Origin of the sequence: Runella sp. MFBS21, from assembly GCF_029433105.1 — a bacterium.
In the GTDB taxonomy this organism is placed as follows: Bacteria; Bacteroidota; Bacteroidia; order Cytophagales; family Spirosomataceae; genus Runella.
Window position 1 is genome coordinate 922744 of sequence record NZ_JARNTW010000001.1, and the last position, 171595, is coordinate 1094338.

Sequence of the window (171595 nt, forward strand, 5' to 3'; positions counted from 1 at the left end):
AATTATAACTTTCGGGTGATGATGTCAACAAGAGATGACCGAGTTCCTTTTCCTAAACCCGAACGTTATGAACCACAGCGTTATATATTGCTTTCGAGATGGCTTAAAAATGAACCTAATGTCAAATTCAAAGACATCATTGATTTGTACGGTTGGAATTACCCTAAAGGTAAATACGAAACCAACAACAAACAGAAATCAATCATCTCTTTAGGTCACTTTGGTGGGAATGTCAACTACCCCGATGCCGATTATCCCGAAAGACAAGCTATTTATGATGACCATAAAAACTGGACTTTGGGTCTATTATATTACTTGGCCAACGACCCCTCAGTCCCACGTAGTTTACACGATGCGGTAAATCAATATGGTCTTACGGGTGATGAATTCAAAGACAACGGAAACTTTCCTTACTATCTTTATATTCGTGAAGCACGACGAATGAAGGGCGAATTGATACAGACCCAAAAAGATATTTTAGAAGAACGTACAAAACCCGATGCGATTTGTTTGGGTTCGCATTGGATAGATAGTCATCACGTACAACGGGTGGCTGTATCTAAAACCCAATTTGTCAATGAAGGACGAATCTGGGAAGTATTGACCAAACCCTATGAGTTTTCGTACCGTACTATTTTGCCCAAGCAGCAAGAATGCACCAATCTGCTTGTGCCTGTATGCTTATCGGTGTCGCATGTTGCGTTTTGTTCGGCACGGGTGGAATGTACGTGGATGCAGCTAGGCAATAGTGCGGGCATTGCAGCAGCGATGGCCGCTCGTCAAAAAAAATCCGTTCAAAAATTAAGCACCACTGATTTACAGACGAATTTGAAAAAAAGAGGGGTGATTTTGAGTATTAATCATCAAATTTGGGACGGAGAAAAAGATGGTAAAAAATGAGAAAAACACTGACGTTGTTGTTCACTTTTTGGGGGCTGACTTCATTTCAGTTCCCCAAAAACCAAGTTTCTTATGATGTGGTCATCTATGGCGGAACGGCAGCGGGAGTGACGGCGGCGATTCAGTTGTCCAAAATGGGGAAAAGTGTAGCTCTCCTCGAACCTACTATGCACCTTGGCGGGATGAGTGTAGAAGGGCTCGGTGGAACCGACATTGACAACCATAAGGATTTTCAAAATAGCCCTGCTGTGGGAGGGTTGGCACTGGAATTTTATCGCCGTATAGCAAAAGTCTATGGAAGAGAAGAGGCTTTTGAGAACGCGCTCAATAACAAAGTCAAAAACACAAGTCTCTGGCGATTTGAGTCGAAGGTGGCAGAAAAGGTCTTTAATGATTGGATAAAAGAACATAAAATCGACGTATTTCTGGGGAGACGCTTGGCCGAGAATGCCCAAGCAGTAAGTAAAACAATGACCACTATTACCGAAATTCGTACCGAAAAAGGAGAAGTATTCAAGGGGAAAATCTTCATGGATGCGACCATTGAAGGAGATTTACTGGCGCGGGCGGGTGTCAGTACAACGGTAGGGCGAGAGGCCAATGCCACTTATAATGAAACCCGAAATGGTATCCGAGCTGAGACAGATCATGCACAGTTTGTGGTCAAAGTCAATCCTTATAAAAATCCCAATGACCCAAACAGTGGAGTGATTCCGACAATTCAGGACGAACCACTAGGAACACCCGGCACGGGAGATAAACGCCTGCAAGCATTTTGTTTTCGGATGTGTTTGACCAAAAACCCTGACAATCAAATTCCCTTCACAAAACCTACGCGCTATGACCGAGGCCAATACGAGATTTATCTGCGTTATATCAAAGCAGGGGGGAAACTGTATCGGCCTAGCGCAGGACTTCCAAACGGCAAAACGGACTTAGGTGCGTGGCATGATTTATCGCATAATCTCTACGGCATGAATATGGACTATCCCGAAGGGAGCTACGCTGTACGAGAAAGGATATTGGAAGAGCACAAGACGTTTACACAAGGGCTTTTTTATCTCTTAGCCCATGACCCTGAAGTAGGTCAACTCGACCCCGCCTTGCAAAAAGAATGGACAAGCTGGGGATTGGCCAAAGATGAATTTACTGACAATGGCGGCTGGCCTCGAATGTTTTATGTACGTGATGCGCGCCGTATGGTGTCGGATTATGTGATTACGGAGCATCATGTCAAAAAACAAAACCCCACGCCTGTATCTGACCCTATCGGCATGGCGTATTGGCCTACAGACGTACACAGTGTGAGACGCATCGTAAAAGACGGCTATGCCTACAATGAAGGCTTTGTATTTGGGGGCGATTATTGGCAACCATTGCCTATTTCGTACCGGTCGCTGGTGCCCAAAGCCTCCCAATGTACCAACTTGATTACGCCTACTTGTCCCTCCTCAAGTCATATTGCTTATGGAGCGATTCGGCTAGAATGGACCTTTATGATTTTGGGGCAGTCTGCGGGTACGGCTGCGGCATTGGCACTCGACAAAAAAACTACGATTCAAAAAGTAAGCTATACCGTATTGAAAGCTAAACTGTTGAAAGATAAACAGATACTGACGTTGGAGTAGCAAAAGAATTTAAACAATGATTTTGGAGGTTGTAGCACGCGCAACCTCCAAAATATAAATGTTAAAATGGCTGTCAATTCATGATTAAATGGGTTGGCAAGGTTTTATTTTACTTTGAAGTTTACTTCTAAATTTTCCCACAAAATCGCCACTGTTCCTTTGGGCGAAATGGTATAGGTAAGTTGCTCGTGAAATTTCGACGATTTTTTTGGTTTTACACTCACGCGCAAAGCGTCTTGCTTGTCATCATATTTGAAAGCACCCCATTGGTTAGGGACTTTATTAAAGATAATGGTCCATTCTTTTTCGTTAGGAATGGTAAAAAAGCCGTATTTGCCTTCGGCTAAGATTTGCCCTTCTACTTTTACATCTTGGCTTATCTCAAAGGTAGTAGCTTCGTTGGCACCTGCACGCCACACTTGCCCGTAAGGCACGAGTTCTCCCCATATTTTTCGACCTTTCACCGAAGGCTGCCCGTAGCTGATGGTAATGGTGGTGTTTTCTACTTTTTGCGAAACTTGGGCGGGGGGACTAGGTCGGCTGTTTTTGTCTTGAGCCCAAACCGAAAAACTTCCCAAACAAACTGCCAAGATCGTGAGTAAAGACAGGGTGATTTTTGCATTCTTTTGCATAGCTGACATAAAAATTTAGAATTGAAATAAGAATTGAGAACACAAATCTCTGCAAAGTGACATAGAAGACCTATGCAAACGGTGTTCAAATTGGAGCAAGTTTGTTCAAGCTTGTAATTTTCTAATAATCAGTGAGATAGTTTCTGTTTTTAGAGATGTGTGTTTTCAAGAAGAAGCCCTAAAAATAGTAGTGCAAGGGGACTCTTAAGAAAGAGGGGTTGAAGCTACCTACACCTTCTTTTGATATAAATTAAAAAAATAAGTAAAAAAATCCTATTTCTCACTAAGTGTTTTGTGCGGACAAAAACGTCTATCTCAAAAAACAGGTTTAAATAAAACGTTTCCAAGAAAAAACTTATCTTTATATAGAAAATGAGAATGGTCAAGCATACTATGGAAGAAGAAGATAAGGCGCAACCGATTTTTGGGAGGCATGAGCGAGAAAATCCCGCCCCCAAACATACGGTGCTTGACCCCGAACGGATGATTAGAGTCGCTTTTGAGACCAATCCCGACACTGGCATAGCGTTGTTGTTTCAGCAATATTATCCATTGCTGTGCAGTCATGCTGTACGCTATGTTTCTTCAAAAGCCATTGCCGAAGATATTGTTTCGGATATTTTTTATGAGTTTCATACCCAGCATTTATACCGCACCATTACTACTTCTTTTCGAGCGTTTTTGTTTACATCGGTAAGGCACCGGGCTTTCGACTACGTAAGAAGCGAGATGCGCCGAAATACTTCGTTGGACAATGCCACGCAGTTTTCGATAGCCACGACCTACGAGCCCGACTCCATTACCCAATACGAAGAACTCTACCACGATGTCGAAAATGCCATCAACAGTATGCCTTTGAAACGCCGCCAAATCTATGTCATGCACCGTTTTGAAGGAAAAAAGTACCAAGAAATTGCCAATGAACTCAATCTTTCTCTTCGTACTATAGAGGCTCATTTGTACCAAGCTATCCGTCAGATTCGGACTTCTTTGAAAGATAAGTGGCTCGCTATCGTGATGCTTATCGGCGGATGGTGGCTTTAAGATTTATATTCACGAATAAAAATATTCTAAAAAATAATCCACATCGCTAAGTGTTTTCGACGTTTCAACACGTCTTGTTTTTAAATCATTTCATCATGAAAATGCACATAACCAAAGAAATGCTTTTCAATTACTTCGCTGGTAGAGCTACTGTTTTTCAGAAGCAGATGGTGGAGGAATGGGCACAAAACAACGAAAATCGAGAGTTGTTTTATGCTTATTTGGCTATGTGGGAAAGCGAACATCCACAGTATATGGCTGATGCCACTGCTGCCTTAGCTCGTCATCAAGAACGAATGGGCGGCTATCAGAATCAAAAAGAAGAAGTAGAGGTTTTGGAAGTCGCTCCTCGAAAACTATCGTCATGGCTGTGGGCTGCTGCGTCAGTAGTATTGATATTAGCGGTGAGTAGTTGGCTATTCAGAGATACTATTCGGTACCAAACTTATCATACCGCTTATGGTCAAACCCAGCGTTTGACATTGGGCGACGGGAGTCAAATCGTGCTCAATGCCAATTCGTCGCTTCGGGTGCCGCGTTTTGGTTTTGGTCATCAAACCCGTGAAGTATATCTGACAGGAGAGGCTAATTTTTCGGTGACACATTTGCCCAATCACCAAAAATTTATTGTCAAAACTGGGCAAGAGTTTGATGTAGTAGTGCTAGGAACCGAATTTGTGGTAAATACCCGCCCCAAGGTAGCGAAGGTAGTCTTAAACAAAGGTAAAGTACAACTGCGATATCAGGAAGGCAACAATCAAAAACAACTTACGATGAAGCCCGGAGATTTGGTGACGCTCGAAGAAGGAGGCAAAATAAATTTGCATCAAATCCAAGAACCCCAAAACTACGCCGCTTGGCAGGACCATCGGTTTGTATTTGAAGAAACTACGCTACAGGAAGTAGCCCAGTTGTTTAAAGATAATTTTGGAGTAACTGTCGAAATCCCCGAAGCCGAACTTGCTCAATGGACACTTACGGGGTCGTTTACGGCGCACAATGCCGAAGAACTTTTAGAAACGCTTACGGAAGCTGCTAATCTTACTTACCAAAAAGAAGGAAAGAAAATCATCATAACCACCAATCCATAACTCTAACGTTTTTTAAGAATGAAAAAAACAATACAAACCCTATTGTTGGGGGTATTGCTGGGAGGGGTACAGCCAAGTTTTGCCCAATTTTTGGCCAGTGCTCAAACCAACCACAGCAAAGATGCCTCCCACAAGCCCTCCCAGAAAAAACTAAAGGATGTGTTGCGCGAGCTAAAAGAGCAGTATCGGGTAGATATTTTGTTTTTTGACCGCAATGTGGATGGGCTTATGGTAATGAGCAATGTCGTCAATCCCAATGCTAAACTGGAACAAAATCTCGAAGCACTTCTAAAACCTTTGGGACTGTATTACAAAAAATCAAAAAATGGAGGCTATGTCATTACCGACAAACGTACCGAAAGGAGGTCGGAGCAAAACGTGTCACGATTTCCCGAAGGTGACGCTCCGTCCGCCCCAAAAGCCCCAAGCCAATCCGCACCCGCAGCCATAGAAACGCTCGCGCCTGCCGTGGCCGAAGTCAATCGGGTAGTGGATAAAATCGTAAAAGGCAAAGTAACTGATGCCGAAAAAGGAGAATCCTTGCCAGGCGTAAACGTGATTATCAAAGGAACGCAGCGAGGGACTACTACCAATCCTGACGGGGAGTTTTCGTTGAGTGTCCCCGACGACAATGCCGTGTTGGTATTTAGTTTCGTAGGTTATGAATTACAAGAAGTGGTGGTAGGGAGTCGCACTCAACTGCCTATTGCGCTGAATGTTGACAACAAGTCGCTGGAAGAAGTAGTAGTAGTAGGGTACGGAACTCAGAAGAAGAAAGACCTTACGGGAGCCATCGCAAGTGTGGATGTGGAAGCCACTCGATTGCAACCCAATACCAATGCTTCGCAAATCCTTAGAGGAACTACAGCGGGAGTGCAGGTCATTGATAATGGCCGTCCCGGACAAGCCGGTACCATAAGAATCCGAGGAATCAATTCAATTTCAGCCAATAGTTCTCCCCTTATTGTACTAGATGGAATTATCTATGCGGGAGGCAATTTGGCCGATATTAACCCCAACGACATTGAAACCATTGATATTCTGAAAGATGCCAGTTCGACGGCCATTTATGGTTCTTTGGCCACCAACGGGGTCATTGAGATCACCACAAAAAAAGGAAAATCTGGCAAGCCTAAATTTACGTTTACTACCTATTTGGGGGCTTCTGATTATGCTTTTTTGCCTAATTACCGCACTCCTGAGCAGTACTTAGCGGCTCGTAAAGATGCCGAAGAAGCCGAAGGGGGAAGTGTGCCATTTTCGGTGATTGAACAGGCCAATATTGCCGCTGGAAAAACCATCAATCCTTTTCAGGAAATCAAACAAAGCGCTCCTATGTCAAATTATGAGCTCAATGTTTCAGGGAAAATGGATAGATTAAGTTACTTTTTTTCAGGAGCATATACCGACTCCAAATCGCCCGTTAGAGGGGATAATTTCAGCCGCTTGTCGAGCAGATTAAACTTGGGCGTACAAGCCACTGATTGGCTCAAGTTGGGTATCAATTCTGGGTATTCTTCCAGAGATAATTCAGGGGTGAGAGCCAACCTTGTGGCTACTTCTTATTTGAGTCCTTTTGCAAGTTTATATTTAGAAGATGGCGTTTCGCCAAATCCTCTTCCACAAAACTGGGGCTTAGTAGCCAATCCATTGTTGGGAACGCTCTTAAATACCAACAAGTCAATCACTAATATACTTTTTGCGAATGCCTACGCCGATGTAAATCTTTTGGAAGGTTTGACCTACAAACTCAACGGAGGCTATACCCGAACCGACTCCAAAACATTCACTTATAGCCCTACTTATGCTCCTACCAACCGTCTAGGTTCCGGCTCAAAAAGACACGGAGAAACCCAAAATTTTACCCTAGAAAATATTCTTAAATACCAACGCCGATTTGCCCAAGATCACAGTGTTGATTTGACCGTACTTTATGGGATTTATCAGTTATCAAATCAGTTTTCATTCCTATCAAGCCAAAATATTTTCAACGATGCGTTGGGATACAATTCGCTGGAAATTGGCGAAGGGTATGCCATTGATGTAGGCGCCACCCAAAACCGTCAAATCTCTTCTATGGCGCGCTTGGGCTATTCATTGAAAAGTAAATACTTCTTTACTTTAAGTGTGCGTAGAGACGGCTTTTCGGCTTTTGGAGAAGGACGTAAATTCGGAACTTTCCCTTCCGCTGCCTTTAGCTGGAATGTAAGTGATGAAGATTTTATGAAGGATGTTAAAAAAATTGACTTCCTCAAGGTGCGGGCTTCATGGGGGCGCAACGGCAACCGAGGCGTGAGCGAATACTCTTCTTTAAGCCAAGTTGGGCAGCGGAATTATGTCTTTGGAGACGGCCAACCCGTATCCATTGGTTTAATCCCTACCACGCTTGCCAATCCGAACTTGGGTTGGGAAACCACCGAAAGTTTCAATATTGGTACCGATGTTCAGGCTTTTTCAAGTCGTATTTCGGCTTCGCTCAATTTTTATGTTTCCAATACTTTCGACCTACTCTTGAATCAAACGATTCCGAATACCAACGGTTTTGAGGTTTTCTTGCGGAATATTGGCAAAACCAAAAACAAAGGATTTGAATTAGACCTCAAAACCAAGAATATCGAACGCGGCGATTGGGGATGGAATACCAATATCGCTTTCTCGCTCAATAGAAACAAAATCGTACAACTCACGGGCAGAGATATCAACAACGACGGCATCGAAGACGATGACATTGCCAGTGGGTGGTTTATTGGGCAGCCTTTAGGTAGCAACTTTGACTATGTATTTGACGGAATTTTCCAACAAGGAGACGATTTGTCTTTAATCCCTGGTTCTAAGCCCGGAGACATAAAATTTAAAGACATTAGTGGCCCCAATGGCGTACCTGACGGCAAAATCACGCCCTTAGACCGTGCGGTATTACATAGCAATCAACCTAATTTTATTTTGGGAATTACCAATATCATCAATTTCAAGAAATTTAGCTTGTCTTCTACCGTCAATATCAGAGAAGGAGGCTATAGTTCTAGCTCGCTCACCAATCCAGGTTCCAACTTTTTTGACCAAGCCAATTTCCTTAATCTTCCTTATTGGACTTCCTCTAATCCTATCAATACGCATCCCCGAATCAACTACCGTAATCCGCTCGGCTATGGTTTTTACGAAAGCCGCAGTTTCACCAGATTACAAGATGTGTCATTGTCTTACAATTTTTCGGATGCTTTGATGAAGAAGTTGAAAATCTCCAACCTTCAAGTATATGTCAGCGGCAAAAACCTATTTACGTGGACCAAATGGAACGGCTGGGACCCTGAGTTTGGTGGGGGCGGTCGCGACCCAGGCACTAATGGCCCGTTGCTTAAAACATTTATTGGTGGTATCAACATGTCATTTTAACATTTTCGAAACATGAAATCAAAATTTAAAGCCATATTACTTCTTTCACTTTTTGGGATTACCACTTCCTGTAGTGACGACTTTTTAAAGGAAGTTCCTTTAGATCGATTCAGCCCCGAAAACTTACTGACCAATACGGCAGGGTTTGATGCCGCCGTGGTAGGTTTGTACGAAGGATCACGTCAAGAGCATATTATTGCTTCTAACAACTTCGAGTACATGACCGTAGGAACCGACCAAACCCAATGGGGGCGGAACGACTCGCGTGGAAATAAAGACTACAGTCTTCTCAACCCCAACTTAGATGCAACCATTGTCTATTGGGATTGGGCGTATAAAACCATGATTTTACGCTCCAATACCATTCTGGACGGTCTCAACAACCCCAATCTAAGCATCAGGACCGAAGACTTGAACAATATCAAAGGTCAGGCACTTTTCTTTCGGGCTTACACTTACAATTTTTTGGCGAATATTTACGGCGGTGTTCCGATTGTAAAGCAAACCATCACCGAACCCAAATTTGATTTTGTAAGAAACTCTCGGCTCGAAGTGTTGAACTTTGCGGCCAAAGATTTGGAGGAAGCCGTCACTTTGCTGCCGTTGCAGGTAAAAGACGGCCGCATACCTCGAGCGGCTGCATTTCACCTATTGAGCGAAATTTATATCTCATTAGGAATGGAATCAAAAGATGCGTCATTCTACGATAAGTCCATCAGTGCGGCCAGCAAAGTGATTAATAAAGAAGCGGGCGATTATCAAATCATGACGGCGAGGTTTGGGGCTGCGGCTTCGCGCGCTGGTGATGTCTTCTCTGACCTTTTTGCCAATGGGCAAATCAATTACTCGTCGGGCAACAAAGAGGTGATGTGGGCTTGGCAGTTTGAAAGTACCAACGTTGGAGGGAGCTTTTCGACTTCTTCGGCCAATAACAGCATTCGTTACTGGGGGCCTGAATACGACCGCTTGCAAACTCCAAATCGGGTATTGAATGTGGTAGCTGATAGCATCGGAAGGGGAATAGGGGTTAATTGTCCTACCAATTATGCTAAATATGATGTCTGGGCATTAGACCCCAAAGACATGAGAAATTCCGTTCATAACATCCGACGTACCTTTTACTATAATAACCCTGCTGATAAAGATTATTTTGGCAAACCAATTATTGTCAAAAAAGCAGCCAATGGAAATCTATTTTTGGCCAGAAATGATGGCACCCTCACGACCATTGCCGTCGATACATTGAGACAATACTACCCTTACTATCGAAAAATTGAGGGTCCTTCCATCAATAACGATATATTATCGGGCAATACGTCCAAAGATTTTAGCCGCATGAGGGTCGCTGAAACCTATTTGCTGAGAGCGGAGGCCTATTTTAGAAAGGGCGATTTGGAAAATGCAGCAAAAGATATCAACGTAGTGCGGGCTAGGGCAAAAGCTACCCTAATCAGTGCAACAAAAGTAACCGAAGACTTTATTTTGGATGAAAGAACGCGTGAGTTGATCGTGGAAGAACCCAGATTGCGCACCTTGATTCGCATGGGACGTTTGGTGGACAGGGTGAAAAAATACAATTCAGAACCGTCGGTACCAAATGGGCCTTCTTCGGGCAAAACAATCCAAGATTTTAACAAGTTTTGGCCTATTCCCCAAAAAGTAATCGATGCCAATACTGGAGCTAAATTTGAGCAAAATCCTGGTTATTAGTCAGTTCAATTTTACCCGCAGACAAACGCAGATTTAAGGCCGCAGAATGACGCAGATGTTTGACCTTCAGCAAAATCAGCGGTTTTAAGTTTCTGCGGGGATAAAATTAAATTCTCAAGATGAATATGACACTCAACCGACGAACTTTTCTAAAACAAACCTCTCTGCTAGCTGCCTCTTTGCACATGGCATTGGGAGAAGCTTCAGCGGCTGCTCCTAAGTCGATTATTTTGCGTTCTTCTTGGCAAACCGTCAATATTGGAGACATTGGGCATACACCGGGAGTATTAGCACTTTTGGACAAATACTTACCTGACGTCGAAGTGAGGCTGTGGCCGTCGAGTGTGAGCAATGGCGTGGAAGAACTCATGCGTCGCCGTTTTCCCAAAGTGGCCATCATTAAAAGCCAAAGCGAAATCGCTGCGGCTTTCAAAGAGTGTGCGTTTTTATTACATGGCTCGGGGCCATCCTTGGTAGCGCGCAAAGATGTAGAACGTTGGCACAAAGAAACAGGCAAACCTTACGGAATATACGGCATCACTTTCCCAGGTGTATATAGCCCTGACCCCAAGGCGTCGGTGACGGCCAATCCCCTTGATATAGAACTCTTAACCAACGCCCGTTTTGCGCTTTTTAGAGATTCCATTTCGTTGGATTTTGCAAAAAAAAATGGGGTTAAATGCCCAATCATGGAGTTTTGCCCCGACGGTGCTTTTGCCGTAGATTTACGAAATGAAGAGGCCGCTACTCAATTCCTGAAAACACATGGCTTAGAAGAAGGCAAGTTTATGTGTGTCATTCCACGGACTCGCTTTACCCCATATTGGGAAATTCCCGCCAAAAAAACACCCTTCGACGAACAGCGCCATCTCCGCAACGAAGCCATGAAAGAGCATGATAACGCACCTTTGCGACAGGCAATTATTGAAGTGGTACGTCAGACTTTCATGAAAATCTTGATTTGCCCTGAAGACGAAACCCACGTAAAACTCGGCAAAGAGATTTTGTATGATAAGCTCCCCGACGACGTAAAGCAAAAGGTGGTGTGGCGCGATAAGTACTGGCTAACCGACGAAGCGGTAAGCACTTATGTCCGCTCGGCAGGCTTGTTTGGTCTGGAAATGCACTCGCCTATTATGTGCATTGGTAATGGAATCCCTGCGATTGTGGGTCGTTTTTTTGAACAAACCAGCAAAGGCGTGATGTGGCGGGACATTGGCCTTGGCGATTGGCTCTTTGATATGGACAATGAGCAAGACGTTGCACGCTATGTACCTACGGTGTTGGCCATGGCTAAAAACCCCAAAGCTGCCAAAGCCAAAGCCGCCAAAGGCAAAAAGTACGTAGAACAACGTCAGCGGGAAACCATGAATTTATTGAAAGAGAACTTAAAAGTCTAATTGTTCTATGATACTCAATAGACGTACTTTTTTAAAACAAACCTCCCTATTGGCGGCTTCGTTGCACGTGGCTTTGGGAGAAGCTACAGCGGCGGCACCTAAGTCAATTATTTTGCGTTCTTCGTGGCAAACCGAAAACATCGGAGACATTGCGCATACGCCGGGCGTGCTGACGCTCTTAGAAAAATATTTACCCGAAGTAGAAGTACGGCTTTGGCCTTCTAATGTTAAAAATGGGGTTGAAGAACTGCTCCGAAAGCGTTTCCCAAAACTACGTATCATCCAAACTTCCGAAGAAATTCAACAAGCATTCAGCGAATGTGTTTTTTTGCTGCATGGCTCAGGGCCGTCGTTGGTCGCAAAGCAAGACGTAGAACGTTGGCGAAAAACTACGGGTAAACCTTACGGCATTTATGGGATTACGTTTCCAGGTGTGTATGGCTTTCCTGAAGATCGGCAAAAAGTGACCCCTCTCGAAATAGACCTTTTGACCAATGCCCGGTTTGCTTATTTCAGAGATTCTGTATCGATGGATTTTGCCAAAAAACAGGGAGTTAACTGCCCCATTATGGAGTTTTGCCCCGATGGTGCCTTTGCGGTAGATGTTAGAGATGATCAGGCAGCGGATGTTTTTCTGCGTGAGCACGGACTCGAAACAGGTAAGTTTTTGTGCGCGATTCCTCAGTTACGGTTTTCGCCTTGGTGGGAGCTTCCTTCCAAAAAACAAACCATCAACGAAGCCAAGCACGCGCACAATGAAAAAATGAAAGAGCAAGACAACGCTCCCATTCGGGAGGCAATCATCGCCGTGGTGCGACAAACACCACTCAAAGTATTGCTCGTGCCCGAAAATGCGACCCAAATGCGGATTGGAAAAGAAATGCTCTACGACCCCCTTCCTGAGGATGTCAAAAAGAGAGTAGTGTGGCGGGATAAATATTGGCTTACCGACGAAGCCGTGAGTACGTATATTCGTTCGGCGGGCTTGTTTGGTTTGGAAATGCACTCGCCTATTATGTGCATTGCTCAAGGGATTCCTGCCATTGTTTGTCGATTTGACGAACAAACCAGCAAAGGCTATATGTGGCGTGATATTGGATTGGGAGAATGGCTTTTTGACATGGATACCCCGAGCGACGTGGCCAAGATTGTACCGGCGGTGCTTGAAATGGCTAAAAACCCCAAAGCAGCTAAAATGAAGGTAAAAAAAGCCCAATCCTTTGTGAAACAGCGGCAAGAACAAACCATGAATGTGTTGAAAAAGAACGTTTTCACTACTTGAAAAAGCTCAATCCTGCCGACGTTCAAAACGTCGGCAAGGTTCGACAGCGTTTCACAAAAGATAAAAAATGAACTAGCCCCATGCCAACGACCCGTCGCGATTTTCTTAAACTTTCTACCCTTGCCGCTTCTACTTTTCAGATGTCTTCAGATGAAATATTGGAGGCGCATAGCCTGTCAAACGTATTAGCCAAAGCTCCCACGATACTGCTGCGCTCGTCGTGGAACGACAACAACATCGGGGACATTGGTCATACGCCTGGCACTTTACGTTTGTTGGAACGACACATTCCCGAAGCGCAAATTATTTTATGGCACGCCCAACCTCGCCCCGTTACGGAGGCATTGATTGTCAAAAACTTCCCGAAAGTAAAAATCGTTCATGGGGCTTTTTTCAACCAAGATGAAGGTTTGCAAGGGGAATTAAAAACTGCTTTTGAACAAGCAGATGTTTATATCCATAATTCTGGAATGTCGATGAACTTCGGCTTGTTCCACTATGAGTGGGGTGCTACCATGGGCAATCTTGCACCGTTTTATTATTGCATCGAAAACAACATCCCTTTTGGGCTTTATGGGCAGTCTTTCGATAAGTTTGCGCCACCTTCGTTATCGCTTTATCGTGATGTACTAAATCGTGCATCATTTATTTACTGTCGTGATGCTGAGTCGGTCAAATTTCTGAAAGAGAATCAATTCAAAACCCCAATCATAGAATTTGGACCCGATGGATGTTTTGGAATAGACGTACGGGATGAAACCAAAGGGCTTGCCTATCTTCGTCAGGCAGGATTGGAAGAAGGGAAATTTTTGGTGGTGGTAGTCCGCACCAATACACCGCACTTGAACGCCACGGGCAAAGGTGATATGATGAATCCCGCCCCTTCTCCCGAGCAGCAGCAGCAAGATGCGCTACGACTGGGAAAAGTGAAGGATTTGATCAATCAGTGGGTCACGACTACGGGTATGAAAGTCTTGATTGCTCCCGAGGCTTTGAAAGAAACCAAATATGCCAAAACGATGCTCTACGACCAATTAGAAGAAAACATCAAGGCCAAAGTCGTATGCCGCGAGACCTTTTGGAGTGCCGACGAAGCCATGTCGGTTTATGCACGAGCGCATACGATGTTTGGTATGGAGCCTCACTCGCTCATTATGGGTTTGGCGTTGGGAGTACCCGTGGTTCACGCCCGTCCGCTCAAACACGGCCGAAAAGGGTGGATGTTTCGAGATATTGGTGTACCAGAATGGCTTTTTGAAATAGATCAAGCACCTGCTTCGGACATCACAGGGGCGGTATTGACGATTTATAAAGATTACAAAACGGCCAAAGCTAAAGCCCAAAAAGCCATGGATGTCGTCAGAAATCGCCAAAAAGAAACCATGGCCGTAGTGAAAAAGCTTGCTATGACTTAACTAAGTAGAAGTAAATGAACATTCGTAGTTTCCTCAAACCCCACGCCTTTAGGCTGGGGGTAGATAAATCAAAGGAATGTCAACTAGGCTTTAGCCTTGACTTTTTTAGTAACAATCAGGGCTAAAGCCCAATAAATTCTACCTCTTTTATTTCCCCAGCCTAAAGGCGTGGGGTTTGAGGAGGTTCTAGGTCTATCATTAACCATATAAAAGATAAATCCATGCCCCTCAATCGTCGTCAATTTATACAACAAACCAGCTTGGCCTCAGCCGCTGCCATGCTTCCTTTTTTGTCGCAAGCAACCCAGAAAAGTAACCCCGTATTACTCATCACTTCGGGTTGGCAAGATGTCAACATCGGAGACATTGCGCATACGCCCGGATTGATTGGATTATTGAAAAAACGTCTTCCTAAATCTAGAATTATTCTCTGGAAAAAAAGCAAAAGTGAGAAGGTGGAAACCATGCTCAATAAATACTATCCCGACGTCACCATTATTCACGGGGCGGTAGATAAGGAGTTTGTACCCCAAACAGAAGAAGTAAAACGGGCATTTCAGGAAGCCGATTTTTTTCTTCATGGTTCGGGGCCTTCAGTAGCCGCCGCTGATTATCTACAGGCTTGGCACAAACAAACCCAGAAGCCCTTTGGTATTTTTGGGGTTACTACACAAACTGTTTCGCCTGCGTTAAAAGACCTATTACAACACGCCTCGTTTGTTTTTACGCGTGAAACAGCTTCTATTCAAAAACTAAAAGAAGCAGGAGTACAAGGGCCACACATCGCTTTTGCGCCTGATGCTACTTTTGTGTTGGAGATTCATGACGACCAAAAAGCCAATCAATTTATTCAGGAAAATAAATTGGAACATCGCAAATTCATTTGTGTGATTCCGCGTCTTCGTGTAACGCCTTATTACAAAATCAGGCCCAGCGGCTGGAGTGAAGAGCGTATCAAGGAGGTCAACGAACTCAATGATAAATGGAAGGAAATCGACCATGCCAAAGTACGTGAAGCCATGGTGACTTGGGTACGAAAGACGGGGAATAAAATCGTAGTTTGCCCCGAAATGACCTATCAAGTGGATATTATTGATGAATTGTTGGTCAACCCACTCCCAGATGATGTGAAGCCTTTTGTGGTCAAACACGGTTATTGGCTGCCTGATGAGGCGGCGTCGTTGTATTCCCACGCCCATGCCGTACTGAGCTATGAATGCCATTCGCCCATTATCGCACTGGCCAATGGCACACCCGCGTTTTATCTACGTCAACCACAAGACACCATCAAGGGGCAGATGTACTATGACTTAGGCTTGAAAGATTGGACGTTTGAAATTGAGGAAACCACAGGAAAGCAGATTACCGACCGCCTCATGGAAATCAACGCCAACTACAGCACAGCCCTCAAAAGTGTAAAACAATCCATCAAAAAAGTAGATAAACAATACGACGATGCCTTTGATGTGATTCGTCAAAAAGTGTAGACATTTGTTCTAAATTTTGTTGAGTGCAACTACAGATGCTAGATTTTCGGAGAGATATTTATGCAAATAAGCCTTCTAAGAAAGGGTAGTTTTGGAGGGTGTTTTTCTTCATTGATAAAAGCACAATTATTGCGTCAATGATTCGAATCAATTCTACTATTACTACTGCCGATTTGTCTACAAAGCTTCAACGATTTTGGGGACTTTCGGCTCAAAAAATAAACGCCATTGAACAACACTACGATGTATCAAAAGGCTCTCCTGTTTTTACCATAAAAGGCCAATATTCGACACGTGGCTGGACCGAATGGACCCAAGGGTTTCAGTTTGGTTCAGCCATTTTGCAATATGATGTGACGGGAGAAAAAGAATTTTTAGAAATAGGACGCAAAAATACCCTTTCGGTAATGGCTCCTCATGTAAGTCATATTGGTGTCCACGACCACGGTTTCAACAACGTCAGCACTTATGGCAACTTGCTGCGGCTGATGCATGAAAGCAAGATTGAGTTTAATGAATGGGAGAAAAATTTCTATGAGCTTGCCCTCAAAATCTCCGGTGCTGTGCAAGCAAGCCGCTGGACGAGTATCAAAAACCGTGATGGTAGCTCCAATGGCGGTTTTATTCACTCTTTCAATGGCCCTCATTCGTTGTTTGTGGATACCATTCGGTCGTGTCGGGCGTTGGTGGTGAGTCATCAGTTAGGGCACGTTTTTCAAGGAGAAGGCGATGTCAAAATCAATCTATTAGAACGCGCCTTACAACACATCAAAGCTACGGCCGATTTTTCGGTGTATTATGGCGAAGGCCGCGACTCATACGATATTTGGGGACGTACCGCGCACGAAAGTGTATTTAATGTCAAAGACGGTAACTTCCGTTGTCCTAATTCTCAACAAGGCTATACCGGTTTTAGTACTTGGACACGTGGCTTAGCATGGGCCATGTGTGGTTTTCCTGAGCAGTTAGAGGCGTTGGCGCAAATTTCGGATGCCGATTTGACACTTCTTGGTGGTCGGGAAGCGATAGAAGCAATAATGCTCAAAGGTGCACGCGCTACCTGCGATTTTTTCATTGAACATACCCCTATCGATGGCGTACCTTACTGGGATACTGGCGCGCCTTATCTTCACAAATTGGGCGATTATCTCAATGCGCCCGCCGACCCTTTCAATGATTACGAACCCGTTGATAGTTCGGCGGCGGCGATTGGGGCGCAGGGGCTGTTGAGACTTGGCAAATATCTCATTGGCAAAGGTGAAGTCGCAGCCGGACAACGCTACTGGCAAGCGGGTTTGACGGTAGTGGATACTTTATTGCAAGAACCCTACCTCAGCACCGACCCTACGCATCAAGGTTTGTTGTTACACTCAATTTATCACCGTCCCAATGGCTGGGATTATATACCAGAGGGCAGTAAAATCCCCTACGGCGAATCCAGTATGTGGGGTGACTATCATATCCGTGAGGTGGCGTTGTATCTTCAGCGTATTATCCAAGATGAGCCTTATTATGCTTTTTTAAATTGTGTAAAATAGATAAGCTGAAACTTTCCTAGTTTATCCTACACTTGGAAAGTTTAGTGATGCCTAAATTCTTGAAAAATATTTATCTCTTCCAAATGAGTACAAAATACAAACCCAAATATACTCGAATGGCGCAGCTCAAAACTGCGTCTGATTTGCAAAAATACTTAGAGACGGCTGGGGTAGATTTGTCGTTTGATGAGACTCTACTTGCGCCTGACCAAAGCCCTTTTGCCAAACCCATTTCTTTAAAGTCTGGTAAAACCATTGGTAACAGCTTGTGTATCTTGCCCATGGAAGGTTGGGACGGGACATTGGACGGAAAACCTACGGAATTTACCAAAAATCGTTGGGTAAAATTTGCCGTCAGTGGCGCTAAGTTGTTGTATGGATGCGAGGCCGTAGCGGTTTGTCATGAAGGCAAAGCTAATCCTAATCAGTTGGTGATAAATGAAGAAAACTTTGAAGAATTTGTACAGCTTCGGCAGCTGATTTTAGATAAACATACCGAAAGATTTGGTAATACCGACGGCTTGGTTATTGGTTTGCAACTGACGCATTCGGGGCGTTTTTGTAAACCCAATAGCCACAAAAAATTTGAGTCCAAAATCCTGTATTCGCATCCTTTCTTAAACAAAAAATTTGGAATGGAGGCCGATTACCCCGTTTTGACGGACGAAGAAATCGACGATATCATCGACAAATACATCAAAGCAGCGGTATTGGCTCAAAAAGCGGGCTATGATTTTGTGGATGTCAAGCATTGTCATGGATATTTGGGACACGAGTTTTTGAGTGCTATTGATAGACCCGGCAAATACGGCGGAAGTTTTGAAAACCGCACCCGTTATCTGCGCAATATCGTAGCAGGTATTCAAAAAGAGGCTCCTGGCCTAGAGATGGGAATTCGGTTGAGTGCTTTTGATTTTTTACCATACAAAAAAGGCCCTAACGACCTTGGTCAACCCGAAGAAGCAGAGCAATATCCTTATGCTTTTGGGGGACAACAAAACGGACTTGGGATAGATTTGACTGAGACTAAGGCGTTTTTAGGATTAGCGCAGTCGCTTGGTATTCAGATTGTTTGTATCACAGCGGGTAGCCCTTATTACAATCCACACTTGACTCGTCCGGCGCTATTTCCGCCTTCGGATGGGTATCAGCCGCCCGAAGAGCCACTTGCGGGTGTTCAAAGGCACATTGCGGTGACGGATGAATTAAAAAAAGCGTTTCCCGAATTGGTAATCATCGGCTCGGGTTATTCCTATTTACAAGAATGGCTCCCCAATGTGGCGCAGTATGTATTGCGCAATGGCATGGCTGATAGTATCGGATTTGGGCGCATGGTACTCTCCTATCCCAATATGCCCGAAGATATAATCAATGGTCGCACCCTTACTCGCAATCTGATTTGTAGAACCTTCTCCGATTGTACGTCTGCACCTCGAAACGGACTGATTTCGGGTTGTTATCCGTTGGATACTTTCTACAAAAAACGCCCCGAAGCAGAAGCGTTGAAAGCCATAAAAGACAGTATGTAAATTTGCCAAAGAAAATGGATACATCGTTTTAGTTTCGTAGTTCGCTTTATTCGAACTTTTGATTTCTCTTTGTATGAGAATACATGCTTTAAAGACCTTAAAGCAGTTTTGGGTAGCTTATCCTGATGCTGAACCTAACTTAAGGCATTGGTATGGGAAAATTGAAGGGGGAAACTTTAAAACTCTTCAAGAAATCATCGCGAGTTTTAAGGGCGCTGATTATGTAGGCAACGAACGAATTGTATTTAATATCGCAAAGAATAAATACCGTTTGATAGCAGCATTCAACTACGAATTCCAACTGTGTTTTGTGAAATTTATTGGTACCCATGCCGCATATGATGGGATTGACGCTAAAACTGTAGATTTTAACTCATGGAAACCATAAGACCTATCAAGACAGAACAAGAGTACGAATTGGCTTTAGAAAAATTATCAAAAATTTTTCATGCCAAACCTTCGACTCCAGAAGGTGACTTGTTAGAAGTGTTGTCTTTGTTGATACATGAATATGAACAAAAACATCATAAGGTAGAAATGTTGTCGCCATTAGAAGCTTTAAAATATGAAATGGAAGAACAAGGGTTATCTCAAACAGGATTAGCTAAACGAGTCGGGATGAGCAAAAGCACGATTTCAGAAATTATGAGCGGCAAAAAACAAATGAGCCTCAATTTCTTAAAGTTCTTACACAATGAGCTGGGAATTCCTGCTCACATTTTACTTGCTTATTAAGTAAGAACATATGTCTCTAATGAAAAAAATTGCATTCGTAACGGGCGGTAGCCGAGGGATTGGACTTGGTATCGCCCAACATTTAGCTTCTAAAGGTTTTGACTTGGCCATCAATGGCGTGCGAGAAGAGTCGGCAGTAGAAGAAGTACTGACGGCTTTGCGGGCGCTAGGGGCAGAGGTGATTTATTGCCAAGGTGACATCGCTTCGGCATCGGCACGGACGGCTATGTTGGCAAAAATAAAAGAGCATTTTGGCCGTCTCCATGTACTAGTCAACAATGCCGGTATTGCACCCAAAGTTCGCAATGATATTTTGGAAGCCACCGAAGAGAGTTTTGATGAAGTACTCAATACCAATCTTAAAGGAACCTACTTCTTGACCCAAGCAGTGGCCAATTGGATGGTCGAACAAAAATACGAAACCCCTGATTTTGAAGGGTATATTATTACTATTTCGTCGGTGTCGGCTACGGTAGCTTCGGTCAATCGGGGCGAATACTGCGTGGCTAAGGCGGGTTTGGGAATGATGACCCAACTCTTTGCGGCGCGGTTGGGCGAATTCAACATTCCTGTGTATGAAGTAAGGCCGGGTATCATCAAAACGGATATGACCTCAGGCGTGACAGCCAAATACGACAAACTCATTGCCGAAGGACTTACGGTACAAGCTCGCTGGGGCTACCCCGACGACATCGGGAAGGCCGTAGCGGCGATTGCAGAAGGAGCATTTCCGTATTCGACAGGGCAGGTTTTTGTCATTGACGGGGGCTTGACGCTGGCACGATTATAGAAATTTAGCGTGTTTCTTCTTTTAACACCCACTCTTCGTCGGAGCGTTTTTCTAGTACATAATAATAGCGGTGGAGGGTTTCTACCTTCAAATTGATTTTGGGAGTAGAAATCCTTTTTTTCTTTTTATCAATGCCTTCGGCGAAGATTTCGACTGTGCCTGTTTTTATCTCAAATGCTTTGGTAGAAGTAGTGATAGCATTGACTGAAAGTGTAATAGCCGAAGGGTTGACACTTTTGTCGGTTTTTAGATAAAAAAAGCCAACAGGCACCGCTTCGTCGATAAGGATTTCATACTTTGTATCTTGGAAGTTTTGAGTATCATCAAAAAAAAGCGCTGCCGTATTAGAAGGATTGGCAACACCAACGGCAACTTTGTTTTTTGATAAAAATCTTGCGATGAAATTTTGGGTAGATATTTCGGAACGAGGCACAGCTTTGCCTGAGATATACCAATCTGCCGAAGGTTGTACCCACTTAAAATGTTTTCCTTCCAATACATCATACACATTGATAAAGACATTGTTAGGGCCAATGATAGCTTGTTTTTGTTCTTCATCAATGTATCCCAAATGAGTGATGCCTGCGCGGGCTAGGTATCTTTTTTTTCCTTCTGGTGTTTTGCCAAGTTCTACAGCTTCTGGGGGTATTTTTCCGTTGGCGTATTGGTGCCAAGGGCTATTGGGTATGATAGGCGTAAGGCATCCCCAATACTGAACTTCACCTTTTTGGGCTGGACAAAAATCACAAAAAGAAGGTACTCCGTCTTTGTCGTCGTCGGTGGATTGGGGATAATTTGTTTTCAAAAAGCTTAATTTCAAAGCTTCTAAGGCTTGAGCTTGCTGTTCTTTGAGAGCTTTTTCTTTGTTAATTTTTTCTTGTTCGAGCCTATTTTGCTCAGCAATTCGTTTCTTTTCGACTTCTTTTTCTTTAAGCAACTGCTCTTGTTCGGCTTGTTGTTGTTTGGTTCTACTTTTCTCTTTTTTCTTTCGGTCTTCGATGTCTTCAATTTTCCTTAATTGGCTCAAACAGTGCTTATCATTGCCCCTAATACGTAGTGCTCGTTCATAATTGCTACGGGCGCAATCGTAATCAGCTTTGGCAAAACAGTTATCAGCGCGTTCTTTATAATCTGCAAAACTGACGGTTTGGGCCCAAAGCGAGGCACTTATCCCCAACCATACACAGATTATGTGGAAAACTTTCATAATGTATCGACTACATGAGTGAATTTTAAGGTAAGTTAGTAATTTTTAAGGGGATTTGAAATGCATTGATGAAACTTTAAGTCTTGCTATAAATGGCTGTTGTAAATAGTTTTTCATCCTTTTCTAGCATTGAGGTGGTAAAGTAAAAATGGATAGATAGTTGATAAAGGGTATTATTTTTTCATTGAATAATTAATGAATAGAAGTGGGATTTATACGAGACCAATAAGAATCAAGCGATTCTACAGTCGTGAAGTTATAGGGAGAGGTATGTATCCATTCTCTAGAAAGAATTGTATAATTTTCTCCACGGGGATTTCCTAACTGACGGCTATACTGCCGATAAAACACCATATCAGCATCAGATATGCCAAATCCAAAAAGAAAAGCCTGTTTGCCAATATCCCAGTCATATTCATCATATATTTTACAACGCCATCTCTCTATTCTTATTCTAGAATTTTCGGGATGTGTTTGATTAAATTCTAATAATCTAACTTGAATTTTTGAGAGAATGGAAAGCCCTCCGAAAGCATATGCCAAATCCATATTTAACCCAAGTAGAAAACTATCAAACCCAATTGAGCTTTCTATATAAAACTCTTCACATCTGTTGTTCTTTAATTGATTTGGGAGTCTAGATAAAAATTCGTTTCCACCTAAAAAACTGACTGACGTACCCACACCTGACGGAAATATTTCATTAGAACTAGCTTGTAAACGTCTCAAGATACCTGTTTTTAAACGCCTTAAGTGGGTTGTTTCCAATTCGTTATTCACTACTGAAGACCTCTGAAAGGCATCTGTTGGATAATCACTACTTGTAGCTCCACTTCCCGTTAGCCAATAGATAAGATTATCACGTGCCAAATCATTGAGACGAGACGAAAAAGATAGTAGGGTACCAATTTCTCTTCTTATCCGATTAAAACGTTCATTTGATGATTCTTGTGACATGCATTTATAGTTTTTTTATCTTGGTATCTTAAGTAATTAAGAAGAATTAGCCGAGATATTTTCATATTTTTTAACCCCACGCCTTTAGGCTGGGGCTAAAAAATATGAAAATAGCACAACGGCTTTAGCCCTAACTTTTGATTATATAGTAGCTAAGCGCTGTTGGATTTCAAGTAAATATCTTTCCCAATTCCAGCTTCCTGTACCACAATGAGGTTTTTTCTTTGATAAATCACCATGAGCACATATGCCATTGTTAATATTCCGAGAAACAGGAATACTATATTTTTGGCATAAAGACGATACTAATTCGACAGATTTTCTAAATTGAATTTCCGTTAAGAGCAAATCATAACGAGATACATGTTCAATACCTATACTGTTACGATTATAATTTGTCGCATGATGAGCGGTATCTCTTTCTCGAACCATTTGAATAATGGTCCCGTCTCTATCAATAATATAGTGAGCACTAGTATTTCCATGTTCGCTTCTAAACATATTCATTGCTGATAGGCCAACAGGCGGTGCTTCGTGCGGCATTTGATCATGGCTTCCTGTGACGTGGAGTACAATTAAAGATATTGGTAGACTTCTACCTGGGGTAAAATGCCCACTTCCAGCCGCTAAAAAAATAGCACTAGAATAGTCTATACTTCTTTGGCCTTCTCGACGTAGCCAATCATCTCTTCTTTGAATTAGTCTTGACATTTGATTAAAAGGGTTTAAAGTTTATCTAAGAACATAATACTGCAATCGTTTGTCTGAATAGCCCCAGCTACGGAGCTGCTCATCGGTAAGCTCGGTACTCGCTACGGTAAGCGTAAAATCGCGGCAGGGGTCACCTTGGGGTTTGGCATTAATCCAACGATAAACAGGCACATAAGAAAGGCCATCATTGGGCGGGCGGCGATAGGCATAAAACTGAAACTCTTTGTCTTTATATCCCCAGCTTAGCAATTGATTATCACTAAGTTCATGCTCTCCAAACATGATAGAAGCACTACAATTGGGCATAGTCCAGCGATAAACGGCGATGGCATTGGGGTCGTTGGGACGATTGCGTAAGCCCGAAAATTGATACATTTTGCTTTTAAAACCCCAGCCCATTAACTGTTGGTCGGTGTGGCGTCCTTCGGGCATAGATTCAAAATCTCCAGTGACAGGCGAAATCCACCGAACTACCCGTATTTTGTCGGAAGCTTTGAGAGGTGCCGGCACTAGCACTTCAAACGAAGATACTACCACTTCTTTGCCATCAAAAGGAATAAAAGCATCGCGCCCTCGACTTTTGCCGATGTGGAGCCCTCCGCCCATGCTGGCTCGCGCAATGTAAAGAGGAGTGCCATTGGCTTCTTGACCTGCTACAATGGCATTGGGAGGGACGCTTTGCCCTGCTCTGACCAAGACCCAACTACCCGTTCCGGTATATACGCTAAATGAGTTTTGGATGATTTCGCGGCCGCCATAAGGTACAAATGCCTCTTGTGCATTGGCTCTGACTTTACCAATCACAAAACTATTGTTATAAAAAGAACGAGCAATGTATAGTGGAGTCCCATCGGCTTCGTAGCCTGCTTGTAAGGCATTAGGAGGTGTTTGTCCATTTTTGCTAACTGGCCACAGACTGCGGTTGTTCATGACTGAAAGATTGAGCGACGAATTTACCGCCGATGATGTTCCTACAGTAGAAGAGGCATTAGAAGAAACATTTGTAGCAGCCGGGTCAACGGGGTCATTGACTTGTAAGAAATTCCAACTTCTTTGTCGGTAATCACCCGTAAAACGCACCACTGGTTGAGCCCTTATATCGAGCAATACCGTACGCATAGGTTCTCTGTTGGGCATTATTACTTCTACCTTGATTTGGTCGATATTCCAGTTGTCATAATCCTGAAATGCTTGCGTAGGGCTACCATTGTGCTTAATAGTCAGAGATTTGAAGTCGCTTGGTAAGATTCCGTCAAAAGCATCTTGGTAGGTATGCGTCGAGAAGTTCCCCCATCCTTGTCCTTCATTTAAATCAATATTTTTCCAAGGTTGGCGATTTTTGAAATAAATATCAGCCGTTGCTGATTGTCCGCTACGTAGGTCGTCGCCACCTGTTTTGATAGTAATGACTATGTGAGGTTGTCCTAGGCGTTGGGCTTGGCTATCAAACCCCAACGCAAGCAGCAATATTTGAATAAAAAACAAAGTGACTTTAAAACGTACCATAGCCATTGTTGAAATTGGGTTTATTTTAGTTCAGCAAAAAGAGTCCTAGCCAGCGGGTAAAGCCCACTGTTACTAAAAATGTCTTATGAAATTTTGCGGCTTTTGGGATGTGAAAAATACTGTGGTGTTGAGCAAAGCCGTTTTTGATGTCCGAATTAACTATTACAAATTTTAGGGCTAGTTCTTATAAAATCAATACAATCCTATCCAACGGTAGCGCTTTTTGCAGAAAGTGAGAAAAGCCTGCGATTAAGACAAGCGTTGTAAATAAGCCTCCTGAAAAACAAACACACTATCAGGATGCATAAGGTTGATGTGAAGGCACAACTCCCACATATCCGTTGTTGAGTCTATATATCCCAATTCCACAATGAGCAAACTATAGTTGGGGTGGGATTTTTCTTCAGTGTGGGCTACCTGTCCTTGTCCCACAACTTCAAACCCCAGTTGAGTGGCAAAATTATGATGTTCTTGGACTCTCCTTACTTTAAAAATGACCCGATGGCAGCCTTCGTTTATTAAGTGAAAACTGAAGCGTACTTGGCCCGGCGGCAAATATTGGGCCAGATGTTTGGATAGCGGCTGCCAAGTAGCTTGATTAGATGCGGGGTCGTACTCGCTATTGTTGAAAAAAAAAAGACGTGTTTTACGGTTTTCTGAAATGGGTTTTTGGACACTCGCAAGGCTAATCAGTGCTGCTTTGTTTCCGCATTCTTTAAAAACAGGCGTGAATTTTTGTAAGGGTTTCATCATAACAATTTTGGAAAATAAATTACCTATGATAGGGTTAAAAGCTTGCCTAACAAAGGTCGGGAATTGCCCAAAATCAAAAAATCCCCAATTTTGGGGATATGAGGAAGAGAATGGAGGACTGCAACGATTATTTGCGTCGCCTAATATCTTTGAATCGACCTACATTTTCAAGGTCTATCGGGGTACTTACTTGTATGACATTTTTTTTAAGGATTTGTTCAGTAATATTAACAGGGCCCTCAATAACAAAAACTTTATCAATATGGACTACAAAAGGAGCTATATTTGCTGCTGTTAACTCCAATCTTCGATAATTATCGTTTTCGATATAAATCGATAATCCGAAATTCGGTAATTTTAAGAAGTCGTTTAGTCTGTTTTTTATCTCTGGTACGTTCAAGAAATCTAAAGAGAATATTGATTCTACCCCACTTTCATTTTGTCGATAAGTGATAGCAGTGATAAATTCAAACTCATTTGGTGTTACATTGGCATTTGTAATATGTATGAGTGGAAGAAAGTTTGATTTGTACAGATGACTTCTTACAATTTGAAAATTCCTAATAGTTCGGCTAAACTTACTTTCAGCTTCTCTTATACTAGTAGGTTGTAAATTGTTATCTCCTCCTAGCGTTTTAATAGAGCCTCGTGCGATTCCTTCTATGGGTACATTTGCTATACTAAGAAATTCGAATGAGACTTCGGATGAGTCTTCTATAAGTGTATTAGCGACTGATACTAGATTTTCAAAAAGAGAATTGGCCTTGACATTGGTATCATGCAGAGAGAAGCTTTGAGTATCAAGAGATGAGGTGAGGCGAGGAGGGTCTTTAAAATAAAAAACACCTGATATATGTTTTTCTGTGGTGTGTATGTTTTGGGTCATTGTTTGTAAAAAATAACTATAACTCAAAACATAGTGTTGCCCCTTTTTATCAGGCTTGGGGTCATAAATGTATAGCCATTTTCCAGTTTTGTTTTCCTCATAGCCGTATATATTAACAAAATGGCTCATTTCTGAGCCAAATATAGGAAAACAATGCACCAAAATTTTTCCACTATCTATAGTCACCCTAATACTTTGCCAAGATGAGTTGGGTAGTTGCGTAAGATATTTAGAAAAAAGACTAATATTAAGTAAATTTTCTAACTCCGTTTTCTGAATAGATGCATTATTTCCCGCTTTCCCTAATTGGGTTAAAAAATCTGCTTCTGTCTTTTTGTCTGTTTCGTTAGGGAATTGAGAAAAGACATTTGCAAAGGAAGCTGCCCAGCAGCTTTCAGCATAAGTCTGAGGTTGGAATGCACCTCTGTTTATATGTTGTTTTACCATGCCGTTTATTAGTTAGAAGGGCTTACTGCTACACCAGGGCCAGGTCCGCCGCCGCCGCCTTTCCACGAATCTATGATTTCATAAAAAAATTCATAGAAGCCTTCACTTATAATTTCAATTCCAAAAACACAATAAGAAAAAATATAGCTTTCTAACTTTGCCGAAATATCTTCAAGGTCTTTCTTTGAAATTAAAAAAGAAGTGTTACTTAGGTCTTCATTTTTTTTGAACCCTGCTTCTTTGAGTTGTTTGCTTGAAATAAAAACTTTCTTGCCGTTAATTTTTAAAAAAGCTTTCTTATCTTCGCCAAACAAAACATAAGCAATAGTGGTAATGTCAGGATATTTGCTTGCTTTGACCTTGCTCGTTACTACATAAAACCCAATGCTTTCGAAGCCATCGGTAGATAGTATGTCGTCAATGCCTGATTTGTTAAGTAGGAGAGGACGGAAATTGATTTGGTCAGTAAGTTCTTGAAATGTGTATAATGATGCCATAAAATATTAAAGGTATGAGTTTAGTAACTTTGAATGAATTTCTGAATATATTGATGATGGTTACATCATTTTTGTTAGCTCTGTTTTCTTATTCTAAAATTAAATACACCAAACAGGCGAAATTTATTTTTGTGTATTTGCTTTTAGGTGTGGTAGTTGATTCAATAACTTTTTATTTTTATAAATTTAAAAATCAAAATAGCTACTGGCTTACACCACTTTATTTCTTGCAATTTTTTGTTTTACTATCTTTTGTTTTTTATAGCTTTTTAAATGAATATTATCAAAAAAAGATAATGATTTTTTTGGTAATTTTAGGTGTTTTTTTATTGATATGTAGGTATTTTTTCTTTGATTATATTAACAATTACGACAATATTGCTTGGTTTTCTATTCAGTTGTATTATGTTATTTTGTGTTTGGTGTTTTTTTATTTTCAAACCAAGCTTACTAAGAGTGCTTTGTCTAGGAATTCGTTTTTTGTTTTTACTCTTGCTGTTTTTATTAATTGCTTAATGCCTCTGTTGTCTAATTTACTTCAATATAGCCTTTATGAAACTTCGCCCGTTTATTTTACCTATGCACTATTAATTATTAATATTTCAGGTATTATAGCAAACTTACTAATTTTTAGAGCTATTCAATTCCTTAAACCAATTTCCACTCCAAAGCCTTAACTACGGCTTCGGGTGCTGAGTTGACGTGTAGTTTTTCATAGATTTTTTTGATGTGAGTATGCACCGTGTTGAAACTAATATCACAAGCATCCGCAATCATTTTATAACTCATTCCCTTTACCATACATTGCAAAACTTCCTTTTCGCGTGGGGTGAGCTGAATATAGGTTTGTTCTGATTTGGCAAACTGATGCTGAAACATCGTCAATACTTTCGTCGCAATGCTTGGACTAAGATGCGAGCCGCCATTGTAAACGTCGAAGATAGCTTGTACGTAGGTATCGGGGCGGGGGTTTTTGAGGATGTAGCCATTGGCACCCGCGCAGATAGCCGCAAATACCTTGTCATCATCTTCAAACACTGTTTGCATCATCACTTTGGTGTCTTTGCTCGCAGCTTTAATGGCTCGTAAGGCATCTATTCCCGAAAGGTGTGGCATCTGAATATCCATAAGTACGACATCAGGTTTGTATTTGCGTACCAATTTTACGGCCTCGGTAGCGTCGGCAAAGGCTCCCGATAGCCAAATACCTTCCGCACTAGCTAAATACAAAGAAAGGCTCTCACGGAAATTTTTGTTGTCTTCAAAAAGTAGTACGCTTATCATATACGATTCTCAATTTTATAAATTTAGCCCAAAAAAGCAATAAGATACCGTCGAAATTCTATCTAACGGTACTACTTTTTCATGCAGTAAAATTAGGATATTGCCTATACTCACAAAATCCCCAATATTGGTGAGTCATGGTGCTTAGCCCAATAAAATTTGGATGGTCACTTGAGTTCCGATTCCTTTTTGGCTCCGAACGCTTACATTTAGCAATTCTTCTTGGCTCCGTAGTTTAAAGTTTTTGAGGCCATTTCCTTCAAAGGTCTGTGATAGGTCAAATCCTACGCCATTGTCGATGATGTGGATTTCGACGGAGCCGTTTTTGGACGTAAGTGTGCAAGTAGTTTTGGTAGCAAGGGCGTGTTTGGCGATGTTGTTGATGGCTTCTTTGTAAACGAGGTAAAGATTGCGACGTTGCTCCATCGAAAAATACTCCTTTTTGAGATCAAGCTGATTGTCGAAAGTAAAAGCGATGTTTTTGGCTGATAAAATCTCAATACCAAAAAAGCGCATCTTTTCCACCAATTTTTCGGTGGAGTCGTTGGTAGGGTTGATGGCCCATACGGTGTCTCTCATCAGGGTCACGGTTTCTTCAGAGTTGCTCGTGATACGCTCCAAAATCGGAAGCAAAGCGGGATTGTCTTTGACTTTTTGCCGGAGAAGTTCTACAAAAATGGCGATTGAGTTAAGGTTGGCACCTACTTCATCATGAAGATCAGAAGCGATTTGATTTCTGATGGATTGGAGTTTGAGTTTTTGACGAAAATCGTATAGAAAAAACAAATAGATACCAATTCCCACTACCAATAAAATATAAACGGCAATCGAAGGCCAAAACCACCACTTTTGCCAAAAAGCTTCTTTGACTTCTAGCGACAGCGTGGCAACGGGCGTTTTATGATTTTTGCTTTGAGCATATATCTCAAAGGTGTATCGGCCACCGCTGAGGTTTTGATAGTGAGCCGAAGGGTATAGGCTTTGCGACCATGCTTGATTGATAGAAGGGATTCGATAAAAATAAAAGATGGAGTCGTGGGTAGTTGATGCTTCAAAATCTAGCACGAGGTCGTTGTTGGCAGCGGCTAACTGAATCGGCTGAGAGATGGAAGTGATTGAAGCAGGTTTTCCATTCACCAAAACGCGCCGTAGCGGGAGTTGTGCTTTCGCGGTTCCCAACAAACAAAAACAACCAAGGATAAAGAGGAGAAATTTCAAAAGTGTCGAATTTTAATGCCGTCGAAACGATGTCTAAAATTCGGCACTTTTAAACTTAATTCAAACAATGTTTTCGCTTAATAACTATACTCGTAAATGGCATCGTCACTTAGATTACGTTTGATAACAACTTTTGTAACCCTATTTTGAGAATCAAATGTATAAGAAAAATCAAGGGTGCTATCGCCAGCCCTATTTGTAAAAACGACTTTTTCCACCAAATGGGAACTATATTTTCCTAAAAAATCACCTCTTAAGGCAAAATGCGGGGCGGCCCAATAATTAATCTCTTGTTGAATTGTATTAGGAAAGGTACTATAGGTATACAATGCTCGGATGGTCTCGCCTAGGTGTGATAAACCATTCCATTCTTGCAAATCTCCATTGGTTTTGTAGGTGAGTTTTGTAAGATAATTTTTGTCAGCACTACTGACCAAATATCCATTTTTATAGAAATACTCCACCGCAGCCTCTTTTCCATTCATAAACACTCCTTCTGAGCTTTGAGCGAGCCCTTGTGGATTGAGCTGATAGTGTATTTCTCGGGTAGTCCATTTACTAGTTGCTTTTGAGTTGGTAGGGTCCAAATAAGTATTAAAAACGCTGCTTTTGTCATTGGATATATCTGCTAAACGTTTTTGAGAGTCGTATTGAAAGTGGTAAGTACCTACCGAAAGACTACCTATACTCACCTTTACTGAAGTTGGTTGATAATTTACCAATGCTGGAGGTTGAATAGCTGGATGAGCATCTGCATATTCTTTGGCCTGTTCTGCTAGGGTGGGGGCTGTAGGGGTAGGAATGTTTTCCGTCTCAATTTTTTTACAGCTTGCTATACCAAGCAGTATGATACTCAGTGTAAGTAAGATTTTAGCTTTCATTTGCTTAAAAGTATAGTAGTTGGACGATAAGGAAGTGCTTTAGGATAAAGTATTAATAACGCCATTTTATGAGCTTTAGTACGCTGTTAAGATTGAGAAAACAACACTGTTCCTAAGAAAATATCTAAAACCTCTTGCCTCATGAAACAAAATTCTTTTTCGCGTCGGGAGTTTCTCAAAACTGCCACAGTAGGAACGGCTACTGTAGCCACTGCTGCTGTGGGAATCCCTACCATTATTCCTTCAAGAGCCTTCGGAGCTAATGACCGTATGCGCGTGGCTGTGATTGGCATTAATGGACGCGGTAAAAATCATATATCGGGTTTTTCGAGTTTGGAAAATGTAGAAGTTGCTACGCTTTGTGATGTTGATAATGTGGTATTGCAAGCGCGAGCCGCCGAATTTGAGAAAACTTATAATCGAAAAGTAAAAACCGAACAAGACCTTCGGAAGGTATATGAAGATAAAAGCATCGATGCAGTGAGCATTGCTACGCCGAATCACTGGCATGCTTTGGCGGCTATTTGGGCGTGTCAGGCGGGCAAAGATGTATACGTCGAAAAACCTGCTTGCCATAATATATACGAAGGCCGTAAATTGGTAGAAGCTGCTACCAAATACAACCGTATCGTGCAGCACGGAGTGCAGTTGCGTAGCTCAGTAGCGATGCAAGAGGCTATCAAGCACCTACGTGAAGGGCTTATCGGCAATGTATACATGGCGCGCGCTTTGATTTACAAATGGCGTCCCGATATCGGAAATGAAGGCACTTCGCCCGTACCTGGGGGGCTCAACTGGGACTTGTGGCAGGGGCCAGCTCAAGTTCGTCCTTTTTCTAAAAACTATGTACATTACAATTGGCATTGGTTTTGGGAGTATGGCAATGGCGACATTGGCAACCAAGGTATTCACGAAACCGACCTTGCCATGTGGGGATTGAATGTGGGGCTGCCAGAAGAAATCACCTCGGCAGGTGGTAAGTTTTTGTGGAATGACTGTAAAGAAACCCCCGAAACACTTACGTCAACTTATATTTATCCCAAACAAAAAAAGGTAATTGAAGTAGAAGTGAGACCTTGGATGACCAACAAAGAAGACGGCATAGAAGTGGGTAACTTATTCTATGGCGACAAAGGCTACATGGTGATCAACGGATACAACGACTATAAAACCTTTCTAGGAAAAAATCGTGAGCCAGGGCCTGCCCGCAAAGAAGGGGGAGATCACTACAAAAACTTTGTGGATGCAGTACGTGCCAAAAACAAGGCATTGCTCAACGGTCCTGTCGAGACGGCGCATTTGTCGGCTTCATTGGCGCATCTAGGAAATATCGCTTATCGTTTGGATCGTAAACTCAAATTTGATCCTATTACTGAGAAGTTTGTCGGTGATAAGGAAGCAAATGCGATGCTTACCCGCAAATACCGTGCGCCTTACGTAGTTCCTGATAAAGTCTAAACTTTTTACCAAACTCAAGTGGTCAGTGGAGGAGCTTTGCGACCTTCATCTGTTTGTGATTAAATTAAAAAAATTATATGTCTCAAAAATCCAATTTACAACACCTGCTTCAAGTCCCTGTTTTGGTAGCTGCTTTGGGCTATTTAGTGGATATGTACGATTTGTTTTTGTTTAGTGTAGTGCGTGTCACGAGTCTCAAAGACTTGGGCGTAGCTCCTGACCAACTGCTTCCCGAAGGTGTGTTTTTGCTCAATACACAGTTGGCAGGGTTGTTGATAGGCGGGGTTTTCTGGGGAATTTTGGGAGATAAAAAAGGACGGTTGTCCATTTTATTTGGCTCGATTATTATGTATTCTTTGGCCAATATCGCCAATGGTTTCGTGACTTCTGTGAACCAATACGCTTTTTTGCGGTTCATCGCAGGGATTGGTTTGGCAGGAGAACTAGGGGCGGGCATTACACTAGTGTCGGAGGTATTGCCCAAAGAAATCAGAGGATATGGTACCACCGTGGTGGCTACTATGGGGCTTTTTGGGGCAATTGCCGCCAATTTTGTGGCAGATTGGTTCGATTGGCGTATTTCTTATTTTGTAGGTGGCGGTATGGGGTTGATGCTTCTTGTGCTGCGACTGAACGTATTTGAATCGGGGCTTTTTGAAAAAATGAAGTCTCAAAAAGTGCAAAAAGGCAATGTATTCATGCTATTCAACAATTGGCAACGTTTTTCCAAATACCTATTGTCGATTTTGGTCGGCATTCCGTTGTGGTTTGTGACGGGGATTTTGATGACTTTTTCACCCGAATTTGGGAAAGAAATAGGTATTGAAGAGCCAATTCTGGCGGGAAAATGTGTCATGTTGGCTTTTACAGGGCAAGTTTTTGGGGATATTTTGAGTGGGATAGGTAGTCAATACCTGCGGAGTCGCAAAAAAATCATTGGTATTTTTATTGTGCTTTCGTTTGCTTTTATGCTAGTGTACCTTTTATTTCCTTCCAAAAACGCAACGGTTTTTTATGTGATATGCACTTTGCTTGGTTTCTGCAATGGTTATTGGACCATTTTTATTACGATTGCTGCCGAGCTTTTTGGTACCAATCTTCGCGCTACGGTCGCTACGTCAGTACCCAATTTTGTGCGCGGAACGGCTATCATTCTTACGTCGGTATTTGTGTTTTTAAGACCTTCTTTGGGAATCATCAATAGTGCTCTGGTGATTGGTACTACTACGGTCGCTATTGCGCTGGTGTCTCTTTATTTTCTAGAAGAAACTTTCACCAAAGACTTAAATTATGAAGAATAAAGAGGGGATTAATTAGCTTAAAAATGCACCAAGACTTTCTAAGTTTTTAATGTATTGAATATGAGATTCTTATGGCTTTAAACTTAGAAAGTCTATTTTGTCTCCTTGATTTGAAAATGCACCAAGACTTTCTAAGTTTTTAATGTATTGAATATGAGACTCTTGTGGTTTTAAACTTAGAAAGTCTATTTTGTCTCCTTAATTTGAAAATGCACCAAGACTTTCTAAGTTTTTAATATATTGAATATGAGACTCTTGTGGTTTTAAACTTAGAAAGTCTATTTTGTCTCCTTAATTTGAAAATGCACAAATTTTTTGTCACATTCTTAAGTGATTGCCTCAGTCTATAAGTTTAATCTATATTTTCGCTCAAATGAAAAAATTCTTGTTTTCAGTGGCAGTGTTGGCCATAAGTGTTTTGTCCGCTGCTCATGCCCAAAAATTCGGTAAACTCTTAAAAGATACGCCGGGGGCGGTTTCTTATACTTTTCGAACCGATTTTGCCAAAGATGTGCCTGGTACACTCGACAAAGTAAAGGCAATGGGGATTACCAATATCGAATTCTCTAATCTTTTTGGAAAAACTGCCGCCGAACTGCGTGCTTTATTGGACGAACGCGGGATGCGATGTACAAGTCTTGGGGTGAGTTTTGATGACCTTAACAACAAGACAGAGACCGTGGTTCAAAATGCCAAGACCCTAGGGGCTGAATTTGTACGAATAGGCTCAGTACCTCACAAAGGTCCGATGGATTTGGATTTAGCCAAAAAAACGGTGGAAGACTTCAATCGTTTTGGCCAAAAGCTTCAAGACAATGGGCTTACTTTTTGCTACCACAATCACGGCTTTGAGTTTGCACCTTATCAGGATGCGACTTACTTTGACTATATTGTTCAAAATACTAACCCCAAAACGGTATTTTATGAAATGGACGTAGTATGGATGCATTTGCCGGGTCAAGACCCTGCGGCTATTCTAAAAAAATATCCCAAAAGGTTTAAGTTGATTCACCTCAAAGACCTCAAAAAGGGAGTACCAAGTAGCATGGCAGGCAGTACACCCAACGAAAATTGTGTAGTACTCGGAACCGGGCAAATCAACTACCCTGAAATCTTAAAAGCGGCGAAGAAAAGTGCCATTAAGTACTATTATATTGAAGACGAGAACCTCGGCTCGATGCAGCAAGTACCTCAGAGCTTAGTGTATTTGAAAAGTCTCTAATCCGATACCTCTCTTTTCGGCAGAAATTATTACCTTACTTGAAAATTGTATAAAATTTTCGGTAAGGTTTTGTCGTTTTTAGATAGCGCCTAATTTCTGACCTGCTTTTGAGAGAAAATTTCTATAAATGCAGCACTATGATGAAAAACTGCGTAAACAACTGTACCAGAAAGTAGGTTGAGAATAGGCACGAGATTTGTGATAGAGGAGTCAAATGAAACCCATGAGAAAAACGCTGCAAATATTTCTTTGGATACTCGGAAGTAGCATACTTTTGATGCTTACATCGGGAGAAGCAAATGCACAAACTCCCACCTTTAGTATACAAGGTAAAAAATGTATTCCCGATGTAGAATGTAAAAGTGATTCACTGACTTTCACCGATTCACTTACTACTTCTACTGCATGGACTTGGGATTTTGGAGATGGTAGCGGAGTTATTACTTCTACCAATCCAAGTATAAAACACGTATTTCAAGTGCCAGGCCCTAAGCTTGTTACCCTTACAAGAGTGGTGAATGGAGTTCAGCAAATAGTTACTGAAACCATCAACATTGGTGTCCCTCCGCCTCAGTTTCAGAATTGGCGGCGCGATACCATGATTTGTAAGGAAGACTTAGGGAAACTGATTTTGAATCCCTATCCTTCGGGCGGGCCAGCGGGAGCCAAATATATGTGGTTTCCAAAGGGTGATACCACCCAGACTTTACGGGTAGATAGCTCGGGTTGCTACTCGGTAGAAGTTACCAACGAAGAAGGCTGCTCTTATGAAGACCGCATCAATGTGAAAGTTTGTTTGGAACAAACCAGCCAAGAAGGCGCAAAATGGTTTTTTGGAAACAATGCCGGCCTAGATTTTTCGGGCGGCAATCCCGCTCCAATCGACAATGGTCAGCTTAACACTCCCGAAGGCTCATCATCAATTGCCAACTCCAAAGGGCAGCTTTTGTTTTATACCGATGGCGTAAGGGTATATGATAAAAACGGCGCTCTCATGCCTTCCAAGGATACGACTTTGCTGGGAGGAAGCCCTAACTCTACCCAATCGGCTTTGATAGTGCCTCAGCCCACATGCCGTGGATGCGAATATCTCTATTATATCTTTACTACTTCCGAAATCAACGGGCAGAAGCAATTTAGCTATAGTGTTGTGGATATGCGTCGCAACGGCGGAAAAGGAGAAGTGGTAGAGAAAAACATACCTTTGGGTAATAACACTACCGAGCGGGTGGCATCGGTTCGTAATGACCGCGATTCTACTTATTGGATTGTAACGCATGATTATAAAAGCAATACTTTTAGAATCTATCATGCTACTAAAGCGGGAATTGAAGCACAGCCCCCTGTAAATCTAGGCGCGGTACAAGATACCACTCACAAAGCCGAAGGCTACATGAAGTTTTCGCCGGCTGATAGCACGGGTATGCGTCGTTTGGCCGTAGTAGTGCCGGGACCCCCGCGCAATTTGGTGGAGATATATGATTTCAATGATTCGACAGGGACGCTTTCTGGCCCCAAAACCTTTGACTTAGGACCTGCTCCTCCCAAAGCCTACGGGGTGGAGTTTTCTCCTGATGGCACCAAGATGTATGTATCTTTACAAAAGAGCGAAAGCGATACTACCCTTTCCAAACTCTGGCAGTTTGATTTAAGTTTGGAAGATTCTACGCTTATTGCCGATTCTAAAATACTGATAGATAGCTCGGCCACGGAAGTGTACGGGGCTTTACAAATAGGCTCTGATGGCCGTATATATTTAGCCAAAAAAGGCAGTCAATATTTGGGCGTTATCAATGTACCCGATGAAGATTCGCAACAAGAAGTTCGTTTTGTAAGTAATGGTATTTTTTTAGGTGGAAAAACAAGTCAGTTGGGTTTACCAAACTTTGTACAAAATTTTACCGAGCCTTCTTCGGGACCTGGGTTTGAATATTCGGACACATGCTCCAATCAGGCTACCAACTTTCAAGCTTCCCCTCTCTGTGACCCCATCAAAGATACCTACACATGGAATTTTGGAGATGGCTCGGCGCCTACGACAGGTCAGCAGCAGCAAGTACAGCATACCTATCAGCAACCTGGAACCTATACGGTCAGCCTGACTCTCCGAAATCGTTGCAAAGACACTACTATCACCCAGCGTGTTACTATTATCCGTACGCCCGACCCCATCAATCTTCGTTCGCCCATAGATACCTGCGTCAATAGGCTCGTGGTAGATGTGGGAGTAGAAGCAGAACAATATTTATGGCTAAGAAATGGAGCACCTTTTGCCCGAACCCGAACGGTAACCTTAGAACCAAACGGAGGCTCAGGGCGCTATGATGCTTATGCTATTAATGGCGCTGAAGGGCAATGCTACTCTCAAGGCCGGATGCAAGTCACCATGAGAAGACCTCCAGCCTATTCGTTAGGTCCTGATACGAGCCTTTGTGTAGGAGGTGGAAATGTAGTACTCAATGCCAAACCTACGCCTACCAACTGGAATAAGTTTCAATGGAGCACAGGGGAGACTACTCAGCTAATTACAGTAACTCAACCTGGCACTTATTCAGTGCAGGTAACTATCAATACCGGAACGCCCCAAGCCTGCGTCAATGAAGATACCATACAAGTGAGAGCGCTGCCCAAGGCTCGTTTGCAAGCTACGTTGACTCCACCCACGGGTTGTACTACTCAAGACGGGGCTATTTTGATCGGAACAGTTACGCCTTCGGGCAATTATACTTACGAATGGTTTGGTGCTAATGACGCTCCTATCATGGGTAGTGGGAGCACACTTGCCAATTTGAGGGAAGGCCCCTACAAAGTCCGATTGCGAGGAAATCCCGCCGTGTGTGCTACTGATTCTTCTTTCAACTTGCGGGCAGTGCGCAACTTGCGGCTAGCGCCCACGATTGTGGATGCACGATGTACCTTGCCCAACGCGGGAGCTATCAATCTCAATACAATTGCAGGTACGCCTACAACTTATGTGTGGACAAACGCGCTCGGCGCGACTGTTGGAAGTAATGCCCAATTATTGAATAATTTATTGCCTGGCAAATACAACGTAAAAGTTACCGACGTGGGTGGGTGCGATACTACGATTAGAGACATTACGGTCGGAATTATCCCCGAAAAATTCCTGAGTTTAGGCCCCGACCGCATCAAATGTATCGGAGATACGGCCTTACTGATTCCGAGCTTGCCATTGATTCCGGGCAACCGCTACCAATGGAGCACCGGCGACACTACTTCACGAATTAGCGTCAATCGAGCAGGCACTTATCGTCTTACGGTTACAAATGCCATAACTGGCTGTACGGATAGCGACGAGTTTGGGTTTTCGTTGGCTCCGCGTCCTACCTATGAACTCAATCGAGAAGCCGCTCTGTGCGATATTGATGGTACGAGTGCTACGATTATCATTCGGCCTACTTCGCCCAATCTTACGTTTCGCTGGTTTCCACCCATTGATGGTACCTCTACCCGTGTTACGGTCGATACAGTGGGGCTTTATCGAGTGCGTATCATTAGCCCGCAGGGATGTGAGTTGATAGATACCGTAAGAGTTGTAGTGAGATGCGAGCCAAGGGTGTATGTGCCCGATGCTTTTTCTCCCAATGGTGACGGTAAAAACGACCTTTTGGATGTATATGGGGATCATCTTACAGACTTTGATTTGAAGATATTTAATCGCTGGGGCGAAGTCATTTATCATACTACCGACATCAATCAAAAATGGGACGGTACTTATCGAGGAACTACTTACCCCCCAATGAGTTATCCGTATGTAGTATCATTCAAGTCGAAATATTTCCCTGATAGGCCCCGCACATCGCAGCGGGGAGCCGTGCTGCTGATTCGATGATTTTTAGTATCTTTGGCTATTGAATGTGGAGTTCAAATAAGGAAAATCATAGGTTGTAGAAAATAATACTTCCTCATTCATTAGCCAATTTCTCCAATGCGCCAAGACTATTTAACTGGAAACAAAGACCCGCTTACGCCCGTCGAAAAAGAGATAGAAAAGGCCCTTCGGCCTCTTTCTTTTGACGATTTTGCAGGGCAAGACAAAATCCTTGAAAATATAAAAGTATTTGTACTTGCCGCCAAACAACGCGGCGAGGCACTAGACCACGTGCTTTTGCACGGGCCTCCGGGTCTTGGAAAAACCACGCTTTCCAACATCATCGCCAATGAGTTGGGGGCTTCTCTTAAGACGAGTTCGGGACCTATTTTGGATAAACCGAGTGACTTGGCGGGATTGTTGACCAATCTTCAACCCAACGACGTCTTGTTTATCGATGAAATTCACCGTCTCAATCCCGTGGTGGAAGAATACCTTTATTCGGCCATGGAAGATTATAAAATTGATATTATGCTCGACTCGGGGCCAAATGCCCGCAGTATTCAAATTAGCCTCAATCCTTTTACCTTGGTAGGCGCTACTACTCGTGCGGGGTTGTTGACTTCGCCTTTAAGAGCTCGTTTTGGAATTAATTGTCGCTTAGAATACTACAATGCCGAATTGTTGGCTTCCATTGTAAAACGTTCTGCCCAAATCTTAGGCGCTCCTATCGATGATGAAGGTGCTTTCGAAATCGCACGGCGTAGTCGTGGTACCCCTCGTATTGCCAACAATCTCCTGCGCCGAACCCGCGACTTTGCCCAAGTGAAAGGCAGAGGACGCATCACGGTCGAAATCGCCGAAATTGCTCTTAAAGCGCTTGATGTAGACCAAAACGGCCTCGACGACATGGACAACCGAATCTTATCAACCATCATTGAGAAATTCAAAGGTGGCCCTGTTGGGCTTTCGACCATTGCGACGGCTTGTGGCGAAGAAGCCGAAACCATTGAAGAAGTATATGAACCATTTTTGATTCAAGAAGGATTTTTGAAACGTACTTCTCGGGGTCGCGAAGCTACCGAAAAAGCCTATCGTCATTTGGGTATTCTTCCAAGACATCGCACGGGCGATTTGTTCTCTGGAGGATAGAAAATGTACGCTTCAGCTATCAAAATTTGCACTTCGGTTTGAATGGGTATACTTAGTGACGAAAATATATCCCATTTTTGTGCAGTAATTATTAATTAACGTTTTAATACAGCCATGAACAATATCAAATCTTTACTCCCCGTAGCGGGAGAGCGCTCGCATTTGGAGCTAATCCACCCCACGCGTTCCGTTTTTATCCACACTAGCGAAGTAGTTTTCATTCAAGCCGATGTCAACTATGTTCGGATTTTTACAAAAAGCGGCAAACAATATGTGCAGGCCAAAACCTTGAAAAGTTATGAAGCTCTTCTTAAAAAGACACCTTTCATAAGAACTCATAAATCATACTTGGTCAACTTCGAGTACTTTGCTGATTATACAATTACAGAAGAAGGTACTTTTGTACATTTGGTAAATGGGAAAAAATTGCCGGTATCCAAGCGTCGTCGTCAATTTGTCAAAAAGTCGCTTGAATATCGGCAAATTGCCTAAACAACAATTATTTTAGAGTCAATGTTGTACGGAGCTTTTAGCGAAAGAAATGGAGATTTACTCCTCCTAAAGCTCCGTTTTACTTTTAAATAAGTGAGGTTTTTTTGATAAAGATTTGGCAAATTTTAGAAAAATTACGACCTTTGCGCCTCATTCTGAAAAAATCAATCGTCATGGCAAGAGTTTGTGAAATTACAGGCAAAAGAACTCGAGTAGGTAATAACGTATCGCACGCTAACAATAAAACTAAGCGTAAGTTCTATCCAAACTTGCAGACAAAGAAGTTTTTTGTACCTTCTTTGAACGAGTGGGTTGAAATCAAATTGGCTACTTCTGCGCTTCGCACTATCAATAAAAAAGGTATTGAAGCAGTATTGAAAGAAGCCGGTGCGTTGTAAGCCGACGATATAAAATCTTTTGCAAAAGACATTGACCCCGCTGCAGCGGGGTTTTTTGTTGTTGTATATACCTAAACGAGAGAGTGTTTAATAGAATAAAAGCTGACAAAGCCGAAGCCGATGGCAAGCATCGCGTACATCACAATCAGCTGAGGTGCAGCCCAGTATAATCCTAATACTACACCCCCTATAAAATACAAACAAAGAAGCAACTCAAGGATTGTAAGGAGATTAAAGCTTGTTAGTAAGTATTTTTTCTGGGTCCAGTTATCTTGTTTTTCCACAATACCCCATTTGGGAGTCCGAATGAAGGGCGTTTTTCTACCTAAATAACCTTCTACCACAGCAATCGCATTGTGTAATGACAAACCCATGACTACTGCCAAAAATAGAGGTAATTGCCACAGCAATTGCCAGAAAGTCTTGTGGGAGTAATGAGCGGTAGCATAAAAACCTACCAATACGATAATACTCAATTGAAAAAGCCTTAGAATTCCCAATAAAGTGTGATATTCATGACTGTGTGTAGTAATAAATAAAAGGGGCAAACTCAACACAGACATCAGTAATACCGCTACAAAAACGCCGCTATTGAGCAAATGAAACGTAGCGAATATCTTGGTAGAGACACTGAGTGTTTTATTTTGCCATACTGCGGAGAGGTTTTTGCGGGCGCATTCGGCAGCTCCTTTCATCCAGCGGTATTGCTGTGATTTGAAGGCAGGCATGGTGGCGGGTAATTCGGCAGGAGTAATGATATTTTCTAAATACACAAATTCCCATCCGCGCAGTTGGGCTCGATAACTCAAGTCTAAGTCTTCGGTAAGGGTATCTGCCGACCACCCTCCGGCATCTATGATGCAGTCTTTGCGCCAAATACCCGCCGTACCATTGAAATTAATGAAATGCCCTCCTGCATTGCGCCCGCCTTGCTCTACAGTAAAGTGGCCATCAAGTCCAAAGGCTTGCAGCAGGGTGAGGAGAGAATAAGATTGGTTGAGGTGGCCCCAGCGGGTTTGAACAACACCTACATTGGGTGTTTGAAAATAAAGCAACGTCTGCGTCAAAAAATCCGGCCTTGGGACAAAATCAGCATCAAAAATAGCTATCAAATTTCCTTTGGCTTCTTGGAGGCCATAGGCCAAAGCCCCTGCTTTGAAACCGGTACGTAGGCTACGGCGAATATACTTTATATCAAAACTTTCGGACTGATATTGTGCTACTAGTTTCTCTAAAAGAAAGTGTGTTTCGTCGGTAGAGTCGTCTAAAACTTGAATTTCTAGACAGTTTTTAGGGTAATTGAGTGTTGTTATGGCCTTAAGAAGTCGCTCTACTACATAGCGTTCGTTATAAATAGGTAATTGAATAGTGACCAAAGGCAGAGTAGACAATGAGGCAGTAGAGGTAGCCCGAGGCTTAGGTTTGTACCAGTAATTCCATAGTAAACTCAATTGCGCACAACTGTACGAAAATAATACAAAACTTGCGATTACATATAATAGGATAACAACGACCTCCATAAATCTACACGTCCTGTGGGGTACTAAAGAGTTTTAAAAGGGCAACTTTACACCTGTCTGAATCATGTTGGTGCTACATTTGGCGATTATTTTTCCTTCAGTATTGGTAATGCGAGCTTCACAATGAATTACGTTTTTGCCGGCTCTAATGACATACGCATGAGCGATGAGTACTTCTCCTAAGCGAGCGGCATTTAAAAAATCACAATTGAGGTTGACGGTGGTATAGGCATATTCACGTCCTAAGCCAAAGACCATCATTCCTACGAGGTCGTCCATAATCGCGGCGGCTGCTCCCCCGTGAAGCGTACCTAAAGGGTTGGTCATATCTTTTCGGATCGTGATTTCGACGGTCATAGAGCCATGCTGTACTTCTATGAGTTTCCCGTTCAGCCATTGGCCTAGAGGTGAGGGACTTTGTGTAATGTTATTACCGATTTGTGAACGAAAAAAATCTAAACGTGGATTAGTGTCTGAATTCATAGGCTTATTGATTTTCAGTAAATTGGGGCGCAAATATAGCTATTAGACCTGAGATAAATAGCTCAAATATTTTTTGGCTAATACTTCTCTATCAAAATTTTCTTTGGCATATCGGTAGCCATTTTTTCCGTGTGTTATTACTGTTTCTGGATGTGATAAGTAAAATCTTATTTTCTCCGCAAAATCAACAGGATTTTCAGGCTCTACATAAATGCCTGCTTGAGCTTCTTCTACCAACTGCCGAGATACCCCATCAATAGCCATCAAAATAGGTTTTTGACACGACATATAATCGAAAGTTTTGTTGGAATAAACGGTCTTAAAAGTATCTACTTTCTTGAGGACCGATGCCCCCACATCCGACGCTAATATATATTTGAAGACGTCGCGTTTGGGTACCGAATCAATAAATCTTACGTTGGTAATATTCCGTTTTTGAGCTTCGACTTTAAGCTCCTTTTTTTGCATACCATCACCAATCAGCAAAAACAACACAGGCGTATCGCGCAGAAGCTCGGCAGTTTCTAAGACTTGAATGAGGTGATTGGCGATGCCGTGAGCGCCCACATACGTAACTACAAAATGATTTTCTAAGTGGTGTAACTTTCGGAAAGATGTTATATCAAAAGTTTGTAGTAATTCTTCAGAAAGTGAAAAATCAGCTGCATTGGGGATAAAAAAGATTTTGTCGGCAGGTACCCCTTTATTTTGTATCAATTTCTCACGAAAAGCAGGCGTAAGTACATTGATAAATCGGGCTTTGTGGTAGATGAATTTTTCGAACCAATACGCAAATTTTATCAGAAAACCACTGGTTAAAACTCCTGTATCAATGGCTGATTCAGGCCATAAATCCCGAATTTCGAAAACAAAAGGAGTCCGTTTTAAAGCAGAAAGTACATAAGCCGTGATACCCACAAAAAGAGGGGGAGAAGTCACAACAATGACATCGTACTTGCCTTTGGTGTAATATAATCCCCCCCAAATACTCGAAAAAGTAAATGAAAAATAAGCCCATAGTCGTCCTAAAAAGCTTTTATTATATGATTCTGAAACGTGGCATCGAATTACTTTGACGCCGTCTCTGTTGGTTTCCTGATGAAAATACTTGTTTTGGTATTTGGCAGGGCGGTTCCCCATGTAGTGTACCATACCTGCTACAACCGTAATATCATGCCCTTCTTGCTGCCAAAACCGACTTATCTCATTCCAGCGCGACCCGCCGCCATCATTGTCTTCTAAAAAATACTGGTGAATTAGTAAAACTCTCATCGATGTCGTCAAAATACGTATGATTGTTTGTATGTTTGAGTAATCTTCAAAGTAAATGTAATTCTATAAGTCTAACAACTCCATTTATTGTTATGCCCTCACAACCTACTTTTGCACCACACTCATCTTCTACTTTGCGCTTGCCTCGACGAGGACCTTTATTAGATACTAAATCGCATATTGTGGTAGTAGGAGCAGGTGCTTTTGGGGGCTGGACTGCCTTATGGTTGCTAAGAGCAGGTTTTAAAGTCACGCTAGTCGATGCTTGGGGGCCGGGCAATTCGCGGGCAAGCTCAGGGGATGAAACGCGCGTCATTCGTTCTACTTATGGTGACAACGAGACTTATTTTGACCTCAATGTAAGAGCATTGGAATTGTGGCGTGAGCACCAGCATCGTTGGAACAAATCCTTGTTTTTTAACACGGGCGTATTATGGTTTTGTTATGAAGAGTCTCCCAGTATGATTGAGGCCACTGAGCCATTTATGGCTAAACACCAGTTGTCGTATCAATATATTTCGGTCAAAGAGGCGGCCAAGCTTTATCCTCATATTCATACCAAAGACTTGCATCATTTGGTTTTAGATCCTGAAGGAGGCTATCTCAAAGCCCGTGAAAGCTGTCAGGCTGTTCAAGAAGCACTGGTACGCGGAGGTGGTCAGTACAAAATGGCTTTGGTAAAGCCTGAGGCCATTGAAAAAGGACGACTGGAGGCAGTTATATTGTCGGATGGCTCCACCCTTGAAGCCGATGCTTTTGTGTTTGCATGTGGATCGTGGCTGGGACGACTTTTTCCGGAAGTATTAGGTGACATCATCACTTGTACTAAGCAAGAGGCCTATTATTTGGGGGTGCCAGCATCCCATACTTCTTTGTTTGATACCATGCCTGTATGGATAGATTTAGACGGGCAGGATTTTTATTATGGTATTCCGGGCAATGCCTATCGGGGGTTTAAAGTAGGAGTCGATAAAAGAGGAGAGCTATTTGACCCTACGCACGGCGAACGAATCTCCAATCCCGAAGTATTGGCTAAAGCGCGGGCTTTTATGGCGCATCGGTTTCCGGCCTTACAAAATGCCCCTTTGGTAGAGAGCAGGGTGTGCCCTTACGAAAATTCTCCTGATGGAAATTTTATCTTGGATACGCATCCTGAGGCCGACAATTGCTGGTTTTTGGGCGGAGGTTCAGGACATGGATATAAGCATGGCCCAGCACTCGGAGAGCTAGCCGCTGAAATTATCACGGGAAAACGAGACTTAGAGAATCTATTTAGAATACGATAAAAATAGCATGAACCAACACCACGAATTTATGCGCCAAGCTATTGAGGTAGCGCGGCAAGGAATGAAAAATGACATAGGAGGACCCTTTGGGGCAATAGTAGTAAGAGAAGGTGTGGTAGTGGCAAAAGGCTGCAATCAAGTTACTTCTACCAACGACCCCACCGCCCATGCCGAAGTAGTAGCAATCAGGGAAGCTTGCAAAAAACTCGGAAATTTCAAACTCGACAATTGTGTCATTTATACCTCTTGCGAGCCTTGCCCCATGTGCTTAGGAGCTATTTATTGGGCAGGGATTCAAAAAATCTACTATGCTTGTACTAAAGACGATGCCGCTGCGGCCAATTTTGATGATGCTTTTATTTATCAAGAACTTGATACGCCCAAGTCTAATCGAAAGCTTCCGCAAGAGTGTTGTTTGAGAGAGGAAGCACTCACAGTATTTGAGCAATGGCGTCAGAAGATAGACAGAATAGATTACTAGGCCCTCAAAAATTAAGAGGGTCAAGATTTTTGAAATGGCCATTCATTTGTATTCTAGCTTTGGTACGATCCATTTCTGACATAATCGGAATGACTTTATTGAGATGATGTAGCAAGAAGCGTTGACGTTCAGTTTCGGAGTTCATCGTCAGCAATTGGTATTCTTCTTCTTGAGAGAGGCCGACCTTGTGAGCCACTTGGTATGAAAAAGGATACTGAGTACTATCAAAATCAACTTTGGTTTGAAGGAGTTGGTAAAGGCGGTCGAGTTGGAGTAACAATTCCGAAATCACTCCCTCTGGACTATCTTGATCTTCAATAAATTGGATTTTTCCTCCTGAGTAGAGTTTGTGAGGAACGGGGTTTTGGACGGTTACGATTTTGAATATCCGTAAACCTTTGGTTTTGATGTCCATCCGCCCGTCGTCGTAGCGTTTGGCTAGACTCATTATTTTCATCTCCGTTCCATAGCCAGGGAGTTTGTTGTTGATAAAAGAAGGAATCCCAAAGGTCAGATTTTGGTCGATACATTCATTGATTAACTGACGATAGCGAGGTTCAAAAATATGTAAATTGAGGTTTTCGGTAGGGTAAGCTACCAAATTTAAGGGAAAAAAAGGTAAGAAACTTTCCATATCAATGATACAAATCTTGGCGACTCATTCGGCGTTTGCTACTACTTTCTCTACACTAATGCCCATACTCAAAATCTCAGGTAAAGGATCTTGACGCATGTATTGTCTTATCTTAAAGGTATATTTTCCTTTGTGTGGAAAATGAAAGTTTTTAAGAGCGATGATTTTGTGGTCAAACAAATCTCCTAATCCGTCTCCAAGCGGTTTTCCACTTTTTTCATCCATCAAAATCAATTCATTGAGTGCTTCGTTGACGATCTTCTTTTTTTCATTGATTAAAAACCGCTTGACGTATAAGTTATAATAAGGGTATCCAATGCTATTTCTGACTAAATAGTAAACATTATAGGCTTGAGTTGTATCGGTGATTTCGAAGGTAAATGTAGGTTCGTATTTGATAAACCATTGACCGTCTTTGATGTCGTCGTGGCTTTTATAGACGGCGTTTGTGTCGCAACCTTGTAGAATACACAAGCCCAAAATGGCAACTGCAAAACAAAAGTACTTCGCAAGTTTTACGAAATTCATAGGATTGAAAAGGTATATTACCCTAATATTTTGATTTTTTGACGAATTCTCAAAGGTATTGAATCCCGTTCAACAAGCAAAATTCCAATACCATACAACAAACATAACGTTAAATGATAAGGAACTGACACCCATAAGTTCGAAATTTTGAACAAAGAAGAAACATAAATCAGTAGCCCTGCGCTCACAATATATCCCAAACAAGAGGCTACATGGTAGGGAACAGGGTAGTATTTTTCGCCTAAGAAATAACAAACTGCACACATAACAAAGGTAGAGGCCAAAAACGACCAAGCACAGGCGATATACCCCATCTGAGGAATCAGTAAGATGTTGAGGGTGATAGTAACAAGCGCCCCAATTCCCGAAATCAAAATGCCAAAATTGGTTTTATCGGTTAGTTTAAACCAAAAAGCTAGGTTGTAGTAAACACCCATAAACAAATTGGCCAGCGAAAGTATAGGTACGACGATCAGTCCTTCGCGGTAAATTTGGTTACGCAAAAAGAGAAAACCAATGAAATCGTTGTTGAGGCTTACCATTACCCAAAGCCCCACGCATACAATTACAAACCATTTCATCACTAGGGCTAAGAGTTGAGGGGCGTTTTTGTCTTGGGCATTTGAGAAAAAGAAGGGGTCGGCGGCAAATTTGAAAGATTGTACGGCAAGCTGCATTAGCATCGAAAGCTTATAGCACTGCCCATATATACTCAAGGCATCTTCTGAACTGCGATTTGGATAAAATCCCTTTGGCAAAAGATGCTTCAAAAACATCCGGTCGGTCATAGTATTGATCATTCCAATCAAGCCCAAAATCATTACAGGAAAAGAATAATTCCACAGCTCAATGAAAAGCTGCTTATCAAACTGAAATTTAAAATCAATAAACAAATCTCTCAATAACCAAATAAAAAGAGCATTGGAAATAAGATTAGACAAAAAGATATACTCAACCGACCATTCGGGATTGTAAATCAGAGCTACTTCGTTGCTCAATTCCAATAAAAATAATCCTTCATAAATTCCTTTACAGATTACTAAAAAGAAAACATTGAGCAGAATGTTTACCAAAATATTGACAATCTTAACGTACACAAATCGCTTTGCTTTGCCCTCTAATCTCAGACGAGCAAAGGGGATGTTGACAATCGAATCAATAAACATAATCACTGACAACCATATGATGATATGGGCTTTGTCAGGATAATCTAAGGCTTGGGCGATGGCAGGAGCGCCTAAAGCCACCGAAAATGACAATACCCCCGACAGCACGATGACTGAAGTGAGGGTTTGGTCGTAATATTTGCGAAGTTCCCCTGTTTTGGACGCATAGCGAAAAAAGCCTGTTTCGAGACCAAAAGTATAGATAATATTCATGACCGCTACAAAGGCAAACAAATCGACCGTGGGGCTCAGCTCACTTGGTTTGCCAAAAATCCAAGTGTGTAATGGAACCAATAAATAGTTGATAAATCGCCCAACAATGCTGCTTAATCCATACAGGGCTGTTTCGCTAGCCAGTTTTTTAAGTACGCTCATTTTAGCCAATGGCAATTAAGTAAATTTCTTTGCAAACAAACTGCCAAAGATAGAGGGCTTTTGCGGCTCGTAAAAATTGATTTTTAAATTTTGCTCACAAAAAGGAACCTACAAACAAATGATTGTGGTTAGTTTTGAAACCCAAATTGATTAATCAACCCCTCCAAAGATGTCTACGCTTTTAGATTTTGTGGGAAATACCCCGCTTGTTGAGCTCAAAAAACTCAACCCCAATCCAAATGTAAAATTATTTGCCAAACTCGAAGGTCACAATCCTGGCGGTAGTGTGAAAGACCGTGCGGCTTATAGCATGATAAAGGGTGCAGTGGAACGGGGCGAAATCAAGCCGGGTACGAAATTAATCGAAGCTACAAGTGGCAATACTGGCATTGCATTGGCCATGATAGCCCGCTTGTATGGAATTGAAATTGAACTTACCATGCCCAAAAACTCAACCCGTGAGCGAGTACTGACGATGGAGGCATTTGGGGCAAAGGTAATCCTGACAGAGACCATAGAATCAGCGCGCGACTATGCAGATGCTAAGGTAGCGGAAGGTGGGTATTTGATGCTCAATCAATTTGCCAATCCCGACAATTATATGGCGCATTACCGTTCGACTGGCCCTGAGATATGGCGCGATACAGACGGCAAAGTGACGCATTTTGTATCGTCAATGGGAACTACTGGGACGATTATGGGGACCTCTATGTTTTTGAAAGAACAAAATCCTAATGTACAGATTGTGGGATGTCAGCCTACGGATGGGTCGAGTATCCCGGGGATTCGTAAATGGCCGCAAGAGTATTTGCCCAAAATTTTTGATGCTTCACGCGTAGATACTGTCATGGAGGTTTCACAAGCCGATGCCACTCATATGGCGAGAGAATTGGCCAAGGTAGAAGGAGTGTTTGCGGGTATGAGTAGTGGAGGCGCCGCACACGCGGCGATTCAACTAGCAGGCCAGTTGGATGAAGGCGTGATTGTCTTTATCGTTTGCGACCGTGGTGACCGTTATCTTTCTAGTGATTTGTTTGGGTAAGGGTTTTAGTTAAAAAAGTATTATCCCTACCGTTTGAGGACTTTAATAGACTTCATTTTCTTGTCTTTGTCATATACTCCTAAAACATACGTGCCGGAGGGAAGGCTTAGAGAATCTATGTTGATATAAGCGACATCGTCGACAATGGTGATAACACTGGGGCTCAACCTAATCACCTGACCAGATGTACTTACTAGTTGATATTGAAGATGTTGTGGATCTATTCCCGTAGGAAGCTTGATATTACATACACTTTCAAAAGGATTTGGGTAGACTTCCCACTCGGAGAGCGCTTGGCTGGCAGTGACAGTAAACCAAATTTGGGCGGAACTAACCTTGACAGAGTCATTGTAGGCGATAGCTTCCAGCAAATAACGCCCCGCAATGGGCATAAAGCCCGTTTCTTCGTCAAATAAAGCAAATGGAAAACGAGTGGCGGTAAAGTTTTTTTGATACGGTCCGCGTAGTAAAAAGTCTACTTTGGAAGCCGATGTTTCGCTATTTGCGTAAATGGTGATGCGCGGAGGGAGGGCGCTTTCGGCCAAGATATCATTATTATTTAAATTCCCTATTTTTACCCGTGTTCCCACCTTGCCTGCTTGTATGAGTTCAAATCCCAGTTTGGCTTGTTTTACTTCTATCTGAAACGTCGTATTGGTAGATGTTTCGTCATCATCTACGGCTCGTATCGTGACCGTAAAAAGCCCTGGAGTCGTAGCAATTCCAGAGAGCTCGTTGTTTTTGAAAGTAAGCCATGAGGGTAGATTAGGTGCTTCTATTCGGTCTACATACCCATTGGTATCATAAAAAAGAGAATCGGCTATTTTGTAATTAAATCGTTGGGTGATAAACAATTGAGCATTCGGAATCGAGTATCTCAAAATAGGAGGTGCATTGAGGGTTCCCGTCTCTGTGACCTTGATAATAAAGGTGGTTTGTACCGAATCTCCCACATTATCATAAGCTCTAATACCTACCCGATACTCTCCTAGCTGCGTAGGAGTACCTCTTAAGGTAGTGGTCGGAGCGTCAAAAGTAAGCCAGGAAGGGAGATTTACTGCCTTGATTTGGGTGATTTGCCCGTCAGGGTCAGCAAACATAGAGATAGGGATTTTGAAGCGAAAAGCTCTATTAATAGCAATGTCCTTTACTGGAAGTGGTTGTTTTACAATGGGTAGTTGATTAAGAACTTTGACCTTAAATGAAGTTTCGACAAAGGTGCTATCGTCATCATATCCCCTCAATGTAACCGTAAAAGTACCTTGTTCGCGCGGATAAGCCGAAAAATCTTTGGGGGTAAAAGTCATCCATGGGCGAAGTCCAAAAGTTTGGATTCGGGCGATGGTTCCGTCAGGGTCATCAAAAATATCTCCATGAAATTGATAATAAATCAGTTGTTCGAGCTGCGACTCAAAATCGGGAATTGTATTTTTTACAATGGGTTTTTGGTTAACGTTTACAATCGAAAGCTTAAAAGTCGTTTCTACACTTGCACCTTCATCGTCGGTAGCCTTAAGTTTGATTTGGTATTCACCTAATTGCTCGGGAGAAGTACCCGAAAATACGCCATTAGAAAAGGCAAGCCACTGTGGTTTTTCGACTACCTCGATTCTGACAATTTCGCCGTCTGGATCCGAAAATACTTCTTTAGGTAAGGTATAGTTGAAATTTCTCTTGGGTTTGGTAGCTCGATTGCCGATAGGTTGTGATACGATAGGGGGGATATTGACCGCTAAGGGACGCCAATATTCCTCACTTAAGATATCTTCGGTCAAAGGGATGTTGATAGGAGAGGCATTTTGTGCATATTGTTCCTGCCATTTTTTCTGGTTGTTGGTCAACGAAAAATCTAAGGCCTCGGTGAGTGTGTAAGGAATGTCGCGAGAAGTCTGAATAGAATTGAGAGGGGCATTAAGCCATTTCTGAGATATGTTTCTCAATAGCTGCATTGACGCAGGCTCTACGGTTCCTACTACAAAAGTCACTACTTTACAGCCGTGCTCAAAGCATTCGTCAAATTGACGGATTAAGCGATCCGTAGGAGTTTGAGAATAGTAAAACACTTCGTTTAGAATCCACTTATTGGTAGAGTTTGAACGCATTACGTCCGCAATCCAGCGGTGATTATAGTAGGGGTCATTATGTACTTTGTTGCCGTCGGCGAGTTGGCCTAAATCTTTGAAGCCATAGGATACGAGCATGGCCGAAAAATCGTCGGTGACTGTCCCAAACTCATTGACGATTTTGTAACTATTATTGACCTCTTTGACTTTTCCGATAGTTGTATTGATAAAAGTTTTAAGTTGAGAATGTAAAAAAATATACCAATCTTTTCCAGATTTTTGGCGAAAAGCAGGCAGAGGATTATAAGCTGTATTGGGAGGCAATAGCGCCTGAAACGACGTAAATTTGGTTTTACAATGATAGTTTAGCTTATTTATGGTTTTGTAACGAGCTTGCGCCCATTGGCGATATGCTAAGATAGAAGAAGTAGAATAATCATAACATGCCAGATAGGCTTTATCGTTGCCAAATTGATTTTCGTGCGAAAAACCTAATTCTTGGGTTGGCAAATTCCCAAACGAAATATATAAAATCTTGCCTTGTTGTTGGTAAGTATTATAGCGTTGACATACTTCTTGGATAAAACGTTGGGCTTTTTCTACTGTAGGTTGATGTGCAAAACTAAAGCAAGTACGGCTATAAACTCCATTGAGAGGTCTACCTAAGTCATCTTTCATGGTTTCATCGGCAGTCCAAAAACCGTCTAATCGGTAACTAAGCCGATTTACCATGATTCGTAAGGCGATTTTAGCGTTAGTTTTAGCGATATATTCTATTTGACGGTCGTATTGTCGCCAATCTCCCGCAGAAGTTGCGGTTTTATAAACTTCATCCCATTGAATAGTAAGGGCTACTAGGTTACATCCGTTTTGAATAGAAGCTTCAATGATGTCAAGACCTGCTTCGGGGCTAGGATCCAAGTTGAGCAATTGGAGACCAACGTACCGTTGTGGGTCACTATTTTGGGCAACAGCATTAGGAGTAAATATACTGGCTCCCCACAAAAGGATTAGGATATAGAAATTGAGAGGGTATATAAAGCTTTTGCGAGTCATATTTATTGTTTTATCACTTTGAAGGTTCGCCAAGTGGCATCTTCATTTTGCAATTTTAAAAGATACATGCCTGGTGCGAGCTTTAGTTGACGTACATTAATCGAAATCAAACCTTCGGTTCTAAAAATAGCTCTTTCAGGTAATACTATCTCTGCTCCTAGCAAACTGATAAGCCTAATGGGGGTGGAGGCTTTGCCTAGTGGTAATTTAATATTGATAAAGTCTAGCGCAGGATTGGGATATACAGCCCAGTCATCAATTTCGGTTGGAAGTCGAGTGGTAGGGTCAGTTGGTAATATTTCAAATTCGTAGATAGTAGATGCAATGAGGTCTTTCTTAAAATAAGCGGTACCCTTCAAAATATATTTGCCCGCAATCGCGGGCATGCCTAAGTCTCCTTCATAAAGTGAAAAAGGGGAGCGGTCTGTGGACACTGTGCGTGATTGACTTCCTGTAAGTTCTAATACGAAGGTGTCAAAGATAGCGTCGCATGAAGAATAAACATTGATATAAGGCGGTAGTTCATGTTCTAAAAGACGATCGTTTGGCCTTAATCTTTTTAGTAAAATGCGCTCGCCTGGGCGGCCTGCTTTGATTAAATCAAAGAAAACAGTGGGGTAGTTAATACTAATTTTGAGAGTTGTAGAAACCATGGCTTCTTCGTCATCATAGGCACGGAGCATCACTAAGTATACGCCCACGGTATCTGCTAATCCTCGGATTTCGCCGTTTCGGTATTGGGCCCATGTGGGTAGTCCTTCTACTTCAATCCTACTTATAAATCCATCACTATCGGTAAAAATACTATCCTTTATGGTGAAAATCAGCGGTTGCTTGTAGAGTCCAATTGCTTCAGGGTATGGCTTTTTAACAGTAGGAGGGCGATTGAGAACTCCTACTTCGTTGACTATGATAGTAAAAGGGGTTTCGATGCTAGCACCGTCGTCGTCGGTAGCTTTTAGTGTAAAACTGTAGGTCCCAAGCTGGTTAGGAATTCCCCTAAACACTCCCCCCTGAAAAGAAAGCCAATTGGGTAAATTAATGGCTTCGACGCTACTAATCAATCCATCCAAATCTCCAAATACTTCTGAGCTAAGTTTGTAAGAAAAAGAGCTATTTACTCTTATGGTTTTGGTTGGAAGGGCATTTTTGACAAAAGGGTGCCTATTGATAGAGCCTCTGAGAGAATCAGCGAGTAGGTCTTCTACCATCCGGATTTCGACGGGTTGACGATTAGACGCCGGACCTGCTTTGTTGCTCCATTCGCTGTACACTCCTCCACTAAAATAGCCAAACTCTAGCACCTGAGAAAGGTTATAAGTCATGAAGGACTTAGCTTGGGGTGGTGTAAAGGGAACCTGTAACCATTTAGGAACGGCTTTCTGAATGATAGGGCGCATTTGCTCTAAAATATTCCGAGTCCCAATCACAATACTAATCCAGCGTGCACCGTGGGCAAAATTCTCGTCAATCTGTTTGACAACTGGCTCTTGGCCTTGTCTAAAATCTGGAAAAACTTCGTTCAGAACCCATTGCCCTGGTAAGACATTGCTTCTCAATACATCAATTGAGAAACGGTGGTCATAGTGTACGTCATCGTTGATTTTGACGCCGTCGGTGGTAAGATTTAAATCCCGAAATGCCAAACTTCCACACACAGTGCTCAGTTGGTCAAAAACAGAACCAAAATCTGTAATAACCCGATACTGAGGATGTACCGATTTGATGGTTTGGGTAGTTTGTTCAATAAATTGCTTGAAAATAGCATGCCTAAAAACATACCAATCTTTGCCGGCGTCTCCCCAAAATATTTGGTCTCGATTTTTGAGAGAAGTAGGAGGAACAACCTCTTCAAAACTATTGTATTGAGTTTGCCAAGCTACATTCAAACGGGCGATTTTTTGATACTTCCTACTTGCCCAGATTTTAAACTCCTCTTTCATGGAAGGAGAATAATCAAACACCGTAGCGTAGGGACTACCGTCGGGATTGTTTTCATGATAATAGCCTGTCTCTTGGGTAGGAGTAGAGCATACGGAGACCCAAGATATTCTGCCTTGCTTTTGATGTTCGACATAGCGTTGGCATACTTCTTTGATAAATTCTCGGGCTTTTTCTACAGAAGGGCGATGGGCATAGGAGAAAAAAGTGCTTGCATAACCCGCCACTAAGGGTTTGCCTTGTTGGTCATGCTGTCTTTGGTCGGGAGTCCAAAAACCCTGAATCCGTCCCTCATTACGTCCTAAATAAATTCTTAAAGCAATCTTGACACCCAATTTTTGGGCTAGTGCAATCTGTGTATCGTACTTTTGCCAGTCGGGCTGCGACGAAATACTGGGATATACTTGATCCCAATGAATAGTAAGATGGACGGCGTTGCAGCCCGCTTTGACGGCATCTTCGAGTATGTCCAAATCGACATCATTTCTACGATCAAGATTAAGCAGCAAAACGGCTAAATACCGTTCATTGTCGTCAGCTCTAACAACTTTCGGCATTAACATTGCGCCGATACTTATCCACCAAAAGCACCACCAATATTTCATAAAACATTAAAATTAAAAAGGTTGAAACCTTGATTTAATTCTGCTGAATCAAACTCATCTTTTAAGATAAAGTTTGTAAGCATTAAAATGTTTAGGGGTGATATGGTATAAGTAAAAATAATTTATCATAAGGGTTTATAGTTTAGAATGGTGTTTTTGGAGGAAGTATTTAAAATGTTTTAAAGTGGGAAGTAGTTGAAAATGAAGCCATTGAATTTTTAAGATGTATAGATGCATTCAATTGGTTACAAAATTAAGTAGCTCTTATTGAAATGTTACAACTTTTGGTAATAAAAGAATAACGTTAGGAGATAGCTCTCCATTGTCTTATCTTATGGTTGTTTTGTATTCTACATAAAAAAATCCCCAACGACGCTGTCAAAGCCTCTGTTGGGGATTTTTGGATAAGAAAGCATGTGTATTTTTAATCGTCGCTAGCGTCAGAATGACTACTGTTAGGAGCCTTGATGATACCCCTTTCTGAATTACGAATAAAATTAACGATTTCGTCCCGTTCGATAGAAGAGGGTAACTCAATTTCAATCTGCTCTAAGGCTTCTGTATTGTTGAGGCCTCTTAAATAGATATAGCGGTAAACCTCCTGAATTTCATTGATTTGTTGATTGCTATATCCTCTTCTTCTTAGACCTATGGAGTTGACACCAGCGTATGAAAGGGGCTCACGGGCTGCCTTGGTGAAAGGTGGTACATCTTTTCTTACCAAAGAAGCCCCAGATACCATAGCATGAGCACCGATTTTGCTGAATTGGTGAATCAAACTTGCCGCACTTACGATAGCCCAATCACCAATATGAACATGCCCTGCGAGCTGAACTGTATTTCCGATAATGCAATTGTTGCCAATACGGCAGTCGTGAGCCACGTGGGCATATGCCATGATGAGGCAGTTGGCGCCTATTTCGGTTTTCCAATACTCTTCAGTTCCTCGGCTGATGGTCACATATTCTCGGATAGTTGTATTATCACCAATATAGGTGAGGGTATATTCTCCTTTAAATTTGAGATCTTGAGGAATCGAAGAAATGACGGCACCTGAAAAAATCTTACAATTTTTCCCGATTCGGGAGCCTTCATTGATAACGGCATGCGAGCCTATCCAGCTACCTTCACCGATTTCGACGTCTTTGTGGATAATCGCAAAGGGTTCAATGACTACATTATGAGCGATTTTTGCCTCAGGATGTATGTATGCAAGTGGTTGAATCATTCTTTGGATCAGTAATTCATAAGATTGAGTTTATAGCATTAGTTTTACTATAAACTTGAGAGGTTGTTAATCCTTATATTATTTTTTTCTCACTAAGCTCGCGGTCATATCAGCTTCGCAAACAAGTTGGCCAGCTACGTAGCCTGCCCCGTGCATTTTGACGATACCACGTTTGATAGGTGCCGTAAACTCACATTTGAATATGACCGTATCACCCGGTACTACATTTCGGCGAAAACGGCAATTTTCGATAGCTGCCAAGAAAGGCCAATAGTTTTCGGGGTCGGGTTGAGAGCTAAGAGCCAAAATAGCGCCCGTTTGTGCCATTGCTTCCATCTGTAAAACTCCTGGCATGACAGGATTGTTTGGAAAATGACCCGTAAAGAAGGGTTCGTTCATGGTGACATTTTTCAAACCAGCTACGCTGTTTTCATCCATATAAACGATTTTATCAATCATTAAAAACGGATATCGGTGGGGCAGAAGCTCACAGATACGCTTCAAGTCCATCACTGGAGCCACTTTAGGGTCATAGTGTGGTACATGACTTTTGGAAGATTGAACCAGCTTCTTGATTTTCTTAGCCAAAGCTACATTGGCAGCGTGGCCAGGGCGAGCAGCTAAAATTTGACCTTTGATGGGGCGGCCTACCAATGCCAAATCTCCCACTACATCAAGGAGTTTATGGCGAGCCATTTCGTTAGGATAATGCAATTCTAGATTGTTAAGAATGCCTACATTTTTGTTGACACCAATTTTGGGTTTATTCAACAATTGAGACAAATAATCTAGCTCCCCTTCTTCTACATCTCGGTCTACGATGACGATGGCATTGGTCAAATCTCCTCCTTTGATGAGGTTGGCTTTATAGAGTGCTTCTAGCTCATGCAAAAAACAGAAGGTGCGGCAGGAGGCTATTTCACGTGAGAAGGTGGTGATATCGTTGAGAGAGGCGTGTTGGCTACTGATTACTTTTGAGTTGTAGTCAACCATCACAGTGAGTCGGTAGTCATTGAGAGGAAGTGCTACCATCTCAATGTCTTTTTCAGCATTGATATACCGAACAGGTTCTGGTATTTCGAAATAATTTCGAGAGGCGTTTTGCTCCACAATACCCGCATCTCTTAAAGCTTCGACAAACTTGATAGAGCTACCATCCATAATAGGCGGTTCTGGCCCATCGAGTTGGATAAGGGCATTGTCGATTTGAAGACCCACTAGAGCCGCCAGAGTATGCTCCACGGTATATACCCGTGCTCCGTTTTGCTCAAGTGTGGTACCACGGGATACATCTACCACATTGTCAACATCGGCGTCGATGATAGGCTGACCTTCTAAATCGATGCGTTGAAATTTGTATCCGTGATTGATAGGTGCGGGAAGAAAGGTCATCGTGGCGGAAACACCTGTGTGTAAACCTACACCCGATACCGACACGGATTTTTCGATGGTTTGTTGTTTAATGTTCAACATTCCTTATGATTTATCTTCTTGATTTTTTTTCTCTAGTTCGTATACTCTTTTTTCAAGCAAAGGTAGCTTACGAAAAACGGCCAGTGCTCGCAAACTGTCTTGGAGTTCAATGGCTGGCGTACCATTCAGTGACAATCCTTCTTTTTCCCAAGTACGGTTTACGCCAGATTGACCTCCTACTTTGGTTTTATTCGCAACATAAATATGCCCCCCAAAGCCTGCCTGCCCACCGATAGTACAGCATTCACCAATTTTGGTAGATCCTGCAATACCCACTTGAGCCGCAATCACTGTATGTTTACCAATTTCGACATTGTGGCCTACTTGCACCAAATTATCAATTTTTACACCTTGTCGTATGATAGTCGAGCCCATAGTGGCACAATCGACCGTTGCCCCAGCTCCTATACTTACGTTGTCCTCAATCACGACGTTGCCAAGTTGAGGAATTGTTTTGTAAGAGCCGTCGGGCTGGGGAGCAAACCCAAAACCATCGCTTCCGATGACAGCGTTGGCAAAAAAAATACAATTTTTTCCAATAATGGAATTGTTGTAGATTTTAACTCCCGAATGAATGACACAATTGTCACCAATCTGGACATTGTCGCCTATATAAGCTTGAGGATAAATCTTTACGTTTTGCCCGATAGTACAATTTTTGCCTACATAGGCAAAAGCTCCTAAATATAACCCTTCTCCTACTTTCGAATTCTCTCCTAAATACGAAGGTTGTTCAATTCCTTGCTTGTTTCCTTTAAGGATTTGTTCATATACTTGAAGAAGCTGAGTAAAAGCAGTATAGGAGTTGTCAACTCTGATAAGTGTAGTCTTAATAGCGTGTCTAGGCTCAAAACGCTTATCAATAATAACCGCTGATGCTTCGGTAGTGTACAAATAAGGCTCATATTTGAGATTTGATAAGAAAGAAATAGCCCCAGCTTTTCCTTCTTCAATTTTTGCTAACTGATTGACTTTCAGATTTTCGTCTCCTTCTATTTCTCCTCCGAGCAGTCCAGCTATCTGCTTGACGGTAAATTCCATACGGTCTGATTTAAGAGTGCAAAGTTAGAGGTTTCATCCAACAAACATAATACTTTCGGACAATATTACTAAGGGCTTTGATAGTTGGCAAATCAGACGCCTCTGCAATATCCCTTACTTTGCCATCTTTCATCTTAATCAGAATATGTTCTTTACTTGATACATAGGCCGCATTGGTGGATTGACCCTGCACCATAAAATAAGGATATAGGTCTGCTTCGATGCCTTGTTCGTGGAGTTGCGCTGAGATACTTAAGAGATAATTTTCATCAAAAGGGTGATTGCTAAACTGGATTTTGTACAATTTTCGGTCTAATATTCTCTGGCAAATAGTCGATAGTACTAAGTCAGGATGCTGCGCCCAAATTTTAATACATGACCAAACATCATAATCATCAATTTGTAGAAAAGCGTTTAGATATTCGGCATTTTCTTGAAAGCGTTGGAATGTGATATTTTGAGTAAGAAAAACAGCAAAATGAGGCGGGGCAAAAATGGATTCACCTTTCATTGCCAATTCTCGAGCTCGTGTGATAGCCTGAATTAGCATTACTTCTGCACAGATAGAGGTCTTGTGAAGGTACACTTGCCAATACATCAACCGACGGGCATTGAGGAAATTTTCGATACTTAGTATCCCTTTTGATTCTATCACCAATTGGTCGTCTACAATATCAAACATCTTGATGATTCGCTCCGTACCAATAGCTCCCTCGGCTACTCCCGTAAAGAAACAATCTCTGTTTAGGTAATCCATACGATCCATATCAAGCTGACTTGATACAAGTTGGTGAAAAAATTGCCTAGGGTAACTTCCTTCAAACATCTGAATTGCTAAATCTAGTCGTCCGTCCGTTTGTCGGTTGAGTTCTTTCATAATTTCCAATGAGAGGTACTCATGTGCTACACCGTTGAGGAGGGTTTTCTCTAGGACGTGAGAAAAAGGGCCGTGGCCAATATCGTGCAATAAAATCGCAATATGAGCTGCTTCCCATTCGGCGTCCCAAATCAAATGCCCCTTGCCTCTTAATGTGCTCAGTGCCTGAGTCATCAGGTGCATAGCTCCTAAAGCATGATGAAAACGTGTATGCAAGGCTCCTGGATATACAAGCTCAGCCATGCCTAGCTGACGGATGCGGCGCAGTCTTTGAAAAAAAGGATGCTCGATGAGGTCAAATAAAAAATCAGACGGGATGCTGATGAAACCGTAAACGGGGTCGTTAAAAATTTTGCGTTTGTTCACGGAAGTGTGGGGAATTTGGGAAACAATTTTTTTGATTGCAATTTCGTGAAAAAATAATGCCAAAGCGCAATGAGACCCTTTTACTTATTCTTTCTACTGGTCATTTGTATTAATTCTTTTGCCCAGAAAAAATCTAAAAAAGATTATTTAATCACTTTCAAGACGCCTTATGGAGAAATGAAAGCAGTTTTACATGATCAAACCCCGCTTCACAAACAAAATTTTATAAAACTTGTAGAAGAAAAGTTTTATGATAATCTCTTGTTTCACAGAGTAATTGAGGGATTTATGATTCAGGGAGGTGACCCTAATTCACGAAATGCCGCTCCCGGCGAACGCCTAGGAAGCGGCGGCGGAAATCTAGAGCGAATTCCGGCCGAGTTTCGTCCTGAGTTGTTTCACCAAAAAGGGGCTTTGGCTGCTGCCCGCGACAACAACCCCGAAAAAAAATCCTCGGCTTGTCAGTTTTATATCGTACAAGGGAAGATAATGGACGAAATTGCCCTAGATGCTCAATTGAGGCGGGGAGGGCGCATACCCACACCACAGCAAAAAGAAGCCTATAAAACCGTAGGTGGTACTCCTCATTTAGATGGAGGCTATACAGTATTTGGGCAAATTATAAGTGGTGTAGCAGTGATAGATAGTATCGCAAGCCGCCCTCGCGACCGCGCAGACCGTCCTTTGGAAGATGTTAAAATGGTAGTTTCGGTGGAAAAAATGAAAAAGAAGAAAATAACAAAACGATATGGTTACCGATTTGAGTAATAAAATGGGGAAAATATCTCATGAATAGAGAAAATAATTTGTAAAAGCGGAATTCTTTCGCGTAATTTTCGCGGTTGGTTTGCTAAATTTGCTCCAATTAAGTGTTTATTTCAGTTGAAAGTTAATAGTTATCTTACAAAACGACTCATCATATTTATATTTTTGAGTGGACCTATTAACTCTTGAGTGATTAATGATTAACGATTAATTCACCAAAATATAGATGGCAAAAATCTTAATAGTGGATGATGAAAAAAGCATCCGTGCGGCATTGCGTGATATTTTAGAGTATGAAGATTATGAGGTGGAAGAGGCTAAGGATGGAGAAGAAGGGCTCAGTATGATTTTAAAGAATCATTATGATGTGGCTCTTTGTGACATCAAAATGCCTAAGCTTGAGGGACTAGAAGTGCTCCTAAAAGCAGGAGAAGCTGGCCGCCCCACGCAGTTTATTATGATATCTGCTTATGGTAACATCGAGAATGCTGTAGAAGCTACCAAGCGTGGAGCCTATGATTTTATTACCAAACCCCCAGATTTGAACCGTTTGCTGGTTTCGGTACGAAATGCCATCGAAAAATCGAAATTGGTAGCAGAAACCGTTGATTTGAAAAAGCGAATTTTCAAAATCAATGAAATTGTGGGAGAATCTGCCCCAATTCGAAAAGTGAAAGAAACTATCGAGCGGGTAGCTCCTACAGAAGCAAGGGTACTCATCACGGGCGCCAATGGTTCTGGAAAAGAGATGGTTGCTAAACAAATCCACGAACGGAGCAATCGGGGCAATAAGCCTTTAATCGAGGTGAACTGTGCCGCTATTCCAAGCGAATTGATTGAAAGTGAGCTTTTTGGGTATGAAAAAGGAGCTTTTACGGGTGCTGTAAAGCAGCGTATTGGCAAATTTGAGCAAGCCGATGGAGGTACACTTTTCTTGGATGAAATTGGAGATATGAGCTTATCCGCTCAAGCAAAAGTGTTAAGGGCTTTACAAGAAAGTAAAATCACTCGAGTAGGAGGAGACAAAGAAATAAAAATAAATGTGCGGGTGATTGCTGCTACCAACAAAGACCTCAAAAGAGAAATCTCGGAAGGAGGTTTTAGGGAAGATTTGTATCACCGCCTCAATGTCATTCCTATTCATGTACCACCTTTGGCCGAAAGAAGAGAAGATATCTCTTTGCTGTCCGAAAAATTCTTGTACGATGTTTCGCAGGAATATGGTGGCGTACCCAAAACAATCCTGCCGGATGCAATGCAGTATCTAAAATCTTTGCCGTGGACAGGAAATGTTCGCGAACTTCGCAACGTTATTGAGCGTTTGGTAATCATGTGTGGCGACGAAATCATGCTAGATGATGTACGCTTATATGCAAGTTTCGGCAATTAATCCTTACTAAATTATTCCCAAATAGACCCCAACGCTGGCAGTTGAATTTCTCTCGAAGAGTTCGGTTGTCAGCGTTGAGCGTCAAATATCAATTCAATGCAAATCGACTTTACAAAATCTCCCGATGGATTGGTACCTGCCGTGATTCAAGACTATGAAACTGGCAAAGTACTTATGCTCGGATATATGAACCAAGAGGCACTTACCAAAACGCAGCAGGAAGCAGTAGTGACTTTTTTTAGTAGAAGCAAACAACGCCTTTGGACTAAAGGGGAAACGTCAGGTAATTTTTTGGAAGTGAAAGAAGTTTTGGTAGACTGCGATCAAGATACCATTCTTATCAAAGCGCATCCTATCGGGCCTACTTGTCATACGGGAGCAGATACTTGCTTTTTTGAAAAAAATGAAGGTAAAGCCCCATTTTTGAATTATCTACAAAAACAAATCATTCGTGACCGTAAAAACAACCCTTCAGAGGCATCTTATACCAGTAAGTTGTTTAAAAGAGGGGTAAATAAAATCGCCCAAAAAGTGGGAGAAGAAGCCGTAGAATTGGTGATTGAAGCCAAAGATACCAACGACGAGCTTTTCAAAAATGAGGCAGCCGATTTACTTTTCCACTATCTTATTTTGCTGGAGCAAAGAGGAATGGATTTGGATGATATTGTGGATGTCTTGAAAGAAAGACACAAATAATAAAAAATGGGGTGTTTTTACACCCCATTTTTTATCGTTATTCATCAATAAGTCTCTTGGTAATAGGCTGATAGCTATCGATGCGGCGGTCGCGCAAGTAGGGCCAAGTGGTACGATAATATTCGGTTTTGTCCAAATCTAGTTCTACGACTTTCACTTCTTCTTGGTCGTGAGAAGCAAGATATAAGAGGCTACCAAATGGATTTGACACAAAAGACCCTCCCCAAAATTGTTGATCGGCTTCGCGCCCTACCCGATTGACAGACACTACATAGACACCATTGGCCACCGAATGACTCCGCTGAATGGTTTGCCAAGCGTTATATTGTTCTACATTGATACTAGGGTCTTGCTCGTTGGTATCCCAACCGATAGCAGTGGGATAAAATAAAATTTCAGCCCCCATCAAACTTGTGATGCGAGCGGCTTCAGGATACCATTGATCCCAGCAAATCAGAACTCCTAGTTTCCCAAATTTTGTATTGAAAACCTTATAGCCCAAATCACCGGGTGTAAAATAAAATTTCTCATAATAGCCAGGGTCGTCGGGGATGTGCATTTTGCGGTACTTGCCAAGGTAAGTACCGTCGGCATCTAATACGGCGGTGGTATTGTGGTATAATCCAGGCGCACGTTTTTCAAATAATGATGCAATGATGACGATGCCTAATTCCTTCGCCAAATCACTAAGCGTATCAGTGGTAGGGCCGGGGATAGATTCACCTAAATTGAAGTTGGCGTGGTCTTCGACATCACAAAAATAAAGGGACTTAAACAGCTCTTGCAAACACACAATTTGCGCCCCTTGGGCGGCAGCTTCGCGGGTTTTGGCAATAGCTTTTGCTAAATTATGGTCAACATCGGCCGTGCAACTCATCTGCACTAAACCAACTTTTACGTTTCGCATATCAATTGATTTTCTGGGTGAACTATGTACTTATGTGATTACAAAGGTAACGCGAAAACGATTGATTATTGTCAAAACTAGAAAAGTGCTTACTTTAGAGGATAAATCAACAAACCCCAAAAACAATGTTTTTTAAAAGCTACATAAAAACCATTTACTTCTCAATACTCCTTATTTCTCTCTCTCTAGGAAGTTTTGCCCAAAACAAAGAGAAAATAGTGACCTCAGATTTGACCAAAATCAAACAAGTGGGAGGAGTGGTGCTATCACCCGATGGAAAGCGTGCCGTCTATACTGTCACTACTACCGAATCTGCTACTGAGCCGTTTGAATACGAATATCGTACGCATCTTTGGTTGGTAGATTTAGAGACCAAAACTCCGCCTCGCGCCCTTACGCGGGGCACCGAAAGCGCAAGTCAGGCCGTATGGAGTCCAGATGGAAAAAGCATCGCTTTTGTGCGGGCTGTCAAAGGTAAATCTCAAGTTTTTGTAATGCCCCTCGACGGTGGAGAAGCATGGCAGCTCACGGATTATAAACACGGTGCTTCAGCACCTCAATTTTCGCCCGATGGTAGTAAAATTTTATTTTCTACAAGTCTCAATTTTGCGGCTTTGATGGGTGATTCTACTCTTAATCCATCTCAAAACGCTCCTGTTTGGAGTTTGGAAAAAGCAGGTTTTGGAAAAAATGAATTTTTAAAGAAAAATACCGCCAAGCCTAATCCTGACGGAACCATAGAAGAAATTAGGGCTTATCTGGACAAAGATGTAGAAGATAAAAAAGCAAAGGTTATCAATCGCCTCAATTTTCAGGGCGAAGCCGCTGCGGGCCAAGACCTGAGTTTTTCGCATTTGATAGTAGTAGAAGTAAAAGAAGGAGCTAAGCCCACTGCGCTCACCAAGGGTTTTTATTCTTATGGAGGAGCTACGTGGTCTGGCGATGGCAAATCTATTTGGTTTTCAACCCGTGCTGATAGTTTGGTGCATCCCGATAGAGATCTTGAAAGCCGTATTTGTGTCATGAATGCGGACGGTAGCAATGTTCGTACAATATTGGTAGAAAAAGGACGAAACTTTGGACAGCCTACACCTTCTCCTGATGGACAATGGCTGGCGTTTATTACTTCACAAGCGCCTGTCAAACCTGCTACTCTCGACCAAGGTCATTTGGGATTTTTGAATCTTAAAACCTCGAATTCAAAATATACTATCAATTCATTTGACCGCTCGGCGGGGAATCTCAAATGGGTGACCTTAACTTTTCCTAAAAGCAAAAAAGAAGTAGGGAAAGTAGCTTATGTTTATTTTACGGCTTCTTCCAATGGCGGTGTCCCTGTGTTTAGAGCTGTACCTACCCTTGATAAAGTAGAACAACTTTCAGATTTTGAAAGTGGTATTACAGACTTTGACTTGGCGCCCAATAAAGTTGTATTTGCCAAAACAGAAGTATTGAATCCTTCAGAGCTGTATGTATCAGATATATTGATTAAAAATGCGACGAAGCTATCTTCTCACAACGATTGGGTAGCTAAAAAAGCTTTAAGTATGCCCGAAAAACATACTTTTAAAAACGAAAAAGGGCAGACGATTGAGTATTGGATTATGAAACCGACGTTTGCGGAAGCGGGAAAAAAATACCCTTTGTTACTCAATATGCACGGTGGCCCTACTGCAATGTGGGGACCTGGAGAGGCGTCAATGTGGCATGAGTTTCAGTTTTTTTGTGCGCAAGGGTATGGGGTAGTCTATGCCAATCCTCGGGGTTCAGGAGGCTACGGGGTAGAGTTTATGAGGGCCAACTATCGAGATTGGGGGACTGGCCCTGCCGACGACGTGCTTCGGGCTTGTACTGAAGCTGCCAAAGAGGCTTGGGCCGATACGTCGCGACAGGTGATTACGGGAGGTTCGTATGCGGGCTATCTTACGGCGTGGATTGTAGCGCACGATAGCCGTTTTAAGGCTGCTTTTGCGCAGCGTGGAGTGTACGATTTGACCACCTTCATGGGAGAGGGCAACGCGTGGCGTTTGGTACCGGGATACTTTGGAGGGTATCCTTGGGAAAAAGAAGCAAAAGCTTCTATGGAGGCCAATTCGCCTTATACGTTTGTGGACAAAATAAAAACACCATTGCTTATCAAACATGGCGAAAATGACCTTCGTACGGGGGTAATTCAGAGTGAAATGATGTATAAATCCCTAAAAATACTAGGTCGCGAAGTAGAATATGTAAGAATGCCCAGTGGCACACACGAACTCAGCCGTAGCGGAAATCCTCGTCAACGGATTGATAGAATGCTCCGTATTTATGAATTTTTTGAGCGGTATGTAGGCAAAAAATAGATTTTGGGTTGAGAGATTTCTTTTGTTAATTGCATTAAAAAGTAGCATGTATGACCGAGAAAGAACGTTTATCTCAGCTAGAAGAAATCGTGTCTGAGATATTAAAAAAACAAGACAGAATCGCGGAAGAAGTAGCTCACCTAAGTCTTAAAGTGGCTTCAAATTCAATTGACATTGCGAGCTTGAAAGTAGCAGTCGCATCTCTAGAAACCAAAGTGGATAGGTTGGAAATCAAAGTGGATAAGTTAGAAACCAAAGTAGATAGACTAGAAACTAAGGTAGACAGGCTAGAAACTAAGGTAGATAACCAAGGGCTAATGTTTGCTGAGTTTAGACATGATGTCACGGCTGGGCAAGCAGAGTTACAAAAAGGGATGAATTTGCTACTCCAACTTATTCGTGGTCAACAATCATAAATTAAAACATAACCTTAACAAATGAGTAATCGCCGCACTTTCATCAAAGACTTAGGGGCATTGGCGGGCATGGCTGCCTTCTCTCCTGAAATTTTTGCCGCCGAACCCCAAAAACTTTGGTTTGAAATTTCATTGGCAGAGTGGTCTTTGCACAAGACTATTTTCAACGAAAAAAAACTGACTAATTTAGATTTTCCCGTGATAGCTCGTAAAGAATTTGGAATCGGGATTGTCGAATATGTCAATCAAATGTTCAAAGATAAAGCCAAGGACACGGCTTATCTTAATGAATTGCTAATGCGTTGTAAAGACAACAATGTGAAGAATCACCTCATTATGATTGACGGAGAAGGCGGCCTTGCCGAAACCGATGCCACCGTGCGTAACAAAGCCGTAGAAAATCATAAAAAATGGGTAGAATGTGCCAAATACTTAGGCTGTAAAACCATCCGGGTCAATTCGTTTGGGAAAGGCTCTGCCGAAGAAGTGGCCAAAGCTGCGGTGGACGGATTAGGGAAATTGGGCGAATTTGCCAAACCCGTTGGTATCAACGTGATTGTCGAAAACCACGGAGGCTATTCTTCCGATGGGCAATGGCTTTCAGGGGTAATGAAGCAAATCAACATGAAAAATGTAGGAACGCTACCTGACTTCGGTAACTTCTGTGTAAAACGTAGCGACAATAGCGAGTGGGGCGGCAAATGTGTTGAAGAGTATGATCGCTACAAAGGCGTAAAAGAACTAATGTCTTACGCAAAGGGCGTAAGTGCCAAAACCAACGATTTTGATGAAAAAGGCAATGAAGCTAAAATGGATTATGCTCGTTTGCTTAAGATTGTAAAAGACGCTGGATTTAGAGGAATCATTGGTATTGAGTATGAAGGAAATGTAACTTCAGAATATGATGGTATCAAGGCTACCAAAAAGCTTTTGGAGCGAGTAGGGGCTATGGTATAAACTAATTTTTATTTATACAGAAAGGGAGGCCGACAAGCCTCCCTTTTTACATAAGATACAGTCTTTAAAATTCGATTACTAAGCCTAATGCGGGTGTAAAATTGGAGTCTTCATTGGCCAAAATAAGCGGAATTCCATTGCTACCATCCAATTTCAGCGCCTGTCCGTCGGTGGTTTTGAAGCCTGAGTTGTCGGCCAATCGCTCAAAAGTATATTGTGGAAAAGCGGGGTTGGCGGTTAACAAAGCATTTTGAAAGTCAAAAAATAAATCAATAGAGATTTTTTTATAATTCCATTTTTTATCAACCCTAAAATCTACCCGACTAAAAGCTTTGAGGCGTTGGCTATTGAGGCGAGTATAATCTTCCGTACCGACGCCCGTCGTGAGATAGTTGCGCTGAGAAGCCACCAAGTCAAAAGGCGTATAAGGAGAACCTCCCTGATAAAGCCATTTTAGTCCTAGTTCCCAACCTTTCTTGAATTTATAACCAAGTTGGGTTGATAACAGATGTCGATTGTCCCATGCAGAGGCAATGTATTTGCCGTCTTTGCCCGTAAACTCTGACTTAAAGTAAGTGTAACTCAGTACGCCAAAGAAGTTTTTGGTAAGCTTTTGTTGCACAAAAAACTCCACTCCTCGGCTACGTCCTTGGCCCGTACTAGTGACGGCTTCATTGCCGATAGCTCCAAAATTGCCCCCTTGATTTGCCAACGAAATACCATCACGTGTGGATACGGGATAATTGTCGTAAGTTTTAGAAAAGCCTTCAAGAGTAATACGTGTTGTAGGAGTTGGAATAAACTCAAGCCCCGCTACCAAATGGTCTGAACGAATGTATTTGTTGGATTTGTTTACAAAATTGCCGTCTTGACGATAGCCCAAAACTGTATAAATAGGAGTTTTGAAATATCGCCCTATCGAAGCATTGATTCGCCATTTATCGCTGAGTTGATAGCTTGCTGAGAGACGTGGGCTGAGGGTTTGAAGGGGGTTGTTGCCTTCATCAGTAAAAGAATTCATGTCGGTGCGTAGTCCAGCCGACAGATTGAGTCGGTCATTGAACAATTTACGATTGACTTGCGCAAAAGCACCATATTTGAAAAAATCAATGGCAGTATTAAAACTAATATTGACAGCGGGTTGAATGATTTGACCTTGGGCATCTTTGATTTCTCGACGAAGTATATTGAAAAAATCATTGTTGTATTTGACATATTGCAACACTGCTCCATAACTGTATTCCCATTTACCCACAAATTTGTTGACATCAATACGAAGTTTATTTTCAATTTCCTGAGAATTACTTTTCAGTACTCGGTATCTTTCATCTCCTTGACGGTTGTCTTCAAATCTATCAAGACGATTGTCAAACATATTGCGACTCAATGAAACATTCAGAAAACCATTGTCAAGCAATCTTTTGAGCGAAAACCCTGTAGTATAGTTCCATTGATTGATGTTGGGATTAGAGCGTAAGATGTACTCTTTTTCGGGGCTGCTTTCTTTGGGCACAGCAAACGTAAACTCATCAATAGCACCCACTCCGATAGCGGTAAGAGTGGTTTTTTTGTTGATTTTGTGAGTAACCTTGTACTGAAAATCCCAATAATTGGGGCGAATTGGTAAATCGATAGCCTTAAATAAAAACTGCAAATACGAACGTCTCACCGAAGCTAAAAAAGTGGTTTTAGGCGAAAGCGGCCCCTCAAACGTTCCCGCTACTTCTGTAGAACTTACCCGTATATTGCCTTGAACTCGTTCGGGGTTTCCTTCGCGTTGGCGAAATTGGAGCACCGAAGACAAGGCATTGTCATAACGCGCATTGAAACTACTCGAACTCAGCGTAGCATCTTCAATAAAAGATACGTTGAGAATACCCGTAGGCCCGCCCGAGCTTCCTTGTGTAGCAAAGTGATTGATAACGGGAATTTCGATGCCGTCGAGGTAAAAGACGTTTTCGTTTGGCCCGCCTCCTCTGATGATGAGATCATTGCGAAAACCTCCCACTGAGCCAGCCGTACCGCCTACTCCTGGCAGTACTTGAATCACCCGCGAAATATCAAAGTTACCCCCTGGATTATTTTTGATTTCTTCGGTAGTAAGTTTCTGAATGGAGTTGGGCGTTTCGACTGAAGCCACTGAGATAGAGCGGTTAAATACCACCTTGGCTTCTTCCAGCTGTAAAGCTTCCTCTTCCAGCTCAAAATTGATTTGTTGGGCATTGCCTGAGGTAAGTACCACATTAAACTTACTAGCCGCTTTATAGCCTACGAAACTAGCTTTTAGGTTGTAGCTTCCCACAGGGAGTGTAAGCTTAAATTTACCATCTGTATCTGTAGTGGTACCTAAGGTTGTATTTTCGGCTTGTACGGTTACACCCACTAGGGCTTCTTGGGTGCGTTTGTCTTTCACAATGCCCAAAATGGTACCATTGTTTTGGGACCAAGCTGTTTGCAAAAAAAATGTAAAGAAAATCACTACGCTACCTAGCAAACCCCGCGAAGTGGATAGTGCTGTTGGTGTGTTTTGATGCTTATATAAATACTGCATAACCTTTTGAATTGTGTAAAGTTGACTATGTTTGTATGCTGGAATAGGGATAGAAAAGTGAGAGATAATACGCTGGATGAAAAGAGCTTGCCTTATTATATCAAAACCTAGGTCTCTGCTCAAATGAGCCTGGGGGTGAATCATCTCTATCGGTACGCAAAAGTCGCTGACGAGTATATCAATGATTTGGGTTCGGATAGATTTCAGACGGGCTATATTATCTAATGTCAAGAATGGGTTCATGGCTGTTATCGGGTGGAGGTTTCTTTGAACATTATTCTTTTTTCTTTGTTTAAAGTATAGAATACAGTACAATAACATACAATCTCAGAAATTGTTTGTACGAAAACATAATATTTTCTAAATTTTAGAATGTTTTCATATAATATATGAATTATGACCTTTTGCAACAATTGATAGTCCACTTGGCTGCTTATGAGGCACAGCGCCCTCCTAATCACCGAAACGACATGGAAAGTTTTGTGGCTTTCCTAAATCAGCAGGTATTCAGTAAGTCAACGGCTGAGGCAGTACAGTTTGAAAATGGAGAAACCGTAGAGGCGCTATTGTCTCAGTTAATAGCGTTTTTGTATCGTTATGCAAAAGGATACATTAAAAAAGCCTTGGATCAAACCAATCTGATTACAGTGGATGATTTTGGCTATTTAGCGGGCATTTGGCAGCGTGGTGGCTGTACTAAAACCGAAATCATTGAAATGAATATCCATGAAAAAACCACAGGTATGGAAGTAATCAAGAGATTGCTTAATCACGAGCTCATTGAGCAGATTGATGACACTCACGACCGCCGCAGTAAGCGGTTGCTTATTACAGACAAAGGAAGAGGAGTATTGTTTGGGACTTTTGGCGAGATGCGAAAGGCGAGTTTGATTATTGCAGGCAATCTAAATGAGGTCGAGAAGCTACAATTGTTGTATTTGCTTCAAAAATTACATCATTTTCACAAACCTCTTTTTTTGAACGATAAAGACAAGGGGCTTGACGAATTGTTGGGAAAAGGGTAAAATTTAAAAGGCTAGGACAGAATCCTAGCCTTTTAAATATAAACTGTAAATTCTTAAATTATAGATATTTTTCGCGGACTTGAAATAAAATCCAGCCTCCGATTACAAAAGTTAAAATTAGACTAAAAATCCCCCCAGAGAAACTACCAAAAATACTTACTACTCCATTGATAAGCGAAAGGAGAAAAACATAATAAAGGTAATCCCAGCCTTTTTTCTGTCGCTTCATAAGCGGCGATATAGCCATCGCTTCCAAGGCAACCATCGCGGCCAAAAACAACATTGATATCCAGTAAATCCCCATCCCACCGTAGGCCGCTGCGCCAATAGCGGATACTCCTACGCCTAGGCCAAAGGCCGCTAGTAGGCCTAGGCCACCAAATACTACTCCTATGATACAGAGATAGGGGGAAATTTTGACTAGAATTTCCTTAATGTTGTCAGGGAAAGCGGGAAATTTGGCAAAAATGTCTGAGATTTCTTTTTCTAAAGGGAGGAGTTGTGCCATTGTGTTGAGTGATAAGGTTTAGTAATAAAAAAGGTTCGGTAAAACTTTACCGAACCTAAACTTTTTTTATCAAACAAAAAAGCTTTTAAGTTAATTTTTAAGGAGTTACTACTTGATCAGAAGCGTGCATCTTTTCGTCGTCGAGCTCGCCTTCCCACCGTCCAATCACCGCAGTAGCTAGGCAGTTGCCGATTACATTTACCGAGGTACGGGCCATGTCCATCAATTCGTCGATGCCCATAATAAGTAATACCGGCCACTCGGGCAATCCGAAGTTGGCCACCGCACCTAAAAGAATCACGAGCGTGGCACGTGGAATACCCGCTACGCCTTTGCTGGTGAGCATTAGCAACAATACCATGGTAATTTGCTGGCCTATCGGAAACTCCGTACCCGATGCTTGAGCTACGAAAATCGTCGCCAAGGCCAAATAAAGCGTGGAGCCGTCGAGGTTGAAACTATACCCTGTAGGCATTACAAAAGATACAATTTGACGAGGTACGCCAAATTTTTCCATTTGTTCCATAGCTTTGGGCAATGCCGACTCCGAACTGGTAGTGGCAAATGCAATAGAAACAGGTTCGGAAATTTGCTTGGCAAATTTGAAAACAGGAATACGTGCAACAAGGGCTACTGGAGTGAGCACTAACAATAAAAATGCTAACAGTGCGCAGTATAAAGTGGCTAGGAGCATCGCTAGATTTTTGAGAACATCAATACCCATATGCCCTACAGTCTCGGCAATAGCGGCACCTACCCCAATAGGGGCAAAAAGCATCACGATTTTTGTAAATTTAAACATTACTTCGGCCAATAGTTCCACTCCATGTACCATTTTGGTCTTCTTGGCGGCTGGTAGCAATGCCAAACTTACCCCAAAGATGATGCTGAATACCACAATTTGTAATACCTGACCTTCATAGATAGATTTGGCAATGTTTTCAGGAAAAGCATGCAAAATAATATCTTGCCAATTTTGTTGGTGAACTTTAGGTAACTCATCATGAAAATCTTTAGGAGGAGCGATGCCAGCACCTGGCTGGAACCAATTGGCAAAAAACAATCCTATAAAAAGGGCAATCGTGGTAACTACCTCAAAATAAAGCAGTGATTTCCAACCCATGCGCCCCACTTGCTTCAAATCAGAGTGCCCTGCAATCCCTGCTACTAATGTCGCAAAAAGCAAAGGCGCAATGATAGTTTTAATCATTTGCAAGAAAATCTTCCGTAAAAACTTGAGGTTTTGGGCTAGCTCAGGAAAATCGTAGCCAATTTCGGTACCTACTAGCATCGCTACTAAGATAGAAGTAGTAAGATTTTGCTTGATAAAAGCGTGAATGACTAATCCTGTTAATGCCAGCCAACGAAGGGTAATAAGAATACTATCACTAAAGTGTATGATTTCATACTTATCAAGCACTGTAGCAAGCGCTGCCAATGTAACCAGTACCCAGTTGACGATAAAAAGACGATGTTTGAGGTTGTTCATAAAAAGTCAGTTGTGAAGAAATTAAGGTCAGGTTGAGAGAATCTAATTATTAAAGGGGCTCTTCTCATCTTATTTCTTGAATAATTTGGTATTTGAGAAGGAATGATTAAGATAAATTCGGGTTTAGAAATGGAAAAATTTGATTTTGCCACAAATTAGAAAAAAAACAAAGATAAGAGAAGTATAGCCTAAAAAAGTAGAAGGCTAGGAGGTCAGGCAGCTTAGCAAAGCAAAGAGGCTGTCTCAACAGAGACAGCCTCTCAATACAATATTTATTTCAATAGTGTAGGCCTTCAAATTGTTACTGCTATAGCGGTCATTTCGCGAGCTGTTCTGGCAATACCTTCAGGATCAAAACCACATTCGCGATGAAGCTCAAGTTGCTCTCCGTGCTCCACTACTCGATCAGGAATGCCTAGGCGTTTGAGTTTGGCATGATAACCATGGTCAGCCATAAACTCTAGTACGGCACTTCCCATACCTCCTTGTAAGCATCCATCTTCGACGGTGATCACTTTATCGAATTTAGTAAACACCTCATGCAAGAGGGTTTCGTCAAGTGGTTTGACAAATCTTAAATCATAATGAGCCGCTTGAATACCTTCTAGTTCTAGCATTTTACAGCTTTCGACGGCATAATTGCCAATGTGACCAATGGTTAAAATCGCAATATCTTCGCCATCTCTTACTTTGCGACCTTTTCCGATTTCTATTTTTTCAAAAGGAGTACGCCATTGTGACATTACGCCTTCTCCTCTTGGATAGCGTATCGTAAAAGCTTTTTTCTGATTTTGTACCTCGTCAAGTTGTGCAGTATACATCAAATTGCGCAGCTCTTGCTCATTCATGGGAGAAGCTACTACCATGTTGGGGATACAGCGCATGTAAGCGATGTCGTAAGCACCGTGGTGAGTAGGACCGTCTGCACCCGCAAATCCAGCTCTATCTAAACAAAAAATAACTGGCAACTCCTGAATACAAGCATCGTGAATGACTTGGTCATAAGCGCGCTGCATAAAAGTGCTGTATATATTACAATACACCACTGAGCCTTGCGTAGCCATCCCTGCTGAGAAAGTTACTGCATGCTGCTCAGCGATGCCCACGTCAAAGGCCCGATGTGGCATGGCTTTCATCATGATATTGAGTGAAGAGCCAGAAGGCATTGCTGGGGTTACACCTACTATTTTTTGATTTTGTTGGGCAAGCTCAACCAAGGTATTTCCAAACACATCTTGATATTTGGGTGGTTGAGGTTTATCAGGAATTTTTTTGAAAATTTCACCTGTTATCTTATCAAATTTTCCTGGTGAATGCCATTTAGTTTGGTCTTTTTCGGCAGGCCCAAATCCTTTTCCTTTCACTGTTACACAGTGAAGAAGTTTGGGGCCAGGGATATTTTTTAGATCGTTGAGCACATGTACAAGATGATCTACATCATGCCCATCAATGGGTCCAAAATAACGCAGATTAAGGGATTCAAAAAGGTTGCTTTGGCGCAAGAGTGTTGCTTTTAGGCCATCTTCTACTCTGGATACAATCTCACGGGCATTTTTGCCAAATTGGCTCATCTTACCAAGCAAGTTCCAGACTTCGTCTTTGACGCGGTTGTAGGTATGAGAAGTCGTAATATCCGTAAGATACTCTTTGAGGGCCCCCACGTTGGGGTCTATACTCATGCAATTATCATTGAGAATGATAAGCAAATTGGAGTTTTTGAGTGACCCTGCATGATTCATTGCTTCAAAAGCCATGCCGCCTGTCATGGCGCCATCTCCAATTACTGCAATAGAATGTTGATGTTTTTTGCCCTCCAATTGAGCTCCTACCGCCATCCCAAGTGCTGCCGAAATGGAAGTAGAAGAATGCCCTACTCCAAAAGAATCATAATCACTTTCTTTTCTTTTAGGAAAACCCGAAATACCACCATATAGACGATTGGTATGAAAAACGTCTCTGCGCCCAGTAAGTATTTTGTGACCATAAGCTTGGTGTCCTACATCCCATACGAGCTGGTCTTCGGGGGTATTGAAGACATAATGCAAGGCTACTGTCAGCTCGACTACGCCTAGACTAGAACCAAAATGGCCACCATAGACCGACACCAAGTCAATAATATATTGGCGAAGCTCTTGAGAGACCTGTGGCAGTAACACTGAATCTAACTTTCGCAGGTCTTCAGGCGTACTGATTTGCGATAGTAATTTACCGGGAGTGATGAGCATCTTTGAATGGCTTGAAACAAAACGTAGTACTATAACTAGCTTGCTAACAAAAGTGTTTGGCAAAAGTACAAAAAAAGACGCTCAGTCTACATACAATTTAAGATAGGCATAAATTACTGTTGGCTGGCTTTGTATAATTTTTGTTTTTCTTCGCGCGTCAAGCTTTCATAGCCTGATTTCGAAATTTTATCTAAAATGGCATCAATTTCGTCTTGGTTAGGAATCACAATTGAGGCATTCTCGCTTGAAGTTGTAAATCGGCGATTAGAAGATGTAGTGGTAGCGCGAGCGCGTTGAGGAACTTGCAAGTTAGCTTTACGACTAAAGATTTTTTGAAAAAAGTCCCCAACCGCATAAATAGGAGTACCCCAATCCCAACCATTTTTGAGCGATTTTATAAATCCGAATCCCACTAGCGCGCCGGCTAAATGAGCTAAGTTACCTCCCGCATTGGGCCCTACAAGCTGCGCCATAGAGATGATTATACACAACGCGGCGATATATTTTAGTCTAACGGCACCGATTAAAAATACAAAAAAAGTATGATCGGGCAGAAGAGTAGCTGCTCCTACAATGATGGCAAAAACTGCCCCTGAGGCTCCTACGAGCGTGGTACTAGACAAAACGGGCTGAAAATAGGGCAGAGAATTGTACAACGCTAAAAAAAGCACACCTCCGCCAAGACCTCCTAAAATAAACATACCCACCAAGCGACGGCTACCTAGATATTCTTCAATTATTTGCCCAAACCAATACAAGGAGAGCATATTGAAGAAAATATGAAAAGGTCCTTGATGTATAAAAAAATTGGTAAATAATGTCCAAGGCCGGTAAATAAAAGTGTTGAAATTGGCAGGCAGACTTAGCTGCTCCATGATCAGTCCAAAATAGTATTGGTGCTGACTAAACATAAAAACCACGTAAAGTATCATCACCACTACAAACACAAGAACGTTGAGCAATATGAGCTTAATGACCGCATTATTGGTCTTCGAAAACTCTCCTCTTACATCGTCAAAAATGCTACCCATACCTATTTTGCCGTTAGAGATTCTTAGTCAATATTTATTCAAACAACACCTATCTTTATCGAAAATTCTTGAACGAAAGTTAAAAAATAATCTATAAATCCACAAATCAGTACATGCGTCGGACGTTCCACATTTTCAATAAAATATAAGCAAAAATCATGCCTCCAAGGTGTGCAAAATGCGCTACTCCCGAATCTCTGATGTGTACGCCTGCATATAGCTCATACAATGCATAAACTGAAACAAAATATTTGGCTTTGATAGGAACAGGAAAAAAAAGCAACATCATTTCCATATTGGGGAAAATTAACCCAAAAGCCGCAATAATGCCAAACACTGCCCCCGATGCACCAAGCATTGGTACACTGAGGCGTTGGGTATACATCTGTTTTACGAAAGCCAAGCTTTCATTGATATACGCTATATTTTGAGGTTTATCTTCAAAGTCATTCAAAAAATTATAGGCATTCCTTTTAAACTCTGGTGCAAAGCGGGTTACAAAGTCCAAAAAAGCTTCGGGCGAAGGATATTGGGTATAGAGATCTACCGCATGCCTAAGTTGAATGAGCTCATAGTAGTTGATACCTGCGTACAACAAACCAGCACCAATACCTGTCACAAAATAAAAAGTTACGAATCGTCTAGTGCCTAAAACATGTTGTTCGAGCAAAGGAGCAAAAAAAATCAACCCAAGCATGTTGCTAAACAAGTGCCCAAATCCCCCGTGCAAAAACATGTATGTCACAAATTGGTAGGGTTGAAAGTCCGGGCCTGTTATAGGGTATAAAGCAAACCAGTTGATTATTTGAGGGCTTAAGCTTTGTAGGATAAATATGACAACGTTCAGAATTAATAAATTTCTTACGACGGGGGTGATGTTTAACATGCTAAAGTCAAGTTTGAGGTTGAGGTAGTGATTGAAACGATTACTATCCTCCTTTTATTAAATTAGATATCTTGTCTAACGCCAAAACTGTAAAAATCGGTTCGCCACTAGGTGTATTATTTGGGTTGGAAGATACAAATAATTGGTTAATTAATTTTTCAAGTTCTTCTGATGAAAGCATTACCAAATATCTATGAGCAAAACGTTTAGCCAGAGTTCGAGCAGTAGTTTCGGCGCGATTGAGTTGCAAGTCTGAGTAGTTGGAACGAAGCTGCTCAGTTAAATCCTCAAAAATCTGCTGGATATCTTCGCTCGGAAGATCCGTTGGAATACTTCTCACAACTAGCGTACCGGGTCCTAATGCATCGAAATCAAAGCCAAGAGCTGCGATTTCGTCGCGTATTTCGAGCAAAAGCGGGATGTCTGCTAAAGGTAATTGTACCGTGGCTGGAAAAAGTAATTGTTGCGAAACTGTATTTTGGGTAGTGAGTTGTTTGATATAGCGGTCATACAGCACCCGTTCGTAGGCTGCGCGTTGGTCAATGACCATCATACCTGATTTTACAGCTGATATTACATAGCGATTTTGAATTTGCACCGCTAAGCGGCGATTTTTTAAATTTTCTTCATCAGCATTGACTTCATTGGCTCTGCTTCCAAGGGTAGACGACGAGATTTCTTCTGTCGTTGTCTCTCCTAGATCTAATTCGGGTTGAGAAGCGCTTGGCATGGGCTTCTGAAATCCTTCAAACAATTTTTCCCAATTGGATAGGTTATCACTTTCTCGTTTGGTAGGTGCCGAAGCTGTAGAAGGTGAAGGCGAATAACTTGACGTATTTGTTTGAATAGGAGTGTTGGTCCGGGCCTGTGAAATGGGGCTCAGAAAATTGACATTGAGATCAAAATCAATCGACGGAGCAAGGTGATTGACACTGATTGCCTTTCGGATAGCGGCCATCAAGAGAGCATACACTGAGCGCTCATCGTCAAATTTTATTTCGGTTTTGGTGGGGTGAATATTAATATCAATATGAGACGGGTCAATGTCAAGCATTAAAACATAAAAGGGATGATTGCCATCCGAAATCGTTCCTTCATAAGCCGACAGTACGGCATGGTGAAGGTAGCTATGTTTGACAAAGCGATCATTGACGAAAAAAAACTGTTCGCCGCGTGTTTTACGAGCAAAATCAGGTTTTCCTATGTATCCTTTGACCGTTACATAAGGTGTTTCTTCTTGACAATAAACGAGTTGTTCGCGGTAATTTTTGCCAAACATGTCTACGATGCGTCGGCTCATTTTGCCTGCGTATAGGTTGTATACTTCGGTATCGTTGTGGTACAAAGAAAAACTTACTTCCGAATGTGCCAATGCTACCCTTTGAAATTCGTCGAGAATGTGACGCATTTCGACCGAATTAGTTTTTAGGAAATTGCGTCTTGCGGGGACATTAAAAAAGAGATTTTTTACCAAAATATTAGTACCAGGCAAACACGCCACTGATTCTTGGGATTTTACTTCAGAGCCTTCAATACGGAGAAGAACGCCGATTTCGTCGGTAGGTCGCCGCGTTCGCATTTCTATTTGGGCTACCGCTGCGATAGACGCCAACGCTTCGCCACGGAAGCCCATGGTACGAATCCGAAATAAATCATCGGCATGGCGTATTTTGGAGGTAGCATGGCGTTCAAAACTCATACGAGCGTCGGTCTCAGACATGCCACAGCCGTCATCAATGATTTGAATCAGCGTACGACCCGCGTCTTTGATAATTACTTGTATATTCTTAGCTTGAGCATCGATGGCGTTTTCCAACAGCTCCTTTACAACAGAAGCAGGGCGTTGTACTACTTCCCCAGCTGCGATTTGGTTGGCGATAGCATCAGGTAGTAGGCGTATGACGTCTTGCATATTTGGTCAGGTGGTTTGGTAAGACAACAACAGAAAGGCAGTAAAACGTTTGCCAAGTATAAATTTTAAATGGTCTTTTCTAAACATATAAAAATAATTCTTGGTTATATGATTAAATAAGTAAATATTTTGACTTTATTGGGAATATTGGCAAATGCTGATTATGTTTGTTAATAAAAATAATTTACCTCATAAAATACTTTGGCACATTGTTTGAAGAAAGCTATATTAACAGTGTAAATATCTTTCTTTTAAATAGTTGTGGACATTTAATATGAATTAAGAATGAAGAAGCCTAACATGCATCTGGCTTTTCAGTGGCTCATTTTCCTACCCATAATCTTGCCACTGTGTATTGTATTTGGAGCCCTTCAGGGGGTGGTTAATACAGTAGAGCAAATGGCCCACCAAATGTGGACCGACGTATCAACAGTTGAAAAAAATGTAGAGCCGTCAGAATTATGAGTGTTTGCGAGAGAATAAGTTCATCAGGCGCCTGAACATTTTCTGCTCGAAAGCCCAAAAAAAAGCGAATTGTCCGAAGAGCCACCCGTATACCAACAAGATAACTTGGTAAAGGGGTAGTATTACAAGGATATTAAATAACCAAATTGCCCATGTGCTTTCGATACGAAGCCATTGGGAAACCCATCTCTTGGTATACATAACTGTGAAGCCTGTACAGGCAAATACCAGTAGTATTACCAGTACCTGCCATCCATTTTTGACTCCCCACCTATTTTTTAGTTTCTCTATCCAAGACATTGACTAATAATCTGGTTGTTAGACAGCTATATGTTTAAAAAAGAGCCAATCTAAGTTTCTTTTTACTCATGTAAAAAAGCCAAATGCTCTGGGCCAATTTCTTCGGGGTCAAGCTCCAAAAACTCCTCCCAAAAAGGTTCAGGAGGCAAAGCGGCGCGACATAAAATAGATTCTTTTTTTACAGGGTGTACAAAAAACAATCGCCTAGCGTGGAGATTGATATTGCCATCTGAATTGGGCTTTGAAAAACCATACTTTACATCTCCTCTGATAGGACAACCCATTTGAGACAGCTGCACTCTGATTTGATGAGGACGGCCAGTGAGGGGGGTCACTTCCAACAAAAAATGGCGATTGATTTCTCCCACCACTCGATAGGTAAGTTCTGCTTTTTGGGCATTGGGTGCGGGGTAGTCATAAGCAGTCACAACATTCCGTGACTCATCTTTTACAAGCCAACTTACCAGTTTATCTTGCTTTTTGGGAGGGTGTTTGCGTACTACTGCCCAGTAGGTCTTCTGAACATCTCTTTTACGAAAAATCTCGTTCATGCGTTCGAGGGCTTTGGAGGTACGAGCAAACACCACCAATCCACTTACTGGACGGTCGATGCGATGAACTGTTCCTAAAAAAACCTCTCCCGGTTTTTCGTATTTTTGTTTGATATAATCTTTTACTAAGTCGAGCAAACATACATCGCCAGTGGCATCCCCTTGCACAAGGAGACCTGGGGCTTTATTGACAATGATAAGGTGGTTGTCTTCGTAAACAACGTGAAATGGCTTGGCCATTGTTATTAAAATTTAGTTGTAATGAATAAACTTGAAAAGTTTGTAAAAGAAATCAACTTGGCTTTGATAAATGAGCCTAGTTGGCAAACCTTCGTTGATATAGAATACAAAGATTCTATGTTTTTCTTCAACGGCCAAGAATTAGTGATAGTTCAATAGGATTCTTTTTCGTTGGGGAAATCATTGCTTTTCACATCTTTAACGTAATTAGAGACGGCGTCGGTCATGACAGTATGCAAATCTGCATAACGCCTGAGAAAGCGTGGTTTGAATTCTTTTGTAATCCCAAGCATATCATGTAGGACGAGTATTTGGCCATCAGCATAGGGGCCTGCTCCTATACCAATAGTAGGAATACTCACACTTGTCGAAACTTTTTGGGTAAGGTGAGAAGGAATTTTTTCTAGTACCATCCCAAAGCATCCGATTTCGTCGAGCATTTTGGCGTCTTCGAGTAGTTTATCTGCTTCCGACGATTCTTTGGCTCTTACGGAATACGTCCCAAACTTATAAATCGATTGAGGAGTAAGCCCTAGGTGCCCCATTACGGGTACGCCTGCGCTAAGAATTCTCGTAATCGAATCTTTGATTTCCAATCCACCCTCCAATTTGACAGCATGAGCTCCTGATTCCTTCATGATTCGGATAGCCGAATCAAGGGCTGCGCGTGAGTTGCCTTGATAAGAACCAAACGGCAAATCTACCACCACAAAAGCACGTTTGACTGCTTTTACCACTGCTTGCGCATGGTATATCATTTGGTCTAAAGTAATAGGAAGGGTGGTTTCATGGCCTGCAATGACGTTGGAAGCTGAGTCTCCTACCAAAATGATATCGATACCCGCTGCATCTACGATGCGAGCCATGGAGTAATCGTAAGCAGTAAGAGCCGAGATTTTTTCGCCCCTATTTTTCATTTCTTGAATAATATGGGTCGTAACACGTTTTGCTTCAACGGAAGAGAGTTGAGTTGACATCAAATGAATCGTTAAGTGCTCGCGCACAATTAATAGATTGACTGTTAATCGGGTTGATTATCAGGTTTGTGAGGATAAATAAAAAAACAAAATACTAGCGTGAGCGAAGCCATACTTCAGGGTTAAGCTTGCTGGTATTTTTCCAAATTTGGAAATTTACTTCTGATACCCCGTCTGCGTCGGTGGCTACTACTCCGATGGTTTCACGAGCTTTTAGTTTTTGTCCTGGACGAACATTCACATTTTTCAGTTTTGCGTATACGGTGTAAAAGTCTCCGTGTTGGACAAATACCACATTACGCATTACCCCAAAGTTAGTTACTTCCATCACCACTCCATCATACACAGTTTTAACTGATGTATTGGCATTGGTCTGAATATCAATCCCTTGGTTTTCTTGATATACATTTTTCAAAACTTCTTTGGTTCCAAAACCGTCAGAAATAAAACCGGGTACTGGCCAAGGCAAACGGCCACGGTTGGCCGCAAATGACGAAGCCAGGGTTACTTCTTCTTCGTTCATTCCTTCTTCATTGATTTCGACTTTTTTAGGCTCAGGTTTGGGCGGTTCTACTTTGGCGACTTCTTCCGAAGATTCGCCTTTGTTTTTAGCTTTTTCGGCCTCACGAGCGCGGGCAGCGGCAGCTTCGCGTTCTGCTTTTTCGCGGGCGGCTTTTTCACGCGCTGCTGCACGGGCCCGTTCGCGGCGTTCTTCTATTTCTTTTTGAATAATTCTGGTCAAATTATTCTCAATTTGTTTGTTGGCTTTGCGTACTTCAGCTACTTCGGCCTTAATCTCGCTCTCACGTCCACTAAGCTCTTTTACTACTTTGTCTTGGTCGCCACGTAGTTTTTCGAGGTTTTTGTTCTCTGCTATTTTGCTTTGAAGGGCACTTTGTTGTTCTTTCTTTTTATTGGATATACTGGTCGTTTTGGCAATCATCATCGATTGCACTTTTTTCATTTGTTGTACTTGCTTTTTACGCTCGTCAGTATATTGTTTTAGGTATTTATATCTAATCAAAAATTGGTTAAAATTAGGGGCAGAGAAAAGAAAGCTAAGTTCGTTGAGGCTATTGTTTCGCTTTGAAGCGTTATAAATCATCTTAGCGTACTCTTCGCGTAGTTTGCTTAAGTCATTGTCCAATTCTACTTTGGCTTTCTGTAATTCCTTAAGCTCCGAATCCATCAATTCTATATCATCATTGATGAGTTCAATTTTGCGGTTTTGTGCCGAAATTTGTTGTTTGATGGCTTTGAGCTGTCCCAAAGTAGCGCGTTTTTGTTCGCTAGTTTGTTTGAGGATATTCTGTAGTTGCTGTAGTTTCTCGATATTTTCTTTTTTTTCTTTCTCAAGCTGTTGGCGACTTTTTTGGGCAAAAACCGATAAAGAAGGAATGAAAAAAAAGCATCCAATCCAAAGAGCTAACTTCCAAGTCAATTTATTATTGACACCAAATGGGCTACTTTGCTGCAAATAGGAGTCTTTTGACCGACACAAAATCAAATGTTTACTCATAAGTAGTTTCTTCAAACTGCAAGAATACACCTTTTTGGCTATTTTTTTTGGTATTTAGAAGGAATACTAAATGGAAACGAAAGGGGCTTTTCGCTCAGTTCTACTTTTTGGTGTTTGATTCTAAATACCGTTTGGTAAAGTTCATTGTCTTTATTTGATTTATAATCCAGCTCAATCAGGCTAGTATAAGGAAAGAGGTAGTTGTTGAGTTGGGTAAAATCATCGTAGTCAAGTTTTAGCGAATTTTTGGTAGGCTGCTCTGTCACCAAGAGTTTTTTGAGGCGGCGATTTTGCTCTCCTATATAATTTTCCAGTGAGATTTTCCCCTCTTCTTGGCGTAGCATAAAATAATCATTTTCTTTCTTAAATCTCTCCCCTGGTTTTTTGGGAATGGGCATATTGCCGACCAAGATAGATTGGATAAGGTCAAAACTTAACTGAAAATTAAATTTTTGACTAAGAGTAGCAAAATCGTATTGATAGTATTCTTTGTGATAGCGATCCACAAGTTGAATCGAATCGCGAGTGATAAGTCCTCTTACTACTTCAATAGGACCCGCTACGATAGACAGCCATAAGACGCTATCTTTTCGCATACGGATATTGACATTGGCATTGTCGATATCTTGGTCTTTACTTTTAAAAGATATTTTTGATTTGGCAGACAAGTATTTAAAGTCGACATTTTCTACCTTGACTTTAATATCTTCTGATTCAGTCTTGGGAAGAGCAGCTATTGAGTCTATCGGAATAGCTATCACTACCGAATCTTTGGGTGCAAGTGCAAGGCTATCTGTGCGGGTAGGAGTCTCACTTTTTTGGCGTGGACGGTGACAGGCCGACAAACAACCCAATACTACGAGAGAAATATACTTTAGTTTTAAGGTAGTCATATTATTCTTATCATGCCGAAAAAGTTTTGAAACATATACAAATGACCCTAAGGAACTATTTGTTGTATAAAGGCAGCTTAACTTTTTGGCATTTTAGGATATTGGACTAAGGCAGTCTTACAAAGGTTATTCTACCAACTGTCCGGTCGCTATTTTTTTGTCAATTTGTGGGGTGTTTTCCCCCATACTTTTTGCTTTTTTCCACTGCTCTACTGCTTTTTCTCTCTCTCCCAATTGGTAGAGTACATCTCCGTAATGTTCTATGATAGTGCCACTTACACTTTTACCAGAAGCAATGGCTTTTTCTAAGTTGAGGCGTGCATTTTTATAGTCTTTCATCACATAAAGTACCCAAGCATAAGTATCAAGATAAGTGGCATTGTCGGGGTGTCGGGCTACTACACTTGCGGCCATTTCTTTGGCTCTTTCGAGTTTATCTTTTCTCAATGACAGAAAATAGCTGTAGTTGTTGAGAACATGGTCGTTGTTAGGTTCTATTTTGAGGGCCGCTTCGTACGAATCATCTGATTTTTCGTGTTCACCTATCCCGTGGTAAGCGTCTCCCAGTTGGGCAAAAATCGCATTTTGAAGCTCTTTGTTGTCCGAAGTTAGTTTTTGCGCTTCTTCAAGGGCATCTACGGCTTTTTGGTAGTTTCGTTTGACTAAATTTGCTGAGCCATTTGAATACCAAAACAATCCTTGATTGGGGAAGTTTTCGATAGCCAAATCAGAGTGAGCCAATATGCTGTCGATTTGGTTGAGTTCGCCGTCGAGTTGGAGCACAGCGCCCCAGACTTCATACATAGAGCTATTGATCCGTACGGCGTTCATATAGGCATCGCGAGCTTCGGCTTTTCGGTTGGCTTTTACCAGCAAGTCGGCATAGACTACGTAGGCTCGCATGTCTTTGGGATGGGCCTTTACGATTTCTGATGCGCGCGCCAGCACTTCTTGGCGAGTGGCTTCATCTTTGGCTTCGCGTAGCAAGTTGACCAATGCTTGCATTTTGGTATCGATATCAGCATTGGGATTGTTAAACATCTGCCCCATCTGCTGTTCGGCCGATTTGGTGTCACCACTTTGGCGATAAATCTCCGCTAGCATCATGCGGGCATCTGCCTGGTCAGGATTGATTGTGAGGGCTTTTTCGAGCTGTTCTTTGGCTTCTTGAGGGCGTTTGGCAATCATCAGAAGCTGCGCCAATTCTACTACATACTGAGCTTCGCTGGGTTCAGCATTGATAAGTTTTTTTGCTTCTTCGATGGCTTTGTTGGGCTTATCAAGTTTGATGTAGATGCGTTGCTTTTGATGTGTCAAGTCTTCGTCTATCCCTAGAGATTTTTCGACTTCATCGTAGGCTTTGAGTGCTTCTTCGTATTTTTCATCTAAAATATAAACCGCTGCTAGTTCTAGACCGTACTCGGCGTTGTCGGAGCTTTGGCGGATGATTTCACGATAAAGATCAGCGGCCTTGTTGTATCTGCGCTGTTGGGTATAAATTTCGGCTAATTGGATGCCATAAAACTTATTTTCGGGAGTAAGCTGAAAAGCCTTTTGCGAAAATATAGCGGCCTCGTCGAGTTTTTCTCTTTTGAGCAAAGTACGCGCCAGTTCATAATTAATGGCGGCCACATTGGGGTTGATTTTTAAAGCCAAACGAAATACACTATCAGCCCTTTGGTATTCTTCCATGGCCGAATACTTCAGACCTTCGGTCAATAAAAATTCAAGTTCAAATCGTTGGGCTTTTTGAGCTTCAGTTTCACCAATAGGCTTATTTTTTTGAGCAAAAACCAATTGACTCAAAAAAAGTATGACCCAGATATAGGGTTTGTGTTTCATCGCTTTTAAGAAAATCTCGTTGATGGGTGTGATAAATAACGAAATTAGGTTCAATCTATCATAAAAAACGAGATTATTGAAGCAAAATTGGAAGAATTTAGTGGTTTTACCAAAATAAACCTAAAGAGTATGAGTCAATATCAAAAATTTAGTTAAATATCAACTTCTAACCATACTGGACAGTGGTCTGAATGTACTGCGTCGGTAAGCTGACGACAGGCCACCAAATGAGGGCGTAGATTGTCAGTAACGGATAAGTAATCAATACGCCATCCTTTGTTGTTGGGGCGGGCATTGGCTCGGTAGCTCCACCAACTATACTCTACGAGTTCGGGATTGAGATAACGAAAAGCATCAGTAAATCCTCCCCCAAACCACTGGGTCATCCAAGTACGTTCTTCGGGCAAAAAACCAGTCGTATTTTTGTTTCGAATGGGGTCATGAATGTCTATTTCTTGATGAGCAATGTTATAATCACCCACTACTATTACGTGTTTTTGGGTCTGTTTTAGCTGTAAAATCCATTCCTGAAAATCGCTTAAAAACTGCATTTTGATTCCTTGGCGTTCGTCGCCGCTTGTACCAGAAGGAAAATAAGCGTTGACAATCGTAAGCTCACCAATATCAGCCCTAATCACTCGCCCTTCGTAGTCATACTGCTCAATGCCACAGCCAATGACGCAGCGGCTAGTCGGAATTTTAGAAAAAATCGCAACGCCGCTATAGCCCTTTTTTTGGGCGGCATTCCAGCCGACAAGCTGATAACCCAAAGCTTCAAATTCGAGGAGGTTGACTTGGTCGGGGGTGGCTTTTACTTCTTGAAAGCAGAGTACATCAAAAGATTTGTCGGCTAGCCATTCAATCAGACCGTTGCGCATCGCTGCGCGAATACCGTTGATGTTGTAGGATAAAATTTGCATGAAGGCAGGAAAAATAACGTCGGCAAGGAAGTTTCCTAGCCGACGCTTGGTTTTTTAAAGATTAAATAAAACTGTGAAAGTCTTAGTTTGATACAAAAATCAATGACTAACCTCCACATTGTCGCTGGACTTATCATTAAAAAAAATCAAGAACAATACTAAAACTACGGCGGCAATGCCTGCAGGCACAGTCCAGACACTCAGCCAATTGGTAACATTGGCTGCGTCGGTATTGGCGGCTAATACTTTTCCGCCAAGCCATGACCCAATCCCCATCCCGAGGCCATAGGTAGCAAGCGTGATAAGCCCTTGCGCCTGCGACTTGATGCGTTCTCCTGCTTTGGTATCGGTATAAATCTGACCTGTCACGAAAAAGAAATCAAAACACACACCGTGTAACAAAATAGCGACGTAGAGTATCCACTCACTCGTTGCGGCATCTCCGTAGCCAAAGCACAAAAAGCGGATAATCCACGCGATAAGCCCCACGCCCAACATCCATTTTACGCCCAATCTACTAAACGCGAAAGGAATCAAAAGCATAAAACCCACTTCTGAGACTTGCCCTAGCGACATTTTGTTTTCTACAAATTCCATTCCTGATGCTCGCAACGAAGGATTGGCGAAGGCATAGTAAAACGACAATGGAATACAAATTGCTACCGACGAAATAAAGAAAATGGCAAAGGAGCGATTTTTGAACAAACTAAAAGCATCGGCTCCGATGATTTGACCTATATTCATAGGGCCAGTAGCACGAGGAGGGGTATTGGGCAAAGTAAACGCCAACAATCCTAACAAGATAGAAGTAAAGATAGAGATTTGAAAAATCGTAACTTTATCTCCTACGTTCAAGAAACCGATAAGGTTAGTGACAGCAATCCAAGCGATAGTACCCATGACACGAATGGTAGGAAAGTCTTTTTCGGGCGAAGCAATATGACGCATCGAAATCGAAGTTGTAAGCGCAATACAAGGGGCAAAACAAAGACAATAGCCTAAAATCACCCAGAAGAAAGTCCCGGCGTCGTTGATTTGAGAAATCAAAAACAATAAACCCGCTCCTACTAAATTGAGTACGCCAAGCACCTTTTGAGCTGCAAAATAGCGGTCGGCTACTGCCCCAATAAAAGGAGAAATAATCATGGCAATCGAAAAAGCTAAGTAAGCATTCCCGATTTGGTCGCCTGTGGCGTTGAGTTGTTTACCAAGATAAACGCTCATTTGACCGTACCATGACCCCCACGTAAAAAATTGGAGGAACATCATGAGCATTAATTGTATCCGGACGGAAGACTTCATAAGTGTTTTAGGGTTTATGGTTTTGAAACGGCGAAAATGAAGGTTTTTGCTCAAAAATTCAAATGCTTCGTAAATTTGGCGTCATGAATCCTTCACTTGGCAAATATCTCATGGGAATTGGCCTCCTGCTATTGGTAGTGGGAGCTATGATTTACTTTTTTTCGGACAAACTTCATTGGCTGGGGCGTCTTCCAGGCGATATACGTATTAAGCGTGATGGCTTTGGGTTTTACTTTCCATTGGTCACTTGTATTGTGTTGAGTTTGATTCTTAATTTGATTATTTGGTTGGTAAGACGATTTTTTTAAACCATTCGCCAAAAGGCATTTGTTAACTTTGCGGCCTTTGATGCACAATACCCCATGAAGCAACTTATCCAAAATCTTAAAAACGGGCAAACGATATTAGAAGAAGTGCCAGCTCCACAAGTAAAACGCGGCACCATCCTCATCAAAACTACACGAAGCTTAGTATCTCTTGGAACGGAGCGAATGCTCGTTGAATTTGGGAAAGCAAACCTGTTGGAAAAAGCTCGCCAACAGCCCGATAGGGTGAAAATGGTGCTTGATAAAATCAAATCGGATGGTTTGATGCCAACGCTCGAAGCGGTTTTTAACAAGCTTGGGCAGCCGTTGCCGTTGGGATATTGTAATGTAGGGGAGGTCATCGCGATAGGGGAAGGAATCACCGACCTCAAAGTGGGAGACAGAGTTGCTTCTAATGGGTCACATGCAGAAGTGGTGTGTGTACCTCGAAATTTGGCCGTAAAAATCCCCGATAATGTGACCGATGAGGAGGCTGCTTTTACGGTTATAGGGGCGATTGGTCTGCAAGGGATCAGATTGCTCAATCCTTCGCTGGGCGAGACAGTAGTAGTGATTGGACTAGGGCTGATAGGGCTGCTTACTGCTGAGTTATTGCGCCTAAATGGTTGTAGAGTAATAGGGTTTGATTTTGATGAAAACAAGCTCAATATAGCGCGTCAGAAGGGGATTGTGGTGGCCAATCCATCGGCGGGTACCGACCCCGTTAAGTGGGTACAGTCGTTGACCAAAGGTGTAGGTGCTGATGGCGTAATCATCACTGCCTCTGCTAAAAGCGATGAGATAATCTCTCAAGCGGCACAAATGTCGCGGAAGCGCGGTAAAATTATCTTGGTAGGGGTGATAGGGCTCAACTTAAGTCGTGCAGAGTTTTACGAAAAAGAATTGTCTTTTCAGGTATCATGTTCGTATGGTCCAGGACGCTACGATGATGACTACGAGCAAAAAGGGGTAGATTATCCTTTACCTTTTGTGAGGTGGACCGAAAATCGCAATTTTCAGACCATTTTACAGCTCATTGAAAGCGGGTTGCTAGATGTAAAACCTTTAATAACAGAAGTAGTACCCCTTGAAGAGTATCAAAAAATATACGGGGATATGGGTAAAGGCGGGGCAATTGCCTCCTTGCTTTCTTATCCCAAAGAGTTTATACAGGCGTCTACGGTACGTTATCACTCTCAGTCTTTTGCAGGCAAGAAAGGAATTGTTGGGATTATTGGGGCAGGGAATTTTACCAAAATGACTCTATTGCCTGCTCTAAAAAACAGTGCTTCTATCAAATTTATTGCAAGTGCAAATGGACTTTCGGGAACCGCTCTTGCCCAAAAACATGGTATCACTTTTAGTACGACTGATTATAAAGAAATTCTGAAAGATGACGAAGTAGACTTAGTAATGATTACAACAAGGCACCATCAACACGCTCGCCTTGTGATTGAAGCATTGAAAGCTGGGAAACACGTTTTTGTAGAAAAACCGTTGGCCATTTTTGAAGATGAATTTGAAGAATTGATTCAGACATATGCGGAAATTTCTTCCGCTGCTCCAAGTATAACGGTTGGGTTTAATCGTCGTTTTTCGCCACATGTTCAAAAAATGAAAAGTCTGCTTGGTGAAGCGTCCATGAATGTAATCGCCACAATGAACGCCGGTTTTATTCCTTCTACTTCATGGGTACACGATAGAGCCGTGGGGGGAGGAAGGATTTTGGGGGAGGCGTGTCATTTTATTGACTTGATTACTTACCTGACAGGGAGTCGCATCACAGCCGTATGCATGAATGCCATGGGGCTACAACCTACCGAAACATCAGACAATGCTAGTATTTTGTTGCGATACGAGAATGGTTCAACGGGCGTGATTAATTATTTCTCAAACGGTCATAAATCCTACTCCAAAGAAAGAGTAGAAGTATATTCTCAAGAGCGGACATTTATCCTTGATAATTTCAGGACTTTAGAAGGGTATGGTTTTAAAGGATTTTCTAAACTTAAAACGACTCAGGATAAAGGGCATCAAGCCCAATTTCAACAACTGCTCAGTTGGATTCAGTCAGGAGGGGAGCCACTTATTCCTTTTGATGAGATTGTGAATACGACCCAAGCTACTTTTGCTGCTCTTAGGAGTTTGAAAGAAGGAGCTTGGGTGGTTGTATAAAAAAATTTATGCCGCGTTTTGAAGCTTAATCGTCTATTTAATCTTGAATAACGATAGGCCCTTATTCTGTTTTTTCAATCAAACTAATTTCTTTTTTGTCCAACATTAGACCTACCATCATTACTAAAGCTGACAAGATAACTACTTGTATGATAAGAGATTTGTTGACTAGTGGGATGATTTGAGGAGTAGGTATGCTCAAAAAAAGTAAGATAGTAATAAGACCGCGAGGAGCAATAAACACAAGCGGTGAAAGTTCAGTTTTGTAGAGTTTCAATATCAACAACCTAATCAGATAGATACCTGCCACAATCCCCACAGCCCACACAAAAGTCTGGGGGTTGAGGATTTCGGAAGTTTCCATCAAGTAGCCAAAGAGTAGAAAAAAGAGTACTCTTATAATAAACGTAGCTTCAATTGTTATTTCTTTAAACTTCTTTACTTCCCGATTGAGCAATTCTGGTTTTAGCCATTCGATGACAGGCAGTTGCTTCATTTCGTCTAGATTCCCTAAAAACAACCCAAAAATAAGAATGAAAATAAGAGCAGGGAGATGGTATATTTTGGAGATATTATAAATCAAAATCACTAATACGATGATGGGGGCAAACTTGATGTGAGTATTGATTTTATTGAGCAAATAAGAAAGCCCGCCTGTGGCAATAAAAGAGATAATAATAATACCCAATAGTTCTCCCAAAAAATCCCAAATAGTTTTGATACCGAAGGTGTTGTTAAGAGCTACAAAATTAAAAAAAACCACCCCAATGATATCCGACAAACTACTTTCGTAAATGATAAATTCTTTTTGAGAGCCTGATAAATTTTTGACGCTTGGAATGGCAATAGCACTACTTATGACACAGAGCGGAATAATATTGGTAAGGCCTGTTTTGAAATCAATGCCATATCCAAAGTAAAATATACTTGCAAATATTATGGCCAACAAAACGATTGGAAGCAAAGCCACCATGAAAGATTTTTTTACCAACGAAAACTTAGAAGGGTTTAGCTCAAGTTCAAGAGAGCCTTCTAATACGATGAGAATCAGTCCAATCGTTCCTAAAATAGGTAAAATAGGGTTAAGGTTAGGTATTCGGATACCGACCGTAGTCGAAATTTGTTTGACTAGCCACCCAAGCAATAGCAATAAAATTACTGAAGGAACTTTGGTTTTTGAAGAAGTAATGTCAAAAACGTAAGCGATAAGAATCAATATACAAATCGTAATAATGATAGCTGTTGTCATTCACTATGAGGTTGAATATTTATACAATAGTACTAAAGCATTTTGTAAAACAAAAGGGTGAGTCTTGCTGACCCACCCTTTTGTAAAAGATAAAAACTTAAGATTTAAAGATTGAATCCAAACGAATACACATCTTCTGGATAATCTAGGTACAAGCCTTCCATTTGGACGCGTGTCCCTTTTTTAGACGAAAGTGCAGCCTTAATCTCTTTTACAGAGCGTACCGCTTTACTATTTACTTTCGTAATCACAAAACCTTCTTCTACTCCTACTCGCGCTAGTTTTCCAGCTTGCATGGCAGTGACTTTCACTCCTCCTTCAATATTGGCACGTTGAAGGCGTTGAAGTTCGCGTTGATTGAGGTCGCTAAACTGTGCACCTAGAGAATTAAGGGCTACATCTGCTTCATCTGTTTTGATGATTTCGCGGCCACCTTCACGATTACGAAGTGTCACAGTATAATCTTTCACAGAACCGGCGCGGTTTACGGTCAATACTACACTTTCGCCAGGGCGTTTGCGAGCTACTAACTCACGGAATTTAGGGTCAGAATCAACATCAATACCGTCTACTTTTGTAATCACATCACCTACTTTAAGGCCAGCGTCTTTGGCGGCGCTATTGCCTTCGCCAAATCCTTGAACATAAATACCGGTTGATACTTTTACATCGTATTGGTCTGCTTTTTTGCTATCCAATTCTTCAGGAATAATACCGATATAGCCACGTTGTACGCCACCAAATTTGATAATGTCAGTTGAAACTTTTTTGACTAAGCTAGAAGGTACTGCAAAAGCGTATCCAGCATAGCTACCTGTAGGGCTTGCGATAGCGGTATTGATACCTACAAGTTCTCCTTTGAGATTGACCAAAGCGCCACCAGAGTTACCAGGATTCACTACGGCGTCGGTTTGAATAAAAGATTCAAGAGGAGTATCACCTTTGAGTTGATTGCCATTGCTGCGGAATTTTTCGGCTAAGATACCAATACCACGGCCTTTGGCACTTACAATACCCGCCGTAACAGTCGATTCAAGGTTGAAGGGGTTTCCTACTGCTACTACCCATTCACCTACTTTGATTGCGTCGGAGTTTCCGAATGCCAGAGCAGGAAGGTCTTTGGCTGGAATCTGAATAACCGCAATGTCAGTAGAAGGGTCTGTCCCAATTACTTTGGCTTTGTAAGTACGTTTGTTTGACATTACTACTTCAAGTTCTTCGGCACCTTCTACCACGTGGTTGTTGGTGACGATATAGCCATCAGGGCTTACAATTACACCTGAGCCTGAAGATTCTTGTTTTTGAGGGCCACCACGACGCATTCCAAACTCTTCTCCGAAGAAGTCAAAAATATCCATGCCTCTTTGTTGAGCTTGGCGCATTGCAGAGGCTTTGATGTGTACTACCGCAGGCGTAGAAACTTCGGCAGCATAGGTAAAATCAGCAGCTGCGCCGCTTGGAGCGCTGCCATTCGTAAAGCGGGTAAGGGAAGGCGTGCTAGCCTCTGTGAAGATGACATCTTTGGTGTCGTTAAGACCGCCAAGCAACTTAACGCTTCCGACGGTTACTGCACTCGAAATGAGTCCAACCAATGCCAACGATTTCCAATTTTGGTTCATGACTTTATGTGATTTGGTTTTGGTTTTTTAAAACAAAGATTTGTGAAAGGGTTTTCTAACAAACCATTGGCCGAAAGGCATCGACATAACGCCATTCACTAAAAAAAGAGTGCCCAAATTTCTTATTTTTAACAATATTTAACAAGCAAATGTTTGGGCAATTTTTAGGCGTCTATTATATCCCTAAAATAATAATGCTAGGCGATGTAAACTGTCAAAATGTCATAGAATAAAGGTTTTTTTGTAAGTGCCTTCTCCTGAATCCTGCCGATTTTTCTGCTATATTTGCAGCAAAGTTGGTTTTTCTCTCTGAAATCAAAGTTTGAGAGGCTGGCAAGGGCTTACATCTGTTTTAGGATATCAAAACCGTTGATTGCCAGTTTGTTGACTTTTTTCCACATAATGAGGAAATGTTTTTTAAAAAAAAGTACAAGTGGGTAGAATTTTGGCCATAGATTACGGAGCTAAGCGAACTGGATTGGCGGTTACGGATCCGTTGCAGATTATAGCAACGGCGCTAGACACAGTGCGCTCGCATGACTTAATGGAGTTTTTGAAGCGTTATGCTAGTCAAGAATCTTTGGAGGCATTTGTGATAGGAATGCCCCGTAATCTTGATAGCACTGATACCAATAACACCCCGCTCGTCAAAGGTTTTATCAAACAGCTTAAGAAAGTATTTCCGGATACGCCTATCTATGAGCATGATGAGCGTTTTACGAGCCGAATGGCATTAGATGCTATGATTGCGGCGGGTTCCAAAAAAAGTGACCGACGTGATAAGTCAAATATTGACAAAATAAGTGCAACGATTATACTACAGTCTTTTTTAGAAAGTCGTCGTTGAGAAAAACTCAGAAAAATTTTATCAGATTAATATTGCATAGACAACAATGATTTTTCCTATAGTAGCATATGGCGATCCCGTGTTGAGAAAAGTGGCACGCCCTATTGAGAAAGATGAATTCAATTTGCCCGAATTAGTCGAAAATATGTACCAGACTATGTATGATTCATCGGGTATCGGGCTGGCAGCTCCCCAAATCGGACAGAGTATTCGATTGTTTATTGTGGATGGTACCCCTCTCAACGAAGATGAAGAAGAGGAAGACAAAGACCCTAGTTTGGAGGGATTTAAAAAGGTATTTATCAATCCCCAAATCTTACAAGAAGAGGGGGAAGAATGGGCTTTTGAAGAGGGGTGTTTGAGTATTCCGGGCATCAGAGCGGATGTGTATCGTCCCGAAAAAGTAAAGATTAAATACCGCGACTTGGACTGGAATGAGCACATTGAAGAATACGATAATATGGCTGCGCGCATTATTCAGCACGAATATGACCATTTAGAAGGCAAACTTTTTACCGATTATTTGCCTATGTTGAAGCGTCAGATGCTTAAAAAACGCTTGGCCGATATTTCTAAAGGCAATGTAAAAGTGGATTATAAAATGAGGTTTCCCAAATAATTATCACAACAGAGACGGAGCTTGTTAGGCTTCGTCTTTTTAATAGCTTATCACCATGCAAGACCTTCGCCAAAAAGCTAAAAATATTTTGTTTATCGATATCGAAACCGTATCGGGTAAAGCGTCGTTGGATTTGTTTGATGAACGAATGCAAGAGCAATGGGAACGCAAAGCGATCAATATCCGCAACGATGATCACGTGTCAGCTTTTGATTTGTTTTATCGTAGAGCGGCGATTTACTCTGAGTTCGGCAAAATCATTTGCATTGGTGTAGGAGCCTTGTATTGGACTAGTAGTGACGACAATCCTCGCTTTAAGGTAAAATCTATTGCGGGAGACGACGAAAGAGCTATCCTGTTGGAATTTAAGGAATTGGTAGAAAAATATCCGCAAAATCAACTAGCCCTGTGTGCACACAATGGCAAAGAATTTGATTTCCCGTATTTGTGTCGTCGGATGCTCATCAATAAAATCAAACTCCCTGAATCATTGCAGATTTCAGGCAAAAAACCTTGGGAAATTCTCCACCAAGATACGCTAGATATGTGGCGTTTTGGCGATTATAAAAGTTTTGCTCAGTTGGATTTATTGGCGGCGCTATTTGGTATTCCAAGCAGTAAGTCGGACATCAGTGGTGAGGATGTAACACGGGTCTACTATGCCGAAAAAGACCTCGCTCGCATTCGTAGATATTGTAAAGAAGACGTAGTCGTCTTGGCGCAGCTTTGGCTTTGTCTTAACCAGTATGACACCATAAAACCCGAGCTCATTGTAAGAGCTGAATAAGACAGAACTGTGATTAAGATTGAATTTTAGTCAACCAATTTTAAGATTTCACTGAGTGTATCAGGAAAGCTTGGTCGGGGCGCATTGGGTAAAACTACATTGCCTTTTTTGTCGATAATCATGTATCTTGGGATACTGTCGATGGCGTATTTGCGAAGGAGTTGGGCATTGAGATTTATATTCACATGTCCATGCTCGCCGGGTAGTTCAAGCGCCTGAAGAGCTTGCTTCCAAGCGCCTGAATTTTGGTCGATTGAAATATACAGAAAGACCACCTTTTTTTGTTGTTTTTCGGTAAGCTTTTCGTGGAGTGCTTTTGAGTACGGAAACTCTTTGCGACACGGCCCACACCAGCTTGCCCAAAAATCTACATATACCACTTTCCCTTTAAAATCAGATAAGTAAAAAGGTTTTCCGTCTATAGTTTGGAATACAATATCTTCACCTTTTTTAGGTGTAAGAGTGCTTTCTTTGGTAGGAGTGGGGGTAGCAGCTGCTATTTCTTCTTTTCGATTAAGAGTTTCTTGACATTTTTCGGTAGCAAGCTGTACATAGCGTTCACTTTGTGGGAGGCGTTTTAATTCATCAATGGTATTGATAACCGCATCTTTGGGAGTATTGGTACAATTTTCTCGCACCAATCGACAGAGGTAATAAGGCAATAGCGGGCCTGATAAGTACTTTTTTGCAAATGCCGCCTTGTCATTCATTGCTACTCCTAGGTTGGTATATTTCTCAAAACCGCGTTGACGAGAATTGAAATAAGTGACAAAAACCATTAGAAAATCACGGTAAGAAGTACTTAAAAAAGCTTCTTCGTTTGCTATTTTTTTGGGATCTAACGCTTCTATCATGACGTTAGGCAACGAGGCCATCTTTAAGTTACGAGCATCAGCATTGCTTCGAGAAACGGCATAATTGAGAAGCTGATACCAATAGTTCCACCGAATTGTATTTTCGACGTAGTGTTTGAATGAGTCCGAAAGTTGTGAAGATAGAGGATGGTTTTTCAAGAAGGTGGTTTGGGCATTTCTTGTTTTGAATAATTCTATTTCACGGGTGTCGATGTTTTGAGTGAAAGTTAATTGGTATTGTTTTTGCGGATCAAAATCTGACGCAAACTTTTGTTGAAACTCCTGCCAAAATTCTTTATGGGATGAGTTTTGCCATAGCATTTCGTATTGTTGAACCAAACTATTGGCGGCACCTTCCTTGAATATATCGATGCTATCTTTGGGTGAATTTTGGGCAAAAAGACCTCCTATTACAAAAAAACACCATGAAAACAACCACAAAAGCTTCATTTGAAAAATCAGGTTTGAAGATTAGAAATTACCAATCCAATGATAGTACATTAATCATACCATAAGTCTCTGCAAGATTTTTTTCATAAAAAAGACTTTCTAAGTTATCATAACTTAAAAAGTCTTAAAGTGGATGTGGAAAGGCTTATTAAAAACCAATCGAATTACCCCCGTCTACAGGAAGTGAAACGCCCGTCACGTACTTAGCCGCCTCCGATGATAAATACACTGCCGCCCAACCAATATCTTCGGGCTTACCAAAATATCCTATTGGTGTACGGTCGAGGGCCTTGTTCATACGATCGGGGTCACTACTCATGGCGGTCTTCATCATAGCTGTTTCGATAAACCCAGGCGCAATGGCGTTTACTCGAACGTTGAACTTCGAAAATTCGGAGGTGAGTACTTGTACCATCCCTTCTACGCCCGACTTAGATGCCCCATAAGCCACCACCCGGTCAATGCCATAATAGGCGGCCATGGACGAAATCATTAATATAGAACCGATTTGGCGCGCCACCATGCGCTTGGCACAGGCCCGCGTTAGCGAAAATACGGCACTTAAATTGGTATGGATAATTCGGTGAAAGTCTTCATCTGATACCTCCAAAGCAGGTTTTTTCATGTTGATACCCGCGTTGTTTACCAACACATCAATCGGCCCTATGTTTGACTCTATCTGCTCTACCAACGCTTCTAATTGCGACAAATCGGTAACGTCATTCACAACGTAATGCGCTTTTTCGCCCAATTCAGCGACCGCTTCTTGAAGTGGGGTTTCGCGGCGACCTGTGATCACGACCGTTGCTCCCGACGCAATCATACATTTTGCGATGGCATTGCCAATACCACTACCACCACCAGTAATGAGGGCTATTTTGCCCTCTAACGAAAAAATTGGGTTCATTTATTTGGTAATTTTTTGGATTGCTTTTATTAGAAAACTCGCCCCGACATTTTGTTGAGGTAAACGCGGTTCAACTCTCGTATCGACATCTTGTCGGGACGGGCATGGTTTAACGTCTCTGACGTTATCGTAAATGATAAATCTCGGTCAACTTCTTCACCTCATCTAAGGTTCGAGTAGGAGGCACAAGCGGCTTAGGAATTGGGAGTTTACTAAATTCACCAAAATACAGCACGCAAGCATCACGCCACCACAACGCCTCTCGTTCTTGGATTTTCAGGCGGCCTTTCACGTTTTCAAACGTCTCGGTATCAATATCTGACTTTACACTTTCCCAAGCTGTTTGCAATTTGCCTACTTGCCCCACTCCGTCGTAATAACGGTGACAAAGTTCGTCCCAAAGACTGCGTCCGGTGCTTAGCTTGTGGCTCCAAGGTACGTGATGAAACCACAGTAAATAATCCAACGGACACTTGTCATGACTCCCCCAAAGTTGTTGTACCTCAGGGCTATACAATTGAAGCGCATTGCTCACTTTTCCCGTACGGTCAAATCCTAAACCGATGGAATCGGCACGATGATAATAAATCGAAGTCCAGTCGGGACGGGCGGCTTTGGTGAGCCACGGCTCAGGGCCGTAGTGATGCCCCTCTCCCATCATGTGTGATGTTCCCAAGGGGTAGGTATAGCTCACATAGATAGGATGCGACTTGAGCATCATGTCCGTAATTTTTTGTACCGACTGTGGTTTTCGAGTCAGCGTCATTCGGGTCCATTCCTCCGCGATTTGTTCCGGCGAAAGTGTGTAGTCCCACGCCAAGCGACCAAAAGCGTACCAGTTGCTTTGGTTAAATGGATGCCCGCACCAATTGGCATCAGAGCCTGTATTGGCCACCCCCGCCATTAAAGAGAGGGTATGATTTTCGGTACTACCATCGATTATTTTAGCGACGGTGGTTCCTTTTCCTTGGGCATAGGTGTCGGAATCAAGGCATTCCTTAAACATGGGGGCGAGGTAAGTCAAGTGAGTCGATTGCCCCAAATATTCTTGCGTAATCTGAAATTCCATGCCCAAGGTCGTCTTAGGGAATGCCCCAAACATGGGGTGAAACGGCTCACGCGGCATAAAATCAATCGGGCCATTTTTGACCTGTACAATTACTTTTGGGTCAAACATCCCATCCAAAGGCTTAAACTGAGCATAACCTTCCTTAAATCGGTCGCCTTTGGGGTCGGCATTGTAGACAAATGCCCGCCAAATGACGATACCGCTATAAGGCCGCATGGCTTCGGCCAGCATATTGGCTCCATCGGCGTGGGTGCGTCCATAATCTTGGGGGCCAGGCTCTCCTTCTGAATTTGCTTTGACTAAATAACCTCCAAAATCAGGGATGTAACGGTGAATCTCTTTGGTTTTCTCATTCCACCATTTGCGCACTTCTGGGTCGAGTGGGTCAGATGTTTTTAATCCTCCCAATGTACGCGGTGAACGGAAATTGACCGAAATAAAAACCTTGATTCCGTAAGGGCGAAGCACATCGGCAACGGCTTTGATTTTTTCGAGGTACTCATCCGTTAAAAAACGAGAACTGGCATTGACGTTATTAATCGACGTGGCATTGATACCTAAAGAAGCATTGGCACGGGCATAGGCAATATAACGCGGATCTATGCGAAAAGGAAGTTCATTCCATTTCCACATCGATGACCCTGCATAGCCGCGCTCTACGGTTCCGTTGGCATTGTCCCAATGGTTCAACATTCGCAGCTTAATTTTTGGGCTGCTGCTTATTGAAAGCTTAGTGATTGTTTTTCCCGTTTGAATATGGCGTAGCAGTTCAAATACTCCGTACAAAACCCCTACTTCTGACTGAGAAGAAATAACGATGTTGCCTTTTTCCGTAAATAAATCAAAGCCATCGGATGCCGTTGTCGAAGGAGAATTAGGAACTACAGTGAGGATAATTCCGCCCGTTTTTGTTGCTGTTTTAACTACCAATGGTGTTTTTCCTAGCAATCCTTTTAGCCCCATTTCCAATTCTTGTATGGATACTTTCACCGTAGGATGAGAGGAGTTACTTGCCACAAATTGCGTCATTTTTGTATAAGCTTCGCGCTGTTGTCCGTCAGATAACAGATCGTATTTGAGCCAAAGCCGCGAACCGTCGTCGGCGAGAACTGCCGTTGAAACTAATATCAGAAATAGAAACAAATATTTTATCATTGATTTTATTTGGTTATCTCCAGTTAAAGCAGGAGGTAATTTATAAAGCTAGAGGCTTCTCTCAATCGCCAATTCCAATCCTCTTAACTCCGCCAATCCTCTCAAACGTCCAATCGCCGAGTATCCGGGGTATGATTTATCTTTTCCTGTTTTTGGTAAATCATCTAGCATTTGATGTCCGTGGTCGGGGCGCATCGGAATGTGCACATTAGGTCGTCCCAATTCATGGCGTTTTTTACTTTCTCTTACAAATGCTTTCACCACGGCATACATATCTACATCGCCAGTAAGGTGATCGGCTTCGTGAAATATCAACTGATTATCTTCGGAGGCTTCGCGTTTGGTTGCTCTCAAATGGACAAAATGGATTCGGTGCCCAAATCGCTCTGCAATTCCAGCAAGGTCGTTATCAGCACGAACGCCCAACGAACCAGTACAAAACGTAATACCATTGGCCTGTACATCACAAGCCTCCATGAGTTGCGCTAAGTCACTCTCGATACTCACTACACGCGGCAATCCTAGTAATGGCATCGGAGGGTCGTCGGGGTGAATACAGAGATTGACACCCACTTCTTGGGCAACTGGCGCTACTTGTTGGATAAAATAGTACAAGTTAGTCCTTAATTCGGCATCACCAATGTGTTTATAATTGTCTAATAGACCTTGAAAAGTAGCCAACTCAAACGCCTCATTGGAGCCAGGTAAACCCAAAAGTACCGTATTTTGAAGCATGGCTATTTCTTCTGGGCTCATTTGGGCAAACTTAGCACGGGCTTTTTCCTGAATCGCTTCTGAGTAGTCTGCTTCTGCATTGGGGCGTTTTAAAATACATAAATCAAAAGTCGCAAAATCTTCCCACACAAAACGCAAGGCCAATGAACCATCGGGCATCCGATAATTCAAATTCGTACGCGACCAATCGAGTACTGGCATAAAATTGTAACAAACCGTTTTGATACCACAAGCAGCTAGGTTCCGTAACGACGTTTTGTAATTTTCGATGTATTTTTCTCGACTGGGAAGTCCTTTTTTTATGTCTTCATGTACGGGCAAACTTTCTACCACCTCCCACGTCAGAGGGGTATAGAGGTGGTTTTCTGCCTCAATTAGCTGAATACGACGTTGAATTTCTTCTACGCTCCATACTTCTCCTACGGGAATTTGATGCAACGCCGATACCACTCCTGTGCATCCCGCTTGTCGAATATCCCTTAAAGACACAGGATCGTTGGGGCCAAACCAACGCATAGTTTGAACAAATGCCATTTTGTATTTATTAAATTCTTAAAAAGTCAAAGACTTTAGACAGATGCTCGTCTGGACATCTTGTCGGGGCGGGTATGGTACAAAATCTCCGACTTTAGATAACACATTAATCAATTTTATTAAGCTCTAAAAATCCAGCGACTTTAGACCATTACCGCCCCAATTTGAAATTGGGGCGAGCGCAGATAGACTTTCCAAGTTTTAAGCTCATGCCTTTGAGAATCAACAGAGTTTTAAACTTGAAACGTCTAAGAAATCCTACTTATTCACTTTTATATTTTTCAAAAAGACTTGCCACATTAGCCGTTTTGTGGTCCCCTGCGTGCACCAGTACACGGTAGCGCAACGATAACTTTTCACCTTTTTTCAACACCGTAGCTTTATCATCTTGAGGCCAGTACATGGGAGTTGGTGAAAAAAAGCCGTAATCTCTTGTAAACCAAGGAGACGGATACCAAGGATTAGACGGATGTTGCATAATAGTAAGTCCTTCTATTTTATCCCCTCTTTTTCCTGAGCAATCAATCCACGGTGATTTCACACCAAACGTCCCCTTTTCTCCCGTATTTCCTTCGGTGTTAATCATCGTTCCGCCGTTAATCACTGCCAAATCGGGATCCATTCGCCCGCTAAAAAGCGAGTGATTGGTTTTCAAAATCGTGACGTCCATGAGCATTTCCATGGTTACATCAAAATCAATTTGGTACAAATCTTTCGACGGGGCAGTAATGGTTATCGTACGAAAGTCTTTGATAGGCGCATTGGCATTGGGGCGTCGCCAAATACATTCATTTTCAATCACTACTTTTTCTCCGCCCGATTGCACAATGTCGGTACGGAGGGCAATAATCTGCCCTTTTTCTAATCCTTCCTGCCAATAATTGCCTTCATTTACTCTATCACACCCAAAAAACAGCGAACTGTGGTGGGGATAATTTCCGTTTCGTATCGACGTCACGCTGGCATTTGAAGGGCCATTGACAGGGAAGAAAAAAGGATATTTTTCATCTTGTGAAAAGATGTAACTCGTAAAAAAGTTATTATTGATCGTAATGTCAATTTTAGAATTAAGCTTTTGGGCTGTAATTTTTGTTTGAGCCCAACCTTTCACAGACGAAAATACGACTGCTACAAAGAGAATACGTTTTAAATAATGCATGTATAAAAATGAATGGCGTAAATAATTTTTTTGGGGGTAGGGGCAGGCCTTGCGTCTGCCCACTGTAAGGTTGTTCCTGACTCGCGTCTGCCCCACTCTTGATGTAAGGGCAGGCATAGGGTTCACTGCTGACGTAAGGGTAGACGCAAGGCATGCTCCACTCCTGACGTAGGGGCAGACGCAAGGCCTGCCCCTACGCTTTGTTCAACGTGATTTTTTGCGCTTGCTTTTGGGCTTTGATAGCCAATTCGGTAGCCAACAAGCAATGCGCTTGGGTCATGGCAGTCTCTGTACGGTTGAGAATATCATCCACGAGTTGGCGGCCATAAGGCAATTCTTGCTGTGAGCAGTCGATATAACGTGTCTCTTTGTGATCGGTCAGGAAGAGGTGATTTCCGCCAGAGCGGCCACCGATGTCGATGTTTTTTCGAATTTCAATGAAACCATCCGTACCTAAAATCGTCAAGCGACCATCTCCCCATGTTTTGAGGCCGTCGGGCGTGAACCAATCGACTCGGATATAACCCATGCCGCCATTGCCACGCAGCATCACATCGCCAAAATCTTCAAATTGTGGATATTGGGGATAATGCGTATTGCCTACTTGCGATGCCACAATATTGGCCTGCGTGGAGTTGGTAAAGAAGAGATATTGGTCAAATTGGTGAGAACCAATGTCACAAATAATACCCCCAAATTGTTCCTTGTTAAAAAACCACTCAGGACGCGTTTTAGGATTCATGCGGTGGGGACCCAAACCAATCGTCTGAATTACTTTTCCTATCGCACCTTCTTTTACAAGTTCTCCTGCTTTGACAGTAGCGCGGTTTTCAAAGCGTTCGCTATACATGATAGAATAAATACGACCCGTTTGTTTCTGAACGCGGCGTACTTCGGCAAGTTGCTCTAGGGTAGTAATTCCGGGCTTATCGGCCATGAAATCTTTCCCGCTTTTCATTACTCTGATGCCTAGAGGGGCACGCTCATTGGCTATCGCCGAGCTCAAAACCAACTGAATAGACTTGTCGTCTAAAATCTCTTTTTCGCCTGAAGCAAGCTTGGCTTGAGGATAACGTTTGGCAAAGGCGGCCACCAAATCTGGCTCTTTGGCATAATACGACACCAACTGCCCACCACCACGGACCACGGCTTCTACTTGACCATAGATATGGCCGTGATTCATGCCAATCACCGCAAACTTAATGCGGGGCGATTCGTATTGAATGGAAGGTGAGGGGGCTACTTTTTCGGTTTTGATATGTCCAAGGGCGTCTGAAGAAAACATAGGCAAAGTCATTAGCCCTGCTGCTGATGCCATTGACTCTTTCAAAAACGTACGACGTTGGTTATGAGATTTTTTCATTTGGGTGATTTATTAAATCCTGATAAGACTTTAAATCTTATCAGGATTGGGGGTTACATTTTAATATTGGTAGTTCCGTAAGGCTTGCGTTGTGGACGGCTCAACATGGCGTTGGCTTCTTTGTCATTGACAAAACGCTCTGCTTTAGGATCCCATTGAAGTTTGCGAGGCAGTTTCATAGCGATATGGCTCACCAAACATACGCTACAAGCTCGGTGGCCAATTTCTACGGGCGAAATCGGCGCTTTGCGTGATTTGACACATTCTAGCCAATTGCCGTGCTGTTCGTCACTTTTGTATAAATGAATTTCGTTTTCTCCAATTACAGATGTCAAAATTTTGGGGTCGCTCGCGTCAAGCGCTTTACTACTTTTGGCTTTAGAGACAGGGTCGCTTGCCGAAGCCACATAATCCCCACGTGATACAAAAATCCAGCCTTCAGTACCTTCATATCGGATACCATTAGGAAAACCTCCACTAGTATACATCGTAATGCCGTTGGCGTATTCGGCTTTGACCATGAAATCGCCATGCACATTCCAAAGGCCTGATTTCGGAAACTCCGCTACGGCTTGTACATAAATAGGGCCGGTATATTCGGTATCCATCCCCCATGCTGCCGAATCAAAATGGTGCTGTCCCCATCCCGTAATCATCCCTGCGCCGTATTGCTCTAAGCGCAACCATCCCGGACGGCCGTAGCCCTGCTGAGGATGAACGCCGATTTCGGTATAAGGCACTTCGGGTGTAGAGCCTAACCACATATCATAATTGAAACCTGCCGGCACAGGCATTGGGGCGGCCGAAGGACCAGAAGGGTCTCCGGGCAACCCCACCTTCACGGTATGAAGTTTACCGATTCGGCCATTGCGTACAAGTTCGGCCGCAATCCTAAATTGAGGCGAAGAGCGTTGCTGAGTCCCTACTTGAAGAATGGTGCCTTTTTTCTGAATAATATCGCTCAACATCCGTCCTTCGGCAATAGTGAGTGAAGTGGGTTTTTGTAAGTAAACATCTTTTCCTGCCAAAGCCGCTTCAATCGCGGGTTGTGAATGCCAGTGGTCAGGTGTACTGATGACTACGGCATCTATGTCTTTGTTGAGCAACATCTCGCGATAGTCGTCGTACATTTTGGCATCGACGTAATTGGCATTACCTGTTTTCTTGGTATAATAGCTTTCTACGAGTTTTTTGCCGTCTTGTAGGCGATTTTTATCGAGGTCGCAAACCGCAATCATGCGCGCTGCTTCATGCTGCATAGTGCCGGGCATGTCGTGGTCGCGTGCGATGCGTCCACAGCCAATCTGCCCAATATTGATTTTATTGCTAGGGGCGTTTTTGCCGAATACCGATGAGGGTACAATCGTAGGAACTCCAATCACCGTAGAAGCTGCGGCTCCTTTGGCGGTAAGCTCAAGGAATTTTCTGCGGGAAACGGAAGGTTGTGAGGCTTTTGACATAGAAATGTTTAGGATTTCTTTATGGTGAAATTTCAGGAAATTGGTTCGGTTTAAGACATTAGAATTGTACAATTTGATTTTTTTCTTAGGTACGTTCTATAAAAACGGAAGTGAAACCCCCAAAATCAAATTGTAGTTAATGTTAGGAGAAGATGGCTAAGATTCAAAAATATCTCGAAATTATTTTACTAAAAAATATTTTTATCTATCGAAAACGTTTTCGGAAACGCCACCGATAGCTATTTTAGACTCAAATATTTTATATAAATTTGTGAAATTGTATAAAACTCCTTTCCCTTTTTTGGAAGTGAGTAGATACTGACGATTTAGTTGAACTTGGAAAAATATAATTTTAATGGTGCCTTGTAAGAAGTGTAGAACAGCTCATAATGTAGTGAAGGCTGGATTTGTAAGGGGCAAACAACGCTTGTTTTGTAAAACCTGTGAACTACATTTTACGGTATCTTTGCCACAACACGAAGAGCCAAAAGCGGCTCGTCAAACTACTATTGTGGATGTGGCTAGGGCATTGGGGGTAGCTCCTTCCACGGTATCGCGGGCACTAAATGGCAGTACAGACATTAATTCTTTTACACGTCAAGAAATCTTACGTGTGGCTACGGAGATGGATTATCGCCCCAATCTATTGGCGCAGAGCCTTCACCGTGGCGAAACACACACAATTGGAGTGGTGATTCCCGATATTGAACGTCCTTTTTTTGCGGGTGTATTGGCAGGAATTCAGAAAGTCGCTACTGAGGCAGGCTATCGTGTAATGATTTGCCAATCCAACGAATCACATTCTACCGAAACCCTCAACGTACAAGCTTTGGTGGCGAGCCGAGTGGATGGGCTCCTTATCAGTCATTCCAAAGAAACTACTTCCTTTGAACACATTAAACTCCAACTGAAAAAGGGATTGCCAATTGTGCATTTTGATAGGGTGTGTGATGAAGTTGACACTGCCAAGGTGGTTCAAGAGGATTTTGAAGGAAGTTTTGCGCTAGTTGAGCATCTGATTGGCCAGGGCTGTCGTCGGATTGCGGTATGTGCAGGCCCACGTGAGCTACTCATTAGTAGTGCTCGACTTCAGGGCTACAAAGCGGCTTTAGAAAAGCATGGTATTGAGCTAGACGAATCCTTGATTTATCATAGTCACTTCAAGAAAGGAGAGCCATTGTTGGCTTTAGAAAAATGGCTTGCGCTTGATGCCCGACCTGACGGAATTTTTGCGGTACATTATGCCAATGCCATCGAAATAATGGTAGAATTGAAAAAAAGAAATTTTCAAATTCCTCAGGAAGTAGCAATAGTGGGTTTTGGTGATGAGTTGATTGCGGAGTTGATTGAACCTTCGTTGACGGTTTTTCATCTTTTCCCATTTGCAATGGGCGAAGCCGCGGCCTCACTGCTCATCGACAACATCATTCATCGTGATACATTTATGGCTTCCACTCAAAAAATGCGGGGTGAATTACGAATCCGACAATCATCATTGCGGTCATAAACCGCGTGGTTGAACCATTACGACCTCTTCTTTGTCTAAAATTACTTCTCCTTCAGGTAAGCCTTTAGGTTTTCTGACAAATTTTTTCGGGGTTACGATTACCGGACAAAGCGTTTCATTGCGGCGTTTCGAGTACCAAGCGGCGATTTGAGCGGCGCGCTCAACGACGCTATTAGGAATTTTTTTGCCTGCTTTGTATTTCACTACTACATGGGAGCCAGCTACATCGCGGGCATGTAGCCAAAGGTCTTCCTTATAGGCGTATTTTTTGGTGAGGAGGTCGTTGTTTTTTGCATTTTTTCCAATCAAAATCACATATCCATCAAACTCGGTGTGCTTGAAAAGTTGGGTAGGAGATAGGACGGGCGCATCGCTGAGAAGATTATTATTTTTAAGGTATTTGCGCAATAGTTTGAGTGATTCAAATGCTTCAATAATGCTGACGTGGTTTTTGAGTTCTTCCAGTTCGCCTTCCCTTAAAGCGATATTCTCTTGCAATTTTTCAATTTCGATGCGCTCATTTTTTGATTTTCGATAATAGCTTTCGGCGTTGCGTTGTGGGGTTAAGTCTGGTTTTAGCTTGATATCGATGTCTTGATTGCGATAAAAATCAAACAATGTTACCCGTTCGGCACGCTCCGGAATTTGGTGAAGATTGGCCATTAAAATATGTCCAATTTCCTCATTTTTGATATTGCTATCAATGTCTAATAATTTCTGAAAAGCTTCTTCCAAATAATGCTCAGTTCGTTGGATACGCTTCTGAATCATTTTGAGGGCTTCGCTTTTTTCTTTTGCAATGACTCCTATGCGATTGTAAGTAGTATAGAAATCATTGAGAGCGATAATGGGGTCGGTATGTTCGCGAACGACCTCCCCCAGCGGTACAAGCGAAAGAGTAGGTTGATGATTCCAGAGGCTAATACGAAATGTAGGATTTGAAAGAAGCATCAACGTATTTTGGATGATTTGCCAACGGTGTTTCGTAGGGGCAGGCCTTGCGTCTGCCCCTACTACGGCTTGAGAGTCTGCGCTTACGGCTTGAGAGTCTGCGCTTACAGCTTGTGCGTCTGCCCCTACGGCTTGTGCGTCTGCCCCTACAGCTTGTGCGTCTGCCCCTACGGCTTGAGAGTCTGCCCCTACGGCTTGAGAGTCTGCCCCTACGGTTTGTGAGTCTGCGCTTACGGCTTGAGAGTCTGCGCTTACAGCTTGTGCGTCTGCCCCTACGGCTTGTGAGTCTGCCCCTACGGCTTGTGCGTCTGCCCCTACAATATCGCCTATGGCGTCAGGTGTGGGCTTTGTGCCAATGTCTATTTGAGTTTGTGCAGACGCAGTAGGGGCAGACGCAGCAGCAAGGGCAGACGCAAGGCCTGCCCCTACATGGGTAAATTGCTTTTCCAGATATGCATTTATTTCCTTTCCAAACGTGGGGAATATTTTACGATGGTCATAATTGGCAGCTTCATAAGCTTCCCAAGATTGGTCGAGAGAGCGGTCAAGCTGCGAGAGTTTTAGAGTATTGTCAGAAACAAGTTTATTGTGAAAAAGGTCGATGACTAGGTCGTTCTCAAACAATACTGCGTTTGAGCGATTGCCAAATAATTTGAAAACGAGCGTGAAATTCTTGTCGAGTACAATCCCCAACGCTCGTTCATTATGAAATTGTCGTATCTCTGTGACCTCCAAATCATAGAGATTTTCGAATAAATCTACGCTATTTTGGCGAGCGCGGTTAAATTCGTCAGGGAAGTTGAAGCAAGCAAAATCAGGTCGTAACATCGCCCGAATAAAAAACGGACGATAGTAATTGTTTTTGCCGCGAGCTTGAGCCAATACGATGACCAACTCATCTTTTTCTTGACTAAAACATTCCATAAACTTCAACCCTTTGGTCAAGGGACGAAGCGCTTCGGTCAAATGTTTTAAAAAATGATAGTTTTGATGCATACCGCAAAGGTAGTAAGCAAGGGGCAGTAAGTAGTATTTTTGGCACAAAAACGCAAAAGGCGGCGTGGATTTTTCCACGTCGCCTTTTGTAAAAAAATAAGTAATCGCCTATTTTTCTCTTACCAATACTTCGTCGATTAAGCCGTACTCCTTAGCTTCTTCGGCGCGCATCCATTTATCGCGGTCGGAGTCTTTTTCGATAATTTCGACTGACTTACCAGTGTGGCTTGCCAAAATATCGTACAATTCTCCCCGAAGTTTCACGATTTCGCGAGCAGTGATTTCGATGTCAACTGACTGTCCTTGGGCACCGCCTGAAGGCTGGTGAATCATAATACGAGCGTGAGGAAGTGCGGCACGTTTGCCAGCGGCACCACCTGCTAGTAATACAGCTCCCATAGAAGCCGCCAAACTGGTACAAACCGTAGCTACATCAGGACGGACATATTGCATGGTATCATAAATACCCAAGCCTGCGTACACGGAGCCACCAGGGCTATTGATATACATCAAAATATCTTTTTTGGGGTCGGCAGATTCCAAAAACAACAACTGAGCTACTACGATGTTAGCGATTTGGTCATCTACGGGCATTCCAAAGAAGATGATACGGTCGGCCATAAGGCGCGAAAATACATCTACTTCGCGGAAATTCATTGGGCGCTCTTCGATGATAGCGCGGGTCATGTTTTCTACGGTATGGTTTACGTAGCCATCAACGGTCAGGCCGTTCATGCCTAAATGTTTTACTGCGTACTTTCTAAATTCTTGTCCGTGATTCATTGTGTTTTACTTTAATAGTTAATCTTTGTATTTTCAGAACATAAATCTTATTCTCTTGGTTCGGTGGACAAAAATGCAGAATTTAGCGTTTGATTGTTGTTTGTTTTACCAACAAAATATCGGTGGAAGCGAGATTTGTCATGCGAAGCATTTTAGAGGGGCATATTCCGGCATCTGCCGTGGAGTATTGTTATGGATTGTGGGAACGCTATCAATTTGATTTTGTGGCTTCTAGGCCACGCCGAACTCGTCTTGGCGATTTTACGGCTCAGTCTGGGCAGCGCGAACGTATCACGGTCAATGTCAATCTAAATCCCTATAATTTTTTGATTACGTATCTTCACGAAGTAGCTCATTTGGAGGTATATCGAGGATACAAGCGTCGCCAACCTCCGCACGGGAAAGCATGGAAAAATCATTTTAGCCTCTTGCTCCAGCCTGTTTTGAATGAGCAAAATTTCCCTTTGTCGGTTTTGGCTCCGTTGCTACATTATGCCCAAAACCCCACGGCTTCTACCGGAACCCACTTGCCTCTCATGCAAGCGCTCAAAAACATTGATGCGCCTCAAACCCATCTTGTAATGGTAAGTCAGCTAAATGAAGGACAGACTTTCTTGCTGAATCAAAAAATGTTTGTGAGAGGTACGCTAAGACGTACGCGGGTCGTTTGTATAGAAAAAGCCTCACAAAAAAAATATTTGGTGGCGGCACATGCTTGGGTTGAGAAAGTGTAAATAAAGAATAAGGTGCAATTTGGGCAACAACTACGGGTGAAAAACAGGTTTGTTTTATACGAAAGACTTTTTCAGGTTATTTGGGAACTTTGTGGGACAAAAACCCCCATCTATTTAGTTTTACTATGGGGGTTGGGAAATCAAAGTTTTGCCCAAAACTCAGTATTATCTTCTGGACAATGGTTTAAGATAGGAGTTACTCAAACGGGTGTATATAAAATTGACGCTGCTTATCTGAAACAAATGGGTGTTGACCCTTCCCAAATCAATCCTAAACACTTACGACTTTTTGGAAATGGAGGAGGTATGCTTCCTCAGTCTAATCAAATACCCCGTGCTGCTGACCTCATCGAAAATGCAGTCTACGTAAAAGGCGAAGCCGATAGCCGTTTTGATGAAGCAGACGCTCTTTGGTTTTTTGGGCAAAGCCCGCACGAAATTAAATACAATGCCGTCGAAAACCGCCTCGAACATCAGCTCAATCTCTATAATGACACTACTTTTTATTTTCTTCAGATAGGGAATGAAGCGGGAAGGAGGATTGTGTCACAATCTGCCGGAAAAAGTGGCGCTTTGATTACGACCTTTGACGATTACGTCTTCAAAGAGAGTGAGTTATATAATCGTACTCAATCAGGGCGTGAGTGGTGGGGAGAATATTTTGGCAGCCAAACTCGTCAAGAATTTAAGGCAGATTTGCCAGGGCTGTTGCCAGATAGCCCCTTCAAATTTACGGCCGCAACGGTGGCTGCTGCGCAAGTGGTCACTAAGTTTGGTTTTGCAATAAATGGACAGGCGATTGGCGAACAAACCATGGGTACAGTTACGACGTACCGTTATGATTCTAAAGGTCAACGTACACAGCGTACTTATGAAGGCAAACTATCAGGGGCTGCTAATACCGTAAGTATGGTACTGACTTTTGATAAAGCAGGACAAGCTAGTGCGGAAGGTTACTTAGATTTTTTGGGGATTCAGTTACAGCGGAATTTAAGGTTATATAGCCAACCTACGATTTTTCAGAGTCTCGCTGCTTTGGCACAAGATTCTGTCAAATATGTGATAAGTCAAGCTACGGCTCAAATGCAACTTTGGGATATCACGATACCGCAGCGGCCACTTCAACAAAGCTATCAGCTCAATGGCACCGAGGCTACCTTTGGAAAAGAAGGAAAAACCATAAAACGTTTTGTGGTATTTACTGAAGAACAACTCCAAAAACCTCTTTCTTTTAGAGCCATTGCAAATCAGAATATACGGGCCATGAAGGCTCCTAATATGCTGATAGTAACGCCTATGGTTTGGCAAAAACAAGCTCAAAAGTTGGCAGATTTTCGAAGCCAAAACGATGGTTTAGAGGTAGCAGTAGTGCCTATTTCTCAGGTATACAATGAATTTGGATCGGGGCAGGCTGACCCTACGGCTATTCGGGATTTTGTAAGGTATATGTACCAAAAAGACCCGCAAAAATTGAAATATCTACTGCTGTTGGGCGATGCAAGTTATGATTATAAAAATAACCTGAAAGCACTGTCTCCTCAAGAGATGAGTTTGTTTGTTCCTACCTATGAGAGTCGCGAGTCATCACAGCCGGTATTGAGTTTTGGATCTGATGATTATTATGGTTTTTTGGAAGATAACGAAGGCGAATGGGGAGAAGACTATAGCGGAAATCATACGTTAGATGTTGGCGTGGGCAGGCTGCCTATTAAGTCAGTAGAAGAGGCTGAAGCGGTTGTCAATAAATTGATGAGATATAACACTAAGCGGTCTAGGGGAAATTGGCGCCAAAAAATCGTATTTGTAGCTGATGATGGAGATAGTAATCTTCATCAGCAAGATGCTGATAATTTGTCTAAAGTAGTAGCAAAACTTTCTCCTACCTATGATTTACGAAAATTGTATGTAGATGCTTATCCCCAAATAGGCACTACAAGTCAACATGCCCCTGAAGTGGGAAAGGCTATTGACAGATACATAAAGGAAGGTGCGTTTATAGTAAACTATACAGGACATGGCGGTACTTCGATATGGGCCGATGAGCAAATTGTTACTCTTCAAAACTTGCTCAGTTGGCGCAATCTCGATAATATGCCTTTGATTATTACGGCCACTTGTGAGTTTGGTCGTTTTGATAATCCTGCCGAGGTGTCGGGAGCCGAAATTGCCGTTTTAAGCCGCACGGGAGGAGCTATCGCAATGCTTACTACTGCCAGGCCCGTGTATGCAAGTACCAATTACCTGTTAAATAATGCTTTTTACGAAGCGGCTTTTCAAAAATCAAGCGGTGAAGTTCCGCGCCTTGGTGATTTGATGAAACATACCAAAAACAACAGCTTTAGTGGCGTGTTTAATCGAAACTTTACGCTTCTCGGAGATCCTTCTCTCAGACTTAATTATCCCGACTATTCGATTGAAATAACTGCAAAAGATACGCTAAGAGCGGGCGGAAAAAGCCAGATTGTGGGAGAGGTTAAAAATGGAGATACCCTCGTTGCAGACTTTAATGGACTCGCACGTGTGACGGTGTTTGGTCCCGAAAACAAAATCGAGACTCTTGGAAATGAAGGCAGTAAAATGGTGTATGGCGAATATAATACGCGCCTTTTTGAAGGGTGGGTCAGTGTCAAAGCCGGAAAGTTTAGCACGGATTTTATCGTACCAAAAAATGTGGAGGAAAAACTAGCCAAAGGCCGAGTGCAAGTGTACGCCGTGAGGGAAGATAGCCTAGTCGACGCAAGTGGTGGGAGTAATCAAATATGGGTAGGTGGAAAAGCGGCAACAGTCGTAGATAATACTCCTCCTCAACTTTCTATGTACCTAAACGATGGCACGTTTGTTGATGGAAATGAAGTAGAAGATAGCCCTGTATTGATTGCTGAAATAGCGGATGAAAATGGTATAAATCTTTCGACAGATATGGTGTTGACCTTAAATGACACCCTTTCGATGGTGGTGAATCAGTACTTTGTGGCCGATAAAGACGACTACCGCAAAGGCACTGTTAACTACCCATTTTATAAACTTTCAGCTGGAGAGTATATACTTACTTTAAAAATAGAAGATACATACAATAATTCAAGTACTCAGACGTTGAGATTTAGAGTAGGAAGCCAGATACGATTAATCAAAAACCTCATTGCATATCCGAATCCATTTGTCGAGCAAACTAAATTACAAATTGAGCTAGTAGATGAAGGAGATGACATCGACATCAAAACTCAAATATTCGACTTGAATGGTCAGCTAATTCGGACTTCAAATCAAACTATCTATCACTCTGATAAAATCATAGAAGCATTTAATTGGGATGGAACTAACAATGCCGGACAAGCAATACCTAAAGGAATGTATGTGTACAAAGTTAGTATCTATTCGCTTACAAGACAATATACGCAAAATCTAGGATGCAAGTTGGTACTTCTAAAGTAGATTTTGAAAATACAAATTAATATCTTTGCAGTTTATAAAACAGAAATGCTATTTTTGACTCGCCCATGTCTTCAAGTTTTAATGGGTAATGTTGGCAAACCAATTTCCTTATGATAAGAAAAATTTCTCCCGTCGCTACATTGTTGGTGGGTTTTTGTTCTTCTTTCGTTGTTTCGGCTCAAATTACTTCTGCTGGACAAGATAGTACGCTACGTGCTGTGATACCTTCAGTACCTTTTGCTGCTTTTACACCAGATGCACGAAGTGCCGCTATGGGTGATGCAGGTGTAGCACTTAGTCCCGATGCCAACTCTGTATATTGGGGATCAGCCAAATTGGCTCAATCTACCAAGGATTATGGTGTAGCTGTGTCGTATACTCCTTGGTTAAGAAACATAACCGACGACATGTATTTTGCAAACGTATCAGGGTTCAAAAAAATTGGCAAAGACCAAGCGATTGGAATAAGCTTAATGTATTTTGACCACGGCAAATTTGAAGCAAGAAACAACTTCGGAACTTCCTTGGGAGACTATTATTCCAATGAATTTTATGGTACTTTAGCCTATTCTCGTAAATTATCGGATAAGTTTTCGATGGGAATTAATTTAAAGTACTTAAACTCAAACCTTGCTGGAAACATTGCAGTGGGAGGCGTTTCGCTCAAGCCTGGACAAACTGTAGCGGGTGATATTAGTGCGTTCTATCAAACTGAAGAAATCGACGAAGGAACCGGCAAAGGTTGGAATTATTCGTTTGGTTTGATGCTTCAGAATATCGGAGGAAAAATTAATTATGGTGGAACCGAAAGCGGTTTTATTCCCACCACTTTCAAATTGGGAGGAGCTGCAACGCGCTTTATTGATACGCACAATAAACTAACTTTTGCTTTAGATCTCAATAAACTTATGATTCCTACTCCTGGTGGAACCAAAGGTAACAATCAAGGCACTATCGCAGCTATGTTTAGTTCTTTTGGGGATGCTCCTGGTGGATTTTCGGAGGAGTTGCGTGAGTTTATGATTTCGGCAGGGGCTGAGTATTGGTACAATGAAGTATTTGCAGTACGCTTAGGGTATTTCAACGAAGCTCGTAGCAAAGGCGATCGTAAATATTTTACAGTGGGTTTTGGCGCTCGTGTTCAGAATCGTTATGGAATAGACTTTGCTTATTTGATGCCTCAGAAACAAGGAAGCCCTTTGGCCAATACATTCCGTATTTCTTTGGTGATAGATATGTTTAAGAAAGCGGCCGATTTGGCAATCGATTCTGAAGAGTAAGCGATAAATAATTACAGAAAAAAAGCAAGCGCGTCGAATTATCAAAATTCGACGCGCTTGCTTTTTTGTTTATACTTTGATTCTTTATTGAAGTAGATGCACCGAAATCGTATCACTTTCTATTACATTGCTGACATTGAGTGCCCGATCTCGTACTCTAATTTGGAACTTTACGGTAGTAGGGCGCGAATTATTAGAATGAGGGAAATAATGTGAGTAATCTAATCGACCTTCGATAGGGCCTTTTTTGCCGTCAGGTTTTAAAATTGGAAAAAACAGCTTATTGTTGCCTGGAAGGGGAAACTCTACAAATTGGTTTCCCGTTGTTCTTCTTAGCGTTTTTAATTCATAATTTCCCCACTCTCCATAGCGTGGATCGTCGCGATTAGCCGGACTTTCACCCAAATCGCCGTCGCCATCTTTAAATTCAATAGTAATAATGACCGAATCCTGTTTTGCTTTTGAAAAAGGTTCAATAACTTCAAATTTGTCCATACTATTGAATGCAATTTCAGGGACGGGACTGTAATCTGGTGGAGTAAAACATCCGGTGGTAGCCGATGCCAACAAAGTTATGGTTAGTAAAAAACGAACGAAGCCCTTCATGTTTATTTTTAATTTTGTTCTAAAGTACAAAAAGTGATTATAGTTTAAACTTGTATGCGGTGGATTTTTTCAACGCTTAACAACAACTACCTAAAGTTTGTTTTATATGTTTACTCGTCAGGATTTGCAAGATGCCATTCTCCACATTACACACCCTACTTTTGAGGAGGTGGCTTTGATGGTTTTTAAGTGGCAAGCTATACAAAATCCACTTTACAGCCAATATTTGAGCTATTTGGGAGTTTCCAGTACTCAAGTGACGACTTTGTCGGATATCCCTTTTTTGCCTATTAGCTTTTTTAAGAATCACACTGTTTTGAGTGCTGCGCCAAAAATACAAACTACTTTTGAGAGTAGTGGTACTACCGGAAGCCAGACGAGCCGTCATCATGTGAGTGACTTGGGATGGTATGACCAAATCAGTACCCGTATTTTTGAAACTACGTATGGGGAGTTGACAAACTACCATTTGTTAGCGTTGCTACCTTCTTACCTTGAACGAAATAATTCGTCTTTGGTGTATATGGTTCAACAATTTATTGCGCAAACTCGCTCTCCATTTTCAGGTTTTTTTTTGCATAATACAGATGAGCTACTAAAAGTGCTTCAACAAATAGTAAGGCAAGCTGATGGCCGAAAAATAATACTGTGGGGCGTCACGTTTGCTTTGTTGGATTTGGCCGAATCGGGGAGGTACAAGGCATCAGAAGACTTGCGGGATTTTTCAGGGCTAATAGTCATGGAAACGGGCGGTATGAAAGGACGTCGCCGTGAAATGCTTCGAGAAGAAGTGCATCAGATACTGACAGAGGCTTTCAATGTGAAAGTAATTCACTCCGAATACGGGATGACAGAGCTGTTGTCGCAATCGTATTCAGAAGGGGAAGGGATATTTGAAATGTCGGCTACGATGCGGATTCTCTTGAGGGATATCAACGACCCTCGCACTGTATATGCTCCTCCTGACACCAAACTTCGCTATGGTGGTATCAATGTAATAGACCTGGCCAATATTGATTCTTGCGCTTTTATCGAAACCCAAGATTTAGGCCGTTTTATAGGTCAAACAGGGACACAGTTTGAGGTCATCGGACGTTTTGATAATTCCGATATAAGAGGTTGTAATCTACTGCTTTAACTTTAAGAAATAGCTTCCAACATTACTTCTACAAAATCTCCAGCGGGAGCATTACAAGTCGGACATACATAAGAGGCTGGTAAAGGGGCGGGTATATCAGCTATGGTAAGGCAATGTTTGCATTGCATAACTTTTTCCATAATGATAGGCTGCAACCCAGGGGTTTTACGGGTAAGGGTGGTTTTTTTGTCGGTCGAAAGTTGTTCATAATACTTTTGAGTAAGACGTCTTAAAACCTCTGGGAGATTTTTGCGAGCTACATCACCGGCAAAAGTTTCCCATTCGCTATTGCCGATATAAAAATCAGGCGAGTGAATCACTCTAAAACGCTCATAATCGTCGGACAGGGGTTCTATAACAATAGTAGAAGTGGTATCGGGGCTTCGCTCTCCTATGCTAAAACTTAGACTAGAGGTACGTATCCGAGTGCGCTCAAAAGCATCTACAAGTTCGGTTTTGAGGCGCAAAGCTGCGGCGTCAGCATCAGGTAGCTGCCAGTTGAGCTCAAGAAAGGAATAATGAGTGTGTACGCCCCAAAGCCCCAAGAGTTTTTCCCATTGATAAATGGTCTCTTTTGGAATGTCTCTAATAACAAAAGTTTTGAAGGGGGTCGTATAAATACGGCCAATTTTGGTGTCTTTGCAAAGTTGAGACAATGCCTCTATGAAGGGCGCTTCAAATTCATTGGTACGTTGATAAAGCCCAATCCAATAATGTCCATCATAGCGATAAATACCTTCGTGGCGGGGATAAGGCTTAGGTGTAAGTCTCACTTCTTGCTCAATACGACGAGTACGGCCCGAAAATTTGGAACAAACTTGCTGGAAAAATTCCTCAAAATTTACGAGAGGAGTAGAATTGTAGAGAACAGACTCAATGGTTTTGACCCATTGGGCGATTTGTTCGCCATCAAGCAACTCAGGCCATACGCGCATTTTTCCTAACGCAGGGATTTTTATCACTAAATACCAAAAGGAAGGGGTGGCAGAGGCAATAAAATTGAGCTCGCCCGTAAGCGGTCGGATCAACTCTTGGGTGGGGTCAATAAGATTGATTTTGAGGCGAGGTTCAAAATCAAAAGAATCAATAATATCTAAATAATCTCCCGAACGTAGCCATGATAATTTAGGAAAAATATTCTGAGCTACTACCGACGATACGATGTTGGGATGTGCTGAGTTGGCTTCTTCCACCTTAAACCCATATTCAGCGAGTTGGTGACGTAAAATAGGTAGCTGCCCATCTGAAGAAGGTATCAATAAATCTTGTCGGAAACCTACTTCTATTTTGCCTAGTGCATATTGTCTCGTCAAAGAGGCTAGCCTTTGAAGTTCGTCGGGGGTAATTACCCCGCCTGGGGTCAAGATGCGAAGAAAAGTCATGTTATTTTTAAAGGGAAGGGTGAGGTGGGAGTTGAACAACTTCGATTACTAAATTTACTTACATTTTTTCTATTTCTGTTAAGAATTCTTTCACAGATTTTTCAGCCTCTGATTTTAGGTCAATATTAGATTCAAATAATACCAAACGAAGCTCTTGATACATGGCAATAGCCTGCCACAGAGCTTGGGTTAGTTCTTGGGCCGTCATACCACCTATGGTTTTTCTAAGTTGAGTTAAGTCTTGCGCCGATAGTTTGGTTTCTACTTTCCGTACACCGCGTGGTTGATTACCGTTTTTGATATGAAGCAGAGGGCCGAGTACTACCATTCGTAGAAAACCTAAAAAATCGAAGGCTTCAAAGAATTCTCCCCGGCCTATTTTTAGTGAAGCATAATGTATCCATACCCAAAATCTGTCCTCAATCCACTGGTAATCAGGGTATGGCCAAGTGGCTTGGGTTGTTTGAATAATCTGACTGAGGATATGATCGCGTTCCCAGACGATAAGGGGATTTTCGATGCGTTGATAAAATTCGTTGGGCGTTAAAAACTTGATATCCACATGCAAGAGAGGATTGGCATAGAGACAAATGAGGAGCCGAGGTTCGCCTACGTGCTCGCCAGTGAAAGCTGACAATACCGTACCAAGTTGATGAGCGATGTTTTTCATTTGATTGACATCGCTTGAGTAGGGATGTTGAGATACCAATACCAAATCTAAATCTGAAAAAGAGTCGGTTTCTTTGGTGATGTGAGAACCAGCTACGGCGAGGCCAACCATATCAGGAAGGGGGCTTAAAACCTCGATAGCATGTGCAATAAAATCATCGAAAATAGAGTGTTGCATAGCTTGTTCGTTTTGGGCAATTATCTCAAAACTTTTTTGCGGATTTGAAAGTTCGGACAAGGCACACTTTATTTTCAAGTATTGGGCAGTGGGCTACTCACCGCTGGGCAAGTAGTGCATTGTGGCGTTTGTAAACTTAACGAATAAGTTGGTTTTCGACTGGCCAGGTTTTAGCATTTTCTAATATCATTTTGATTTCGGGTTTACAGCTACCACAGCCTGTACCTGCTCCGGTTTGTTGGCATAGGGAGGGCAAATCGCTACAACCGGCTCTAATAGCATCTTGTAAATTCCCCTCTCCGATGTTGTTGCAGGAGCATATTACTTTTCCTTTGACTGGTGTCGTGCTTTGACCACTTCGAAGTAGTTTAAGACGTTTTTCGGATAATTCGGTTTTTTGTTGAATCAAAGATTTGAATTCCACAAACTCGGACTTATCTCCTACGAGTATAGCCCCTACTAGGCGGTCGTTATAAATAATACACTTTTTATAATACCTTTTTGTTCTATCCATAAAAATCACTTCTTCATAGTTGGTACTTGCTCCATTGACTGGAATCTCGGTGATTCCTAAAGAACATAAATCTAACCCGTCTATTTTCAAAATGTTCATAGAGATAGTGGGTCGGTAGTAGCTTTGGATATCGCCACTGAGATAGGCACAGAGAGCTTCGGCTTGTTGCTCTGCGGCGGCAGTAATGCCAAATTGCTGCCCTTCAAATTCGGCTACTTCACCCACCGCAAAAATAAAAGGGTCAGAAGTTTGGAGATAGGCATTGACGACGATACCCCGCTGAACTTCCAAACCCACTTGACGAGCTATTTCTAGGTTTGGAGTCGTGCCCATGGTAAATATTACGGCATCGCAAGTGAGGATTTGACCAGAAGTAAGGCGAAGTCCAGTTGCTTTTTTTTGGGTTTCGATGATATACTTTACTTCGTCATTATAATAAATATCAATACCACGGTCTCGAAGTTCCTCGTGCAAAAGAGTACTTGCTGTAGAATCTAATTGGCGATTCATAAGGCGAGAAGCGCGATGAATTACCGTGACACGTTGAGAGCGCTGTCGTAAAGAAGCTGCTAATTCTAAGCCTAACAACCCTCCTCCCACAATCACCACGTTTTTGGTAGAGGGCTTGCTATATTTTTCTTCAATGGCTAAGTATTGCATTAGTTTATCAGCGTCTTGGCGAGTTCTCATCGTAAATACCCCCTCTAGTTTTGTATCTAAATCACGAGGAGTAGACGCGCGACTTCCCGTAGCAATGATGAGGCGGTCGTAATGATGCATTTGGCCCCTTGAATCATAAACTACCTTGTGAGTTCGGTCAATCTTCCCAATACTTATGCCTTCGTGCAAGTGAATCAAGGCGCGTTCATCATCTTGCATTTTGAGAAGTTTTTCCCATTTCATAGCCCCACTGACATAATCGGGGAGCATTACGCGGTTGTAGAAGGCGAAGGTCTCTTTGCTAAACACGTGGATTTCGTCGGTAAGATTCCATTGTCGATGAGTAGTGACAAACTTATAGGCGGCTGCCCCTGCCCCTATCACAATGATACGTTCTTTAGGCTTTCTGAATTTTTTTACTTCAACGGCAGCATATTTAAAGTCTGGCTCCTTGGAGAAAGGATCTAATAAATCGCTGGTTAGGTTGTTGGCACGAGCCGCACTCTGATGAAGAATCTTGCCCCAGTGCATGGGCAGGAAAACTACGCCTGGCCGAATATCGTCCGTGATTTTGGCCGGGACTTGCACTTTGCCGCGTGTATTTTCAATGATTACTATTTGACCTTCTTTGATGCCTCTTTCTACGGCGTCTTGAGGGTTTATTTCGAGTACAGCTTTAGGGATATGCTGGGTAAGCTTGTTGACTTTACCCGTTTTGGTCATGGTGTGCCATTGGTCGCGTAGGCGCCCAGTGGTAAGAATCAAAGGGAAGTCGTCACTCAACGCTTCGGATTGATTTTCATCAGGTACGGTTTTGATTTGGGCTTTGCGAGAAGGAGTAAAAAACTGATGGTCCGCAAAAAGCCGAGCAGTTCCACTAGAATCACGACTAGGAACTGGCCATTGAAGCGTGCCTTGTGTACGTAGGCGCTCGTGCGACACCCCGCTGATGTCGATGTGCGTACCTTGGGTAAGGCGAACGTGCTCGTCGTAGATTTCTGCTACATTTTGGTAGTTAAAAGCGTCACCAAATCCCATTTTATGGGCAAATTTGACAATAATTTCACTGTCGGGGAGTGCTTCTCCTACAGGCTCGCTAAATTGGGATAAGTAAGAAATACGACGTTCGGAATTGGTCATAGTGCCAGTTTTTTCGCCCCAAGCTGCCGCAGGGAGTACTAGGTCGGCATAGGCTAGGGTATCCGAACGATTAGAGATATCTTGGACAATCACAAATTTGGCCGCTTTCAAAGCTTCTTCTACCAAATGCACATTGGGTAAACTTACGAGCGGATTAGTACACATAATCCAAATAGCTTTCATTCGCCCGTCTTTGAGTGCTTCAAACATTTCGGTAGCTGTAAATCCGGGCTTAGGATTGAGTGACGGAACACCCCAAAAATCAGCCACTTCTTGTCGGTGGGTAGGGTCGGCCAAATTGCGATGTGCTGGTAGAAGATTGGATAGCCCACCTACTTCTCTTCCACCCATTGCGTTGGGTTGGCCTGTCAAGGAGAACGGCCCCGACCCTGCCTTACCGATATGCCCCGTAATCAAATGGAGATTGAGCAAAGCTAGATTTTTGTTGACCCCAATGACACTCTGATTGAACCCCATAGCCCACATAGAAATAAATCCTTTGGATTTGCCAATGTACTCTACCGCTTGGTGAATATCATGCAGGCTGATGCCGCAGATTTTGGCCGCCTCTCGCATGTCGCGTTGGGCTACTTGAACTCGGTAAGAATCAAAACCTTCGGTGTGATTTCTGATGAATTGTTCATCAATGTATCCCCTCGAAATCAGTCCCTTGGCGAGAGCGTTGAGCAATACCACATCCGTGCCAGGTTTGATTTGAAGGTGAAGGTCGGCCATACGGGCAGTATCAGTACGGCGGGGGTCTATCACCACAAATTTAACACGCGGATTGGCCGCTTTATGGGCTTCCATCCGACGAAATACAATAGGATGATTCCAAGCGGGATTGGAGCCAGCAATCAAAAAACAGTCAGCAAGTTCGATGTCTTCATAACTACACGGCACAGAGTCTTCCCCTAGCGCCATTTTGTATCCTACCACCGCCGACGACATACAGAGGCGAGAGTTGGTATCAATGTTGTTGGAGCCTATAAAACCTTTGATAAGTTTATTGACCACGTAGTATTCTTCGGTGAGGCATTGCCCTGAGGCATAAAATCCTACGGAATCGGGGCCGTATTTCTCAATAAATGTCTTAAATACAGCTGCTGCTCGTTCTAGTGCCGTATCCCAGCTGACGCGTTGGGGTGGTGATTGTCGATTGCGGCGCATTTGGGGATACAGCAGTCGATCGGAAGTATCCATCACAGTATAATGCAAATTCCTTCCTTTTGAACAAAGCATTCCTTGGCTTGAAGGGTGGCTAGGGTCGCCTTCTACGGAGATATTGCCGTTGCGACTTTTCTGAACCACTACCCCGCAGCCTACGCCACAGTAGCAACAAGTGGTTTTGTATGAGGTTGTTTCGTTCATAATTTCCCGTTTGAAAAAAATACTTAGGCTGCCTGTAATTCTGTTTCGGTTTGTTTGAGGGTAACAGTTTTACCAAAATTTACTAAAAACAATAGCACCCCCGTAATAGCCACTATGCCTCCGATATACATGAAGGCTTGTCCATAAGAAATAGATTGAGATTTAAACAAAAAGCCCATGAGCATTCCACCTACATTTCCGCCAGCTCCTACTACGCCCGAAATTACACCTACGGCTTTGGGATTAATGAAGGGTACAATGGCGTAAGTACCACCGTTGGCCATTTTCAGAAACATCGCAAACGTAAGCATAGATAAAATAGCGAGGGTCAAATTGCCTGCTTGGGCAAACAACAAGATGCCAATACCTTCCAGCAACAGCATAGAAGCAAGCAAAATCCCTTTACCCCTCATTCCAAATTTTTGTCCTACTTTGTCGGCAACAATACCACCTACGGCACGGGCAAAAATATTCATAAACCCAAATAGCATTGCCCAAAACCCTGCCTCGGTTTCTTCCATGTGGAAGTTGTCGAAAAAATAAAGCGCTGCTACGCCGTCAAAGGTGATTTCCATTCCAAAGCAGCAAGCATAGGCAATGGCCAACGCCCAAACCCGAATGTCAGAGCAAGCTTTCCAAAAAGAAACGGTTGATTGAGAGGTATTTGTGTGGTTAATTTCGTCGTAGTTTCCGGCAGGAGTATCTTTGGTATATTTCCAGTAGACCCAAGCCATAAGAAGCATCATAAGACCCGGCACAATCATCGCCAGCCGCCAAGCATCTGCTTTTACAAAACCAAATCCCATAATAGTAGCCATAATGAGAGGCATAGCAAGCTGCGTAATACCGCCGCCTAGATTTCCCCAACCTCCTGCAACGGCATTGGCTGTACCTTTGATAGTAGGCGCAAACATCATAGAAGTATGAAACTGCGTAATCACAAACGAAGCGCCAATCACGCCAATCGCCAAACGAAACAATAAAAATGAAGTATAATCTTTGGCCAAGCCCACGAGCATGACGGGCAAAGCACCCACTATCAAAAGAGCAGTATAAGTTTTGCGAGGCCCCCAAGTATCACATAATTTACCGATAATGAGCCGTGCGAAAATCGTAGCTGATACCGCCGCAATGATAGTATTGCCGACTTGAGGTTTGGTAAGTCCTAAATCGGCTCGAATGGCAGGCATTAAGGGTGCTATTCCAAACCAACCAAAAAAACACACAAAGAAAGTAAGCCACGTGATGTGGAAAGTGCGCATCTGAATGCCACTAAAACTAAAAATATTGAGCTGAGAAAGAGGTTTATTAGAAGTCATGGGATTTCAGTAGTTTAAAGATTTTGGGAAAGATTACTTTGCAGCTTTGGTCGTAAGGAAATCGGGGCGTATGTTGAGCATGATATAAGCCCAATGAGCACGGCGTTTGGTTTGGCCAATAGTACCTAGTTTGGCGTATTCGAGACTATCTGAGCCTTTGAGGAAAGAATACCCTACTTCAAGGTTCGTAAATTTGTTGAGGCTATAATTCATGATACAGTCCACTTCATTGCCTAGTTGGCGGTTTAGTTTTCCCGCCGAAGCATCTAGCCCATTTTTCATATCGTTGGCTAAAGCAAAGTGGTGAAAGTCCAATGTGAAATATAAATTCGGATTGGCTGTATATTTGGTTTTGAGGAAAGCATTGGCCAATCCACCTGCTGCCGAGCCCGTACCTACATAAAAATAATCCATGTATCCCCAATGCTTGTGTGGAGTACCATAGAGCGGGTCGAAGCGGTGGTCTTTGCCGTCGGGAGTAAGGGTATTGCTGCCCGAAAGCAATTCATAGCCTGGTCCTATAGAAAGCCGTCCTTGTTGAATTGATACGTTGGCACCATAATGAAAAGCACTCAATGCCTGACCGTCACGGTTTTTGCCTTGTTGTAAATAACCAAAGGCTTGCCAAGTAATTTTACCTAGTTTTTTGGCGAGCGGATTGAGTAGCCCAGTGAGCATGGCACCATAAGTAAAGCGGCTATGGACACCATTTACATCGTATCGGCGGCCATAAACTAGGCCATTGGAAGCATTACCGATACTATCTATTCTATACTTTTGAAAATCATCTTTGAAGAAAAGCCCCGCAAATTTTGTAGTTCCGAATTTTCGGCTCAGATACACCATCTGCATTGATTTAAACATTTGATTTTGTCCATTGGTACTGAGAGGAGAGGTTAGGAGAGGAGCCCCTCCTTTAGAAGTAGTAGGAATAAAATCACTAGGAAGGCTGATATAGTCACCTTTAGAATTGGCGATAGTGGTGGGAGTATTGGCAGCTACATAAAAAGTGCCCGTACGTCCAAAAGCATCGCTATTTTGATTAAAAGCAGCTCCAATATCTATTTGCCAGCCTTTCTTTTGGGCTTTGAGCAAAGCCATATCAAAACGACGCCCTTGCTGGAGCCAATCCAAATTCCCAAGCAATCGTACATCATCGTAGATCAACTCTTGCCGTCCTATTTTGAGCGATAAGCGCTCAAAGGCCTTGGTTTTGAAGGAGGTATCGTTTGCGTTGGCCAGTATGATTTCGGCCCAAGCCTCGTGTAAAAACAATTTTGAGCCGTCGGAGTTGTTGATCGAAGAGGCATCTTGCCCCCATACCCTTACATCGCGGATATTGACTCCGAAGGTGAGTCGATCCCACCGATATCCAAAATTCAAGCTTGTTCGTTGGGAAGTAAATGTCGCTGCTTTAGCACCCAATTTGGCGAGGTTTCCGAGGCCGTCTCTTACCTCTGTACGGGTTCTTACTTGCCCTTGCAGGCTCATTTGAGCCTGCGCCGATTTGACTAGTAAGAATGTGAAAAGAAGTATCGTATACGATTGTACGTATAACAATTTTTTCATAAGTTTGTAAGGTTTTAAGTTAATCCCTAATTTAAGACTTCACAATACCCCGCCAGAACCGCCATTCTGCGGGGTTTTCTTTTTCCTTCCTAATAGGCGTCCGCCAACGCTATTGGAAGTTTACGTAAGAGCTACCAGAGTATATAAGGTGGGTGATTTTTATTTCTTGAAAAAATACTATTTATATAGAGTATTGATGGTTTTGAGGGGATTTTTTAAAATGAGTTAATTAAAAAATATAGTTTTTCAAAACAAGGTTGTAGAAAAAGTTTATATATTTACTATTGTACTTGTCAAAATAAAATTCTTATGTGTAGGTTGCTTAAAAATTTTACTTAAAAGTATGTTATAAATGTATATTTGCAAAATTTTGGTTGATAAATTCGCGTAAACAATCAAATATTCTTCATATTTTATAAATATTTCTTTGAAATAGAACTATTTTAGGTTTAAAAAATGTGTAAATGATTAATTTTAGTTTTTGAAAACTAAGTAATTTTTAAGTAATTGTGACTACTATCGATTTCGCTATAAAATACAATTTAGATACTCCCCTAGCTAGAGGAATCAAGCAGGTGGGTATAGGAAAGCATGGAAGCAAACCCCTCGCGCCAGAGCTTGTGGAAGAGTGTTTGCGAGAGCTAATCCAAGGGCATTGTCATCCTTTACAAAAAGGGGCCTTCTTTGGGGCATTGATGATGAAAGGCCCTACCGATGCAGAGCTGAAACTAGAAACCTATATAGGAAGGCATGCCTTTTCGAATCCTGTATTTTTTTTAAATAAACTTTGCCCTGATTTGCCCCAAAATATGTTTCCGATTGGTGTGAAATTACTAAGTGGAAAATCACTACAAGTATCTGAAGCGCATCAACTAGGCGATTTTTTATTGTCTGATGAACCTTGCGAAACTTTTAAAGGAATGGCAGTGAGTATTCTTCGAGTACGCTATGAAACCAACGACGAATACGAAGGACTGCATGAGGCAGTCATGAGTACTTATACGCCCGGTTTTCAGCGCCGTGTCAAAACCAAGTTCCCGATTATTCAATTGGCCGAACCCTTCGATGGTGTGGAGCATTCCTACATGATTACGCCTTTGCTGGCGTATTTTTTTCAGGAACGTAACTATAACGCAGTGACAGCACTAGGGCGCTCTTCAGGTCCTAAATATAAATTTAACTCCCACGATTTGTATCTTTATTTAGGAAGTTGGCTTCTGGCCGACAACCACGAATTATTGGAGATGAATCCTACGTTTGGGTGGGTCTTGGACCAAAAATCGCTTTCGCCTGCCCTTGACCAATGGGTAGAGCGCCGCCGAACTACGTTGAAAAGACCGTTTTTGGCCACGCTCGAAAAAGTGCTTAATCCCTGTGGTGCTCGTATTTTGGTCACGTCAGTATTTCATATTACCTATCAGATGAAGATGGCTGAGCTGGCACTTATGGCAGGTTTTGACGGCGTAATGGTGCTCAAACGAGGCTTAGAAGGGAGTTTGGCTCCTTCTACCTCCAAAGCAAGCGGTCTGCTGTGTGCGGTACGGAATGCCAACAATCATCTGTTTTTTACGCGATTGGAGCATGATTTTCCCGCTTTTGCAGCTTATCGTACGGAGACTGATGACGAAATCGAAAACCCTACCGCCGAAATCAATGCGACTTTGATTAGAAAATACCTTCATAATGGGCGTACCGACTATCATGATTTTGACAATAGAGTAGGGTATGCCAAGGCTTTATATATGAGAGGGTTGGACTGGATTGAGAGTCAAATAGGCTACTGAAATAAGAGGCTGTCGGCGCTTAGAGCGCCAACAGCGTTAGAAATACTATTTATTGACGAAAGCTTTTGCTAATCCATCCGCCACCTACTACATCATCGCCTTCATAAAAGACCGCAGCTTGTCCTGGCGCAATCGCACTTACAGATTCTTGAAAAAGAACCTTGATACGGTCATCAGCTTCTTGAACGATAGTGGCAGGGGCACCTTCGTGTTTGTACCTTACTTTGGTGATGGTATCCAAAGAGGCATCAATACGAGCGTATTTCTGAAGATTGAGCTTTGAGACGTACATACCATCTCGTTCGAGGTCTTTGTCGCGCCCGAGTACTACTTCGTTGGTATCTTTGCGGATTTCGGTCACAAACACTGGATAGCCGAGGGCGATGCCAAGCCCTTTGCGTTGACCAATCGTATAAAAAGGATAACCTTCATGTTTTCCTACGACGGTTCCGTCTTGTAACACATAATTGCCCCCCGCTACTTGGCTTTCAAGTTCGGGCAAGCGGCGTTTGAGAAAGCCACGGTAATCATTGTCGGGAACAAAACAAATCTCGTAACTTTCTGATTTGTTGACCAAATCCATAAAACCACGTTCTTTGGCCATTTCGCGGATTTCGGCTTTTCTCAAGTGCCCTAGGGGTAGTTTGGTACGGGCCAAGCTTTCTTGAGATACTCCCCAAAGTACGTAGCTTTGGTCTTTCCAAGTATCAATTCCTTTGGATACCACATAGCGACCGTTTTCTTGTCGTACGTGGGCGTAGTGGCCGGTGGCAATATATTCACAATCTAAGCGGTCGGCGCGGCGAAGCAGTGCATCCCATTTGATATGAGTGTTGCAAAGTACACAAGGATTAGGGGTGCGGCCTTCGAGATATTCACCCGTAAAATGATCAATGACATAGTCACCAAATTCGTTACGAATATCCAAAATGTAATGAGGAAAACCCAACTCGACGGCCACCGTGCGGGCATCGTTGATAGAGTCGAGAGAGCAGCAACCTGTTTCTTTTTTGGAGCCGCCGCTACTGGCATAGTCCCAAGTTTTCATGGTCATGCCAATGACTTCATAGCCTTGTTCGTGGAGGAGGACAGAAGCGAGAGAACTGTCGATGCCGCCACTCATGGCGACTAAAATGCGTCCGTGTTTGCTCATAATTGTATCTGACCGAGGTTCAAAGCCTCGCGATGTTTGGTTTGATATGTATTGATTTGTATTAATATTTGCTGATTATCAGCGCTTTGTGTTTTTAATAAAATCAGGATAAAACAAGGAAAACCAAGATTTGTTGTACCTATGTTGTACCAATTTTTTTTTATCTTTGTAATAGATTACAGTTGAGTGTTAGTATGGGCTAACAATTTTTTTTTAAAATCAATTCACTCTATCCTGATAATTTTATGGCCTCCTCTCTGAAAGCTGTCTTGCGAAAAAAAACTAATCAGGACGGCACGTTTCCTTTGGCAATTCGCGTAACCGTGGATCGGAAGTCCTCTTACATCTATTTAGGTCAGCATTTAAAAACCTCTGACTGGGATGCTGTAGGGCAGAAAGTCCGTAAAATTCACCCTAATTCGGCAAGAATTAATAATCTTATTCTCCAAAAAAAAGCAGAGATTAATGAGAAGTTGCTGGAAATCTCTTCACAGCATAAAGAGGTGTCTTCTCAAATTGTTCGTAAACAAGTTAAATCAAAAAGCGGCGCGTCGTTTTTTGACCAAGCTGCTACATTTGTGGAGACCTTACGCAAACAAGGAAAGTACAATCGCGTAAGTACTGAACAACCTAGAATTAATCGATTTCATGAGTTTCTGAAAGGGAAGGATATTGCCTTTGCTGACATTACTGTGCCTTTGATTACAAGATTTAAAGCTTACTTGAAAGGAACTCGTCAGGTAGGAGAGCGAACAATAATGAATCATCTTATCACGATTCGAACTATTTATAATCAAGGGATAGCCGAAGGGCTGGTAGAAGTAAAACATTATCCGTTTGGAAAAGGGAAAATCAAGATTAAATTGCCCGATTCAATAAAAATAGGATTGAATATTGAAGAAGTGAAATTATTAGAAGAGGTAGGTTTGTCCCAAAACTCACGCTTGGAACATGCAAGGAATCTATGGTTGTTGTCCTTCTATTTTGCTGGAATGCGAGTCTCTGATGTTTTGAGATTAAAATGGACCGATTTTCAAAACGACCGTCTGCATTATAAGATGGGGAAGAATGAAAAAACAGGCTCGCTAAAAGTTTCTGATAAGGTACGCACTATTCTTAACCAGTACCCTAAAAATGGAAGGCATGATTTGATTTTTCCTGAGTTACAAGTGTTAGAGAATTTAAAAGATACGTATGAAGTGCAAAAGAAAATAGCAAATGCTATTCGTCGATTAGATAATCATTTACACCAAGTGGCTAAATTGGCAGGGATTCATAAGACGCTAACCATGCATATAGCGCGTCATACCTTTGGTAACATTTCAGGCGACAAGATACCTATTCAATTGTTACAGAAGTTATATCGTCATACATCGGTTACGACGACCATTGGTTATCAAAGCAATTTTATCCACAAAGATGCCGATGACGCTTTGGATGCTGTTCTAAACAATAGAGGTGATTAAGGGTGAAGTTGCAGATTTATTATATGTGTATGCATCAATTTTTATTATTTCAAACAAATTATGAATAGGGGCGTCGTTTCATTGGATACGCACCGACGGAAGAAAGACGGCACTTGCCCGATCATTATGCGTTTAGGGCATAATGAGAAAACCACCTCCATTCCTGTTGGCATCAGCATTGAGCAAAAGGATTGAGATGAGAAAAAACGCCTCATTAGAAATTCCTACAAAGGTACAGGCTCAGTGGCCAGGCTTAATAACCAGATTCAAAAAACGAAAGCGGATGAGATGGATATTATTCGAATCGAGATAGTTCTTCAAACCTTATCGTCACTGAAAAACAAGTAAACCCTACGACATCAAGATTACACCACCGCTTGAAAAAATATTGGGGCATTTCATACAACAGAATACTGACTCTAAATTTATATTCCCAATCCTGAAAAGAAATACCCCGGCTCTTCGTGAAAGGGATATTTGGAGTGGTCCTCACTTGACGGACACTTTACTTTGCAGATTTAGTAATAGATTTTGGTTAAATATTTCTTCAAATTTCTCCGGACTTTGGTAACCTAAAGATGAGTGTCTCCGCTTACGATTATAATAGACTTCAATATACTCAAATACCTCTGTTTTAGCATCTTCCAAACTATCAAAAGCCCCCTTTTCTAGCATTTCGCGCTTGATAGTGGCCCAAATTGATTCCGCGTAAGCATTTTCATAAACAGATTTTTTGCCTGCCATACTTTGTTTAAAAAAGTGTTTGTCAACGAGTTGTTTGAATTTAGCTCCAAAATACTGACCACCTCTGTCAGAATGGACCGTAAGCTCTGAGGGCGGTCTGTGACGATCTATTCCATTTTTCAGTGCTATCGTCACCAGTTCCTGCGTCATACTTACATCCAGGTGCCACCCTACAATTCTGCGTGTGTACAAGTCCATCCATGCCGCCAAATAAGTCCATTTTCCGTCTTTGAGAGGGATGTACGTTATATCGGATAACTTGCTCTGAAATTTGTTGAGTCTGAGCTAACGGAACAATATCTACACCAAAGTAACGGCTTTGCTTATATGAGAATACAACAATATCTTTGTTTGGTAACTCTTCCTTTTCAAATCCGTAAGATTGGTAAATTTTAATTAAATCATCTACGTTGATCATTTATATATATTTATAAATTTAGCTATTCAAAATCAGCACCACATAGTTAGCAATTTGTCAAAATAAATAGTTATAACAAAACTATTCGAAATTATTATAATTACTTTGTGTATGAATGAGATGGGGCTCTTGAGCCAAACACATATAACTTTTTGCTTATACAACCAATTCGCTTTATTTCATGCAAGTCATCTGCCTAGAAGAAGCCGCCTTCTACACCTTGATCGAGCAGGTAGTGGCCCGTTTGAAAGAAACTCACGGCGAAGAGAAAGAAAAGTGGATTTCGGACGAACAGGCCATGCAATTGCTCAATATCAAATCCAAAACCACCCTGCAAAAACTGCGGGATGAAGGAAAAATACGCTTTTCTCAACCCCAAAAGAAAATCATCCTCTACGACCGCGATTCCATTGAGGCTTATTTACAACAACACGCCCGTAACACCTTTTAATCATGGAAGAACAAAACACCTCCGTTCCGCCCGAGTACCAAAAACGTTTTAATGAAGGCTATACCATCGCCAAGTACATGCCCGAACTGGCCCGGCAGCTCACTGCGGCGATGAAAGACAAAGAACCCAACGGTTTTCAGGACGGACAGCGTCAGTTTTTAAGCGAACAGCCCAAAGATAAACGCCCGGCCTGGCTCACTGGCAACCGTCCCGCCAAAGCCGAACCGCAGCCCGACAAAAACAAAGACCGCGACATTGAACCCGAACTTGACTAATCTTTGTCGGGTGATTTATCTTCCTTGGTTTTGGTAGGACTAGGTTTCTCCGCCGATTTTTCCAACGCTTTGGTGTAGCTCAGCGACTGCGAAAACCGCTCCGACATCGACATCGTCGGTTGCGCTCTGGCCTCTTCTTTCCCCGACGTTGGAGGTTGTTCCGCTGCTTTCTCCGCCCCGCGCTCTTTCACGGCGGCTATTTGCCGCTGCATAAATTCCTGCGAGTTATTCAGTTCTTTTTCCGTTTTGGCCGCATCCCTATTAATTTCTTCGGGAGATTTGGGATCTCTCGGGGGACCTTCCCTAAAATTCTTCATCTGAGCTCGCATGTAGTCCTGGGAGGTATTGATATCCTTTTCCGACTTCCCCAAACGTTCCAACTCTTTTTCGCCCTTGCCTTCAAAGACATTGGGGTGCAGTTTATCCATCACCGTCTGACGTATCTGTTTCGCCGTTTCGGGATCGGTCTCCATCACCTGCAGTTGCAGCTCAATTCGTTCATTGATACCGGTTTCAATCTGGGTTTTCTCCGCCTCCAACTTCCCCATTGTGAAGTCTTTATTGCCCGCAGGCCGCCCTGTGACAAAACCAGGAGGCGCATACTTGAGGCTATGTTTGGGGGGCTTGGAAGCCTCTTTCGACAAGGCTTCGAGTTGTTTGTCAATTTCTTGCCGACGTTCCAAGCCCTGTTTCATCAGGTCATCTAGGTATTCATAACCTTCTGGAAAGGCAGATTTCTGCTTTTTATCTTTGTCGTCATCATCTTTGCCGCTCATAACTTTCGGGGTTTAGGACTTGATTTTCGGGGGAATTATGCTAACCTAATGAATCTTTTACTTTACCGGGGGAATGTTATGGATTGGCGACAACAGACCATTGAAAACGTCTTTGGCGGCGACGAAAAACGCTTTGAGAACGCCTACCAAACCGCCGTCACCGAAGCCATCAGCGAGGCCGTGGCTTGGAAAGACCTGGCCCTCAACGCCACCCTACTGCCCCATTTAGAAGACGCCACCCACCAACTCATCGAACAGCGCTTGGGCTATGTGCCTCACCCTTCCGTAAGTCTGCCCTACGCGCCTTACCTGCGGGCACTGCTGCAAAGCTATCATCAGGGAACGCTGTCTCAGAATGCCTTCAAGCATGAGGCCGAAGAACACATCAAACTCATCCGCAATGCTGACATGGTTCATTACTCTTCTGCCGAACCAGCCCCGCACTTTCAACAAAGTTATCAAAAAATGTTCGGAATATATGGCTCCCAAGCCAAAGACCGTTTGACCCGTTTTTTGGGCTATGAACCGCTGTTGGAACATTCCCTGATGGCCGAATTGTGGTTGTTCGACCTGATGACCAGGGACACCATTCGGCTGCCCGAAGCACGCACCGCCGTGGACTTTAAAGCCCTGACGATCATTCGTTACCGCGAAATATTACTCGGTCAAGGAAAAGCTGCCGCCGATGCGTCCCCTCTTCTAGGCCCCTTTCGACCACTTGATAACTAATTCACCCCTTTTTTTACTCAATCCTTGGTAAACAGGCTCAAAAGCATAGTTTTGAATAGCCATTTTATGCCCCTTACCAACGATGCCAGCCTTCGATTTAGATCAGCCCTTGATTGAGTTAGCCTCTCAAACCGAACGGGGATATTGGACCATTCGCCACGCCGTCGAAGGCGTCCAAATCTTCGGGGGGATTGGTTCGGGCAAAACCTCCGGTTCGGGCCGCATGCTGGCCCTCAAGTATTTGGCCAGTGGTTTCGGAGGCTTGGTCTTGACCGTCAAACCCGATGAAAAACAGGCGTGGCAAGAATACTGCCAACTGACGGGACGCGAGCGGGATCTGATCATTCTGGAACCGGGTGGTCCCCACCGTTTTAACTTCCTGCAATACGAATCTCGGCAGGCCAAAAGTGCGCTGACCGAAAACATTGTCGAAGTCCTCAAAACCGTCATCCGCGCGGGGGAGGAAAAGGACAGCGGTAAAAGTGACGATGCCTTCTGGGAAACGGCCTTGGACATGCTGATCTTTAACGTCATCGACCTGTGCCAACTGGCCTACGGGCATATCTCCGTGCAACAGATGTACGACATCGTGCAGACCATTCCCAAAAGCCATGAACAATTGCAAAATTCTCCTCAGGAGGGAGAAGTCAAAGCCTTTCAAAAAGCGTTTGAAGCCGCCCGTAAGCGCGTTACCGAAAACATGGATGCGTGGTTTAATGCGTTGCCGGCGGCTCAACAAACCATTTTGCAAAACGAAGCTGCTTTTGAAGCCGAACTGCTCCACGCCCTTCCCCAAGCCCGCTTGCTCAAATTTCTCGACCAGTTTTTCTTCGACAGCTTTATTAATCTGTCCGAGAAAACCCGTTCGATCATTGATTTTACCTTTGCAGGCTTTCTGTTTCGTTTGCTGCGCGAACCCGTTTATTCGCTCTTTTGTCGGGGTGACTCCACCGTCACCCCCGAAGACTGCCTGAACGGCAAAATCATCCTGCTCAACTTGCCCGTCAAGGTTTATCACAAAGTCGGCAGGGATTGCCAAATCCTCTTCAAGTACATTTGGCAAAGAGCCATGGAAAAACGGCCGGTCAACCCCCAAGCCCGTCCCTTGTTTTTGTGGGCCGATGAAGCCCAAAACTTCCTGCACGAACACGATGCCGACTACCAAGCCACCGCCCGCAGTAGTCGCATTGCAACGGTCTATATTTCCCAGAACTTGCCCAACTACTACGCCTGCATGGGTGGGCAAAAAGCCGAATTTCGGGTCAAAAGTTTTTTGGGTACGCTGGGCACGAAAATCTTTCACGCCAACGCCGACATCGAAACCAACAAATATGCCTCCGAGCTTTTCGGAGAGGCCTACTTTGAGGAGGAGTCCCACAGCGTGACGGTTTCCCAAAACTTTGGACAAACCAAGTCCAAATCGCTCAAGCTCGAACGCATGGTACGGCCCGAAGAGTTCGTCCGTCTCCGAACGGGCGGACCGCTGAATAACTTTCGCGTGGAAGGTTATTTACACCGACAGGGAGATGCGCTGCTTCGGGGACTCAATCACACCAAAATGCTCTTTAACCAGCACTACCAACCTTCCCCCACTCGCTGACTTTTTCTTCTTTGTTTTCATTTTAACCTTTACTAACGCATGAAAAAGAACCTGTATTACCGAACCGTTTTTAAACGCAGCAGTATGCTGCAAGACGGGGTCTTGACGTTATTTTTAGCCTTTTGTTCATGGCCTCGCCTGATGATTGAAGTATTTACCCGCAAAAATTTGGGCGAAAGGTATTTCTCCTTCTCTACCGCAATGCTCATTGCCACCGTCTTGGCGCTGTTCCCTTTTGTTTATTTTGAAATACTGAGCCGTTTTCGAGGAGCCGCTGATTTTTTCCTCTTTGCCACTTTCTTTACTACTTGGTACCTATACCTGGCTGCTTTTATCTACATGTGCCTGCAACGACGCCAAGAGATTAAACAGCTGCCATCGGTGTATGACTTGGGACGTTTCAGCCTATCCACGGGACAAATCCGTCCCGAAATTCGCAACCTATCCCTCAGTGATACGCCGGTGGATTTGAGAACCGTTGAAACCTTGGTTGAACCTGGGGTATCTGCCGTGATTGGTTTGCTGTTGTGGGCGGCGACTCAGCCTATCGGTTTGATTATTTTAATTGCAAGTATTTTTTATGCGCTCAGTTACATGGCTGCCTACCGACAAGGAGACCACTTTGTCATGGACAAAATCGACGAAATGATTTGTAACGAAGAACTCGTCAACGCCTTCGTGGAAGGCCGCGACAGTAGCGAAACCCGAGGGGTCAGTTTCTACGGACGGCGGCCCGCCGACCCCGATACTAGACGTAAATTGGTGGATACTTTTATCGACGATGATACGGTCGAAGCCCTGTAAAAATACCAACTAAAAATCTCCTAAGCTGTGCTTAGGGAAGATGTCTGATGAAAAAAGTTTAATCGACCCGTCTCACTCCCTCTGCACTGCTTGGGCACTGCTCAGCTTACTTGTGATGTACCCGCGCTAACCAAACGCAAAAGCACCCCCGATACTCCCCAAAATCTTGTACCCTTGCCGTCATGATCCGCATGATTCAAAGCAGCAGCGCCGCCCACGCCAAAGCCTATTTTTCCCAAGCCCTCGCCAAGGCTGATTACTACCTCAACGACCAAGAGCTTCAGGGACGCATTCACGGAAAATTGGCCGAGCGGTTGAGCGTCAACGGAAAGGCCACCAAACAGGCCTTCTTTGCCCTGTGCGAGAACACCCACCCCCTCACGGGTGAGCCGCTGACGGCCCGTACCAAAGACGAACGCACGACGGGCTACGACATCAACTTCCACTGCCCCAAATCGGTCTCCATTCTTCATGCCCTCTCAAAAGACGACCACTTGTTGGAGGCCTTTCGGCAGAGTGTACACGCGACCATGCTCGACATCGAAGCCGACGCTAAAACCAGGGTGCGTAAAAACAATACCTACGATGACCGTCCCACGGGAGAGTTGGTCTGGGCGGACTTTATCCACCAAACCGCCCGACCCGTGGAAGGACATGCCCCCGACCCGCACCTGCACGCCCACTGTTTTGTTTTTAATGCCACTTGGGATGCCCAGGAACAATCGTATAAAGCCGCCCAGTTCCGCGACATCAAACGCGACATGCCCTACTACCAAGCCCGCTTTCACAAACGGCTCTCTGACCGCTTGATCGACTTGGGCTACGAAATTCGACGAACGGAAAAATCCTTTGAAGTGCAAGGCGTACCGCCGCGCGTCATTGACCTATTCTCCAAACGCACCGATGAGATTGGACGCGTGGCTCAGGAAAAAGGCATCACCGATGCGAAGGAACTCGACGGCTTGGGGGCACGGACCCGATCTAAAAAAGAAAAAGGGCTTTCCATGACTGAATTGAAAACGGACTGGAAACGTCAAATCCATTCCTTAGACCCCCGTGAACAAGAGGAAGGGGCACGGGTAGTTCGCTACCCATCAGGGGACAAACGACCTATCAAAGACAAAGGACTTGACCCGCAGCAGTGCTTGGATCACGCCCTGCAACATGGTTTTGAACGCGCCTCGGTCCTGCCAGACCGTCGTTTGTTGGAAACCGCCTACCGCCAAGGCATTGGCCATGCGTCGGTTTCCTTGGCGCAGATTACCGATTGTTTCCAAGCGGACCAGCGGCTGATTCACGTCCAAGAAGCCGGACAAACCCTGTGCACCACCCGAGAGGTGCTGGCTCAAGAGCAGCGCATGGTGCAACTCGCAAGGGAGGGGCAGGGAAAACTTCGCCCCCTCTACTCCCAGCCACCCCCGCTAGGCCTCAGCGGTCAACAGGCCGACGCCGTCCGTCACCTGCTGACGACCACCAACCGCGTTTCTATCATTCGCGGGGCGGCGGGGTCGGGAAAAACCACCCTGATGCAAGAGGCCGTCAAACACCTAGAAGCGGCGGGTAAAAAAGTAACCGTGGTGGCTCCCACCGCCCAAGCTTCGCGGGGGGTATTGAAAGACGAAGGCTTTGACCAAGCCGACACGGTGGCCAAACTGCTGGTGGACAAAGAAAGGCAAAACCAGCTCACGGGACAATTGCTGTGGGTGGATGAAGCCGGCCTGCTCGGCACTCAAGACATGAGTGCCCTGCTGGAGCTAGCCTCCCAAAAGAACGCCCGCTTGATTTTGGGCGGGGATACCCGCCAACACGCCGCCGTCGTGCGCGGGGATGCCTTGCGGATTCTCAACACGGTAGGCGGCATCCAATCGGCGGAGGTCAGTAAAATTTACCGGCAGCGGAATGAAAACTACCGTTCGGCGGTGGAGGATTTGGCGCGGGGAGAAGTCAAGCATGCGTTTGCAACATTGGATGCCATGGGGGTTATTCATCAGGTGGATGCCTTAAACCCTCACGAGCAACTGGTCCAGGATTATACCGCTGCCCTCAAAGCAGGTAAATCGGCTTTGGTGGTCTCACCCACTCACCAGCAGGGGGAAGAGCTTACCCAAGCCATTCGGCAAAAACTGCGAGCCGCCAAGCAGTTAGGTAAAAAAGAAATCACCCTTCCCCGTTTGGCAAACCTGAATTTGACCGAGGCCCAAAAAAGCGATTGGCGTAACCTAAGAGAGGGCATGCACGTACAATTCAACCAAAATGGACCGGGTTTCAAACGCGGCAGTGTCTGGACGGTCGAAAGCAGCAGTGAGAAAGGCGTTCGACTCAAAGACGAAAACCAAGCGACAATCTTACTACCGCTAGATCGCAGCAAAGATTTTGAACTCTACCAACAAAGCCAGCTTCCCCTCTCCAAGGGAGATTGGGTGCGGCTGACGCGCAACGGCTTTGACCAACAAAAGAAGCGGCTCAACAATGGCGAATTGTTACAGGTAAGGTCGGTGAGCAAAAAAGGGGAATTGGTCTTACAAAACCGGTTGAGTAAAACCAAATTCCGTTTGGGGCAAGACTACGGACATTTGGCTCATGCTTATTGCATTACCTCGCATGCTTCGCAGGGTAAAACCGTCGATGAGGTCTTTATTTTTCAACCAGCGGCGACCTTTCCCGCCACGGACGCCAAGCAGTTTTACGTGTCGGTTTCCAGAGGACGCGACGGGGTGCATATTTACACCGATCACAAAGAGGAACTGATGCAATATGCTCAGCGGCTGGGGAACCGAACTTCGGCACTGGAGTTGGTCCGTAAAAAGAACCGCACGCACGAGCTGGCGGAACAACAGTTGAGAAATCAGCGTACTCAATTACCTACCATTACTAAAAACAAGGGGCAAGCAAAAGACAAACCCTCGCCTCACAAATCCAAAGACCGATTCTATGAACCCGAACTTTAAGCTGCGTTTTGACCAGATGAAAGAAAGCAACCCAGCAGAGAATTCCAATGAAAAGCAAATGCTTGCTCCCACCAATGAGTATTCTTTGGCTCGTCCACTGAACCTATGTTTGAGGTGGCCCGAGGGCAAATGCTTTTTTTTGAATTACGCTTACTTGGTAGCGGGGGAATTTACGACTGGCGGAGAACAAAACGAGATTACGCTCTACTTCAGCGACTACACGGTGAGGTTAAAAGGCTACGAATTAGAACCTATGTTTTTAGGGTTATTAGACCATTTACTTTCACAAGTAGAACTCACCGAAGCACGTTACCTTACGACACAGAATCAGGATACGGGAGTGCCCATCGTCACCGAGATTGAGGTGGAAGTGGTGGAGAAATCTTAATTTCATAGATTTCCTGTTTTCTCAATCTCCGTTATTTTCCAGCATCTGTCCGCAAAAATTTATTTACTAGATGATTCAATAGCTATCCAAGTCGGGTGTTTGCTCAAGAAGTTGAAAAAAAGAACTATTTTTAACAGGGCAAGTAGTAGTAGTCATGATTTTGTAGTGTTGCAACCACAAAAGTAGTACTAACTAACTACTTGACCATTTTTATAAGAAACCCCTGTGATTAGTACAAAGTATACTAATTATCTTTTTTCTTCTCTAAAAACAAAATTTGAAGTACAAGAGGTTCAAGCATTCCTGCTACTAAATCCACTGCATAACGTTGAAAATAATCTTGTTTCTCAGTGCAACGCTTTTCTTTTGGCTTTCCGTCAATTATGTAATGGTTATCAGCAGATATATAGCCCAAAAGATGATAAGGAACTCCATCATTATTTCTCTTAACAATTGGTCCTACAATCCATTTGCCATCTACGTCTTTTTTTAGCTTTTCCGTATTGGGGTCTTCTTGACCAAGCATAGTTCTGTGCTGATGAATAGCATATGGATTAACTCTGAAACGCCTCTCAGTATATTGACAATAAATTTCTTTAGAAGGTGTAGTTTCATCTTTAAACTCATTTTCTACATTGTTTTCTTTTGAATAAGAGTAATAACATTTAAACTGTTCTTTATCTCCATCCCGAATCCATAACCTTACGCGTCCTAAATTGCAATGTAATTCAGTTAATCCTTGTAAGAAGAACTTCAATAGTGAATCTATTTTAATTAATGCATCTTCTTTGGTCAATTTTTCTTCTATTTTTTGAGAATGCATTTTTTTTAAAAAATTCCAATTAGTCAAATTTTCATACTTCAACTTATTATTAATATTATCAATAAACTTTTCTGCGTTTTCAAATACAATCTCATAGTTGGGGTCATAGTTCGAGTTTGATATAAGATGGGCCATTTTTGAAATAGATATTCGAGCTTTTTTAAATGGCATTTTCTTCCTAGACCATGCTATCAAAATAAATGACGTATATTTACCTACACGTACAGGAGTACCATATATAGACCCTTCAATATTGAAATTATCAACTCCGAGCTCTGCAATTCGTCCCTTTTTAACTCCATCTTTGACATCATCAAAATAGATTTCTTCATTTGAATGCAGAATATGTGTTGCCAAACTTAGATCGCCAAATTCATAAAAAAACTCTTTCTTTTGTTTACTTGGCACTTTACGTTTATCAAAATATGGAACTAGTCGCCCTGTACGATTGTCTATTTTATAAAACAAATATGATAGTTCAAATTCGGAAAGTTGAAAGGATGTATCTAACAACTCTTGAAAACGCTGAGTATTGTATTCAAAGTTAACTTCAGTAAGACTATTAAGTCGAAGTTCAAATTTTCTAAATAAAGCCGACAATAATAATGAAACATCCCTAAATGTATTTAAATGACCTTCTGTAAAAGCATCTGTAACATTGGATTCTGCTAACAAAATTCCAATGCAATTTCCATCTGAAAAAAGATGGGTAATTAAGACACTTTTTTCATCATCATATTTTTCTTTAAAAATTTCTTCAAGAGTTTCATTTTTCACTTTTTCCATTTCGTTTTGTTCTGAAGACCTATAAATGTCATCCATATTCTTGGTATTAGGCAAATAAACTGTTTGCTGCTTGCCATACCCTATTGAGTAAAAGTCTTTAATCATAGTGCGTAGCTCTTTTGGTTTATAAGTAGCAAACTTAACTCCTATTAAAGATTTTTCCCCATCTACAAATAAGTATTCAAGCCCTGGCAACTCTCTACTATCAATGAAGATTACCGATGTTTTATCTGCTGCTAATGCTTTTCGTAATTCTACTAAACGTTGTTTAACCAATTTGTTAAAAATAAAAACATCGGCGTTCATAGAAGATACTTCTTCGTTACTATAACTTATACTTGATACATTTCCAGATAAATGTCTTAAAAAAGAGATAATATTTTGGGTTGTTACTTCAGTCCTGTCTTTATCTGTTTGTATCTCAATAACTCTAATACCTAAAAAAGTATCTAAATATTTTTTAAAAGATTCATCAAGTTCAATATCAAGTAAAATAGCATAATGTGGCCCAAAATCTTTTCCATAAATCAAACGACCTTCTTCCAAAACGTTTAAAAGATCAGGATCTCTCAAAGAGCTTCCTATGAATAGAAAAGTATTCAGAGCTAGGAAATTTAACAATTGCGAATTAAGACTTTGATTGCGAATAGAATTTTTATAATTTTCTTTATCTATTATGTGTGATGATTTAATGGAGCTATCACCATGTATTTTTAAAATTCCAAAGTCACCATTTTTGACATGAGCAAAAAAATCACTTATTTCTGACCAATTAAATACTTTTACGTAAGATCCAGGGTTACTGTATGCTTTTTCTAATAAATCATCAAAATTTGAAGTTATTGCAAAAGTAAAAGGTATTTTAATCAGCTCTTTATGTAATGAAGATGGCTCCTTTCTTTGAAATATATCCTTTATTGATTTTGATAGTTCTTTATTGGTCTCAATATTTATCAACTCTGCAGCTAAAATCAAATCTCCACTTTTTATTATTTTTTTTGCTATTTTGAATTCAGCGTTAGGGTATTTTTTTTCATAATCTTTTAGAATTTTTTCCAAAAACGTTTTCCAGTCGTCATATCCTGCACTAATAGAAACTCCTGCTCCTACATACACTGCCGCTTTTTTATTTTTGATAGCTTGAATAAGTGGCTCAATGTTTTCAATTTTTACCTTGACTTTATCTAACTTATGCATGATTTGTAAAGATTTGTTTGTTAAATAAAAGTAAGCTATTCGTATGAAATACGTTTTTGTTTCAAATATTAGTTTAATAATTGTTAATACAAAATGACTTTATTGTATGGATACCAAATAAGGGCAAAATACAATAGATTGCAATATATATAACCGCAAATAGGACTAAATTATCTAAAACAACTTACCTTAACTGGAAAAAGCCTCGTTTTTTAGAACTATGCCTTGTAAAATCTCTATTTTATCCGCACCATGCACAAAGCCATATCAAATAGTAAATATTACAAGATATAACGTATATATTAAAGAGTTACCACTAAAAATACATACAATCAACAAGCGAATGAGCCTAATAGTAAACAAATTCACTTGATTCGACTCTGGAAAATTAAAAAAATACAATAAAAACGCCAAAAAATTTCAAAAAAAATTATCCAATGAACGATTCCTTTATAAAACAAAGGTGCTCTGCTGTATGATTCGCCTAATATGGAGTTTTACTAAGAAGAAATCTTTAAATCTAGTGTTTTACTTGCCAAAATAGCTTTTTTGGATAACTGTGACGAAGTTCAAATTTTAATCTTTCTGCCAGATTAAGTACATCCATTACGGCATGGAGCTGAGTGGTTATTGTCATTGGTTTATTAAATTAAGAATCAGTGTTGTAAGTTGCTTTGACGGCGGATCAGTTGAACAGTACGTAAGCTATCACCAGTGTAACGAAAATATTAAATGCCTGAGCGATTAAAAAGGCATATAAAGGTCGGCGATTATCTGCTTTCAGCAGATCTGCAAGACGGGTTTCTAAACCGATACTGATAAAAGCAAGCGCAAACCATAACCCCTGTAAACTTTTCAGACTCCCTTTCACCCCGTCAATCGTTTCTGCATTGAGCACAAACGAGAATAACAAGGAAGCTGCCATAAATCCCAGAATAAACTTGGGGAATCGCTTCCAAATTACTCCAGCCGACGGCTTACTTTTTTGAATTGCTAAGGTTCAAAAACACGCTCAGACATTTTTTAATTACAACAAAACAGACCCTAATGATTTTTTAAATAGTCCTCAATTCGTATCTCTCGCCCGATTGGAGGCTATTCACATTTAAACTTGGCGAACATATTGAAATAAAGATGATTAGTAATAGGGGTAGCTTTGCGTTATGTAGAGGCCTTACCGCTTGTGGATTATTTCGTAAAGGAGCGTGGCCTGGTAAATCGCTTAAACGCGGGACGGTGTATCCCGAATTGAAAGAAGAAATTCATGCCGCGAGCGACCATCACTTAATTATGGGTGGAACTTCAGTAATTGGCCTTAAAAAAAACTGGGCCGAGGCTATCCTCGGCCCAGTTGCAGCTTACATTTTTTTCGGTTTGTTCTTACGAACTACCAGCGAGACAGGTTGTCCCAAAACGGCCAGCGACAGATTAAATCCGTCTTTATCGCCATGTTCCCAAGCCACCCCAGTAATCATCCAATCTTGTTTTTCACTCCCTTCTTTGGCTTTCAGGTAGTAAGCCGTATGCGTAGGTGATTTTTTCGTTGGTTGATTTTCAGTTGTCATCATCAATTCTCCTTTTTTGTGTGGTAGATGATGGAAGCAAAACAGGCCCAAAAAGAACCAGATAGCTCCCCGAAGTAACACGAAGTCAGAGATGCTTTTTACTTTGTAAAAAGCAGGGATAAGCGCCAGCTGGTTTTTGAGGTTAGGCTGACTATTCATCAACACCTCAACAAAGGAGGCATTGAAAAATATCTGAGATGAAATAAGCAGCTCCCGCCTCCTCACGGCCCCTGTAACCCATGCAGATACTCCACGGCTTTCTGAGCATGAGATGCCGCCGTGAAAATAAAACGCTTGTCATCTCTGAGCACCTCTAACCACGATTGAAGGTAAGCCGCATGCTGTAGCTCCGGCATCGGTTCAAAACCAAGATCTGCGCCTAAAAAGCAGGCTCCGAGTTCGGCCACTAGTTCTTCCTTGGCGTACCCTTCATCGCCATAACGCTTGCGACCCAAATCACGATTCAAACGCGTGGGGTGTTTGGTCCAGTGACAAAGCTCGTGCGATAACACTGCATAATAGTCTTGGATTGTTTCAAAACGCTCCAATGGAGGCATCTCAATCCGGTCACTCAGCGAATAATACGCCGCCGATTTACCCCGCACAATCTCCGCTTTCGTTTGGCTAAAAAATGTCTCCAACTTTGCATCCCGCTCCATTGAAGGGGTAGTTTGCGTTTCAGCCACGGGATAGTAAGAAGCCGGTAAACCTTCGATTTGATCCGCGTTGAATACCGTGTAAGTTTTCAAAAAAGGAATCTGACGCAAGTCGGTTTCACCCTCGGGTGTCTGTTCTTCCCGCACCATTTTATCGGCATAGACCACCTGTTCACCCTTCTCGCCTTTGCGAACGTTGGCCTTTAGTTCTAAGGCTTGGTGAAAGGTCATCCAGTAGGGAGACTGGTAGCCTTTGTCGGCCGCCGTGGCCCACAACACCAAGGTGTTGATGCCGCTGTAAGGAACTTGGTTCCAACGCAATGGACGCCGCACCTTTCCCGCTAGGTGTTCACTGTTCCAGGGCTTGCGCCACGTCAGCTGGCCTTTTTCCAAATCCGCCAATAACTTGGCCGTTACGCGCTGGTAAATGTCACTTTTTTGCTCGGGGGTCGTGGATTTCATTAACGTGCTCCTTGGGTGAGTGCTTGGGGAGGTTTACACCGGAGTTCTTCCGCCCCCAGTGTCCACTGCTATTTTGGGTGGGGCGTGTGAGGCGAAAATAGGGGTTGACACCCAGGGCGGACTCCGGTAACTCCCCACCCTCGGCGCTGACCCAAGTCACGGTCAGATCCACGGCCTTTCGCTCCCCGCTCAACGGCATTCGAAAGTCTGCAAGTAACTCACCGATTCAACGGCGGCCCCGGCCAGCGATTCCAGGGGCGTTTCTGAGGCAGCTAACCAATGTCGCAGGTAACTCAGTTGGCGAGCCGAAGGAGCCAGACCCACCGTCGCCAACAAAAAACAGGCTCCCAGCTCCGCAATGACCTCTTCCTCGGCATCGCCTACCCTTTGATTCAAACGACGAGGGTGACGACTCCAGTGGATTAATTCGTGTGCCGCCGTGGCATAATACGCCGCCGCACTCTCAAACCACTCGAAAGCGGGCAACACCACTTGGTCGGACTCGGCCAAGTACATCGCTTCATTTCCCCGCACGATTTCCACTTTCGTGGCCACAAAAAAAGCCTCCAAAGTATCGTGGCGAGCATCGGGATTGCTTCCCCCTACTTTCTTTGGAAGCTCGTAGTAGCGAGCAGGTAAACCTGCCAGATCAGCCACGTTGTACACCGTGTAACTGCGGTAAAAGGCCAAGCCCTCCGCATAGTCACCGCCCATGGTAGCAGAACGCGTCTGGACGTAGCTAATCCGAACCCCTTGGGCTTGGTCTTTCAGCTCTCCTCCTAAACAAACCGCCCGTTGGTGAGTCATCCAATGTGGATAGGGATATTGCTCTTGGGTGGCCGCTGCCCACAATCTCAGCATATTGATACCTTGGTAAGGCTGGTCATTCCACCGCAAAGGACTCAGGATGTCATCCTCGGGATGCGGCTCATGCCAAGCCGGTTCCCATGCGAGCGCCGCCGTGGGCAAAGCCAAACTGATTTGCTGCGTCAATGCGGAGTAATCAAGTTGCGTGAGCTCGATTGTGGACACGATTTCACTGGCTCCTACCTCTTTCACGGCATCAACCCTTGGTCGGCCAGCGAGAGGTAATTGGCCGGGGTGACAATCAAATGATCCAACACCGGTAAATCCAGCAGTTTGCCGCCTTGACACAGTTTTCGGGTCAGTTCCAAATCCGCTTGACTGGCTTTCAAATGACCCGAGGGGTGATTGTGGGCCAAAATCAGCGAAGAGGCGTTGGCCTTCAAGGCCGTGGCAAACACTATTTTGGCATCTACCACGCAAGCCGCACTACCTCCCGTCGCAATTTGTGAAATCCCCAAGCAGTGATTTTGACGGTCCAGCAACAAAATCTTGAATTCTTCCACCAACTCCCAACGGTTTTCGTCCCAACACTGCCGCAGGATTTCGTAGGCCACCCCCGCCCGGTTGACCTGAATCCGGTCTTGGTAAGGGATTTTGTTGCGGTACACGATTTCCACTTCACTCACTTGATAGTACTGGGAAAGCCAATTTTGTTGCATGCCAACAATCCTCGTGCTAAAGCCGCAGGCCACGTTGGTGCATGTGCCACGCATTCACGTCGGGGTGGGGTGAGTACAAACGGTTGAGGGGCTGGTGTAACAAGCCTTGCTGGGTCTTACAAAAATCAGCTAAGCGTGCGGTGGCTTTCTCGCCCGCCGGGTCGTTGTCCAGCCACGTGTAGACCCGGCGATAACCATAGTTTTGTACATACGCCAACGCCTGCCCCAAACAGGAAACGGAGTTGAGCACAATCACATCTTGCCCAAAGCTGCTTTGGCCTGCTTGGCTGAGGGCCGAAAGGTAATCCATAAAGCCTTCGAAGAAGTGAATACTTTTCGCGGCTTTTCCCCGCACAAAACTCAGGGATTTGGGACGCAAACACCCCTTGAAGAAGGGGTTGCGGAGTTCGTAGCCCCCTTCTTCGTTGGCAAACCCCAGGCTGAAAAAATACTTGCCCGTGGCTTGGTTGCGTACCCGTAATTCTCGCAGGTGTTTGGCCGCTAACAGTGGCGCAATCCCGCGTTTTTCTACGTAATTCATCAATCCTCGGTGTTGCAGGGACCGATTGGAAATAAGCACCAATTCACTTTCAGGAAGGGCTTTTTCGGGGGGTGACCACAAGGGTACAGCAGCCCCACCCGTCATGTTACCTAGCCACCGCAGGGCATCGGGTAAAGTATGGGCTTCGTGGGTGGATTGCAGGTAACATTGCACCAAATCAATGCTGTCTCCTCCCTTGGCTTCCCCGAAGTCATACCAGCGGTTGGTGTGCAAATCGACCATAAAACTCGGGGTCTTTTCTTGCCTGAGGGGGGAGGAATACCAGGCTTTGCCGTTACGGATGCGAGCCGGTTCGGCCCCCAACAACCGCAGAATCTCGGGCAGCCCGATGGCTTTGGCTTGTGTTTTGTCCATGCCAATCCTTGTCCATAAATGAGAAGAAAATAAGGAAGAGAAGTCTAGGAGGGAAAAGACCTCAGGCCAAAAGGCGTTCTTCCAAAAACTTGTCGAGGTCACTGCGGCGGTAGCGAACCGAGCGGCCTACTTTGATGCATTTGAGGTTGTAGCGTTTTTTGCATTGCCATACCGCCAAGGTACCGGGGGAGAAACCCAAGTAGCGGGCGGCACTTTTGCGGTCCAAGAGCGGATCGGGGGGAAGGTGTTTCGGCGACATTGAGCTTTTTCCTTTGGTCGAAAAACAGTTCCAAACAACAACCTCCTACAAGGCTGTCTGGCATACCTAAGGGTTTTCAAACAGCAGTGTCAACTCAATCTGGAGTTGATTAATCACAATTAAACGCCATTTATGATTTACCAATTCTTCTGTCAATGAGGTATGTCACCTGATCTATTGCTGATTTGAAAATCTAAAGAATCATCGCATTTTCCAAGCTTAATCCTCATTCCCTCTTTTTGATTCGACTTGGTCAATGTAATCCGCGTATTCCTGCATCATTTTGATGCGTTGGGGTAAAAACAAGGCTCGATCATAAGCCCGGTCGACGCTGCTTTTGGGAACGTGGGCCAGTTGCCTGTCCGCAATCTCGTGTGCGTAACCCAATTTTTCTTTTAATATCCCTAAGGCCAAAGAGCGAAATCCGTGTCCGGTCATTTTGCCGCTGTAGCCCATACGTTTGATGGCCACTAGCATCGTGTTTTTGCTCATTGGCTTTCTGGGGTGATAATAACCCGGAAAGATAAATTCCCGCTCCCCATTCATTTCTTTCAGCTCCCTAAAAATCGCCAGCGCCTGCCGCGACAACGGAATCATATGAGGTAAATTCATCTTCATGCGCTCGGCGGGAATCACCCACATCGCTTTCTCAAAATGGATTTCTTCCCACTGGGCTTCCACCAATTCGCAGGTGCGAACAAACGTTAAAAGCAACAGCCTCAGGGCCAGAAAAGTTTGACGATGCACATGAGGTTGGTAATGAGTGAGACAGCTCAGAAATTCAGGAAATTCATCCACCGAAATGGCGGCATAATGTCCACTTTTGAATTTCTTCAAAGCCGCTTCTAAACCATAAGTAGGGTCATTCTCGGCCCGACCCGTAGCAATGGCGTATTTGAATACATGACTACACATGGCCTTCATCCTACGGGTAAGATCAGGGGCGGTCTTTTCCATTTTTTGAAGGCAGCTCAGCATCAGCAAAGGTTTGATTTCCGCCAGCGGAAACTCACCTAAAGAAGGGAATATATATTTCTCAAAACGGTGTTTGATGATTGCGGCGTGCTTGGGTTTCCACAAAGGAACTTGCTTATCGTACCATTCCATGGACATGGATTTAAAATCCAGTTGTTGCCGCAAAGCATTCGTTTGAGCGGTCTGCCAACGTTTTAAGACGGGATCCACCCCAAAACTTATTTCCTTTTTTATCTCTTCTTTGGCCTTGCGGGCATCCACAATGGAGACCGTCGGGTAGGCTCCCATGGAAATCCGTTTTTCTTTGCCATGAAGCCGGTACTTGAGCCGCCAGAGTTTGGTGCCCGCTGGGGTGACTTCCAAATACAGTCCTTCCCCGTCGGCCATTTTATAGGATTTGATTTTGGGTTTGGCGGCCTGACAGGCCCTATTTGTTAAAGGCATTACGATACCTCTTGATTTCTGTTGCTGAAAATTGCGGTAACTACCAGCCATTTCATGCCCCCAATCATGCCCCCACTTTTGGTTACTGTGGGTCTATGACAGGCATAAAGGGATAAACCAAGGATAGCTTTAACGTACTGCGAAAATTGAATAATTTTCGCGGTGGTAATGAGAAATAATGTCAGTAAAAAAAAGAATGGTGCCGGATGTCGCATCGCTATTTCCCCCTGAAGTACTTGAATTGATTAGGATTGTAACGGATATTGCGGTGGGATGCCCCCAATCATGCCCCCAAAGACGGTTAATGCCCGTTTAATATAGTTTATCATCTGCCTATTTTGTATGCAACTAAAGCTGGCAGGAAACGACTCTAAAGTACCCCAAAGTTGTTATCAACCCAGTTTTTCCTTCAACAACTCGTACTGCTGCCGATGTTTTTGCGGGTTGGTCTTTTTAAGTGTGGTCAGATTACGGAGTTTCCACTGAATAGAAGGAAATCGTTCAAAATCATAGATCGACCAGTCGGGATCGGCTTGTTTAAAACGCAACAGAAATGCTTTGTCTTGGTCGGTCAGCCGTTGATTGACCACTTCAACCAGGCGTTCTCTTACTGCCTCGTAGTCTTCGTAGGTAAATTCTTCATCACTCATGCCCGAAAATTGAGTGGCCAACGCGGAACGTTGGTCTTGGAAATTGGGCTTAATTACTTCGTGAATGGGTCGGTCGCTCCCCAACAAACAATACAGAAAGCCCGTGCGTATCTCATCGGAAAAACCTTCATTATCCAACAGGTATTTTACATCAAAGAGGTCACGCGGATGTTGTCGGTCCAGGGCTGCACAAATCTTCCCGCCGTAAAGTTGGCTCATCGGAACCACGGGAATCGACACAAAAGCTTCAAAATCGGTCTGGGCTTTGGCACATAAAGGCAGCTCTTTTGGAGCCTCAATAGTGCCTCTACCTACTAAATTGACCTCAAGCTTTACGTCCAACCCCTGAAACATAATTAAAAGCTTGCCAATATCCTGTTTATGTTGAACACGTACCCCTGAGATAAGCTTTTCCAGTCGGTGTTTGATTGAGGCAAGTGCTACGTTGATGTTGTGCAAAGACGTCTCTCGGTCTTCGACAGGAACGTAAGTAAGGTCGATGTCGATGGAGAGTCGTGGCATGTCTCGAACAAAGAGATTAATTGCCGTTCCTCCGTGTAAAGCAAAACAACCCACTTCTTTGATGAAGGGAATTACTTGGATAAGGAGTTGGACTTTCTTTCGGTAGGTTTCAAACATAATCGGCTAACTCTTTGGGAATGCTAATTTGGTATTGAGCGTTATAAACCCCTTTGGGTACAATAGTACGGTCGCCCGTTCCAAGCTGGATTTTTTCTTTATCTAAATAGGAAAGCACGGACAATTTGGCTTTGTCAGCCATGTACAAAAACAATCTTTTTACGCGCACGGAGTGGCAGGCTTCCAAAAGTTGTTGCATGAGCTGGGGTCGCAATGTGAGTAGCCCCTCCACGAGTTGATAACATTCCAGTAGGTCAAATGCTTTTGGACTGAGGTATAAGCATTCCAAGATGGCTCTTTCGGGAGCAGAGATTTTTAGTTGTACACCCTCATGTGGGTACATTGTAATACCTAACTCCGTGGGAAGCATAGAGGTTCTAACATGGTGTATCGGATGACCCCAATCAAAATCAGTAAACCATTTGGGGAGTTTCTCATTGAGGGTAGTAAACAAAAAAATGGTTTCTTGACCCAAACGAACATAATGAGAGCTTCCCCGTACCGAAAAGGCCGTTGGACCACCCACGTGTACTTCCAAGGCAAGCTGCTGTTGCAAACTGGCTACCCCGCCTTGCCATTCTACGGGTTCTTTGGGGCGTTTGTAGGCTCCTACGCCCAGCGCTTCCACCCAGCCGCTTTGTTGGTAACGTTGGGTCAACTGTCGTGATATGCCCATTCTATTAAGCCAAGCCGAGGTGACCACCTGACCTTTCGGCCAGTTGTTCAGTAAGTACTGTATTTTTATGTTATTTTGTAAACTCATAGTTTACTTATAATATCATTTTTAATAAAAGTCAACAGTTACAAACACAAACTTATTAAAAATAAGTTCTTTTGTCTACTTAAAGTTTACTTATATGATTATTTTTAATGATAACTCATTCTTGTGGCAAAGCGACAGCATGAGCATGTCTCACAAACCACCGAAAGTTCCTGACGACAGCGATGTGATTCTGATAGATATCCTTGGCTTTTACTTGTAATCGCAACGTAGTTAGTTCTGCTCTCACTTGGGTCTGAGCGGTTTCCTCGTGTGGCTCAAACATCATTCCCTGATTTTTTAGCCATTATATCTGGTCCTAACGGATTATATAGTTTGCCGAAATCATCATCTATTCTCTGTATCGGATATACACCTTTATTAATTCTTCAGGGAGTTTTGACAAAGAAGGGTAAAATGGAAGTTCCAAAAATATATTTCATAAAACATCTTTTTGTAAGCCTTCAGCTATAGGACCATCAGGGGTGCCAGCCTGCCCCTGATTGGCAAAGCATTAAACCATAAAAGTCAGGTATCTACTGCGATCTATGCTAGGCTATCCAATGACCCAGTAGCTAGTGGCGGCAATATTGCGTCAAAACTGATGATGCAAGGTAAAAAATAAAGCTGATAATTTATGATCACTTGCGCTTAATTAGTAATTTCAGCCACATACCGTTTCATTAACTAATAATGATTTTAGCTCTATACTATTTTAAAATAGGCATTTAGTATGTGATTATAATAGTTAATTCCAAGCCAACATTAATCTACTCACTGTGCTTTCCTCTGCCCATCAAGGTTATATTTATCAGGACATTCTGGGAGCCTATTTTGTTGCTCAGGAAATAGCTTTGGGAAGAGGATCAACGACTTTTGTCTTTGATCAAAAAAAAACGCCCTTGGGTGTACCTGACAAATTTGATGACCTTACCATATACCGGGAAGAAACGACAATTTATCTTCAGGTTAAGTACAGCAATGAGGAGAATCGGCACGCCTTAACCAAGCAGGATTTTTCTGCCGGCAGCTCCTATGATTTGGCTCTTTTTGACCTTTTCAAGACCTGGAATGCGCTTCATAAACCCGGTACTGTTTGGAAAGTCGGTTTGGCGTGGGACGAGCCTATTCCTGATGACCCGATATACAAGGTGCTTATTCATTTATCTAATTATGAAAGCCTTTTACCGGGTACAACGTGTTATCAATTTGACTGTGAAGTGCTTTGGCCTGAAGAAGGTGAGGTTCTATCTTCATGGAGTGCTCTGAAAAAAGAGTCAAAATCTATAGACAGAAAATTATTCAAATCATTTTTAGATTGCCTGATTATAGAAGTAGGCCTTCCGAAATCATCGCTTCTCCAAGACTATACTTATGGATTGGAAAATCTTTTAGCTCGTACTATTGAGATGATCGGTATCGGTATTTATCCGAACGATCACCTTTCAGTTCGTGATACAGCCGAAAGAATCTGCAGTATTGTGAGAACCAAAAGATCAACCGAAAACAGTGGTCGAATCTCTTGTGATGAAATTGCCAAAAAGGTGGATATTATCCAGTCTTATGGTGGATTTGAACAGAAATTCCCAATTGACGAAACGCTTCTGGTTACAACTCCTGAACGAGTAAATCAAGTTATTAAAGCTTTAGAAGATCATCGTTCAGTTGTGCTTACTGCCGAGCCGGGTGCAGGAAAATCATGGTTTATTGAGAATCTTGAGAAACATTTGACTGATACCACTCAGATCATCAAGCATTATTGTTATACTGCTCTTGAGGACCCGCTTTCACTCAAAAGAATCACTGTCAATGTCTTATACGGAAATCTTATCACTCAACTAATAAAAAGTGATGAAGGCTTAATAGGCGTAAAGGCAAAGAGGTATGCTTCTAATTTGGAAGAGTTGAACTTGCTTTTAAAAAACATTGAGAAAAAAACGCTCCTGATTATTGATGGAATTGATCACATATGGAGGGTTTATCAAAAAAACAGAGGGGGGATTACTGAGGACGAAACGACAATTCTGAAAGCGCTCTCACAACTCGATTGTTCTAACCCAAATATTTCGATCCTAGTCGTCTCACAGCCCATTGAACAATTAAGTACGCTTACCCCGTTTTATCCCTGTACATTAGCCCCTCTTCCGGAATCATTTGTAATAACATTGTTAGAGAAATATGCTATTCCAAACAGCGTAATTAATAAGGTATCACTTTCAACTATAATTTATCAGAAAAGTAACGGGAATGCCCTGTATTGTAAGTATCTGATTGAACATGCTTTATCGAACAAGGCAAATTATTCATTTGAGTGGATTCATTCTCTTCCACCCTATCAATATAATCTGACCGGGTATTATCAATATCTCTACGAACAAATTCATGGAGATTCAGGTGTTCCTTATGCACTGTGCGGAGCGGATTTTTCATTGACTGAAGATGAGCTTAAACAAATTACTTACCTTGGAAACAGTGTTACCGGGCAGCTCAATACGTTGAGGCCGGTTCTCAAGTTTAAAACCGCCTATGGATATTCTATCTATCACGAAAGTTTTAAGCGTTTTGTCATTGACAGGATAAAATCAAGTGGTGCTTCCATTGAACATTTAATCTATCAACCCCTCATAAAATGGCTTGAAACACATTCTTTTTTTGAGTCGACAAAAGCGTATGGGCATCTTTTAAAACTCTACTACGAAGTTGATTTTTACGATAAAATTGCCAAAACAATTGCCATAGATTTTGTTGATAACAGTTTATACTACGCTCAGCCCTTCCATACAATATTTCAAAATCAACGTCTTCAGAAGGCCGCTCTTGCCTATGTTGATGGATTTGCTCCCCTAATCATCATCGCAGAACAATCCAAAATTATCTATGAACTTGAGCATATCTCCGGAAATACCCTCATCAATTATCTAAAAGCCACTCAGAGAATCCACGGAGATGAATTCATGGAGCGGGTTCTTTGGGACGGGGAGCGTTTATTAATCGCGCAGAAAGAAGCTTTGCATTTTCTTACTGAACGAGCATATGCCGGAGAGCCTGTTATCCACTGGTCAATAATTACCTTTCCTTTGGGTATCTCCTATGATCTGCTTGGCTTAGTCGCAATCAAACATCTTCATACAAGGCAGTATGACAAGTTTGATGAAATGATCAAAAAAGTGTACGAAAACCCGAACTATCGAACCGCCTTCAACAATATACTAAATGAAACAGAGTGGTGGACCATACACTTTGGTGATGGCTGGATTGCAAATACGACCTATTTCCAAAGCATACTTGCTGCCTACAAACCTTCTGTTTCAACGATTGGTCAAGCCGTTGAACGTATCATTTCAAATGAAAGGTTTGCATTTGATGACAACTGGCAGGGAATGGTTCGTGATCTTGTAGCCGTAACAAAAACAGCAACGCAAGAAGAGTTGGAAGGTGCGATAAGATCTCTTTCCCATTATAATTGGTTTCGGAATTGGCTGATTTATCTTATAAAGGTCACTGAACTATCGCAAAGAAATCATCGAAGCGAAGAACTTATTGAGGCATTTACCTATCTTGTTCGTGACCTTGACCCTTTTAAGGGCGAACCACGCGTCTGTGATCTCTACAGCCAACTTTCTTTTATCAAAAAGTCGTTTCACCAAGGCTTATTGCTTTGCAAAGCAGATGAGCAGCGTCTACTCTCGTGTTGTCAGCTTCTGGAGAAAGTAACTGAAGTTACAACGAGCCTTCAAGGTTCTTACAGCGGCCCGCTAACTGATGAGGAGTATCTGGAACTGATTGCTAATTATCTGTCCGGGGGATATGTGATTGCTAAATATGAGGAATATTTTGCACCGTTAGGGTCGAGAAAATACTATTCCGATGTAGCTGAAATTGCCTTTGAATATGCCTATATACTAAGCAAGTCAGGGAGAGTAGAAGAAGCGAAAGCGAAGTATAAAGAAGGGATTGAGGCACTTACTGCCTATGGATACAGGAAAGACCGTACCTTAAGTGAAATATTAGACTGCAGTGTTCCTTATCAACAATCTTACGGAACACTGACCATAGACTGGTTTTATGAACTTTATCATATGGCCATGACTGTCGTCACCCATACTGACGGAAGATCCACCTCCGGATATCCAGTTGAGTGGTTTGAAGAATTTACCAAGGTATATCCAAATGAGGCACTGCGATTTTTAGTGAGTGAAACACTTGAAAATTCAGCCTCATGCTGGCATCAGGAAGAAGAATTTCTTCATATATTAGAGGAATACCCCTCGCTCTTTACCCCAACGCAGTGGTTTCTTCTGTGCAGGTCCCTTCCATTTGCATCATCAGATACTTTGGTCAGTCATGGATTATTATTTTCAGATCGAATTGATTCGCAATTGCAGGTGGTCTATCGCAGATGGTTGCAAACCTTACCTTATACTTTGTACAAAAATGAAGAATCAACCTATCCTGCTGAAATAGTTACTCAATATGATCAACAATTTGGTATTACACTACAACTGAAAGAAGAAAAAGAAAAGTCAAATGACATACCTGAAGAAACAACAGCATGTACATTTTCTGCAACATCAATTGAAGAAGTACTCGCGTTTCTGGAAAACAACAAATTGCAGTCGCCTCACAAACAAGCAGTTATAGACTTAATTTCTTCTTCTACTGATTGGGACAAAAAAAAATCACTACTACGTCAGGTTGCACGTAGTTTTAGATATGAAAATGAAGCTGATAAGTGGGCGGAGCATTTTTTACAACCAAAACAAGTTGAATGGCTCTATTGGAATATTTATCTATTTATATTCCTTACTGATGGCTGGTCCGGCCTTCATTACACAAAATATCTTAAGCGTGCCTATGAAGATAACCCTTCTCAAACACTTTTGATCCTAAAAGAGATTTTGGCAGACTTGTTAGCTGATGAAAAGTACCCGGGTCGTATATCTTGTAATCTCATCAAAGCATTGTGTGAATTACAAGTAGCTGAATCTCTGGTGCGTGATCTTCTGCATATAACATTTCAGATTGTAAAGCGTCGCCTCCCTCATCCCCCGAACTCAGCAATAAATGAGTCCATTTATCAGGGTCTTGAAGGGTTTAGTCGTGATGAAATCGTGGTTGCATTATTAATTGCCAGGCTAAAAACACTAACCACTGAAAAAACACAGGGTATTCTGTGGTCACTTACTTATCTGGCGCAAACAAAACCGGAAACACTTATTAAACCTTATAGCTGGGTATTTTCAAATAGTACATTTTTATTACCTATACACAGAGCGGTACTTCTTCAAATTCTTAAGGAATATGTTGATCCAACCCTTCTTCCTGACAATCTCATAGGCCAATTTTTTAAATTATATCCGACGGGTTTCTTTCTGGAAGATCAATACATCCGTTCTTTTGTCAACTATGCTATTGAATTGGATGAGACCGCTGCAATAAGAATTCAACATGAATCCAGTTTATATGATGATGGGTTCTTTTTACACATTCATCCAAAATATATTAGTATACATAAACATTTGGGCACTCTTACAGGTACATATAATGCGTACGCCCGTAAAAGAGACGAGATTATTAAAAAGCACAAGTCTTATTATATAAGAACTGAGGAAATAATTACTCCCATTGTACCTCTTGCTAATGCAACTTACGAGATATTAAACAGTCAGTTTTATTTGGAATTAAAGGATCTTACCTACTATATTCATCCGGCCTACATTTGTAATTTGGACTTTTTTTTACCGGAAATTATTTTGCAAGTTGGTTCTTTAGCGCGCAGGCCTTCATGGATACCAACACCAACAAATTTTCCATCTTTTGAAATACGAAATACAGATTCTGCCTTTGGGAATGAAAGTTGGCTACTACTTGCATTAAAAGAAAAAGAACTATATGGCGAAAGTTTTAAACCAAAGCAAACTCGACACTCATTTGTAATGCTAACAATTGGCGATAAATCAAAACCTAGCGAAGGGTTGTATGCGAAGTATCTTTTCAGGGTGAATCAGTACTCGGAAAGGGAGATTGAAAATGCATCATTTGATTCACCGATCTGTAGACTTGATATTTGGGACACACTTGAGCGTTCGAATATTCTCTTTGTATCGGCCTATATCATAAAAAGTCTGGGATTAACAATCAAATCCGATTTTCATGCAGGTTTACAGGCCATCAATTCTTCCGGGGAAATTATTATAAAAATGATTAACTGGAAAGAAGCCTACTATGGAAGTATAAGTGACGGAACAGAAGTTCCAAGTCTGGAAGGAGTCGCTGTAGTTATAAGGCAAGATTACTACCAACGGCTTTTGGCGCTTTATCACAACAAAAGTTGGTTCCTATTACAACAAAAAGAAAATATAGACGACTGACCTATCTATACATATTATTAAAAAGGACTGAATTAATCTAATCTTCTATCATATCTGGAAAACCATTGAAGATTTCTCTCTGTGGTAAATTTATTATCATAAATGTCCCGACATTCAGCTTTCAACGATATTGGCGCAAGCTGTTTTCTTACATTATCTTTTTCGGCTTCACCCTCATGGTCTTCAAACTGAGTTTCAAAAACAATCAAATGGGCGTTGGGTAAAACAACTCTTTTTAAGGTATCACTCGCCGCTATGGACAGATAGCTTCTTCGATCCAATTCCAGGCAATCTTCGAGCTTCGTATACTGCTTTTCTTCTTTGATGAATGTCAGTCGATCAATGATCATCGGGCCCATGCCGTTATTGCGTAGGTAAATGTATATTCGGTTTCGGTGATCCACTACGTCAATTTGAGCTAAGGGTTTAAGCGATTTTTCATTATGAACCCGTTGCAGATACAACTGATAAAACGTGGCTAGTAACGCTAAGGTAGAAATGATGATTGACAACAAGGAGCACCTGCCGTTCAGAAAGTGTTTCGATGGTTACATCATTCCGTAATCCCGCAATAATTTCAACCGTTCCCTCGCCTGAAGCTCATAAATCAGGGGAATAAAGCGGTGATAAATACTGCACTGCGGGTCTCTGCCATTGACTCGGTAGACGGGGCAACCGCTGGTACAGATGGACTTGTATTTGCATAAAGAACAATCGGCTGATTTCATGTCTTGGAGGTGAACGCCCTGCTCAATCATATCTACCAAATCCATCCCCTCTTCAAAAACAGAGAACGAAGGTTGAGCAGTATCGCCAAAATGAACATGGCAGTAATTCAGTCTCCCGTCAACATAAATAGCCCCGCCCGAGAATCCCGAAGCACAGGTCTGAAAACCCAACTCATTGGTCTTAAGATCACAGAATTGATGGCGGCGTGAAAATGACCAGCCGGTCAGAATGGCCTCTTCCATGACTGTATAGGATTCCGAAAGGCATCGTTCCAGCAATTCGGCATTAATGGCTTCACCCCTGACGATGGAGTATCGGAACGGAATGTCCAAATCAATCAGGTAACGGGTCAATTCGGGCAACCCTTCCAAATTACCGTTCGTGACTACTGTATTAGTGGAGACCGGAATGTTATGGGCTAATAATTTTCGGAGATTGGCATTAATCACCTTGAATGTGCCTACCCCGGCTTTGAATTGACGAACCCTGTCGTGGTGCCTATCCAACCCGTCCAGTGAAACCCCGAAACTGATAGCGTGCTCTTTTGAAAATGTGATGATCTCGTCCGTTAAAATCGTCAGGTTGGTAATAAAGGCAATTTCCAATTCACAATCTAATTCCTGTAAAGTTCGTTTCGCTTCGGGAATAAATTCTTTCCACGATTTGAACTGAGTTAACGGTTCTCCCCCTGCCAGTCTGAACTTTATTTTACGGATATTCCGCTTGGTAACGGTTTCAATTAACTTGTGCAATAATTGTCGTTTGGTCGCTTCCGACATTCCGCCCGTGGAATTAAGCGTGGAAATATAACAGTAGCTACAACTCAGATTACATTTGTTGGTCGTATGTATCCAGAAATTCAGTGACTCCGGCGCGACGGGTTTCTTAGGTTGGCTAAAATCATCATCAAATCGGATCAGCTCGGTTTTTGACAACATGCCTAAAAAACGTTCCAAGCTATCAGCCGGAAGACCCAATTTTGTGCAAAGTGCGGCATTGGTTGTTTTCCCGTCAATGGCCGTGAGAATGTGGTACTGCACTTGGTTCAGAATGCGCAGTGAATTCGGAAAGGAGCAGTTGACGGCGTAGAAATGCTTCGTATCAAGCGGTCGCAGGAGCAGATTCGGTGACTTTTTTGGGGTCAACATATTCGTAGGTTGAGCGGATAGGATCGTTTGCACAATCACAATTGGCATTGACAGAAGTGATGTTCAAAGCACCTGCTCCAAGCTTTTTTTCTAACAGGGTAACATCATCAAAAAGAAGGTCATTTTCAGTGGCGTAATTCATAGATAATGAAAGTTAAGGTGAAGTCATTGTATATTTTAATCGATTCATTAGAATCCCCACTGTGCTCGGATGCCAACGGCCCTCTCCGCGAAAAGTAGGGATATGCCTTTTATTAAGTTCTCGGCAAACGGCTCTTACAGAAGTGATCCCCTTATTTTTTAATCTTGTAATCACCGGGGATAATTGCAGGGCAAACTCTTGGGCGGCTTTTTTATTGGCAATGGCCAGCATGGTTCCATTTTTGCCCAAGATTACCCCTCGTCTTTTGGCGGCACACAAGGCCTCTTTTGTGTTTTCACTGATACGTTGGCGCTGATCTTCCGCCACTGCGGCTAAAATGTGAATGGTAAATCGGTTGGCGTGTGGATTATCAGTTACGACAATTTCCACATTCGATTTAACAATCCCAGCAATTTGCTCCACATCCCGACCCAACCGGTCAAGTCTTGCCACTACCAGCATCGCATTCGTCTCTCGGCACATTTCAAGTGCTTGCAACAGGCCAAACCTGCCTTTACGGGTTGACTTTACTTCCATGATTTCATGAATCACCTCATACCCGCTAAGCTTACAGTAATTCTGCACAGCCATTTGTTGTGCTTCCAGCCCAAGGCCACTTTTGCCTTGCCGATGAGTGGAAACCCTATAATATGCAATCACCTGTTTCATAGTCCGTTATCCTCTATTCTGTCCGTGAGTAAGCCATCGTTTATATTTGAACAGGTTTGGCTTAAAATCCCGTTAGCTGATGAAATCGGGAAGCTGTAACTCAATCACTTAATAGGGAGGGGTAGCTTAAAAAGAGCGGTTTTTGTCCATGGGTTAACGATGGTTTACTCCTAGACAAAACTTCCCGCAAAAATATTTTTTGAAGACAGGGAAACCGGCCTTTTTCGGGTAAAATCACTCAAAAAGATTTCGTTGGGCGATGGGCTTATCGTGAATCATCAACTCAATGGTCGCTCTTGGAGTTTACTCAATCGGGGTGGTAAGTCATTGTAGGTGTCGTTGAAGTTATAGACGCATGGGGAGAACTATCTGCTACCAAAAAGCCATTAATACCGTTTGATAACTATTTAATATTTTAGTTGTGAGCTTTCAAAAACTCAGGTATTTTTTGGCCAAAATCCTTTTAACCTTTCTACTTTGACGATAGCTGCCACCCTCCGACGCCACTTATGTATCATTCGGGCTGTTCAACCGCCGTTTGTTTATCCTTCTAAAGAAAAATTATTTGAGCTTCTTAGGGAAGACGGGGTTCTTGATTATTCCGAGAGCTCATTTGAGCGCGACAAAAAAGATATTACTAAGGAATATGGCATTTATATTAAACACAACAAACGCCGAAACGGCTACTACATCAACCTCAACGAAGACGACGAGGATATTACCGATTTCAAGGCGTTTGTGGAGCTACTCGAACGCCGCGAACGACTAGAGTTTGTCAAGCAAACCTTGACGGGACTACAGGAGATTGGACGTTATCTGCAATTGGAGAAAAACCCTCATTTTGCTGGTATCGACCATTTGCCTAAGCTCTGGGAAGCTTTACGGGCTCAGCGGGTCATTTCGTTTAGATACAGCGCTTACGCCCAAACCACCACCCCCGTGCAGACACGTTTGATAGAGCCGGGGCTATTGTTTGAATACAAAAACCGTTGGTATTTGGACGGATGGGACATAAACAAAAAGGAAGTGCGAACGTTTGGTCTCGACCGTATGACTCTGCTCCAACTGACTGACAAATATATTTCCCAAAACCGCAGCCATGAATATCGTGCCATGCGCCGACACGTCATCGGCGTCAACTCCGCGCCCGACAATGAACCTGTGCGGGTGGTATTGCGCCTGACCGCCTTACAGGCCAATTATCTTCAATCCCTGCCACTGCATCCTTCTCAACGAACCCTCCCACAAACCTCTCCCGACTATGTTGATTTTGAATTGAGGGTGGTTTTAAACAAAGAGCTCGAAATAGAAATCCTCGGCATGGGCGAAGCCGTGGAGGTACTTGAGCCTGCGGAGCTACGGGAGACGATTAGAAAGCGTATTGAAGCAACCTTTCAAAAATATCTGTAATTTTTTTCAACATTTTGACATGACTCTCACGATTTGAGAGTCATGCCCTCTAATCTTTGGCACATCAAAACTGAAAATGCTATGCGAATACAATTGGTATTGAGTCCGAATATACAGCCAGTGCCGTTTTCTTATTTACCTGATTTGCGGCACGCCTTACACAAGTGGCTGGGTCCTAACGACCTTCACGATGATTTGAGCCTTTACAGCCTTGGTTGGCTGAAAGGAGGCGAAAAAATTGGACGCAGTCTATACTTCCCACAAGGAGCCACTTGGAATTTGGGGTTTTACAACAGCGATTTGGGCTGGGAATTGGCCAAAGGCATTATCAAAGACAAACATTTGGCCTATGGCATGACCGTTGAAAAAGCGTTGGAAGTGCCAACTCCACGTTTTGAGTCGCCCATGCGGTTTGCGGTAGATGGAGCTGTGTTGGTACGTGACAGCCGTCTCGATGGTAGCCGCGAATGTATTTTATGGAATGATATTCGTTCGGATGTGCTTCTCACTCAAACGCTAATCAAAAAAATGAAAAAAGCAGGACTAGCAGAAAACCATCAGCAAATAAAAGTCCGTTTTGACCGATCCTATGCCAAAGCTCGTGAGAAAGTAATGACCGCCAAACGCGTAGAAGGTGGCAAAGACATTCAACACAAAGCTAGTGTCTGCCCCGTCATTGTAGAAGGAACTCCTGAAGCTATTGAATTTGCATGGTTGGTCGGAGTCGGCGACTTGACAGGTAGCGGATTTGGAGCACTCGTTTAATCTTTAATGTTCAAAAATATGGAAACCATTGATTTACAGTTTTTCTTAGAACCGCCAGAATTAACAGTAAAAGGCATTTTGACTATTGAAGCTTTGGCTCCGCTTTCGATGGTTGCGGCGCAGCCGGGGGCTTATTATCGAACGCAATCTATACCTACCAACGAAATGGTGTATGGTATGCTTGAAAATGCATTGGGCTGGCACTTTGGAAGCATGAATCTTCAAATCATTGAGAAGGAGTCAAAGAAATATGACAGGGAAAAGTTAATAAAGAAATTAAAGTCTATTGCATTTAAAAGATTTAAAAAAGATGAACAATGGAAAAGTTCTAAATGGCTCACAGAAGACCCATTAAAAAGCGGTTCAGGGTTTATGTCTTTATTGGCTTATCACGTGTCTTTAAATTTAAAACCAGATTCAGAACAAATGTTTTTACATTATGACGATTTATGGACACGGCATATCAATGCAGGAGTTAGTGGAAGATTTGAAAACAGCAGCCGAAATCATGACTTCAGAATAACAGAAGTACGAGAAAGAATATCCCGAAAAACATTACAATTTGATGATAAAAGCGAGAAAAACAAAGAGGGAGAAGATGAGAAAATAGTGAATAATGAAGAGCAATCAGAAAAAGTTGGTAAAAAAAACGAACGTAGGCTTACTGTTGAAGAAATGTTAGCCGTACCAGATAAAACAACTCTTCACAAAAAGCATCTAAAGCCCTTTTTCCCCTTTTATTACAACAGTCCAACATTGAGAGGGTATGTTGTTCCTTCACAACCGTACGTATTTGAAATAGTAACAACAACAGAACTTAAAAATTTACTTTTTGAAGCGATTAGGAACCCAAAATCGCCTTTATATCTTGGTTCTAATGATGGTTGGGTGGAGGCAACCTTACAATGGACAGATTAAATCCAAACCTTTGGCATCCTTACGCTCGTTATGGTGTGGCCGTCGCCGTAGTTGAGCAAAGTGCATTCAATGATGACTTGTCTGATTTAAGCATTCTTGAAAAATTAGCTAAATATGCTATTCGAGCAGGATTAGATGGCTATCTGCTACAAACTTTTGACAATTTAATTCCTCAAAGCGAGATAAAGTATAGCTACGTGAGCCAAGAGGATGTTCCAGAAGCCTTTAAAAAAGATGGGGTTATGCTTTCGCCACATGTCCTTACAAGTAGTGATAAATATGGAGGAGGATGGAAAGGATGCTTTAATAAAGTCCAAAAAGATTTAATTAAGAGTCTTGAAAAATCACCTGAAAAAGAAAAACCACAAGAATTATTCCAGTCTTTTGCTCCCCTGGTGACAAAAATTAACAAGGAAGGAAATGAGGGAAGTAGTAATCCTAAAGTAACGTATTTAGAAGCAGTTTTTACAGCCATAACAACGCTTACTAAACTTAAGCCATGTTTGAATGCCCGTATTCCCAGTAAGAGTACTGATCAAAAACAAGTTTGGGCAAATCATGGCATTATTCCAGACTTACCACTTTGGGAAGAGTTGAATACAAGTTCTACTCCTTTAATTGACTTTGTACTTGTATTTAAAAATATTTCTGAAACTTACCAAGGTGATATTCTGAAAGCAAAAGTTAAAGCTCCGAAAAAATACCCTCAACCTCTTATATTCAGAGGTAATTTTCCGAATGCTAACAGACTAAGTAATGGGTCTTTGGGTGTTGTAAGTTTAGTGGCTGCGATAGGCCGTTGGGCACGTGAGATACAGTATTTTAGAGGTATTTCATCAGTCAATTGGGCAGATAGGGTACTTCATTTTATACAAAAGAATCCACTTTATATTGTTTCAAATGAAGGGTCGTTTCAAGAATCCTTCAATCATCATCTGATAGACTTAACTTTAAAGGAAGATTTAACAGTAATCGGATTGTCTTTTTATCGAGTAAGATTACTATTTGGTAATGATGATGAAAAAAAGAAACAAGCATTTCTTATGATGGCTGAAAGATTTCTTAGGTTATACACACCAGAATCTTTTAAAATGTTCTTGTCATTCAGAGCTGAATATCCTGCCGAATTATCAAAACTTTTAAATCATTATTTTATGACAACAAAGCAAAATAGAATTGACTTAGAGATAGTTAAGTCAGCCAGAGCCTACGGAGAGGCTCTAAATTTAGCGGCATACATAGCTGCAAACGAAGACTTTAAAACAAAATTAAAGGACGCTTCTTCTGAAATAAAGACACTTCCTGAGGATGAATTGAGAAAGTATAAGTCCAAAAGTATTTCGGAATCTAAAGACCGAGTGCTTACGCAGTTAGAAAGTACTATCGGAAGTTCCAAAAGTAGCACTGCTCTTTTTTATCAATTAGGTAGTATTACTGGACGTCTAGTTAAAAAGGATATTCCTTCTATCAGTGGACGCTTCATGGAAGCAGTTTTGACAGGCGAGATAGATGTAGAAGATGCCAAAAATATGATAATGGCCTTTATGCGTCTTAGTACTTACACAGAACAATTAACCGATAATAACTAAACTTTACAATTATGACTATCAAATCAATTACTGTAACCTTGGTAGCCCCGATGTCTGACCATGCTGCTAACAGAGGTGAGAGGCTTTTGGGTAATTTATCTTCAATTAAGCAACGACCCGACGAGAGAGTATATATCGCTGGGCAGATGCAAAGACATGCCTTGTTTAGTGCCATAGACCGTTTAAATGAGAATAAAGGAGGTACTTATCTATCTAATGGCGATGGAATAAATTTTAATAATATGAAGCAAGACTTGCGTGCAGATATGGGAGGGTTTTTACGCCCCGGTATAGAAAGAAGAACTTCTCCCATATCCGCCACTCCTGCCGTTGCTAAAAACCCAAGCCAAGTCGGTAGAGATTTATTACTCCGCCTCAATCAACGCGAGGGCTCAGACCCTGTACCTGCTACTAACTCATATAGTCAGTATGATGAAATGGTTATGTCTTTTCATTTAGACCTAAATGCTCTTGGTGTCAGAAAACAGTTTGTGTATAACCCTAACGATGAGACACATATTAAAACGCACATTCAGGCACACATAGACCCAAGCGAACAAAAAAGGCGCGTCAAATTGTTTTTGGAAGGAACTCGCTATCTCACCGACTACGCTAACCAAGCTCGTAATGCTACATCTGGCGAACCTCAAAAAGTTCTTATTGTACTGGATACAGTAATGAGCCGTAAAGCAGCACGCTATTATAAAGATACAACTACTGATATCGAACGTGAAAATATCTTAGCCGAATTGGATGCCCGAAAGGCACTTTATTTTTTAGGAGACGATACCAAAGTCACTAACAGCCAAAATGATACTGTTGATGGTGCCTACCGCAAGGCATTAGCGGTTCTAAATAGTGCGGAAAATCAGCTTTACTGGCCAGGTAATCAACCAACACCAGCATCATGATATTGGCTAAGCCTTCTGGTATTTCGCTCAAAGCCCATACGTTGCGTGTACAACTGCAAGCTACAATTTTTTTAGATAAGTGGCCTACTTTACAAAAGAAGTACAAAGAGTTGACGAAAAAAGATGATTTACTAGAATCCCTGAGTAAAGTAATCGAATGGCATGATAGAGGTAAAGAACTTGAACCTTGGCAAATTGCTTGTCGTCAAGATTATATAATCTACTCTAAGTGGCTGCAAAAAAACAGGAAGCAGGAATATTCAAAGAGTTACAAAGAATTTGAACGACAGAAAGATGTAAGCACCGGGACAAATCTAAGAGATGCACGTTTCCGACATGAGTTTGGTTCTTTATATCTTGCTGAAAAAGAAAATGCTAATTTGAGTTTTTTTGAAAAAGTTGCAATAGCTGCTCATCATGGGAAACTGCATAAACGATTTGAAGATAGATGGAAAAATGACGATAAGGGCAAACTCAATTTTGAGAAATATTGGGGAATCTTTTTAAGAACAAGTTTCGAGCTTTTTTTTAAAGACTCTCAGCGCTGGGAAAAACTTCTATTGGAACGCTATAAAATGGCGGCTGTGAGAGCGTTATTACAGTTAGCTGATACCCGTGCCAGTCGCGAAGAAGCCGAAGGTAAACTTGCTCCGTTAGATACATTTATTTACAATTGCCCGTTTCGTGATAGCTTGAAAGAAGTTCAAAAAGCGGCCTTACAAATTGCTAAAGATTGGACTCCTGATAATTTTTGTTCGATTCTTCGTGCGCCTACAGGGAGCGGCAAAACTGATGCGGCTTTGCTTTGGGCCGAAGAACTGATTAAACAAAAGCACGCCAGTCGATTAATTATCGCCATGCCCACGCGTTTTACGTCCAATTCGCTGGCGGTGGACGTAAACAAAAACGTGTTGAGCGATACAGGTCTTTACCATTCAAGTGCGTGGTTTAATCGTTTTGGCAATGCCAAACCCGAAGAGAAAGATTATTGTCGGGAGTTACAAAAATCGGCTCAATTGTTTGTAACGCCAGTTACGGTTTGTACTATTGACCATTTATTGATTAGTCTTACAGGAACCGCCGAGCACCATCACAGTAGTTTCTTTTTCATGGCTAATAGTGCAGTGGTATTTGACGAGGCCGATTTTTATGACCCATTCATACAAGCCAATTTAACTGTTCTGCTGAAAGTATTAAGAATCTTACGGGTCCCTGTTTTGATAATGAGCGCAACGGTTCCTGATTCGTCAACTGAATTATACCAAGTTGCTGCTATATCAGAACCGCAGGAAATTACAAAACCACCTATCAGAAAGCTGGCTTGGGCAGGCAGAAAACAGCAGTTAGAGGACGAAAGTACCATTTATATTACAGATTTTGATAGCGAAACTGATTCGTTAGACTGTGAAGATGCACTCCAAAAAATGATTGATGAAGGTCATGGAATTGTCTATGCCAACACTGTAGAACGAGCCTTACATTATTACAATTGGCTAAAAGAACAGCCTAATTGTCCCGAATTGATTATGTATCACAGCCGTTTTACTGAGCCGGATAAAAAAGCCATTGAGAATACACTTCTAAGTATGCTCGGAAAAGATAGTTGGAGAGATTATAAGGAAAAAAATAAACCCGTTCGGGGAATTGCCATTTTGACACAAATAGGTGAAATGAGTATAAACATTTCATCAACGGTTATGCTGTCGGATTTGTGTCCTTGGGATAGACTCACACAGCGATTGGGGCGACTCAATCGCTTCAATCAAAGCAACAATCCTATATGCTTCGTAACAGTTCCATTCAAAAAAGGTAAACCTTATGTGGCACCCTATGGCACAATAGAAAAGAAAAAATGGCAACCAAGCGAAGCGTTTACTAATACACTTCAATCTATTGCCAAATTTCTAAACAACGATTCAGCCATTGAAGTAACCCCCGAAGAAATGGTTAGACAGGTTAATTTGCTTTATCCCGAATTGAAAGAGTTTTCTGACAAAGCAGAGACAAATCGAAAGAATTTAGAAGATTTAATGCAGCAAAACTGGCTTATTGTACCTGACCGCAAGATTGATGAAGATGAAGGGAAAGTAGTTGGCAAATGGCAAAGTCGTGATATTGAAGAACAACGAACGGTATTTGTTAAGCCCCCCGAAGACTTCAACAAATACATTGACTACCAAGGCTTTTCTTTAGAATACGGTATTTCTATTCCTGTCTGGATGATTGAAAAAGAGCTTAGAAAAGGCTCTGAAAGTAAAGTCCAGGTCGTAGAGGTAAATGTTGATGAAAAACCTGTCAAACTGATTTATACAGATGCTTACTATGATGAGCCATCCAATATCGAAACAGGTGAGGAAAAGAAAACATCAAGTATTGGCCTAGCTTCTTTTTACAAAAAGCCAAAAGAGCAATATGAAGACGATTAACCTCTCCTCCCCCCGCATTGGCGGAATGCTTGTAGGGTACTACCAAATTTGCCCTCGTAAAGCGTGGTGGTCGTTGCGAGGGATTTGGATGGAACAAGAATCCGATGCAGTAGCTTTGGGACGCTTGTTGGATGAAACGAGCTATGCCCGCGACGACAAACAAATCTTGATTGAAACCGAAGCCCCTGACGGTACCCATTTAGTGGGTAAAATTGACCGAATGAAACTCAAGCAAGGGGTGTTACACGAAACTAAAAAAGGTCGTTCGTGCGAGGAAGCACATCGGTGGCAAGTGCGGTTTTACCTGTGGCTACTGTACCTCAATGGCGTCAGGCGTTCCGATGGGACTCCTTTTACAGGACAGTTGGATTATCCTTTGTTGCGCCGTACCGAAAACGTAGTACTTGAAGCAGAACATATCCAAGAACTAACTCAAACGATAGCCAATATACGACAGTTAGCAAATCAGGAGTCTCCACCTGCGACACTTTCAAAGCGCGATTTTTGTCGAAAATGTTCGTTTGAAGAATTGTGTTTTGGATAGATTTATTGTGTCAGCCCGACAATAGGACCAGGCTATCGTACAGGGGTTTATAACCGTAGCTGACATAGATTCCTCTCCCGAAAGCGTTCGGGATTGGAATGACAAGAACGTCAGTCGGAATGACAAGAACGTCGGGATGACAAAAGTTTGAAAAATAGAAACCTTATGAAAAGACCTTACTATTTGTTTTCCAGCGGACGCCTCAAACGGCGGCACAACACCTTGGCCTTAGAGAAAATGACGGGCGAACGTCAACCCGACGATGCCCCTGAGGACGAAGCCCTACCTTCTGCCGAGGCTGATGGTGCTCGCACGCCCTTTCCCGTAGAAAGTGTAGATAGCTTGTTTTTGTTTGGCGAGGTAGATATTAATTCCAAGCTCATCACTTTCTTGGGACAGCAAGGCATTCCGGCCTTTTTTTATGATTATTACGGAAACTATACTGCGACACTTTACCCTCGCGACAACCTTCTTTCGGGACATTTGCGGGTTCAGCAGGCGCAGTTTTATCTGAGTTCTAAAAAACGGCTGGTATTGGCTCAGGCATTTGTGGAAGCAGCTTTGTTCAATATTGAGCGCGTCATTAAGTATTACCAACCCCGTCTGGAAGGTGAAGCGCGTACGGCGGCCCAAGTGACACTTCAAGCCTTGACTCGCGACCGCGAGGCCTTACCCAAAACCACCGACATTCCCACATTGATGGCCGTAGAAGGCCGAATACGGGACCGATATTATCAGCTTTGGCCTCATTTTTTGGGAGAAAACGTGACGCGGTTGTTTCCCTTTAACAAGCGCGAGCGACGCCCTCCCTCCAATGAACTCAATGCGCTGATTTCGTTTGGTAATTCGATGTGTTATACTACCGTTCTGCGACAAATTTACCGTACCGCTCTCGACCCCACCATCGCTTTTTTGCACGAACCTGGGGATAGGCGCTTTTCGTTGTCGCTTGATATTGCCGAAATTTTTAAACCTTTATTGGTAGACCGGGCCATCTTCCGATTATTAAAAACGGGAGAAATCAGCCCCAAACATTTTGAAAAACACCTTGGAGGTTGTTATTTGTCGGAAGCAGGACGTAAAATTTTTGTACAACATTGGGATGAACGTCTCAGTCAAACGGTACAACATCGAGAACTCAATCGAAAAGTATCGTACGAGCGATTGATTCGACTCGAATGTTATAAATTGGTCCGTCATCTCAACAACCCTGTCCACGAACCTTATCAAGGGTTGCATATGTGGTGGTAGGTCATAAGCTTCAGATGTTCATTGACGTACTGTAAATCATTTTAGATATGCCTTATTTTATTGCGGTTTATGACGTAAATCAAAAGCGAGTAGGAAAAATGCTGAAGCTGTTTCGACGTTATCTCACTTGGATTCAGAATTCGGTTTTTGAAGGCGAACTAACTCCCGCCCAATTCAAATCCTTACAATGGGAAGCCGAGCAATTGATGCAAGAAGGCGACGGGGTAGTATTTTATCAAATGCGAGATGAGCGCTATACAGAGCGGATTGCGCTGGGAGAAGAAAAAAATCAACGCACTCGTTTTCTGTAAGTTAGGCAAAATCAAGTCGTCGGGTGCGATAAAATTTACCCACATCGGTTCCCAATCCAGCCTACAGCAAAAAATTTTTTCACTTTAGATGACTGTAAATGAGGCATTTTGCGAGAGTCGTCAGCCTCTAGGGGTTTTGGCGCTACTATACATTGACGACTTTTTTATTTATTTTTACCATTAAAATCGGCCAATCCAGCCTCTAAACCCCATTTTAGAGGTGGCTTTCAATTGCACCTGTTGGTATTGAAACCAATTGCTCTTTTTCGGTCTCATCCAAATCTCTGAACTTTCAATTGCACCTGTTGGTATTGAAACTTTGCATCCCCCTGACGCGCTGCTAAACCGTTTGCTTTCAATTGCACCTGTTGGTATTGAAACCAAATAACAGCTTAACGAAGTTTGATTTCATTATTACTTTCAATTGCACCTGTTGGTATTGAAACTCACAATCAGCGAAATCAGAAAAGGAAAGAAAATAGACTTTCAATTGCACCTGTTGGTATTGAAACATGCGCGACGTCTTGTAAGTAGGCAGACATCAGTTTGCTTTCAATTGCACCTGTTGGTATTGAAACGGGCAAAAACTGCATCTTCACCACCCCTCCAATGCCGCCTTTCAATTGCACCTGTTGGTATTGAAACTAGGGGCGATCGTTCTGATGGCCTTGGGCGCCATAATGCTTTCAATTGCACCTGTTGGTATTGAAACAAGCTCAACGCAATATAAGGATCATTGCATTTGGCAAACACTTTCAATTGCACCTGTTGGTATTGAAACTGGAACTATCGACAGATTGAGCAAACGCAAGAGATGCCTTTCAATTGCACCTGTTGGTATTGAAACTGAAGAAGGTCTCACCTGTTTTCTCTACAAATCCTGCTTTCAATTGCACCTGTTGGTATTGAAACGAATTCATATAGTAGCCGAAACAGTTATGTGTATGATCTTTCAATTGCACCTGTTGGTATTGAAACCGTGCATTGCTAGGGACATATTGCGCAATGAAGAGCTTTCAATTGCACCTGTTGGTATTGAAACAGGCGCAGCGTTATATCAACGCGCTTATTTCAGGCTTTCAATTGCACCTGTTGGTATTGAAACATGTGGGTGGTGTCGGGGTTGTTGGAGTAGTTGGCTTTCAATTGCACCTGTTGGTATTGAAACGAGATAAGCTACAAGTAAGGCGCTATCTAACCAACTGGCTTTCAATTGCACCTGTTGGTATTGAAACTTGATTCAAGAAAGTCTGGGAGTGTACGCTGAACTGTGTCAGGATTTTAGTTTTGCCTTTTCAGCCTCCGAGGTAATTTTCTCTGTCAGCTTGTAATCTATCGCCAAATTTAATGTACAATTGCGACATGGCCAACCCCCAATT

At 42.5% G+C, this 171595-nt stretch carries 138 protein-coding genes, 1 pseudogene and 1 CRISPR repeat array (1 of these 140 cut by a window edge); of the genes and pseudogenes, 63 read left to right on the top strand and 76 right to left on the bottom strand.

Annotation, left to right across the window (positions count from 1 at the left end):
- Together P1X15_RS03565 and P1X15_RS03570 are read left to right on the top strand one after the other, a co-directional pair.
- Positions 1–900: the 3' portion of an FAD-dependent oxidoreductase gene (locus P1X15_RS03565; RefSeq protein ID WP_277336755.1), read on the top strand. 675 nt of this gene lie to the left of the window's left edge; the window shows 900 of its 1575 coding nt (coding positions 676–1575); its start codon lies off the left edge, out of view; it ends in the stop codon at positions 898–900.
- Positions 897–2528 carry an FAD-dependent oxidoreductase gene (locus P1X15_RS03570; protein WP_277336756.1) on the top strand — a complete coding sequence of 544 codons (1632 nt, stop codon included), beginning with the start codon at positions 897–899 and terminating at the stop codon, positions 2526–2528. Before P1X15_RS03565 ends, P1X15_RS03570 begins: the two co-directional genes overlap by 4 nt.
- Before the next feature lie 104 nt (positions 2529–2632).
- Here P1X15_RS03570 and P1X15_RS03575 read toward each other — a convergent pair whose 3' ends face one another.
- Positions 2633–3160: a DUF2911 domain-containing protein gene (locus tag P1X15_RS03575; protein ID WP_277336757.1), complete on the bottom strand. Its 528-nt coding sequence runs from the start codon at positions 3158–3160 to the stop codon at positions 2633–2635.
- Positions 3161–3538: 378 nt separating this feature from the next.
- Between P1X15_RS03575 and P1X15_RS03580 the strand changes: the two genes are divergently transcribed.
- The 13 genes from P1X15_RS03580 (at position 3539) to P1X15_RS03640 (ending at position 20574) form a co-directional block, all read left to right on the top strand.
- Positions 3539–4204 (top strand): RNA polymerase sigma-70 factor, encoded by a 666-nt coding sequence (locus P1X15_RS03580; protein WP_277336758.1) that lies wholly within the window; start codon positions 3539–3541, stop codon positions 4202–4204.
- A gap of 95 nt (positions 4205–4299) precedes the next feature.
- The gene (locus P1X15_RS03585) at positions 4300–5295 is read left to right on the top strand and encodes a FecR family protein (protein WP_277336759.1); all 996 of its coding nucleotides are present in this window, start codon (positions 4300–4302) and stop codon (positions 5293–5295) included.
- Between the two features lie 18 nt (positions 5296–5313).
- Positions 5314–8688, top strand: a complete 3375-nt coding sequence (locus P1X15_RS03590) for a TonB-dependent receptor (protein ID WP_277336760.1) — start codon at positions 5314–5316, stop codon at positions 8686–8688.
- A gap of 12 nt (positions 8689–8700) precedes the next feature.
- Positions 8701–10398: a RagB/SusD family nutrient uptake outer membrane protein gene (locus P1X15_RS03595; protein WP_277336761.1), complete on the top strand. Its 1698-nt coding sequence runs from the start codon at positions 8701–8703 to the stop codon at positions 10396–10398.
- Positions 10399–10517: 119 nt separating this feature from the next.
- On the top strand, positions 10518–11798 hold the full coding sequence (locus tag P1X15_RS03600; protein WP_277336762.1) for a polysaccharide pyruvyl transferase family protein: 1281 nt from the start codon (positions 10518–10520) through the stop codon (positions 11796–11798).
- A 7-nt stretch (positions 11799–11805) separates the two neighbouring features.
- Positions 11806–13080 (top strand): polysaccharide pyruvyl transferase family protein, encoded by a 1275-nt coding sequence (locus P1X15_RS03605; RefSeq protein WP_277336763.1) that lies wholly within the window; start codon positions 11806–11808, stop codon positions 13078–13080.
- A gap of 80 nt (positions 13081–13160) precedes the next feature.
- Entirely contained in the window at positions 13161–14495 is a 1335-nt protein-coding gene (locus tag P1X15_RS03610) for a polysaccharide pyruvyl transferase family protein (RefSeq protein ID WP_277336764.1), read from the top strand.
- Between the two features lie 221 nt (positions 14496–14716).
- The gene (locus P1X15_RS03615; protein WP_277336765.1) at positions 14717–15982 is read left to right on the top strand and encodes a polysaccharide pyruvyl transferase family protein; all 1266 of its coding nucleotides are present in this window, start codon (positions 14717–14719) and stop codon (positions 15980–15982) included.
- Positions 15983–16119: 137 nt separating this feature from the next.
- Positions 16120–17520 carry a glycoside hydrolase family 88 protein gene (locus P1X15_RS03620; RefSeq protein WP_277336766.1) on the top strand — a complete coding sequence of 467 codons (1401 nt, stop codon included), beginning with the start codon at positions 16120–16122 and terminating at the stop codon, positions 17518–17520.
- Positions 17521–17603: 83 nt separating this feature from the next.
- Positions 17604–19049, top strand: coding sequence for an NADH:flavin oxidoreductase (locus P1X15_RS03625; RefSeq protein WP_277336767.1), 1446 nt, complete (start codon positions 17604–17606; stop codon positions 19047–19049).
- A 73-nt stretch (positions 19050–19122) separates the two neighbouring features.
- The gene (locus tag P1X15_RS03630; protein ID WP_277336768.1) at positions 19123–19437 is read left to right on the top strand and encodes a type II toxin-antitoxin system HigB family toxin; all 315 of its coding nucleotides are present in this window, start codon (positions 19123–19125) and stop codon (positions 19435–19437) included.
- Complete coding sequence (locus P1X15_RS03635) at positions 19425–19784, top strand: type II toxin-antitoxin system HigA family antitoxin (protein WP_277336769.1); 360 nt, start codon at positions 19425–19427, stop codon at positions 19782–19784. Before P1X15_RS03630 ends, P1X15_RS03635 begins: the two co-directional genes overlap by 13 nt.
- Positions 19785–19803: 19 nt before the next feature.
- Positions 19804–20574: a 3-ketoacyl-ACP reductase gene (locus tag P1X15_RS03640; RefSeq protein WP_277336770.1), complete on the top strand. Its 771-nt coding sequence runs from the start codon at positions 19804–19806 to the stop codon at positions 20572–20574.
- A 4-nt stretch (positions 20575–20578) separates the two neighbouring features.
- Here the strand turns inward: P1X15_RS03640 and P1X15_RS03645 are convergent, their stop codons facing one another.
- The 7 genes from P1X15_RS03645 to P1X15_RS03675 all read right to left on the bottom strand — a co-directional run bounded on the left by P1X15_RS03645 (position 20579) and on the right by P1X15_RS03675 (position 27538).
- The gene (locus P1X15_RS03645) at positions 20579–21781 is read right to left on the bottom strand and encodes a hypothetical protein (protein ID WP_277336771.1); all 1203 of its coding nucleotides are present in this window, start codon (positions 21779–21781) and stop codon (positions 20579–20581) included.
- 192 nt (positions 21782–21973) lie between these two features.
- Positions 21974–22738: a hypothetical protein gene (locus P1X15_RS03650; protein ID WP_277336772.1), complete on the bottom strand. Its 765-nt coding sequence runs from the start codon at positions 22736–22738 to the stop codon at positions 21974–21976.
- Between the two features lie 141 nt (positions 22739–22879).
- A complete protein-coding gene (locus P1X15_RS03655) occupies positions 22880–23449 on the bottom strand; it encodes an N-acetylmuramoyl-L-alanine amidase (protein WP_277336773.1) in 570 nt (189 codons plus the stop codon).
- A gap of 21 nt (positions 23450–23470) precedes the next feature.
- Positions 23471–24961 (bottom strand): DUF3421 domain-containing protein, encoded by a 1491-nt coding sequence (locus tag P1X15_RS03660; protein ID WP_277336774.1) that lies wholly within the window; start codon positions 24959–24961, stop codon positions 23471–23473.
- A 243-nt stretch (positions 24962–25204) separates the two neighbouring features.
- On the bottom strand, positions 25205–25708 hold the full coding sequence (locus P1X15_RS03665) for a hypothetical protein (RefSeq protein ID WP_277336775.1): 504 nt from the start codon (positions 25706–25708) through the stop codon (positions 25205–25207).
- Positions 25709–25835: 127 nt separating this feature from the next.
- Positions 25836–27041: a papain-like cysteine protease family protein gene (locus P1X15_RS03670; RefSeq protein ID WP_277336776.1), complete on the bottom strand. Its 1206-nt coding sequence runs from the start codon at positions 27039–27041 to the stop codon at positions 25836–25838.
- Between the two features lie 8 nt (positions 27042–27049).
- Positions 27050–27538 carry a hypothetical protein gene (locus P1X15_RS03675; RefSeq protein ID WP_277336777.1) on the bottom strand — a complete coding sequence of 163 codons (489 nt, stop codon included), beginning with the start codon at positions 27536–27538 and terminating at the stop codon, positions 27050–27052.
- Between the two features lie 14 nt (positions 27539–27552).
- On the opposite strand from P1X15_RS03675, the gene P1X15_RS03680 reads away from it, so the two are divergent.
- Positions 27553–28215: a DUF2878 family protein gene (locus tag P1X15_RS03680; RefSeq protein WP_277336778.1), complete on the top strand. Its 663-nt coding sequence runs from the start codon at positions 27553–27555 to the stop codon at positions 28213–28215.
- On the opposite strand, the gene P1X15_RS03685 is transcribed toward P1X15_RS03680, so the two are convergent.
- The 3 genes from P1X15_RS03685 to P1X15_RS03695 form a co-directional block, all read right to left on the bottom strand.
- The gene (locus P1X15_RS03685; protein WP_277336779.1) at positions 28187–28822 is read right to left on the bottom strand and encodes a response regulator transcription factor; all 636 of its coding nucleotides are present in this window, start codon (positions 28820–28822) and stop codon (positions 28187–28189) included. The two genes, P1X15_RS03680 and P1X15_RS03685, sit on opposite strands and share 29 nt — an antisense overlap.
- Positions 28823–28966: 144 nt before the next feature.
- A complete protein-coding gene (locus P1X15_RS03690) occupies positions 28967–30040 on the bottom strand; it encodes a histidine kinase (RefSeq protein WP_277336780.1) in 1074 nt (357 codons plus the stop codon).
- Positions 30041–30117: 77 nt separating this feature from the next.
- On the bottom strand, positions 30118–30921 hold the full coding sequence (locus P1X15_RS03695) for a DUF4595 domain-containing protein (RefSeq protein ID WP_277336781.1): 804 nt from the start codon (positions 30919–30921) through the stop codon (positions 30118–30120).
- Between the two features lie 141 nt (positions 30922–31062).
- Here P1X15_RS03695 and P1X15_RS03700 point away from each other — a divergent pair, with 141 nt between their 5' ends.
- From P1X15_RS03700 to rpmB, 7 genes are all read left to right on the top strand, one after another.
- Entirely contained in the window at positions 31063–32379 is a 1317-nt protein-coding gene (locus P1X15_RS03700; RefSeq protein WP_277336782.1) for a Gfo/Idh/MocA family oxidoreductase, read from the top strand.
- A gap of 77 nt (positions 32380–32456) precedes the next feature.
- Complete coding sequence (locus tag P1X15_RS03705; RefSeq protein ID WP_277336783.1) at positions 32457–33680, top strand: MFS transporter; 1224 nt, start codon at positions 32457–32459, stop codon at positions 33678–33680.
- 373 nt (positions 33681–34053) lie between these two features.
- Complete coding sequence (locus P1X15_RS03710; RefSeq protein ID WP_277336784.1) at positions 34054–34902, top strand: sugar phosphate isomerase/epimerase; 849 nt, start codon at positions 34054–34056, stop codon at positions 34900–34902.
- 223 nt (positions 34903–35125) lie between these two features.
- Positions 35126–38755 (top strand): PKD domain-containing protein, encoded by a 3630-nt coding sequence (locus tag P1X15_RS03715; protein WP_277336785.1) that lies wholly within the window; start codon positions 35126–35128, stop codon positions 38753–38755.
- Positions 38756–38851: 96 nt separating this feature from the next.
- Complete coding sequence (ruvB, locus tag P1X15_RS03720) at positions 38852–39886, top strand: Holliday junction branch migration DNA helicase RuvB (protein WP_277336786.1); 1035 nt, start codon at positions 38852–38854, stop codon at positions 39884–39886.
- Between the two features lie 114 nt (positions 39887–40000).
- Entirely contained in the window at positions 40001–40378 is a 378-nt protein-coding gene (locus P1X15_RS03725) for a LytTR family DNA-binding domain-containing protein (RefSeq protein ID WP_277336787.1), read from the top strand.
- 173 nt (positions 40379–40551) lie between these two features.
- Positions 40552–40776, top strand: coding sequence for a 50S ribosomal protein L28 (rpmB, locus tag P1X15_RS03730; protein WP_028667203.1), 225 nt, complete (start codon positions 40552–40554; stop codon positions 40774–40776).
- A 71-nt stretch (positions 40777–40847) separates the two neighbouring features.
- Here the strand turns inward: rpmB and P1X15_RS03735 are convergent, their stop codons facing one another.
- Genes P1X15_RS03735 through P1X15_RS03745 form a run of 3 tightly spaced genes read right to left on the bottom strand, consistent with a single transcriptional unit; the run spans position 40848 to position 44051 of the window.
- Positions 40848–42296 carry a cellulose synthase family protein gene (locus tag P1X15_RS03735; protein ID WP_277336788.1) on the bottom strand — a complete coding sequence of 483 codons (1449 nt, stop codon included), beginning with the start codon at positions 42294–42296 and terminating at the stop codon, positions 40848–40850.
- Positions 42297–42329: 33 nt separating this feature from the next.
- Positions 42330–42779, bottom strand: a complete 450-nt coding sequence (locus P1X15_RS03740) for a PaaI family thioesterase (RefSeq protein ID WP_277336789.1) — start codon at positions 42777–42779, stop codon at positions 42330–42332.
- 42 nt (positions 42780–42821) lie between these two features.
- A complete protein-coding gene (locus P1X15_RS03745) occupies positions 42822–44051 on the bottom strand; it encodes a glycosyltransferase family 4 protein (protein ID WP_277336790.1) in 1230 nt (409 codons plus the stop codon).
- Between the two features lie 92 nt (positions 44052–44143).
- Between P1X15_RS03745 and P1X15_RS03750 the strand changes: the two genes are divergently transcribed.
- Both P1X15_RS03750 and P1X15_RS03755 read left to right on the top strand, forming a co-directional pair.
- A complete protein-coding gene (locus P1X15_RS03750) occupies positions 44144–45337 on the top strand; it encodes an FAD-binding oxidoreductase (RefSeq protein WP_277336791.1) in 1194 nt (397 codons plus the stop codon).
- 7 nt (positions 45338–45344) lie between these two features.
- A complete protein-coding gene (locus tag P1X15_RS03755; protein WP_277336792.1) occupies positions 45345–45818 on the top strand; it encodes a nucleoside deaminase in 474 nt (157 codons plus the stop codon).
- Between the two features lie 4 nt (positions 45819–45822).
- Here P1X15_RS03755 and P1X15_RS03760 read toward each other — a convergent pair whose 3' ends face one another.
- From P1X15_RS03760 to P1X15_RS03770, 3 genes are read right to left on the bottom strand one after another with little or no spacing between them, the layout of a single operon-like run.
- Entirely contained in the window at positions 45823–46452 is a 630-nt protein-coding gene (locus P1X15_RS03760; protein ID WP_277336793.1) for an LON peptidase substrate-binding domain-containing protein, read from the bottom strand.
- Positions 46453–46476: 24 nt separating this feature from the next.
- Positions 46477–46980 carry a gliding motility lipoprotein GldH gene (locus P1X15_RS03765; RefSeq protein ID WP_277336794.1) on the bottom strand — a complete coding sequence of 168 codons (504 nt, stop codon included), beginning with the start codon at positions 46978–46980 and terminating at the stop codon, positions 46477–46479.
- Positions 46981–46997: 17 nt separating this feature from the next.
- Entirely contained in the window at positions 46998–48521 is a 1524-nt protein-coding gene (locus P1X15_RS03770) for a lipopolysaccharide biosynthesis protein (protein WP_277336795.1), read from the bottom strand.
- 169 nt (positions 48522–48690) lie between these two features.
- Between P1X15_RS03770 and cysM the strand changes: the two genes are divergently transcribed.
- Positions 48691–49563: a cysteine synthase CysM gene (cysM, locus tag P1X15_RS03775; RefSeq protein ID WP_277336796.1), complete on the top strand. Its 873-nt coding sequence runs from the start codon at positions 48691–48693 to the stop codon at positions 49561–49563.
- A 26-nt stretch (positions 49564–49589) separates the two neighbouring features.
- Here the strand turns inward: cysM and P1X15_RS03780 are convergent, their stop codons facing one another.
- The 6 genes from P1X15_RS03780 to P1X15_RS03805 form a co-directional block, all read right to left on the bottom strand.
- Positions 49590–52682: a putative Ig domain-containing protein gene (locus P1X15_RS03780; protein ID WP_277336797.1), complete on the bottom strand. Its 3093-nt coding sequence runs from the start codon at positions 52680–52682 to the stop codon at positions 49590–49592.
- A 2-nt stretch (positions 52683–52684) separates the two neighbouring features.
- Positions 52685–55228, bottom strand: a complete 2544-nt coding sequence (locus P1X15_RS03785) for a beta-galactosidase (RefSeq protein WP_277336798.1) — start codon at positions 55226–55228, stop codon at positions 52685–52687.
- Between the two features lie 424 nt (positions 55229–55652).
- The gene (gene lpxA, locus P1X15_RS03790; protein ID WP_277336799.1) at positions 55653–56456 is read right to left on the bottom strand and encodes an acyl-ACP--UDP-N-acetylglucosamine O-acyltransferase; all 804 of its coding nucleotides are present in this window, start codon (positions 56454–56456) and stop codon (positions 55653–55655) included.
- A gap of 78 nt (positions 56457–56534) precedes the next feature.
- Positions 56535–57926, bottom strand: a complete 1392-nt coding sequence (locus P1X15_RS03795; protein WP_028667189.1) for a bifunctional UDP-3-O-[3-hydroxymyristoyl] N-acetylglucosamine deacetylase/3-hydroxyacyl-ACP dehydratase — start codon at positions 57924–57926, stop codon at positions 56535–56537.
- 6 nt (positions 57927–57932) lie between these two features.
- On the bottom strand, positions 57933–58970 hold the full coding sequence (gene lpxD / locus P1X15_RS03800; protein WP_277336800.1) for a UDP-3-O-(3-hydroxymyristoyl)glucosamine N-acyltransferase: 1038 nt from the start codon (positions 58968–58970) through the stop codon (positions 57933–57935).
- 10 nt (positions 58971–58980) lie between these two features.
- Positions 58981–60213: an HD domain-containing protein gene (locus P1X15_RS03805; RefSeq protein WP_277336801.1), complete on the bottom strand. Its 1233-nt coding sequence runs from the start codon at positions 60211–60213 to the stop codon at positions 58981–58983.
- A 69-nt stretch (positions 60214–60282) separates the two neighbouring features.
- Here P1X15_RS03805 and P1X15_RS03810 point away from each other — a divergent pair, with 69 nt between their 5' ends.
- The 3 genes from P1X15_RS03810 (at position 60283) to hisIE (ending at position 63064) form a co-directional block, all read left to right on the top strand.
- Entirely contained in the window at positions 60283–60981 is a 699-nt protein-coding gene (locus P1X15_RS03810; RefSeq protein ID WP_277336802.1) for a peptidylprolyl isomerase, read from the top strand.
- Positions 60982–61204: 223 nt separating this feature from the next.
- On the top strand, positions 61205–62368 hold the full coding sequence (locus tag P1X15_RS03815) for a sigma-54 dependent transcriptional regulator (RefSeq protein WP_277336803.1): 1164 nt from the start codon (positions 61205–61207) through the stop codon (positions 62366–62368).
- 96 nt (positions 62369–62464) lie between these two features.
- Positions 62465–63064 (top strand): bifunctional phosphoribosyl-AMP cyclohydrolase/phosphoribosyl-ATP diphosphatase HisIE, encoded by a 600-nt coding sequence (gene hisIE / locus P1X15_RS03820; RefSeq protein WP_277336804.1) that lies wholly within the window; start codon positions 62465–62467, stop codon positions 63062–63064.
- Positions 63065–63101: 37 nt separating this feature from the next.
- Here the strand turns inward: hisIE and P1X15_RS03825 are convergent, their stop codons facing one another.
- The gene (locus P1X15_RS03825) at positions 63102–63971 is read right to left on the bottom strand and encodes a carbon-nitrogen hydrolase (protein ID WP_277336805.1); all 870 of its coding nucleotides are present in this window, start codon (positions 63969–63971) and stop codon (positions 63102–63104) included.
- A gap of 125 nt (positions 63972–64096) precedes the next feature.
- Here P1X15_RS03825 and P1X15_RS03830 point away from each other — a divergent pair, with 125 nt between their 5' ends.
- The 3 genes from P1X15_RS03830 to P1X15_RS03840 are packed head-to-tail and all read left to right on the top strand — an operon-like array spanning position 64097 to position 67686.
- A complete protein-coding gene (locus P1X15_RS03830) occupies positions 64097–66313 on the top strand; it encodes a S9 family peptidase (RefSeq protein WP_277336806.1) in 2217 nt (738 codons plus the stop codon).
- Positions 66314–66363: 50 nt separating this feature from the next.
- Positions 66364–66729: a hypothetical protein gene (locus tag P1X15_RS03835; RefSeq protein WP_277336807.1), complete on the top strand. Its 366-nt coding sequence runs from the start codon at positions 66364–66366 to the stop codon at positions 66727–66729.
- 21 nt (positions 66730–66750) lie between these two features.
- Complete coding sequence (locus P1X15_RS03840; protein ID WP_277336808.1) at positions 66751–67686, top strand: sugar phosphate isomerase/epimerase; 936 nt, start codon at positions 66751–66753, stop codon at positions 67684–67686.
- A 64-nt stretch (positions 67687–67750) separates the two neighbouring features.
- Here P1X15_RS03840 and P1X15_RS03845 read toward each other — a convergent pair whose 3' ends face one another.
- Complete coding sequence (locus P1X15_RS03845; protein ID WP_277336809.1) at positions 67751–70480, bottom strand: TonB-dependent receptor domain-containing protein; 2730 nt, start codon at positions 70478–70480, stop codon at positions 67751–67753.
- Positions 70481–70626: 146 nt separating this feature from the next.
- On the opposite strand from P1X15_RS03845, the gene P1X15_RS03850 reads away from it, so the two are divergent.
- Positions 70627–71262 (top strand): MarR family winged helix-turn-helix transcriptional regulator, encoded by a 636-nt coding sequence (locus P1X15_RS03850; RefSeq protein ID WP_277336810.1) that lies wholly within the window; start codon positions 70627–70629, stop codon positions 71260–71262.
- A gap of 58 nt (positions 71263–71320) precedes the next feature.
- Here the strand turns inward: P1X15_RS03850 and P1X15_RS03855 are convergent, their stop codons facing one another.
- The 8 genes from P1X15_RS03855 to P1X15_RS03885 form a co-directional block, all read right to left on the bottom strand.
- Positions 71321–71770 (bottom strand): hypothetical protein, encoded by a 450-nt coding sequence (locus P1X15_RS03855; RefSeq protein WP_277336811.1) that lies wholly within the window; start codon positions 71768–71770, stop codon positions 71321–71323.
- Positions 71771–71867: 97 nt separating this feature from the next.
- A complete protein-coding gene (locus P1X15_RS03860) occupies positions 71868–73259 on the bottom strand; it encodes a dicarboxylate/amino acid:cation symporter (protein WP_277336812.1) in 1392 nt (463 codons plus the stop codon).
- Between the two features lie 293 nt (positions 73260–73552).
- Entirely contained in the window at positions 73553–75484 is a 1932-nt protein-coding gene (dxs, locus tag P1X15_RS03865) for a 1-deoxy-D-xylulose-5-phosphate synthase (RefSeq protein WP_277336813.1), read from the bottom strand.
- Positions 75485–75597: 113 nt separating this feature from the next.
- A complete protein-coding gene (locus P1X15_RS03870) occupies positions 75598–76515 on the bottom strand; it encodes a rhomboid family intramembrane serine protease (protein ID WP_277336814.1) in 918 nt (305 codons plus the stop codon).
- Positions 76516–76621: 106 nt separating this feature from the next.
- Positions 76622–77401 (bottom strand): rhomboid family intramembrane serine protease, encoded by a 780-nt coding sequence (locus P1X15_RS03875; protein WP_277336815.1) that lies wholly within the window; start codon positions 77399–77401, stop codon positions 76622–76624.
- Positions 77402–77444: 43 nt separating this feature from the next.
- Positions 77445–79313, bottom strand: a complete 1869-nt coding sequence (mutL, locus tag P1X15_RS03880; protein ID WP_277336816.1) for a DNA mismatch repair endonuclease MutL — start codon at positions 79311–79313, stop codon at positions 77445–77447.
- A gap of 459 nt (positions 79314–79772) precedes the next feature.
- A complete protein-coding gene (locus P1X15_RS32525; RefSeq protein ID WP_310586006.1) occupies positions 79773–80078 on the bottom strand; it encodes a DUF6787 family protein in 306 nt (101 codons plus the stop codon).
- Between the two features lie 62 nt (positions 80079–80140).
- The gene (locus P1X15_RS03885; protein WP_277336817.1) at positions 80141–80869 is read right to left on the bottom strand and encodes an RluA family pseudouridine synthase; all 729 of its coding nucleotides are present in this window, start codon (positions 80867–80869) and stop codon (positions 80141–80143) included.
- Between the two features lie 21 nt (positions 80870–80890).
- On the opposite strand from P1X15_RS03885, the gene P1X15_RS03890 reads away from it, so the two are divergent.
- Positions 80891–81028: a hypothetical protein gene (locus tag P1X15_RS03890; protein WP_277336818.1), complete on the top strand. Its 138-nt coding sequence runs from the start codon at positions 80891–80893 to the stop codon at positions 81026–81028.
- Here the strand turns inward: P1X15_RS03890 and panB are convergent.
- The 6 genes from panB to P1X15_RS03920 all read right to left on the bottom strand — a co-directional run bounded on the left by panB (position 81022) and on the right by P1X15_RS03920 (position 88322).
- Complete coding sequence (gene panB, locus P1X15_RS03895) at positions 81022–81846, bottom strand: 3-methyl-2-oxobutanoate hydroxymethyltransferase (protein ID WP_277336819.1); 825 nt, start codon at positions 81844–81846, stop codon at positions 81022–81024. The two genes, P1X15_RS03890 and panB, sit on opposite strands and share 7 nt — an antisense overlap.
- Before the next feature lie 94 nt (positions 81847–81940).
- Positions 81941–83365, bottom strand: coding sequence for a murein hydrolase activator EnvC (locus P1X15_RS03900; protein WP_277336820.1), 1425 nt, complete (start codon positions 83363–83365; stop codon positions 81941–81943).
- Positions 83366–83403: 38 nt separating this feature from the next.
- Positions 83404–84258 (bottom strand): DUF4292 domain-containing protein, encoded by an 855-nt coding sequence (locus tag P1X15_RS03905; protein WP_277336821.1) that lies wholly within the window; start codon positions 84256–84258, stop codon positions 83404–83406.
- Positions 84259–84384: 126 nt separating this feature from the next.
- Positions 84385–86100, bottom strand: coding sequence for a tetratricopeptide repeat protein (locus P1X15_RS03910; protein ID WP_277336822.1), 1716 nt, complete (start codon positions 86098–86100; stop codon positions 84385–84387).
- Positions 86101–86252: 152 nt separating this feature from the next.
- On the bottom strand, positions 86253–87020 hold the full coding sequence (locus tag P1X15_RS03915; RefSeq protein ID WP_277336823.1) for an exodeoxyribonuclease III: 768 nt from the start codon (positions 87018–87020) through the stop codon (positions 86253–86255).
- Between the two features lie 99 nt (positions 87021–87119).
- Positions 87120–88322 carry an MFS transporter gene (locus P1X15_RS03920; RefSeq protein ID WP_277336824.1) on the bottom strand — a complete coding sequence of 401 codons (1203 nt, stop codon included), beginning with the start codon at positions 88320–88322 and terminating at the stop codon, positions 87120–87122.
- An 83-nt stretch (positions 88323–88405) separates the two neighbouring features.
- Here P1X15_RS03920 and P1X15_RS03925 point away from each other — a divergent pair, with 83 nt between their 5' ends.
- The gene (locus tag P1X15_RS03925; protein ID WP_277336898.1) at positions 88406–88630 is read left to right on the top strand and encodes a DUF2905 domain-containing protein; all 225 of its coding nucleotides are present in this window, start codon (positions 88406–88408) and stop codon (positions 88628–88630) included.
- A gap of 54 nt (positions 88631–88684) precedes the next feature.
- Positions 88685–90802, top strand: coding sequence for a bi-domain-containing oxidoreductase (locus tag P1X15_RS03930; protein WP_277336825.1), 2118 nt, complete (start codon positions 88685–88687; stop codon positions 90800–90802).
- 61 nt (positions 90803–90863) lie between these two features.
- On the opposite strand, the gene P1X15_RS03935 is transcribed toward P1X15_RS03930, so the two are convergent.
- Together P1X15_RS03935 and P1X15_RS03940 are read right to left on the bottom strand one after the other, a co-directional pair.
- Positions 90864–92051, bottom strand: coding sequence for a cation:proton antiporter (locus P1X15_RS03935; protein WP_277336826.1), 1188 nt, complete (start codon positions 92049–92051; stop codon positions 90864–90866).
- A gap of 104 nt (positions 92052–92155) precedes the next feature.
- Positions 92156–93670, bottom strand: a complete 1515-nt coding sequence (locus P1X15_RS03940; RefSeq protein WP_277336827.1) for a trypsin-like peptidase domain-containing protein — start codon at positions 93668–93670, stop codon at positions 92156–92158.
- 433 nt (positions 93671–94103) lie between these two features.
- On the opposite strand from P1X15_RS03940, the gene ruvX reads away from it, so the two are divergent.
- The 3 genes from ruvX to P1X15_RS03955 are packed head-to-tail and all read left to right on the top strand — an operon-like array spanning position 94104 to position 95923.
- Positions 94104–94517, top strand: coding sequence for a Holliday junction resolvase RuvX (ruvX, locus tag P1X15_RS03945; protein WP_277336828.1), 414 nt, complete (start codon positions 94104–94106; stop codon positions 94515–94517).
- A 46-nt stretch (positions 94518–94563) separates the two neighbouring features.
- A complete protein-coding gene (gene def, locus P1X15_RS03950) occupies positions 94564–95136 on the top strand; it encodes a peptide deformylase (RefSeq protein WP_277336829.1) in 573 nt (190 codons plus the stop codon).
- Positions 95137–95191: 55 nt separating this feature from the next.
- Positions 95192–95923: a 3'-5' exonuclease gene (locus tag P1X15_RS03955; protein WP_277336830.1), complete on the top strand. Its 732-nt coding sequence runs from the start codon at positions 95192–95194 to the stop codon at positions 95921–95923.
- Positions 95924–95949: 26 nt separating this feature from the next.
- Here P1X15_RS03955 and P1X15_RS03960 read toward each other — a convergent pair whose 3' ends face one another.
- From P1X15_RS03960 to P1X15_RS03990, 7 genes are all read right to left on the bottom strand, one after another.
- Complete coding sequence (locus P1X15_RS03960) at positions 95950–97227, bottom strand: TlpA disulfide reductase family protein (protein WP_277336831.1); 1278 nt, start codon at positions 97225–97227, stop codon at positions 95950–95952.
- Between the two features lie 148 nt (positions 97228–97375).
- Complete coding sequence (locus P1X15_RS03965; RefSeq protein ID WP_277336832.1) at positions 97376–98134, bottom strand: SDR family NAD(P)-dependent oxidoreductase; 759 nt, start codon at positions 98132–98134, stop codon at positions 97376–97378.
- 124 nt (positions 98135–98258) lie between these two features.
- The gene (locus P1X15_RS03970) at positions 98259–100358 is read right to left on the bottom strand and encodes an alpha-glucuronidase family glycosyl hydrolase (protein WP_277336833.1); all 2100 of its coding nucleotides are present in this window, start codon (positions 100356–100358) and stop codon (positions 98259–98261) included.
- Between the two features lie 48 nt (positions 100359–100406).
- A complete protein-coding gene (gene uxuA, locus P1X15_RS03975; RefSeq protein ID WP_277336834.1) occupies positions 100407–101627 on the bottom strand; it encodes a mannonate dehydratase in 1221 nt (406 codons plus the stop codon).
- Between the two features lie 262 nt (positions 101628–101889).
- Positions 101890–102786: a PmoA family protein gene (locus tag P1X15_RS03980; RefSeq protein WP_277336835.1), complete on the bottom strand. Its 897-nt coding sequence runs from the start codon at positions 102784–102786 to the stop codon at positions 101890–101892.
- 193 nt (positions 102787–102979) lie between these two features.
- Entirely contained in the window at positions 102980–104149 is a 1170-nt protein-coding gene (locus tag P1X15_RS03985) for a Gfo/Idh/MocA family protein (protein ID WP_277336836.1), read from the bottom strand.
- A gap of 53 nt (positions 104150–104202) precedes the next feature.
- Positions 104203–105609 carry a Gfo/Idh/MocA family protein gene (locus tag P1X15_RS03990; protein ID WP_277336837.1) on the bottom strand — a complete coding sequence of 469 codons (1407 nt, stop codon included), beginning with the start codon at positions 105607–105609 and terminating at the stop codon, positions 104203–104205.
- Positions 105610–106003: 394 nt separating this feature from the next.
- Between P1X15_RS03990 and P1X15_RS03995 the strand changes: the two genes are divergently transcribed.
- A complete protein-coding gene (locus P1X15_RS03995; RefSeq protein ID WP_277336838.1) occupies positions 106004–107116 on the top strand; it encodes a LacI family DNA-binding transcriptional regulator in 1113 nt (370 codons plus the stop codon).
- Here the strand turns inward: P1X15_RS03995 and P1X15_RS04000 are convergent.
- On the bottom strand, positions 107111–109063 hold the full coding sequence (locus P1X15_RS04000; RefSeq protein WP_277336839.1) for an NFACT RNA binding domain-containing protein: 1953 nt from the start codon (positions 109061–109063) through the stop codon (positions 107111–107113). The two genes, P1X15_RS03995 and P1X15_RS04000, sit on opposite strands and share 6 nt — an antisense overlap.
- Positions 109064–109171: 108 nt before the next feature.
- The gene (locus P1X15_RS04005; protein WP_273211157.1) at positions 109172–109846 is read right to left on the bottom strand and encodes a ClpP family protease; all 675 of its coding nucleotides are present in this window, start codon (positions 109844–109846) and stop codon (positions 109172–109174) included.
- A gap of 140 nt (positions 109847–109986) precedes the next feature.
- On the opposite strand from P1X15_RS04005, the gene P1X15_RS04010 reads away from it, so the two are divergent.
- From P1X15_RS04010 to porV, 3 genes are all read left to right on the top strand, one after another.
- Positions 109987–110580, top strand: coding sequence for a sprT domain-containing protein (locus tag P1X15_RS04010; RefSeq protein ID WP_277336840.1), 594 nt, complete (start codon positions 109987–109989; stop codon positions 110578–110580).
- Between the two features lie 36 nt (positions 110581–110616).
- Complete coding sequence (porU, locus tag P1X15_RS04015; RefSeq protein WP_277336841.1) at positions 110617–114012, top strand: type IX secretion system sortase PorU; 3396 nt, start codon at positions 110617–110619, stop codon at positions 114010–114012.
- A gap of 110 nt (positions 114013–114122) precedes the next feature.
- Positions 114123–115292 carry a type IX secretion system outer membrane channel protein PorV gene (gene porV, locus P1X15_RS04020; protein ID WP_277336842.1) on the top strand — a complete coding sequence of 390 codons (1170 nt, stop codon included), beginning with the start codon at positions 114123–114125 and terminating at the stop codon, positions 115290–115292.
- Between the two features lie 84 nt (positions 115293–115376).
- Here porV and P1X15_RS04025 read toward each other — a convergent pair whose 3' ends face one another.
- Positions 115377–115898, bottom strand: coding sequence for a hypothetical protein (locus tag P1X15_RS04025; protein WP_277336843.1), 522 nt, complete (start codon positions 115896–115898; stop codon positions 115377–115379).
- Between the two features lie 106 nt (positions 115899–116004).
- Here P1X15_RS04025 and P1X15_RS04030 point away from each other — a divergent pair, with 106 nt between their 5' ends.
- Positions 116005–117036 (top strand): acyl transferase, encoded by a 1032-nt coding sequence (locus tag P1X15_RS04030; RefSeq protein ID WP_277336844.1) that lies wholly within the window; start codon positions 116005–116007, stop codon positions 117034–117036.
- Positions 117037–117038: 2 nt separating this feature from the next.
- Here the strand turns inward: P1X15_RS04030 and P1X15_RS04035 are convergent, their stop codons facing one another.
- The 5 genes from P1X15_RS04035 to P1X15_RS04055 all read right to left on the bottom strand — a co-directional run bounded on the left by P1X15_RS04035 (position 117039) and on the right by P1X15_RS04055 (position 125838).
- Positions 117039–118418, bottom strand: a complete 1380-nt coding sequence (locus tag P1X15_RS04035) for a hypothetical protein (RefSeq protein WP_277336845.1) — start codon at positions 118416–118418, stop codon at positions 117039–117041.
- Between the two features lie 58 nt (positions 118419–118476).
- Positions 118477–119265: a nucleotidyltransferase domain-containing protein gene (locus tag P1X15_RS04040; RefSeq protein ID WP_277336846.1), complete on the bottom strand. Its 789-nt coding sequence runs from the start codon at positions 119263–119265 to the stop codon at positions 118477–118479.
- Positions 119266–119401: 136 nt separating this feature from the next.
- Entirely contained in the window at positions 119402–122950 is a 3549-nt protein-coding gene (locus P1X15_RS04045) for a nitrate reductase (protein WP_277336847.1), read from the bottom strand.
- A gap of 23 nt (positions 122951–122973) precedes the next feature.
- The gene (locus P1X15_RS04050; protein WP_277336848.1) at positions 122974–124269 is read right to left on the bottom strand and encodes an MFS transporter; all 1296 of its coding nucleotides are present in this window, start codon (positions 124267–124269) and stop codon (positions 122974–122976) included.
- 33 nt (positions 124270–124302) lie between these two features.
- Positions 124303–125838: an alginate export family protein gene (locus P1X15_RS04055; RefSeq protein ID WP_277336849.1), complete on the bottom strand. Its 1536-nt coding sequence runs from the start codon at positions 125836–125838 to the stop codon at positions 124303–124305.
- Between the two features lie 509 nt (positions 125839–126347).
- Between P1X15_RS04055 and P1X15_RS04060 the strand changes: the two genes are divergently transcribed.
- Complete coding sequence (locus P1X15_RS04060; protein ID WP_277336850.1) at positions 126348–127622, top strand: anthranilate phosphoribosyltransferase; 1275 nt, start codon at positions 126348–126350, stop codon at positions 127620–127622.
- A gap of 49 nt (positions 127623–127671) precedes the next feature.
- On the opposite strand, the gene mnmA is transcribed toward P1X15_RS04060, so the two are convergent.
- Complete coding sequence (gene mnmA / locus P1X15_RS04065) at positions 127672–128775, bottom strand: tRNA 2-thiouridine(34) synthase MnmA (RefSeq protein WP_277336851.1); 1104 nt, start codon at positions 128773–128775, stop codon at positions 127672–127674.
- Between the two features lie 245 nt (positions 128776–129020).
- Here mnmA and P1X15_RS04070 point away from each other — a divergent pair, with 245 nt between their 5' ends.
- Positions 129021–130241, top strand: coding sequence for a site-specific integrase (locus P1X15_RS04070; RefSeq protein ID WP_277336852.1), 1221 nt, complete (start codon positions 129021–129023; stop codon positions 130239–130241).
- A gap of 489 nt (positions 130242–130730) precedes the next feature.
- On the opposite strand, the gene P1X15_RS04075 is transcribed toward P1X15_RS04070, so the two are convergent.
- On the bottom strand, positions 130731–131234 hold the full coding sequence (locus P1X15_RS04075) for an IS3 family transposase (protein WP_277336899.1): 504 nt from the start codon (positions 131232–131234) through the stop codon (positions 130731–130733).
- Between the two features lie 10 nt (positions 131235–131244).
- Positions 131245–131403 (bottom strand): annotated as a pseudogene (locus P1X15_RS32555) (hypothetical protein); the annotation flags it as partial.
- Positions 131404–131584: 181 nt separating this feature from the next.
- On the opposite strand from P1X15_RS32555, the gene P1X15_RS04080 reads away from it, so the two are divergent.
- On the top strand, positions 131585–131854 hold the full coding sequence (locus P1X15_RS04080) for a helix-turn-helix domain-containing protein (protein WP_277336853.1): 270 nt from the start codon (positions 131585–131587) through the stop codon (positions 131852–131854).
- A 2-nt stretch (positions 131855–131856) separates the two neighbouring features.
- On the top strand, positions 131857–132129 hold the full coding sequence (locus P1X15_RS04085; protein ID WP_277336854.1) for a hypothetical protein: 273 nt from the start codon (positions 131857–131859) through the stop codon (positions 132127–132129).
- Here the strand turns inward: P1X15_RS04085 and P1X15_RS04090 are convergent.
- A complete protein-coding gene (locus tag P1X15_RS04090; RefSeq protein ID WP_277336855.1) occupies positions 132126–132905 on the bottom strand; it encodes a hypothetical protein in 780 nt (259 codons plus the stop codon). The two genes, P1X15_RS04085 and P1X15_RS04090, sit on opposite strands and share 4 nt — an antisense overlap.
- Before the next feature lie 48 nt (positions 132906–132953).
- On the opposite strand from P1X15_RS04090, the gene P1X15_RS04095 reads away from it, so the two are divergent.
- From P1X15_RS04095 to P1X15_RS04115, 5 genes are all read left to right on the top strand, one after another.
- Positions 132954–133634 carry a hypothetical protein gene (locus P1X15_RS04095; protein WP_277336856.1) on the top strand — a complete coding sequence of 227 codons (681 nt, stop codon included), beginning with the start codon at positions 132954–132956 and terminating at the stop codon, positions 133632–133634.
- An 82-nt stretch (positions 133635–133716) separates the two neighbouring features.
- Entirely contained in the window at positions 133717–135234 is a 1518-nt protein-coding gene (locus P1X15_RS04100; protein WP_277336857.1) for a type IV secretory system conjugative DNA transfer family protein, read from the top strand.
- A 39-nt stretch (positions 135235–135273) separates the two neighbouring features.
- Positions 135274–136038 (top strand): hypothetical protein, encoded by a 765-nt coding sequence (locus P1X15_RS04105; protein ID WP_277336858.1) that lies wholly within the window; start codon positions 135274–135276, stop codon positions 136036–136038.
- Positions 136039–136220: 182 nt separating this feature from the next.
- Complete coding sequence (gene mobF / locus P1X15_RS04110) at positions 136221–138986, top strand: MobF family relaxase (protein WP_277336859.1); 2766 nt, start codon at positions 136221–136223, stop codon at positions 138984–138986.
- The gene (locus tag P1X15_RS04115; protein ID WP_277336860.1) at positions 138970–139374 is read left to right on the top strand and encodes a hypothetical protein; all 405 of its coding nucleotides are present in this window, start codon (positions 138970–138972) and stop codon (positions 139372–139374) included. The genes mobF and P1X15_RS04115 overlap by 17 nt, the downstream gene beginning before the upstream one ends.
- A gap of 244 nt (positions 139375–139618) precedes the next feature.
- On the opposite strand, the gene P1X15_RS04120 is transcribed toward P1X15_RS04115, so the two are convergent.
- The 12 genes from P1X15_RS04120 to P1X15_RS04175 form a co-directional block, all read right to left on the bottom strand.
- A complete protein-coding gene (locus P1X15_RS04120) occupies positions 139619–142180 on the bottom strand; it encodes an SIR2 family protein (RefSeq protein ID WP_277336861.1) in 2562 nt (853 codons plus the stop codon).
- A 685-nt stretch (positions 142181–142865) separates the two neighbouring features.
- Positions 142866–143171: a putative sulfate exporter family transporter gene (locus P1X15_RS04125; RefSeq protein WP_310586007.1), complete on the bottom strand. Its 306-nt coding sequence runs from the start codon at positions 143169–143171 to the stop codon at positions 142866–142868.
- A 367-nt stretch (positions 143172–143538) separates the two neighbouring features.
- Positions 143539–143904 carry a hypothetical protein gene (locus tag P1X15_RS04130; RefSeq protein WP_277336862.1) on the bottom strand — a complete coding sequence of 122 codons (366 nt, stop codon included), beginning with the start codon at positions 143902–143904 and terminating at the stop codon, positions 143539–143541.
- Between the two features lie 62 nt (positions 143905–143966).
- Complete coding sequence (locus tag P1X15_RS04135; protein WP_277336863.1) at positions 143967–144863, bottom strand: ArdC family protein; 897 nt, start codon at positions 144861–144863, stop codon at positions 143967–143969.
- A gap of 189 nt (positions 144864–145052) precedes the next feature.
- Positions 145053–145895 carry a zincin-like metallopeptidase domain-containing protein gene (locus tag P1X15_RS04140; RefSeq protein WP_277336864.1) on the bottom strand — a complete coding sequence of 281 codons (843 nt, stop codon included), beginning with the start codon at positions 145893–145895 and terminating at the stop codon, positions 145053–145055.
- A 23-nt stretch (positions 145896–145918) separates the two neighbouring features.
- Positions 145919–146389 carry a JAB domain-containing protein gene (locus P1X15_RS04145; protein WP_277336865.1) on the bottom strand — a complete coding sequence of 157 codons (471 nt, stop codon included), beginning with the start codon at positions 146387–146389 and terminating at the stop codon, positions 145919–145921.
- Between the two features lie 16 nt (positions 146390–146405).
- On the bottom strand, positions 146406–147173 hold the full coding sequence (locus tag P1X15_RS04150; RefSeq protein ID WP_277336866.1) for a toprim domain-containing protein: 768 nt from the start codon (positions 147171–147173) through the stop codon (positions 146406–146408).
- 193 nt (positions 147174–147366) lie between these two features.
- A complete protein-coding gene (locus P1X15_RS04155) occupies positions 147367–147564 on the bottom strand; it encodes an AlpA family transcriptional regulator (RefSeq protein ID WP_277336867.1) in 198 nt (65 codons plus the stop codon).
- A 219-nt stretch (positions 147565–147783) separates the two neighbouring features.
- Complete coding sequence (locus P1X15_RS04160) at positions 147784–149034, bottom strand: phage integrase central domain-containing protein (protein WP_277336868.1); 1251 nt, start codon at positions 149032–149034, stop codon at positions 147784–147786.
- Positions 149035–149375: 341 nt separating this feature from the next.
- Positions 149376–150272, bottom strand: a complete 897-nt coding sequence (locus P1X15_RS04165; RefSeq protein ID WP_277336869.1) for a nucleotidyl transferase AbiEii/AbiGii toxin family protein — start codon at positions 150270–150272, stop codon at positions 149376–149378.
- The gene (locus tag P1X15_RS04170; protein WP_277336870.1) at positions 150265–151035 is read right to left on the bottom strand and encodes a type IV toxin-antitoxin system AbiEi family antitoxin; all 771 of its coding nucleotides are present in this window, start codon (positions 151033–151035) and stop codon (positions 150265–150267) included. The genes P1X15_RS04165 and P1X15_RS04170 overlap by 8 nt, the downstream gene beginning before the upstream one ends.
- A 115-nt stretch (positions 151036–151150) precedes the next feature.
- Positions 151151–151321, bottom strand: coding sequence for a hypothetical protein (locus P1X15_RS04175; RefSeq protein ID WP_277336871.1), 171 nt, complete (start codon positions 151319–151321; stop codon positions 151151–151153).
- A 490-nt stretch (positions 151322–151811) separates the two neighbouring features.
- Between P1X15_RS04175 and P1X15_RS04180 the strand changes: the two genes are divergently transcribed.
- A complete protein-coding gene (locus P1X15_RS04180; protein ID WP_277336872.1) occupies positions 151812–157403 on the top strand; it encodes a hypothetical protein in 5592 nt (1863 codons plus the stop codon).
- 32 nt (positions 157404–157435) lie between these two features.
- Here the strand turns inward: P1X15_RS04180 and P1X15_RS04185 are convergent, their stop codons facing one another.
- From P1X15_RS04185 to P1X15_RS04200, 4 genes are read right to left on the bottom strand one after another with little or no spacing between them, the layout of a single operon-like run.
- Positions 157436–157915, bottom strand: a complete 480-nt coding sequence (locus P1X15_RS04185; protein WP_277336873.1) for a hypothetical protein — start codon at positions 157913–157915, stop codon at positions 157436–157438.
- Between the two features lie 36 nt (positions 157916–157951).
- Positions 157952–159280 carry a radical SAM protein gene (locus tag P1X15_RS04190; RefSeq protein ID WP_277336874.1) on the bottom strand — a complete coding sequence of 443 codons (1329 nt, stop codon included), beginning with the start codon at positions 159278–159280 and terminating at the stop codon, positions 157952–157954.
- Entirely contained in the window at positions 159234–159422 is a 189-nt protein-coding gene (locus P1X15_RS04195; protein WP_277336875.1) for a hypothetical protein, read from the bottom strand. Before P1X15_RS04195 ends, P1X15_RS04190 begins: the two co-directional genes overlap by 47 nt.
- Before the next feature lie 12 nt (positions 159423–159434).
- The gene (locus P1X15_RS04200; protein WP_277336876.1) at positions 159435–160091 is read right to left on the bottom strand and encodes a recombinase family protein; all 657 of its coding nucleotides are present in this window, start codon (positions 160089–160091) and stop codon (positions 159435–159437) included.
- A gap of 477 nt (positions 160092–160568) precedes the next feature.
- Between P1X15_RS04200 and P1X15_RS04205 the strand changes: the two genes are divergently transcribed.
- The 9 genes from P1X15_RS04205 (at position 160569) to cas2 (ending at position 170216) form a co-directional block, all read left to right on the top strand.
- Positions 160569–161501 (top strand): YafY family protein, encoded by a 933-nt coding sequence (locus P1X15_RS04205; RefSeq protein ID WP_277336877.1) that lies wholly within the window; start codon positions 160569–160571, stop codon positions 161499–161501.
- A gap of 81 nt (positions 161502–161582) precedes the next feature.
- Positions 161583–162266: a CRISPR-associated endoribonuclease Cas6 gene (locus P1X15_RS04210; protein ID WP_277336878.1), complete on the top strand. Its 684-nt coding sequence runs from the start codon at positions 161583–161585 to the stop codon at positions 162264–162266.
- 18 nt (positions 162267–162284) lie between these two features.
- Entirely contained in the window at positions 162285–163184 is a 900-nt protein-coding gene (locus P1X15_RS04215; RefSeq protein ID WP_277336879.1) for a hypothetical protein, read from the top strand.
- Positions 163172–164773, top strand: coding sequence for a hypothetical protein (locus P1X15_RS04220; RefSeq protein ID WP_277336880.1), 1602 nt, complete (start codon positions 163172–163174; stop codon positions 164771–164773). Before P1X15_RS04215 ends, P1X15_RS04220 begins: the two co-directional genes overlap by 13 nt.
- 11 nt (positions 164774–164784) lie before the next feature.
- The gene (locus P1X15_RS04225; RefSeq protein WP_277336881.1) at positions 164785–165684 is read left to right on the top strand and encodes a DevR family CRISPR-associated autoregulator; all 900 of its coding nucleotides are present in this window, start codon (positions 164785–164787) and stop codon (positions 165682–165684) included.
- Positions 165681–168110, top strand: a complete 2430-nt coding sequence (gene cas3, locus P1X15_RS04230) for a CRISPR-associated helicase Cas3' (RefSeq protein ID WP_277336882.1) — start codon at positions 165681–165683, stop codon at positions 168108–168110. Before P1X15_RS04225 ends, cas3 begins: the two co-directional genes overlap by 4 nt.
- Complete coding sequence (gene cas4 / locus P1X15_RS04235; RefSeq protein ID WP_277336883.1) at positions 168097–168654, top strand: CRISPR-associated protein Cas4; 558 nt, start codon at positions 168097–168099, stop codon at positions 168652–168654. Before cas3 ends, cas4 begins: the two co-directional genes overlap by 14 nt.
- A 165-nt stretch (positions 168655–168819) precedes the next feature.
- Complete coding sequence (gene cas1b, locus P1X15_RS04240) at positions 168820–169905, top strand: type I-B CRISPR-associated endonuclease Cas1b (RefSeq protein WP_277336884.1); 1086 nt, start codon at positions 168820–168822, stop codon at positions 169903–169905.
- Between the two features lie 47 nt (positions 169906–169952).
- Positions 169953–170216 (top strand): CRISPR-associated endonuclease Cas2, encoded by a 264-nt coding sequence (gene cas2, locus P1X15_RS04245; protein WP_277336885.1) that lies wholly within the window; start codon positions 169953–169955, stop codon positions 170214–170216.
- Between the two features lie 224 nt (positions 170217–170440).
- Positions 170441–171451: direct repeats of the CRISPR family, unit length 29 nt; unit sequence CTTTCAATTGCACCTGTTGGTATTGAAAC.
- Positions 171452–171595: the final 144 nt, after the last annotated feature.

What these genes read in the sequence shown, in the direction of transcription:
- P1X15_RS03815 (WP_277336803.1), top strand. Translation starts at nt 61,205, where the DNA reads ATGGCAAAAATCTTAATAGTGGATGATGAAAAAAGCATCCGTGCGGCA.
- P1X15_RS03840 (WP_277336808.1), top strand. Translation starts at nt 66,751, where the DNA reads ATGAGTAATCGCCGCACTTTCATCAAAGACTTAGGGGCATTGGCGGGC.
- P1X15_RS03585 (WP_277336759.1), top strand. Translation starts at nt 4,300, where the DNA reads ATGAAAATGCACATAACCAAAGAAATGCTTTTCAATTACTTCGCTGGT.
- P1X15_RS03925 (WP_277336898.1), top strand. Translation starts at nt 88,406, where the DNA reads ATGAATCCTTCACTTGGCAAATATCTCATGGGAATTGGCCTCCTGCTA.
- P1X15_RS03725 (WP_277336787.1), top strand. Translation starts at nt 40,001, where the DNA reads ATGAACAATATCAAATCTTTACTCCCCGTAGCGGGAGAGCGCTCGCAT.
- P1X15_RS04175 (WP_277336871.1), bottom strand. Translation starts at nt 151,321, where the DNA reads ATGATGTTTGAGCCACACGAGGAAACCGCTCAGACCCAAGTGAGAGCA.
- P1X15_RS03835 (WP_277336807.1), top strand. Translation starts at nt 66,364, where the DNA reads ATGACCGAGAAAGAACGTTTATCTCAGCTAGAAGAAATCGTGTCTGAG.
- P1X15_RS03705 (WP_277336783.1), top strand. Translation starts at nt 32,457, where the DNA reads ATGTCTCAAAAATCCAATTTACAACACCTGCTTCAAGTCCCTGTTTTG.
- P1X15_RS03630 (WP_277336768.1), top strand. Translation starts at nt 19,123, where the DNA reads ATGAGAATACATGCTTTAAAGACCTTAAAGCAGTTTTGGGTAGCTTAT.
- P1X15_RS04045 (WP_277336847.1), bottom strand. Translation starts at nt 122,950, where the DNA reads ATGAACGAAACAACCTCATACAAAACCACTTGTTGCTACTGTGGCGTA.
- rpmB (WP_028667203.1), top strand. Translation starts at nt 40,552, where the DNA reads ATGGCAAGAGTTTGTGAAATTACAGGCAAAAGAACTCGAGTAGGTAAT.
- P1X15_RS04215 (WP_277336879.1), top strand. Translation starts at nt 162,285, where the DNA reads ATGGAAACCATTGATTTACAGTTTTTCTTAGAACCGCCAGAATTAACA.
- P1X15_RS03745 (WP_277336790.1), bottom strand. Translation starts at nt 44,051, where the DNA reads ATGAGAGTTTTACTAATTCACCAGTATTTTTTAGAAGACAATGATGGC.
- P1X15_RS03755 (WP_277336792.1), top strand. Translation starts at nt 45,345, where the DNA reads ATGAACCAACACCACGAATTTATGCGCCAAGCTATTGAGGTAGCGCGG.
- dxs (WP_277336813.1), bottom strand. Translation starts at nt 75,484, where the DNA reads ATGCTCATCACTCCCGGTAAATTACTATCGCAAATCAGTACGCCTGAA.
- P1X15_RS04085 (WP_277336854.1), top strand. Translation starts at nt 131,857, where the DNA reads ATGGAAGAACAAAACACCTCCGTTCCGCCCGAGTACCAAAAACGTTTT.
- P1X15_RS04095 (WP_277336856.1), top strand. Translation starts at nt 132,954, where the DNA reads ATGAATCTTTTACTTTACCGGGGGAATGTTATGGATTGGCGACAACAG.
- P1X15_RS04070 (WP_277336852.1), top strand. Translation starts at nt 129,021, where the DNA reads ATGGCCTCCTCTCTGAAAGCTGTCTTGCGAAAAAAAACTAATCAGGAC.
- P1X15_RS03825 (WP_277336805.1), bottom strand. Translation starts at nt 63,971, where the DNA reads ATGCGAAACGTAAAAGTTGGTTTAGTGCAGATGAGTTGCACGGCCGAT.
- P1X15_RS04160 (WP_277336868.1), bottom strand. Translation starts at nt 149,034, where the DNA reads ATGGCTGGTAGTTACCGCAATTTTCAGCAACAGAAATCAAGAGGTATC.
- P1X15_RS03760 (WP_277336793.1), bottom strand. Translation starts at nt 46,452, where the DNA reads ATGGAAAGTTTCTTACCTTTTTTTCCCTTAAATTTGGTAGCTTACCCT.
- P1X15_RS03885 (WP_277336817.1), bottom strand. Translation starts at nt 80,869, where the DNA reads ATGGCCAAGCCATTTCACGTTGTTTACGAAGACAACCACCTTATCATT.
- cysM (WP_277336796.1), top strand. Translation starts at nt 48,691, where the DNA reads ATGTCTACGCTTTTAGATTTTGTGGGAAATACCCCGCTTGTTGAGCTC.
- P1X15_RS03860 (WP_277336812.1), bottom strand. Translation starts at nt 73,259, where the DNA reads ATGAACAACCTCAAACATCGTCTTTTTATCGTCAACTGGGTACTGGTT.
- P1X15_RS03920 (WP_277336824.1), bottom strand. Translation starts at nt 88,322, where the DNA reads ATGAAGTCTTCCGTCCGGATACAATTAATGCTCATGATGTTCCTCCAA.
- P1X15_RS04055 (WP_277336849.1), bottom strand. Translation starts at nt 125,838, where the DNA reads ATGAAAAAATTGTTATACGTACAATCGTATACGATACTTCTTTTCACA.
- P1X15_RS03615 (WP_277336765.1), top strand. Translation starts at nt 14,717, where the DNA reads ATGCCCCTCAATCGTCGTCAATTTATACAACAAACCAGCTTGGCCTCA.
- P1X15_RS04005 (WP_273211157.1), bottom strand. Translation starts at nt 109,846, where the DNA reads ATGAATCACGGACAAGAATTTAGAAAGTACGCAGTAAAACATTTAGGC.
- P1X15_RS04225 (WP_277336881.1), top strand. Translation starts at nt 164,785, where the DNA reads ATGACTATCAAATCAATTACTGTAACCTTGGTAGCCCCGATGTCTGAC.
- P1X15_RS03675 (WP_277336777.1), bottom strand. Translation starts at nt 27,538, where the DNA reads ATGGCATCATTATACACATTTCAAGAACTTACTGACCAAATCAATTTC.
- mobF (WP_277336859.1), top strand. Translation starts at nt 136,221, where the DNA reads ATGATCCGCATGATTCAAAGCAGCAGCGCCGCCCACGCCAAAGCCTAT.
- P1X15_RS03905 (WP_277336821.1), bottom strand. Translation starts at nt 84,258, where the DNA reads ATGACTACCTTAAAACTAAAGTATATTTCTCTCGTAGTATTGGGTTGT.
- mnmA (WP_277336851.1), bottom strand. Translation starts at nt 128,775, where the DNA reads ATGAGCAAACACGGACGCATTTTAGTCGCCATGAGTGGCGGCATCGAC.
- P1X15_RS04210 (WP_277336878.1), top strand. Translation starts at nt 161,583, where the DNA reads ATGCGAATACAATTGGTATTGAGTCCGAATATACAGCCAGTGCCGTTT.
- lpxD (WP_277336800.1), bottom strand. Translation starts at nt 58,970, where the DNA reads ATGGAATTTACCGTCAAGCAGATAGCTGGACTGCTCGGAGGAGAAATA.
- P1X15_RS04120 (WP_277336861.1), bottom strand. Translation starts at nt 142,180, where the DNA reads ATGCATAAGTTAGATAAAGTCAAGGTAAAAATTGAAAACATTGAGCCA.
- cas3 (WP_277336882.1), top strand. Translation starts at nt 165,681, where the DNA reads ATGATATTGGCTAAGCCTTCTGGTATTTCGCTCAAAGCCCATACGTTG.
- P1X15_RS04220 (WP_277336880.1), top strand. Translation starts at nt 163,172, where the DNA reads ATGGACAGATTAAATCCAAACCTTTGGCATCCTTACGCTCGTTATGGT.
- P1X15_RS04010 (WP_277336840.1), top strand. Translation starts at nt 109,987, where the DNA reads ATGCGAAGCATTTTAGAGGGGCATATTCCGGCATCTGCCGTGGAGTAT.
- P1X15_RS03890 (WP_277336818.1), top strand. Translation starts at nt 80,891, where the DNA reads ATGAATAAACTTGAAAAGTTTGTAAAAGAAATCAACTTGGCTTTGATA.
- uxuA (WP_277336834.1), bottom strand. Translation starts at nt 101,627, where the DNA reads ATGGCATTTGTTCAAACTATGCGTTGGTTTGGCCCCAACGATCCTGTG.
- P1X15_RS03715 (WP_277336785.1), top strand. Translation starts at nt 35,126, where the DNA reads ATGAGAAAAACGCTGCAAATATTTCTTTGGATACTCGGAAGTAGCATA.
- hisIE (WP_277336804.1), top strand. Translation starts at nt 62,465, where the DNA reads ATGCAAATCGACTTTACAAAATCTCCCGATGGATTGGTACCTGCCGTG.
- P1X15_RS04050 (WP_277336848.1), bottom strand. Translation starts at nt 124,269, where the DNA reads ATGACTTCTAATAAACCTCTTTCTCAGCTCAATATTTTTAGTTTTAGT.
- panB (WP_277336819.1), bottom strand. Translation starts at nt 81,846, where the DNA reads ATGTCAACTCAACTCTCTTCCGTTGAAGCAAAACGTGTTACGACCCAT.
- P1X15_RS04105 (WP_277336858.1), top strand. Translation starts at nt 135,274, where the DNA reads ATGAAAAAGAACCTGTATTACCGAACCGTTTTTAAACGCAGCAGTATG.
- P1X15_RS03970 (WP_277336833.1), bottom strand. Translation starts at nt 100,358, where the DNA reads ATGATAAAATATTTGTTTCTATTTCTGATATTAGTTTCAACGGCAGTT.
- P1X15_RS03875 (WP_277336815.1), bottom strand. Translation starts at nt 77,401, where the DNA reads ATGTTAAACATCACCCCCGTCGTAAGAAATTTATTAATTCTGAACGTT.
- P1X15_RS03740 (WP_277336789.1), bottom strand. Translation starts at nt 42,779, where the DNA reads ATGAATTCAGACACTAATCCACGTTTAGATTTTTTTCGTTCACAAATC.
- P1X15_RS03915 (WP_277336823.1), bottom strand. Translation starts at nt 87,020, where the DNA reads ATGCAAATTTTATCCTACAACATCAACGGTATTCGCGCAGCGATGCGC.
- P1X15_RS03625 (WP_277336767.1), top strand. Translation starts at nt 17,604, where the DNA reads ATGAGTACAAAATACAAACCCAAATATACTCGAATGGCGCAGCTCAAA.
- mutL (WP_277336816.1), bottom strand. Translation starts at nt 79,313, where the DNA reads ATGCAAGACGTCATACGCCTACTACCTGATGCTATCGCCAACCAAATC.
- P1X15_RS03955 (WP_277336830.1), top strand. Translation starts at nt 95,192, where the DNA reads ATGCAAGACCTTCGCCAAAAAGCTAAAAATATTTTGTTTATCGATATC.
- P1X15_RS04025 (WP_277336843.1), bottom strand. Translation starts at nt 115,898, where the DNA reads ATGAAGGGCTTCGTTCGTTTTTTACTAACCATAACTTTGTTGGCATCG.
- P1X15_RS04150 (WP_277336866.1), bottom strand. Translation starts at nt 147,173, where the DNA reads ATGGTCGATTTGCACACCAACCGCTGGTATGACTTCGGGGAAGCCAAG.
- P1X15_RS04000 (WP_277336839.1), bottom strand. Translation starts at nt 109,063, where the DNA reads ATGCATCAAAACTATCATTTTTTAAAACATTTGACCGAAGCGCTTCGT.
- P1X15_RS04195 (WP_277336875.1), bottom strand. Translation starts at nt 159,422, where the DNA reads ATGAATTACGCCACTGAAAATGACCTTCTTTTTGATGATGTTACCCTG.
- P1X15_RS03990 (WP_277336837.1), bottom strand. Translation starts at nt 105,609, where the DNA reads ATGTCAAAAGCCTCACAACCTTCCGTTTCCCGCAGAAAATTCCTTGAG.
- P1X15_RS04155 (WP_277336867.1), bottom strand. Translation starts at nt 147,564, where the DNA reads ATGTCGCCGAAACACCTTCCCCCCGATCCGCTCTTGGACCGCAAAAGT.
- P1X15_RS03785 (WP_277336798.1), bottom strand. Translation starts at nt 55,228, where the DNA reads ATGAAATATTGGTGGTGCTTTTGGTGGATAAGTATCGGCGCAATGTTA.
- P1X15_RS03640 (WP_277336770.1), top strand. Translation starts at nt 19,804, where the DNA reads ATGAAAAAAATTGCATTCGTAACGGGCGGTAGCCGAGGGATTGGACTT.
- P1X15_RS04200 (WP_277336876.1), bottom strand. Translation starts at nt 160,091, where the DNA reads ATGAAACAGGTGATTGCATATTATAGGGTTTCCACTCATCGGCAAGGC.
- P1X15_RS03655 (WP_277336773.1), bottom strand. Translation starts at nt 23,449, where the DNA reads ATGTCAAGACTAATTCAAAGAAGAGATGATTGGCTACGTCGAGAAGGC.
- P1X15_RS04135 (WP_277336863.1), bottom strand. Translation starts at nt 144,863, where the DNA reads ATGAAATCCACGACCCCCGAGCAAAAAAGTGACATTTACCAGCGCGTA.
- P1X15_RS03575 (WP_277336757.1), bottom strand. Translation starts at nt 3,160, where the DNA reads ATGCAAAAGAATGCAAAAATCACCCTGTCTTTACTCACGATCTTGGCA.
- P1X15_RS03710 (WP_277336784.1), top strand. Translation starts at nt 34,054, where the DNA reads ATGAAAAAATTCTTGTTTTCAGTGGCAGTGTTGGCCATAAGTGTTTTG.
- P1X15_RS04165 (WP_277336869.1), bottom strand. Translation starts at nt 150,272, where the DNA reads ATGTTTGAAACCTACCGAAAGAAAGTCCAACTCCTTATCCAAGTAATT.
- P1X15_RS03695 (WP_277336781.1), bottom strand. Translation starts at nt 30,921, where the DNA reads ATGAAAGCTAAAATCTTACTTACACTGAGTATCATACTGCTTGGTATA.
- P1X15_RS03845 (WP_277336809.1), bottom strand. Translation starts at nt 70,480, where the DNA reads ATGAACCCATTCTTGACATTAGATAATATAGCCCGTCTGAAATCTATC.
- P1X15_RS03770 (WP_277336795.1), bottom strand. Translation starts at nt 48,521, where the DNA reads ATGAGCGTACTTAAAAAACTGGCTAGCGAAACAGCCCTGTATGGATTA.
- P1X15_RS03590 (WP_277336760.1), top strand. Translation starts at nt 5,314, where the DNA reads ATGAAAAAAACAATACAAACCCTATTGTTGGGGGTATTGCTGGGAGGG.
- P1X15_RS03935 (WP_277336826.1), bottom strand. Translation starts at nt 92,051, where the DNA reads ATGACAACAGCTATCATTATTACGATTTGTATATTGATTCTTATCGCT.
- lpxA (WP_277336799.1), bottom strand. Translation starts at nt 56,456, where the DNA reads ATGATTCAACCACTTGCATACATACATCCTGAGGCAAAAATCGCTCAT.
- P1X15_RS03665 (WP_277336775.1), bottom strand. Translation starts at nt 25,708, where the DNA reads ATGATGAAACCCTTACAAAAATTCACGCCTGTTTTTAAAGAATGCGGA.
- P1X15_RS04035 (WP_277336845.1), bottom strand. Translation starts at nt 118,418, where the DNA reads ATGACTTTTCTTCGCATCTTGACCCCAGGCGGGGTAATTACCCCCGAC.
- P1X15_RS03605 (WP_277336763.1), top strand. Translation starts at nt 11,806, where the DNA reads ATGATACTCAATAGACGTACTTTTTTAAAACAAACCTCCCTATTGGCG.
- P1X15_RS03680 (WP_277336778.1), top strand. Translation starts at nt 27,553, where the DNA reads ATGAGTTTAGTAACTTTGAATGAATTTCTGAATATATTGATGATGGTT.
- P1X15_RS03765 (WP_277336794.1), bottom strand. Translation starts at nt 46,980, where the DNA reads ATGAATTTCGTAAAACTTGCGAAGTACTTTTGTTTTGCAGTTGCCATT.
- P1X15_RS04040 (WP_277336846.1), bottom strand. Translation starts at nt 119,265, where the DNA reads ATGCAACACTCTATTTTCGATGATTTTATTGCACATGCTATCGAGGTT.
- cas4 (WP_277336883.1), top strand. Translation starts at nt 168,097, where the DNA reads ATGAAGACGATTAACCTCTCCTCCCCCCGCATTGGCGGAATGCTTGTA.
- P1X15_RS04145 (WP_277336865.1), bottom strand. Translation starts at nt 146,389, where the DNA reads ATGCAACAAAATTGGCTTTCCCAGTACTATCAAGTGAGTGAAGTGGAA.
- P1X15_RS03670 (WP_277336776.1), bottom strand. Translation starts at nt 27,041, where the DNA reads ATGGTAAAACAACATATAAACAGAGGTGCATTCCAACCTCAGACTTAT.
- P1X15_RS03620 (WP_277336766.1), top strand. Translation starts at nt 16,120, where the DNA reads ATGATTCGAATCAATTCTACTATTACTACTGCCGATTTGTCTACAAAG.
- P1X15_RS03855 (WP_277336811.1), bottom strand. Translation starts at nt 71,770, where the DNA reads ATGGCACAACTCCTCCCTTTAGAAAAAGAAATCTCAGACATTTTTGCC.
- P1X15_RS04130 (WP_277336862.1), bottom strand. Translation starts at nt 143,904, where the DNA reads ATGAATAGTCAGCCTAACCTCAAAAACCAGCTGGCGCTTATCCCTGCT.
- P1X15_RS03810 (WP_277336802.1), top strand. Translation starts at nt 60,283, where the DNA reads ATGAGACCCTTTTACTTATTCTTTCTACTGGTCATTTGTATTAATTCT.
- porV (WP_277336842.1), top strand. Translation starts at nt 114,123, where the DNA reads ATGATAAGAAAAATTTCTCCCGTCGCTACATTGTTGGTGGGTTTTTGT.
- P1X15_RS03595 (WP_277336761.1), top strand. Translation starts at nt 8,701, where the DNA reads ATGAAATCAAAATTTAAAGCCATATTACTTCTTTCACTTTTTGGGATT.
- P1X15_RS03965 (WP_277336832.1), bottom strand. Translation starts at nt 98,134, where the DNA reads ATGAACCCAATTTTTTCGTTAGAGGGCAAAATAGCCCTCATTACTGGT.
- P1X15_RS04190 (WP_277336874.1), bottom strand. Translation starts at nt 159,280, where the DNA reads ATGTTGACCCCAAAAAAGTCACCGAATCTGCTCCTGCGACCGCTTGAT.
- P1X15_RS03830 (WP_277336806.1), top strand. Translation starts at nt 64,097, where the DNA reads ATGTTTTTTAAAAGCTACATAAAAACCATTTACTTCTCAATACTCCTT.
- P1X15_RS03980 (WP_277336835.1), bottom strand. Translation starts at nt 102,786, where the DNA reads ATGCATTATTTAAAACGTATTCTCTTTGTAGCAGTCGTATTTTCGTCT.
- def (WP_277336829.1), top strand. Translation starts at nt 94,564, where the DNA reads ATGATTTTTCCTATAGTAGCATATGGCGATCCCGTGTTGAGAAAAGTG.
- P1X15_RS03850 (WP_277336810.1), top strand. Translation starts at nt 70,627, where the DNA reads ATGAATTATGACCTTTTGCAACAATTGATAGTCCACTTGGCTGCTTAT.
- P1X15_RS03780 (WP_277336797.1), bottom strand. Translation starts at nt 52,682, where the DNA reads ATGACTCGCAAAAGCTTTATATACCCTCTCAATTTCTATATCCTAATC.
- P1X15_RS03940 (WP_277336827.1), bottom strand. Translation starts at nt 93,670, where the DNA reads ATGAACCAAAATTGGAAATCGTTGGCATTGGTTGGACTCATTTCGAGT.
- ruvB (WP_277336786.1), top strand. Translation starts at nt 38,852, where the DNA reads ATGCGCCAAGACTATTTAACTGGAAACAAAGACCCGCTTACGCCCGTC.
- P1X15_RS03610 (WP_277336764.1), top strand. Translation starts at nt 13,161, where the DNA reads ATGCCAACGACCCGTCGCGATTTTCTTAAACTTTCTACCCTTGCCGCT.
- P1X15_RS03985 (WP_277336836.1), bottom strand. Translation starts at nt 104,149, where the DNA reads ATGAAAAAATCTCATAACCAACGTCGTACGTTTTTGAAAGAGTCAATG.
- P1X15_RS32525 (WP_310586006.1), bottom strand. Translation starts at nt 80,078, where the DNA reads ATGTCTTGGATAGAGAAACTAAAAAATAGGTGGGGAGTCAAAAATGGA.
- P1X15_RS03910 (WP_277336822.1), bottom strand. Translation starts at nt 86,100, where the DNA reads ATGAAACACAAACCCTATATCTGGGTCATACTTTTTTTGAGTCAATTG.
- P1X15_RS04115 (WP_277336860.1), top strand. Translation starts at nt 138,970, where the DNA reads ATGAACCCGAACTTTAAGCTGCGTTTTGACCAGATGAAAGAAAGCAAC.
- P1X15_RS03660 (WP_277336774.1), bottom strand. Translation starts at nt 24,961, where the DNA reads ATGGCTATGGTACGTTTTAAAGTCACTTTGTTTTTTATTCAAATATTG.
- P1X15_RS03870 (WP_277336814.1), bottom strand. Translation starts at nt 76,515, where the DNA reads ATGGGTAGCATTTTTGACGATGTAAGAGGAGAGTTTTCGAAGACCAAT.
- P1X15_RS04100 (WP_277336857.1), top strand. Translation starts at nt 133,717, where the DNA reads ATGCCAGCCTTCGATTTAGATCAGCCCTTGATTGAGTTAGCCTCTCAA.
- P1X15_RS03750 (WP_277336791.1), top strand. Translation starts at nt 44,144, where the DNA reads ATGCCCTCACAACCTACTTTTGCACCACACTCATCTTCTACTTTGCGC.
- P1X15_RS03635 (WP_277336769.1), top strand. Translation starts at nt 19,425, where the DNA reads ATGGAAACCATAAGACCTATCAAGACAGAACAAGAGTACGAATTGGCT.
- P1X15_RS04090 (WP_277336855.1), bottom strand. Translation starts at nt 132,905, where the DNA reads ATGAGCGGCAAAGATGATGACGACAAAGATAAAAAGCAGAAATCTGCC.
- P1X15_RS03735 (WP_277336788.1), bottom strand. Translation starts at nt 42,296, where the DNA reads ATGGAGGTCGTTGTTATCCTATTATATGTAATCGCAAGTTTTGTATTA.
- P1X15_RS03685 (WP_277336779.1), bottom strand. Translation starts at nt 28,822, where the DNA reads ATGATAAGCGTACTACTTTTTGAAGACAACAAAAATTTCCGTGAGAGC.
- P1X15_RS03930 (WP_277336825.1), top strand. Translation starts at nt 88,685, where the DNA reads ATGAAGCAACTTATCCAAAATCTTAAAAACGGGCAAACGATATTAGAA.
- P1X15_RS03960 (WP_277336831.1), bottom strand. Translation starts at nt 97,227, where the DNA reads ATGAAGCTTTTGTGGTTGTTTTCATGGTGTTTTTTTGTAATAGGAGGT.
- P1X15_RS03570 (WP_277336756.1), top strand. Translation starts at nt 897, where the DNA reads ATGAGAAAAACACTGACGTTGTTGTTCACTTTTTGGGGGCTGACTTCA.
- P1X15_RS03900 (WP_277336820.1), bottom strand. Translation starts at nt 83,365, where the DNA reads ATGAGTAAACATTTGATTTTGTGTCGGTCAAAAGACTCCTATTTGCAG.
- P1X15_RS03700 (WP_277336782.1), top strand. Translation starts at nt 31,063, where the DNA reads ATGAAACAAAATTCTTTTTCGCGTCGGGAGTTTCTCAAAACTGCCACA.
- P1X15_RS03645 (WP_277336771.1), bottom strand. Translation starts at nt 21,781, where the DNA reads ATGAAAGTTTTCCACATAATCTGTGTATGGTTGGGGATAAGTGCCTCG.
- P1X15_RS04170 (WP_277336870.1), bottom strand. Translation starts at nt 151,035, where the DNA reads ATGAGTTTACAAAATAACATAAAAATACAGTACTTACTGAACAACTGG.
- P1X15_RS03600 (WP_277336762.1), top strand. Translation starts at nt 10,518, where the DNA reads ATGAATATGACACTCAACCGACGAACTTTTCTAAAACAAACCTCTCTG.
- cas2 (WP_277336885.1), top strand. Translation starts at nt 169,953, where the DNA reads ATGCCTTATTTTATTGCGGTTTATGACGTAAATCAAAAGCGAGTAGGA.
- P1X15_RS03580 (WP_277336758.1), top strand. Translation starts at nt 3,539, where the DNA reads ATGGTCAAGCATACTATGGAAGAAGAAGATAAGGCGCAACCGATTTTT.
- P1X15_RS04080 (WP_277336853.1), top strand. Translation starts at nt 131,585, where the DNA reads ATGCAAGTCATCTGCCTAGAAGAAGCCGCCTTCTACACCTTGATCGAG.
- cas1b (WP_277336884.1), top strand. Translation starts at nt 168,820, where the DNA reads ATGAAAAGACCTTACTATTTGTTTTCCAGCGGACGCCTCAAACGGCGG.
- P1X15_RS04030 (WP_277336844.1), top strand. Translation starts at nt 116,005, where the DNA reads ATGTTTACTCGTCAGGATTTGCAAGATGCCATTCTCCACATTACACAC.
- P1X15_RS03650 (WP_277336772.1), bottom strand. Translation starts at nt 22,738, where the DNA reads ATGTCACAAGAATCATCAAATGAACGTTTTAATCGGATAAGAAGAGAA.